The 230,686-nt window shown below is 69.0% G+C and carries 185 protein-coding genes, 1 tRNA gene and 1 riboswitch (1 of these 187 only partly in view); of the genes, 98 read left to right on the top strand and 88 right to left on the bottom strand.

Annotated features, from left to right (window positions below; genetic code table 11):
• The first annotated feature begins 11 nt into the window (after window positions 1–11).
• Window positions 12–1,358: a hypothetical protein gene (locus tag KF684_01685; GenBank protein MBX3351619.1), complete on the top strand. Its 1,347-nt coding sequence runs from the start codon at window positions 12–14 to the stop codon at window positions 1,356–1,358.
• Between the two features lie 6 nt (window positions 1,359–1,364).
• Here the strand turns inward: KF684_01685 and KF684_01680 are convergent, their stop codons facing one another.
• Together KF684_01680 and ligA are read right to left on the bottom strand one after the other, a co-directional pair.
• Window positions 1,365–1,955, bottom strand: a complete 591-nt coding sequence (locus tag KF684_01680) for a CYTH domain-containing protein (GenBank protein MBX3351618.1) — start codon at window positions 1,953–1,955, stop codon at window positions 1,365–1,367.
• Between the two features lie 99 nt (window positions 1,956–2,054).
• Window positions 2,055–4,250 carry an NAD-dependent DNA ligase LigA gene (gene ligA / locus KF684_01675; protein ID MBX3351617.1) on the bottom strand — a complete coding sequence of 732 codons (2,196 nt, stop codon included), beginning with the start codon at window positions 4,248–4,250 and terminating at the stop codon, window positions 2,055–2,057.
• Window positions 4,251–4,270: 20 nt separating this feature from the next.
• Between ligA and KF684_01670 the strand changes: the two genes are divergently transcribed.
• Window positions 4,271–5,158, top strand: coding sequence for a bifunctional 5,10-methylenetetrahydrofolate dehydrogenase/5,10-methenyltetrahydrofolate cyclohydrolase (locus KF684_01670; protein MBX3351616.1), 888 nt, complete (start codon window positions 4,271–4,273; stop codon window positions 5,156–5,158).
• Between the two features lie 120 nt (window positions 5,159–5,278).
• Window positions 5,279–5,587, top strand: a complete 309-nt coding sequence (gene tatA, locus KF684_01665) for a twin-arginine translocase TatA/TatE family subunit (GenBank protein ID MBX3351615.1) — start codon at window positions 5,279–5,281, stop codon at window positions 5,585–5,587.
• Window positions 5,588–5,606: 19 nt separating this feature from the next.
• On the opposite strand, the gene KF684_01660 is transcribed toward tatA, so the two are convergent.
• Window positions 5,607–6,254, bottom strand: a complete 648-nt coding sequence (locus KF684_01660; GenBank protein MBX3351614.1) for a hypothetical protein — start codon at window positions 6,252–6,254, stop codon at window positions 5,607–5,609.
• 60 nt (window positions 6,255–6,314) lie between these two features.
• Here KF684_01660 and KF684_01655 point away from each other — a divergent pair, with 60 nt between their 5' ends.
• Together KF684_01655 and KF684_01650 are read left to right on the top strand one after the other, a co-directional pair.
• A complete protein-coding gene (locus KF684_01655) occupies window positions 6,315–6,689 on the top strand; it encodes a hypothetical protein (protein MBX3351613.1) in 375 nt (124 codons plus the stop codon).
• 59 nt (window positions 6,690–6,748) lie between these two features.
• Window positions 6,749–8,191, top strand: coding sequence for a M20/M25/M40 family metallo-hydrolase (locus KF684_01650; protein MBX3351612.1), 1,443 nt, complete (start codon window positions 6,749–6,751; stop codon window positions 8,189–8,191).
• 7 nt (window positions 8,192–8,198) lie between these two features.
• On the opposite strand, the gene KF684_01645 is transcribed toward KF684_01650, so the two are convergent.
• Entirely contained in the window at window positions 8,199–8,456 is a 258-nt protein-coding gene (locus KF684_01645; protein ID MBX3351611.1) for a hypothetical protein, read from the bottom strand.
• A 54-nt stretch (window positions 8,457–8,510) separates the two neighbouring features.
• On the opposite strand from KF684_01645, the gene KF684_01640 reads away from it, so the two are divergent.
• From KF684_01640 to KF684_01630, 3 genes are all read left to right on the top strand, one after another.
• Complete coding sequence (locus KF684_01640; GenBank protein MBX3351610.1) at window positions 8,511–10,913, top strand: hypothetical protein; 2,403 nt, start codon at window positions 8,511–8,513, stop codon at window positions 10,911–10,913.
• 15 nt (window positions 10,914–10,928) lie between these two features.
• The gene (locus KF684_01635; protein MBX3351609.1) at window positions 10,929–11,870 is read left to right on the top strand and encodes an ABC transporter ATP-binding protein; all 942 of its coding nucleotides are present in this window, start codon (window positions 10,929–10,931) and stop codon (window positions 11,868–11,870) included.
• Window positions 11,871–11,949: 79 nt separating this feature from the next.
• Window positions 11,950–14,064 (top strand): S9 family peptidase, encoded by a 2,115-nt coding sequence (locus KF684_01630; GenBank protein MBX3351608.1) that lies wholly within the window; start codon window positions 11,950–11,952, stop codon window positions 14,062–14,064.
• A 122-nt stretch (window positions 14,065–14,186) separates the two neighbouring features.
• Here the strand turns inward: KF684_01630 and KF684_01625 are convergent, their stop codons facing one another.
• On the bottom strand, window positions 14,187–15,146 hold the full coding sequence (locus KF684_01625; GenBank protein MBX3351607.1) for a sulfotransferase: 960 nt from the start codon (window positions 15,144–15,146) through the stop codon (window positions 14,187–14,189).
• Complete coding sequence (locus tag KF684_01620; protein ID MBX3351606.1) at window positions 15,143–16,030, bottom strand: sulfotransferase; 888 nt, start codon at window positions 16,028–16,030, stop codon at window positions 15,143–15,145. Before KF684_01620 ends, KF684_01625 begins: the two co-directional genes overlap by 4 nt.
• Window positions 16,031–16,561: 531 nt before the next feature.
• Between KF684_01620 and fusA the strand changes: the two genes are divergently transcribed.
• From fusA to KF684_01580, 8 genes are all read left to right on the top strand, one after another.
• Window positions 16,562–18,679 carry an elongation factor G gene (gene fusA / locus KF684_01615; GenBank protein MBX3351605.1) on the top strand — a complete coding sequence of 706 codons (2,118 nt, stop codon included), beginning with the start codon at window positions 16,562–16,564 and terminating at the stop codon, window positions 18,677–18,679.
• 129 nt (window positions 18,680–18,808) lie between these two features.
• Window positions 18,809–19,417, top strand: coding sequence for a cob(I)yrinic acid a,c-diamide adenosyltransferase (locus tag KF684_01610; GenBank protein MBX3351604.1), 609 nt, complete (start codon window positions 18,809–18,811; stop codon window positions 19,415–19,417).
• 10 nt (window positions 19,418–19,427) lie between these two features.
• Window positions 19,428–20,951 (top strand): serine/threonine-protein phosphatase, encoded by a 1,524-nt coding sequence (locus KF684_01605; GenBank protein ID MBX3351603.1) that lies wholly within the window; start codon window positions 19,428–19,430, stop codon window positions 20,949–20,951.
• Window positions 20,952–21,646: 695 nt separating this feature from the next.
• The gene (locus tag KF684_01600; GenBank protein MBX3351602.1) at window positions 21,647–22,792 is read left to right on the top strand and encodes a hypothetical protein; all 1,146 of its coding nucleotides are present in this window, start codon (window positions 21,647–21,649) and stop codon (window positions 22,790–22,792) included.
• Window positions 22,793–22,954: 162 nt separating this feature from the next.
• Complete coding sequence (gene rpsO, locus KF684_01595; protein ID MBX3351601.1) at window positions 22,955–23,224, top strand: 30S ribosomal protein S15; 270 nt, start codon at window positions 22,955–22,957, stop codon at window positions 23,222–23,224.
• A 382-nt stretch (window positions 23,225–23,606) separates the two neighbouring features.
• The gene (gene pnp / locus KF684_01590) at window positions 23,607–26,111 is read left to right on the top strand and encodes a polyribonucleotide nucleotidyltransferase (GenBank protein MBX3351600.1); all 2,505 of its coding nucleotides are present in this window, start codon (window positions 23,607–23,609) and stop codon (window positions 26,109–26,111) included.
• Window positions 26,112–26,426: 315 nt separating this feature from the next.
• Window positions 26,427–26,723, top strand: coding sequence for a cold shock domain-containing protein (locus tag KF684_01585; protein MBX3351599.1), 297 nt, complete (start codon window positions 26,427–26,429; stop codon window positions 26,721–26,723).
• A gap of 115 nt (window positions 26,724–26,838) precedes the next feature.
• Window positions 26,839–27,705: a hypothetical protein gene (locus tag KF684_01580; GenBank protein MBX3351598.1), complete on the top strand. Its 867-nt coding sequence runs from the start codon at window positions 26,839–26,841 to the stop codon at window positions 27,703–27,705.
• Here KF684_01580 and kynA read toward each other — a convergent pair whose 3' ends face one another.
• Window positions 27,706–28,560: a tryptophan 2,3-dioxygenase gene (gene kynA, locus KF684_01575; GenBank protein ID MBX3351597.1), complete on the bottom strand. Its 855-nt coding sequence runs from the start codon at window positions 28,558–28,560 to the stop codon at window positions 27,706–27,708.
• Between the two features lie 84 nt (window positions 28,561–28,644).
• On the bottom strand, window positions 28,645–28,899 hold the full coding sequence (locus KF684_01570) for a hypothetical protein (GenBank protein ID MBX3351596.1): 255 nt from the start codon (window positions 28,897–28,899) through the stop codon (window positions 28,645–28,647).
• A 184-nt stretch (window positions 28,900–29,083) separates the two neighbouring features.
• Between KF684_01570 and mnmG the strand changes: the two genes are divergently transcribed.
• Complete coding sequence (gene mnmG / locus KF684_01565; GenBank protein ID MBX3351595.1) at window positions 29,084–30,961, top strand: tRNA uridine-5-carboxymethylaminomethyl(34) synthesis enzyme MnmG; 1,878 nt, start codon at window positions 29,084–29,086, stop codon at window positions 30,959–30,961.
• A gap of 12 nt (window positions 30,962–30,973) precedes the next feature.
• Here the strand turns inward: mnmG and KF684_01560 are convergent, their stop codons facing one another.
• The 5 genes from KF684_01560 to KF684_01540 all read right to left on the bottom strand — a co-directional run bounded on the left by KF684_01560 (window position 30,974) and on the right by KF684_01540 (window position 36,597).
• Entirely contained in the window at window positions 30,974–32,119 is a 1,146-nt protein-coding gene (locus tag KF684_01560) for a response regulator (GenBank protein MBX3351594.1), read from the bottom strand.
• Window positions 32,120–32,265: 146 nt separating this feature from the next.
• Window positions 32,266–33,189, bottom strand: a complete 924-nt coding sequence (metF, locus tag KF684_01555) for a methylenetetrahydrofolate reductase [NAD(P)H] (protein MBX3351593.1) — start codon at window positions 33,187–33,189, stop codon at window positions 32,266–32,268.
• Between the two features lie 48 nt (window positions 33,190–33,237).
• Window positions 33,238–34,728 carry an adenosylhomocysteinase gene (gene ahcY, locus KF684_01550; GenBank protein MBX3351592.1) on the bottom strand — a complete coding sequence of 497 codons (1,491 nt, stop codon included), beginning with the start codon at window positions 34,726–34,728 and terminating at the stop codon, window positions 33,238–33,240.
• A gap of 154 nt (window positions 34,729–34,882) precedes the next feature.
• Window positions 34,883–35,839, bottom strand: coding sequence for a metalloregulator ArsR/SmtB family transcription factor (locus tag KF684_01545; GenBank protein MBX3351591.1), 957 nt, complete (start codon window positions 35,837–35,839; stop codon window positions 34,883–34,885).
• An 89-nt stretch (window positions 35,840–35,928) separates the two neighbouring features.
• Entirely contained in the window at window positions 35,929–36,597 is a 669-nt protein-coding gene (locus KF684_01540) for a tetratricopeptide repeat protein (GenBank protein MBX3351590.1), read from the bottom strand.
• Window positions 36,598–36,726: 129 nt separating this feature from the next.
• Here KF684_01540 and KF684_01535 point away from each other — a divergent pair, with 129 nt between their 5' ends.
• The 3 genes from KF684_01535 to KF684_01525 all read left to right on the top strand — a co-directional run bounded on the left by KF684_01535 (window position 36,727) and on the right by KF684_01525 (window position 39,937).
• The gene (locus KF684_01535; GenBank protein MBX3351589.1) at window positions 36,727–37,140 is read left to right on the top strand and encodes a hypothetical protein; all 414 of its coding nucleotides are present in this window, start codon (window positions 36,727–36,729) and stop codon (window positions 37,138–37,140) included.
• A gap of 7 nt (window positions 37,141–37,147) precedes the next feature.
• Window positions 37,148–39,052 (top strand): asparagine synthase (glutamine-hydrolyzing), encoded by a 1,905-nt coding sequence (gene asnB, locus KF684_01530; protein ID MBX3351588.1) that lies wholly within the window; start codon window positions 37,148–37,150, stop codon window positions 39,050–39,052.
• 69 nt (window positions 39,053–39,121) lie between these two features.
• Entirely contained in the window at window positions 39,122–39,937 is an 816-nt protein-coding gene (locus KF684_01525) for a hypothetical protein (protein MBX3351587.1), read from the top strand.
• Here KF684_01525 and KF684_01520 read toward each other — a convergent pair whose 3' ends face one another.
• On the bottom strand, window positions 39,938–40,762 hold the full coding sequence (locus KF684_01520; protein MBX3351586.1) for an ABC transporter ATP-binding protein: 825 nt from the start codon (window positions 40,760–40,762) through the stop codon (window positions 39,938–39,940).
• Window positions 40,741–41,946, bottom strand: coding sequence for an aminomethyltransferase family protein (locus tag KF684_01515; GenBank protein MBX3351585.1), 1,206 nt, complete (start codon window positions 41,944–41,946; stop codon window positions 40,741–40,743). The genes KF684_01520 and KF684_01515 overlap by 22 nt, the downstream gene beginning before the upstream one ends.
• A 106-nt stretch (window positions 41,947–42,052) precedes the next feature.
• Here KF684_01515 and KF684_01510 point away from each other — a divergent pair, with 106 nt between their 5' ends.
• The gene (locus tag KF684_01510; GenBank protein ID MBX3351584.1) at window positions 42,053–43,135 is read left to right on the top strand and encodes a M42 family metallopeptidase; all 1,083 of its coding nucleotides are present in this window, start codon (window positions 42,053–42,055) and stop codon (window positions 43,133–43,135) included.
• A gap of 172 nt (window positions 43,136–43,307) precedes the next feature.
• On the opposite strand, the gene tsf is transcribed toward KF684_01510, so the two are convergent.
• The 3 genes from tsf to KF684_01495 form a co-directional block, all read right to left on the bottom strand.
• Window positions 43,308–44,123 carry a translation elongation factor Ts gene (gene tsf / locus KF684_01505; protein MBX3351583.1) on the bottom strand — a complete coding sequence of 272 codons (816 nt, stop codon included), beginning with the start codon at window positions 44,121–44,123 and terminating at the stop codon, window positions 43,308–43,310.
• 133 nt (window positions 44,124–44,256) lie between these two features.
• Complete coding sequence (gene rpsB / locus KF684_01500; protein MBX3351582.1) at window positions 44,257–45,111, bottom strand: 30S ribosomal protein S2; 855 nt, start codon at window positions 45,109–45,111, stop codon at window positions 44,257–44,259.
• A gap of 371 nt (window positions 45,112–45,482) precedes the next feature.
• Window positions 45,483–45,779: a hypothetical protein gene (locus tag KF684_01495; GenBank protein ID MBX3351581.1), complete on the bottom strand. Its 297-nt coding sequence runs from the start codon at window positions 45,777–45,779 to the stop codon at window positions 45,483–45,485.
• Between the two features lie 219 nt (window positions 45,780–45,998).
• Here KF684_01495 and KF684_01490 point away from each other — a divergent pair, with 219 nt between their 5' ends.
• Window positions 45,999–46,571 carry an NADH-quinone oxidoreductase subunit C gene (locus KF684_01490; protein MBX3351580.1) on the top strand — a complete coding sequence of 191 codons (573 nt, stop codon included), beginning with the start codon at window positions 45,999–46,001 and terminating at the stop codon, window positions 46,569–46,571.
• Between the two features lie 9 nt (window positions 46,572–46,580).
• On the opposite strand, the gene KF684_01485 is transcribed toward KF684_01490, so the two are convergent.
• From KF684_01485 to miaA, 7 genes are all read right to left on the bottom strand, one after another.
• A complete protein-coding gene (locus KF684_01485; protein MBX3351579.1) occupies window positions 46,581–47,744 on the bottom strand; it encodes a cysteine desulfurase in 1,164 nt (387 codons plus the stop codon).
• A 108-nt stretch (window positions 47,745–47,852) separates the two neighbouring features.
• Complete coding sequence (locus KF684_01480; protein MBX3351578.1) at window positions 47,853–48,470, bottom strand: TetR/AcrR family transcriptional regulator; 618 nt, start codon at window positions 48,468–48,470, stop codon at window positions 47,853–47,855.
• Between the two features lie 29 nt (window positions 48,471–48,499).
• A complete protein-coding gene (gene yidD / locus KF684_01475; GenBank protein MBX3351577.1) occupies window positions 48,500–48,742 on the bottom strand; it encodes a membrane protein insertion efficiency factor YidD in 243 nt (80 codons plus the stop codon).
• A gap of 113 nt (window positions 48,743–48,855) precedes the next feature.
• A complete protein-coding gene (gene rnpA / locus KF684_01470) occupies window positions 48,856–49,275 on the bottom strand; it encodes a ribonuclease P protein component (GenBank protein ID MBX3351576.1) in 420 nt (139 codons plus the stop codon).
• Between the two features lie 2 nt (window positions 49,276–49,277).
• Entirely contained in the window at window positions 49,278–51,149 is a 1,872-nt protein-coding gene (locus KF684_01465) for a chloride channel protein (GenBank protein ID MBX3351575.1), read from the bottom strand.
• 6 nt (window positions 51,150–51,155) lie between these two features.
• Entirely contained in the window at window positions 51,156–53,987 is a 2,832-nt protein-coding gene (locus KF684_01460) for a topoisomerase DNA-binding C4 zinc finger domain-containing protein (GenBank protein MBX3351574.1), read from the bottom strand.
• Between the two features lie 170 nt (window positions 53,988–54,157).
• Window positions 54,158–55,132: a tRNA (adenosine(37)-N6)-dimethylallyltransferase MiaA gene (gene miaA, locus KF684_01455; protein ID MBX3351573.1), complete on the bottom strand. Its 975-nt coding sequence runs from the start codon at window positions 55,130–55,132 to the stop codon at window positions 54,158–54,160.
• Between the two features lie 90 nt (window positions 55,133–55,222).
• Between miaA and KF684_01450 the strand changes: the two genes are divergently transcribed.
• Entirely contained in the window at window positions 55,223–56,437 is a 1,215-nt protein-coding gene (locus KF684_01450; protein MBX3351572.1) for a phosphoglycerate kinase, read from the top strand.
• 150 nt (window positions 56,438–56,587) lie between these two features.
• Here KF684_01450 and KF684_01445 read toward each other — a convergent pair whose 3' ends face one another.
• Entirely contained in the window at window positions 56,588–59,419 is a 2,832-nt protein-coding gene (locus KF684_01445; protein ID MBX3351571.1) for a hypothetical protein, read from the bottom strand.
• 502 nt (window positions 59,420–59,921) lie between these two features.
• On the bottom strand, window positions 59,922–61,922 hold the full coding sequence (locus KF684_01440; protein MBX3351570.1) for a hypothetical protein: 2,001 nt from the start codon (window positions 61,920–61,922) through the stop codon (window positions 59,922–59,924).
• 229 nt (window positions 61,923–62,151) lie between these two features.
• On the opposite strand from KF684_01440, the gene KF684_01435 reads away from it, so the two are divergent.
• Window positions 62,152–63,636: a tetratricopeptide repeat protein gene (locus tag KF684_01435; GenBank protein ID MBX3351569.1), complete on the top strand. Its 1,485-nt coding sequence runs from the start codon at window positions 62,152–62,154 to the stop codon at window positions 63,634–63,636.
• Here the strand turns inward: KF684_01435 and KF684_01430 are convergent.
• The 5 genes from KF684_01430 to KF684_01410 all read right to left on the bottom strand — a co-directional run bounded on the left by KF684_01430 (window position 63,622) and on the right by KF684_01410 (window position 69,446).
• Window positions 63,622–64,974, bottom strand: a complete 1,353-nt coding sequence (locus KF684_01430) for an MFS transporter (protein MBX3351568.1) — start codon at window positions 64,972–64,974, stop codon at window positions 63,622–63,624. The genes KF684_01435 and KF684_01430 overlap by 15 nt on opposite strands.
• Window positions 64,975–65,030: 56 nt before the next feature.
• On the bottom strand, window positions 65,031–66,362 hold the full coding sequence (locus tag KF684_01425; GenBank protein MBX3351567.1) for a TlpA family protein disulfide reductase: 1,332 nt from the start codon (window positions 66,360–66,362) through the stop codon (window positions 65,031–65,033).
• A gap of 121 nt (window positions 66,363–66,483) precedes the next feature.
• Window positions 66,484–67,875 carry a TlpA family protein disulfide reductase gene (locus KF684_01420; GenBank protein MBX3351566.1) on the bottom strand — a complete coding sequence of 464 codons (1,392 nt, stop codon included), beginning with the start codon at window positions 67,873–67,875 and terminating at the stop codon, window positions 66,484–66,486.
• A 48-nt stretch (window positions 67,876–67,923) separates the two neighbouring features.
• Window positions 67,924–68,772, bottom strand: coding sequence for an alpha/beta fold hydrolase (locus KF684_01415; GenBank protein ID MBX3351565.1), 849 nt, complete (start codon window positions 68,770–68,772; stop codon window positions 67,924–67,926).
• Complete coding sequence (locus tag KF684_01410) at window positions 68,769–69,446, bottom strand: MBL fold metallo-hydrolase (protein MBX3351564.1); 678 nt, start codon at window positions 69,444–69,446, stop codon at window positions 68,769–68,771. The genes KF684_01415 and KF684_01410 overlap by 4 nt, the downstream gene beginning before the upstream one ends.
• Window positions 69,447–69,507: 61 nt before the next feature.
• Here KF684_01410 and KF684_01405 point away from each other — a divergent pair, with 61 nt between their 5' ends.
• Entirely contained in the window at window positions 69,508–69,873 is a 366-nt protein-coding gene (locus KF684_01405) for a cupin domain-containing protein (GenBank protein ID MBX3351563.1), read from the top strand.
• Between the two features lie 57 nt (window positions 69,874–69,930).
• Window positions 69,931–70,938, top strand: coding sequence for a hypothetical protein (locus KF684_01400; GenBank protein ID MBX3351562.1), 1,008 nt, complete (start codon window positions 69,931–69,933; stop codon window positions 70,936–70,938).
• Here KF684_01400 and KF684_01395 read toward each other — a convergent pair whose 3' ends face one another.
• The 3 genes from KF684_01395 to KF684_01385 form a co-directional block, all read right to left on the bottom strand.
• On the bottom strand, window positions 70,939–71,586 hold the full coding sequence (locus KF684_01395; protein MBX3351561.1) for a signal peptidase II: 648 nt from the start codon (window positions 71,584–71,586) through the stop codon (window positions 70,939–70,941).
• Window positions 71,583–72,572, bottom strand: coding sequence for a TraR/DksA family transcriptional regulator (locus KF684_01390; GenBank protein ID MBX3351560.1), 990 nt, complete (start codon window positions 72,570–72,572; stop codon window positions 71,583–71,585). Before KF684_01390 ends, KF684_01395 begins: the two co-directional genes overlap by 4 nt.
• A gap of 261 nt (window positions 72,573–72,833) precedes the next feature.
• The gene (locus KF684_01385) at window positions 72,834–73,859 is read right to left on the bottom strand and encodes an acetyl-CoA carboxylase carboxyltransferase subunit alpha (protein MBX3351559.1); all 1,026 of its coding nucleotides are present in this window, start codon (window positions 73,857–73,859) and stop codon (window positions 72,834–72,836) included.
• 123 nt (window positions 73,860–73,982) lie between these two features.
• Here KF684_01385 and proC point away from each other — a divergent pair, with 123 nt between their 5' ends.
• The 3 genes from proC to KF684_01370 all read left to right on the top strand — a co-directional run bounded on the left by proC (window position 73,983) and on the right by KF684_01370 (window position 76,737).
• Entirely contained in the window at window positions 73,983–74,816 is an 834-nt protein-coding gene (gene proC / locus KF684_01380) for a pyrroline-5-carboxylate reductase (protein ID MBX3351558.1), read from the top strand.
• 181 nt (window positions 74,817–74,997) lie between these two features.
• Window positions 74,998–75,690 (top strand): hypothetical protein, encoded by a 693-nt coding sequence (locus tag KF684_01375; protein MBX3351557.1) that lies wholly within the window; start codon window positions 74,998–75,000, stop codon window positions 75,688–75,690.
• A gap of 282 nt (window positions 75,691–75,972) precedes the next feature.
• A complete protein-coding gene (locus KF684_01370; protein MBX3351556.1) occupies window positions 75,973–76,737 on the top strand; it encodes a hypothetical protein in 765 nt (254 codons plus the stop codon).
• A gap of 7 nt (window positions 76,738–76,744) precedes the next feature.
• Here KF684_01370 and KF684_01365 read toward each other — a convergent pair whose 3' ends face one another.
• The 3 genes from KF684_01365 to KF684_01355 are packed head-to-tail and all read right to left on the bottom strand — an operon-like array spanning window position 76,745 to window position 79,690.
• Window positions 76,745–77,929, bottom strand: a complete 1,185-nt coding sequence (locus KF684_01365) for an ABC transporter permease (GenBank protein ID MBX3351555.1) — start codon at window positions 77,927–77,929, stop codon at window positions 76,745–76,747.
• Complete coding sequence (locus KF684_01360) at window positions 77,929–78,960, bottom strand: ABC transporter ATP-binding protein (GenBank protein MBX3351554.1); 1,032 nt, start codon at window positions 78,958–78,960, stop codon at window positions 77,929–77,931. Before KF684_01360 ends, KF684_01365 begins: the two co-directional genes overlap by 1 nt.
• 37 nt (window positions 78,961–78,997) lie before the next feature.
• Window positions 78,998–79,690, bottom strand: coding sequence for a class I SAM-dependent methyltransferase (locus KF684_01355; protein ID MBX3351553.1), 693 nt, complete (start codon window positions 79,688–79,690; stop codon window positions 78,998–79,000).
• Between the two features lie 12 nt (window positions 79,691–79,702).
• On the opposite strand from KF684_01355, the gene KF684_01350 reads away from it, so the two are divergent.
• Window positions 79,703–81,799 (top strand): UbiD family decarboxylase, encoded by a 2,097-nt coding sequence (locus tag KF684_01350; GenBank protein MBX3351552.1) that lies wholly within the window; start codon window positions 79,703–79,705, stop codon window positions 81,797–81,799.
• A gap of 45 nt (window positions 81,800–81,844) precedes the next feature.
• Here KF684_01350 and KF684_01345 read toward each other — a convergent pair whose 3' ends face one another.
• Both KF684_01345 and ald read right to left on the bottom strand, forming a co-directional pair.
• On the bottom strand, window positions 81,845–83,140 hold the full coding sequence (locus tag KF684_01345; protein ID MBX3351551.1) for an aminotransferase class V-fold PLP-dependent enzyme: 1,296 nt from the start codon (window positions 83,138–83,140) through the stop codon (window positions 81,845–81,847).
• A gap of 90 nt (window positions 83,141–83,230) precedes the next feature.
• Window positions 83,231–84,349: an alanine dehydrogenase gene (gene ald / locus KF684_01340; GenBank protein MBX3351550.1), complete on the bottom strand. Its 1,119-nt coding sequence runs from the start codon at window positions 84,347–84,349 to the stop codon at window positions 83,231–83,233.
• A 196-nt stretch (window positions 84,350–84,545) separates the two neighbouring features.
• Between ald and KF684_01335 the strand changes: the two genes are divergently transcribed.
• Window positions 84,546–86,768, top strand: coding sequence for a TlpA family protein disulfide reductase (locus tag KF684_01335; protein MBX3351549.1), 2,223 nt, complete (start codon window positions 84,546–84,548; stop codon window positions 86,766–86,768).
• A gap of 118 nt (window positions 86,769–86,886) precedes the next feature.
• Window positions 86,887–87,876: a thioredoxin-disulfide reductase gene (gene trxB, locus KF684_01330; GenBank protein ID MBX3351548.1), complete on the top strand. Its 990-nt coding sequence runs from the start codon at window positions 86,887–86,889 to the stop codon at window positions 87,874–87,876.
• Between the two features lie 13 nt (window positions 87,877–87,889).
• Here trxB and KF684_01325 read toward each other — a convergent pair whose 3' ends face one another.
• Window positions 87,890–89,722 carry a cation:proton antiporter gene (locus KF684_01325; protein ID MBX3351547.1) on the bottom strand — a complete coding sequence of 611 codons (1,833 nt, stop codon included), beginning with the start codon at window positions 89,720–89,722 and terminating at the stop codon, window positions 87,890–87,892.
• A 98-nt stretch (window positions 89,723–89,820) separates the two neighbouring features.
• Between KF684_01325 and KF684_01320 the strand changes: the two genes are divergently transcribed.
• Together KF684_01320 and KF684_01315 are read left to right on the top strand one after the other, a co-directional pair.
• Window positions 89,821–90,819, top strand: a complete 999-nt coding sequence (locus KF684_01320) for an NAD(P)H-binding protein (protein ID MBX3351546.1) — start codon at window positions 89,821–89,823, stop codon at window positions 90,817–90,819.
• Window positions 90,820–90,856: 37 nt separating this feature from the next.
• Window positions 90,857–92,191 (top strand): dicarboxylate/amino acid:cation symporter, encoded by a 1,335-nt coding sequence (locus KF684_01315; protein ID MBX3351545.1) that lies wholly within the window; start codon window positions 90,857–90,859, stop codon window positions 92,189–92,191.
• A 6-nt stretch (window positions 92,192–92,197) separates the two neighbouring features.
• Here the strand turns inward: KF684_01315 and aspS are convergent, their stop codons facing one another.
• Entirely contained in the window at window positions 92,198–94,006 is a 1,809-nt protein-coding gene (aspS, locus tag KF684_01310; protein ID MBX3351544.1) for an aspartate--tRNA ligase, read from the bottom strand.
• A gap of 145 nt (window positions 94,007–94,151) precedes the next feature.
• On the opposite strand from aspS, the gene KF684_01305 reads away from it, so the two are divergent.
• Window positions 94,152–95,336 carry a hypothetical protein gene (locus tag KF684_01305; protein MBX3351543.1) on the top strand — a complete coding sequence of 395 codons (1,185 nt, stop codon included), beginning with the start codon at window positions 94,152–94,154 and terminating at the stop codon, window positions 95,334–95,336.
• Window positions 95,337–95,346: 10 nt separating this feature from the next.
• Here KF684_01305 and KF684_01300 read toward each other — a convergent pair whose 3' ends face one another.
• Complete coding sequence (locus tag KF684_01300) at window positions 95,347–97,140, bottom strand: sodium:alanine symporter family protein (GenBank protein MBX3351542.1); 1,794 nt, start codon at window positions 97,138–97,140, stop codon at window positions 95,347–95,349.
• A gap of 310 nt (window positions 97,141–97,450) precedes the next feature.
• On the opposite strand from KF684_01300, the gene KF684_01295 reads away from it, so the two are divergent.
• The gene (locus KF684_01295) at window positions 97,451–98,458 is read left to right on the top strand and encodes a hypothetical protein (protein MBX3351541.1); all 1,008 of its coding nucleotides are present in this window, start codon (window positions 97,451–97,453) and stop codon (window positions 98,456–98,458) included.
• Window positions 98,459–98,474: 16 nt separating this feature from the next.
• Here the strand turns inward: KF684_01295 and KF684_01290 are convergent, their stop codons facing one another.
• The 4 genes from KF684_01290 to carA form a co-directional block, all read right to left on the bottom strand.
• A complete protein-coding gene (locus tag KF684_01290) occupies window positions 98,475–98,927 on the bottom strand; it encodes an ATP-binding protein (GenBank protein ID MBX3351540.1) in 453 nt (150 codons plus the stop codon).
• A gap of 67 nt (window positions 98,928–98,994) precedes the next feature.
• On the bottom strand, window positions 98,995–99,354 hold the full coding sequence (locus KF684_01285; GenBank protein MBX3351539.1) for an STAS domain-containing protein: 360 nt from the start codon (window positions 99,352–99,354) through the stop codon (window positions 98,995–98,997).
• A 196-nt stretch (window positions 99,355–99,550) separates the two neighbouring features.
• Window positions 99,551–102,964 carry a hypothetical protein gene (locus KF684_01280; GenBank protein MBX3351538.1) on the bottom strand — a complete coding sequence of 1,138 codons (3,414 nt, stop codon included), beginning with the start codon at window positions 102,962–102,964 and terminating at the stop codon, window positions 99,551–99,553.
• A 421-nt stretch (window positions 102,965–103,385) separates the two neighbouring features.
• Window positions 103,386–104,618 carry a glutamine-hydrolyzing carbamoyl-phosphate synthase small subunit gene (gene carA / locus KF684_01275; protein ID MBX3351537.1) on the bottom strand — a complete coding sequence of 411 codons (1,233 nt, stop codon included), beginning with the start codon at window positions 104,616–104,618 and terminating at the stop codon, window positions 103,386–103,388.
• Window positions 104,619–104,824: 206 nt separating this feature from the next.
• Between carA and KF684_01270 the strand changes: the two genes are divergently transcribed.
• Window positions 104,825–106,237 carry an ankyrin repeat domain-containing protein gene (locus KF684_01270; protein MBX3351536.1) on the top strand — a complete coding sequence of 471 codons (1,413 nt, stop codon included), beginning with the start codon at window positions 104,825–104,827 and terminating at the stop codon, window positions 106,235–106,237.
• A 35-nt stretch (window positions 106,238–106,272) separates the two neighbouring features.
• Window positions 106,273–108,603 (top strand): primosomal protein N', encoded by a 2,331-nt coding sequence (gene priA, locus KF684_01265; protein ID MBX3351535.1) that lies wholly within the window; start codon window positions 106,273–106,275, stop codon window positions 108,601–108,603.
• Window positions 108,604–108,609: 6 nt separating this feature from the next.
• Here priA and KF684_01260 read toward each other — a convergent pair whose 3' ends face one another.
• The 3 genes from KF684_01260 to gcvPA all read right to left on the bottom strand — a co-directional run bounded on the left by KF684_01260 (window position 108,610) and on the right by gcvPA (window position 112,746).
• Window positions 108,610–109,680 (bottom strand): DUF3179 domain-containing protein, encoded by a 1,071-nt coding sequence (locus KF684_01260; protein ID MBX3351534.1) that lies wholly within the window; start codon window positions 109,678–109,680, stop codon window positions 108,610–108,612.
• A gap of 89 nt (window positions 109,681–109,769) precedes the next feature.
• Entirely contained in the window at window positions 109,770–111,329 is a 1,560-nt protein-coding gene (gene gcvPB / locus KF684_01255; GenBank protein ID MBX3351533.1) for an aminomethyl-transferring glycine dehydrogenase subunit GcvPB, read from the bottom strand.
• A 46-nt stretch (window positions 111,330–111,375) separates the two neighbouring features.
• Window positions 111,376–112,746, bottom strand: a complete 1,371-nt coding sequence (gene gcvPA / locus KF684_01250; protein MBX3351532.1) for an aminomethyl-transferring glycine dehydrogenase subunit GcvPA — start codon at window positions 112,744–112,746, stop codon at window positions 111,376–111,378.
• A 288-nt stretch (window positions 112,747–113,034) separates the two neighbouring features.
• On the opposite strand from gcvPA, the gene KF684_01245 reads away from it, so the two are divergent.
• Window positions 113,035–115,056: a M28 family peptidase gene (locus KF684_01245; GenBank protein ID MBX3351531.1), complete on the top strand. Its 2,022-nt coding sequence runs from the start codon at window positions 113,035–113,037 to the stop codon at window positions 115,054–115,056.
• On the opposite strand, the gene queG is transcribed toward KF684_01245, so the two are convergent.
• A complete protein-coding gene (gene queG, locus KF684_01240; protein ID MBX3351530.1) occupies window positions 115,022–116,185 on the bottom strand; it encodes a tRNA epoxyqueuosine(34) reductase QueG in 1,164 nt (387 codons plus the stop codon). The genes KF684_01245 and queG overlap by 35 nt on opposite strands.
• Window positions 116,186–116,302: 117 nt before the next feature.
• Between queG and KF684_01235 the strand changes: the two genes are divergently transcribed.
• Window positions 116,303–116,794, top strand: a complete 492-nt coding sequence (locus tag KF684_01235) for a response regulator (protein MBX3351529.1) — start codon at window positions 116,303–116,305, stop codon at window positions 116,792–116,794.
• A gap of 9 nt (window positions 116,795–116,803) precedes the next feature.
• On the opposite strand, the gene KF684_01230 is transcribed toward KF684_01235, so the two are convergent.
• From KF684_01230 to nuoB, 5 genes are all read right to left on the bottom strand, one after another.
• Entirely contained in the window at window positions 116,804–117,781 is a 978-nt protein-coding gene (locus KF684_01230; protein MBX3351528.1) for a phosphoribosylaminoimidazolesuccinocarboxamide synthase, read from the bottom strand.
• A gap of 8 nt (window positions 117,782–117,789) precedes the next feature.
• The gene (locus tag KF684_01225) at window positions 117,790–118,677 is read right to left on the bottom strand and encodes a sugar phosphate isomerase/epimerase (protein MBX3351527.1); all 888 of its coding nucleotides are present in this window, start codon (window positions 118,675–118,677) and stop codon (window positions 117,790–117,792) included.
• Between the two features lie 77 nt (window positions 118,678–118,754).
• Window positions 118,755–119,549 (bottom strand): superoxide dismutase, encoded by a 795-nt coding sequence (locus KF684_01220; GenBank protein MBX3351526.1) that lies wholly within the window; start codon window positions 119,547–119,549, stop codon window positions 118,755–118,757.
• Window positions 119,550–119,587: 38 nt separating this feature from the next.
• Window positions 119,588–120,571: a hypothetical protein gene (locus tag KF684_01215; GenBank protein MBX3351525.1), complete on the bottom strand. Its 984-nt coding sequence runs from the start codon at window positions 120,569–120,571 to the stop codon at window positions 119,588–119,590.
• A 77-nt stretch (window positions 120,572–120,648) separates the two neighbouring features.
• The gene (nuoB, locus tag KF684_01210) at window positions 120,649–121,221 is read right to left on the bottom strand and encodes an NADH-quinone oxidoreductase subunit NuoB (GenBank protein MBX3351524.1); all 573 of its coding nucleotides are present in this window, start codon (window positions 121,219–121,221) and stop codon (window positions 120,649–120,651) included.
• Window positions 121,222–121,516: 295 nt separating this feature from the next.
• Here nuoB and KF684_01205 point away from each other — a divergent pair, with 295 nt between their 5' ends.
• From KF684_01205 to KF684_01190, 4 genes are all read left to right on the top strand, one after another.
• Window positions 121,517–123,094, top strand: a complete 1,578-nt coding sequence (locus KF684_01205) for a hypothetical protein (protein MBX3351523.1) — start codon at window positions 121,517–121,519, stop codon at window positions 123,092–123,094.
• Entirely contained in the window at window positions 123,091–123,408 is a 318-nt protein-coding gene (locus KF684_01200; protein MBX3351522.1) for a ComEA family DNA-binding protein, read from the top strand. The genes KF684_01205 and KF684_01200 overlap by 4 nt, the downstream gene beginning before the upstream one ends.
• A gap of 80 nt (window positions 123,409–123,488) precedes the next feature.
• Complete coding sequence (gene mfd, locus KF684_01195) at window positions 123,489–126,971, top strand: transcription-repair coupling factor (GenBank protein MBX3351521.1); 3,483 nt, start codon at window positions 123,489–123,491, stop codon at window positions 126,969–126,971.
• 110 nt (window positions 126,972–127,081) lie between these two features.
• Window positions 127,082–127,486, top strand: a complete 405-nt coding sequence (locus KF684_01190) for a hypothetical protein (GenBank protein MBX3351520.1) — start codon at window positions 127,082–127,084, stop codon at window positions 127,484–127,486.
• Between the two features lie 78 nt (window positions 127,487–127,564).
• On the opposite strand, the gene pyrH is transcribed toward KF684_01190, so the two are convergent.
• Entirely contained in the window at window positions 127,565–128,293 is a 729-nt protein-coding gene (gene pyrH, locus KF684_01185; GenBank protein ID MBX3351519.1) for a UMP kinase, read from the bottom strand.
• Between the two features lie 129 nt (window positions 128,294–128,422).
• Between pyrH and KF684_01180 the strand changes: the two genes are divergently transcribed.
• The 5 genes from KF684_01180 (at window position 128,423) to KF684_01160 (ending at window position 136,581) form a co-directional block, all read left to right on the top strand.
• Window positions 128,423–129,442: a hypothetical protein gene (locus KF684_01180; GenBank protein MBX3351518.1), complete on the top strand. Its 1,020-nt coding sequence runs from the start codon at window positions 128,423–128,425 to the stop codon at window positions 129,440–129,442.
• Window positions 129,439–130,566 (top strand): hypothetical protein, encoded by a 1,128-nt coding sequence (locus tag KF684_01175; GenBank protein ID MBX3351517.1) that lies wholly within the window; start codon window positions 129,439–129,441, stop codon window positions 130,564–130,566. Before KF684_01180 ends, KF684_01175 begins: the two co-directional genes overlap by 4 nt.
• On the top strand, window positions 130,563–133,253 hold the full coding sequence (locus KF684_01170; GenBank protein MBX3351516.1) for a hypothetical protein: 2,691 nt from the start codon (window positions 130,563–130,565) through the stop codon (window positions 133,251–133,253). Before KF684_01175 ends, KF684_01170 begins: the two co-directional genes overlap by 4 nt.
• A 230-nt stretch (window positions 133,254–133,483) precedes the next feature.
• Window positions 133,484–135,670 carry a hypothetical protein gene (locus tag KF684_01165; GenBank protein MBX3351515.1) on the top strand — a complete coding sequence of 729 codons (2,187 nt, stop codon included), beginning with the start codon at window positions 133,484–133,486 and terminating at the stop codon, window positions 135,668–135,670.
• Entirely contained in the window at window positions 135,667–136,581 is a 915-nt protein-coding gene (locus KF684_01160; GenBank protein MBX3351514.1) for a hypothetical protein, read from the top strand. The genes KF684_01165 and KF684_01160 overlap by 4 nt, the downstream gene beginning before the upstream one ends.
• On the opposite strand, the gene KF684_01155 is transcribed toward KF684_01160, so the two are convergent.
• Window positions 136,582–137,874: a dihydroorotase gene (locus KF684_01155; protein MBX3351513.1), complete on the bottom strand. Its 1,293-nt coding sequence runs from the start codon at window positions 137,872–137,874 to the stop codon at window positions 136,582–136,584.
• A gap of 174 nt (window positions 137,875–138,048) precedes the next feature.
• Here KF684_01155 and KF684_01150 point away from each other — a divergent pair.
• Window positions 138,049–138,122: transfer RNA gene (locus KF684_01150), tRNA-Pro, on the top strand.
• Between the two features lie 228 nt (window positions 138,123–138,350).
• Here KF684_01150 and KF684_01145 read toward each other — a convergent pair.
• From KF684_01145 to KF684_01105, 9 genes are all read right to left on the bottom strand, one after another.
• Window positions 138,351–138,503, bottom strand: coding sequence for a hypothetical protein (locus tag KF684_01145; protein ID MBX3351512.1), 153 nt, complete (start codon window positions 138,501–138,503; stop codon window positions 138,351–138,353).
• Between the two features lie 39 nt (window positions 138,504–138,542).
• The gene (locus KF684_01140; GenBank protein MBX3351511.1) at window positions 138,543–139,526 is read right to left on the bottom strand and encodes an NAD(P)-dependent alcohol dehydrogenase; all 984 of its coding nucleotides are present in this window, start codon (window positions 139,524–139,526) and stop codon (window positions 138,543–138,545) included.
• A gap of 216 nt (window positions 139,527–139,742) precedes the next feature.
• Window positions 139,743–142,184 carry a serine/threonine protein kinase gene (locus tag KF684_01135; protein ID MBX3351510.1) on the bottom strand — a complete coding sequence of 814 codons (2,442 nt, stop codon included), beginning with the start codon at window positions 142,182–142,184 and terminating at the stop codon, window positions 139,743–139,745.
• On the bottom strand, window positions 142,185–142,784 hold the full coding sequence (locus KF684_01130; GenBank protein MBX3351509.1) for a sigma-70 family RNA polymerase sigma factor: 600 nt from the start codon (window positions 142,782–142,784) through the stop codon (window positions 142,185–142,187).
• Between the two features lie 221 nt (window positions 142,785–143,005).
• Window positions 143,006–143,833, bottom strand: a complete 828-nt coding sequence (locus tag KF684_01125) for a hypothetical protein (protein MBX3351508.1) — start codon at window positions 143,831–143,833, stop codon at window positions 143,006–143,008.
• 22 nt (window positions 143,834–143,855) lie between these two features.
• The gene (locus KF684_01120; GenBank protein MBX3351507.1) at window positions 143,856–144,227 is read right to left on the bottom strand and encodes a heavy-metal-associated domain-containing protein; all 372 of its coding nucleotides are present in this window, start codon (window positions 144,225–144,227) and stop codon (window positions 143,856–143,858) included.
• Between the two features lie 94 nt (window positions 144,228–144,321).
• Window positions 144,322–144,708 (bottom strand): hypothetical protein, encoded by a 387-nt coding sequence (locus KF684_01115; GenBank protein ID MBX3351506.1) that lies wholly within the window; start codon window positions 144,706–144,708, stop codon window positions 144,322–144,324.
• Between the two features lie 81 nt (window positions 144,709–144,789).
• Window positions 144,790–148,677 carry an ATP-dependent RNA helicase HrpA gene (hrpA, locus tag KF684_01110; protein MBX3351505.1) on the bottom strand — a complete coding sequence of 1,296 codons (3,888 nt, stop codon included), beginning with the start codon at window positions 148,675–148,677 and terminating at the stop codon, window positions 144,790–144,792.
• A 257-nt stretch (window positions 148,678–148,934) separates the two neighbouring features.
• Window positions 148,935–151,583, bottom strand: coding sequence for a hypothetical protein (locus KF684_01105; protein ID MBX3351504.1), 2,649 nt, complete (start codon window positions 151,581–151,583; stop codon window positions 148,935–148,937).
• A gap of 121 nt (window positions 151,584–151,704) precedes the next feature.
• Here KF684_01105 and KF684_01100 point away from each other — a divergent pair, with 121 nt between their 5' ends.
• Window positions 151,705–152,655, top strand: a complete 951-nt coding sequence (locus KF684_01100) for a 1-phosphofructokinase family hexose kinase (protein MBX3351503.1) — start codon at window positions 151,705–151,707, stop codon at window positions 152,653–152,655.
• A gap of 58 nt (window positions 152,656–152,713) precedes the next feature.
• Window positions 152,714–154,846, top strand: a complete 2,133-nt coding sequence (locus tag KF684_01095; protein ID MBX3351502.1) for a M28 family peptidase — start codon at window positions 152,714–152,716, stop codon at window positions 154,844–154,846.
• 19 nt (window positions 154,847–154,865) lie between these two features.
• On the opposite strand, the gene KF684_01090 is transcribed toward KF684_01095, so the two are convergent.
• The 5 genes from KF684_01090 to KF684_01070 form a co-directional block, all read right to left on the bottom strand.
• Window positions 154,866–156,782 carry a hypothetical protein gene (locus KF684_01090; protein ID MBX3351501.1) on the bottom strand — a complete coding sequence of 639 codons (1,917 nt, stop codon included), beginning with the start codon at window positions 156,780–156,782 and terminating at the stop codon, window positions 154,866–154,868.
• A gap of 53 nt (window positions 156,783–156,835) precedes the next feature.
• Window positions 156,836–158,194: an NADP-specific glutamate dehydrogenase gene (gdhA, locus tag KF684_01085; protein MBX3351500.1), complete on the bottom strand. Its 1,359-nt coding sequence runs from the start codon at window positions 158,192–158,194 to the stop codon at window positions 156,836–156,838.
• A gap of 94 nt (window positions 158,195–158,288) precedes the next feature.
• Complete coding sequence (locus KF684_01080; GenBank protein ID MBX3351499.1) at window positions 158,289–159,071, bottom strand: hypothetical protein; 783 nt, start codon at window positions 159,069–159,071, stop codon at window positions 158,289–158,291.
• Between the two features lie 42 nt (window positions 159,072–159,113).
• Window positions 159,114–160,202 carry a tryptophan--tRNA ligase gene (trpS, locus tag KF684_01075; protein MBX3351498.1) on the bottom strand — a complete coding sequence of 363 codons (1,089 nt, stop codon included), beginning with the start codon at window positions 160,200–160,202 and terminating at the stop codon, window positions 159,114–159,116.
• A gap of 41 nt (window positions 160,203–160,243) precedes the next feature.
• Entirely contained in the window at window positions 160,244–161,158 is a 915-nt protein-coding gene (locus tag KF684_01070; GenBank protein ID MBX3351497.1) for a CPBP family intramembrane metalloprotease, read from the bottom strand.
• 98 nt (window positions 161,159–161,256) lie between these two features.
• Between KF684_01070 and KF684_01065 the strand changes: the two genes are divergently transcribed.
• On the top strand, window positions 161,257–161,649 hold the full coding sequence (locus KF684_01065; protein MBX3351496.1) for a DUF3568 family protein: 393 nt from the start codon (window positions 161,257–161,259) through the stop codon (window positions 161,647–161,649).
• Between the two features lie 12 nt (window positions 161,650–161,661).
• Here KF684_01065 and KF684_01060 read toward each other — a convergent pair whose 3' ends face one another.
• Both KF684_01060 and ppdK read right to left on the bottom strand, forming a co-directional pair.
• Window positions 161,662–162,723 (bottom strand): tetratricopeptide repeat protein, encoded by a 1,062-nt coding sequence (locus tag KF684_01060; protein MBX3351495.1) that lies wholly within the window; start codon window positions 162,721–162,723, stop codon window positions 161,662–161,664.
• Window positions 162,724–162,803: 80 nt separating this feature from the next.
• Window positions 162,804–165,488 (bottom strand): pyruvate, phosphate dikinase, encoded by a 2,685-nt coding sequence (gene ppdK, locus KF684_01055; GenBank protein ID MBX3351494.1) that lies wholly within the window; start codon window positions 165,486–165,488, stop codon window positions 162,804–162,806.
• 52 nt (window positions 165,489–165,540) lie between these two features.
• Here ppdK and KF684_01050 point away from each other — a divergent pair, with 52 nt between their 5' ends.
• The 3 genes from KF684_01050 to KF684_01040 all read left to right on the top strand — a co-directional run bounded on the left by KF684_01050 (window position 165,541) and on the right by KF684_01040 (window position 168,576).
• Window positions 165,541–166,944 (top strand): anthranilate synthase component I family protein, encoded by a 1,404-nt coding sequence (locus KF684_01050; protein MBX3351493.1) that lies wholly within the window; start codon window positions 165,541–165,543, stop codon window positions 166,942–166,944.
• A complete protein-coding gene (locus KF684_01045; GenBank protein MBX3351492.1) occupies window positions 166,941–167,459 on the top strand; it encodes an NUDIX domain-containing protein in 519 nt (172 codons plus the stop codon). Before KF684_01050 ends, KF684_01045 begins: the two co-directional genes overlap by 4 nt.
• A 97-nt stretch (window positions 167,460–167,556) precedes the next feature.
• Window positions 167,557–168,576 carry a DUF481 domain-containing protein gene (locus KF684_01040; GenBank protein MBX3351491.1) on the top strand — a complete coding sequence of 340 codons (1,020 nt, stop codon included), beginning with the start codon at window positions 167,557–167,559 and terminating at the stop codon, window positions 168,574–168,576.
• A gap of 4 nt (window positions 168,577–168,580) precedes the next feature.
• Here the strand turns inward: KF684_01040 and KF684_01035 are convergent, their stop codons facing one another.
• The 4 genes from KF684_01035 to KF684_01020 form a co-directional block, all read right to left on the bottom strand.
• Window positions 168,581–169,915 carry a SpoIID/LytB domain-containing protein gene (locus KF684_01035; protein MBX3351490.1) on the bottom strand — a complete coding sequence of 445 codons (1,335 nt, stop codon included), beginning with the start codon at window positions 169,913–169,915 and terminating at the stop codon, window positions 168,581–168,583.
• 85 nt (window positions 169,916–170,000) lie between these two features.
• Complete coding sequence (locus tag KF684_01030; protein MBX3351489.1) at window positions 170,001–170,936, bottom strand: tetratricopeptide repeat protein; 936 nt, start codon at window positions 170,934–170,936, stop codon at window positions 170,001–170,003.
• Between the two features lie 101 nt (window positions 170,937–171,037).
• Window positions 171,038–172,420 carry an MATE family efflux transporter gene (locus KF684_01025; protein ID MBX3351488.1) on the bottom strand — a complete coding sequence of 461 codons (1,383 nt, stop codon included), beginning with the start codon at window positions 172,418–172,420 and terminating at the stop codon, window positions 171,038–171,040.
• Window positions 172,421–172,551: 131 nt separating this feature from the next.
• On the bottom strand, window positions 172,552–172,833 hold the full coding sequence (locus KF684_01020; GenBank protein MBX3351487.1) for a hypothetical protein: 282 nt from the start codon (window positions 172,831–172,833) through the stop codon (window positions 172,552–172,554).
• Between the two features lie 215 nt (window positions 172,834–173,048).
• On the opposite strand from KF684_01020, the gene scpB reads away from it, so the two are divergent.
• From scpB to KF684_00990, 6 genes are all read left to right on the top strand, one after another.
• A complete protein-coding gene (scpB, locus tag KF684_01015; GenBank protein ID MBX3351486.1) occupies window positions 173,049–173,858 on the top strand; it encodes an SMC-Scp complex subunit ScpB in 810 nt (269 codons plus the stop codon).
• Entirely contained in the window at window positions 173,855–174,331 is a 477-nt protein-coding gene (locus KF684_01010) for a hypothetical protein (GenBank protein ID MBX3351485.1), read from the top strand. Before scpB ends, KF684_01010 begins: the two co-directional genes overlap by 4 nt.
• A gap of 54 nt (window positions 174,332–174,385) precedes the next feature.
• Window positions 174,386–175,477, top strand: coding sequence for a DUF58 domain-containing protein (locus KF684_01005; GenBank protein MBX3351484.1), 1,092 nt, complete (start codon window positions 174,386–174,388; stop codon window positions 175,475–175,477).
• Window positions 175,474–177,720: a DUF3488 domain-containing protein gene (locus tag KF684_01000; protein MBX3351483.1), complete on the top strand. Its 2,247-nt coding sequence runs from the start codon at window positions 175,474–175,476 to the stop codon at window positions 177,718–177,720. Before KF684_01005 ends, KF684_01000 begins: the two co-directional genes overlap by 4 nt.
• Window positions 177,717–178,409 (top strand): class I SAM-dependent methyltransferase, encoded by a 693-nt coding sequence (locus KF684_00995; GenBank protein ID MBX3351482.1) that lies wholly within the window; start codon window positions 177,717–177,719, stop codon window positions 178,407–178,409. Before KF684_01000 ends, KF684_00995 begins: the two co-directional genes overlap by 4 nt.
• 141 nt (window positions 178,410–178,550) lie before the next feature.
• Window positions 178,551–179,468: a flagellar brake protein gene (locus tag KF684_00990; protein ID MBX3351481.1), complete on the top strand. Its 918-nt coding sequence runs from the start codon at window positions 178,551–178,553 to the stop codon at window positions 179,466–179,468.
• A 10-nt stretch (window positions 179,469–179,478) separates the two neighbouring features.
• Here KF684_00990 and KF684_00985 read toward each other — a convergent pair whose 3' ends face one another.
• Window positions 179,479–180,276 carry a hypothetical protein gene (locus KF684_00985; GenBank protein ID MBX3351480.1) on the bottom strand — a complete coding sequence of 266 codons (798 nt, stop codon included), beginning with the start codon at window positions 180,274–180,276 and terminating at the stop codon, window positions 179,479–179,481.
• 225 nt (window positions 180,277–180,501) lie between these two features.
• Here KF684_00985 and KF684_00980 point away from each other — a divergent pair, with 225 nt between their 5' ends.
• The gene (locus KF684_00980; protein MBX3351479.1) at window positions 180,502–181,194 is read left to right on the top strand and encodes a hypothetical protein; all 693 of its coding nucleotides are present in this window, start codon (window positions 180,502–180,504) and stop codon (window positions 181,192–181,194) included.
• Between the two features lie 18 nt (window positions 181,195–181,212).
• Here KF684_00980 and KF684_00975 read toward each other — a convergent pair whose 3' ends face one another.
• Window positions 181,213–182,133 (bottom strand): DUF1559 domain-containing protein, encoded by a 921-nt coding sequence (locus KF684_00975; GenBank protein ID MBX3351478.1) that lies wholly within the window; start codon window positions 182,131–182,133, stop codon window positions 181,213–181,215.
• 267 nt (window positions 182,134–182,400) lie between these two features.
• Here KF684_00975 and KF684_00970 point away from each other — a divergent pair, with 267 nt between their 5' ends.
• A complete protein-coding gene (locus tag KF684_00970; GenBank protein ID MBX3351477.1) occupies window positions 182,401–183,984 on the top strand; it encodes a hypothetical protein in 1,584 nt (527 codons plus the stop codon).
• Between the two features lie 12 nt (window positions 183,985–183,996).
• Here the strand turns inward: KF684_00970 and KF684_00965 are convergent, their stop codons facing one another.
• Entirely contained in the window at window positions 183,997–184,899 is a 903-nt protein-coding gene (locus tag KF684_00965; protein MBX3351476.1) for a queuosine precursor transporter, read from the bottom strand.
• Between the two features lie 94 nt (window positions 184,900–184,993).
• A riboswitch (TPP riboswitch) is annotated at window positions 184,994–185,098 on the top strand.
• Window positions 185,099–185,277: 179 nt separating this feature from the next.
• Between KF684_00965 and thiC the strand changes: the two genes are divergently transcribed.
• The 19 genes from thiC (at window position 185,278) to KF684_00870 (ending at window position 206,462) form a co-directional block, all read left to right on the top strand.
• Window positions 185,278–187,053, top strand: coding sequence for a phosphomethylpyrimidine synthase ThiC (gene thiC, locus KF684_00960; GenBank protein MBX3351475.1), 1,776 nt, complete (start codon window positions 185,278–185,280; stop codon window positions 187,051–187,053).
• Between the two features lie 3 nt (window positions 187,054–187,056).
• A complete protein-coding gene (locus KF684_00955; GenBank protein MBX3351474.1) occupies window positions 187,057–188,430 on the top strand; it encodes an AAA family ATPase in 1,374 nt (457 codons plus the stop codon).
• A gap of 87 nt (window positions 188,431–188,517) precedes the next feature.
• Entirely contained in the window at window positions 188,518–188,877 is a 360-nt protein-coding gene (locus KF684_00950) for a PIN domain-containing protein (protein MBX3351473.1), read from the top strand.
• A complete protein-coding gene (locus tag KF684_00945; GenBank protein MBX3351472.1) occupies window positions 188,874–189,308 on the top strand; it encodes a DinB family protein in 435 nt (144 codons plus the stop codon). The genes KF684_00950 and KF684_00945 overlap by 4 nt, the downstream gene beginning before the upstream one ends.
• A gap of 545 nt (window positions 189,309–189,853) precedes the next feature.
• Window positions 189,854–191,992: a HEAT repeat domain-containing protein gene (locus KF684_00940; protein ID MBX3351471.1), complete on the top strand. Its 2,139-nt coding sequence runs from the start codon at window positions 189,854–189,856 to the stop codon at window positions 191,990–191,992.
• Window positions 191,993–192,298: 306 nt separating this feature from the next.
• A complete protein-coding gene (locus tag KF684_00935) occupies window positions 192,299–192,748 on the top strand; it encodes a type II secretion system protein (protein MBX3351470.1) in 450 nt (149 codons plus the stop codon).
• Window positions 192,749–192,820: 72 nt separating this feature from the next.
• Window positions 192,821–193,123 carry a hypothetical protein gene (locus KF684_00930; GenBank protein MBX3351469.1) on the top strand — a complete coding sequence of 101 codons (303 nt, stop codon included), beginning with the start codon at window positions 192,821–192,823 and terminating at the stop codon, window positions 193,121–193,123.
• 47 nt (window positions 193,124–193,170) lie between these two features.
• Entirely contained in the window at window positions 193,171–194,349 is a 1,179-nt protein-coding gene (gene pilM, locus KF684_00925; protein ID MBX3351468.1) for a pilus assembly protein PilM, read from the top strand.
• Entirely contained in the window at window positions 194,346–194,990 is a 645-nt protein-coding gene (locus tag KF684_00920; GenBank protein ID MBX3351467.1) for a PilN domain-containing protein, read from the top strand. The genes pilM and KF684_00920 overlap by 4 nt, the downstream gene beginning before the upstream one ends.
• A complete protein-coding gene (locus KF684_00915; protein ID MBX3351466.1) occupies window positions 194,987–195,571 on the top strand; it encodes a hypothetical protein in 585 nt (194 codons plus the stop codon). Before KF684_00920 ends, KF684_00915 begins: the two co-directional genes overlap by 4 nt.
• Window positions 195,568–196,191: a hypothetical protein gene (locus tag KF684_00910; protein MBX3351465.1), complete on the top strand. Its 624-nt coding sequence runs from the start codon at window positions 195,568–195,570 to the stop codon at window positions 196,189–196,191. The genes KF684_00915 and KF684_00910 overlap by 4 nt, the downstream gene beginning before the upstream one ends.
• A gap of 50 nt (window positions 196,192–196,241) precedes the next feature.
• Entirely contained in the window at window positions 196,242–198,350 is a 2,109-nt protein-coding gene (locus KF684_00905) for a hypothetical protein (protein MBX3351464.1), read from the top strand.
• Window positions 198,351–198,390: 40 nt separating this feature from the next.
• A complete protein-coding gene (locus KF684_00900) occupies window positions 198,391–199,644 on the top strand; it encodes a tetratricopeptide repeat protein (GenBank protein ID MBX3351463.1) in 1,254 nt (417 codons plus the stop codon).
• Window positions 199,645–199,669: 25 nt separating this feature from the next.
• On the top strand, window positions 199,670–201,154 hold the full coding sequence (locus KF684_00895) for a PAS domain-containing protein (protein MBX3351462.1): 1,485 nt from the start codon (window positions 199,670–199,672) through the stop codon (window positions 201,152–201,154).
• A gap of 28 nt (window positions 201,155–201,182) precedes the next feature.
• Window positions 201,183–201,572 (top strand): response regulator, encoded by a 390-nt coding sequence (locus KF684_00890; protein MBX3351461.1) that lies wholly within the window; start codon window positions 201,183–201,185, stop codon window positions 201,570–201,572.
• On the top strand, window positions 201,569–203,134 hold the full coding sequence (locus KF684_00885; protein MBX3351460.1) for an HD-GYP domain-containing protein: 1,566 nt from the start codon (window positions 201,569–201,571) through the stop codon (window positions 203,132–203,134). The genes KF684_00890 and KF684_00885 overlap by 4 nt, the downstream gene beginning before the upstream one ends.
• Window positions 203,131–203,466: an STAS domain-containing protein gene (locus KF684_00880; protein ID MBX3351459.1), complete on the top strand. Its 336-nt coding sequence runs from the start codon at window positions 203,131–203,133 to the stop codon at window positions 203,464–203,466. The genes KF684_00885 and KF684_00880 overlap by 4 nt, the downstream gene beginning before the upstream one ends.
• Complete coding sequence (tadA, locus tag KF684_00875; protein MBX3351458.1) at window positions 203,463–205,238, top strand: Flp pilus assembly complex ATPase component TadA; 1,776 nt, start codon at window positions 203,463–203,465, stop codon at window positions 205,236–205,238. The genes KF684_00880 and tadA overlap by 4 nt, the downstream gene beginning before the upstream one ends.
• A gap of 3 nt (window positions 205,239–205,241) precedes the next feature.
• Entirely contained in the window at window positions 205,242–206,462 is a 1,221-nt protein-coding gene (locus KF684_00870) for a type II secretion system F family protein (GenBank protein ID MBX3351457.1), read from the top strand.
• Window positions 206,463–206,470: 8 nt separating this feature from the next.
• On the opposite strand, the gene recJ is transcribed toward KF684_00870, so the two are convergent.
• Window positions 206,471–208,237: a single-stranded-DNA-specific exonuclease RecJ gene (gene recJ, locus KF684_00865; GenBank protein MBX3351456.1), complete on the bottom strand. Its 1,767-nt coding sequence runs from the start codon at window positions 208,235–208,237 to the stop codon at window positions 206,471–206,473.
• A gap of 164 nt (window positions 208,238–208,401) precedes the next feature.
• On the opposite strand from recJ, the gene KF684_00860 reads away from it, so the two are divergent.
• Both KF684_00860 and tsaB read left to right on the top strand, forming a co-directional pair.
• Complete coding sequence (locus tag KF684_00860) at window positions 208,402–209,025, top strand: nucleoside monophosphate kinase (protein MBX3351455.1); 624 nt, start codon at window positions 208,402–208,404, stop codon at window positions 209,023–209,025.
• The gene (gene tsaB / locus KF684_00855; GenBank protein ID MBX3351454.1) at window positions 209,022–209,744 is read left to right on the top strand and encodes a tRNA (adenosine(37)-N6)-threonylcarbamoyltransferase complex dimerization subunit type 1 TsaB; all 723 of its coding nucleotides are present in this window, start codon (window positions 209,022–209,024) and stop codon (window positions 209,742–209,744) included. Before KF684_00860 ends, tsaB begins: the two co-directional genes overlap by 4 nt.
• Before the next feature lie 63 nt (window positions 209,745–209,807).
• On the opposite strand, the gene KF684_00850 is transcribed toward tsaB, so the two are convergent.
• On the bottom strand, window positions 209,808–210,671 hold the full coding sequence (locus KF684_00850) for an OmpA family protein (GenBank protein ID MBX3351453.1): 864 nt from the start codon (window positions 210,669–210,671) through the stop codon (window positions 209,808–209,810).
• Between the two features lie 173 nt (window positions 210,672–210,844).
• Between KF684_00850 and KF684_00845 the strand changes: the two genes are divergently transcribed.
• From KF684_00845 to KF684_00830, 4 genes are all read left to right on the top strand, one after another.
• Window positions 210,845–212,233, top strand: coding sequence for an amidohydrolase family protein (locus tag KF684_00845; protein ID MBX3351452.1), 1,389 nt, complete (start codon window positions 210,845–210,847; stop codon window positions 212,231–212,233).
• Window positions 212,230–212,895 (top strand): DNA-3-methyladenine glycosylase, encoded by a 666-nt coding sequence (locus tag KF684_00840; GenBank protein ID MBX3351451.1) that lies wholly within the window; start codon window positions 212,230–212,232, stop codon window positions 212,893–212,895. Before KF684_00845 ends, KF684_00840 begins: the two co-directional genes overlap by 4 nt.
• A 109-nt stretch (window positions 212,896–213,004) precedes the next feature.
• Window positions 213,005–213,403: a hypothetical protein gene (locus tag KF684_00835; GenBank protein MBX3351450.1), complete on the top strand. Its 399-nt coding sequence runs from the start codon at window positions 213,005–213,007 to the stop codon at window positions 213,401–213,403.
• Window positions 213,404–213,436: 33 nt separating this feature from the next.
• The gene (locus KF684_00830; GenBank protein ID MBX3351449.1) at window positions 213,437–214,807 is read left to right on the top strand and encodes an AI-2E family transporter; all 1,371 of its coding nucleotides are present in this window, start codon (window positions 213,437–213,439) and stop codon (window positions 214,805–214,807) included.
• Between the two features lie 10 nt (window positions 214,808–214,817).
• Here the strand turns inward: KF684_00830 and ffh are convergent, their stop codons facing one another.
• Window positions 214,818–216,344 carry a signal recognition particle protein gene (gene ffh, locus KF684_00825; GenBank protein ID MBX3351448.1) on the bottom strand — a complete coding sequence of 509 codons (1,527 nt, stop codon included), beginning with the start codon at window positions 216,342–216,344 and terminating at the stop codon, window positions 214,818–214,820.
• 118 nt (window positions 216,345–216,462) lie between these two features.
• Here ffh and KF684_00820 point away from each other — a divergent pair, with 118 nt between their 5' ends.
• Window positions 216,463–217,914 (top strand): DUF839 domain-containing protein, encoded by a 1,452-nt coding sequence (locus KF684_00820; GenBank protein MBX3351447.1) that lies wholly within the window; start codon window positions 216,463–216,465, stop codon window positions 217,912–217,914.
• Between the two features lie 4 nt (window positions 217,915–217,918).
• Here KF684_00820 and prfB read toward each other — a convergent pair whose 3' ends face one another.
• Window positions 217,919–218,971 carry a peptide chain release factor 2 gene (gene prfB / locus KF684_00815; protein MBX3351446.1) on the bottom strand — a complete coding sequence of 351 codons (1,053 nt, stop codon included), beginning with the start codon at window positions 218,969–218,971 and terminating at the stop codon, window positions 217,919–217,921.
• 226 nt (window positions 218,972–219,197) lie between these two features.
• Here prfB and KF684_00810 point away from each other — a divergent pair, with 226 nt between their 5' ends.
• Genes KF684_00810 through KF684_00800 form a run of 3 tightly spaced genes read left to right on the top strand, consistent with a single transcriptional unit; the run spans window position 219,198 to window position 221,272 of the window.
• Complete coding sequence (locus KF684_00810; GenBank protein ID MBX3351445.1) at window positions 219,198–220,175, top strand: hypothetical protein; 978 nt, start codon at window positions 219,198–219,200, stop codon at window positions 220,173–220,175.
• A 19-nt stretch (window positions 220,176–220,194) separates the two neighbouring features.
• Window positions 220,195–220,755: a sigma-70 family RNA polymerase sigma factor gene (locus KF684_00805; protein MBX3351444.1), complete on the top strand. Its 561-nt coding sequence runs from the start codon at window positions 220,195–220,197 to the stop codon at window positions 220,753–220,755.
• Window positions 220,748–221,272 (top strand): hypothetical protein, encoded by a 525-nt coding sequence (locus KF684_00800; GenBank protein ID MBX3351443.1) that lies wholly within the window; start codon window positions 220,748–220,750, stop codon window positions 221,270–221,272. The genes KF684_00805 and KF684_00800 overlap by 8 nt, the downstream gene beginning before the upstream one ends.
• Before the next feature lie 9 nt (window positions 221,273–221,281).
• On the opposite strand, the gene KF684_00795 is transcribed toward KF684_00800, so the two are convergent.
• Both KF684_00795 and hppD read right to left on the bottom strand, forming a co-directional pair.
• Window positions 221,282–222,532 carry a pyridoxal phosphate-dependent aminotransferase gene (locus KF684_00795; GenBank protein MBX3351442.1) on the bottom strand — a complete coding sequence of 417 codons (1,251 nt, stop codon included), beginning with the start codon at window positions 222,530–222,532 and terminating at the stop codon, window positions 221,282–221,284.
• Window positions 222,533–222,660: 128 nt separating this feature from the next.
• Window positions 222,661–223,875 carry a 4-hydroxyphenylpyruvate dioxygenase gene (gene hppD / locus KF684_00790; protein MBX3351441.1) on the bottom strand — a complete coding sequence of 405 codons (1,215 nt, stop codon included), beginning with the start codon at window positions 223,873–223,875 and terminating at the stop codon, window positions 222,661–222,663.
• Between the two features lie 136 nt (window positions 223,876–224,011).
• Between hppD and KF684_00785 the strand changes: the two genes are divergently transcribed.
• The 5 genes from KF684_00785 to typA all read left to right on the top strand — a co-directional run bounded on the left by KF684_00785 (window position 224,012) and on the right by typA (window position 230,058).
• The gene (locus KF684_00785; GenBank protein ID MBX3351440.1) at window positions 224,012–224,908 is read left to right on the top strand and encodes an MBL fold metallo-hydrolase; all 897 of its coding nucleotides are present in this window, start codon (window positions 224,012–224,014) and stop codon (window positions 224,906–224,908) included.
• 81 nt (window positions 224,909–224,989) lie between these two features.
• The gene (locus KF684_00780; GenBank protein MBX3351439.1) at window positions 224,990–225,631 is read left to right on the top strand and encodes a sigma-70 family RNA polymerase sigma factor; all 642 of its coding nucleotides are present in this window, start codon (window positions 224,990–224,992) and stop codon (window positions 225,629–225,631) included.
• Window positions 225,628–226,407, top strand: a complete 780-nt coding sequence (locus KF684_00775; GenBank protein MBX3351438.1) for a hypothetical protein — start codon at window positions 225,628–225,630, stop codon at window positions 226,405–226,407. The genes KF684_00780 and KF684_00775 overlap by 4 nt, the downstream gene beginning before the upstream one ends.
• Window positions 226,404–228,029 (top strand): hypothetical protein, encoded by a 1,626-nt coding sequence (locus KF684_00770; GenBank protein ID MBX3351437.1) that lies wholly within the window; start codon window positions 226,404–226,406, stop codon window positions 228,027–228,029. Before KF684_00775 ends, KF684_00770 begins: the two co-directional genes overlap by 4 nt.
• 157 nt (window positions 228,030–228,186) lie before the next feature.
• Window positions 228,187–230,058: a translational GTPase TypA gene (gene typA / locus KF684_00765; GenBank protein ID MBX3351436.1), complete on the top strand. Its 1,872-nt coding sequence runs from the start codon at window positions 228,187–228,189 to the stop codon at window positions 230,056–230,058.
• A gap of 66 nt (window positions 230,059–230,124) precedes the next feature.
• Here the strand turns inward: typA and KF684_00760 are convergent, their stop codons facing one another.
• Window positions 230,125–230,686, bottom strand: the 3' end of a protein-coding gene (locus tag KF684_00760; protein ID MBX3351435.1) for a HEAT repeat domain-containing protein. Its footprint extends 2,144 nt past the window's final position; 562 of the gene's 2,706 nt are visible here — the last part of the coding sequence; the start codon falls outside the window, past its right edge; its stop codon occupies window positions 230,125–230,127.

Raw genomic sequence — 230,686 nt, 5'->3', positions numbered from 1 at the left:
TTCCACGCGCCATGCGACCCACGACCGCCCGTTCCCTCGCCGCTCTCTCCCTCGCCGCCCCGGTGGCGATCCTCGGCTGCGCCGGCGAGGGCCAGCCCGTGATCTCGACGCCCTCGCGCGACCGCGTCTCCGGGAGCGCCATCGTCGCGATCTCCGACGGCGACATGGCCATCACCATGTTCGACGACGGCTTCCTCTTCGGCCCCGACGGCTCGGGCGCGATGCGCACCGACGACCTGCTGACCGTGATCGGCCTGCCACTGCCCGAGCCGGGCGACCGCGAGCAGCGCACCCGCTTCGGCAGCGCGCGCGTGTCCAGCTCCGTGATCGGCCCGCCTCGCAACCTCGCGGTCGACGCCCAGGGCCGGTTCGCGCTCGTGCTCTCCACGCGCGGCCACGCGTCGCGCGACGCGGTCTCGTGGGAAGACCTCTCGCCGGGTGGGCGCCTCACGCTCGTCGATCTGCGCGACTCCTTCGGGCGAGGGCCGCGCATCAGCGCGACGCTCGACGTCGGGCCCGCCGCCACCACCGTCGCGCTCTCGCGCGACGGGTCGCTCGCCGTCGTGCTCAGCGGCTCGGAGAAGGTCGTTCAGTTCATCAGCACCGACGGCGCCACCCTCGCGCGCGTCGGGGAAGCGGCGCTCATCGGGATGCCCGCGACGGGCGCGCAGCCGACCTGCGTCGCGATCTCGCCCGACGGCGCGACGCTCGGCGTCACCGTCGTCGGAGCGAACGTCGTCGCCTTCTACGAGATCGTCAAGGGCCAGGGCGCCTACGGGCTGCGCCCCTTCGGCGACCCCGTGCGCGTCGGCGACTTCCCCTACACCGGCGCGTTCTCGCCCAGCGGCGGTCACTTCTTCACCACCAACCTCGGATGGGACCGCTCGCAGGACCGCTACCTCGTCAGCGCGCCCAACACCACCGTCTCGATGATCCGCGTCGCAGGCGCCGACGCTGAAGACCCGGCGCACCGCGTCGTCGCGACCGCCGGCGCCGGGCAGAACGGCGAGGGCATCGCCGTTTCGCCCCGGGGCGACCTCGTCGCGATCGGCAACCTCCGAAGGTCGTTCCTGCGCGAGACCGACCCGGCGTTCACGCTCGGGGGCACGCTCCAGCTCCTGCGCGTCGACGAAACCGCCGGCACGCTCACCTCCGGGCCGGAAGTCGAGGGGCCCGCCGGGCCGCAGGGGCTCAGCTTCGACGCCACGGGCGACCACCTGCTCGTCACCGATTTCGAGCGCGGCGTCGTGCAGATCTGGCGCGTGGATCGCTCGCAGGACGGGCCCCCCGCGCTGCGCTACACCGGGCTGCGCGTCGGCGTCGGCGACGGCGCCCACAACGTCGCGATCATCCCCTGAGCCCGCTCACGCGATCGTTCGAGGGCGTCGGTGCGCGGGATTCTCGAACAATGCTTCGAGCGCGTGATCGTCGTCCGGCGTAAGACTCATCGCTGCGCGGCGCTGCGCGAGGTCCGCGTACCCGTGCGCCACCGGCTCGCCCAGGGCTGGGCCCAGGAGGCGCATCAATCCCCGGAGCATCGCGCAGCCGACCCTCGGGGTGATCGCCGGGCTCAGGCGCACCTCGAGCTCCACGAACGCGCCGTGCCAGGCGACCTCATCGAGGTTGATGCGCACTCGGCCCGAGAGCCACATCTCACGCCGCTTCTCGACCTGCGCGAACATCGGGGGAGGGAGCGCGCCGAACCGCAGCCCCGCCTGCGAATCGCTGAAGACCTCGATCTCGCTGATCGAAGGCCGGATCGTGGCTGCGCGCGAGTACCGGAACCACTGCACCGGGTGGAAGTCCGCATGCCGGCGCAGCAGGCGCGAATCGGCCAGGCGATAGAAGGTGTCGCGCTGCTGCACGGTTTCGATCCAGGCGGCGCCGGAGCGCGCCAGCGCCCATCGCGCGAGGTCGGGGTCCAGCAGCTCGGCTTTCCACTCGAGGTTGCGCATCCGAATGGAGTGTGACCCGCATCTGCGCCGCCGCAACGCCCGAGAAGGGGATAACACCGCCCCGGACCCGGAATTCTTCGGGGAACCCCGCGCCGAGCGTCACACCGGGCGGGTTTCGGGGGGCAGGGCCGCGAGCAGCGCCGCTTCGTCCCAGACATCGACGCCCAGTTCGCGCGCCTTGTCGAGCTTGCTCCCGGCGCTCTCGCCCGCGATCACCAGATCGGTTTTCTTCGAGACCGAACCCGTCACCTTCGCTCCCAGCGACTCGAGCAGCGACGACAGATCCGCCCGTTCGAACGATTCCAGCGTCCCCGTCAGCACGATCGTCTTCCCGGCGAAGGGCGAGTCCGGCTTGACGCCCCGCGCCTCGGGCGGTCGGTAGTCCTCGGACGACAGACTGACCCCGGCACGCCGGAGCGCGTCGAAGGTTTTCTTTGCCGCCGGGCTGTGGAGATAGTCGTGCACCACGCGCGCCGTCAGCTGACCAAGCCCGGTCTCCGGGCGGTCCTTCGGGTCGCGCGCGAATCCCAGCGCCTCGGCGTCATCCTTCTTTTTGATGGCCTTCGGCGCGAGCTGATCGACCGACGCCCCCAGCAGCGCATCAAGATCGGGGAACATCCGCGCGAGCTGCTTGGCGGTCGCCTCGCCAACGTGCCGGATGCCCATCCCGGCGAGCACGCGCGCCAGCCCGCGCGATTTCGCCGCCTCGATGCCCTCGAGCAGGTTCTCGACCTTCTTCTCGCCCATGCGATCCAGCGCGAGCAGCGCGTCGCGGTGTTCGCGCAGACGGAACACATCGGCGAACGCGTCCAGAGGCAGGCCGGCCTCGCGGATCTGGTCGATCGTTTTCTCGCCCAGCCCGTCGATGTCCATCTGGCGACGCCCGGCGAAATGAATGAGTTTCTCTCGGATCTGCGCCGGGCACTCGGGGTTCACGCACCGGCGCGCCGTCTCACGATCGCCCGCCTCGCGCTCGATCTCCACCGGCCCCTCGCACACCGGGCACGACTCGGGGGGCTTCACGCGTCGCGCGCTCTTCGGGCGCAGCTCCAGCACCGGCGAGAGCACCTGGGGGATGATCTCGCCCGCCTTCTCGACCACCACCGTGTCGCCCAGGCGCAGGTCGCGCTCCGCCAGCAGCCCGAAGTTGTGCAGACTCGCGTGGCGCACCGTCGTCCCGGCGATCAGAACCGCATCGAGCATCGCCCGAGGGGTGATCTTCCCCGTCTTGCCCACCTGGAACACCACATCCCTCAGGACCGTCGTCTTCCGCTCCGCCGGGTACTTGTACGCGATGCACCAGCGAGGCGACTTCGCGGTGCGACCCAGCGACCCCTGTTGCGCGAACGAATCGACGCGCACCACCACCCCGTCCACCGCGTAGGGCAGCGACGCCCGCGCACGGTCGAACTCCTCGATCCACTCGAGCACGCGCTCCACGCTGTCGATCGCCGTCGCGTCGCCCGCGATGGGCACGCCCATCGCGCGGATGGCCGCGAGGAAGTCGGTGTACCCCTCGAACCGCGCATCGGGTGAAACCTCGCCGCGACCGTGCGCGACGAAGCCGAGGCGGCGCGACGCGACGACCTTCGGGTCGAGCTGCTTGAGGGTGCCTGCGCAGGCGTTCCGCGGGTTCATGAAGGGCTCGAGGTCGTCCGCCTCGCGCTCGTCGTTGATGCGCTCGAACTGTTCGTTGGGGATGTATGCCTCGCCGCGGATCTCGAGGACCGCCGGCGCGTCGCCCGAGAGTCGCAGCGGGATGGCGCCGATCGCGCGGGCGTTGTTGGTGATGTCGTCGCCCTTCTCGCCGTCGCCGCGCGTGACCGCCCGGACGAGCACGCCCCGCTCGTAGCGCAGCGACATCGCCACGCCGTCGATCTTGGGGTCGCAGACGAAGCGCACGCCGGCGTCGCCGGTCCGCCCGTCGCCCGCGGCGGCGAAGAGAGACTCGGCGTGCCCCGACCCGCTCGCGAGCGAGACGCCGAGCTGCTTCGCGACGCGCTGCGCCCACGCGCGGACCTCGTCGCCCGAGTAGGTGTTGTCGATCGACAGCATCGGGACCGCGTGGCGCACGGTCGCGAACCGGCCAGACGCCTCCTCGCCAACGCGCCGGGTCGGCGACGCCGGGTCATCGAAGCGCGGGAACCGCTCCTCGAGCGTCGCCAGCTCCGCGAGTTTCTCGTCGAACTCGCGGTCGGTCAGGAAGGGCTTCTGCTTCAGGTAATACGCCCGGTTTGCGCGGGTGAGCTCCTCGCGCAGGGATTCGATCCGTGCTTTCGCGTCCTTCTCGTTCACGCCGGGTATCGTACTGACGGATGGCACACCAGACACACCACGCCGAGACCCCCGGGGCGCAGATCATCGACGGCAAGGCCCTCGCCGAGCGGTTCCGCGCCGACATCGCGCGACGGGCGGCGGCCCTGCGCGCCAAGGGGCGCCCGGCGCGCCTCGACGCGCTCATCGCGGGCGACGCCGACTCGGGCGCGCGCGTCTACGCCATCAACCAGGGCAAGACCTGCGAGGCCCTGGGCATCGACTACAACCTCGTCGAGCTCTCCGGCCGGGCCACCTTCGACGATGTCGCCGGGCGCGTGCTGCTCATGAGCACCGACGACGACATCTCGGCGATCATGGTCCACATGCCCATGCCCGAGGGCGTCGACGCGTTCGAGGTCCAGCGCCGCATCGCCCCGGAGAAAGACGTCGAGGGCGTCAACCCGGCGAACATCGGCAACATCGTCTACGGGCATTCGTCCCTGGTTCCCTGCACGGCGCTCGCGACGCTCAAGATGATCGAGTCCACCGGCGTGGACCTCAAAGGCAAGCGCTGCGTGGTGGTGGGGGCGTCCAACATCGTGGGCAAGCCCATCGCCGTCCTGCTGATGCGCCACGAGGCGACCGTCATCTCGTGCAACAAGTTCACCGCTGACATCACGGCGCTGACCCGTTCGGCGGATGTCCTGATCGCCGCCGCCGGGGCGCCCGAGCTGGTCCGGGCCGACTGGGTGAAGCCCGGCGCGATCGTCGTGGATGTAGGGCTCTCGCGCGTCGCCGGGCCCGACGGGAAGATGAAGACCGTGGGCGATGTCGCCTTCGACGAGGTCCGGCGGGTCGCCGGTTGGATCAGCCCCGTCCCGGGGGGCGTGGGGCCCATGACCGTCGCCATGCTCCTGCACAATGTGGTCGAGGCCGCCGAACGCTGACGATGAAACCCTGCGCAGACTGCCCGGTGTGACGCGTTGACCCGCCCCGAGCGTTCGGCTTGAATCCCCCGATCCTCCTCCTCGCGCCTCCCGGTCGCGAGACCCCACCCCGGAGACGACATGGCTTCGCTTCTCACGATCAGCACGCTCGCCTTCCTCGGCAACATCGGGCACATGGAGATCATCCTGATCCTCGTTGTCGCCCTGCTGCTCTTCGGCAAGCGCCTGCCCGAGGTCGGGCGCAGCGTCGGCAAGGCCATCGTCGAGTTCAAGCGCGGCGTCAAGGGCATCGAGGACGAGATCCACAACGAGTCGGCCCGCCCGCCCGCGCCCCAGCAGCGCTCGATCGAGGCCGACAGCCGCGCCGTCTCGCAGGGCTCCGTCGCCGACGAGTCCAAGGTCGAGGCCAAGCCCAACGCCGCGCACTGAGGCGCGGCGCTCCCGGGGTTCACTCCGCGTTCATCACCGCTTCGAGCGCATCCGCGCCGTCGAGCAGGATCTCCGCGCTGAACGGGTCCGGCACGCCGTTGGCCGCGTTCGCGTTGTGCAGCAGCGTCTCGGCGTACAGGCGCGCATCGGGGTTCGCGTCGATCGACGCCAGCTCAAGGAAGACCTGCACCCCCCACGGGCGGTTCGTCGCGTTGTCGGGCTGGGTGTTGTCGAGGTGCCAGCGCGCCGCGTCGAACATCCGCGCAACGGCCGCGGCGTCTCCCCGTGCTTTCCCGTGCCACCACAGCGCGTGGAGCGAGGCGAGCTCCGATTCTGTCCAGACCTCGATGGTCCGGTAGAGGCCCTGTGGGAAGATCGCGCCCCGGTCCGTGGAGCGCCGGGCCTCAGGGAGCGAGTCGATCACGGCGCACGCGTCGAGGGCGCCGGAAACCAGCGCCCACCACAGTCGCGCGTCGGGGTCGGCCGCCGCTGGAGGCGACTGGATCGGGCCGCCGCCGTCTCGCAGGGACGCCCTCCAGAGCGCGAAGGGGACCTCCACGCCGGCGCGATCCGCGCCGGGCGATGCCCCGGCCCAGCGCTCGGAACGCGCCGCCAGCCCTCGCATCGCGCGGATCCAGACGCCGAGATCAGAACCGGTTCGGTCCATACAGGATTCTGCCGGTTCGGGGGGTTGGAGTCTCCGCCGGTTTGATTTATATTAGAACCGATGGCGTCGAGAGCCGCTCCAGCCCATGCCGACCACAAAGCGGTCAGGTTCTGCCCTCGATGCGGGCATCGCGGCGGCGAGTTGCAGGGCGCACGCGGCCGACTCGTCATCGCCTGCCCCAAGTGCCGCGAAGACCTCTACTCGCGTCCGGCGCGCAGCTACCTCGAGATGGAGGGCTTCGGCGAACCCGCCGACTACGGGTGGCCTCGCGAGCTACGCCCGTGGCGCACCGAGCAGAGCGACCCTCGCCCACGCCCGGCGCGACGCGCATCGTCCGCGGCGTGGCTCGCGCTGCGCGTCTCGCTCGCGACGATCGTGTGCGCAGGACTCTTCCTGGCGATCAGTCTCGCGACGGTCGCGGCACTATCCTCCTGAAACCCGCGCCGTCCCTGCCGGCGATCATCCGTTCCTTCCCCTCGCTCGGAGTCTCATTGATGCCCATGGTTGCCCAGTCCATCGACGCCGTGATCGAGAAGCTGCGCTCGCGACGCGAGGAATCCGTCGGGCGACTCAAGGACTGGCTGCGCATGCCCAGCGTCGGGACAGACCCGGCGTATCGCGACGCGACGCGCAAGGCCGCCGAGTGGTGCCGCGACCAGCTCAAGGCCGCCGGCTTCCAGGCAGAGCTGCGCGAGACCGGCACGCGTGACAAGCCGGGCAACCCCATCGTCTGGGCGACCAACGAGGGCGCGGCCGGGTACGCCGGCCCGCACGTGCTCTTCTACGGGCATTACGACGTCCAGCCCGCCGACCCGATCGACCTGTGGGACACCAAGGATCCCTTCGAGCCCGTCCTCAAGCCCGCAGTGCCGGGCGGCCCCGGCGAGCGCATCGTCGCCCGCGGCGCGTGCGACGACAAGGGCCAGGTCGCGACTTTCCTCGAAGCGGTGCGCGCGTGGAAAGACGCGGCCGGCGGCGTGCCCGTCAAGTTCACCGTGCTCATCGAGGGCGAGGAAGAGTCCGGCAGCGTCAACCTCGAGCGCTTCATCGACGATCACCTCGCCGACATCAAGAAGTGCGATGTCGTCCTCATCAGCGACACCGGCATGCCCAGCGTCGAGCAGCCGGCGATCACCTACGGCATGCGCGGGCTGACCTACACCGAGGTCGTCCTGCACGGGCCCGACCAGGACCTGCACTCGGGCCTCTGGGGCGGACGCGCGCCCAACCCGCTCAACGAGCTGTCGCGCATCCTCGGGCGCCTCTGGGACGAGAACCGTCGCATCACGATCCCCGGCTTCTACGACGATGTCGCCGAGGTCACCAACGAGGAGCGCGCGCAGTGGAAGCGCCTTGGCTTCAACCCGGCCGCGGCGTTGAAGAAAATCGGGCTCCCCCCCGAGGCGGACCTGGGCGAGCACGGATGGAGCGCGATCGAACGCGAGTGGGCGCGACCCACCGCCGAGATCAACGGCATCACCGGCGGCTACCAGGGCGCCGGCGCCAAAACCGTCATCCCCAGCAAGGCCAGCGCGAAGGTCAGCTTCCGTCTCGTCGCCAACCAGCGCGAGAAGGACATCCGCGACAAGTTCTTCCAGTGGCTCAGTTCCCAGACGCCCCCGGGCTGCAAGTGGGAATTCCTCGATCACGGCGGCGGGCCCCCGGCCACCGTCGCGACCGATTCGCCCTACCTCCAGGCCGCACGCCGCGCGCTCAAGACCGCGTCGGGCGCCGACCCTGTCCTCATCAAGTCCGGCGGCTCCATCCCCGTGGTCGGGCTGTTCTGCGAGAAGGCGGGGCTCGAGTCGGTGCTGATGGGCTTCGGGCTCGAGGACGATCGCGTCCACTCGCCCAACGAGAAGTTCGAACTCGCGTGTCTGTACCTGGGCAGCGAGGCGCACGCGCGACTCATCGGAGAGTTCGCCACGCCGCGCTGAGCCCCGTTCAGGCCGCGGCCTTCGCCCCGGCATCGCCGAGCGGCAGCGTCAGGATCTCGCCCGACGACGACACCTCGGCCTCGCCGCGCGCGATCGCGTCCATGCGGCGCAGGTACTCCTCGTACACGAGACGCGCGTTGCGCTCGAGCCGGATGCGCGAGAGCTCGTGGTGCAGCACGCACGAAGCACCGTAGAGGATCGCAACGATCCCGAAGGCGCCGATGCCGGCGAACAGGATCCAGATCTCGGGCGAGAAGGGGGACATCCCACGGGCCATCGGACCGAGGGGGACCCGGCTTGAGCCGCTACACTACCGATCGTGAAACCCGGGACGATCCGGTGGCTTACGACGCTCGTTCTCGCCAGTCTCTGGCGAATGTCGTCGCTCGTGCTCGCCCAGGGCGCCGGGGCCGTCGGGTCCCCCCCGGGCCAGACAGCCGAAGTCGGCATCGCCGTCGAGGCCTTCGGCGTGGGAGAAGTGGTCCGCGCCGGCGAATGGGCCGGTGTTCGTCTCGCGCTCACCGACTTCGGCGATCGCCCACGCGCCGTCGCGGTCCGTCTCCATCTGCCCGATCCCGACGGCGACACCGCCTTCCTCCAGCGCATCGTCACGCTCAACCCAGGGCTCCGTCAGGGCGTCTGGCTTTACGGGCTCTTCCCGTGGCGGACCGATCGCACCCTGGCGTTCACCGTCACTGTCCACGAATTCGATACGAACGCGACCGGTGATTCGGAGCAGACGGGCGTCGGGCGACAGCTCGCCGCCGACCGCGTGGCGCCGCAGAACGTCCTGCCCCCGACGCGCCCGGTGATCGGCGTGCTCGGACGCAGTCCGGCAGGGGGGCTGGTGGCCTACGAGCTGCCCTCGCCAAGCGACGCGACCCTGGCAGCGACGGCGCACGAGCTGGTGCGCGTCGCGCTCGATCTCGCCCCGGCGGCGATGCCCGATCGCTGGATGGGCCTCGCGCCGTTCGAGTCCCTCGCGTGGTTCTCCGGAGATCCCGGCGCCCTGAGCGAGCCGCAGGCCGACGCGATCCGTGAGTGGGTCATGCGAGGGGGCCACCTGATCGTCTCGCTGCCGGCGGCCGGCCAGACCTGGACGAACCCTCGCACCAACCCGCTGCACGCGATGCTCCCCAGCGTCGACGCAGTGCGCCGCGAGGGCGTGAACCTTGACCTGCACGCGCCGCTGCTGCAGCCCCGGGGCGGCGCGCCCCTGCCCGACAACGCCACGGTTCATGTGCTTCGTCCGGTCGAGGACGCACAGCCGGGCGAGGCGACGGTGCTGCTCGCGACTCCCCAGGGCGACCCGGTCGTCGTGCGGCGGATTCACGGGGCGGGGATGGTCACGCTCATCGGCTACGACCTTTCCGACCCGCGTCTGGGCGCGCGCGTCGATCCGCAGTACTTCTGGCATCGCATCACCGGGAAGCGCTTCGAGCCGCTCTCGCGCGACGAGATGCGCGCGCTCGACCAGGCGGGGCGCGCCGACTTCCGGTTCTTCGACGCGACGAGGATGGACATCGACATCGGCGCGGTCATCGCCAAGGAAGGGCGCGCCGGCGCCGGCGTGCTGCTGGGCCTCGCGGTGTTCGTGCTCTACCTGCTCATCGCTGGCCCGGGGGGCTACGCGATCCTGAAAGCCAAAGGGCTCGTGCGCCACGCGTGGCTCGCCTTCGCCGCGAGCATCCTCGTGTTCGCGATCACCGCGTGGAGCGGCGCGACGCTGCTGCGCCCCACCAAGCCCGAGACGCAGCACCTCACCTACTTCGACCACGTGTTCGGACAGCCCGAGCAGCGAGCCCGAACGTGGGTCAGCGCGCTGCTTCCCGAATACGGCGACGCGCGAATCTCCCTCGGGTCCGTCGAAGACCGGCGCGCCTGGACCCAGGCCCTCGGCGCCTGGAGCGACACCACCTCCATCACCGGCAAACCCTTCCCCGATACACGCGGCTATGTCGTGCCGGCGCGCGACCCATCATCCTTCGTCGTCCCCTCGCGATCCACCGTGAAGCAGCTCCGGGGCGAGTGGCTCGGGCGCGCCGAGGTCGGCGTCCCGAGGCCCATCTCCGGGCCCCTCAGCGTGCGCGACGAACAAGGCGGGACGCGCCTGCGCGGCGTGGTCATGCACACCATGGCCGCACCCCTCGAAGAAGTCACCATCATCGTCGTGCGCGGGCAGAAACCCCTGCGCGGCGACCTCGGCCCCCTCGGCGCGGCGCCGCTGTTCGGGCGCGTCGCCGCCGCCCGGCTCACCGATGTGTGGAACCCGAACACGCCGCTCGATTTCGAGCAGATCCCGCCCAGCGCGTGGGACCCGGCCGAGCGGTACTTCGAGCGACTGACCGAACAGATCTCCGGCTCAACGACCGGGTTCGGCGCCGCGGCGCGCACCGGCGTCGGGGGCGACATCCCGACGCGCCTCGAGGCGATCAGCTGGCACTCCGCGCTGCGCCCGCCGCAGTTCACCAGCCAGTCGGGCGTCGCCAAGCGCATGCTGCAACGCTACGACTCGCACCTGCTCGATCTCAGCGCGTGGCTCACGCAGCCCTGCGTCATCATCGTCGGGCAGCTCCGCGACGCGCCAAGCCCGGTCCCGGTGCTGATCGACGACGAGCCCGTCCCGAGCAGGGGGCGCACCGTTGTCCGCTGGATCTACCCGCTCCCCTCCGAACCGCCCACGATCGACGGCGCGCCGCTCTCGCCCTCGACCAACCCCTGAGCACACACCATGGCGATGATCGAGACGATCAACCTGACGAAGCGCTACGGCGACCTGATCGCGCTCAACAACCTCAACCTCACGGTGCGCGAGGGCGACTGCTTCGGCTTCATCGGCCCCAACGGCGCCGGCAAGACCACCACCATCAAGATCCTCGCCACCCTGCTCAAGCCGTCCTCCGGCCAGGCGATGATCGACGGGCTGACCATCGGGTACCAGAACCGTCAGATCCGCCCCCTCATCGGCTATGTCCCCGACTTCATGGGCGCGTACGAGGATATGGTCGTCACCGAATACCTCGAGTTCTTCGCCGCCTGCTACAACATCCACGGCGACCAGCGCAAACGCGTCGTGGGTGACGTGCTCGAGCTCACCGACCTTTCGTACAAGGCCGACGCCGAGGTCAACTCGCTGTCGCGAGGCATGCAGCAGCGTCTCTCCGTGGCGCGCGTGCTCCTGCACGACCCCAAGGTGCTGCTGATGGACGAGCCGGCGTCGGGTCTGGACCCGCGCGCCCGCATCGAGATGCGCGAGTTGCTCAAAGAGCTCAAGCGCATGGGCAAGACCATCATCATCTCGAGCCACATCCTCAAGGAGCTGGCCGAGATGTGCAATGTGGTGGGGGTGATCGAGCGGGGCGAGCTGCTCTTCTCGGGCGACGTGCGCGAGATCATGCGCCGGGCGCGAGTCGGCCACGTCGTGCACGTTCGCGTCGCCGAGCGGTCCGAGGACGCCGCCGCCATCCTGCGAAAGGCCCCCGGGGTCAGCAAGGTGGGCCTCTCGGACACCGATCAGGGGGTGCAGATCAACCTGACGCTCGACGAGCAGGCGCCCATCGACGTGGGGGACATCCCCTCGCGCCTCGTGAACGCCGGCCACCGGGTGGTCCATTTCACCGAAGAGCAGGTCGACCTCGAGGCCGCCTTCATGCGCCTCACCAAGGGCATCGTGCAGTAAACCGGACCCGCTCCCGGGCGGTAGTATCCCCAACGCACGCCCCGCCGGGCGTCCCTGTCAGTCTGGAGAAACCCCGCCGATGAAACGCATCCTTGCTGTCCTCGCCTGCGCCGCGCTCGGCTCCTCGTCGCTGGCCGCGCCGCCCGCCACCGCGAAGCGCCCCGTCACCGACAACTACCACGGCGTCGAGATCGTCGACAACTACCGCTGGCTGGAGGGCGACAAGGGCACGAGCACGCCCGAGGTGCTCCAGTGGACCGACGAGCAGAACGCGTACACCCGCTCGGTCCTCGACGGGATCCCGGGCCGCGACAAGCTCGAGGCGCGCCTGCGCGAGCTCATGGAGACATCCTCCATCAGTTCCCCTCGCATGAAGGGCGCCCGTTACTTCTACACCAAGCGTGAAGCGTCGCAGAACCAGCCGGTGCTCTACTACCGCACCGGCCACTCCGGCGAGCCCGTCACGCTGCTCGACGTGAACACGCTCGACAGCAAGGGCCTGATCTCCCTCGACTGGTACAGCCCCAGCGACGACGGGCGACTGCTCGCCTTTGGCATCAGCCGCGCCGGCGACGAGAACTCGACGCTGCACCTGCTCGACGTGAACACCGGCGAGTGGCTCGCCGACGAGATCCCCAACAAGGTCAGCGGCGTGCAGTGGCTGCCCGACTCGTCCGGGTTCTTCTACAGCCAGCTCGAAGACATCAAGAACGCGTACTCGCGCCAGATCCGCTTCCACAAGATCGGGCGCCACCATCGCACCGACCCCACGCTGTTCAAACAGTTCTCCACGACCTGGGGACCGTTCGCGTCCATCGACAAGGACGCGCGCTGGATGATCCTTGGGTACTGGACCGGCACACGCTCCAACGACCTGTACGTCGTCGACCTCAAGAAGTGGTTCGAGACGGGCGAGTTCGAGAAGCGCACCATCGTCGAGGGCAAGGACGCCACCTTCTCCGGCGCTGTCCGCGGCGACACGCTCTACATGGTCACCCCCTACAACGCGTCCAACCGTCGCGTCATGGCGGTCGACCTCAGGAACCCGACCGAGGAGAACTGGAAGGAGCTCATCCCCGAGCGCAAGGACGCCACGCTCACCGGCGTGGGCCACGCCAAGGACATGCTCGTCGCGTCCTACCTCAAGAACGCCTCGACCTCCATCGAGAAGTTCGACCTCAACGGCAAGCCCCTGGGCGCCGTCGAGCTCCCCGGCATCGGTTCGGCCGGCCTCTCCGTCGATGAAGACCGCACCGAGGCCTTCCTCTCCTTCTCCAGCTACAACACGCCCCCCAGCATCTATCGAATCGACCTCGCGCGCAACTCGCGCGAGCTCTGGGAGCGCCCCGAGGTCAAGGTCGACCCCGAACTCGCCGAGGTCAAGCAGGTCTGGTACACCAGCAAGGACGGCACCAAGGTCTCGATGTTCCTCGTCCACAAGAAGGGCATCGAACTCGACGGCCAGCGCCCGACCCTGCTCTACGGCTACGGCGGCTTCAACATCTCCATGACTCCCTCCTTCAGCGCCACTCTCTTCCCATGGCTCGAGGCCGGCGGCGTCTACGCCGTCGCCAACCTCCGGGGCGGAGGCGAGTACGGCGACGCGTGGCACCGCGCCGGCACGCTCGAGAACAAGCAGAACGTCTTCGACGACTTTGTCGCCGCCGCCGAGTGGCTGATCGACAACAACTACACCCGGCCCCAGAACCTCGCCATCCAGGGCGGGAGCAACGGCGGGCTGCTCACCGGCGCCGTTGTCCTGCAGAAGCCCGAGCTGTTCTCGGCGGCGATCGTCGCCGTCCCGCTCCTTGACATGCTGCGCTTCGAGCAGTTCCTCATGGCCCGCTTCTGGGTGCCCGAGTACGGCACCGCCGAAGACTCCTCGCAGTTCAGTTTCCTCCGCCAGTACTCGCCCTACCAGAACATCAAGGACGGCGTGAAGTACCCGGCGATCCTCGTCACCGCCGGCGAGAACGACACGCGCGTCCACCCGCTCCACGCGCGCAAGTACGCCGCCGCCATGCAGGCCGCGACCACCAGCGACCCCACCGACAAGCCGGTGCTCCTCTGGGTGGACATGGACGGCGGGCACGGCCAGGGCAAGCCGCTCTCGATGCGCGTCCGCGACGTCGCCGATCAGCAGGCCTTCGTGATGTGGCAGACCGGTCTGATGGGCGCCGGCAAGAAAAACTGAAAAGCCCCGCGTGAATGACGCAGTAACCCGAACCCGCCCGCAAGGGCGGGTTTTTTGGTGTACGCTCACTCACAGAGCGCCGGTCGACCGGCGCATCGGAGATGAACGCAGAACGATGCTTCTCACGCGACGACCGGGGTTGGCCCGCACACGCCGCGACGAGTGGTCGCGAAAGGCGGGTTGTTCCATTCCCCGAGCGATTCGCTGGTCACGCGAAGCAGAATCTCCGCGAAGTCCGGGCGGAGGTAGTTGACCCAATCGCCCGCAACTCCCTTGCGCATGAAGTGGCGGGCTTCTTCTCCGGGCCGACGCCCGCCCGAGTAGCGCTCGAAGGAGCCGCCATCCACGCAGGCCTGCAAATGCGCGCCGTCGAGTCCCGCGAATTCCAGAACCCGCGATAACTCTCCCGGATCGTCGCCTTTCCTGTCCTCGTAGCGTACTTCGATGTACCGATCGGGGCCGAGTTGTCTGGCCGCGGAGCGAGCGCCGACGATCGCCGGCGCGTAGATGTGCTCGAGATAATAGAACGCGAAGGACTCGATTGACGAGGCGGTCATCGACCCCTGGATTCCCTGCATGTGGCCGTGCGCACTCACAACCGCATCTCGTACATCACGGAGACAGCAGACAAACTTCGCCTTCGGGTACAGCGAGGCGAGCGTGAGCGCGTGTCGCGCATGCTGCGGCGTCTTTTCCACGAAGGCGCGTGTCTGCTCCGGACGCCATTTCCCGGAAACCTTCAGCGAACGGAGCACAACACGGTCGATCATCTGGCGCAGCCCGAAGAGAGTGTCTTCGGCGGTCAGCTCGACCCACTTCTGCTCGGTCCATGCCTTACGAGACGGGGCGCGGAACTCCTCGAGCGCCGCGGCCAGCGGGGGAACTCTCATCGTCAGCAGCTGCGATTCCTGTCGCAGCCCGACCGCGTGCGGGTGCGCCGCGAGTGAGCGGTTCATCCAGGTCGTGCCGCATTTGTTGGGTCCGATGACGAATATCGGCGTGAGCGCATCGATCAGTCGCGATTCCGACTGCCAATCGGCGAAGCTCTGTGAATCGATGTCGACGGAGTGTAGGTGTGTCATGAGTGTGCTCTCGCGTCCTGGTGCTTTGTGATGGCCAGCGATGTGAGCTCTTCGCCCAGTTCCGGCGTCATGTGATTCTCCCAATCCCCCACCACGCCCTTGCGATAGAACATCGCCCGTTCCTCGCCCGCGGGGCGCCCCGAGAAGCGTCGGAAGTCCGTCGCGTCAGCGATCCTCCCCGTCGTCGCGTCGTCGGAGTCCACGCCAAGGAAGGCGAACACTTCACGCAGCGTGCTGCGCGGGTCGGCCTTATGCGCCTCGTACTCGACCGTCATCCATCTCTCGCGTGCGAGACGCGAGAACGACTCCATCGCCGCGCGCACCGGCCGGGCCCACAGATCCCGCGCGTAGTGGCGCGCGTACTCCTCGAAGGTCGCGCCCTTGCGGTGCCCCGACAGCTCGTGCAGGTGCTTCCACGCGCTGACCGCCGCGTCGCGCACATCGCGCGTGCAGAGGATGAACCTCGCGCGCGGGTACAACGCCGCGAGTTCGTCCACATGCAGCGCGTGCATCGGCGTCTTGTCGGCGACCACGCGGACGCGATCCGCCGGCTTGCCCGACTCGCGCAGGTAGCGCAGCAGCAGCCGGTCGAGAGCAACGCGCCTGAGCAGCAGGGCGTCCGTCGCTCCCAGACCAACCGAAGGCCCCCGCCCCCAGGCGTCGATGGTCGCGTGGTAGTCGTCGATCGCCGCCCCGAGCCGGGGCAGCAGCACATCGGCCGCGTGCGACTCGTACGACGAGGCGATCCGGGGGTGCTCCGCCAGCGCCCTCGCCAGCCAGGTCGTGCCCGACTTCATGGGGCCTATGACGAAGCAAGGGGTGAGCGAGTCGAGCGCCGCGTGCTCGCGGAGGGCGTCGGTCACGGAGAACGCGTCGGGCGTCATGAGGGGTGCTATCGGACCGGGGAGGGGGTCGGCTCCAAGCGGCTGGAGCCGGACGGGCCAGGGCCGCGGTGGGGGGGCGGGCCGATCCTTGACTGACTACCCCCGCGGCTTACCATTCCCGGCCGAATTCTGCACCGGTGGATTCCCTGTGCATGAACCGGCGCCGCACCACAGCAGGAGGCGTATCCATGACCTCGACCGACGAGGATGAGGACGCCGACCCACGCTGACCGCCCGCGCGACCTCGCGGGGATCATCGTGAGGTCGAGCGACAACCCCGGCCCGATCCGAAGCGCCGCGCGTGATCGCGATGGCGGAAAGCCGGGCGGGCCCAGCACGAGCCAAACCAGACCGTCGGCGACCTGACCCATCCGGTGATGGTGGATGGCCCGGCGGAGAGTCATCGGCGATGCGTCGCGTCCCTCGCGCGAGGGGCGTGCGGCGCCGGAAACCAGAACCCAGACGCCGGGAGCGCCCGGAGACACTCGCTCCTCCCGAGCGAGCAACGCTCAACCCAGGAACCTTGCAGCCATGTCCATGTTCAGCGACGACCTGAAATTCACCCGCAACTTCGGCATCTGCGCCCACATCGACGCGGGCAAGACCACCGTCTCCGAGCGCATCCTCTTCTACACCGGCAAGAACTACAAGCTCGGCGAGGTCCACGAGGGCACCGCCACGATGGACTTCCTGCAGGAAGAGCAGGAGCGCGGCATCACCATCCAGTCTGCCGCCACCACCTGCCCGTGGAACTACCACGGCCAGATGTACAAGATGAACCTCATCGACACCCCCGGCCACGTCGACTTCACCATCGAGGTCGAGCGCTCGCTCCGCGTCCTCGACGGCGCGGTCGCGGTGTTCGACGGCAAGGAGGGCGTCGAGGCCCAGTCCGAGACCGTCTGGCGTCAGGCCGAGCGCTACCGCGTCCCGCGCATGTGCTTCATCAACAAGATGGACAAGATGGGCGCGGACTTCGAGTACTCCTTCAAGTCCATCGGCAAGCGCCTCGGCGCCAACGCCGTCCCCATCCAGTACCCCCTGGGCCAGGGCAACACCTTCAAGGGCATCATCGATCTCATCACGATGAAGGCCTTCGAGTTCGACGCCAACGAGCTGGGCGCCGTCATCACCGAGGTCCCCATCCCCGAGGACCTGCAGGACACCGCCGAAGAGTGGCGTCAGATGATGATCGAGAAGGCGGCCGAGTACGACGACGCCCTCATGGAGAAGTTCCTCGCCGACGAGACGATCACCCCCGAGGAGATCGAGAAGGCCATCCGCAAGGGCACGCTCGCCCGCGAGTGCTTCCCGACCCTCTGCGGCGCCGCCCTCAAGAACATCGGCGTCCAGCGCCTCCTCGACGCGGTCGTCAAGTTCCTCCCGGCCCCCAACGAGGTCGAAGAGGTCCAGGGCATCGACCCCGACAGCGGCGAGAAGACCAGCCGCCCCCACGACAAGACCGCGCCCTTCTCCGGCCTCGTGTTCAAGGTCGTCAGCGACCAGCACGGCGACCTGACCTACGTGCGCGTCTACTCGGGCACGATCAAGAAGGGCGACCGCGTCATGAACCCGGCCAACAAGAAGCGCGAGATCGCCAGCCGCATCTTCGAGATGCACGCGAACACGCGCAACACCCTCGACGAGGTCGGCGCCGGCAACATCGTCGCGATCGTCGGCATGAAGGACTCGATCACCGGCGACACCCTGTGCGCGATCGACGAGCCCATCATCCTCGAGAAGATGACGTTCCCCGAGCCGGTCATCTCGATGTCCATCGAGCCCAAGACCAGCGCCGACAAGCAGAAGCTCGCCGACGCGCTCGTCACCATCCGCCGCGAGGACCCCTCGTTCCGCTCGCACTTCGACGACGAGACCGGCCAGACCATCATCGCGGGCATGGGCGAGCTCCACCTCGAGATCATCAAGAACAAGCTCGTCCGCGACATGAAGGTCAACGTCGAGGTCGGCAAGCCCCGCGTCTCGTACCGCGAGACCATCATGGGCGCCGCCGAGAACATCCGTGGCAAGTTCGTCAAGCAGACCGGCGGTCGCGGCCAGTTCGGCGATGTGATCATCAACCTCGTCCCCTTCACCAAGGAAGAGGCCGAGGCCGCCGAGCTCGACTTCACCGAGGGCGTCGCCTTCGAGAACAAGGTCGTGCAGGGGCGCATCCCGAAGGAGTACATCCCCTCCGTCGAGTACGGCATCCGCCAGACCGCCCTCTCGGGCGTCCTCGCCGGCTACCAGCTCATCAACATCAAGGTCGAGCTCATCGACGGCTCGTACCACCCGGTCGACTCGTCGCAGGTCGCCTTCGAGCAGGCGGCGCGCCTCGCGCTGCACGAGGCCTGCAACAAGGCCAAGGTCACCCTGCTCGAGCCCATCATGAAGGTCACCATCACGACCCCCGAGGACTACTTCGGCAACGTGACCGGCGACATCTCCTCCCGCCGAGGCATGATCGTCGACACCGAGGAACGCTCCAACACCCGCATCATCACCGCCGAGGTCCCGCTGTCCGAGCTCTTCGGGTACACGACCTCCCTCCGCGGCATGTCCCAGGGTCGCGCCGCCGCCTCCATGGAGCCCCTGACCTATCGCCCCCTCCCGGCGAACATGGTCAAGGAAGTCGTCGAGTCGGCCTGATCGGCTCGGGCCAGATGAAGTGAAATCCCAGCCCCGCCCCGCGGAATCACCCCCGCGGGGCGTTTTCTTTTCGCCGGTTCGCTACACTGTCGTCGCGATTCATCACCACGGCGCGCACGCGAGACACGCATGGTCCGGCTGAGCAAGATCTACACCAAGTTCGGCGACGGCGGGCAGTGCATGCTCGGCGACGGATCGACCGTCCCCAAGACCCACATCCGCGTCGAGGCCTACGGCGAGGTCGACGAGGCCAACAGCGCGCTGGGGCTGGCTGTCATCGAGGCGGCACGCGCCGGCGCCGCGACCGGCGCGATGCGCGACCACCTCGTGGGCGTGCAGAACGAGCTGTTCGATGTGGGCGCCGACCTGTGCTCGCCCATCACCCCGGGCGAGAAGCCCGGCGAGCGCCTGCGCATCGAGAAGGCGCAGATCGATCGGATCGAAGCGCTGATCGACGAGTACAACACGCGTCTCAAGCCGCTCAACTCGTTCGTGCTGCCCGGGGGCACGGCGCTCGCCGCGGCGCTCCATGTCGCGCGCGCCGTCACCCGGCGCGCCGAGCGCGCCGCGACGCGCCTGCGCGCCGCCGAGCCCGAGCGCACCAACGAGCACGCGTGCGTGTACCTCAACCGTCTGAGCGACCTGCTGTTCGTCCTGGCGCGCGTCGCCAACATCGACCACGGCGGCGATGTCCTCTGGGTCCCAGGCGCCTCGCGCGAGCATACCCCTTCGGAGTGACGGCGCACGGATGAGCCAGACCTTCACCAGCGAGTTCCACGCCGAGTTCGAGGCCGAGCGCGTCGGCTGGCTGCGCCGTCGCTTCCTGTGGTACGCGGGCGTCGTGATCACGCTCGGGCTGATCAACTTCCTGCCCATGCTCGTCGCGTGGCTGTTCCCCGGCGCAATCGCGATCCAGGGCACCCCCGACGATGAGGGCATCGCCCGCGCCGTGCGGGTGAGCATCGGCGTTTCGCTGCCCTTCCAGATCGTCTCGCTGGGCATGTATGTCGCCGCTTTCGTTTATGTGTTCCGGCACAGTCTCGAGCGCGAGAAGACGCTGCGCCTCACGACCTGGCTGATCGTCCTGTCGGGGCTTCTCACGCTGGTCTCCACGCCCATCATGATCGAGACGCTGCGCGCCAGCGGGCTCGACCCGGCGAAGGCGGGTCGCTCACCGATCGCGGTCGCCGGGCTCGCGAGCGTGTTCTCGCTGCACTTCTTCGCGTGCCTGTTCCTGCCCTGGACGCCGCGCGAGTCGATCCGGCCGATGATCCCGCTGCTGGCGGCCAACCTGCTCGTGGTGATTTTCTACGCCGCGACCACGCTGGCGATCCTGCTGACCGTCGCGCTGTCGCCGATCGTGGTGCTGCCGGGGATCGGCGTGTGCTGGTGGCGCCACGGGCGCTTTCGCAACCGCTTCATGATCCGCACCATCCGGGGGCGCTACTACGACATGAAGCGCGAGCTCGTCGACGCGCGACGCATCCACGAGTCCCTCTTCCCCAAGGTCCACCTCGAGGGCCCCGTCAGCTTCGACTACCGCTACGAACCCATGCGCCAGATCGGCGGCGACTTCCTCTACCGGCGCTTCGCGCCCTCGCCCCACGGCGAGCAGTCGCGCCTCTCCGTCGTCATCATCGATGTCACCGGCCACGGCATCCCGGCGGCGCTCACCGTCAACCGCCTCCACGGCGAGCTCGAACGCCTCTTCGCCGAGAACCCCGACACCACCCCCGGCGCGCTCCTCGACGCGCTCAACCGCTATGTCCACCTGACCCTCGCCGAGCACAGCGTCTATGTCACCGCCCTGTGCATCCGCATCGATCCCAATCTGGGCGTCGAGGGCGCGCTCGAGTTCGCCAGCGGCGGGCACCCCCCGGCGTTCATCCGCACCGTCGACGGGCGCATCGAGCAACTCAACAGCACCGCCTTCGTGCTGGGCGCCGTGCCCACCGAGGCCTTCGACGCCGGCCAGGTCGCCGTGCGCTTCGGCCCGGGCGACACGCTCATCGCCTACACCGACGGCGCCATCGAGGCGCGCGACCAGAAGGGCAAGATGATCCGCGTCGACGGCATGATGCGCCTCGTCGCCAGCCCCTCGACCTGGGCCAACGGGAGCGCGGCACAGGGCATCCTCGACGCCGTCGACCGCCACCGCTTCGGCCCCATCGCCGACGATACGCTGATCGTCGAGATGTCTCGCGTCCTCCGCTCCGCCGGCGCCGCGCCCCTGACGACGAACACGACCCAGCAGAGCGTGACGACGAGCTGAACCTCTCTCTCTTCTCCGGTGCGTGGTGTCAACCTTCCTCAAAGGGTGGCGTGGTACGGCCGCAGGCCGTGCCACGGTTCGTCGTGCATTCCGCTGAGATGATGATGCATGCGTGCGCACCATCGAAGCGTGGGAGGTGAAGAGCCCGGGTCAGGAATGCCCCGGGGCGCCTGCGGGGAGAGACGAGAAAGACAGAGGAAGAAGAGCGAAGCCCAAAGAAGGGGTAGCCCTCACCCCAGCCCTCTCCCATTCGGCTTTGCCGAACAGGAGAGGGGGCCGGATTGCTCCGTCTCTTTTCCGTTCCGTCTCCTCTCCGCTATCCCTTCTCTCCGCTCCGCTCCCCCTCCTGTCGAGCGCAGCGAGATGGGAGGGGCCGGGGGAGGGCTACCCAATCTCCCGGCTTCCCTCCCCAACCTCTGCCTCTCTCTTCTCATCTTCTCTCTCCCCTCCGGCGCCACCACACAAAGTGTGGTGCCTACCCCTCCTCCTTTCCTCGATCTGAGAAAGACAGGGAGAAGGAAAGTGAAGCCCCAAGAAGGTGTAGCACCACACTTTGTGTGGTGGCACCCAGAATTTCGCAACTTTCCGGTTCTCAGACCTTCCAATCCGCCGCGTTTCCGGTAGATTGGGGTTGCACAGAGCGCGCCCTTCGGGGGCCGCGTTGATCGAGTCACTCCGTTCCGAGGAGCGTCGCCGTGAAGATCCGTTCGTGTGGTTCTGTTGTCGGCGTGCTCGCGTGCGCGTCGGTCGTTGTTGCGCAGGGTTCCGGGGGCGGGGGCGCGGCCAACAACCAGCACCTGCGGTTCACGCAGGTGCACGGCTTCACCTTCAGCACCATCGGCGACGCGGGCAACGCCCCGGCGATGGTGAACAACTGGTACGCGACCAAGCAGAACCCGGGCCCGACGCGCCCGCTGGGGGGCGTGGATTACGAGTACCGCATCGCCACCACCGAGGTGACCTGGGGGCAGTACTTCGACTTCGTGCAGGCGTACGCGCCGGTGATGCCCAATCAGTTCCGGCTCGGTATCGGGACCGATGACCGCATCGCGCCCGGGAACAACGCCCTGCCGAGTCCGATCCAGTTCGCGGGGTTGAGCGACGGCGTCCCGCAGTTCACGCTCGACCAGTCTCGCGCCGATAAGCCCGCCACCTCGACCTGGCACATCTTCGCGCGCATGGTGAACTGGCTGCACAACGGCGCCAGGCCCGCAAGCGAGGTCACCGGCGCCGACTTCGAGACCGGAGCGTACGACACCGCGACCTTTGCATTCATCGGCGATGGCCCAACTGGTGGTCCCTATCGGACTGACCAAGATTCACGCTCGCCTGGGGCGAAGTTCTGGATCCCCAGCGCCGACGAACTCGCCAAGGCGACCTTCTACGATCCCAACCGCCACGGCGAGGGGCAGGGCGGGTACTGGCTCTACGGCCATTCGAGCGATGACGCGCCGATTCCTGGCGACCCAGCGCTCGGCGGCGAAACCAACTCCGGCCGCGACGGCATCGAGTGGCCCGCCGGGCAGTTCCGCCCGCTCGACTCGGGCAGTTACCCGGGTGTGCAGAGCCCCTGGGGCCTGCTCGACACCGTCGGCGGCGGGCGCGAGTGGACGGAGACCTGGCGCGAGGGGGAGGAAAGCGAGTTCGAGCAGAACACACGGCTGCTTCTCCCCGCCGGGGCGTTCCGCATCACGGAGCGCGGGTTTCTCGGTGATTTCGAGCACACGGCAGCCACTTCCGGTTTCGGCACGCTCCGCCTCGCGACGCTGGTGCCGAGCCCCGGCGCTTCCACTGTTCTGCTGATTTCCGCGTGCTTCGCCGCGTGGCGAAGACGGTCTTGACATCCCCGCCCCCGTGCCCCGGCCCCTCGGCCTGCCTACCCTTCCGCTCGCCGGATCTGGTCCGGCGACCTGTCCCACATCCCAGAGCGTGCGTCCCGGCTCCGGCTGGGCCGCTCCGACCACTTGCCGGGCCCCTACAACGGGCCCACGGAGATCTTGCAGATGGCGATTCTTGCCGAGCAGAAGGCCACGATCATCAACGACTACAAGCGCAACGAGAGCGACACCTCGTCGCCCGAGGTGCAGGTCGCGATCCTGACCTATCGCATCAAGGACCTCACCGAACACCTGAAAATGCACAAGCAGGACTTCTCGAGCCGTCGCGGCCTGCTCATGCTGGCCGCCCGTCGCTCGCGCCTGCTCCGCTACCTCGCCAAGACCGACCGCGAGCGCTACCAGACGCTGATCCAGCGCCTCGGCCTGCGCAAGTAAGCCCGGGCCCCCCGGCCCTCGGCCCCCAGCGGCCGGGATCCGGCACGAAATCCCAGAAACCCCACACAGCCCCGGGCCCGCAAGGCCCGGGGCTGTTATACTGCCATCGGTCGGTATTGCTTTGACCCCGCTCGCGGCCCGGATGGGCTCGGCCAGTGCGGCAGCAGCCAACCCGCAGTCGCTCTCTCCGGAGAGGGGGATCTTCAGACTGCGGCTTGCCTTCTGCCCCTTGCGCCGAGGTCCGCTGCCCCGAGAAGACCCCGCTGGCGTTCGTGCGACCCTTCGCGCGACCCGACCGCGGATCGTGGGCGAGGAACCCCCTCGCGCACCCTCCGCGCGCACGGCTCGCTCAGGCGCCAGCAGCACTGGAAGCGCAGAACGAATGGCTCTCATCTCAGTTTCCCGCGAGATCGGCGGACGCACCCTCACCATCGAAACCGGCGAGGTCGCCAAACTCGCCACCGCGGCGGTGATCGCCCGCTACGGCGACAGCGCGGTCCTCGCGACCGTCATGCGCGCCAACCCGCGCGAAGGCCTCGACTTCTTCCCCATGCAGGTGGACTACCGCGAGAAGCCCTCCGCCGCCGGCAAGTTCCCCGGGGGCTTCAAGAAGCGCGAAGGCCCGCCGAGCGAGAAGGAAGTCCTCACGATGCGCCTGATCGACAGGCCCATCCGCCCGCTCTTCCCCGACGGCTTCATCGACGAGGTTCAGATCCAGTGCTGGGTCATGAGCCACGACGGCGAGAACGACACCGACATGCTCGCCGCCGTCGCGGCGTCCGCGGCGCTGTCCATCAGCAACGCGCCCTTCGACGGGCCCATCGGCACGGTGCGCGTCGGTCGTCTGTTCACCGATGACGGGCCCCAGTTCGTCGTCAACCCCACCGTCTCGCAGCTCGAGTTCAGCGACATGGACCTCGTCCTCGCCGGCCACAAGGACGGCGTGAACATGATCGAGGTCGGCGCCGCCGAGGTTGGCGAAGAGGATGTCCTCGACGCGATCAAGTTCGGCTACTCGCAGATCGAGGAGATCCTCGGCCTGATCAACGAGCTCGTGAAGAAGGCCGGCCAGCCCAAGGTCATGCCCGAGAAGCTCGCGGTGCCCGATCAGGATGTCATCGACGCGGTCAAGAAGATCGCGACCAAGGAGATGACCGCCGCCCGCCAGATCGTGGGCAAGGCCGATCGCAACAACGCGGTCGACGCGCTCAAGAAGAAGGTCCTCGACGAGCACTTCGCCGAGAACACCACCGGCACGGTCGAGGAGTGGAAGAACTCCGTCAAGCGCCGCGCGATGGCCAAGGAAGCCCTGCGCACGCTCGAGAAGAAGATCACCCGCTCGCTCATCGTCGAGAAGGGCAAGCGCGCCGACGGGCGCGCCGCCACCGAGATCCGCCCCCTCGAGATGAAAGTCGGCGTCTTCAAGCGCAACCACGGCAGCGCGTTCTTCCAGCGAGGCGAGACCCAGTCCCTCGTCTCCTGCAGCCTCGGAACAGGCAAGGACGAGCAGATCGTCGACGGCCTGCTCCCCGAGTACGCCAAGAAGTTCTACCTCCACTACAACTTCCCGCCCTTCTGCACCGGTGAAGCCGGGCGCATCATGGGCCCGGGGCGTCGCGAGATCGGCCACGGCGCCCTCGCCGAGCGCTCCCTCCTGGGCGTGCTCCCCAGCCCGGCCGACTTCCCCTACACCGTCCGCCTCGTCAGCGACATCACCGAGTCCAACGGCTCGTCGTCGATGGCCTCGGTCTGCGGCGGCTGCCTGGCCCTCATGGACGCCGGCGTCCCCATCCGCAACACCGTCGCCGGCATCTCGATCGGTCGCTTCAGCAACGAAGACGACTCGAAGGAAGTGTTCGTCACCGACATCATCGGCGAGGAAGACTTCTTCGGCGACATGGACTTCAAGGTCTCCGGTTCGCGCGAGGGCATCACCGGCATCCAGCTCGACCTCAAGGCCCGCGGCCTGAGCTTCGACCAGATCGAGAAGATCTTCGAGCAGGCCCGCGTCGGTCGTCTCCAGATCATCGAGCAGATGGAGAAGGTCATCGCGGCGCCGCGCCCCGAGGTCAGCCCCCTGGCGCCTCGCCTCGTGACGCTGCAGATCAACCCGGAGAAGATCGGCAAGCTGATCGGCCCCGGCGGCAAGACGATCCGCGCCATCCAGGAGAAGTGGGGCGTCAACATCGACGTCGAAGACGACGGCACCGTCATGATCTCGGGCCCCAACACCGAGGTCGTGATGTCGGCGCAGTCCGAGGTCGAGGCGCTCGGCGCCGACGTCAAGGTCGGCGCGGTCTATACCGGCAAGGTTGTTTCGGTGAAGGACTTCGGCGCCTTCGTCGAGCTGGCCCCCGGCACCGACGGCATGTGCCATGTCTCCGAGCTCTCCGACGGCTACGTCAAGAGCGTCAGCGACGTGGTCAAGGTCGGCGACACGATCACCGTCAAGGTGATCAACGTCGACGATCAGGGGCGCATCAAACTCTCGCGGCGCGCGCTCATGACCGAGGGCAAGCCCGAGGGCGAGCGCTCCGGCGGCGGCGACCGTGGCGATCGGGGCGAGCGTCGCGATCGCGGCGAGCGCAGCGACCGCGGCGATCGGGGCGGGGACCGTGGCGAGCGTCGCGACCGCGGCGAGCGTTCCGACCGTTCCGAGCGCAGCGAGCGCCCGGCGCGCGAGGAGAAGGCCGAGCGTCCCGCCCCCAAGGCGAAGGTCGAACTCGTCGACGAGGATGGCGGGGATGAGCCCGACACCGACCACGACGGGCCCGAGACCGAGGGCGCCGAGGGCGGCGAGCCGAAGCCCAAGCGCAAGCGTCGTCGTCGTCGTCGCGGCGCCAAGTCCGACTCCGGCGAGGCGGCGCCCGAGACCGCCGACGCCTGATCTGTCTCAGATTTGTGCTTTTCCTGCGCGAAAAAGCACAGAAATGTGACATCTAACCCGTTCAAGGCATACGCCGACCGCCCGAATTTCATCGGGCGGTCGGCGTTCTTGTTGGAAACGATTGCGTTTCGCCGAACTCGGAAGTAACTTGGGGTTGTTCGCGTCTGCGAGGGTCGTGGCATGGTCAGCCGCGGCCGGTAGGGCGCGAGGAAGTGCGGTTGCGTTTCCGCTTTCCTCGTCACTTCGCGCACTCTGGTCTGAGAGGCCAGGTGTCGAAGCGTGGCCCGCACCGCAACCCGGACGAGGGTCTGGCGTATGAGCAGCATTCCGCGCACACACGGGCAAACACTCACAGGCGTCGAAGGCGTTGTGAAATGGTTTGATCCGAAGAAGGGCTTCGGCTTCATCGTCGGCCCCGAGGGTCAGGACATCTTCGCGCACTTCTCGTGCATCGACGGTCAGGGCTACCGAGTCCTCACCGACGGCGCGAAAGTCGTCTACGACGCGCAAGAAACGCCCAAGGGCTGGCACGCGACGAAAGTCGAGCGGATCGACGATCCCGAGATCGTCGTGAGGCCCAGACGCAAGTACTCGCGCTCGCCAAGGCGATGAGCCGGGGCTCGAGCCCCGGCGCTGATCCCGGGGTTTGATCCCGGTGGTTTCCGTCGGCGGCGTGCGGGGGCGACCGGGGGCGACCGGGGGCCGGGTCGCTTCTATCCTCGCTCGCATGAACGCGTCCCTGTGGTTTATCCTCGGACTCGCGCTCGGGCTGGCGATCGCGTTGCCAGCGGTGCTGTTGCTGACGCGCCGTCTGGTGCGCCGGGCGCGCGTCGCGGAGCGCCGGGCCCGGGACGCGCGCCGGATGGCGGAGATCGGCGCGATGACCGGCGGGCTGGCCCACGAGATCAAGAACCCGCTCTCGACGATCGGGCTGAACGCGCAGCTCCTTGCCGAGGGCATCCACGATTCGCCGCTGCCGGCCGAGCAGAAGACCCGTCTCACCAGGCGGATCGATGCCCTGCGCCGCGAAGCCGAGCGTCTGCGCGACATCCTGTCGGACTTCTTGCGCTTCGCTGGCGCGGTCCACCTCGAACCCCGGCCGGTGGACCTCAACACCGTGGTGGACGAGCTGGCGGATTTTTACATTCCCCAGGCCGAGGCCGCCGGCGTGCGGTTCCGCGCGGAGCTGGCGCAGGAACCGCTGATCGCGAATCTCGACCCAACGCACTTTAAGCAGGCGCTGCTGAACCTGCTCCTGAACGCGACGCAGGCGATGGGGGGTGTGAGGCCCGAGGGCGACCCTGCGCCGCGCGCCAAGGAATTGATCCTGAGGACGGAGCGAACGCGCTCGGAGGGGACCGACGCGTGCGCCGTGCACGTGATCGACACGGGCCCGGGCATCCCCGACGAGCTGCTCGAGAAGATCTTCGTGCCGTACTACACGACCAAGTCCGGGGGCAGCGGGCTCGGTCTGCCCACGACGCGTCGGCTCGTGGAAGAGCACGGCGGGACGATCGAGGTTCGCACCGAGCAGGGGATCGGGACCGATTTCGTCATTACGCTGCCACTGTCGGGCGCGATCGAGAACGGGTGATCACGCGCCGGCGGGCGCGTCGATCTGGGTGCGCACATCCCACAGCTCGGGGAAGAAGATCTGATCGAGGGCGCGCCGGAGGAACTCGACGCCCGAGCTGCCGCCGGTGCCCTTCTTGAGCCCGATGATGCGATGCACGGTCTTGAGGTGCCGGAACCGCCACTGCTGGAACTGCTGCTCGACATCGACGAGCTTCTCGCACATCTCGTAGGCGTCCCACCACTTCGACGGGTTTTCGTAGATGGTCTTGAAGACCGCGACGACGCCGTCGTTCGGCTGATAGGGCGTCGACCAGTCGCGCTCGACGCACTGGGCCGGCACCGGCAGGCCCCGGCGCGCGAGGAGGCGCAGGAACTCGTCGTAGACGCTGGGCGAGCGGAGGATGGCCTCGAGGAAGGCGTGGGCGTCTGGCCGGTCCTTGTGCACCGCGAGCATCGGGGCGCTCTTGTTGCCGAGCAGGAACTCGATGGCCCGGTACTGGACGCTCTGGAAGCCGCTCGCGTTGCCCAGCACGCCGCGGAACTGGACATACTCGCTGGGGGTCAGCGTCTCGAGGACCGCCCACTGCGAGAAGAGCTGGTCCTGGATCTGCTTGACGCGCGCGAGGATCTTGAAGCACGGCTCGAGATCGTCGCGCCGGATGCAGCCGATCGCGGCGGTCAGCTCGTGGATGACGAGTTTCATCCACAGCTCAGAGGTCTGGTGCTGGATGATGAAGAGCATCTCGTCGTGGTGCGCCGGGCTCGAAAGCGGCTGCTGCGCCCCGAGGATCAGGTCCAGCCGGAGGTACTCCGAATAGGTCATCCGATCCTTGAAATCACGATGGATGCTCGATTCGAGCTCTCGCTGCGCCACGCTGGTGCTCCTGCTGACCGTTTGGTCCGGTGTGCGTGAGCATAGCGCCGGGGGCGCGTGGGGCGCCGGGGGCGCCGGGGGCGGTCAGCGGTCCGTGGCCTCGACGAGCGCCGTGGGCGGGGCGGTCGGCCCGATGTTCGAAGGAAGGGCTTCGGCCAGCGAGGTCCGCGTGCCCGGCCGGGGGCTGGGCGCGTCGGCGCGAAGCGCGAGGAAGTCGTGCCGCGCCGACTGGAGGCAGCCCCCCGACGCGACGCATGCGCCCACAAGGGCAGCGCCGAGCAGGGCGCGTCGTGCCGCGTCGATCATCCGGGTTGTGGCGCAGGCGTGGATGTCGTGCATCGGTCGGTGTCCTGACCTCGTGCGGTCCGAGTACAGCATCGGCTATGCCCTCGAACGGATAGACCGTTCGTGGCTGCTCACTTCGGACCGATGTTCGGGTCGTCGCGGTGAAAGCGGTCGGGGAGACTGGCGAGGCGGTGCGTGCCTCATCTGCCGCGGCGGTGTCGCATATTCTCTCAGACGCATGAGCCCCGGCCAAGGTCCATCCGAGAACCGCACGCCCGAGAACGGTCGTCCCGATCGGTTCGATGTGCTCGTCGTCGGTGGGGGGCACGCCGGCATCGAGGCGGCGTGGAGCGCGGCCAACGCAGGCGTGCGCGTGGCGATCGTCACGCTCGACGCGTCCAAGATCGGCGTGATGTCGTGCAATCCGGCGATCGGCGGTCTCGCCAAGGGACAGATGGTCCGCGAGATCGACGCGCTGGGCGGGCTGATGGGGCGCATCACCGACGCGACGGGCATCATGTTCAAGGCGCTGAACACCTCCAAGGGCGCGGCGGTGCGCGGCCCGCGCGCGCAGTGCGACAAGCACGCGTACGCCGAGGAGGCGCAGCGCCTGATCCGCGCGCGCCCCGAGATCGCCGTCATCGAGGGCGGCGTCGAGCGTCTCCTGTTCGAGGACGGGGCGCTCGCGGGAGCGATCGTGCGCGAGCGCCGAGTGGGCGAACAGGTCGCGGTCAGGGCGCGCGCCGTCGTGCTGACCACCGGCACCTTCATGCGCGGGCTCATGCACACCGGCGAGGACCGGACCCCGGGTGGGCGCGTGGGCGAAGCGCCGGCGACGGGCATCTCCGCGTCGCTTCGCGAGCTTGGATTCGAGATGGGACGGCTGAAGACCGGCACCCCGCCGCGATTGCGCCGCTCGACGATCGACTGGGACGCGCTCGAGCCCCAGCGCGGCGACGAGCGTCCCGCGCCGTTCAGCGACATGACAGAGCCGTCGCGGTTCCCGCTGATCGGGCAGGTTGAGTGCCGCATCACGCGGACGAACGAGCGAGTGCACGGCGCGATCCGGGCGAACCTGCATCGGGCGCCGATGTTCTCCGGACAGATCGAGTCGCGCGGGCCGCGCTACTGCCCGTCGATCGAGGACAAGGTCGTGCGATTCGCCGACAAGGACTCGCACCAGGTCTTCCTGGAGCCAGAGAGCCACCGGGACGATTCGATCTACTGCAACGGCATCGCGACCTCGCTCCCTCGCGACGTACAGGAGACGATCGTGCGCGGGATGGCCGGCTGCGAACGGGCCGAGATCCTGCTGCACGGGTACGCGGTCGAGTACGACATGGTCCCGCCGCACCAGATCGACGCGACCACGATGACCAAGCGCATCGAGGGGCTGTTCCTCGCCGGCCAGATCAACGGGACGAGCGGGTACGAGGAGGCGGGCGCGCAGGGGGTGATCGCCGGCGTCAACGCCGCCCGGTTCGCGCTGGGTGAGTGCCTCGTGACGCTCGGGCGCGATCAGGCGTACATCGGGGTGCTGCTCGACGATCTGGTGACGAAGACCCCGACCGAGCCGTACAGGATGTTCACGAGCCGCGCCGAACACCGGCTGTTGCTTCGCGCCGACAACGCGCCGGACCGGCTCACCCCGCTGGCGCGCGAGTGGGGGATCTGCGACGACGCCCGATGGTCTCGTTTCGAGAGCCGTCGCGAGGAGCGTGCGGCGCTGGAGGAGACGATCCAGCGGGCGCACCTCGAAGGCGTGCCGCTGGCGCGGGTCTGCAAGCGCCAGGAGTTCGGCGTCGACGACCTGCGCGGCGTGCTCGCGCGACTCGCGCCGAGGGTGTGGAGCGAGGAGACGCTGGTCTCGGCGCTGACCGATCAGAAGTACGAGGGGTACCTGCGTCGGCAGCGGGCCGAGATCAAGCGTCAGGAGAGCATGGAGCGCCGGAGGATCCCGGAGCATGTCGCGTACGAGAGCGTCGACGGGCTTCGCAACGAGGCGAGGCAGGCGCTGGCCCGGTTCCGGCCCAGCACCTTCGGCCAGGCCGGGCGGCTCGAGGGCGTGACCCCGGCGGACCTGACGCTGCTGCTCATCGCGTCGAGGCGGCGCTGATGCGAGGTCGACTCAGTGGGAATCGGCGGGCTCGCGCACCGCGGCACGCTTGCAGGCGTTGATAACCGCCTGAATCGCGATCATGGCCTCGTCGAGGTCGTGCGTCGCGTCGATCTCCCTGAGGGCGGCCTGCGCGACGCGATCGATCGGCATGAACCCGTGCGCCCCGGCGCTACCCCGGATGCTGCCGATGTGCTGGCGCACCGCCGCGATGTCGCGTTTCTCGACGGCGTCGGCGATGGTGTCGCTGAGCCGGTGGCAGTCCTGCACATAGTGCGCAATGAGCTCGCTCGTGGAATCATCGGCGAGCGTCGAGAACAGCATCGTGGTCACCTCGGGCTCGCACCCGCCGGCGATCAGGAATTCGGCTGCGGCCTGCTGCAGCAGCGAGAGGTCCATGGGTTTCGAAAGAACCTCGTTCGCGCCCGTGCTCAGGAGCTGCGACCGCTGCGTGGGGTTGCGCTCGGGCGTGATCGCGACGATCGGCCCGGCGAATCCCGCCTTGCGCAGGCCGACGACCGCGTCGGCGCCGCTGGCGTCGGGGAGCGTGGTGTCGAGGAACACGAGGTCGGTGGCGTGATCGAGAATCTGCCTCGCATCCTCGAGACTCTGCGCGTAGGTGATGTCGAGGTTCGTGCCTTTGAAGTAGTGCGCGATGAGGCGCTGATCGGGGCGGAAGTCCTCGACGACGAGCACCTTGCCCATGAGCCGGGCCAGATCGACCTGTTCGACGTTGAACCCCGGCTCGCTGGTCGGCGGGACAAAGTCCTTTGGGTTGAGCTTGCTCTCGAACTGCACCGCGACCTCGTGCAGGCGTCCCTTCACGTGGGTGCAGCGCGTCGTGCGCCCGCGGAAGGTCTTGACCTCGTCGAGCTTGTCGCGGAGCACCACGGCGACCGGGCTGCCGGGGTGGACATAGCCGCCGTGGAGGAAGGCGATCCCGCCCGACGACAGGTTGCGCGGCGAGACATAGAAGGTCTGCGCGAGCCCGTTCTGCTTGATCGAGGTGAGGATCCGGTTGCGATACCGCCAGCGCTTCGTGCCGCGTTTCGTTGCCCCACCGTCGGCGCCGGAGGCCTTGTCGAGGGCGTCGAGCAGCGCGGAGCACTCGTGGGCCGCGAGCCGGACCGAGTCGATGATGTTTTCTTTGGAACTCATGGATGCGCAGCGACCCGTAAAGAGTGTCACCCCTTGGTCGGCGCATCGTGACCTTCACACAAGCGCAACAGCCCGTGTTTCGGGTCTGGCGGGAGGTCTGTGCTTCCATGGAACTGATCGGGAGCCCGGGATATTCGGACCAGGCGTCACGCGAGCGCGAGAGAGTCCTTAACGCCCAGGTTCGCGTAGATCTCGCGGGTCGCGGTCGATCGGTTGAGCGTGTAGAAGTGGATGCCCGAGACCTCATGATCCAGCAGGTCGCGGCACTGCTCGGTTGCCCAGTGCACGCCCACGCGACGCACCGCCGCCGGGTCGTCGCCGGCTCGCTGGATCGCTCGGATCAGCGACGCCGGGAACCGCGCACCCGCGGCCAGGTCGGCCATGCGCTTCATGCCGGCGGCCGAGGTTATCGGCATCACGCCTGCGATGATGGGGACAGTGATCCCGGCGAGCTTGCAGCGCTCGCGGAAGTCGTAGAAGTCGCGGTTATCGAAGAAGAGTTGCGTGATGATGAACGACGCGCCGGCGTCCACCTTCGCCTTGAGGTGGTCGAGCTCGACGAGCCGGTTGGGCGTGGAGGGGTGGCCCTCGGGGTACCCGGCAACCCCGATCCCGTAGCCGCGCGGGTCGCGGATGTTCCTGCCCCCGGAGCGGTCCTTAAAGGCGCGGACGAACGAGACCAGGTCGCGTGCGTGCCGGAACGCGTCGATGCGTCGGTCGTGGTCGGGCTTGCTGCGCGGCGTGTCGCCCCCGAGCGCGAGGATGTTGCCGATGCCGGCGTTCGCGTACTCCTCGAGGATGTCGTAGATCTCCGCCTCGGTGTGGCACACGCAGGTGAGGTGGGGGAGGATCTCGAGACTCGTCTCGCGCTTGAGGCGCAGCACGAGGTCGATGGTGATCCGGCGAGTCGTGCCGCCCGCGCCGTAGGTGACCGAGACGAACGACGGGCGCAGGGCCTCAAGCTCGCGGATAGCCGCGAACAGCTCGGATGCGGACGCCTCGTCCTTCGGGGGGAAGAACTCGAAGGAGAAGGTCGTGCCTCGCTGCTTGATGAGGTCGCTGAAGTGCATGGGAAGCGCCCCGTCGCGCTCTCGCGCGCCGGGGCGGGGTGTATTCGATCAGTAGCGGTAGTGGTCGGGCTTGTAGGGGCCGTTGACGGGCACGCCGATGTAGTCGGCCTGCTCCTTGGAGAGGGTGGTCAGCTTCGCGCCGAGCTTGGCCAGGTGCATGCGCGCGACCTTCTCGTCGAGGTGCTTGGGCAGGGTGTAGACCTGCTTCTCGTAGTTCGAGTGGTTCTTGAAGAGCTCGATCTGCGCCAGCGTCTGGTTGGCGAACGAGGTGGACATCACGAACGAGGGGTGGCCCGTCGCGTTGCCCAGGTTCAGCAGGCGTCCCTCGGAGAGGATGATGACGCTGTGCTCCTCGACGCCGCGGGCCTTGTCGGCCTTGAAGCGGAACTCGTCGACCTGGGGCTTGATGTTGCGGCGTTCGACGCGCCCTTCCTTGATCCACTTCTCCATGCCGGCCATGTCGATCTCGTTGTCGAAGTGGCCGATGTTGCCGACGATGGCGTTGTGCTTCATCTTCGACATGTGGTCGACGGTGATGATGTCCTTGTTGCCGGTGGTCGTGACGAAGATATCGCCGCGGGCGAGCATGTCGTCGAGCAGGACGACCTCGTGCCCGTCCATGCATGCCTGCAGGGCGCAGATCGGGTCGACCTCGGTGACGAAGACGCGTGCCTTCTGTCCCACGAGCGCCTCGGCGCAGCCCTTGCCGACGTCGCCGTAGCCAGCGACGACGCACTTCTTGCCCGAGAGGAGCACGTCGACGGCGCGCATGATGCCGTCGGGCAGCGAGTGGCGGCAGCCGTACTTGTTGTCGAACTTGCTCTTCGTGACCGAGTCGTTGACATTGATCGCCGGGAAGAGCAGGGTGCCGTTCTTGGCGAAGGTGTACAGACGGTGCACGCCGGTGGTAGTCTCTTCCGAGACGCCGCGGATGTGGGGGACCATGCGCGTCCAGAAGGTCGGGTCTTCGAGGAGCTTGTCCTTGATGATCTGCAGGATGATGCTGAACTCGTGGTTGTCGGTGGACGCGGGGTCGGGGAGCGTTCCGTCCTTCTTGAACGCGAGCTCGGCCTTGTAGCCCTCGTGGATGAGGAGGGTCGCGTCGCCGCCGTCGTCGACGATGACGTTGGGGCCGTTGCTGCCGGTCGCGTCGGCCGGGAAGGTCAGCGCCTGCAGCGTGCACCACCAGTATTCCTCGAGCGTCTCGCCCTTCCACGCGAAGACCGGGGTCTTCTTGCGTTCGGCGATCGCGGCGGCGGCGTGGTCCTGCGTGCTGAAGATGTTGCAGGAGGCCCAGCGCACATCGGCGCCCAGTGCCTCGAGAGTCTCGATCAGCACCGCGGTCTGGATCGTCATGTGCAGCGAGCCGGTGATCCGCGCGCCCTTGAGGGGCTGGCCCTTCGCGAACTCCTCGCGGCAAGCGATCAGGCCGGGCATCTCTTCCTCGGCCAGCTCGATCTCGTGGCGCCCCCATTTCGCGAGCGAGAGGTCGCGGACTTTGTACGGAAGATCGCAGGTGAGGGGCAGGCCGGTGTTCATGAAAGTCGCGGAACCCTTGGCGGAGGGCTTGACGGTCGGCGAAGCGGGTGCGGTGGTCACGATCGGCTCCTTCGTCGTGCGGGGAATGGTTCGTCAGGTCTGAATCGACGCCCGCCGCGACGCTCGCGCCGGGGTCGTGGTGAATCACTCGGGGTCAGGCGTCCGGCGCGTTGGCCGTCGCGACAAACAGACTCGGGCCCTTGCTGTCGGGCCATGCGGGCAGGGCATCGATACGAACGCCCTGCAGGCCGACGCGCTCGAGCATGGCGCGGGCGCGGGACTCGCTGAAACCAAGGTGCTTGTGGCCCATCTGCTGGCGGTATTCGCGCCGGTCGTGCTCGTACATGTCCACGACGAGGGCGCGCCCGCCCGGCTTGAGGATCCGGCGCATTTCTCGCACCGCGTCCTCGGGCTTGTCGAGGTGGTGCAGCACAAGCACGCAGACCGCGGCGTCGACGCTCGCGTCGTCCAGCGGGAGCGAACCGAGGTCTCCTCGCTTAAACGAGATGTTTCTCGAGCCGTCGAGGCGCTGGCGCGCTGCGCGGAGCATGACCTCGCTGGAGTCGATCGCGATCACGCGCTTCACACGCCCGGCCAGCAGCTCGGCGGCGTTGCCCGTGCCGCAGCCCAGATCGGCGACGATCCACTCTCGGGGCAGCAGCGCGAGCAGCGCCGGCGCGGTGAAGGACGATCCGAAGAGCTGCGTGCGAAGGTCGTCCCACGCGCCGGCGACGCGGCCGAAGAAGGACGAGGAATCGGTCTTGCGATCGTCGAGGACCGCTTCGAGCCGGCGCAGGTCCTCGCGCAGCTCGGCGCTGTCGCCCATCTGCTCGCGAACCGTGACCCAGAGCGCGCGTGCCTCGGAGGAGAGGTCGTCGAGGACGAGACGGTACATCGTGGCCGTGCCGTCGGCCCGCTTGAGGAGCCACCCGCCGTCGCTGAGCACCTTGAGGTGCCGGCTGACCGTGGACTGCGGGATCTGGAGGACGCGACCGACCTCGCCCACCGAGAGCTCCTCGCGCTCGAGGAGCCGGCACAGGCGAAGCCGGAGCGGCTCGCTGAGGGCCGCCAGTCGCTCGGTCACCGGGATGGAGGGGCTTGCCTGCTTCATCCGTTCATCCGGATGAAGTGTAGAAGCGTCCGAACGGCTGTCAAACTTGAGGCGTCGGCGCCCCGTTGTCCGGAAATCGCGCCGGGTTGTCAGCCGACCTGCTCGGAGGGCTGGAGCGCGAAGGTGGGGCCGGGGGTCTCGCCGTAAGCCCGGATGCGGTCCTGGATCTCCACATTGGCGAGGTCGAGGAAGAGGGCCATACGGAGCCGGGTGAGGGCTTTGGAATCATCGCCGAGGGCTTCGTAGAGGTCGGCGAGGGCGATCTGGGGGGCGACGGAGCGGCCTCGGTCGAGACGGGCGGCGGTGAGCAGGGCGTTCTCCGCGACATCGGCGTCCCCGGCGAGGGACGCGTACTTGCCGAGCCGCAGCCAGTCGCTGACGGCGTTGCGCTGCTCGGCGCGACCACGCAGCAGGCGGTACATGGCCTGCGAGTCTCCGGAGCGGACCATGGACTCGGCCAGGAAATCGAGGATCTCGGGGTCGTCGGGGCGAGCGGCAAGGGCGAGCTCGAACTGGCGGCGCGCCTCTGCCGGGCGGTCCGTCTCCAGGAGGACTCGCCCCAGCCCCACGCGGCTGTGGACCCGCCCGGGCGAGCGGTCCAGCGCCTGCTGGTACTTCTGGGCCGCGGTGTCGAACTGCTCGCGGCTCTCGGCCCGGGCGGCCTGCTCTTCCAGCGCGATCACCGAGACCGGGGCGCACCCCGAGAGGGCGACCAGGGAGAGGGCGGACAGGACAAGCAGTGACCCGATCGTGCGCATGACGGCGTGACTCCAGGGATGCGCGGGTCGCTCGTGCGACGACCCGCGAGAAGCGTCGTATCCGAAGGGCTGGAGTGTATCGCTTTCCGGACCGTCCAGCGCGCCCCACCGGCGTGAGTATCCTCGCCTATGCCCCCGATGGCGCTCCTGCGGCACACCCTGCCCGACGGCACAAGCCACTACGACTGGCTCCTCGCGCGATCCGAGCGCGTCGGCGCAGACGAACGATGCCTGCTGACCCTGCGGGTCGCCCAAAGGGTGGACCGCCTGCAGGAAGGCGCCGTCGCCGCGGAACGCCTGCCCGATCACAGGGGGGTCTATCTCGAGCACGAGGGGCCGGTCTCGGGGGGGCGCGGGCGGGTCGCTCGCGTCGCGAAGGGCGAGTGCGCCATCGTCGAAGAAACCCCCGACCTCATCGCCGCGACGCTGCGATGGGAAGGCGCCGTTGCCGCGCTGCGGGTTCGGGCCACGCGAGAAGCGGACGGGTCGTTTCTCGTCGTGATCGCCCCGATCGTCGATGACGCCGCTCGGGAAGTCCGATAGACACACCATGTGCGGCATCTTCGGCGTCATCGCGAGCAACGGTCGGACTCCATCCATCACGGTCGAGCAGGCGACGCGCCTGCGCGACCTGCTCACGCACCGCGGGCCCGACGGCGCGGGCGTCTGGTCGCGCGAGAACGCGATCCTCGCGCACCGGCGCCTCGCGGTGATCGACCCGACCCCGGCCGGCGCGCAGCCCTTCGTCGCCGACGATCAGTCCTGCGCGCTGGTCTACAACGGCGAGCTGTACAACGACGCGTCGCTGCGCCGCGCGCTCGTCGCGGGCGGGCATCGGTTCCGCACCGCCTGCGACACCGAGACAGTCTTCAACGCGCTGCGAGAGTGGGGGCAGAAGGCGCTCCCCAAGCTGCGCGGCATGTTCGCCATCGCGTTCTACGACGCGAAGACGAAGACGCTCCTGCTCGCGCGCGACGCGATGGGCGTCAAGCCGCTGTACTTCACGGTGGACGATCGAGAGGTCGCCTTCGCCAGCGAGCCGGAGCCCCTGCTGCGCATGCCGGGGTTCACCGCCCGCCCCAACATGGCGATGGTCAGCGCCTACTTGACGACGATCCGCACCACGCTCGGAAATGAAACGCTCTTTCAGGACTTGCTCTGCCTCGCGCCGGGCCAGGCGGCGGTGTGCGACCTCTCGGGCGATTCACCCGTCGTGCGCGTGGTCGACTGGTGGCAGGGCGTGCGCAGCGGGTCGTCTGGCACGGACGCCGAGGCGCCCGCGAAGACGCGCGAGGTGATCGAGGATTCGGTCCTGGCGCACCTGCGCTCGGATGTGCCGATGTGCTGCCTGCTCTCGGGCGGGCTCGACAGCACGATCACGACCCTCATCGCGTCCGGCGCGCACGAGCGCCTCCGAACCTATTGCGCGGGCGCGAGGATCGAACGCAGCGCGAGCGAGGCCGAGGCGATGTTCACGGGCGACGACCTCGACCACGCGCGCGAAGCGGCGGCGTTCCTGGGCGTCGATCACTCCGAAGCCATCGTGACGCGTGATCTGTTCCGCGAGCGCTGGCCCGACATGGTGCGTCGCATGGGCGTCCCGCTCAGCACGCCCAACGAGGTCGCGATCCTGGCCGTCGCCGAGCGCCTGCGCGCCGACGGGTGCGTGGTCACCGTCTCGGGCGAGGGCGCCGACGAGCTGTTCGCCGGGTACGACGCGCCGATGCGCGCCGCGGCCGAGTTCGTCGCGCTGAAGGCGGCCGGGGGCACGACCAGCGCGGGCGGGCGCTTCGAGTACGAGGCCAACGCGTGGGCGCCGCCTTCGATGAAACCGCTGCTGCTCACGCCCGACGCGTGGCAGGCGTGCGACCACGACCGCTTCGCCGCCGAGTTCTACGAGCGGGAATTCTCTCGCTGCGCCCTCGAGGCCACGGGCGATGCATCGGCGTCGTCGCTCGACGCGCACCTGCGATTCCATCGGCGCGTCAACCTCGCCGGACTCCTCCAGCGTCTCGACAGCGCCACGATGCTCGCGTCGGTCGAGGGGCGCACGCCGTTCGCCGACTCGTTCGTCGCCAGGGTCGCCGAGGGGCTTCCGATGTCCGCGAAGTTCAGCATGACGCCGGGAGTCACCGGCGGGGGCGGCGCGCACGAGCGGGCGCACGGCGGGGTCGCGGTTGACGCGCCGCCGGTCCTGCGGACGAAGATCGCGCTGCGCGAGGCCTTCCGAGACCGCCTCCCGGCGCGCATCGCGGACCGGCCCAAAGCCAGTTTCCCGCTGCCGTTCCAGGCGTGGGTCGAGGACCAGGCCGGCGCGCTGCGCCGGTCAGAGTTCTCGAAAGCGGTGTTCAGCGAGTCGGTCGTCGAGGTCGTCGCGAGCGATCCGACGCGGAACTGGCGCCTGGCGTGGCCCATGATCAACATCGCGATGTGGGGCGAGCGCTGGTGGGGGTGAGTGCCCTCACCCACGGGTGAAGGGGGTCGCGCTCAGCCCGTTCGCCCTCCAAGCCGATACGCTCTGTACATGCCCAAGGACGACCCGAACGACCCCGTGCTGCTCGCGCGATGCGCCAACGAGTTCGAAGCCGAGCTCAAAGCGTCCGTCGTGCGGGCCGCGGGGATCGAGGTCCGCACGGTGACCACGGCGGCGAGCACACTCTGGCACATCGGCCCGGCGCTCGGGTACCCGTACGATGTCTTTGTGAAGCGGGGGGACCTCGAGCGTGCGAAGGCGGCCCTCGACGAAGCGGCCGCTTCCGGGCGTGCCGCGGATTGGCGTGAGGTCGCGGCCCAGGCCGATGTCGGCGATCCGGTCGGGAGCAGCGACGACGACGACGATGGGGTCTTCACTCGCCGGCGCGGGCTTCCTGCTCCGATCGCCTTCGCGATGGGCGCTGTCGGGGGGCTGCTGACATCGCCGGTCCCCGTGGTGATCGCGTCGCTGATCGGCGCGCCGATGGGGCGCCCCGAGATGACGGTCATGGTGTCGCTGTGGGTCTTCTCGTGGTCGTTCCTGGCGTACAACATCCGGGAGCGGCTCCCCGCGCCCGTCGATGTCGCCGAGGCGCCGGAGCGAGGGCGAGAGCGACGGGGCCACTTCCGGGATTCACGGCTCGCGCTGGCGGGGTGGTTCCTGCTGGGCGCAGCGTTCTTCGGGCCCGTCACCGCGTTTCTGCCGGCGCTGGCGCTGATGCCCCTGACGTCGCGGGTGCGCCCGGCGTTCCCGGCGATCGACGCGTACATGCTGGCCGCGTGGTCGGTGGGGATCGGCGTGTTCGTGGCGCGTCAGGCGTGGCGTGCGCAGCGGAAGCGCCGGGTCGCGCTCGGGCTCGCGCGATGATCACGCGGCGTTGGCGTCGGGCGCCGCCGCGAGCAGCGACCGCGTGTACTCGTGCGACGCGTCGTTGAGGATGCGGTCGCGCCGGCCCTCCTCGACGATCTTGCCCCGCAGCATCACCGCGATGCGATCGCACATGTGCGCGATCACCGCCATGTCGTGGCTGATGAACAAGTACGACAACCCGAAGTCGCGCTGCAGGTCCTTCAGCAGGTTCAGGATCTGCGCCTGCACCGAGACATCGAGCGCGCTGGTCGGCTCGTCGAGGACCATGAACTTCGGGCGCAGCGCCAGAGCGCGAGCGATGACGATGCGCTGGCGCTGGCCCCCGGAGAACTCGTGGGGATATCGGTCGGCGCTCGACGCCGGCATGCCGCAGCGCTCGAGCAGGTCGGCGGACTTCGCGCGAAGCTCGCGCGTGGAGCGCGAAACCCCGTGGACCCGGAGGGGCTCGCTGACGATCTGCCAGACGCGCATGCGCGGGTTGAGCGCGCCGGCCGGGTCCTGGAAGACGATCTGCATGTCGCGCCGCAGCGCGTGCATCGCTGAGCGCCCCGCCGCGAGGACATCGCGCCCGTCGTAGCGCACGCTCCCCGAGGTCGCTTCGATCAGGCGCAGCACCGCGCGCCCGACCGTCGTCTTGCCCGAACCGGATTCGCCCACCAGCCCGAGCGTCTCGCCCGCGGCCAGATCGAACGACACGCCGTCGACGGCGCGGACACGGTCCGTGACGCGCTGCAGCACGCCGCTGCGCACCGGGAAGTGCACGCAGAGGTCCTTCACCGACAGCAGGGGAGCGATGTCGCTCACGCGCCGTCCCTCGACCAGAAACGCAGCCCCGGCTGCAGTCGCGCACGCACGCGCACGCCCTCCGCCGCGACCTCGAACGACGCCGCCGGGTTCTCGGCCCACTTGGTGCGCACCTGCGCGAACGCGACCGCCGTGCCGCCCAGCATCGGCGCGATCGTGCTGCTGGTAATCACGCCGACCGTCTCGGCGCTGTCCTCGGTCACCGCCATGACATGGCCGCCGGACAGGGGTTGCACAACCTCGCCCTCGGGCGAGGGCTCGAAGCGCAGCGCGACGAGGATCTGTTTCGGCTTGCCCAGCGCGTCCATCCTCGCGACGACCTCCTGACCCAGGTAACAGCCCTTCTTGAAGTGCACGCGATCGCGCAGCACGCCCGTCTCGCCGGGCAGGGATTCCTGTCCGAAGTCGATGTTGTACAGGGGAGTCCCCGCCTCGATGCGAGCGATGTTGAACGCGTGCCAGCCCGAAGGGCGCAGACGCACCTTCGCCGCCAGCGAGCCGTTCGAATCTGTTTGTCCGTTCTCGTCGTGGGGGCAGCCCGCTTCGATCAGGTGCGTCCAGACGCGCTCCGCGTGCTCGGTGGGAACCCAGAGGTGCAGGCCCGTCTCGCCGCAGTCGTCCTGGCGGTCGACGAGCAGATCAACGCCGGCGATCGTGACCGACGCCGCGGCCCCGGGCGTGAAGTCCGTCAGGGGCGCCCCGGCCTTGTGCGTCGCGACCGCGCCGAGCAGGTCGAGCGCCGTCGGCCCGTGGATCGAGAAGCGCTGCCACCGGTCGCTCGCGTCGGCGATCTGCACATCGTCGGCGATCACGAACGCGTCGAGTGTGGTTGCCGCCCGGGAAGCCGCCAGGAAGTCGACATCGAGCAGCACGCGGTCCCCGAGAACGAGCACGCGAAGGTCGGCGTCGATGCGTCCCTTCCGGTTCAGCCAGAACGAGCGGGCGACGCGGTGGGGGGGCAGGTCCTTGACCTCCTGGGTGATCATCCGGTTGAGGAAGGCGATCCGGTCGGAGCCGCGGACCTCGACCGTGCCCCGGTTGGTCATGTCGAACAGCGCGCAGCCCTTGCGAAGGGACGCGTACTCCGACGCGATCTCGCCGAAGGTCTCGACCATCTCGACCCCCTCGTCCGGAGGGCCCCAGGTGAGGAAGGAGGCCTCGGCCTCGGCGTGCTTGTTGCGAAACGGGCTGGAACGGGCCATGATCTGCGGATTCCTTCCCTCGCCGCACCGGTCCGTCGCGGCGTCGCGCAAGTCTACGCGCGATGGGTCGTCTCTCGCCCCCCGTTCTGTCCCGGAGTCTCTCCCTATGGCGTCCTCGCTCAACACCGACCTCCTCAAGCGTCTCTGCGAAACCCCCGGCGTCCCCGGGCGCGAGCACCGCGTGCGCGACCTGATCAAGAAAGAGGTCAAGGGCCTGTTCGACGAGATCCGCGAGGACCCGATGGGCAACCTGCTCTGCCGTCGCGACCCGCGCTCGGGCAAGACCAAAGGGAAATCGTCGAAGGGCGAGGCGACGCGCGTGATGATCCCCTGCCACATGGACGAGATCGGCTTCCTCGTGCGCTACATCGACGACAAGGGCTTCGTGCGCGTCAACCCCGTCGGGGGTTTCGACACGCGCAACCTCTTCGCGCGCCGCGTGCACATCCACACCGACAAGGGCGAACTCATGGGCGTGATGAACCCCGGCGGGCGCCCCATCCACATCGCCAGCGAGGAAGACAAGAAGAAGATCCCCGACACCAAGGAGTTCTTCATCGACACCGGCCTTGAGGGCGACGAGGTGAAGAAGCGCGTGAAGATCGGCGACATGGTGACGCTCGAAGAGCCCTTCAAGATCATGGGCAACAAAGCGGTCAGCAAGGCCCTCGACAACCGCGTCGCGTGCTGGCTGGGCATCGAGTCGGTCCGCGCCCTCGACACCAACGCCAAGGGACACGCGTGCGAGGTGCATGTCGCGTTCACCGTGCAGGAGGAGGTCGGCCTCCGCGGCGCCAAGACCGCCGCCGCCGCCATCAGGCCCCACCTGGGCATCGGCATCGATGTCACCCTCTCGTGCGACACGCCCGGCGTGCCCGAGGACGAAGCGGTCACGAAGCAGGGCGAGGGCGCCGGCCTGCATGTGATGGACTCGAGTTTCATCAGCGACATCGGGCTCATCAACGAACTCGAGGCGTGCGCGAAGAAGCACAAGATCAAGACCCAGCGAACAATCCTCGCGCGCGGCGGGCAGGACGGCGCCGCCGCCCAGCAGATCGGCGAGGGCTGCCGCGCCGCGGGGCTCGTGGTGGGCACGCGCTACATCCACACCGTGACCGAGATGGTCGACCTTCGCGACCTCGAAGCCGCGCGCGACCTCCTCGCGGCGTGGATGGCGGAAGTGGCTTGAAGAAGGGAGCGGGGAGTGGGGAATAGGCAGCGGGGGAGAGCGGTCCTCCGATCTTCTCCCGGCCCCCTCTCCCATCGCTGCGCGACAGGCGAGCGGGCCGGAGAGAGAGGCGAAAAAGAACAGCCCCGATCGGAACGATCGGGGCTGTGGGTGAAACAGGTTCTGTCACAGATCAGGCGGTCTGCTCGCCGACGCGCCAGCGCAGGAACGCGGTGACCTTGCCGCCCGAGGGGACGAGTTGCTTGATCTTCTTCTCGGGGTCCTTGATGAAGGGCTGCTCGAGCAGCGCGACGTCCTCGAAGAACTTGCGGAGTTTGCCCTCGACCATCTTCTCGGCGATCTCGCGGTTCTTGCCGCTTTCCATCGCCTGCTCGATCGCGAGGCGCTTCTCGCGCTCGATGACGGCGGCGGGGATCTCGTCGGGGCTCACACCCTCGGGCTTGATGGGCGACGCCGCGACGTGCATCGCGATGTCCTTGAGCAGCGCCTCGGGCACATTCTCGCCCTGGACGAGCACGCCGAGTTTGCCGTCGTGGTGGACATAGACGCCGTAGACCGTGCCGGCGCCGCCCTGGAGGGTGTGGGCGCGGGCGAACGACACGTTCTCACCCGTGCTGATGCGCAGGTTGTCGATGAGCTTGGTGGCTTCGGGGGTGACGCTCACCTCGCCCGGGCCCTTGCCGGCGGCCTCGGCGGCGATGGTGTCGGCGGCCTTCAGGAAGTTCTCGTTGCGCGCCGTGAAGTCGGTCTCGGCGCGGAGCTCGAGGATCGCGGCGTTCCCGCCCTTGACGGCGATCGCGATGCGACCCTCGCCGGCGGCGCGGTCCATGCGCGTGTCCATCTTGCCCTTGAGCTTCTTGCGGAGCCACTCCTCGGCGGCCGTGCGGTCGCCGTTGTTCTCCATCAGGGCCTTCTTGCAGTCCATCATGGGCAGCCCGGTGCTGTTGCGGAGCTGCATCACATCTTTCGCGTTGATCTCAACCGTCACTGGCGTTCTCCGGGGAAGGCAATCGGCAATGGGCAATGGGCAATGGGGGGGACAGGGTCGGGGCTGTGACACCGGGCAGAGGCCTGGGCGACTTCACCCATTGCCGACTGCCCATTGCCGATTGCCCTCTCCCTCACTCCCTCGCGGCGACCGGGCGGGCGGCGTCGGCGGGCTCGCCCTCGGGGGCGGGGGCGCCCGCGTCGTCGGCGCGATACTGCGAGCGGCGCGAGCGTCGGCGCGCGTCGTCGCCGCCGCGGGCCTCGCCCTCGGGGCGGCCTTCGGCGTCGCGCTCGCCGGCGAGCTGGCGCTGCTGCTTGCCCTCGGAGATCGCGGCGCAAAGTTCACGCAGGATCACGTCGATGGCGCGCATCGAGTCGTCGTTGCCGGGGATGGCGATGTCGGCCAGGTCCGGGTCGCCGTCGGTGTCGATGAGACAGATGGTCGGGATGCCGAGCTTGCGGGCCTCGCGCAGGGCGTTGAGCTCGCGCTTGGTGTCGATGACGACCATGGCGCCGGGCAGCTTGTGCATGTGGCGCAGGCCGTCGAGGTTGCGCTTGATCTTGTTCATCTCGCGACGGAGCTGGCTCTCCATCTTCTTCGAGTACGAGCGGAAGTTGTCCTTCGCCTCGATGGCCTCGAGCTCTTCGAGGCGCTTGAGGCGCGAGCGGATGGTGCGGAAGTTGGTCAGCGTGCCGCCCAGCCAGCGCTCGGTGACGAAGTGCATGCCGGCGGCGGGGACGCGCTGCTCGATGACTTCCTTCGCCTGGCGCTTGGTGCCGACGAAGCACACGTCCTTGCCCTCGGCGACGGTCTTCGCGAGGAAGCGCTTCGCGAGAAGGAGACCCTTCACGGTCTCCCGGATGTCGATCACGTGGATCGACTGGCGCTTCCCGTAGATGAACTGGCCCATCTTCGGGTTCCAGCTGCTGGTGCGCTGGCCGAAGTGAATGCCGGATTCGATCAGGTCTTGAACAAGCGACTCGGACATGGCTCGTGCCTTTCGTACAGCGGGGCCTGCGACAGCGCGGATCGGCTCGCGTGGCGCGGACGAGAGGGGAGGCGGCAGCGCTTCCCATCGCCGGCGCGCGGTTCCCCGAGTCATCTCGGGATCGCGTCGTCGCGTGTGGCTCGCTTCGGTGTTCGACGCGCGAGGGAATCCCGCGTCGTCGGTTCTTCTTGAGTTCCCACCTCTGGACGCTTCACGCATGCGCCAGATGGCCCGCGGCGCCGATCACGCCGCGATGCCCATAGTAGGCCCGGAGACCCTCCAAAGGGCAATCCGGTCCGACGCTTCCCCGTGATTTCATGCAGTTTGCCCCCTGCGTGAGCCCCGATCCGACCCCGGCTCGGCCGGGCGTCTCAGTCACGCGCCTGGCGCAACACCATCGCCGGGGTGTCCCCCGGGCGGACCCAGCGAGACCCGGGCCCGCGCGGCAGGCGGGCGTTCGTCAGGTGGTTCAGGTACAGCTCCAGCGACGCCCGATCGAAGGTCGCGAGGTACCCCATGCTCACGCTGGGGTTGAATGCCCGGATCTCGTCGCACAGGATCGCCGACGCGGCGTCGATGCCCTCCCTGGGGACCTCGGTGGCAGGCGAGGTCTCGAAGGGGCTGTCGGGGGTGCGTCGGGTGCGGAAGAGGCCGAGCATGGTGGGCATGCAGCAACCATCGGCGCGGGCGTTTCCTGCGCATGAGTGTGTAAGTGATGCGGACCTAGAGACTTGCGCGAGCGTTCCCGATCACTACCCCTCGGGGATGAGGTGTGTCGGATCCACCAGATGGTGTGGATGGTGATCCCGGGAGGGGCGCGCAGAGGGGCGCATTCTTCGCTGGAGCGGCTCTGCGAAATCCGCGCCGGGTCTCTACACTCCCGACCCATGGCTCAGACCACCCCCCAGGCGCGTCCCTCGCTCGACCATCCCGCCTTCGCGCTCGTGAAGCAGGCCTTTCCGGGCTCGACGCTGCGCGGGACCGAGTTCCGAGGGCAGAGCACGCTCGTCGTGGAGCCGCGCGACCTGCACGCGGTGATGAAGTTCCTGCGCGACGACCCGCGCTGCGCGTTCAACTTCCTCTCCGATGTCGTGGGCGTCGATTACCTGAACTACCCCACCGAGCAGCCCGGGCGCTTCGCCGTCGTGTACAACCTGTGCGCGTACGAGCGCGCCGATCGCTTCTTCGTCAAGGTGTTCCTCAACCCGTCGATCCCCACCGAAGGCATCGCGGAAGACCCGGCGCTCGTCGTCGACAGTGTCTGCGATCTGTGGCCCGGCGCCGAGTGGACCGAGCGCGAGGTGTTCGACATGTTCGGCATCCGCTTCCGCAATCACCCGGACCTGCGCCGCATCCTTACCTGGAAGGACTTCCCCGCCCACCCGCTGCGCAAGGACTACCCCCTGCGCGGTCGAGGCGAGCGCGAGAACTATCCGGTGATCGATCGCACCGACGCGTGATCGCGCCGTTCAGGCGTGCACATACCCCAGTCGCGCGGCGCACTGCGCGACGACCTCGACCGCTTCGTCGAGTTCGGCGGTGGTCGTCTCGCGGCAGATCGAGAACCTGATCGACTGGTGCACGCGGCAGTCTTCGAGGCCCATCGCCGCGAGGACGCTGCTGGACTCCATGCTGCCCGACGAGCAGGCCGAGCCGGCCGAGGCGCACACGCCGCGCTCCGAGAGCAGCAGGATCATGAGCTCGCTGTCGGCGCCCGGCGCGCACGGGAAGGCGATGTTGCTGGTGGACCACAGGCGCTGCGCCGGGTCGGCTGGGCCGTTGATCTTCGCGCCGGGGACGCGCTCGAGGACCGCGCGCTCGAAGCGTTCGCGAAGTCGCACGACGCCGGCGAGGTTGGCGGGCTCGGCGAGCCATTCGCCGGCGAGCTTGGCGGCTTCGCCGAAGCCGACGATGCCCGGGACATTCTCGGTGCCGCCACGGCGCGAGAGCTCCTGCGCGCCGTGGAGGACGCAGGCGATGCGCACGCCCTTGCGCGCGTAGAGCGCGCCGACCCCCTTGGGCCCGTGCATCTTGTGCGCGGCGCAGGTGAGCAGGTCGATGTTCGTGCCGGCGACATCGGTGGGCATCTTGCCGACCCACTGCGTGCCGTCGCAGTGGAACACCGCGCCGTGCTCGTGGGCCAGTTCGCCGAGTTCGTCGACGGGCTGGATCGCGCCGGTCTCGTTGTTGGCCCACTGGACGCTGACGAGCGCGACGGAGTCGTCGATGAGCGCGCGGGCGGCGTCGAGGTTGACGACGCCGGAGTGATCGACCGGGAGCCAGCGGATGTCCGCCTCGCCGCGGGCTTCGAGCGTCTTGACGAGTTTCTTGATCGCGCTGTGCTCGATGGGGGAGGTGACGATGGCGCGGCGCGAGCGCGGGGCGGCGTAGAGCGCGCCGCGGATCGCCATATCGATGGACTCGGTGCCCCCCGAGGTGAAGACGACTTCCATCGGCTTGGCGCCGATGAGGTCGGCGACGGCGCGCCGTGCGAGTTCGACCTTCTGGCGCGCCGCCTGCCCTGCGCGATGGACGGACGAGGGGTTGTGCCAGCACACGGTGAGCGCGTCGTGCATCGCACGCACGACGGGGTCGAGCGGGCGGGTCGTCGCGTTGTTGTCGAGGTAAATCATCGGGGGGAGGGCAAGAGGCACGGGGCAAGAGGCAGACGGGAAGAGGAGAGCGGGTCCGAGGCACGGGCCTCATGCCATGTGCCTCGTGCCTCTTGCCTTCCGCCAAGTTTACTCGCCCTGCTCCATTCTGCGAACCCCGACGAGCATGATCCGCGAGATGACATCGCGGACGTGGGCGCCCGACTCGTCACGGGCGTGCATGGGCACGCCGAGCGGGGCGAGGATCCCATAACCAAGCCCGAGGTGGAGCAGCATCCAGCCGGTGATCTCGGGCGAGAACGCGCGGCTGACCACGCCCTCGTCCTGGGCCTTGGCGACCTCGCTGGCGAGGAAGCGGTGGAGGGCCTCGATATGGCGCACGATGGCGGCCTTGATCTCGGGGTCCTCGATCTCGGTCATCGCCTGCACGATGACGCGATACACGCCCCGGCCCTTTTCGGAGACCATCGGGTTGGCGCCGATGAGTCGCTTGAGGCGCTCTGCCGGGTCGGCTGCGCTCGAGAGTTCACGGTCCCACTGGTCGATGGTGCGTTGGCCGGTGCGGTCGATCAGAGCGACGAAGAGATCGCGTTTGGACTCGAAATGCCGGTAGATAATGGGCTCGGTGACGCCGGCGGCCTTCGCGAGCTCCGCGGTCGTCGCGCCGGCATAGCCGCGCTCCGCGAAGAGCGTCGCGGCGGTGTCGAGCAACTGCTCTTTGCGTTGTGCTGCTGGGAGTCTGCTCATCGGCTTCGCTGAGGTAAGTCTATGCAAACTTACGCATCGGCGTCTTCTGTGGTTCCCTTTGGCGGCGCGCTGGGCCGATCGCCGCAAGCCGCGGGCCCCGGCCCGGGCTGGTGGTCGGCAGGGGGGACCGGGTCGTAGCCGGAGCTGCCGAAGGGGTGGCACTTCGCGAGGCGCCTGGCCGCCAGCCACGAGCCCCGGAACGCCCCGTGGGAGTGCAGGGCCTCCGCCGCGTAACGGCTGCACGAGGGGTGGAAGCGGCAGTGCCCGCCCATCAGGGGCGACAGCAGCACCTGGTACACGCGCACCAGCCCGAGCAGAGGGAGCGCGAGCAGGCGCCCAAGAGCGCCGGGGCGACCGGGACGCGACTCGTCCGGCGGCGACGCGTTCACGACGCCGACGACCCGCGTCGCTTCCACTCTCGGTCGATGCTCTTCCAGCAGTCACGAACCGCGTCGATGTACCGCTCCAGCGGCAGCGGCCGGTGGGGGCGCACCGAGATCACCAGGTCATACCCCGGGGGCATCTCGACGCGCAGCAGCCGGAAAGACTCCCGGAGCATCCGCTTCATGCGGCTGCGCCGGACAGCGTTGCCCAATCTTTTGCCGACCGAGATCCCTAGGCGGGCGTGGGGCAGGTCGTTGGGCACGCCGTAGACCGCGAGCGGGCCGTTCACGCGCCGGACGCCCTTGTCGTAGACGGACTGGAACTCGCGGTTCTGCGAGAGCCGATGGCGCCTCCGGAAGACGAAGACCCGCGAGGTGTCGTCCGTCGTCGGGGGGTGCTCGTGGTGAGTTTCGTTGTCCACCGTCAGGCCGTCTCCGCGAGTGCGCGCTGGTAGCGTGACATGAGGTTCGATCGTGTCAAGACCCCCTCGACCTTCCTGGAACCGTCTGCGCTGAGCACCGCCAGCGACGCGGCGTCGTGGGTCGAGAACTTCGCCATGACCGAGTCGAGCGGCTCGTCGGGGTGGACCGTCGGGAGGTCGGTGCGCATGACCTCGGAGACCACGAGCAGCGGCAGCGCCTCGCGCTCGATGAGGGCCGTGCGAAGGTCCTGGCCCGTCACGACGCCGGCGTAGTGCCCCGCCTTGTCTACGACGACGAAATCCTCGAGCCGGTAGCGCTCGGCGAGCGTGATGAGCGCGCTCAGCGGATCGTCGGGGTTCACCGCGACGCCGGGCACGATGTCTGCGTCGCTGGCGATGAGCTTTCGCAGGATCGTCCAGTCACCGGCCGAGCCGAGGCGCACGCCCTTCCTGCGCAGCTTGAGGGAATAGATGGAGTCTCGCGCGAGCAGTTGCGCGACGACCGTGCTCACCACCGCCGCCAGCATGATGGGAAGAAGGACGTACACATCGCGCGTGATCTCGAAGAGCATCAGCATCGCGGTGAGCGGCGCGTGGGTGGTCCCCGCGACGACGGCTGCCATGCCGACGAGCGCGTACGCCGCGGGCGAGCCGCCCTCGGGGAGGAGGCCAAGGTGATCGAGTCCCACGCCGAACGCGGCGCCGGCGGCGGCGCCGATGAAGAGCGAGGGGGCGAACACCCCGCCCGATCCACCAGAGCCGAGGGTAAGACTCGTCGCGACGATCTTGCACGCGCACAGCAGGAGCAGCGCCCACATCGCGACCGGGATCGCGCCGGCGAATCCGGCGTCGCCGAGGCCGTGGATGCCCCGGTTCGCGCTCGGCCCGCTGGCGTGGTTCGTGGCGCTCGTGTACGAGACCGGGTCGAGGAGCGCGCGGATCGAGTCGTACCCATTGCCGAAGAAGGCCGGGATCGGCTCGTCGCCGTGCAGCCCGGGGGTGACCATGAACGCGACGCCCAGCGCGCCCAGAAGCAGCGCGCCCAGGACCGGCTTCAGCAGCGGGTGCAGGCGCATTTTCTCGAACAAGTCCTCGGACTTGTAGAGCGTCTTCGCGAACGCCACGGCGACCGCCCCGCAGACCAGCCCGAGCACGACATAACTCGGCAGCTCGCTCAGCGTGAAGACATAGCGCTGCAGCTCGTCGCCGGCGGCGAAGATCGCCTCGTTCTGCCCGAGCACCGCCTGCGTGACCGCCGCGGAGAACACGCTCGCGACCACGATGGGGGTGAATGTCTTGAGCGAGAAGTCGCGCAGAAGGATCTCGAGCACGAAGAACACGCCCGCGATTGGCGCGTTGAACACGCTCGCGATCCCCGCCGCGGCGCCGCACCCAAGCAGTGTCGTCGCCTGCTCGCGGCTGATCTTCAGGAGCTGCGCGAGGCCCGAGCCCAGCGCGGCTCCGATCTGGACGATCGGCCCCTCGGCGCCGGCCGATCCGCCCGAGCCGATCGTGCACGCGCTCGCGAGCGACTTCACGACCGCGAGGCGTGGCCTGACCTTGCCCTGGCGACGGATGACGGCGTCCATGACCTCGGGGACGCCGTGGCCCTGGGCTTCGCGCGCGCCGTATCGCACCAGCAGCGCGGTGAGCAGTGCGCCGAGCATGGGGATGAGCGGGAGCAGGAGCAGCGGGAGCCCGACCTGCGCGTTTCGCGCGAGGCGCTCGAAGAGGTGGACCAGTTCGATGAAGCCGATCGCGCCCAGCGCCGTCACGACGCCTGCGCCGGCGCCCAGGATGATCATCGTCCAGTCCTGACCCAGACCGAGCCGGGCGAAGGCGGTCTGCACGCGATGCGCCAGCTCGCCGCCCATCGCCGCTCAGGCCGCCTGCTCGTTGGAGTCGTCGTCGGGCGAAGCGTCGCCGGTCGATGCGCTCGAGCGCCCGGCGGACCCGCCTCGCGTGCGCCCGCGTCCGCGCTTGGGCTCGGGTGAATCGTCGCCCGCGTCGAGCGGCTTGCCCTTGGCGTCGGTGAGGGGGTTTCCCTCCATGTCGCGGATGATCGGGATCGGGTGTTCCTTCTCGTGGGCAGCGAGTGCTTTCTCCCACTTCGCGCGCACCTCGTCGGGGAGTTCGGCCCACTTGCCGCGTCCGCGGCACTTGGGGAAATTCGAGCACGACAGCCAGGGCCCGCGCACGCCGTTGCGCAGCACGAGGGGCTTCTGGTCCTTCGGGCAGGGCAGGTCGGTCATCAGCGCCGGGGGCTGGGGCGCGAGGACATGGCCCTTCTTGTCGAGTTTCAGGATGCCGTCGCAGTCGGGGTATCGCGAGCAGCCCAGGAACGGGCCGAAGCGACCGGTGCGCTTGGTCATCGCGGCGCCGCACTTGTGGCACGCGATGTTCGCGGTCTCGATCTTCTGCGGCCTGCCCTCGCGATCGCACGGGCACGCGTAGTCGCACTCCGGATAGCGCGAGCACGACAGGAAGCGACCGTTCTTGCCGAAGCGGTACACGAGGTCGGCGCCGCATTTCTCGCAGCGGTATTCCTTTGGCGCCGGCTGCGTCTCCGCTTTCGCGTGGGTGAGGTGCTCGAGCGCCTCGCCGAGCTGCTTCTTGAAGGGCCCGTAAAAGCGGCGCAGGACCTCGACCCAGTCGAGCTTGTCGCTCTCGATCTTGTCGAGTTCGTCTTCCAGGTCGCGCGTGTAGCCGACCTGCATGATCTCGGGGAAGGCCTCGATCAGTTTGTCGGTGACCACCTCGCCCAGATCGGTCGCGTAGAAGCGACGATCGACCTGCTCGGCGTACTTGCGGTCCTGGATCACCTGGATGATCGACGCGTAGGTCGAAGGGCGCCCGATGCCCTCGCTCTCGAGCGTCTTGATCAGCGAAGCCTCGCTGTAGCGGGGCGGCGGCGAGGTGAACTTCTGCTGGGGCTCGACGCTGAAGGGCGCGAGGGGCTGCTTCTCGCGCAGCTCGGGAAGGACCTGCTCGTCGCTGGCGACCGGCACGCCCGAAACCTTATAAAACCCGTCGAACACGAGCGTGCGGCCCGTGGCCTTGAAGACGAGCGGGTTACGCGCGTCCTTCCCGCCCTCGATCAGCACGGTCGTCGAATCCCACTGAGCCGGCGTCATCTGGCAGGCGACGAACCGCTCCCAGATGATGCGGTAGACCTTGAGCATGTCCTCGCCGTTGCGGTGCTTGCGCAGGTCGGCGGCGACGCGGTCCGGGGAGTGGTCGAGGGAGGTCGGCCTGATGGCCTCGTGGGCTTCCTGCGCCGCTTTGTTCGAGGAGGAGAAGAAGTTGGGCTTCTCGGGCAGGTACTTGTCGCCGAAGGCCTTCTCGATGTACCCGCGCGCCATGTCGATCGCGTCGCGCGACAGGTGCGTCGAGTCGGTTCGCATGTACGTGATGAGGCCGACGGCGCCGACGCCGCGCAGCTCCACGCCCTCGTACAGGTTCTGGGCGGCGCGCATGGTGCGCTGTGCGCCGAAGCCCAGGCGCGAGGACGCCGCCTGCTGGAGCGTCGAGGTGATGAACGGCGCCGAGGGACGCGTGGTGGTGCGCTTCGTTTCGATCGAGCGGATCGAGTACGGTGTGCTGGTGTCGATGCGCCCGAAGACGGTGCGATGGAACCGCGCCGGGCCCTTGCCATCCTGGTTCTCGACCGTCTCGACGGACAGGTCGGTCAGCCCGGCGCGCTCGGCGATCTCACGCACGCGCGCCGTCAGATCGACCTTGCCCTCGGTCGCGCCCTTCAGACCCTCGGACGTGAGTTCGAACTTCTCGCCGCCGATCTCGACCAGCTCGGCGCTGAGAGCGCTGCGCGACGAGAGCCACGCGTTCTGCGCCTTGACGGTGGGGGGGTTGCCCTTGTCGTCGCACTCGGCGAGGAAGTCGGGCCACGCGACCGCGAGCTTCGCCGCGTCCTCGGGCCTGAGCGCGAACCTGGCGTCGATCTTCCAGTATTCCTCGGGGATGAACGCGCGGATCTCTCGCTCGCGATCGACGATCAGCCGGACCGCGACGCTCTGCACGCGACCGGCGGACAGCCCTCGCGCGACCTTCTTCCACAGCAGGGGCGAGACCTGGTACCCCACGATGCGGTCCAGCACGCGCCGGGCCTGCTGCGCGTCGACTTTGTTCTGATCGATCGAGCGGGGCGTCGAGAACGCGCGCTTGATCTCCGTCGCGGTGATCGCGTTGAAGACCACGCGCTTCGCCTGATCCGGCCGCACGCCCAGGATGTGCGCCAGGTGCCAGGCGATCGCCTCGCCCTCGCGGTCAAGGTCGGTCGCGAACCAGATGTCCGACGCGCCCTTCGCCGCACGCTTCAGCTCGCTGACGGTCTTGTTCTTCCCGGAAAGGACCTGGTAGGTCGGTTCGAAGTCGTGCTCGAGGTCGACGCCCGGGACCGGGGACTTGTCGCCCTTCACCGCTTTCTCGGGCAGGTCGCGCACGTGCCCGACCGACGCTTTCACGATGTAGCCCGACCCGAGGTAGCGGTTGATCGTCTTCGCCTTGGCGGGCGACTCCACGATGACCAGGTGCTTGCCGTGCGAGGACCCGGCGCCAGCGAGGTCGTCGCCCTCGTCCCCCTCGTCGACGGACTCGGCGCTCCGCTTGGGCGCGGCCTTGGACACCTTCTTCCGCGTCGACTTCTTGCGCGCGGCGGGGGATGATTTTCGAGATGCGTTCGGGTCTTTAGCCATATGGAGGGGGCGCCGGGGGCTGCATGTTTCGGCCGCCAACGCCGACGACCTAAGCGAACAGGCCCGGGAATGTCAAGACGCCCGGGCGCACAGGGACGCGCGTCGCCTCCCGGGGCCAGCCCGTGGGCACGGGAGAGTCAGTCGGTGTAAGGCCTTTGCTCACAAGGGGCTTATGTCGAAATCCCCCGCCCGTGCAGCAGCCCGGCAAGCGCCGAATCCGCCCGGGCGTCGTCGGGCAGGGTCGGCCCGTCCAGCCAGAGAGACCCCGGGATCGTGCGCAGCCGGCGGAGCCAGGTCCGCTGGTTCTTCGCGAACCGGCGGGTCTCGATCTTGGTCCGTTCGATCGCCTCGTCGATCTGCGACGCCGAGCCCCCGGCATCGAGGGCGGCGGCGATCTGCTTGTAGCCAAGCGCCTCGCGCGCTGTCGGGCCGAGGAGCCCACGCGATCGCAGCGAGCGGACCTCGTCGACGAATCCCAGCTCGACCATCCGCTTCACACGCGCGTTGATGCGCCGGTTGATCTGCTCCCCGGGCCATTCGAGCCCGATGAGCACCGCGTCGTCGCGCACCGAGTCCGCGTCCCATTGGCGCTGGAACGAAGAGATCGGCCGCCCCGTGAGCCGGTAGACCTCGAGGGCGCGCACGACGCGCTTCTCGTCGTTGCGATGGATCCGCCCCGCCGCAAGCGGATCGACGCGCCGCAGTTCGTCGTAGCGATCGTCGGGGGGCATCGCTGCCAGGGTCGCGCGCAGTGCCTGGTCGCTCGACGGCCCTTCGAAGAGCCCTTCAAGAAGGGCCTTGACGTAGAAATGCGTCCCGCCCACAACGACCGGGATGCAGCCCCGTGCGCGGATGTCGGCGATCGCGTCTTCGGCGAGCCGCAGCCATTCCTCCACGCTGAAGCGATCGGTCGGGTCGCGGATATCGAGGAGGTGATGCCGGACGCCGCGCATCTCGTCCACCGTGGCCTTGCCCGAGCCGATGTCGAGCCCGCGGTAGACCTGGATGGAGTCGGCGGAAACCACCTCGGCCGGGACCCCCAGCGCGTCGCGAAGGCGCAGCGCGAGGTCGACGCCCAGCGCCGACTTGCCGCCGGCGGTCGGGCCGACGATGACGGGCATCGGGATGGCGCGGGCCATGGTCACCGGCAACTCTAGCGTGGGGCCAAGAGCGCCCGGGCGTCGGCTAGGATGCGTCCAGACTCGCGAAGCACTCACAGCAGGAGGAGCCCATTCGTGGCGAAAGTGACGATCGATCAGCTCAATGTCCGCGGCAAGCGTGTCCTGATGCGCGTGGACTTCAATGTTCCCGTCTCGAACGGGCAGATCAGCGACGACCGGCGCATCCAGATGGCGCTGCCCTCGATCCGCAGCGTGGTCGAGCGTGGCGGGAGCGTGGTGCTGATGTCCCACCTGGGTCGCCCCAAGGGGGACGGGTACGAGGAGGAGTCCTCCCTGAAGGTCTGCGCCGAGCGGCTCTCGAGGCTGCTCGGGCGCCCGTGCGCGTTCCCCTCGACCGACTGCGTGGACTCTGCTGCCGCGAACGCGGCCGCGGCGCTCAAGCCGGGCGAGGTGATGCTGCTCGAGAACCTGCGCCACCACAAGGCCGAGACCAAGGGCGACCCTGATTTCGCCGAGAAGCTCTCCGCGATGGGCGACGTGTACTGCAACGACGCGTTCGGGGCGGCCCATCGCGCCCACGCGTCGATCGTCTCGGTCGCGAAGATCATGAAGGAGCAGGGCAAGCCGGCGGCGAGCGGGCTGCTGATGGCCAAGGAGATCCGCTACCTCTCCGACGCGATGCAGCACCCCCAGCGTCCCTTCGTGGCCGTGGTGGGCGGCGCCAAGGTCAGCGACAAGATCCCGGCCCTGCTGCGTCTGCTCGACCTGACCGACACGCTGCTGGTGGGCGGCGCGATGGCGTACACGCTCATGGCCGCGCTCGGCAAGAAGGTGGGCGACAGCCGCGTCGAGGAGGACCGCCTGGGCGACGCGAAGAAGATCCTCGACCACGCCGCCGTCGCGAAGTGCGACCTGCTCCTGCCGACCGATCACGTGTGCGCGACGCAGTTCGCCGAGCACGCCGATGAGGTGAAGGTCTTCGAGGGCACTATCCCCGAGGGCTGGATGGGCCTGGACATCGGCCCGGCGACGCAGGCCCGCTACGCAGGGATCATCGAGAAGGCGAAGACGGTCGTCTGGAACGGGCCGATGGGCGTCTTCGAGTGGCGCAAGTTCGCGATGGGCAGCGAGACGATCGCCGACGCGATGGCGAACGCGACCGAGCGGAACGGCGCGGTCACGATCGTCGGGGGGGGCGACAGCGCCGCCGCCGCCGAGAAGTTCGGCGTCGCGTCGCGGGTGTCGCACGTCTCGACGGGCGGCGGGGCGAGTCTCGAAATGCTCGAGGGGCGTGCGTTCGAGTCTGTGTCGGTGCTCACCGACGCGTGAAAGGCACGGACAACCGGTGATCGATCACGAAGGGCCCGCGGGCCCTTCTTTCATGCGCGTTCGCGCCGGAAAAAGAAAGACCCCGGAGGGGGTTACCCCTCCGGGGTGTGAATCAGAGTCGATTCGAGTCAGTAGGTGTCTTCGCGAGACTTACGGGCAGGTGACGCCGAAGTTCGAGAGGACGATGTTGAGGTCGGAGAAGTTCACGACGCCGTCACCGTTGACATCGCCGGGGATCCCAGCGCCGCTCTGACCGAAGGTCGAGAGGACGGCGTTGAGGTCGGAGAAGTTGATGATGCGGTCGCCGTTGGTGTCGCCGGGGCAGGGGGCCTGGCCGGTGGAGACGTTGAGGTTGTCCATGTAGTACACGGAGAACGGAGCGGTCGGGGTGCCGGTGTCGTCGTCGCCGCTGAACACGAAGATCGCGTCGAGGTCACGGACGACGAGGGGCTGCTGCGTGACGGGGTTGGTCACGATGTTGGGGAAGGTAGAGCCGATCGCGGTGCCGTTGATCTTCCAGTCGATCTTGCCGGTGGAGAGGTTGTACTCCACGCGAGCGCGGAAGGCCTGGTTGGCGAGGATGCCGAGCGAGGAGCGGGTCGGACCAGCGGTGACGAGGACGTCATCGCCGGGCATCGCCGTGGCGCTCTGGGCGCCCCACACGTAGAAGGTGTCGTCCTGGGCGGAGTACCACATGGTGCTGCCGAGGAAGAAGGCGCCGCCGGCGGGGCTGAGCTTCGCGGGCGACCAGCCACGCGAGGTGGTGAAGTCGCTGAACGCGAAGTCGGCTTCGATGACCCAGCGGGTCGAGCCGGAGACGGTGATGTTGGGCACGCGGGTGGTGAACTGCGTGAACTGGAAGGCCTCGGTGCCGTTCGGGTTCGGGGGAGAGACCTGAGCGGTGTCACGGAAGATGTTGGCCATCGCGACGGCGGTGCTGCTGCCGCGGAGGAGGTTCACGCTGTCCATGACGACGCCGTTGGCGTTGGTGTAGCGGGTCGAAGCGGTGGGCGCGCCCATGGGGTCGTCGATGTGACGGACGGGCGGGATGCCGGGGATGCCCCACTCCATGTTGTCGTTGTAGGTGAGAGTGAAGTCGGGCAGCACGACCACGGGCAGAGCCGAGCACTGGAAGTCGTGATCGGCGACGCGCAGGGTGGCGCCGGAACCGAAGGCCTGGTTCTCAGACTCGTGGTAGACGACGGCGGCGGCGTTCGCGAAGGCCGTGCCGGAGTAGATGGTCGTGCCGTTGACGGAGACCGTGAGGTTGTTGTCGATGTCGACCGTCATGCACAGGTCGCGGTAGGAACCGAAGGTCCACTGCGTGCCGGTGGAAGCGATGTCCACGCCGATCACCGGGACGTTGTCCTGGGGAGTGGTCGTGAAGGGATCGTCGATCGGATCGTACTCGGGGTTGATCTGGACGTAGACCGTGGGCTCATAGAACGGGTTCATGATGTTGTTGGGGTCTTCGCGACCGATGTAGACGCGAGCGGTGACGCCGCCGACGATGAAGTTCGTCGCCTCGGAGTCGAGAGCGATAGCGCGGACCGTCGAGCCGGTGAGGCGGACGTTCGTGCAGAACGACCAGGGGTCGCCGGGGAGGGCGTAGGCGTTGGGGAGGGTCTCGCGGAACTCCTGACGGAACTTGTTGTCCGACGAGACGTTGTTGATCTGCGAGAGGACCTGACCCTGCCCGCCGTCGTTGATGACGGTGAGCGCCGAGGACAGGGCCGCGAAGATGCGGCTGGTCTGGCCGAGGACGGGGCCGGTGTTCAGCCACTCGAAGTCATCGAGGTAGGGGCACGCGAGGGTCGGGGCGGTCGGGAGGGCGAACGGCTCGCCGTCGAAGGAGATGTTGTCGAAGAAGGTCTCGGCCTCAGCGGCCTCGAAGGAGGCGTTGGAGCCGACGCGATCGAGGAAGCCCGAGGTGAGGATGGTGTTGCTGTAGATCGCGACCTCGGGGTTGCCGTTCAGGTAGTCGATGTACACGTTGACGCGGGCGTCAGAGCTGGTCTCGCCGATCATGCGGTGCCAGGTCCCGATGGGGATCTGGACGGGCTGGCCGACCGAGAAGCCGGCGGGCGGGGTGCAGCCGGGGATGTTCATGCCCTGGGCGTCGCGGCAGTAAAGGCAGGGGACGAAGATACCGGTCGTGAACGACGCGGGATCAGGCCCAAGCGAGAGCATGGTCGTGATGGGGCCGACGGGCAGACCGAAGTCCGTGCAGTCGCCCGGAGTGGTCTCGACGCAGGTGCCGCCCCACAGGATGCGGGCGGTCACGAAGCCGGTGAACAGAGCGACGGGCTCGAAAGTGTTCTGCTCGGCGGTCGTGGTGTTGTAGACCTCGAACGACACGCGAGCGTCGTTGTCAGCGGTCGGGGCGAGGGGGAAGAACGCGACCAGATCGGTCTCGCTCGAGATCAGGCGGGCGTTGTGACCGGTGAAGAAGCCACCCGGCGCCTGGGCCGCGCCGACGCGGTGACGCATCATCTTGGTCTGGTTGGCCACGCCGTTCGGGCCCGCGGCGGGGGCCGGGGTGAGCGGGTTGGCGGGGTCGATCACGCGGACGAAGTTGACCGAGGTCTGGCCGCGGACGTTGAAGTACATGGTGCCGGGCAGCGTGCCGGACTGGAACGAGGCAGCGCGGGTGAAGCCCAGACCACCGGTCGAGGTATCAGCCGGGGCATTCTCGTAGTTGTACTTGACGGAGACGACGTTCGGCGTGCCGCGGAGGGAGACGTACTCCTGCGCGGTCTCGACGGGAGCCATCTCCGCACGCAGGCCCGTCAGGGGAGAGCGGCGCTGCCCGACGATGCCGTCGGTGAGGGCCGGCCAGCCGGTCTGGCGGTAGACCTGGATGTCAGAGTCAACCGTGCTCACGCGGCTGATGGGGATGAGGTCCGAGGTCTTCGCGGCCTCGGCGAGTGCGACCGCGGACACAGCGAGTCCGACGGCGCCAGCAAGAATACCAATCTTCATGACCGAATCTCCTCTTGTCGTGCATCAAACGAAACGCACGAGAAACGCCTGAAAAATCACCAAAACGTATGCTCTCCGGCGAAGGTCGGGGCCGAACGGACCCGCGCTTCGATCGGAAGGACTTTCAATCTCACGAACCGATGAGTCTGCAAAGGGAATCTGTTCCCAACCTACCGGCAAACCGCGCCGGGATCAATCGCTCTTCTCCGAACTCGAGTCGGCGCCCTGGGTGGCGACGCTCGCCGCTGGCACGCCCACCCGTCGAACCGGTGGGCCGAGTTCCCGCAGAACCTGCGCGGGAACATTCGCCAGCCCTTCACAATGACACAAGCTCAGACTTTTTGCAAGAGAATTCCCTAAGGAGTGGAAGGAAACCTTCTCGGCCCCTGTTCGGGAGTGGTCCGGATACGCCCCAAACGTGAACATAGGTAACCCCAGGGCCCCGGCGGGCCTGCGAGCGACCGAACGTGGACTTGCCGCGCGACCTCCGAAACGGAGCAAGTTATCCGGGTTTGGCGGGATCCGGGAGCCCCGGCGGGCTCTCGCGAGCGTCGAGCCCTTCCGAAAGGCGCTCGAGGCGGGCGTGCTCGTCGTCGGTCATGGTCGAGCCGAAGTTCGACGCGATGAACGCCGCGACCTCGGGGGCGTGGGGCATCGCGGCGCATCGCTCCAGCGCGTCGAGCCACGCCGACGCCGGCTTGCCGGCCTCCATCGCTTCGTCGAGCCGGTTGAGCATCACCAGCGCGTGGAAGCGGATCGACATCGCTGCCGGGAAAGAGCCGTCGTCGTCGTTGATCGCTCGGATCGCGGACGCGAGCGCCCCCTGCGCGTCGCCGAGCGAGAGGCGTGTCTTCGCGAGAAGTTCGTGGAGCTCGCGGTCGTCCGCGCGGTCGTCGTTCTCGAGTCGCGCAAGCAGCGCGACAAGCAGCGACTCACGCAGCGACGCGTCGGACACGGCGCGGAGCGCGACCGGGCGGCGCGCGGGATCGAATCCCTCGAGCACCCTGGCGAGTTGCGGGATCGACGAATCTTCGCGCGGCGACAGCGCGATCAGCCGAAGAAAGCCCGAGGGAGTCGCGCGATGCGCAAGCACCGCGTCGCACGCGGCGGGGAACAGCTCGGCGTGCGCGAACGCGGCGGACAGCACGCTCTCGACGCGCGACGCCGACGCGGCCAGCGCGCCCGCCGCGGCGGCTCTCACCTGCGCGTTCTCGTGGCCGTGCATCAGCCGGTCGAGCCGAGCGTCGTCCCCTCCGCGAGAGAGCGCCGCGAGCAGTCTCGCGTGCGAAACAGTCATCGCATCATCGCTCATGGCGCGGAGGATCTCGATCGCCTGGCGCCGACTCTCCGGCGCAAGACCGCGCCCCCCTTCGCACGCGAGCAGCGCGTCGGCCGCGGCGCTGCTCGCCGGGTCAGGCGACGCGAGCCAGCGCAGCATGACGGCGTCGGGCAGCGATTCAAGATCGAGTCTCGACGCGAGGCGCAGGAGCGGGGCGGCGATGCGCGTCGAACGCTCCAGGTCCAGCGCGCGCGCGACGGCGTCCGCGTGCTCGACGCCCCCAAGGTTCTCGAGCAGACGCGCCGCGCCGGCGCGGACATCCTCGTCCTCGCTCGAGAGCAGCGCCGCGGCGGCGGGAGCGACTTCCGAGCCGAGGGGCTGAGCGTTCAGCAGCGTGCGCGACGCCAGGTCGAGCCCGAGCCGCTTCACTCGCGTGAGATCGTCTCGCAGCATCGCCGCGATCAGCTCGCCGCGCCGCTCGGCAGGGGTGAGCGAAAAGTGCCGGTTCAGCAGGTCGAGGTGCCGGACGACGATGTCCTCGCGCTGGCGCTCGAAGCGCTCGGCCCTGGCGCGGAAGTTGGTCGCGAGTTCGGCGTGCCACGCGCCGTTGTCGAGGTCCTTGGCGCGCGCCCACCATTCGAGCCAGCCCTCGGTCCCGGCGCGTGCGCAGGCGTCGCAGCCCGTCCACGCCCGAAGCGACGACGAGATCTCCCGCGCGATGGGCTCTGGCGTGTCGCCGGCGAGCAGACGGCCCATCGCCGCTTCGCACGCGATCCTCGCCGGGTAGGTCCCGAGGGCGGCGAGCACGGCCTGCGCGCACTCGCGCGTGGTCGAGGCCAGCAGCCCCTCTCGCAGCGCGCCGGCGAACCGGGGCGAGCCGGGGTCGACCGCGCCGATCGCCGTCGCGACCGCCCGGCGCTGGGTGGAGGCCCCGGCGTCGCGGAGCGAGTCTCTCAGGGCGTTCACCGTCGGGGCGTCGTTTCGGAGCACCAGACGACGGGCGGCGTCCAGGCGCTCAGGGTCGCTCGTGCCGGGCGCAAGCAGGATCGAGAGGTCGTCGGGCTTGCTCTGGATGGTCGTGGAGGCGGCTCCGATCGGGGCTGCCGGCGCTGCCTCGCGCTGGTCCAGCAACACGCCGGCGCCAGCCCAACTCATCGACAGCAACGATCCGGCGAGACTCGCCAGAAGAAGCCGCATCGGCAGGAGGGGGTGTTCGGATCGCATCGTCGGGCGTGTACGGCTTGCGGTGGGCGGGCGGCTGGGGCCCGGGGGACCCGGGGTGTCGAGGGTGCCTGGGGGAGGGGGCATCCCCGGCGGCGGGCGAAATCGGAAGAGGCGGGAACGGAATCTCAGACGCTTCAAACCATCGGAGCGTTCATCGTCGATATAGTAAAGACGGTTGTTGGCGTTCGTCAGCCGCAGTTTCCTCACCCCAGCGTGGACCTTGCCCGAGATGAGCGACTGGTTCGACGCAGAGGAGCATGTCGAACGTGCCCACGAGCACTACGAGGCCGGCCGCTGGGCCGAGGCCGAGTCGGAGCTCAGGTACGCGCTGTCGTTGCACCCCGACCGGGCGGACTGGCATTTCAACCTGGGGCTGACTCTGGACGCGGCGGGCAAGCACGAGGACGCCCTGCAGGCGTTCCGCGACGCGCACGACCTGGACCCGGCCGAGTCCTCGCCCATGCTCGCGATCGGAGCGGTCTACCTGCGCATGGACAAGGTCCACGACGCGATCCGGTGGTTCGAGCAGGCCGCCCGCGCCAAGCCCGACCGGCAGGAGGCGTATGTCCATCTGATCGATGCGTACACGCGTCTCGAGCGTCACGACGACGCCGAGACCGCGTTCTATCAGGCGCTCCACTGCCGCGTCGACCAGGCGGACCAGCGCCCGGAGAACACCGAGGACTCGCTTCCTTCCGACGGCGTTCACCCCCACGATCTCCCCCCCCGGCGCAGCGCCGACGCGAGCGTCGAGCACGAAGCGCTGGCCTACGCGCACATCGCGGAGTCGCTCTCGGAGCGCGGCCAGCTCGACCGCGCGATCTGGTGCCTGCGCGAGGCCCTTCGCCTCTCGCCCGACCTCCCGCGCTCGCACTCGCGCCTCGCCGACCTGTACGCCGAGACCGGCAAACTGGAGCGGGCGCGCCAGCTCTATCTGCGTGAGCTCCGCGCCTCGCCGGGCGATCTCGACACGCTGCTGGGGCTCGGTCGCCTGCTTGTTCGCATGAACCGGCTGGGCGAGGCGTCGGAGAAGTTCCGGCGCATCCTGGAGATCGAGTCCGACCACCCGGACGCGCACTTCGAGCTCGCGGGGCTGGCGGAGCGCGAGGGGCGAGTGAAGGAAGCCATCGCCGGGTTCCGGCTCGTGCTGCGCCTCGACACTGATTACCCCGGGGTGCGCCGAAGGCTGGCCGGGCTGCTGATCAAATCGGGCGAGCGCGACGCCGCCGCCGCCCTCCTCCTGCGCGATCTTCGCGACGCGCAGCGCGACATTGACTCCTTCGGAGACGACGAGCTGGACGAGCTGGGCGAGCTGCTCGCGAGCGTGGACCGCCCCGAGGAGGCGTCGATCGCGTTCCGCTGGCTGTCGCTGCGCCACCCGCAGGACCCCGACGCGCTGCACCGCTTCGGCGCGTCGCTGCTGCTGGCCGGCAACCGCATCGAGGGCTCGCGCGCCGAGCGGCGCGCCGTGCTTCTCTCGGGCGGCGCGCACCTCCGGGCGATCCAGAACCTCGCTATCGCGGCGATCGACGAGGGACGCTGGGGTCGCGCCCGGATCCTGACCCAGGCCGCCAGCGAGCTCGACCACGAGGACGCCGGCTCGCGCCGCCTCCGCGCGCGCCTGCGCCTGCACTCGCTCGCGTGGGCCGCGACGCTCGGGCTCCGCGGCGCCATGCGACTCGTGCGGCTTGTCGGGCGCTCACGCGCGGGCTGACGCCGCCAGGTCCGCTGGCTCGACGGATTTCCACCCGTCCCTGCGCTGGGCGCGGATCGCGTCGCGCCGGCCGCTGCGCTCGTCGACGCGCAGCAGCAGCACGAACCCGGCCACGAAGAAGACGAGCACAGCGCCTAGCGCGACACGCGGGCCCACCGTCCCGGCGATCACGCCGTAGAGCAGCGGGCCGACGACGGCGGCGGACTTGTACGCCGAGCCCCAGAGCCCGAAGAACTCGGCGCTCTTGTGCAGGGGCGTCAGCAGCGCGAAGAACGAGCGGCTTCCGGCGCCGATCGCGCCGAGCCCGAGCCCGATCAGGTTGCCGATCGTCCAGAACGCCCACTCGAAGGCCGGCGTGCGAGGCATCGCCAGCGCCCCCAGCGCCGCGACGATCCACACCCCGAGCGTGATCAGCAGCGCGCGCTTGCGCCCGACGCGGTCCTGCATCCACCCGACGCCGAACGCGCCGATGCCGGCGGTCACGGTGATCTGGAGGAAGAACAGCGCGAGCTTGAACCCCTCGAAGCCGAAGTCGTTCTTCGCGATGATCCCGGCGAAATAGATGATCACCTGCACGCCGCACGCGTACACGAGGAACGCCGCCAGGAAGCGGAACACGTTCCGGAAACGGGCGGCGTCGCCGACGGTCTCGAAGAACCGTGTGAAGCCGGTCGCGACGAGGTTGGCGCCCGAGGGCGTCGCCGGGGCGCCGTTCGCGCGCTCACGCACGAACAGGAACGTCGGCAGCGCGCCGACGAAGAACCACAGCGCCGCCAGCACGACGATCGAGCGGTACTCGCTCGGAGACGGGTCCCCCGGACCGGCGACGAGGATCGCCAGCGGCAGCACGAGCAGCGCGCCGACGTAGCCCATCGTCCACCCCAGCGAGCTGACCCGCGCCATGCGGCGCGCGTCGGCGATGTCGGGGAGCAGCGAGGCGACCAGGTTCTCGCCCGCGGCGTAGCAGACCGTCGCGAACGCGAAGCACGCGATCGCGTAGACCACCATGCCTTCCCCTGCGCGTGAAAGCAGCAGGAGCGCCAGGACGCAGCCGAGCCAGGTGAACATCAGCACGCGCTTCTTCCCGCGCGTGTAATCGGCGACGGCGCCGAGGATCGGGCCGAGCAGGACCACGAGCAGGTTCGCGCCCGCCGCCGCCGCTCCCCACAGCAGGCGCCCCTTTCCCTCATCCCCGACGATGACGAGTTGAAAGTAGATCGGGAAGAAGAGGGTGTTGATGAGGATCGCGAACGACTGGTTCGCGAGGTCGAACATGCCCCAGCCCCACACCTCGCGCGGGTTGGGCAGGCCACGGAATGGGTTCAGGCGCGAAAGCACGCGGCGGAGCATACCGCCGCGTGCGCGAGGGAACAGTCAGGGGTGGTCGGCTCGGATCAGTTGCCGCCCTTGGGCTCGGCCTCGGGCTCGACGGGAGCGGCCGGGGCGCTCATGCCGAACTCCTCGAGGATCGGGTCGATGAGGGCGGCCTTCTTCGAGAGCGGAGAGGCCGGGTGCAGTGCGCGGTGGCGGATCTTGCCAGCCGGGTCGAGGATCACCACGTGCGGGATGCCGCGCACGCCGTAGTCGGGGTTGAACACGTTCTGCGTGGTGAACCCGACGGTCCAGGTGATGTCGCGCTCGTCGATGTAGCGCGTCATCTGCTCGTACTCCTGCTCGGGGTTCTCTGCGTTCTCCGCGCCGGCCTTGAAGTGCGTGGCGCCCTGCACGCTGGTGACGCCGACGACCTCGACGGGGTAACCCTTGTAGTGGGCGACGAGGTCGCGGACCTGGGGGAAGGTCGCGACGCAGGGCCCGCACCAGGTGGCCCAGAAGTCGAGGACGACGACCTTGCCGCGCAGGTCGGCGAGCGAGGAGAGGGACTCGCCTCGCGTGGTCCAGACAAAATCGAGCTCGGGGGCTGTCGAACCGACCAGCGACGCGATCTTGGGAGCGGCGACGAGGTTGTCGAGCTCGCGCTTCGCCATGCGGGTGTCGGTGTCGGGCGACGCGTCGGCGAGGATCGCCGTCAGCCGGTCGACGGCCTTGACGCGCAGGGTCTCGGCGGCGTCCTTGAACGCGGGGTTGTCCGAAGACGCCGCCGCCTCGTACAGCACGGTCAGGCCGGAAAGCGAGGTCGCTGCCGCGTCGGTCGGGAAGCGCTGGGCCGCGTCCTGCAGATCGGGGACCAGCGCGACCCGGTCAGCGGCGCTCAGCTCGTACGCGATGAGGTACCACAGCGTGCTGAACCCTTCACCGCGCGCCGCTTCGGCGAGCGACGGGTGCTTGAGGATCGCGACCACGTGGTCGCGCACCTTGGGTTTCTGTTCCTCGCCGGCGCGCGACAGGATGTCGGCGGCGAGCATGTGCGCCTTCACCGCGTCCGGTCCGGCGCTCTTCATATGCGCGTCGAGCGCACGCATCGCCTCCTCGGAACGGTTCAGGCCCGGGTCGGGGCGATAGCCCGTGATCAACCCGCGCTGCTGGAGCGTCGCGAGCTGCGCCACCGTCAGGTCCGCGATCGGGAATCGGTTCGTGAATTCGAGCTGGATCGCGATCGCGTCGTCGAGCTTCAGCCCGCCCTTGCGCGCCTCTGCGAACCGATCGTCGTATTCCTTGACGGCGGCGTCAAAGTCGGCCTGGGGCATCGGGGCGGCATGCGCGCCGCCGGCCGCGAGGATGATCGCCAGCGCTGCGGACCGGAGAAGGACGTTCGTGTATCGACCCATGTGCAATCACTCCACGCGGGCGCACCGCGCCCGCTGTTTCACCTTGAGACGCGCCGTCGCGCCGGAACAGTCTCCCCATCTTCCGGAAAAACCGTTCCGATTTCAAGCCGAATCTCGCGGGTCAGTCCTCTGGACGGGTTTCCGGCCCCCCGGAGCCGTCGTCCCCCGGGCTGGCGGCGCGGGGCGCGACCGCCCGGTCGCCCTCTCGCTCCGCCAGGAGGGAGTCGAGAAGGCCGAGGGTTTTCTCCCTGGGCTGGCGAGGGTCGTGACCGAGCCCGCGCACCACGCCGCGGTGATCCAGGATCATCATGCCGGGCACGCCGCGCACTCCGAGCTGTGGGGCGAAGTCCAGCTCGTTCGCGATCGCGAAAGTCCATGAGTGCCCCAGCCGATTGATCAGTCGCCTGGTCGCGTCGGCTTCGTCACGGATATCCGGCGTGTCTTCGTACTCTTCAGCGTCGTAGTCGGTCACGACGTACCCGTTCCGTTCGGACAGACTCACGAAGCGAACGGGGCGGCCCTTGTAGTGCTCGACGATCGGCGCGAGTTTGTCGAACGCGTCGTAGCAGAAGCCGCAGTCGCTCGACCAGAACTCGAGGACGACGACCTCGCCTCGCAGGTCGGAAAGTCGTTGCGCAGGTCGGTCATCGTCGGACCACCAGAGGAAATCGAAGTCCGGCGCATCAGATCCCAGGAGATTCATCCTCGCCGGGGCGTGTTCGAGGAACGCGAGGCGCAGCTCGGGCCACCACCGGTCCTTCTCGTTGAGTTCGAGGGCGTCCACTCGCGCGCGCCCCGCTTCGAGCATCCGGGTGCGGAATGTCTCGCCGAGCTCCCGGGCGCGCGGGTCCTGGTCCCGCGCGAGCGTGTCGTAGAGGGCGTCGATGTCGGAGAGGTTGCTCGGATCAAAGTCGTCTGGGACCCGGTCCAGCAGCGACGCGATCGAGTTGAGGGCCCGTACGCGGTCCCGCGCGCCGACCGCCCACTGGCAGCGCAGCCAGACGAGACCACCGCGCTGGTTGCGCAGCAGCGCCGCGGCCTGGGGGTGTTCGATGGCTCGCAGCGAGGCCTCTGCGCCGCGCGGTCCCCCTTTGAGCGCCTCGGCGCGCGCGATGAGCAGCAACGCGTACGCGCCGTCCTCGCTGTGGTCGTCCGCGCGTTGCGTCAGAGCCGCGACGAACCGGTCCACGTTGTCGAGCGGCGGCTCCTTCACATACACCAGCCGCCGACGGAGCATCGTCTCGAACTGCTCGAGTGTCAGCGACTCGATGTCGATCTGCTCGATCGCTTTCACGCGGATCGCGGCCACGCCGGCCAGATACGCGTCCCAGTCCGCGATCTCGCCGGCTTCGAGCTCGTAGATCGCCTCCACCATCTCCATGATGACAAGCTCGAAGGGTGGGTTCGCTGTCGCGCGGAACGAGAGACCCAGCAGCAGAACCGCCGCGAGAAGACTCCGCATGGCATATCCCTTCCCGGCGCCGGCGGCGCCGCGATGCGTGTGAACGACCACGCTCTCTCCTTCGCCCCACAGCCCTACGCCCTCGCGCCGCGAGGGGTTTCACCGGTTCGGCAGCAGCCACCGGGTCAGGAACTCGACCTGCGCGTTCTTCGCGTCGTTGGCGACCTTCCCGAATCCGGAGTGCTCGTTGGGCGCGCCCGTGACCGGCCAGGTCCTGAGCGTCAGCAGATCGCGCGGGTCGGCGCCCAGCGCGGCGTAGCGGCTCTCGAGCGCGCCGAAGAGGTTGCGCACCGACTGCGCCGGCACCCATTCGTCCGCCTCGCTATGGAGCGCGAGCAGGGGGGTGGCGCTCCATCCATCGACGTGCCTGATCGGATCGAGCCTCTCGATCAAGTCGCGCGGGTAGCGCTGGTCGTAGAAGCGCATCAGCGAGAAGTCGCCCGCGGTGCTCTCGACCGCCGCCGCCTTGAACTCGTGCGCCGAACCGAGCCGGCGCAGCGTGACCATGCCGCCTGCGCTCATCCCGCCGATCGCCAGACGGTCGAGGTCGAACGCCCCGTTCCACGCCGGGTCGCGGAGCGCATCGACGACGTGGTCGATCTCGTCGAGCATCTGCGCGACGATGTGCAGCGTGTTCTCGGGCTTGTTCAGGTCGGCGCTGAAGCGCTCGCCGTGCCCCGGCAAATCGAGCGCGACCGCCGCGATGCCGGAGCGGATCCAGCGCAGGTAGCGGCCGGGATCGAGTTCTTTGTTCACGGTGCGCCCGTGCATCCAGAGCACGACCGGCGCTGGCGACTGCCAGTCCGGGTGGGCGAGGAGCGCCGGAACGCCCTCGGTCGGCCCCTTCGCGAGCGTCTCGAAGCGCGCCTGTCTGGCAAGCGAGGAGGGCAGCTGCGCGAACCGTCCGGTGGGTGGGGGAGGGGGATTCTGCTCGAACGGGTCGCTCACGCGATCACCCCGTCGGCGCGCACGAAGGGGTTGGTGCGCTTCTCGCGCCCGATCGTCGTCGAGGGGCCGTGCCCGGGCAGGGCCGTGGTGTCGTCGGGCAGGGCATAGAGAACGCGCCGGATGGAGTCGAAGAGCGCGTCTGCGTCGCTGGTGGGGAAGTCGTGCCTGCCGATGGAGCCCGCGAAGAGCGTGTCGCCCACGAGCGCGACCCTGGCGTCTGCGCAGTGCAGGGTGATCCCGCCGGGTGAGTGCCCGGGCGTGTGCAGGACGCGGAACGAGTGCTGCCCGAGGGTGAGCGTCTCGCCGCCCTTGAGCGGCTCGTCGGGCGGAGCTGACGTCACGGGGATGCCGGCGCCCTCGGACAGGTTGAGCATGGGGCTCTCGAGCCAGTCCCGCTCGTCGGCATGAAGCATGACCGTCGCGTCGGGAAAGGCGTTGCGGAGCTCGGTCAGCCCGGCGATGTGGTCGACATGGGCGTGGGTCAGGACGATCCGGGTGATCGCGAGTCCCAGCTCTCTGGCCCGTCGGGCGATCGCCCCGGGCTCGAAGGAGGCGTCGACCACCCACCCCTCGCCTCCGGCCCCGGTGTGCACCAGGTAGCAGTTCGTGGCCCAGGGGCCCAGAGTGAACATCTCGAGAGTCAGCGGGGCGTCTGTGGCGGGTGAACCGGTCATCGCTCGCATGGTAGACTTGAGAGAGCGCCGGACGCCCGGTCCCCCCGACGAGACACGATCCATGCTGATCCGCAACATCGACGAAGTGCAGACCAAACCCGTCCAGATGGACGGTGTGAAGGGCGTCACGATGGCCATGATGGTCGGTCGAGACGACGGCGCCCCGAACTTCGCGCTCCGCCAGTTCAAGGTCGAGCCGGGCGGGAACACCCCCCGGCACAGCCACGACTACGAGCACGAGGTCTACATCATCGACGGCGACGGGACCGCCATGCTCGAAGGGCAGGAGAACCCCATCCGCAGCGGCGACGTGCTCTATGTCCCGGCCGACAAACTGCATCAGTTCAAGGCCGGGGCCCGGGGGCTCCGATTCCTTTGTCTGGTGCCGGTCTCGCGGAACTGCGGCGACCCGACGCCCGGAAGTTAAGGTGGCGCCACTGCGTGCCCGAGCCACAGCCCGGGACGCGTCCATGGAGGGCGAACGATGGCAGACCGACAGGACCCGGAACGGAAAAACGCCACCGAAGCACGCGCCAGGAACGGCGTCGTCCTCCCCCAGCCGGCGGTGTTCGCCCTCTACACGCTTCTGGCGGCGGCGTGCCTGATCGTCATGCTGATCGAGCCGGCGATGCGCGAGGGAGCGTTCGTCGGTCTCATCTTCACCTTCGCGACGCTGCCCATGGCCCTGCGCGCCTCGAGCAACGCCGACGCCCCCAGCCCGCGCGAGAGCTTCGAAAAGATCGCCAAGGCCGTCGAGCGCCTCACCCAGGAGGGCGGCCTCTCCGAGACCGCCAAACGCATCATCCATCGCAAGGAGGAGCGCCGCCTGCTCCGCCAGGCGATCGAGCAGGACATTCAGGACAAGGACTGGGACGCGGCGCTCATCCTCGTGCGCGAGCTGGCCGACCGCTTCGGCTATCGCGCAGACGCCGAGGAGTTCCGCACGCGCATCGAGCGCGTGCGAGCGCAGACGCTCGACCGCGAGGTGCTCCACGCGATCGAGGGGCTCGAGCAGCTCATCCGCGACAAGCGATGGGCCGAGGCCTTCGCCGAGTCGGCGCGCATCACCCGTCTGTACCCCGAGTCCCACCGCGTTGAGCGCCTGCGCGATCGCGTTGAGGACGCCCGTCTCCGCTACAAGCAGGACCTCGAGCGCCGTTTCCTCCTCTGCGCACAGCGCGAGGAGATCGACAACGCAATGGCCCTGCTCAAGGAGCTCGACCAGTACCTCACCGAGGAAGAAGCCGAACCGTTCCGAGAGGTCGCCCGGGGCGTCATCGGGAAGGCGCGCGACAATCTCGGCGTCCGTTTCAAGCTCGCGGTGCAGGACAAGTCGTGGATCGCCGCCCTCGAGGTCGGTGAACGCATCATCCAGGAGTTCCCCAATTCGCGCATGGCGGTCGAGGTCCGCGAGATGCTCGACGCGATCCGCGAGCGCGTGGCGCAGATCCGCGAGAGCCGCGCCAGCGGCGACCTCGCCGGGCGTTCCTGATCAGGCCTGCGCGTCGCCTGTCGTCGTCGCGCGTCCATCCGGCTGCGCGCCGCCGCCGCGCCACAGGAACAGCATCAGCATCGCGATGCCGACGAGCAGGAACGCGTCGGCCACGTTGCTGACATAGGGCCACACCGGCCTTCCCCCCGGGAAGGTCAGGGAGTACAGCGGGTGCAGGAAGTCTCGCACGCAGGCGTACACCATGCGGTCGTAGAAGTTTCCGAGCCCCCCGGCGACGATGAGCCCGATCCCGACGTGCGCGAACCACTCGCTGGGTCTGGTCCAACGCGCGAAGATCCAGAGCGAGAACCCGATCGCCGCCACCGTGAACGCGACGAAGAACCAGCGACCCCCGGCGCCCAGCCCGAACACCGCGCCCGGGTTCAGGACGAGCTTCAGCTCGAGGAGGTGGGGGATCACCGTGACCGGCTCGTGGGCCGGGATGAGCGCGTTGATGTGCGCGCTGGGCAATTCGAGAACGCGATCGCGCGTGATCACGACCGGGTCGTCGGCGACGAGCCGGAACGCGTAGTGCTTGCTGGCGAGATCGAGCGTGAGCGCAACGAGCACCGTGATCGCGAGCACGAGCCATGCACGCATGGAGCGCGAGGTCGGTGTCGGGTGCTCGGGAGAGGCTTCCGTGTTCACGCCAGCGAGCCGCCGCGCTCCATTCGGCGCGCCGCTTCGATGCAGTACTTGGCCCAGGGCTTGGCGTCGAGACGTGCTTTGCCGATGGGGGTGCCCATCATCACGCACACGCCGTAGGTCCCGTTCTCGATGCGCTCGAGGGCTTGCTCGATCTCGACGACGAGCTTGCGCTGCGAGGCAGCGATGTCGAGCGAGAGCGTTTGCCCGTAGACATCCGAACCCTGCTCCGCCATGTGGTTGGGCGTGTGCGACATGCGGTCGCCGGCCATCAGGGCCTCGTCCTCCATCGACACGACATCGCCCATGATCTCGGCGCGCTTGCGAAGCAGCAGGTCCTTGTACTGCGTCAGTTCCTTCTTGGACAGCGGCGACTTCGTGAGTCGCTTGCTGTCGTCGGCGGCGTTGGGGTCCTCGAACGGACGCGACTCGATCGGGCGGATGCCCGCGATCGCGGCGAGCCGGGCGGCTGCGGCCTGCGCCTCGGCGAAGGTTTCCGCGTCGCTCTTCGCAGGCACGGAGGGCTTGCCGCGACCCGCGCTCTTGGTCGGCTTGCTCGCCGGCGGCGTGGTCTTGGTCTTGGAGCCCTTCGGCGCGACCGGTGTCTTCGCGACGGGCGCCGGCTTGGCAGACGCCGGCGCCTTGGCGGGCTTCGGCGCGGCAGAGGGCTTCGTCGGAGCAGCGGCTTTCGCGGGCTTCTTGGAGACCGGCGCCTTCGCGGGCGCGGCGGGCTTGCCAGCGGCCGTCTTCGGCGCCTTCGCGGCTGGCGCGGGCTTGGGCTTGGCGGCCTTGGGGGTCTTGGGGGCCTTCGCCGGCGCGGGCTTCTTGGCGGGCGACGGGGCCTTCTTGCCGGTGGGCTTCGCCGCGGGCGCCTTCGCGACCTTCTTGGCAGACGGCTTCGCGGCGGGCTTCGCGCTCGGTTTCGCCGCGTCCTTCTTGACGGGCTTCGCGACGGGCTTCTTCTTAGTCGAGGGCTTCTTCTTGGCCAACGGGCACGCTCCCACTGACGGGCATTGCCCGCGGCCAGAAAGTCGTGGCCGCCGAGCGACGAGCCGCCTCCGCAAAGGGCGGGGAGTGTAGTGAGATGAAGCCGAACCGTCAACGAACCGGGCGACGGAACTCCCGCGATCCGGCGGCGTCGGGGCGACGGGATTCAACTGCTTACAGGCACTCGGCTTCGGTGCTGCAGGCCCACGGCGTCACGCCCAGAGGCCGCCCTTTGGTGCGTGCCTGACGCCCGTGACCCGGGTTCAGCCCCTCGGATCTTCGGGCTTCGCGGGGGCCTCGGGGGCTTCGGGGGCTTCGGGGGCTTCATCGATTTCCAGCACCCGTCCCAACTGCCGGAATCGCGCGAGCCGGCGCGCCGGGAGCTGCTCTCGCTTCACGCGCTTGAGCGTGGTGAGCTGTTCGACGATCCAGGCCTGCATGTTGGCCGCCGCCGCCTCCGCGTCGCGGTGGGCGCCGCCGATGGGCTCCGCGATGATCGAATCGACTACGCCCAGCTCGAGGTTGTCCTTCGCGGTGAGGCGAAGCGACTTGGCCGCCGCTGAGTTTGTCGTTGGGTTCGCTTCTTTCCAAAGAATCGCGGCACAGCCCTCGGGAGAGATCACGGAGTACCACGCGAATTGCATCATCGCGACGCGATCGGCGACGGCGATGCCCAGCGCGCCGCCCGATCCGCCCTCGCCGATGACGACGCTGACGATCGGCGTCTTGAGTCGCGCCATCTCGCGCAGATTGAACGCGATTGCTTCCGCCTGACCACGCTGCTCCGCGCCAAGGCCCGGGTAGGCGCCGGGAGTATCGACGAGCGTCACGATCGGGATGCCGAACTTCTCCGCCAGGCGCATCTTGAGCAGCGCCTTGCGGTACCCCTCGGGGTGCGCACAGCCGAAGTGACACGCGATCTTCTCGCTGGTTTCCTTGCCCTTGTTGTGGGCCACGACCATCACCTTGTGCGCACCGATGCGCGCCAGGCCGGTGATGATCGCCGGGTCGTCGCCGTAGCGCCGGTCCCCGTGCAGCTCGCAGAAATCCTTGCATATGAGGTTGATGTAATCGCGGCCCTGAGGGCGCCTGGGGTGTCGCGCCACGCGCACCACGTCCCATGGCTGCAGGTTCTCGTACAGGTCGCGCAGCGCCTCGCGATACTCGACCCGCGCCGCGTCGAGGGCCGCACGATCCTGATCGTTCTCGGCCAGAGCGGCAAGCGCTTCGACCTTGCGCTCCAGCTCGTGGAGCGGCTTCTCGCATTCCAAGACATGGGCGATCGCCATCTCGGGAGACACCTCCGTTCGCCGGAAGGCCCCGGGAATGGGGCTCAGCGGCGAATACCCGAAGGATACACCCCAGACCCGGCCGGCGCCCCGCGTTGGGCGTCGGTCCCATATCCTCGCTTCATGAGCACCAACGAGCAGCGCGAGTCTCTGGTCGTCATCGGCTTCGGCGCGATGGCGTCTGCGATCGTCGAGGGCGCGCTGCGTGCCGGCGTCCTCGACACGGCGGGGGTTTTTGCGAGCGATCCGGAGCCCGCGGCACGCGCGCACGCGCAGCGTCTCGGCTGTGCCGCATTCGCCAGCGCCGCCGAGGCGCTCCTCGCTGCCCCGAGCGACGCGCGGGTCATGCTCGCGGTGAAGCCCCAGATGCTCGCGAGCGTCGCGGAAGACCTCGGGGGACGCGCCTCCGATCGCGCCGTGGTCTCGATCCTCGCCGGCTCGACGGTCGCGACCATCACCGCGGCGCTCGGGGCGCGAAGGGTTGCTCGCGTCATGCCCAACACACCGGCCCGGATCGGGAAGGGGATCAGCGCCGTGGCGCCGGGGGAGGGCGCGACCGACGCCGATGCGGCGTTCACGCGCCGCCTCTTCGGGGCAGTCGGTGAGACGATCGACCTCGACGAATCGCAGATGGACGCCTTCACCGCCCTCGCCGGGAGCGGGCCGGCGTACCTGTTCTATCTCGCCGAGGGCATGACGCGCGCCGGTGAAGCGATGGGTTTCGAACCGGGCCTCGCCGACCGGGTCGTGCGCGCTGTCATCGCCGGGGCTGCCGGTCTGCTCGATGCCGACAGAGAGAGGTCGGCGCAGGAGCTCCGGGCAGGCGTCACGAGCAAGGGGGGCACGACCGCCGCGGCGATCTCGACGCTCGACGCGGCGGGGGCCATGTCGACGATCAGCGCCGCGGTCCTCGCGGCGTCTGCTCGTGCCGCCGAGCTCGCGTCGATCCCCAAGTAACCCCTGGTTACGACTGACACTCCAAACTCAGACACCGGTATCCAGTATGCCCCCTAGTTTTCAGGGGTCCCACTCGATATGGGCTGTAGTTTGCACAGATTTCCCGCTACAAGTGGGGGAGTTCGCCGGCGATGTGCCGCGCGACGGTTAGGGAAGGGAATTCTGGAAGGAGACTGAGACCATGAATCGTTTTCTGCTTGTGAGCGGCGCGACGCTCGCGACCGCGACGATCGCCTCCGCGACCTCGGTGCAGGTCAATTTCAACAACGGCACCACCAACGTCACCTCCGCGCTGACGGGGTTCAGCACCACCGGCGCACAGATGTCCGGGATGACGCTCACCGCCTTCTTCTCGGGTGGCGGCAGCGAGATGGTCACCTGGGGCACGACCGGCGCCGTGTCGGGCGGGGCGTTCGGCACCGGCTGGTCCCTCGTCCAGAGCGGCGACACCTTCACCAACAACTGGACGCTCGTGAGCACCAACGCGAGTATCGACCGTATCCTGATCGACGCTGGCCCGGGCGATACCGTCTTCGACACCACCTTCGGCGGGCTGTTCGGCACCGACGGCTCAGCGCGCGGACTCGACTTCACGGTCACCGGCGGCGGCACGGGTCTCGACATCACCGCGACCTACATCAACGCCGTCGCGCTCACCAACGCCGCCCCTGTCGGTGATCTCTTCCGTCTGCTCGACATCGACTTCTTCGGCCGCGGCATCGCCTTCGCCAACCGGACTCTGACCTTCCAGGCCGACACTGACAACATCCTGTTCGCGGGCGACATCCGCCCGATCCCGCTGCCCACGACCGCCGGCCTCGGTGCGCTCGGGCTCTGCCTGATCTCGTCGGCCTCGCGCCGCCGGCTCCGCTGAGCGACCCAGGTCATTCCGGACGCGCACTCGCAGATCCCCCGAGAAAGACGGGGGGTCTGTCATTTTTATCACGCCGCGGGGCGCGTTGGGGCCTGTGTTCGTCGATTCTGGGACCACTGCTTCCGTCACGGCGCCGCGACGAATCGACTTCTCCGATCCCTGCATGAAAATGATTGACGCTCTATGTCAATCCCTTCTTGTTCCCACCTTGTTTGTGGGTTAGAACTATTGCGTGGCGGCCAGGACCCTTGGATCGGTCGCACGAATCAGAAAGCAGCCCCCATGAACCGCGCCGTCCTCTCTGCAGCAGCCATTCTCACACTCTCTGCGACAGCGAGCGCCGACTCCGTGCGCGCGAGCGTCACCACGGATCCCGTCGTCACGGGCCCGCGATCGCTCCTGAATCCGCGCTCCGTCAGCGTGAACTTCCAGAACGGCGTGATCAACACCACCAGCGGCATCACCGCCTTCGCCACCACCGGCGAGCAGATGGCCGGCATGCGCGTCACCGCGTTCTTCACCGGCGGCGGGTCCGAGGTCGTCACCTGGGGCGCGACCGGCGCAGGCGCCGGCGGCGCGTTCGGCGCAGGGTGGTCGCTCGCGCAGTCCGGCGACAGTTTCTCGTCAGCGTGGACGCTCTCTTCCACCGCCGCCAGCATCGACCGGCTCCTCATCGACGCAGGCCCGGGCGACACAGTCTTCGACACCAGCTACTTCGGGTTCTTCGGGACCGATGGCTCGGCGTTCGGACGCGACTTCACCGTGACGGGCGGCACGGGCGAAGGGCTCGACATCATCGCGACCTACCGCAACGCCGTCGCCCTCACCGGCGACGCGCCCGTCGGCGACCTGTTCCGACTGCTCGATATCGACTTCTTCACCAGCGGCGTTGCCTTCGGCCCGGACCGCACGCTGACCTTCCTCGCCGACACCGACAACCTGCTCTTCGCAGGCGACATCCGCCCGATCCCGCTGCCCACCGCCGCGGGTCTCGCGGCGTTCGGCATGGGCGCGGTCTCCGGCGCGTCGCGCCGTCGCACGCGCTGAGAGCGCCTCAGTAATCCCGTCGCCAGAACACCAGACACGCGATCGCAAGGACCAGCCCTTCGAACACGAGGGACGTCCCCACGATCCACCAGGCGGACCGCGACCTCTGCTTGCGCAGCAGTTCGCGTTGCACCTCCCGGTCGTCCACCCGCACGCCCAGCTCCGCGTCGCCCTGCACCGAGGGCATGGCCTCGAACCCCCCGGCCTGCTCGGGAACGGCTTCGGTGAGCGACGCCAGATCGATGAGCACTCGTTCGGTGAGCTGGATGGTCTCCTGCGTCTTGGGCAGAGCGGTCTTCACCGCCAGCGACCCGTTGTGCCATCTCGTGACGCCCGCGAGATCCTTGGCCGCGAGGGCGCGGCGCTCCTCGAGCTTCTGCAGCCGCTGCTCGGCGCGGACCTGTCGCTCCTCGGGGATGAGGATGTTCTGACGAAGCGTGTTGAGGATGCCGCCCTCTGCCGGCGCCTGAGAGCCCGACATCGCGTCGACTCTCGCGCGTTCCTGCTCGATCGAACGGTCGAACGCCGCGATGCGCTGCTCCTGCAGGGTGCGGAAGCTCAGCAGCGCGCCCTCGGTCACATTCACCGCGAACAGCGAGAACCAGAACAGCCCGGTCAGAATCAACGCAGCGATCGTGGATCGCGTCAGCAGCCCGATCAGCGCGCACACGCAGTAGAGATAACTGAAGAACACGATGACCATCGGGATCGCCAGAAACACAGCCGGCTCCCAGAGCTGCGCGCGCAGCCCAAGGACCACGAAGCTCGCCGCCGAGAACACGCCCACCTGCAGCGCGACGAACAGCAGCGCCATCGCGTACTTGGTCAGGAACAGGCGCACGCGAGAGATGGGCTTCGCGAGCATCACCGGCATCGAACCGCTCGTGACGAAGTCCGGGATGATCCCGGCGGTGCTGACCAGCGCCAGGATCGTCGCGCCCCACGCCAGCCAGAACTTGACGCCCAGCCCCATGAACAGGAACTGCTTGTAGAACATCTCCTTCGAGACGGTGGCGGTGCTGATCGCGAAGGGGAGCTCCCAGTGGAAGATGGTCAGGCCCTGCTCGTTGATGCCCACCGCCGCGAACGCCAGGACGACCACGCCCGACAGCAGCATCGTGATCCAGAAGAGCTTCTTCGCGTTCAGCTCGCGGTACGCGTCCAGCAGCAGCGCCAGGGTCTGGGTCAGCATCAGCGGTCCCCCTTCGTGCGCTTGCCAGTCGCGGCGCCGACGCCTGACGACTCGCCGGTCTCCGGATCGGTCACCGCCTGAATAAACAGGTCCTCCAGCGAGGGCCGCACCGGGCGCAGCGAGCGGATCACCACCGCCCGGGCGCGCAGCGCGTCGATCACCGGCTGCACGCTCATCGGGTCGTCGCCCTCCACGCGGATCATCATCTGCTCAACCTCGACGACCACGCCCCCGGCCAGCGTCCCGCGCCTGACCGGCCCGGGGTCGTCGGTCAGCACGCCGGGCATCGCGCGCATCAGCGCCTCCGCCGCCCGCTCCGCCTCGTTCGCGGCCAGCTCGATCTCGTACCGTCGTCTGCCCAGCGCGAGCTCGTCGAGCGCGCCGTGCGCCTTCACCTCGCCCTTGACGAGGATCGAGACGCGATCGCAGACCATCTCGGCCTCGCCCAGCAGGTGGCTGTTGAGGACGACCGTCTTGCCGCGCCGTTTGAGTTCGACGAGCAACTCGCGGATCTCGCGCCTGCCGACCGGGTCCACGCCGTCGGTCGGCTCGTCGAGGAAGACCAGATCCGGGTCATTCATCAGCGTCTGCGCCAGGCCGACGCGCTGTTTCATACCCTTCGAGTAGGTCTGCATCGTCTTGGTGCGCCACTCGCGCATGCCGACGAGGTCGAGAAGCTCATCAGCCCGCTTCATCCGTTCCCGGCGCGGCACTTTCGCCATCGCGCCGAAGACGTGCAGCACATCCTCTCCTCGCAGGTACCCGGGAAAGTTAGGGTTCTCGGGCAGGTACCCGATCCTGCCCAGCGTCGGGCGGTCTCCGATGCTGGCGCCCAGCATCGTGCCGCGCACCCGCGTCGGCCTGACGATCGTGAGCAGCGCCTTCACCAGCGTGCTCTTCCCTGCGCCGTTGGGGCCCAGCAGCCCGAAGATCTCGCCCCGGCGCACGCTCAGCGAGGCGTCGCGCAGGGCGTGGACCTTGCCCCGGTAGGTCTTGCTGATGCTCTTGAGATCGATCGCCAGCTCGCTCACGCAGCCCTTCCTTCCGTGGTTCCGGATTGGGAATCGGTCATCCCCGCTTCCGCGCGACAATATGGAAGACGTGCCAGTGCTTGGGCGCACTAGTGCAATCTCCCCCGTCCCGCTCCTCTTCCTGGAAGTGTTCCACCTCAAAGGGCGCGAGGAGTTCCTCGACGCGCGCTCTGGACTGGTGCGACCGGTCGGGCAGCGACGCCCACGTGTCCCTGTCCCCGAAGAGCTGCCCGGCGAACCGGCCCCGGGTCCTGACGGCCGCGACGATCCGGGCCCAGACATCGTCGAACCGAGCCGGATCGACGAACGGCAGCGAGAAACTGCTGTTGAGCAGGTCGCAGGGCGGGATCGGGGCGTCCTCGAAGCGCGCCACGCTCGTCTGAAACCAGCCCGGCTCGCGCGCGATCCTCGGGAAATCGGTCCGCTTCTTGAGGTACTCGAACGCGCTCGCGTGCCCGTCTATCGCCAGCACACGCCACCCGCGCCGGAGCAGCTCCGCGCTGTCGCGCCCCTCGCCGCACCCGAAATCGACCGCGAACCCCTCCGAGAATCCCTCGGCGTCGAAGCGCGCGAGCGCGTCGAGCAGCGTCTCGCGCGGCGGCTTCCCGAGCACTACCTCGAAATATCCGGGCCAGTCTCGCGTCTCGGCGTAGTGCTCGGCCTTCTTCAGCGGCGCCCCCGGTGACGGTTGCCCGCTCCCGTCCTGTCCCGTCCGTTGCTCGCTCGGCATACCTTTCCTCCGATGTTCCACAGCGTACAGGCCTTTGTCGCGACGCTCGAACGGGCCGGAGAGCTCGTCCGGATCGACGCGCCCGTCTCACCGGCGCTCGAGATCACCGAGATCGCCGACCGGGTCAGCAAGTCGCACGCGCCCAACGCGCCGACAGCTTCCACCAAACGCACCGATCCGCGATTCTTCCATCGCGGCGGCCCGGCGCTGCTGTTCACCAGAGTCGAGGGATCCGCGACGCCGCTGCTCATCAACGCGTACGGATCCTATCGCAGGATGGAGATCGCCCTCGGGTGCCACGACCCTGCGCCCGGCCTCCCGGCGCCGCGAGTGCCCGGGGGATTGCAGGGCTACGCCGACCGCATCGCGTCACTCGTCAAGCCCCAGCCGCCCTCGTCGCTGCGCGAGGCGATCGCGAAGGCGCGAGAGTTCGCGCCGTTGCTCCGAATCCCGCCGAAGCGCGCCCGCACCGCCGCCCACCACGAGATCGTCCTCACGGGCGATCAGGTCGACCTCACGCAACTGCCCATCCTCAAGTGCTGGCCCCTCGACGGCGACCTCGCGTCCGTCGGCTGGTCCCCGAGCGCCAACGCGAACGCGCCGGGCTGCGACCTGCTGAACGATCCCGGCTCCCGCGGCAGGTACATCACCTTCGCCGGCATCCACACGATCCACGCCGACGAGGAGGGCCACCCCAAACCCTCGTCGCGCAACATCGGGATGTACCGCGTGCAACTGCTCGGGCGCAACCGCCTCGCGATGCACTGGCACATGCACCACGACGGCGCACGCCACTGGCGATCCTGGAAGAAAAAGGGCAAGCCCATGCCCGTCGCGATCGCGCTGGGGGGCGAGAGCGTCCTTCCCTACGCCGCGACGGCGCCGCTGCCGCCCGGGCTCTCCGAGATCCTGCTCGCCGGCTTCCTCCACGGCAAGGGCATCCCCCTCGCGCCGTGCAGGACCGTTCCGCTGCGCGTCCCCGCCAACGCGGAGATCGTCATCGAGGGCTTCGTGCGCACCGACGCCGGCTTCCCCGGGCTGAACGCCGACGACGCGCGCACGCCCGAGCAACTCGGCGCAGGCGCGATCGTCGAGGGGCCCTTCGGCGACCACACCGGCTTCTACTCGCTGCCCGATCGCTACCCGATCCTCGAGGTCACCGCGATCACGATGCGCCGCGGCGCCATCTATCCAACGACCGTCGTCGGGCTCCCGCCGCAGGAGGATTACTACTTGGGCAAGGCGACCGAGCGCATCTTCCTACCGCTGCTCAAGACGCTGATCCCCGACATCCTCGACTACGACCTGCCCCAGTTCGGCGCGTTCCACAACTGCGCCGCGATCCAGATCCACAAGGAATACCCGCTGCACGGGCGCCGTGTGATGCACTCGGTCTGGGGCGCCGGGCAGATGGCGTGGACCAAGCACATCTTCGTCGTCGAGGATTCCGTCGATGTCCACGACACGCAGGCGGTGCTGCGCGCCGCGGGGCAGTGGTGCGACCCGGCTCGCGACATCGAATTCGTCAACGGCCCGCTCGACATCCTCGACCACGCGTCGCCCTACTTCGGCGCAGGGACGAAGATCGGCTTCGACTGCACGCGCAAACGCGAGGGCGAGCAGGTCGGCAGCGACCGCGCGATCGCGGACAAACCCCGCGCGTCGCTGACGCCCGGCGCCGCGCAGGAACTGCTCGCTCGGGTGAAGTCGCTCGACGGCGTGAACGACGCCGCGTTGCCCGAGGACCTCGGTCGCCACTGGCTGTTCGTCGCGCTCGACAAACGGCGCGCGAAGCAGGGGAGAGAGACGCTCGACGCGGTCTTCGCGACCGGTCTGGATCTGCCGCCGTTCATCGTCATCATCGACGCCTCAGCGATCCCCCACGACTTCGACGAGGCGCTCTTCCACTGGTGCGCCAACAGCGACGCCGGTCGCGACCGAATTCTGTCACCTTCGCGCACGACGCTCGGCTTCGACGCGACGACCAAGATCGCGAACGAAGACAACGCCAACGGCTACCCCGCACGCGCGTTCCCGCCCATCCTGCGTATGTCCGACGAGATCAAAGAGCGCGTCGACCGGCGCTGGAGCGAGTACGGGCTTGCGTAACCGGTGCCCCGGGGCATCCGCGCAGCGGTGACCCGGGCCCAGCGTTCACGAACCCGAAGCGACCCCGACCAGCCCCGCCGCACACACCCGCAACGCCTCCGTCGCACGCCGCACATCCTCAACCGTCGTAAACGCCCCGACACTCAGACGCGTCGCCCCTGCGAACGACTCGCCGCGCGGGTGCGTCCTCGTGCCGAAGGTCTCGTGCGCGCGCGGCGCACAGTGCAGACCAGCGCGTGTCAGCAAACCGAACTCGTCCTCCAGCCGCTTCGCCAGCGCCGCCGGCTCGACGCCTTCGAGGACGACGCTGAACACGCCCACGCGTCCTTCCGCAGTACGCGGCCCAAGCAGGCGCAGCATGCCGCCGCTCGCCTCGCGCGCCCGCTCGAACCCTTCGAGAAACTCGCGCGTCAGTTCGCGCTCGTGCGCCGCGACGCGATCCATGCCGCGCTCCAGAAGCCAGCGCACGCCCTCGCTCAGCCCGATCAGCCCGATCGCGTTGTGGCTCCCCGGCTCGTAGCGGTCGGGGAGTTCCATCGGCTGCGTGTCCGACTCGCTGCGCGACCCCGTGCCGCCCTCGCGCACCGTGTCGACCAGACGCTCCATGCCGGGCGCGAGGTACAGCGCCGCTGTCCCCAGCGGGCCCAGCAGCCCCTTGTGCCCCGGGAACGCGAGCAGCGAGACGCCCATCTCCTCGACATCGATGGGGATGTGCCCGACGGTCTGCGCCGCGTCGACCAGGAACGGGATCCCCCGTTCGCGCAATCGCGGCCCGATCCGCTCCACCGGCTGCACCGACCCGCTCACATTGCTCGCGTGCACAACTGCGACCAGCGCCGTGTCGCCGCGCACCGCGCGCAGCACCGCGTCCGCGTCGACGATCCCCGTCTCCGGGTCCGCCGGAACGATCGTGCGCTCCACATCGCCCCGCTCGGCCAGTTCGTGGAGGGGGCGCAGCACGGAGTTGTGGTCCATCGCCGTCGTGACGACATGCGCTGGCGCACGCGTCGCGCGCACGGCGTGGCTCACCACGCCCCGTATCGCCAGATTGAGCGCATCGGAGCAGTTGAGCGTGAAGACCACGCGCTCGGGCCCGTCCTCGCGCGTCGCGTCGCGCCCTCCCCGGATCAGCCGGTGGATGCGCTCGCGGCACTCCCACAGCAACTCGCCGCTCTCGCGCGCCTCGGCGTACGCGCCGCGCCCCGGCGACGCCCCGAGTTCGCTCGCGTACCGCGCCATCGCGTCCATGACGCCGGGCGCCTTGGGGAACGAGGTGGCCGCGTTGTCGAGATACACCCTCTCGCGCGAGGCGGTTTTCGCGTTGGGCTTCGTCTCGAGCATAGCGCAGTTTAGGCGCAGGCCGCTGACACACACGGATAACGGAGCGCGTCCGCCCGTGTGCCTCGTGCCCCGTGCCTCGTGCCTTCTCCCTTAGAACGACGGCGCCGTGTACTCCAGCTCGTGCGCCTCAGCGACCGGCTTGCTGAGCAACTTGCCCTTGTCGACGCCGATGGCCTGCGCGAAGCCGAAGTCGCGCTTCGCGATGGTGTGCGCGCCCTGGTTGGCGATCTTGAGCACCCAGGGCAGCGTCGCGTTGGTCAGCGCCAGCGTGCTGGTGCGGGGGACCGCGCCGGGCATGTTCGCGACGCAGTAGTGGATCACGCCGTCGATCGTGTAGATCGGGTCCGAGTGCGTCGTCGGGCGGCTGGTCTCGAAGCACCCGCCCTGATCGATCGCCACGTCGACGATCACCGAGCCCTCGGGCATGTCCTTCAGGTCGGTCTTGCGGATGAGGTGGGGGGCCTTGGCCGCCGGGATCAGAACCGCGCCGATCACCAGGTCCGCGTTGCGCACCAGACGACGGATCGCGTGGGGCTCGCTGAACACCGTCGTGATGTTCTTGGGGAGCACCTCGTCCAGATAGCGCAGGCGGTCGAGGTTCACATCCAGCAGCCAGACATTCGCGCCCAGGCCGGCGGCCATGCGCGCGGCGCAGGTGCCCACGATGCCGCCGCCCAGCACCACAACCTTCGCCGGCTCGACGCCCGGCACGCCCCCGAGCAGGATGCCGCGCCCGCCCTGAGGACGCTCGAGGTACTTCGCCCCCTCCTGCACCGACATCTTGCCGGCGACCTCGCTCATCGGGGTCAGCAGAGGCAGGGTGGGACGCCCGCCCGGCCCGGGCTGCTCGAGCGTCTCGTACACGATTGCCGTGATCCCGGCCTTGATGCACCCCAGCGTCATCTCGCGGTCGGCGGCGAAGTGGTAGTAGGTGAACACCTGCTGCCCGGCGCGCATCATCGCGATCTCGGGGGCCTGCGGCTCCTTCACCTTCACGATCAGGTCCGCCTTGCCCCAGACGTCGGCGGCGGTGTCGACGATCGTCGCCCCGGCCTTCGCATAGTCCTCGTCGGTGAAGCCCGCGCCAAGGCCGGCGCCCTTCTGGACCAGCACCGTGTGCCCGTCGCGACGCAGCAGCTCCGCGCCCACCGGCTGCATCCCGATGCGCGACTCGTCCTTCTTCACCTCGGCGGGGACACCAACGATCATCTGACACCTCTTGAGCGTACATACCGGGGCGATCCCCTCGGACGGGGAGGCCCCTTGGCGAACCCGTCGGCGGCTCTCGCGGCGGGGCGGGAGTGTAGCCAGCAGGGCTCCCCTCCAAGCGCGTCTGCTACAGTCTGACCTCACGCCGCCCGCTCCACCCCGCTGGGCGACCATCCCTCACGGAGATCACCGACCGATGCGATCCAGAACCCCGGCGGCACTCTCGACGGCCCTCCTCCTGTTCGCCAGCGCGACGACGTTCCTCGCCGCCCCGGCGCAGGCCCAGGACCGTTTCGTCCAGCGCCTCAACGACCTGCACGCCGGCCCCGATCGGGCGGTCCCCCAGTCCCGACGCTCCGACGCGCTCCTGGTCCCGGCGCTGGCCGCGCTGCAGGCGCCCCCGGCAGGCGTCGATACGCCGCTGCGCGCCATGCTCGTCAGCCCGGGCGACGACGCGTGGGGCAAGGCCATCGAGTGGGCGACGCAGCCCTCCCAGCAGGCGCTGCTCGAGCAGATCGTCAAGGTCGGCGAGCCCGGCAGGGGCTTCGCGTTCCTGATGCCCTACGGCGAGCAGAATGTCTCCCCCGAGGCGCGCAGCGCCGGCGTCGTGGTCCGGCTCGGAGAGCCCCCGATCCTCGCCGACGCCCGGTTCGACTATCTCGACCGCCTCACCGACGCCGCGACGCTCGTGCATGTCGAGGCCACGCGCCTCGCCCACGAGAAGAAAGCGCTCGAGGGCGCCGACCTGCTCATCGCCTGGAAGGGCCTGACGCGCCAGATCGCCGACCGCGAGTTCTTCACCGAGAAGCGCTGGGCGCTGCGTCACTCCATCGCCACGCTCGAGCGCCTGCGCGACCTCGTGCACGAGCACGCCGACCAGTTCACCGGCCAGCAGCTGGCCGATCTGGTGACGGACCTGAGCGAGGACACGCTCGCCATCACGCGTCTTCAGCTCCCTCGCGCCGATCGCATCGCGGGCGAGCAGATCATCTCAAAGGTGTTCATCGAGCGACAGGGCGCCTCCCCCGAGTTCGGCGCCCTCATGGCGCGCATCGGCGCAGGCGACCGCCCGCTCCGCCAGTTCAGCGAGTCCGCGCGCTGGCAGGCCGCCGGCGACGCGCACGCCAACACCTTCGAGACCGGAGACCAGCTCCGCGGCGTGTTCGGCGACTGGGACTACCGCTGGCGTCTCCCCGAGTTCGACAAGGTCCGCAAGCAGTCCACGGACTTCGACCGCATGGACCGCAAGAAGTTCGCGATGGTCGCCGCGATCGCCGACGGCGTGCAGGAGCTGTTCTCGCTCCGTCAGCGCTATCGCGCCGAAGCCGAGGGAACTCGCCTCGCGCTCGCCGTGATGGGCTTCAAGGCCGACAACCGCAGCTTCCCCGCGTCGCTGGCCGCCGTGCGCCCCCGATACATCCGCGCGATCGGCGCCGACCCGTACAACGAGAAGGGCGAGGACTTCCACTACTTCGTGCCGATCCGCGACCAGCCGCGCGGCGCGCGTGAGCTCCCCAAACCCCACACCGTTACCCTTCAGCTGCCGGGGGGTTTCGACGCCGCCGCCGCCTCCGTCGGCCCCGTCGAGGGCTTCAATGTCGGCTGGACGCTCGCAGGCGGGCCCCAGAGCGAGGTGCGCATGGCGCGCATCCAGCGGCTCATCGGTCGTCGCGCCCCCGAGATCAGCGCGACCGGCTGGATCAACGGCGCCCAGACCATGCGCGACCTGCGCGGCAAGATCGTCGTCCTCGATGTCTGGGGAACCTGGTGCGGGCCCTGCATCGCCGCGATCCCCAAGAACAACGAGATCGCGAGCAAGTTCGCCGATCGAGGCGTCGCGTTCGTCGGCATCTGCGAGTCCAACGGCTCCGAGAAGATGGCCGAGGTCGTGCGCCAGCACAACATCCAATACCCCACCGGGCGCGAGGTCGGCGACCGCGTGAAGCGCGCGTACGACGTCGGCTGGTTCCCCTACTACATCCTCGTCGACCGCAACGGGTACATCCGCGCCGCCGGGCTCTCGCCCTCTGGCGTCGAGCCCGCGCTCGAGGCGCTCCTCGCCGAGCAGCCCGAGGTCGTCCGCCCCTCGGCGGAGTCCGAGCAGCAGGGGGGCATGCCGAAGTCCATCGCGTTCGACCTCGACGACACGACCTTCATACTCTACTCGGCGTCGGTCGACAACACGCGAAACTGGGCGCGCGAGGTCGGCCACGCCGCCAGCGACATGCTGCTCTGGCCCCCGACGATCTCCATGCTCCGCGCCGAGCTTCTCAAAGGCGCCTTCACGCTTGAAGACGCCGCCGAGGAACTCCTGTGGCTCGAGCCCGACCCCGACACACGCGCCCAGACGCGTACGCAGGGCGCCGGCGCGGCCCAGCCCGAGCGACCCGCCGCGGCGCCCACCGGCACGCCTTTCTGAGCCGTCACAGGCGTCTCTCCGCTCCACGGAACATCGGCGCGCTCCGCGTCGTTGATCTCTTGCACACACACTCATTCACCACACGGCGCCTCCATTGCGCCGATCGAGAAACGCAGACATGTCCAGCGCCAACGGATCGCACGCAGGGGTCGAGCACGTCGTCATCATCGGGTCCGGCCCCGCCGGATGGACCGCCGCCATCTACGCGGCGCGAGCGAACCTCAACCCGCTCTGCGTCGTCGGCGTACCCAAGCAGAACCCCTCGCTCGTCCTGCCGGGCGGGCAGCTCATGCTCACCACCGACGTCGAGAACTACCCCGGCTTCCCCCAGGGCGTGCGCGGCCCGGAGATGATGGACCTGTTCCGCAAACAGGCCGAGCGCTTCGGCACGCGCATCATGGACCGCGACATCGTCAAGTGCGATTTCAGCAAGCGCCCCTTCACGCTCACCACCGACACCGGCGAGCAGATCCGCGCCAAGGCGGTCATCATCGCCACCGGCGCGACCGCCAACTGGCTCGGGCTCGAGAACGAGATGCGTCTGGCGATGAGCGGCGGGGGCGTCTCGGCCTGCGCCGTCTGCGACGGCGCGCTGCCCATGTTCCGCGGCAAGCCCCTCGCGGTCATCGGGGGCGGCGACTCGGCGATGGAAGAGGCACACTACCTCACCAAATTCGCGTCGACCGTCTACGTCGTCCACCGGCGCGACGAGCTCCGCGCCAGCAAGATCATGCAGGAACGCTTCATGAAGCAGCCCAACGCCAAGGTGCTGTGGAACAAGGCGGTCGTCGACGTGCTCGGCGCCGAGCGCCTCACCGGGCTCCTCCTCGAAGACACGGTCACCGGCGAGCGCAGCGAGCTGGCTGTCGAGGGGCTCTTCGTCGCGATCGGCCACACACCGGCGACGAGGTTCCTCGAGGGCACGGGCCTGGAGGTCGACAAGAAGGGCTACCTGAAGGTGCGCGAGCCCTCAACGATGACGAATATCGAGGGCGTCTTCGGCGCGGGCGATGTCTCCGACGCGAACTACCGCCAGGCGGTCACCGCCGCCGGGATGGGCTGCAAGGCCGCGATCGACGCCGAGCGCTGGCTCGCGTCGCAGGAGTGACCTGCGACGCGCACTAGGGCTTTTCGGAGAGCTCCTCGACCTTGGGCGCCGCCGGCGCGAGCTTGCCGAACTCCTTCGCGATCGCGACGGCCATCGCCTGCGCAGTCGCCATCTCTTCGACGGTGACGTGGTTCGCGCCCGCCTGGTTGGCGAGCATCGCCTGGCTCAGGAAGTTGTTGCGCACCGCGATGAAGACATCGGGCGAGATCCGGCGCACCGACTCGCACGCGCGGATCACCGCGTCGTCATCTGGGATGGTGATGATCACCGCGTCCGCGGTGCGCACGCCCGCGCTCTCGAGCACCTCGGCGTTGCTGATGTCGCCGTAGATGATGTCCTTCTTGAAGTTCGTCTGACGCTGCACGGTCTGCGGGTTCAACTCGACGATCGTGTAGCCGATGCCCATCTTGTCGAGCTGCTCGGCCACCACGCGCCCGACCAGCCCGTAGCCGGCGAGGATGACGCGCTTTTTGCGATCGGCCTCGTCGACGACGACCTCCTCGTCCTCGCCACGGATCTTGGACGCCTTGATCCACGGGGGCGGGGGCACGACCCCGTTGGCCTTGGCGCTCAGGAATCGCCCGAGCGAATAGAGCCACGGCGTGGCCACCAGCGACACGACCACGATCGCGATGCAGTTCGCAGCCACGGCGTCGGAGAACAGGCCCTGCTGCTGCGCCGAGCCGAGAAGCACCAGACTGATCTCGCCCGCCTGCGCCAGCAGCAGCGCGACCAGCGCCGAGACCGCCGGCGAAACGCCCACGATCCAGCACGCCCCGCCGATCGCGATCGCCTTGACCACGGCCATCGTCACAGTCGCCAGGATCACGAGCCACCACCACTCCATCAGCGTCGACGGGTTGAGACTCATCCCGACCGTCGTGAAGAAGACCGCGATAAAGAGGTCTCGCAGCGGGCCGACCTGCCCCGTCAGCTGATGACGGAAAGGCGTCGAGGCGAGCACCAGCCCGGCGCACACCGCGCCCAGTTCGGCGCTGAACCCCAGCGCCGCCGTCGCAACCGCCGTCGCGATCGCGATCGCCGTCGACAGCACGATCACGACCTCGTTGGACCGGGTCTTCGCCGCCTCGCGGACGATCAGCGGAACCGCGTACCGCGCCACCACGAGCAGCAGCACGAGCCCGCCGATGCGCGAGAGCGCGATGCCCAGCGTTCGCAGCGCCCGCTCCGCCGTCGGGGTCGCCGCGACGGCCGCGGCCTCGGCTGTCTCGGGCGTCATCGCGTCGAGCGGGAGCGTCCCGCCCTCGTTCTTGACGATCAGCGCCTGCCATGTCGCGAGCACCGGGATGGTCGCGAGCATCGCCAGCACCAGGAAGTCCTGCGCCGACGAGATCATGAACGACATGCGCCCGTGCATGCGGTTCAATTCGCGCCGATCGCCCAGGATGCGCATCACCACCGCCGTCGACGAGGTGCTCAGCCCCATGCACACCGCGAGCGCCGAGGGCGCCGAAAGCCCGAACAGCATCGCGATGGGCCAGCCGATCAGGATGGACCCCACGCACGACACGATGCCCACCGTGAGCATCACACCGAATCCCCGGCGCAGCGACGAGAGGGGCAGCTGCAGCCCGATCCCGAACATCAGGATGATGATCGCTAGCCGCGAAATGGACCCCAGACTCTCCGGGCTCGACACCGCGCCGAAGGCGTTCGGCCCGAGCAGCGCGCCGGCGATCAGGTACGCCGGCAGCACCTCGAAGTTGAGCTTGCGCATGCATATCGCGACCAGCCCGGCGGTCGCGAGGATGATGAGGAGGTCGATCAGCAGTTGCGGCCCGTCGCCCTCCTGGGCGAGGAACAGCGGGATTGTCTCGAAGAGCATCCACGCGATGGTACAGGACCGGGCCCGTCGCGTGTTTGCTGGGGCAACCGCCCCGCTCTACACTCGCTATCCGCCCACCCCTCGGAGACTCGCTCCCGATGTCCAGCGCCCCCAGCCGCGCCCATGATCGCCACACCGTCGCCGTCACCGGCGCGACCGGGTTCGTCGGTCGACACCTCGTGGCGGAGCTCGTCCGCCGCGGCTGCCGCGTCAGGGCGCTGGTGCGCAGCCGGGGCAAGGCGGACTCCCTCCCCGTCTCCGGCGTGACCGTCGTCGAGGGAGACCTCTTCGACCGCTACGCAGCGCGCCGTCTGGCCGAGGGCGCAGACGCGATGATCCACCTCGTGGGCATCCGACGCGAATCGGGAGCCCAGACCTTCGAGCGGATGCATGTCGAGGCCACGCGCCGGGCCCTCGAGGCCGCCTCGCAGGGGGGCGTGCGCCGGTTCCTTCAGATGTCCGCGATCGGCGCCAACCCCGACGGCGCCAGCGCCTACCAGCGGACCAAGTTCGCCGCCGAGATGCTCGTCCGCTCCAGCGGGCTCGACTGGACCATCTTCCGCCCCTCCATCATCCACGGGCCCGACGGCGAGCTCGTCCAGATGGTCAAGGGCTGGGCGACCGGCCGGGCGGCGCCCTGGTTCATCCTTCCCTACTTCAGCCGGATCACCATCGACCCCGCCAAGCCCCCGTTCCCGCCCCCGCAGCCCGAGATCCCCCAGATCCAGCCCGTCCATGTCGACGATGTCGCGTGGGCGTTCGGCGAGGCCCTCGACCGCGAGGAGTCCATCGGGGAGGTCATCCCCCTCGGAGGCCCCGAGGCGATCGGTTGGCCCGAGATGCTCACGACCTTCCGCGACAACATCCCGCTCGCGAAGAAGCGCATCCGCCCGGTCGGGCTGCCCGCCCCGGTCGCGATCGCCAAGGCGCGGGCCGCCGCCCTCCTGGGCTTCGCCGACGCGCTGCCCTTCAGCGTGTCCGACGCGCAGATGGGCAGCGAAGACAATGTCTGCTCGCTCGACCGCGCCAGGGCCAAGCTCGGCTTCGAGCCGCGCCCCTTCGCCGAGTCGGTCGAGTCGTACGCCCGCTCGATCTGACTCCCGCCGCGAACGCTCACCCCGGGCGCCCCCGCTTATGAAACCGATCTCGAAAGAGAACCTCCTCACCATCCTCATCGTCGTCGCCCTCGTGCTGGGCGCGCTGGTCGGTCAGTTCCTGCTGCACGACCCGAGCGCGACGAAAGAGAAGATGGAGCAGGCGGTGCAGCCCTGGAAGGTCGCCGGCGACCTGGTGCTGATCCGCCCGCTCATGCTCATCATCATCCCGCTCATCTTCACGAGCGTGCTGACGGGCGTGACCTCCATCGGCGATCCCAAGAAGCTCGGCGTGCTCGGCGGCGCAACGCTCATCTTCTATGTCGTCACCATGGTCTTCGCCGTCACCACCGGCGTGACGCTCGCGTGGCTCTTCAACCCCGGTGGCGCCGCGACGAGCCTCGCCGCGACCCAGGTCGCCGACGCCGCCGCGACGCTGCCCTCAGCCCCGCCCGGGGGCCTCGGCGCCGCGTGGCTCCAGATCCTCTACCTGCTCGTCCCGAACAACTTCTTCTCCGCCGCGGCCAACAACGAAACCCTGAGCATCATCACCGCCACGATCGCGCTCGGCATCGCGATCACCGTCATCGGCACGAAGGCCCGGCCCTTCGTCGTCGTCGTCGAGTCGCTGCACGAGATCCTCATGACCCTCGTGCGCTGGATCCTCTGGCTCCTGCCCATCGGCGTGTTCTTCCTCGTCGCCTGGGCCGTGGGGCGCATGGGCCTCAAGGAACTGTTCGACTCCCTGAAGTGGTATGTGCTGGTCGTCTTCGCGGGTCTCGCGATCCACATGTTCGGCACGCTGCCCCTCGTGCTGTGGGCGCTGACCAAGATCAACCCCTTCAAATACCTGTGGTCGATGAAGCCGGCGCTGCTCATGGCCTTCGGCAGCGCGTCCTCGCTCGCCACCATGCCCGTCACCATCACCACCAGCGTCACCAAGGGCGGCTGCTCGCGCCGCGCCTCGGGCCTCGTCCTGCCCCTGGGCGCCACGGTCAACATGGACGGCACGGCGCTCTACCAGGGCGTCGCGGTGATCTTCCTCTTCCAGGCCTTCGGCATCGAACTGCACTTCACGCAGTACCTCGTGATCGTGCTCACCGCCACGCTCGCCGCCGTCGGCGCCGCCGGCGTGCCGGGCGGGTCGATCGCCACCACGCTTATCGTCATCGCCGCTGTCAACACGACGCTCGCCGCCACCCCCGGCGTGCCCGTACTGCCCCTCTCGGCGATCGGGATCATCCTGGGCGTCGACCGCATCCTCGACATGTGCCGCACGACCGTGAATGTCTGGGGCGACAGCGTGGGCGCGCGGATCATCACCCGCATCGCGCCCGACGACCCGGACCCCGCCAAGGAAGCCGCGTACGCCTGATCCGCGTCAGCGCTTCTCGCCCGTCCAGGTGCTCGCGATGTGCAACTCTTTGAGTTGCTTCTCGTCGACCTCGCTGGGCGCCTCTGACATCAGGTCCGAGCCGATCTGCGTCTTGGGGAACGCGATCACATCGCGGATGTTGTCCGTGTCGCACAGGTGCATAACCAGGCGGTCGAGCCCCAGCGCGATGCCGCCGTGGGGCGGGGCGCCGAAGCGCAGCGCATCCAGCAGGAAGCCGAACTTCATCTTCGCCTGCTCGTCGCTGAGCCCCAGGAGTTTGAACACCTTGGCCTGCGTCTCCTGGTCGTGGATACGGATCGACCCGCCCCCGATCTCGCTGCCGTTGACGACCAGGTCGTAGGCGTTGGTCAGCACCTCGCCCGGGCTGCTCTCGAGCTTGCCCAGGTCCTCCGGGCGCGGCGCCGTGAAGGGGTGGTGCATCGAGTCCCATCGCTGCTCGCCCTCGTTCCACTCGACGATCGGGAAGTCGACGACCCACACGAACTTCCACTGCTCGCCCCACTTGGGCACGAGGTTCATGTCGCGCGCAAGTCGCAGACGCATCTCGCCCAGCATCTTGTTCACGAGCGACTTCTTGTCGGCGCCGAAGATCACCAGGTCGCCGTCCTTGAGCCCGAGCTTCGCGACCAGCGCGTCCTTCACCGGCTCGAGGAACTTTGCGACGCCCGTGGCGAACGCGCCGTTCTCGACCTTGGCGTAGGGCAGCCCGCCCGCGCCGAACTGGGCCTTCACATACTCGGTGTAGCCGTCTAACTGCTTACGCGTGAGCGCCGCGCCGCCCGGCACGCGGATGGCCTTCACCACGCCGCCGCCCTCGACGGCGCCAGAGAACACCTTGAACTCCATCGTCTTCGCGATCTCGCCGACATCGACCAGCTCGAGCCCGAAGCGAAGGTCGGGCCGGTCGATGCCGAAGCGGTCCATCGCCTCTGCGTAGGTCATGTGGGGGATCTGCCCGATGTCCACGCCCAGCGTGTTCTTCCAGATGCCCGCGACGAGCCCAGAGATCAGCCCGATGATGTCGTCGCGCGTGATGAACGACATCTCGATGTCCAACTGGCTGAACTCGGCTTGGCGGTCGGCGCGCGGGTCCTCGTCGCGGAAGCACCGCGCGATCTGGAAGTACTTGTCCAGACCGCCGATCATCAGGATCTGCTTGAAGATCTGCGGGCTCTGCGGCAGCGCGTAAAAACTCCCCGGCTGCAGACGCGAAGGCACCAGAAAGTCGCGCGCGCCCTCGGGCGTGCTCTTGCACAGGTTCGGCGTCTCGACCTCGACGAAGCCCTTCTCGTCCAGGAACCGGCGCATCGTCTGGGCGACGGTGTGGCGCGTGCGCAGGATCTTCTGCATGCGAGGGCGGCGAAGGTCGAGGAAGCGGTAGCGCAGGCGGATCTCTTCGCCCGGCAGGTTGTCGGGGTCGTTGGGGTGGAAGGGGATGTCGCGCGCCTTGGTGAGCACGGTGAGTTTCGAGACGACGATCTCGATCTCGCCGGTCGAGAGGCGCGGGTTGGCGCCGCCGGCGCGCTTGCGCACCACGCCGGTGACCGCGATGATGTCCTCGCTGCGGAGTTTGTCGGCCCCGTCGACGACATCCTTGGAGGAGTCCTCGAGGTCGAAGACGAGTTGGGTGAGCCCCTCGCGGTCGCGCAGGTCGATGAAGACCAGCGCGTCGCCGTGCTCGCGCCGGGAGTCGACCCAGCCGGCGAGGGTGACGGTCTGCCCGATGTGGTCGGGGCGGAGTTGCCCGCAGTGGTGGGTGCGAGAGTAGGGGACGCCGGGGGCGGTGGTGGTCATCGCGAGCCTTGCTGGAGAACTGGGGGGCCCGCCGAGAGCGTCGCGTTCGGCGGAAACGGGCGGGAGTATATCGGCCCGCGCGCGTCCGCCCGTTCGTGTTCTCATCCTGTTTGACATCGCCCCTTCCCTCGGCTGCAGTTGCGGAGTGCCTACGAACTCCCAAGCCCCCGTCCCCGATCAGCGACCCGTCCTCTTCACCGCCTTCGAGCCCAGCGGCGACGAGCACGCCTCTGTCATCATCGAGGAACTGCTCAGGCGACGCCCGGGCCTGCGGGTCTGCGGCTGGGGGGGGCGGAAGATGGCCGCGGCGGGGGCGGAGGTCGTCGAGCGGACCGGGGAGGACGCCGTCATGGGCATCCCCGGGGTGGCGGTGATCCGCGAGCACATCGCGATCAACCGGCGGATCTCGGCGTGGATGAGCGAGCACCGCCCGGTGCTGCATGTCCCGGTCGACTCGCCGGCGGCCAACTTCCCGGTGTGCAAGATCAGCCGCCGGCTGGGCGTGCCGATCGTCCACATGGTGGCGCCGCAGTTGTGGGCGTGGGGGCACTGGCGCGTGCGGAAGTTGAAGCGTCTCACCGACCATGTGATGTGCCTTCTGCCCTTCGAGGAGGCGTGGTTCCGCGAGCACGGCGTGCCGGCGACCTTCGTGGGCCACCCCATCTTCACGCGCCCGATCGACGAGGCCGAGATCGACCGGCTGCTCCCCGAGTTCGGCGCGGCCCTGCCCGACGCGGGCGTGCGCCTGAGCGTGTTCCCGGGCAGCCGCCCGGCGGAAGCGGAGAAGAACTTCCCGATCATGCTGGCGGCGCTGCGCGAGTTGACCGCGCAGCGCCCGGGCCTGGGCGCCGTGTGCGCCGCGACGACCGACGCGATGCTGACGCGCCTCCGCCGCATCGCGGGCGAGCACGGGGGCTGGCCCGCGAACCTGCACCCGGTGGTGGGCAAGCCCGACGCGGTGATCCGCTGGGGCGATGTCGCGATGACGGTCAGCGGCACGAACACGCTGCGGATCGCGCGCCATCGCGCGCCGATGGTCATCATGTTCCGCGCCGGCGCGCTGCAGTGGAACCTGCTGGGCAGGTGGCTGCTGAAATCGGCGCACCTCGCGCTGCCGAACCTGGTGGCGGGCGCTCGGATCGTGCCCGAACTGATGCCGCTGCTGTCGGACGACCACGCGCCGGTGGTGCGCGAGGTGTCGCGCCTGCTCGACGATCGCGCCGCGTGGGAGGCGCAGCGTGAAGCCCTCGACGCTGTCTCGCGACAGTTCGAGGGGATCAACGCGGCGTCGCGTGCGGCGGATGTGATCGAGCGGGCGCTCGACCGCTGACCGGCGTTCCTCAGCGCACGTCCTTGCCTTCGACGACATCGGCGATGGGCGCGGGCTTGTGCGAGGTGACATCGAGCTCGCCGCTCTTGAGGCGACGGATGTAGCTCTTGTACGCGAGCATCGCCTGCGAGCCGAAGATCAGCATGATGGGGATGTTTGCCCAGAGCATGACGCCGGTGCCCAGCGCGGTCAGGTTGTCGAGTTCGGCGTCGGTGCGGATGAACCCGAGCGTCGCGACGACGATGAGCGCGCAGTAGATGAGCTTGTACGGCAGCACGGCCTTGTTGCCCATCAGGTAGACGACGCCCTGCTCGCCGTAGTACGACCACGAGATCAGCGTCGAGATCGCGAACAGCCACGACGCCATGACGACCAGCCACTTGCCAAGACCGGGTTGCACGCGGTCGAAGGCGTGCGCCGTCAGGGCGGCGCCGACGAAGCTGTTGTAGAGCCCGATGCGCCCGTCGATGTCGGGATTGTCGGGGTCGGTGTGCGCGATCAGCTCCGGCTGCTTGACGCTTCGGTACGGGGCCCAGGTGACCCCGAGCGTTCCGTCGGGCGCCATGGTGATGTCGCCGGTGAGGCGCCGGATCTCGCGCCCGGTGTTGCGGTCGAGGTCGGCGCGGATGAGCACAAACACGGTGTCGCGTTCGCGCCACTCGCCGTTGATGCGCCGGGCCTCGACGGTCTTGGCCGGGATGTCGCCGTTCTGGACGGTCCAGAGGTCCTGCTGGCCCTCGACGGCCACGATGCGCGGCGCGGAGTCGAACATCGCTTCCGGCCCGCGGTTGTACGCGCCGGTGAGGAGCACGACGAGCGTGGTGAGCGTGCAGACGACGATGGTGTCGATGAAGGGCTCGAGGCCCGCGACGATGCCCTCTCGGGCGGGCTCATCGGTCTTGGCGGCCGAGTGCGCGATGGGGGAGGAGCCCTGGCCCGCTTCGTTGGAGAAGAGGGCGCGCTTCATGCCCCAGAGGAAGGCGTAGCCCATCGTGCCGCCCAGGAAGGCGTTCTGTGCCTCGGCGCCCACGAAGGCGCTCTTGACGATCAGGATGAGCATCGCCGGGACGCGGTCGATCTCGGTGATGACGACATACATCGCCGCGAGCAGGTAGAGCGCGCACATGAAGGGCACGAGCCGCCCGGCGACAGCGCCGATGCGCTTGATGCCGCCGATGATGACCACGCCGGTGAGGACCGCGAGGACGATGCCCGACACGACGCTGGGGATCTTGAAGTAGGTCTCGGTCACGCCGCCGACGTTCCACGCCTGGAACATGTTGCCGCCGGTGATGGTCGAGATCAGCAGGGTGATGCAGAAGATCCCGCCGATGACGGCGCCCAGCTTCCCGAGCCCCATCTTCTTGAAGCCCTGGTGGGCGACGTACATCGGCCCGCCGTGCGGGTTATCTGGGTCGTCGGTGTTGCGATAGAGCATCGAGAGGGTGACTTCGGTGGTCTTGATCGCCATGCCGACGAAGGCGACGACCCACATCCAGAACACCGCGCCCGGGCCGCCCAGGGCGATCGCGATCGCGACGCCGGCGATGTTGCCGAGTCCGACCGTCGCCGAGAGGGCGGCGGAGAGCGCTTGGAAGTGGTTGATCGCGCCCGGGTCGTTCTTGTCGTCGTACTTGCCGCGGATGATCGCGGTGCCGTGGATCAGGGCCCGGAACTGGCTGAACCCGGACCAGAGCGTGAAGAGCACGCCCACGAGGAGCACGATGATCAGGACGTAGTCGTGCCAGATCACGCCGTTCACGGCGTTGAGCACGTTGTTCATGCTTTCCAGAAAGCCGTTCATTCACCGCTCCAGGGCTCGTGGATAGTCGGGTCATCGGCCTGCGCCGCGAGGGCAAGGCCGGAAGCGACGCATAGTGACGCAAACCGGCGTCGAAAGCAACACGGAGCCGTGGCAATCTTGCTCCGCGGCCGCCGCCCCCGCAGCTCCCGGGTCCCCCGGCGCCAGCCGCCGGCGAGCCGGGCCAGGAGCGCCCGGGCATGTCGCGTCGCGGCGTGATCCCACACGCAGAATCGGGCCTGATACAGTTGGCCCCATCGGGGGCAGGGGGCGAGACCCACCCCGACCCGTCGGGCAGCCCCGAAGGAGAGAGATGCTGCACTCCGCGATCGATCCGACCATCCAGCGCGTCACCAGCGGCGACTTCGACTTCCCGCTCGGGGTCTATCCCGTGGACCCGGCGCAGGCGTCCACCAGCCCCGGGTATGTCACCGACTTCGAGCAGGCCGACGGCGACGAGTCCGGCGACTGGGAGGAATGGCCCGACCGCTACATGTTCGACATCGTCACGCCCCATCGACGCGTGGAGTCGCTCTGCTTGGCGCTGTTCTCCATGCTCCCGGGGCGCGTCTTCCCCATCCTCGACGTGCTCAGCGAGGACGCGTACCGCGAGGTCGACCCCTACATCGCCTACGAGGCGGTCGGCTTCGACCGCTTCCTCGACGAGGTGCGCAGGTACCGGGGCTGGTTCTTCGAGGACGGCATGGTCGGCTTCGGCGCGATGAGTCTCGACCCGTTCGTCTATGTCTTCATCGACGAACACAAGATCGTCACCGTGCGCGTCGAGTCCGCGATGAAGGAGCGCGTCGAGCAGCTGCTTGCGGCGTTCGAGTTCCCGGTCGTCGAGGAGCTCTCGGGCGTCGACTCCACCGAGCACGAGCACCGCTCCGTGCTCGCGCTCGAGCTGGCAGGGCAGGAGTTCGCGAGCCACGCCGACATAGTCGAGCGCCTGCGCGACCGGTGGATGCTCTCCCTCAACATCGACTGGGAGTCGAACACCGACGACGACGGGCGGGTGCTGGGCATCACCTCGTGGCGCTGCGACGTGCGCCGGCTCGACGAGCTGGGCGAGGAGCAGGGCCGCTGGGAGGTGCTGCTCACCGCCGGCTCGCTGCGTGAGGCCGAGTCGCTCGCCGTGGTCGGGGTCGCGAAGGAACTCGCCCTTCCCACCGACGACGAGGACGCCCTGCGCGACGAGCTGGAGCTGCTGGAGGCGATCCGGCTGCGCCCCGAAGCGTTCGCCGAGTTGGCCGGGCAGGAACCATCGCTCGAGCCCCCTGCGGAGAGCCGGGTGCTGGCGGTCCGGAGCTGGGGCGCCTGATCACGTTCGCGGCGGCTCAGGATGATTTCTTCGGGGCCGGCGCGTCTGGCTTGGTGTAGACCATCGTGACGCAGTTCCCGCTCTCGTTGTAGCGGATGTCGCTCATGTAGGCGCGCATCAGCATGATGCCCCGCCCCGACGGGGTGTCGAGGTTCTCGTCGAGGGTGGGGTCCGGGACATCGGAGGGCTTGAAGCCGGGCCCGCGGTCGCAGACCGTGATGCTGCACGTGGTGGAGGTGATCGTCCACTCGACGGTCACCGGCTCGCCCGGGAGGTCCTTGTGCCCGTGCCGGAAGGCGTTGACGATGGCTTCCTCGAGCGCGAGTCGCAGCGCGAAACGAGAGGCCTCGGGGAATCCCTGCGCGACGACGGCGTCGAGGATCGCGCGCTCACAGCGCTCGATGTCCTCGCGTCGGTCGTGCAGCACGATGCGATCGTGCGCCTCGGGCTTGGGTGGGATGCTGGTCATGCGCGCCGAACGGGCATGCCTCGGCCGGGACGCGGCCGAGCGGGGGGTGTGTCAGGCGGCCGCACGCTCACGCGAAACTGGCGAGAGCCTCGTCGGCGGAATCGTGGATCTCGAAGAGCTTGTTGAGCTTCGTGATCACGAACACCTCGTAGATCTGCGGATCGATCTCGGCCAGGCGGAGTTGGCCGTTCCGGGCGCGGACCTTGTTGTTGATCGTGATCAGTGTGCCAAGGGCGGCAGACGAGAGATGATCAACATTCTCGAAGCTGATGAGGATCTTGGGCCGGTCTCGCTGCTCGATGACCGTGACGATCTCCTCGCCGATGCGCTGGATGTTCGCTTCGTCGAGGATGTTCCGGTCCACAAATCGGACCTGAACCACATCGCCTTCGTGATAGATGCGAAGTCGTGAATCTTCGGGGGGCATCCGTGTCTCTCCGCGTGTCGCGGTCAGACTAGCGACGGTGCAATCGGTGTGTCAACCGTCGCGAGTAGTTCGGGTTACATTCTTCGACAGGGTACAGACAAACGCCCTCCCCGGCATGCAACTCGGGGAGGGCGGGGAATCGGTCTCCGGACCGCCGAAGGGGCCTTTCAGGGCATCTGCGGCGGGTGGTTCCGGCTCAGTACCCGACGCCGAGGCGGTCGAGCAGGCCGGGGAAGTGCTTCTCTTCTTCCTCGCTCTGGATGAGGATGGTGGGCTTCAGGAGGATGAGCAGGGTGCGCTCTTCCTTGACCTCGATGCGGTTGCTGAAGAAGCGGTTGATGAGGGGCATCTTGGAGAGCACCGGGACGCCGGTCTCGACCTCGGTCTCGGTCACGAGGCGCTGGCCTCCCAGCAGGATCGTGCCCTGGTCGGGGATCGTCGCCGCGGTCTGGATCGAGGAGATCGTGATTTCGGGGAGGGCCAGCTGACCGGTCGCCGTCGCCGAGCCGCCCGCGCCGTCGCCGCCGCCCGCGACCGCCGCGGTGACTTCGAAGGTGCGGAAGGTCACGAGCTGCGCGATGCGCGTGTCGATCGAGAGGGTGACGTAGCGACGGTCGGAAGAGACCACGCCGCGAAGCAGCAGCGTCACGCCGGTGTTCAGCGAGCTGACGGTGGGGTCGAAACCAACCGACGAGGTGCTGACGACGGGCTGGAGGTCGGAGACGTACGCGCGCTGGTTGCCGACAGCGATGTTGGCGTAGCGGTTGTTGACGAGGGTGAGGCGGGGCGCCGTCAGCGAGACGCTGCGGGTGTCGGCCTGCGTGGCCTGGACGAGAAAGTCGACCTGGATCTCGTCGAGGAAGGTGCCGGCGATGCCCAGCGCCGGGTTGGCGCTGAGGATCTGCGCCGCGAGCGCGCTGCCGCTGGCAAGGGTCTCGGTCAGCCCGAGCGACCCGTTCTGGACGGGGATGATCGACAGCCCGTCGGGCGCGATGACCGAGGTGTTCACGGGGGTGAACTGGTACTCGATCTCGCCGGTCGCCGGGTCGATGTTGCTGATGTTCCACTGCGTGGTGTCGGTCTGACGGCGCCCGACAAGGTCGGAGGGGACGGTTGAGGTGGTGCCGCCCGGGGTCACCTGGTTGAAGCCGGTGCCGCCGAACGCGCGCTCTTGGAAGAGCGTCGCGTCGTACTGGTCGTTCTGCGCGTTGAAGTAGATGTCGAGGTCGAAACCGATCTGCTCGAAGAAGTCCTGCGCGACCTCGAGGAAGCGCGCCTCGACGTTGATCTGCAGCTCGCGGATCTCGCGGAGCTGGCGGAGCAGGTTGGCGACCTCGCGGTGATTGCGCGCGGTGTTGGTGATGATCAGGTTGCCGTTGAGCTGCTGGATGCGCCCGGTCGTGCCGCCGTTGTCCTGCCAGCCCTCGTAGTCGACGTTGGTCTGGATGAGGTTGATGATGTTGGTGATTCGGTCGGCGTCGGTGAGCTCGATGTCGTTCTGGTCGTTGACCTGGAAGACGCCTCGGCCGCCGCCGCCGCCGCCACCGCCGCCGCCCTGCTGGAGCACGGCGTCGAGGTCGAGCTGGGGCACTTCGGTGTAGTTGGGGATCTCGAAGATGAGGTCCTGGATGTCATAGATGCGAATGAACGTGTTGCGACGCAGGGCCTCGTCAGACGCGACGACGAGCACGCCGTCGGTGACCGCCCAGCCGGCGCGGCTGAACTCGTCGGGGCTGACCTTCTCGAGCACGCGGTTGAGGACCACGCGCATCGGGACGGGTCGGAGGTTCAGCGTGATCTCGGTGTCGCGGTTGACGCCGATGTTCGCCAGGGAGTCCCAATCCACGTCGACGTTGAGATTGCCGACCGCGGCGATGAACTCGAGGACGTCCTCGAGCGGGGCCGACGCGAACGACGCGGGGATGCGCCGGCTCTCGAGGTTCGCGAGGACCTCGCGGTTCTCGACAGGCTCGTCGTACGCGACGGGCTCGCCGCGACGGAAGCTGATCTCGGGCCAGTCGGAGGGGTAGCTCACGATCTCGTCGGGGATCACCAGCGCGCGCTGCATGCGGTTGGACTCTTTGGCGTACGAGTACGCCTTGTCCCTCTGGAGCATGTCGAACTCGCGGTAGATCACGACGTCCTTGAGAACGTCGCGCAGCAGCAGACCGGTGGGGTTGTTGGGCTCGAGGAAGAGGATCTGGTCGACGACCTGCAGCGCCTCGCTGTACTTCTGCTCCTTCTGGAGCTGACGCACCCGGTCGATCGACTCGGCGATCTTGCGAGACTTCTCGGCCGCCTGGCGGGCCTCGGCCTCGCGGGTCAGGCGCGCCGCCTCGGCGCCCTGCTGGTTGATCGCGGCGACGCGGGCAGTTTCCTCCGTGTCGCGGATCCGCTGGAGCAGGCGCTCCTGCTGCGTGATGCGATCGTTGTACTCACGCTCGGCGAAAACATCGCGACGCTGCGCGATCGAGAGCCGGGCGCGCCCGGCGAGCTCGGAAGCCCGGGCGAAATCGCCGGTCCGCAGAGCGTCCTCGGCCTGGCGCACGAAGTTCTCGAACTCGGCGACCGCCTGGTCGCGCTGGAGCTGGCGGGACTGGATCTCGTCGGGCAGGATTCCCGGGCGTCCCTGCAGCAGCACGCGAGACTCCTGGAGTCGCGACTCGGCGCGCTGGACCTCTTCGGCGCCTAGGAACTGGCGATAGGGCCCAAGCGCCAGCGCGTACTTCTGCTCGGCCTCGGCGTAGCGACCGCTCACGAACGCCGCGTCGGCTTCCGCCAGGTAACGCTGCGCCTCGAAGCGGAACGCCTGCTGGAACAGGTCGTCGCTGGTGGGCTGGACGGCGCCGGCGCCCGGCTGGGCGGCGGGGACCGGCTCGGGCTCATCAAGCTCGATCGGGGCCGGCTCCGCGGGCTGCTCGGCCGGGGGCTGGTCGGGCTGCTGGCCGCGCGAGGGGCGCGGGTCCTGCGTGCGATCAACGCGCCCGGGCTGGAGGGAGCCGAGCGACACGGAGTCGAGGGTGAACGCCTCGCCGCGCTCGCGCTCGAGCTCGATGATGCGCGTGCGGTGCTGCTCGATGGTGCGGATCTGCTCGCCGTTGAGGTCGACGCCGGCGCGATAGACCGCGTCGAAGCCGGCCTTGGCCGCGCCGAAGTCGCCGGCGACGAAGTCGCTGACGGCCTGCGCGAGGGTCGAGTCCACGAGCGGCGCGAAGTCACGCTTCGACTGCGCCGAACGATCGAGCAGCTCCGAGGCGCGGGCCTTCTGCGCTTCGCTGGCGGCGCGATGGCGACGGGCGGCGGAGGCCTGGCGGTCCGCCTCGCGCAGATCGCCGAGCTCCATCGCGAGCTCTGCCTTCTGCAGACTCACCTCGACGACGTCCAGCGAGCGGAGGCGTCGATCGATCGACGCGATCAGCTCGGTGGCGCGGGCACGCTGCTCGGCGCTGAGCGACGCCGGCGTCAACTCGCCCACGACGTGGCGAGCACGCACCAGCTGGCCGTCGCGCAGCAGCGTGGCCGCCTCCTCGAGCGACGCGCCGGGATCGGCGCTCGCCAGCGAGAAAGGTGAGGCGAAGAAGATGGCCGCCGCGGTAGTGCTGAGCAGCATGCGGGGGGAACGACGCCGGGGGGTTGGCATTCGGCTTCTCTCCACGAAACACCCGAAATGGAGACCGCGCCGTCGGGGATTTTTACGCGCGGTGAGCATTGGACCTTTGTTTTCCTCGCCGCGTCACACACACGCACACACAGAAGGCGAGGGTTCACAGGCAGACGGTTTGGGCCTCCGTCGGGCTGGGACGCGGAACATAGCCCGCGTGCTTCCCGGACGCAAGCCCGGGAGCGATACGCCCTTCTTTGTGAAGGTGCTGCACCCGCGCGCGAAATTCTGTGACGCTGAGCCCCTTTTTCCTTGCCGCCCCGTCGGCACGGATGACCCGACGCCTGACAGGGGCCTGAATCCGGCGGGAACACCGGCACGCGGACGCAGAATGTTCGCGATAGCGATCGGCTGTTCGCCAGAAGGTCTGTCAGCGGGCGCTGGTCAGCGACGCAGCGGACACCGGGCTCTTCGATTCCATCATCCGCACGAACCCGTCGAACAGGTAATTCGCGTCATGCGGCCCGGGGCTTGCCTCGGGGTGATGCTGCACCGCGAACACCGGGCGATCCGTCATCCGGAAGCCGGCGAGCGAATGGTCGTTCAGGTTCACGTGCGTCGCTTCCCCACCGACCCTGGACAGCGAGTCGGTGTCGACGGCGTACCCGTGGTTCTGGCTGGTGATCTCCACCCGCCCGGTCAGCAGGTTCCGCACGGGCTGATTCACGCCTCGATGCCCGAACTTCAGCTTGTAGGTCTTCGCGCCCAGCGCCAGACTCAGCAGCTGGTGGCCAAGGCAGATCCCGAAGGTCGGGACGACGCTCCCCGGTTCGCCCCCGACCAGCGCACGGAGCGTGTCGATCGTCGTTGTCACCGCCGCCGGGTCGCCGGGGCCGTTCGAGACGAACAGCCCGTCGATCTCCCCCCGATCGGCCGCGGCGCGGATCTCGGCGGCGGGGGTGTCGTGGGGCGCCACGACGACCTCGCAGCCACGCTGCGTCAGGTGACGCAGGATGTTCCACTTGGCGCCGCAGTCGAGCGCGAGCACCCTCCGGCGGGTCTCGCCGTCGGCGCGCAGGGTCTTGCCGGGCGCACCGCCCAGCGACGCTGTGGGGGCCCACTCTCCGAGCGTGTCCCTCCAGCTCTGACGAGAGGAGCAGCCAACGAGCGGGACGAGGTTCTGCCCGGTCGTGTCGTGCGCCTCCCGTGCGAGTCTGACGAGGTCGGCGTCGGAGATCGTCGGGTCGTTCGAGAGAACGCCCGCCATGACGCCGGCGACGCGGAGCCGACGCGCCAAAGCGCGCGTGTCGACATCGGCGAGCCCGAGCACGCCGTTGGAAGCGAGATACGCCGAGAGATCGCTGTCGGCCCGGTAGTTCGAGTGTCGCTGCGCGAGCTCGCGCACGACGAACCCGGAGACCTGCACCCGGGTCGATTCAACGTCCTGAGGGTTCGTCCCGGTGTTGCCGACCAGCGGCGCGGTCTCGACGAGGATCTGGCCCGTGTACGAGGGGTCGGTGAGCGATTCCTGGTAGCCCGTCATAGCGGTGTTGAACACCACCTCGGCGGCGATAGTGCGCGGCTTGTCCGTCGCGCCGAAGGCCGCTCCTTCGAAGAGGGAGCCATCGGCGAGCGCGAGTCGGGCGTGGGTCGTGTGATGCATCTTCGGGCTCAGTGTAGACAGGGTTTCGCGAGCGGAGGGGGGTATTCTCGGGCCCGGGCCCTCGCGTTGGGCCCCCCGAACGCCGATACAACTCCGCCGCCTTCCCGCCCGGAACCCGGGCTCGAGCCTCGCGTCCGAGCAGGCGTCGACGCCCCCCCAGGCCGACCGATCTCCCGAGTCATCCCGTGTTGGAGCACGCACGACCTATGCCCTCGCCCTCCCGCTTCGCCGTCCTCGCCGCGATTTGTGCCGCATCGATGTCTTTCCCCGCCCTCGCGCAGGTGCAGGTGGTCACCCCGCCGCAGGAGGAGCAGGGCTCCCAGAACATGTCGCGGTTCGAGCCGATCCACGTCGCCGCGATGAAGGGCGATGTGCTGACCGTCCAGCAGGAGCTCGACAAGGGCGTCGAGATCGACCTGCGGATCCAGGGCGGAATTTTCGCGGGCGCCACAGCGTTGATGCTCGCGGGCCGGGACGCCGACGACGCGACGATGCGGTACCTCATGGATCGCGGCGCTGACCCGCGCGCCGTGGACGACCGACGGATCAGCGTGCTCATGTGGGCGTCGAGCACCGAGGGCTCGGTCGCCAAGATCCTCGCCGTGATCGAGCGAGGCGTCGAGGTGAATCTTCGCAGCCAGGACGGATCGACCGCCCTGCACTGGGCCGCCGGCCTGGGTCGCGATCCCGGGATGGTCAAGGCGCTCATCGACGCCGGCGCGCTGATCGACCTCGCCGACAACCGGGGGCGCACGCCGCTCATGACCGCGGCACGCGTCGGCAACGCCGGAGCCGTGCGTTACCTGCTCGCCGCCAACGCCGATCGGTCGCGCCGCAGCCCGCAGGGGCTCAACGCGCTGCACTGGGCGGTCGAAGGACGCACCGCGAACGCCGACACGGTCCGCGCGCTCGTCGAGGCGGGCATGTCCGTCGAAACCCAGGCCGCCGACGGGTCGACGCCGCTGCTCATCGCCGCGATCAACGCTCGCGAGCAGCCCGTGATGGCGCTGCTCGAGCTGGGTGCGCGCAACGACGCGAGCAACAATTTCGGACTCACCCCGCTCATGGCCGCCGCCGCCGCGCCCAGCCCCGAGGTCGTGAAGCGCCTCCTCGACGCCGGCGCCCCCGTGAACACGCGGGATTCGAACGGGCGGACCGCCCTGCACTACGCCACCTCGAAGGGGGCCGGCCTCGTGACGGCGATGCTGCTGCGCCGCGGCGCCGACCCCGACATCACCGACAACGATGGATGGCGCCCGATCCACATGGCGCGCACGATGGCGACGCTCGACCCGCTCGTGCGAGCCGGAGCCGATATCGAGGCGCAGTGCAAGGTCAGCCAGTACTCGGGCTGGACGCCCCTTATGCTGGCCGTCGGGACGGGCAACCAGACCCTCGTCCGTCGCTTGCTCAACGCCGGCGCCGACCCCAGCGCCGGCGCCGAGCAGGGGCTCACCCCCACGCGCATCGCCATGAGCTTCAATCCCGAGATCGGCGCCCCGCTCGCCGAGATGCTGCGCGAGTCGATCGCCCAGCGCCAGAAAGGCGTCGAGGACGCCGCGGTTGACGAGCTCCGGCGCAGGCGCCAGCAGGAGGCGCAAGGCCCCAGGCCCGACTGAATCCGCCCGGCCCGACCGTCGCGTACGCTGACGCGATGAAGTCGTCGGGACTCTTTGCCGCAGCCGAACCCGAACACGGTGAAACGCGAGGGCGCTTCGTGCGCCTCGCGCCCGAACGCGGCGTCGACCACCCCGACGGGCTCACCTACGCCCTGCCCGACTCGCTCGCGTCGGTGCGCATGGGTGAACGCGTCGAAGCTCCGCTCGGCAGGGGCAACGCCCCGGTCGCCGGGTACGTCATCGAGATCCTCGACAGCACCACACTCGATCCGGCGCGCATCAAGCCGGTGAAGCGCCGGCTCAGCGGCGGACTTCCCCCGGCGCTCGTCGAGCTCGCCAAGTGGATGGCTCGCTACTACCTCTGCCCCATAGGCATGGTCTTCGCCAGCATGACGCCCGCCGCCGTCAAGCACGACATCGGCGTCGTCACGCGCTCTGCGCTCGAGCCCGCCCCCGACGCGAGTGAGCGTCTCGATGCCATGAAGCCGACGCCCTCGCTCGCGCCGCTGGTCGAGGCGCTCCGCGCCCGAATGGGCGACACGTCGGCCTGGCCCGTCGAGCCGCGCGCGCTGCAGAAGGCGCTCGGGGCTGCGACGATCGCGCCGGTGAACCGATTCGTGCGCGAGGGCGTCCTGCGCGAGGTCCGCGTGACCACGGTGCGCGCCGCCTGGGGCGAGGTCACACCAGGCGACGCGGCCCGCGTCACTCTCAGCGACGAGCAGCGTGCCGCGCTCGCGAGGATCGTCGGCGGCCTTGACACTTTCGCCGTGCACCTGCTCAGGGGCGTGACCGGCTCGGGAAAGACCGAGGTGTACCTCGATGCGATCGAGCGGGTGCTGGCGCAGGGGCGATCCGCGATCGTGCTTGTCCCCGAGATCTCGCTGACGCCGCAGACCTCGGCGCGATTCCTCGCAAGGTTCGGTCGCGAGGGCGTGGCGGTGCTGCACTCCGGCCTGACCTCGGCGCAGCGCAACCAGCAGTGGTCGGCTGTCGCGAGCGGCGCCGCCCGGGTGGTGGTGGGGGCGCGCAGCGCCGTCTTCGCGCCCACGCCGCATCGGCTCGGCCTGATCGTCGTCGACGAGGAGCACGACAACTCGTACAAGCAGGACCAGCTCCCTCGGTACCACGCGCGCGATGTCGCGATCAAGCGCGCCCAGATCGAGGGCTGCCCCGTGGTGCTCGGCAGCGCGACCCCGTCGCTCGAATCATGGAAAAACGCCCTCGACGGGCGCTTCGTCCTCTCGACGATGCGCACCCGCCCGGCGGGCATGCGCCTGCCAAGGGTCGTCGTGGTCGACCTCGCGGAGGAGCGGCGCAAACGCCCGTGGTCGGAGAACCGGGTCCGCCTGCTCGGCCCGACGCTCGAGACCGCCCTGCGCCGCACGCTCGACGAGGGCGCCCAGGCAATCCTGCTGCTCAACCGGCGCGGCTACGCGAACTACATCTGCTGCCCCGACCATCGCTGCGGCTGGATCATGACCTGCGACGACTGCGACGCGACCATGGTCTTCCACAAAGACAAACGCCTCGACCCGGGCCGGGGGGGCGTCGTCCGATGCCACCACTGTCTCGCTGAGAAGCTCCTCCCCTCGCACTGCCCGTCGTGCGAACGCAAGGTCAGCGTCTTCGGGCTCGGCACTCAGCGCGTCGAGGAGGAACTCGCCCGCGACTTCGCCGATCTGCGCTCGGGCGACACCATGCTCCGGCTCGACAGCGACACCATGCGCGGCGGGCGCGACTACTTCCTCGCGCTCGAGCGCTTTCGCAAGGGCGACGCACGCGTTCTTCTCGGCACGCAGATGGTCGCCAAGGGCCTGGACTTCCCGAGCGTCCGGCTCGTCGGCGTCGTGCACGCCGACACGGCCATCAACCTGCCGGACTTCCGCGCCGCCGAACGGACCTTCCAGCTCGTCAGCCAGGTCGCCGGTCGCGCCGGGCGCAGCGACAAGCCGGGCGTCGTCATCGTCCAGACGCTCGCGCCGAAAACGCCGGCGGTGCGGTTCGCCTCACGCCACGATTACGAGGGTTTCGCGCAGGAAGAACTGTCGCAGCGCGAGCGAGCGGGTCTCCCCCCGTTCGCGCGGATGGCCCGCATCGTCATCCGGGACGACGACTACGCGAAGGCGTTCGACCGCGCGTCCGATCTGGAATCCGCGCTGCGTCAAGGCGCCGACCAGACCGTCCTCATCCGGGGACCGATGCCCTGCCCGCTCAGCCGCATCGCCGGCAAGCACCGCATCGCGATCGAACTGCTCGCGCCCAGCGCCGGGCCCCTGCAGAGCGCGCTCACGGCGATGCGCAACGCCGGCCTGCTGCGAAGCGACGCGACGGCGGCGATCGATGTCGACCCCGTCGCGCTGCTCTGATTCGTCTCAGCGCGGCTGCGAGATAGGCAGGTCGCGCACATCGACGCTCACCGCCAGACTGCTCGTCGGGTGCGCGCTCACCCAGTTCGCGAAGTACGTCTGCGCCACCGTCACTCCCGGCGGACACTCCTTGATCACCACCGTGCCCTCGGGCGTGAGCCCGACGACCACGCTCCCTGCGTCGGTCATGAAGGACCGGTCGCCTTTATCCAGCGCAGTGAGCGGGACGAAGAAGGCGTTGCGTTCGGGGGTGGGGCTCGCGATGCCCACGCCGCTGGCTTTCGGGTGGGTGCGCTGGTCGTTCGTGACCTGCATGTAGACGATGCCAGGGTCGAGCTGGAACTCGGCGTACGGGTTCACCGAGTAATCGAACGTGGTGCCCATGGGGCGGGCGACGACCTCGCCGGCGCGCCGTATCGCGCGGAACTCGTCAAACGACAGGACGCGGAACGGCAGCGAATCGAGACGCGCGTCGGCGAACGGGCCGCTGAGCCCCCGCCCTTCGAGCGGAGAGAACAGCGACTTCGTCCCGCGGTCATAGAGAACCGACGATCCGTGCAGCAGCAACCCGGAAAGGCGGAACTCGCGAGGAGTCTCGGCGCCGGAGATCGCCCGTCGCGCGGGCACGTCGCGCCGGAACGCCGCCAGTCCGCCCGAGATCGGGTCGTACCAGATCGCGACCGGCGTGTCGCCGATGGTGTCGTTGATCACCGCGTGGTAGATCAGCGCCCCCAGCGGGTAGGCGACGGCCAGCCCGTCGACCTCCAGCATCACGACCGGCTCCTTCGCCCCGGGGAAGTCCGCGCCGTCCGCGGGCCTCCGCGCCGGCGCGACCAGCGCCGGCAGCGGGTCGCGTCGCGACCCTGGCGCGAGGAACCGCTCTCGAGTGACCACCAGCCCGCTGGTGTCGAACAGGCCGAGCATCATCGTCGTGTGATCGGCGAACCCGGCGACGCGATCCGAGGTGATCATCACGCGCACGCCGGCCGGCGTCTGGTTCTGCGACGAACCCTGCTGGGCCCACGACGCGGTGAAGACGATCGACAGACTGGCTACGACGACGAGGGCGGTTCGCACAAGGTGTTCCATCGGCGTTTCTGACGCGAAACGCCCGCCCGGGTTCGCGAACCGGGCGGGCGTCCGAATAAACAGCGGGATGGGCAGGCTCAGCCCTCGTGGACGAGGATCGGCTTGCGGTCGGCGGCCACGATGTCGAGACGCCGGACGATCGCGTCGCGGGGCGCCTCGGCCATGCCCTTCGGGTCTTTCTCGATCTCGTCCGCGATGCGCAGCATGGCGTCGACGAAGCGATCCAGCACATCTTTGCCCTCGGTCTCGGTCGGCTCGACCATCAGGCAGTTGCGCACCGGCCAGTGCATGGTCGGCGGGTGGATGCGGTAGTCGATCAGACGCTTGACGATGTCGAGCAGCGAGATCCCCTTGTCGAGCAGGTTCTGCGGCACGGTCACGAACTCGTGGGCCGCGTACCGGCCCTCCTCGGGGGCGAAGAAGGGCATCTCGTAGCGGTGACGCAGGCGCGCCGCGAGGTAGTTCGCGTTGAGCACCGACAGCTCGGCCACGTCGCGCAGGCCGTCGGGGCCGCAGGCGCGCATGTAGGTCCAGCAGCGCACCAGCACGCCGACCTGGCCGATGAACGATCGCACCTTGCCGATGCTCTTGGGGCGGTCGTACTCAAGCGCGTAGGTCCCGTCGGGCTTCTTGATGACCTGGGGCACGGGCAGATACGGCGCGAGGAAGTCGCGCACCGCGATGGGCCCGGCGCCCGGGCCGCCGCAGCCGTGGGGCGTGCTGAAGGTCTTGTGTGTGTTGTAGTGCATCATGTCGGCGCCGAAGTCGCCCGGGCGGGTCTTGCCCAGGATGGCGTTCATGTTGGCGCCGTCGAGATAGAGCAGGCCGCCCGCCTGGTGGATGATGTCGGCGATGTCGGCGACATAGCTGTCGAAGAGGCCGGCGGTGTTGGGGTTGGTGATCATCAGCCCGGCGACGTTCTCGGCGCCGGCGTCGTCGATCGCGCGCTTGAGGGCGTCGATGTCGGTGTAGCCGTTGACGGTCTTGATGGCGACGACGTTGGCGCCGCACATCGCGCAGGAGGCGGGGTTGGTGCCGTGGGCGTTGTCGGGAGCGAAGACGACGCTGCGCGAGGCCTGGCCGATATCGCGGAAGTACGCGCGCATGACCTTGAGGGCGGTGTACTCTCCGTGCGCGCCCGCGGCGGGCTGCAGCGACGCCTCGGGAAGGCCCGCAACCTCCTGTAGCATCAGGCGCGTCTCGTAGAGCAGCTTCAGCGCGCCCTGCACGTCCGCGTCGTCCTGGAGAGGATGAATGTGCGCGAAGCCGGGCTGGGCGGCGGCGTACTCGTTGATGCGCGGGTTGTACTTCATCGTGCACGACCCGAGCGGGTAGAACTCGCCGTCGACGCCGAAGTTCCGCTGCGAGAGGTGCGTGTAGTGACGGATCACCTGCAGCTGGCCCAGCTCGGGCCAGTCGGGCGCGTTCCCGGCGAGCGACGCCGGCAGGGGCGTGGCGTCGACATCCAGATTCGGCATGTCGATCGCGCGGGCGCCGGGCGCCGACTTCTCGAAGATCAGCGGCTCGGTCGGTCGCTCGCCGCGCGTCTGCGCGACGGACGCGGCGCGGACCGGCGCGCCGTCGGCGCCGTGGAGGTCGATCGAAACCGGACGCGTGTTGGGCTGCATCGTGGTCATATCAGCGTGAACCCTCGAGGGGCGGGGGAAGCGTGTGAGATCAAGGTCAGGCGCGGGGGGCTTCGGAGAGGCACTTCGCGAACGCGTCGAGTTCCTCGCGCGTGCGCTTCTCGGTGACGGCGATCAGCAACTCATCCGGTGCGCCGGGGCGACCGAGGCGGCGCGCGTTCAGCGCGACGCCCGGCAGGAAGCCGTGCTTCTTGCAGTGCTCGACGATCGGGGTGACCGGGCCGGGGCACTTCACGACGAACTCGTGGAAGAACTCGCCCTGGTAGCGCAGGGAGAAGCCGGGGATCGCCGCGATCTTCTTCGCGAGGTAGTGCGCCTTGTGCCAGCACTGCTCGGCGACCTCGCGGATGCCGGCGGGGCCCATCGCGGTCATGTACATGGTGGCGCGCATCGCGAGCAGGCCCTGGTTGGTGCAGATGTTGCTCGTCGCCTTGGCGCCGCGGATGTGCTGCTCGCGCGTCTGGAGGACCAGCGAGAACGCGCGACGACCCTCGCCGTCCTCGGTCTGGCCGATGAGGCGACCCGGCATGCGGCGCATGAACTCCTTCTTCGCGGCGAAGAGCCCGAGATACGGCCCGCCGAACTGGAGGGGCACGCCCAGGGGCTGGCCCTCGCCGCACGCGACGTCGGCGCCGCACTGGCCCGGGTTCTTGAGCAGCGCGCACGCCGTGGGGTTGAACACCGCGACGTTCAGCGGGCGGTGCCCGGATGTGCTCGTGGCCTGGAAAGCGTCGAAGAGCCCCTTCCAGTCTTCGATCAGCCCGAAGAAGTTGGGCGACTGCACGATCAGACACGCGGTGTCGTTGTTCGACGCTGCCTTCACGGCGTCGGCGCTGATGCGCCCGTTCTCGCTCTTGACGACTACGAGTTCGGCAGGCAGGTCCGACAGGCCCGTCTCGACGACCTTGCGGTAGTCGGGGTGCACGGTGTCGGCGATCAGCACGCGGCGCTTGCCGGTGGTGTTGAGCGCGAGCAGGGCGGCCTCGTTGCACGCGCTGGCGCCCTCGTAGAGCGAGGCGTTGGCGATGTCGAGCCCGGTGAGGCGAGCGATCTGCGTCTGGAACTCGAAGAACGCCTGCAGCGAGCCCTGCGACGCTTCGGCCTGGTAAGGCGTGTAGGCGGTCAGGATCTCGCCTCGGTTCACGATCTGATCGATGAACGACGGGATGAAGTGGTCGTACGCGCCGGCGCCCATGAACGACACGCTGTTGAGCATGTGCTTGTTCATCGAGCTGAGTTTCGCGAGCTCACGCTGCAGCTCGAGCTCGCTCATCGCCGGGGGGAGGTCGAGGTCGCCCTTGAACCGCGACTTCTCGGGGATCACGGCGAACAGGTCGTCAATCGACGATGCGCCGATCGCGGCGAGCATTTCCTCGCGCTGATCGGGCGTGATCGAGGTGTAATTCATGGGTGGGGAGGCGCCTGCTGTGGGGGCGCCCGTGGGCGATCGCTCGACGCGGCGTCGCCTGCGGGGCGGTCGAACACCAAAGAATAGGCATGGCCCCGACTCCTGCCCGAGCCAGCGGCGCGCGAGCCAACGCAACGCCCTATGCGGAAGTCCGGTACCACGCCTGTCGCGAGCGGGGTGCGCCCCAATCCGTACCCCCCGGAGCCCGCTCGTCCGATACAGTGATCGTCACCAACCCCTGACCGGACTCGCCAGCGTGTCCGGCCCACCAGCGCAAGCGAGAAACCGATGCCGACCCAGATCACCGCCCGCCGTCCCGTGACCGCCCGCCTCCTGCTGGGGCGCGCCGGTCTGGCAGCTTCGATCGTCCTGGCTGCTGGGCTGCTGGGCTGTGCAGCTCCTCGTGAAGCGACCTCGTCCTCCGGGTCGTCGGCGAGCGCCGGCGCGACCACCCGCTCCGCGACCCCGATCGCGCTGACCGCCAAGGCCGCGCCCACCGAGTCGGCGATCGCCGCCGCTCTCGCCGCGAGAGACGACCAGGTCCGGCGCTACCACCAGATCGTCACGACGCTCTCCGACCCCTTCTTCGAGGGTCGCGCCCCGGGCACCAAGGGCGTCGAGATCGCCGCCGACATGCTCGATTTCTACTTCACGCGCATCGGGCTCGAGCCGTTCTTCGTCGATGACTCCGGGGAGCCGTCGTTCCGCCAGACCTTCGACGTGACCGGCCCGCTCGAGGTCGTCCGTTCCGGCGCGTCCTGGACCACCCGGGGGCAGACGCGCTCGCTGACCGAGGGCAAGGACTTCAACGTGCTCGGCTTCTCCGGCAACGCCGAGGCCTCGGCCGAGCTCGTCTTCGTCGGCTACGCGATCGAGAACGGGGAGAACGGCTACAAGACCTTCAGCGACGACGACGACCTCAGCGGCAAGATCGCCGTGATGTTCCGCTTCGAGCCCATGAACGAGCAGGGCAAGAGCAAGTGGGCGGAGAACGCGTGGTCGCCGCGCGCCGGGCTCGCCGGGAAGATCGACGCCGTCACGAAGCGAGGCGCCGCGGGCGTGATCCTCATCAACCCGCCCGAGGCCGACGACCCGCGCGTGACCGAGCTTCCAACGGCCCGCGGCACGAGCTTCAACCTCGGCGCCCAGGTCCCGGCGATCGCGCTCAGCCACGAAGCCGCTGACAGACTCTTCCGCGACACGACGGGGCGTTCCCTCGTCGACTGGCGCAAGAAGGCCGACGCGTCCGGAGGTGTGACGCCCATGCCGCAGGTCACCATGACCATCGCGGGCGGCGTCGAGCGCCCGCGCATCCCCACCGACAACGTGGCCGCGGTTCTTCGCGGCAGGGGCGCGCTGGCCGAGGAGTACGTGATCGTGGGCGGGCACTACGACCACGTCGGCTACGGCTACTTCGGCTCGCGCGTCGGCGCAGTCGGGCAGATCCACCCCGGCGCCGACGACAACGCGTCGGGCACCGCCGGCGTGCTGCTCGCCGCTGAGCGCCTCAAGCAGGCCTACGACGGGCTGGCGGCCGACGCCGACGCGCGCTCGATCGTGTTCATGGGCTTCGGCGCCGAGGAGTCGGGCCTGAACGGCTCGCGCTACTTCGTCGAGAACATGCCTTTCTCGGTGTCGCAGGCCCAGGCGATGATCAACCTCGACATGATCGGGCGCCTGCGCGACGAGCAGAAGCTCCAGATCGGCGGCGTCGAAACCGCCGGCGGGTTCATGGACATCCTCAAGCCCATCTTCGACGCGTCGGGCCTGCCCATCACGCCCCAGGGCGGCGGCAGCGGGCCCAGCGACCACGCGAGCTTCAACGCCAAGGGCATCCCGGTGCTCTTCTTCCACACCGGCCTCCACGGCGAGTACCACGCGCCCAGCGACGAGGCGTGGACCATCAACCACGAGGGCGCCGTGGCGACCGCGAACCTCGCCGCCGATGTCGCGCTCACGCTCGCCACGATGCCGCAGAAGCTCGAGTTCCGCGAGACCACCACGCGCCGCATGGGGGCCATGCCGCGGGCGCGCGTGCGCCTGGGCATCGCCCCGGGCAACTACAGCGACACCCTCCCGGGCGTCATGGTGGGCGATGTCACCCCCGGCACCAGCGCCGGCGACGCCGGCATCCAGAAGGGCGATCGCATCATCAAGTGGGGCGGCGAAGAACTCGCCGACGTCGAGCAGATGATGACCATGCTCGCCAAGCACGAGCCCGGCGAGGTCGTCCAGCTGGTCGTCGTGCGCGAAGGCCAGGAGATCACCATCCCCGTCACGATGAAGGCGCCCGCCCCTCGCGGCCAGTGATCCTCGCCAGCACGTCCGACGCGGTCTGCTGAATCACCGGGTCCTCGGATTCGCCCGACGCGAGCCGGGCTATCCGTGCGCGCAGCGCCGCAGCTTCGTCCGCCGGAACCGAGCCGTGAAGCAGCGCGTTGCCGGCGGCGACAAGCGCGTTGCGCTTCCACATCGTCATCGTGGCGCGCTTCAGCGCCATCCCGCTGAGGCGCGTCGAACGGTCCTGCGTTGACCACCCGAGCACCTCGAGCAGCGGGAGCGACGCGAAGCGCGCCGCGTACGCCCCGTGGGGGCTCGGCCCGGGACGCGTTCGAGCCGAATTATGGGGGCAGACCTCCTGGCATACATCACAGCCGGCGATCATGTCGCCGACGCCGCTGTGCAAATCAAGGGGAACCAGCGTCCGCCGCTCGAGGGTCAGGTACGACACACACCGGCTCGCGTCGACGCTGCGCGGCTCCTCGCTCGGAGCGATCGCGCCGGTCGGGCACGCGTCGATGCAGCGCGTGCAGGCGCCGCAGTGGTCGTCGAAGCGATCCTGCTCGGGAGGCGTCGCGAGCGGGAGCGTCGTGAGAATCAGTCCGAGGAGAAAGTACGAGCCGTGCGTCGGGTGGATGAGCAGCGTGTGACGCCCGATCCATCCCACGCCTGCGCGAGCAGCGTGCTCTCGTTCGAGGGTGGGTTCGATGTCGACGCACGCGCGGAACTCGTGGGGGGGGTGTTCCTCACGCAGCTGATCGCAGAGCGAGTGGAGCCGCTTCTTGATGACCTTGTGGTAGTCCCCGCCGCGCGCATAGCGGGCGATGCGCCCGTGCCCCGGCGGGAGACTCTCGCGCGCCGACGACGCCCCGTCGCGCGACGCGTAGAGGTCCCCGACGGCGAGGATCGAGCGCACGCCCGGCAGCATCGAGGCCGGGTCGAGGCGCTGCTCGGCCTGCGTCGCGAGCCAGTCCATCGTGGAGTGCTTGCCCGCCGCGAGCCAGGCGCGCACGTGCTCGGCGTGATCGCTTGGGCGCGCCTCGCACACCCCGGCCAGAGCGAACCCCAGGGATCGCGCGCGCGCGATGATGTCTCTGGCGGCGTCGAGCGGATCGCCGGGCCCGGCGTGTCCATCGTGCTGGTGACCGCGCGGCGTCATCGCGCGATGGTAGGGGCGCCGCCCTCGCCGTCAGGGGGATGGTCGGATTTGCCCCTCGACCCGCTCCCACGCCCTTCGTAGCATGTCCTCACCACGGGAAAGCCCCCGGAGCCGACCATGACCCAGGACGTTCAGCAGTCTGTCTCGCTCGAACCCGACGCCGCGGAGATCCGCGCCGCGACGGTGCTCGTCGTCGACGACAACGAGCAGAACCTCGAGCTCCTCCAGGCCTACGTCGAAGACGGCGTCGGCTGCGGCGTCAAGACGGCGCGTGACGGGCTCGAAGCCCTGCGATCCGTCGAGCAGAGCCAGCCCGACCTGATCCTTCTCGATGTCATGATGCCCCGCATGAGCGGGTTCCAGGTGTGCTCGCGCCTCAAAAGCGACCCGGTCCTTCGCGACATCCCGGTAGTGATGGTGACCGCCCTCAACGAGGTCGCCGATGTCGAGCGCGCCGTCGAGAGCGGCGCCGACGACTTTCTGACCAAGCCGGTTCACCGGATCGAGCTCATCACGCGAGTGAAGAGTCTGCTTCGCGTGCGACTGCTCAAGAAGCAGCTCGAGCGCACGCTCCGCGAGGTCGAGAAGCTCAACGACTCCGACGCCTGATCGCCTCGATCAGGAACCGAAAAGCCGGCGCCGGGCTTCCTCGTACTTCTCGAGCGTGCCTCGCACGACCCGCTCGGGCAGAACGGGCCCGGGCGCCTGCTTGTTCCACTCGCCCTTCGCGACGAGCGCCTCGAGGTGTTCCCGCACGAACTGCTTGTCGTAGCTGGGCTGCTCGCCCCCGGGGTTCCACGCCTCGGCGGGCCAGTACCGTGAGGAGTCGGGCGTCAGCGCCTCGTCGACGAGCAGGAGCGTGTCGCCCTCGGGCTGGCCGCGCTCATCGAGCGGGACGCCGAACTCGAACTTCGTGTCAGCGAGGATCACGCCTCGCTGCTTCGCGTAGTCGTGCGCCGCGAGGTAGATCGCGAGCGTCATGTCGCGCAAGCGCTCCATCAGCGATCGCCCGACGAGCTCGCAGGCGCGCTCGAACGAGATGTTCTCGTCGTGCTTGCCTTGCTCTTCCTTCGTCGCGGGTGTGAAGATCGGAGCGCCGAGCTTCTCGATGATCGAATCGCCGGAGCGCATGCCCGCAGGGAGCTTGACGCCGCAGACCGCGCCGTCGCGCTGGTAGTCCTTGACGCCGGAACCGGCGAGGTACCCTCGCGCCACGCACTCGATGGGAACGACGCGGCAGCGACGCCCGAGCGTCACGCGCCCGCGAAGCTGGCTGCGCTGGGCGCCCGTCAGCCCCGGGATGTCGTCGACGTTCGTCGACAGAAGGTGGGTTCTCGCCAGCCCGCGCTCCTCGATGAACGCGAACCAGCGTGCCGAGATGTCCGTCAGGATCCGTCCCTTGCCCGGGATGGGCGTCGGCAGCACGACATCGAACGCGCTCAGTCGATCCGTCGCGACGATCAGCAGCGCCGGGGGGGAGTTGGGGCGCGACGCGTCGCGAGGAAGGTCGTAAACATCGCGCACCTTGCCCTGACGACGGTTGGGGAAGGGCAGATCGGTCGAGACGACCGCGTTGTCGAGTGGGTGGTCGGTCACGCCCGTGCTCACGCGGCGCTCGTGGATGATCCGGTGCGGAAAATCGGGCCTCGCGCCTCGGCGACCATGCGCACGAGCGACGACGCCGCGCCCGGCATCACCTCATCTGCGTCGCGGAGTTCCGGCAGCCACAGCTTGTCCCATTCGAACACGAGCCAGCGGGCCGAGCCAGAGTGCGCGACGGCGCGCACGAACTCGCCCACCGGCAGCACGCCGGCGCCCAGCGGGACGGGCATGCCCGCACCGTCGAGGTCCTTGACGCGCGCCGTGACGAGCTTGGCCCCGAGGATGTCGACTCCCTTCGCGAGGTCGTCGCCCGCTCTGACGGCGTTGGCCAGGTTGTAGCACGCGCGCACGCGGATCGACGAGTGGCTCGCTTCCACCTCGTCGAGCAGGTCCTTCAGCGCCTGCGCCCCGGCGAAGATCCCGGCGTTCTCAACCACGACCGTGACATCCATGTTGCGGGCGGCGTCGGCGGCCAGCGCGATGCGACCGGCGACGCGCTGCTGGAAGCGCGCGAACTTCTCGCGCCGGCGCGGCTCGAACCCGAACACGCGCACGAACGGCGCGCCGATCTCGTGGGCGATCTCGATGGTGCGCTTGGCCGCGATGACGCTCTTGTTCGTGTCGCTGATCGCGTAGCCGATCACGGGCGGGAAGACCGGCTCGTCGAAGCGCACGCCCGTTCCCACGCCGGCGATCTCGACACCGGCCTCGCCGAACATCCGCCGGACCTTGGCCCCCGAGGTCAGCGCCGGCTCGCAGGCCAGACGCGTCCCGGCCCACCCGAAGGTGCGCAGCTCAACCCCCTGGAAGCCCCAGCGCGACGCCGCGGCGGCGACGCGATCGAGCGTCCAATCGGGGCAGGCAACCGTGCTGAAAGCGACCTTCACCATTCGGGGCATTCTCCGTCGGGGGCTGTGGCCCGGATGGTAGCGGCGAGATCGCGGGTGTGGGGGCCTGTGCCCGGGCGTCAGCTGCCCCGGGCCGCGATCAGCATCGCGCCGACCATGGGCCAGTTCACCACGTTCCAGAACGCCTTCACGTAGTCCGCCCGCCGGTTCTGGTAACGCAGGTAGTACGCGTGCTCCCAGACATCGACCCCCAGCAGGGGGACCGACCCGGTCATGTAGATCTCCTGCTGCTTTTCCATCTGGGTGATGATGAGCCGGCGCGAGACGGGCTCGTACATCAGCCACGCCCACCCGCCCCCCTCGACGGCGTTGGCGGCCGCGGTGAAGTGGGCCTTGAACGCGTCGACCGACCCGAAGCTCTCGCGCAGCGCCGCCGCCAGCGGGCCGATCGGCCCCGCCTTGGCCCCGGCAGAATCGGGCGGGGTCAGGGTCACCCAGAAGAGCATGTGGTTCACGTGACCGCCCCCGTGGAAGGCCAGTTCGCGCGACCAGTGCTTGACCAGCGACGCGTCGCCGCTCTCCCGGACTTTCTTCAACTCCGCGAGCGCCTTGTTCAGCCCGGCGACGTAGCCCGCGTGGTGCTTGGTGTGGTGGATCTCCATCGTCGCCGCGTCGATGTGGGGCTCGAGCGCGTCGTACGCGTAGGGCAGGGGGGGCAGCACGTACTCGCCCTTGGCGGCGTCGTATCCGAGCGAGGAGAAGTCGATCTTCGACCCGCCAAGCGCCTGGGCCTGCTGCGCGAACGCGAGGGGGGAGAGCGCGACGGCCCCGACCGCGGCGCCGACGCCCGCGATGGCCTGACGGCGCGAGATCGGGGACGTAACGGGCTCGTGCTCGGGCGAAGAATGGTCCACGGGCGTTCCTCCTTGGGGTGAAGTGATTGGGGATTCGTTCAGGGCCGACCGACGCTGCGCTGGAGCGAGCGGACCTCGTTGCTGAGCGAGGATACCTCACGCTGAAGCGCGGAATTGACCCGCTCAAGCTCTCGGACGCGCCGGTCCAACTCGGTGGTGGCGAACTCGGCGCGCCCGTCGAGGCGCTGGCGCGAGTTCATTTCCTCGACCAGGCGCGTCACACGATCCAGATCGCCCATCTGGCGCCGGAGCGCCGTGTCGAGCTGATCCAGCCGCTGGTCGAGGCGAACGCCCATCTGGTCCGTCGGCGCCGTGCGTGGGGACTCCCCCATGCGCCGGACTTGCTGCTCGAGCCATTCGAGGCGCGCGTCCACGCCTGCGTCTCGTTGCGGCGCCGGCGAGACGACGGGCGTCTGCGCCGTCGGGGCGGGGGCCGGGGGAGAGAGCGGGGCGCTCGCCTGAGCCGGAGCGGTGCGAAGTCCGTGTCGCTCCGCGGCGACTCGGACGCGCGGGTCATCGGGCGCGAGAAGCACCGCGCTGGCCGCGGCCTGCATCGCCAGGAGGCGATCGCCCGACGCCTCGAACTCGGCGGCTTCGAGCAGGCGCAGGTCGAGGGTCGCACGATCGAGGAGGGCGTCCAGCCGGGGCGAGTGCGTCGCCGCGCTCACACGCGCCAGCAGCGACACCGCTTCGCGAGTCTTGCCCTCGCGCAGCATCCGGTCGACGCGCGCCTCGGCGGCCTCTGCTGCGTGGGGTTTCACTGTCTCCAACGCGTCGACGAGATCAGGGTGTTTCCCGACGCGCTCGATCGCGCCCTGAAGCAGGATCGCGGTCTCGAGCGGGTCACCCGTCTCCATCGCCTTGAGCGACTTGGCGATGAGGTTGTTGCGCGCCTGCTCGTATCGCTGCGCCGACGCATCGGTCGGTGCGCCTAGAGCGCCCGGTGCGCGCGAGATCTGCGACGCCGACGCCCCGGCGATCACGAGCGAGAGCGCAACAAACGACAGGGTGGTCAGGCGCATGTGATACCTCCTGAGCGGGTGTGCCCGTGGGGTTCGACGCCCCTTGATCGCAGGGGTTCGGGTTCAGCGAAGGTTTTTCAGGACGCGCCGATCGTCAGCGGCAGGGGTTGGGCCGCGGGCCGGTGAGAGGGCTGGAGCGCGATCTTGAGGGGGATGCGCCGCCCGTCGGGGCCGATGGGGGGCATGCCGTCCTCGTCGATGATGCGATGGATCGCCATGCAGCCCTCGAGGAGCATCTCGGGGCGGGGGGGGCACCCCGGGATGTAGACATCCACCGGGATGAACTGGTCGATGCCCTGCACCGTCGCGTAGGTGTCGAAGACGCCGCCCGTGCTGGCGCAGGCGCCCATCGAGATGACCCACTTGGGCTCGGTGATCTGCTGGTAGATGCGCTGCAGGACGGGGAGCATCTTGATCCCGATGCGCCCGGCGACGATGAGCAGGTCGCTCTGGCGTGGGGAGAACGACATGCGCTCCATGCCGAAGCGGGCGATGTCGTAGCGAGACGAGGCGGTGGCCATGAGTTCGATGCCGCAGCACGCTGTGGCGAAGGGGATCGGCCACACGCTGCTGCGGCGGGCCCAGTTGACGACCTTTCGCAGCTGCGTCGTCGCGAAAGCGTCGGTAGGGATGGCGGCTTCCAGACCCATGCTCGGTCGTCCTTTCGTGTCGTCCTGACAGAAATCCTTCGGTCCGGGGATGGTAGCCGATGCACCCGGGCGAGTCGGAGCGTTGACGGCCAGCGAAAGCCGGTACGCGAGATCCCGAACCGTGAGCGTGCTGGGGCGCCTGCTCCACAGTCTGAGAATCCTCCCGGGAGGGGCTTGCGTCCCGCTCGCGGACCTGCGACCCTGCCCGGGAGAGGCGGCTGTCGCTCGTCGCGCCGGCCGCCGCGCCCTCGGGTCGGGGTGTCCCCTGCCGGAGCCGCTCGTCGGGAAAGGCCGCGTGCTGCGATTTCGTGTGCCATCCGGTTCACGCGCCCTGACGGGGGATATCCCCCGGCGTGCTCACATCCTGGGGCAGGACAACATCGCCCTCGCCGGCAAGGTCCGGTTCGAGGGCGACGACATCGTCTGCGAGGCGGATCCGAACCAGGCGGTCGCCCTCTGCCTCCAGGTGGACGTGGGCGAGGTCGGCGTGCTGCTGCTCCAGACCTGCCTTCTGCCTCGGCGCGAGAGGCCCTACCTCCTGTCGCTGGAACTGGCGCGCCATCGCGTGATGCTGTTCCTCGTGAAGCTTGAGGACTGGCTCGAGGGCGCCAGCCCCCCCGAAGAGCCGATGACCGCCTTCGAGCGCGCCGAGGCGACCTTCATGCGCGCCCTCGCCGTCGACACCCGCGCCGGAGAGGACGCCCTTGTTGCGCAGGACGCCCTCGCGCGCGAGGCGCTCGCCCAGGCGATCGACGCGACCGAGAAGCTCTCGCTGTGGGTCGGCAAGGTCGGGATGCGCCTACGCGAGCATCAGATCAAGGGCTTGTCGCCCGCCGCCGCACGCCTGCGCCGACCCGCGGTCAGCGTGCAGGCGCCCTTCGCGCCACCCGAGCCGAAGTACTGCGAAGCGATCCGCGCCAGCGCCGATGCTGTGTGCCTCCCGCTGGCCTGGGGCGCAGTCAACGCGACCGAGGGAGCGCTGAACCTCGCGCACGCCGAAGCGTGGGCGACATGGGCGGCGCGCGACGCGCGCCTCCCGGTCGTCGCGGGTCCGATCGTCGACTTCCGCCCCGGGCGCGCGCCGCAATGGACCGGCGTCTGGCGCAACGATTACGAGTCGCTGCGAGAGATCGCCTACGAGCACCTGCAGCGCGTCTGCAGCCGCTTCTCTCGCGTCGTGTCCCGGTGGACTCCAGTCAGCGGCGTGAACCTCAACGACTCGTTCATCCTCACGGTCGAGCAGATGCTCGATCTCGTGCGTCTCTCGATCATGGCCGTGCGCAAGTTCAACCCACACGCGCGCATCCACCTCGAGATCGACCAGCCCTTCGGCGAGTCCGCGACGCGCAACCCGCTCGCCGTCCCGCCGCTGCTCTTCGCCGAGATGGCGGTCCAGCAGGGGCTGCAGGTCGACGCGCTCGACCTGCGCATCCAGATGGGCGACCCGTCGTCGGGGCACGGTGCGCGAGACATCACGCAGGTCTCCGACCTGATCGATCGCTACGGCTCGCTCGGGAAGCCCATCGCCGTCACGCTCGGAGCCCCCAGCACGCAGCAGGCCGCACGCGAGCAGTTCGCGTGCGTCATGGAGCCCGGCGCGTGGCGAGGCGGGTGGAGCGAGCAGACGCAGGCGGACTGGCTCGACCAGACCATGACCGTCGTGCTCGGCAAGCCCTGCGTCATCGCCGCAGGTTGGCACCAGCTCGCCGACGCCCCCCCGGGGGCGCCGGGAGCCGAGATGGTCAGCGGCGGGGTGCTCAACGCCGACGCCCTGCCCAAGCCCGCGTTCGACCGGCTCGTTCGACTCCGACGCGCCAACCTCGGGCTTGTCGCCGCGCCGGACGCGCACACTCGCGCAAGGCCCGGCCCGTGAGCAAGCCCGACCCCACGCGTGGCCCGCGCGTGTTCGGCGCGACGATGCTCGGTGCTCTTGCCCTCGCACTCGCGCTCCGCGCGTCTCCGGCACGCACGGACCAGACGAAGGCGACGATCCTGATCGACGTGAACGCGGCGACCGTCCACGAGCTGCAACTGCTGCCCGGGGTCGGCCCGGCCCTGGCGCACCGGATCATCGCCGAGCGCGAAGAAGGCGGCCCTTTCGCGGGCGTCGACGACCTGAGGCGCGTCCGGGGGGTGGGGGAACGAACGATCATGGGTCTGCGCGATCTCGTCGCGCTCGGTCCCTGAGCCGCGGCGCGTACCATCCGGCGCACCCCCAGGACCCCGACGACCGAGACCGGCCTCCCCGCCTGTCGCGGCGCACGCGCATGCGCACACCGAAGACCGACATCCAGGCGATGCCCACGCTCGACGCGGCGCACCCGCTCGCGCCGCTCGCGCACGACCACGCGGTCCTCGCGCTGGCCGACGCGCTGCGCCGCGGCAAGCAGGCGGTTGGTGTCGGCGCGAGCGGCTCGTCCACGAACCTGCTCGCCGGGCTGCTGGCGCACCTGACAGAGAGGCCGCTGCTCTACCTCGTGGCCCACCCCGACGACGCGGACGACGCCACCGACGAGCTCAACGACCTCTTGCCCCTCGCGGACGGTTCGGCGCGAGCGACCCGCTTCCCGGCGCTCGAGCTCGCCCCGGGCGAGAGCCATGTCAGCGTCGAACTCTTCGCCGAGCGTCTGGGGGTCGTGCGCATGCTCGCCGAGGGGCGCCTGCGCGCCGGGCACGCGCTCGTTGCGCCAATCGCTGCGCTCATGCAGGCCGTTCCAACGCCGGCGCGCCTCCCGAAACTCTCGCTCTCTCTGCGAAAGGGAGAGCAGACCTCGCTCGCGCAGATCCTGCTGTGGCTCGACCAGTCCGGCTATGAGCGCACCGACGCGATCGAGGAGCCCGGCCAGTTCGCGATCCGAGGGGGCATCCTCGACATCTTCCCCCCGGCGTCCACCGTCGCGATCGGCGCGCTCGAAGAGCCCGGCGCGACGCCCGTCCGCCTCGACTTCTTCGGCGACGAGATCGACACCATCCACGAGGTCGTTCTCGAAACGCTCGCCGTCGACAGGAAACTCGACCGCGTCGACCTGGTCGGCGCGAGCACGGAGCAGATCCTCTCCGACGAGGGGACCGACAACCTGCTCGCGCTGCTGCCCGAAGGGTGCATCGGCGTCATCCACGAGACGCTCGAGGTCGTCGAGCAGGCGCGCGGCTACTACGAGCGCACCACCGACTCCCGCGGCGTGTTCGGCCCGCCCGCCGTGCTCAAACTGCTGAAAGACCGCACCGAGGCGCTCGCGGAGATCAACCAGTTCTCCGCCGGCTCGAACGAGGCGGCGGTGCGAATCGAGCTGCCGGCGCGCTCGTTGCCGATGTTCGCGCAGGACGCAGGCGAGGCGGTCGCGGAGCTCGGCGCGATGTCTCGAGAGCGACGAGTCACGGTCTTCTGCCAGAAGGACGCGGAGCGCCAGCGCCTCGACGAGCTCCGGGCCGAGTTTGCGCCCGACGCGTCTCTGCTCGAACACGTCGGGTTTCTCCATCGCGGGTTTCTGTGGGGAGACGCCGAGGACGCGCCTGCCTTCGGGTTTATCCCGCACGCCGAGCTGTTCCACCGCTTCCACGCTCGACGACGGGTCCGGCGGGTCAGCTCGCAGGGCGGCGCAGGCGGGCGCGCGATGGACGCCTTCATCGACCTGCGCCCCGGCGATTTCGTCGTCCACGCCGACCACGGCATCGCGAAGTTCCTCGGGCTCAAGCAGATCAAACCCAAGGCCCCGCCCGGCGCGAAGAAGGCCGATCAGCCCGCGCCCGAGGAATACCTCACGCTCCAGTTCTCGGGCGGCGTGAAGATCCACGTCCCGGCCACGCAGATCGAGCTCGTTCAAAAGTATGTGGGAGGCCACGGCGGCGCGCCGCCGCTCTCGGTCATCGGCGGCACGCGATGGAAGCAGCAGAAAGACAAAGCGGGCGAGGCGGTCCGCGACCTCGCCGCCGAGATGCTGCGCGTCCAGGCGGCGCGCGAGAGCATGCCCGGCATCCGCTACCCCGGCGACACCCCCTGGCAGAACGAGTTCGAGGCCGAGTTCCCCTACGACGAGACCGAAGACCAGCTCATCTCGCTCGCGCAGATCAAGAAGGACATGACCGCCGAGCGCCCGATGGACCGCCTGCTCTGCGGCGATGTCGGCTACGGCAAGACCGAGCTCGCTATCCGCGCAGCGTTCAAGGCCGCCGAGTACGGCAAGCAGGTCGCGGTGCTCGTGCCCACGACCGTGCTGGCCGAGCAGCACGGCAAGACCTTCGGCGAACGATTCGCCGACTACCCGTTCCGCGTCGAGGTCCTCTCGCGCATGCGCTCGCCGAAAGAACAGAACGCGGCGCTCGCGGCCCTGCGCAAGGGCGAGGTGGACATCATCATCGGGACGCACCGCCTGCTCAGCAAGGATGTGCGCTTCGCCGACCTGGGGCTGGTCGTCATCGACGAGGAGCAGCGCTTCGGCGTCGAGCACAAGCAGCGGCTGCTCTCGCTGCGTATGACGGTGGATGTCCTGACGCTCAGCGCCACGCCCATCCCGCGCACGCTGCACATGGCGCTGCTGGGCATCCGCGACATCTCCTCGCTCACCACGCCCCCGGTCGATCGGCGCGCCGTCGTGACCGAGGTCATCCCCTACAACGAGCGCCGCATCAAGCAGGCGATCTCGCGCGAACTCAACCGCGACGGGCAGGTTTTCTTCGTGCACAACCGCGTGCACAACATCCAGCGCGTCGCAGACGACATCCAGAAACTCGCGCCCGACGCGCGGATCGTCATCGGGCACGGCCAGATGGCGCCGCACGAACTCGAAGAAGTGATGATCGCCTTCACGACCCGCAAGGCCGACATCCTCGTCTCGACCACGATCATCGAGAGCGGCATCGACATCCCGACCGCCAACACGATGATCATCAACGACGCCGACCGCTTCGGGCTCGCCGAGCTCCACCAGTTGCGAGGGCGCGTCGGCCGGTCCAAGCACCGCGGGTACTGCTACCTGCTGCTGCCCGAGGAACGCCCCGTCACCGACAAGTCCACGAAACGCCTCCGCGCGATCGAGGAGTACTCGATGCTCGGCGCCGGCTTCAAGATCGCGATGCGCGACCTGGAGATCCGCGGCGCCGGCAACCTGCTGGGCGCCGAGCAGTCCGGCCACATCGCCGCCGTCGGCTACGACATGTACTGCCGCCTCCTCGAGCACGCCGTCAAGGAACTGCGCAGCGAACCGACCCGCGACCCGGGAGAGGTCACCGTCGAACTGGGCGTCACCGGCGCGCTGCCGAAGACGTACATCGCCAGCGACACCCGGCGGATGGACGCCTACCGGCGCATCGCTCGGGCGCGCACCATCGACGAACTCGCGCGCGTCGAGTCCGACCTGCGCGACGCCTACGGCGAACCCCCGGCGATCACCCAGCGACTCATCGAGCTCGCGCAGATCCGCATCGGCGCCTTCGAGCACGGCGCCCTCAGCGTCGCGCTCGTCGAGAAAGATGTCGTCTTCCGCACCACCGACCCCGACCCGATCGTGCGCTCCATGGAGGGGGCCAAGGGGACGGTCCGGGTCGTCCGGCCCATCGCGCCGGCGAAGGGGGGCGTCGCGAAGGTCGACCCCGGGCGCGCCGTCCCGGGCGCCGGCGCCCCCAGGACGCCCACCCGCGAGGTCGTGGAGGTCTTCTACCGGCCCCCCGAGAACTTCCTGCAGGGCACGACCCTGCTCACCGTTCTGCGCCGACGCCTGAACCCCTCGCACGACCCCCGCCCGGCGCGATGACCCTGACATCGGGGCGCCGGTGGCTCCAAATCTTGCAGGCGCGCACCGTCTTCGCGCCGATGCTCTCCCTGCCGCGACGCATGGAGCCGTCGCGCTGATACACTGCGTTCATGCCCACCGGAAAGGACGCCGAGAGCAACATGGTCGCCACCCGCATGTCGCTGCCTGCGACGAGAGAGTCGCTCACCCACAAGTTCTCCATAGGCGGGCACGAGGGGTACCTCACCATCGGCCTGGACGACAAGGGGCGACCCGGAGAGGTCTTCCTCAAGATTTCCAAAGAGGGCTCGACGATCAGCGGCCTCTGCCAAGCCTACTGCCGCGCGTTCAGTCTCGCGCTCCAGTACGGCCTCCCGCTCGAAGAGGCCATCCGCCGCTTCAAGGGCATGCGCTTCGAGCCCCTGGGCCACACGACCAACCCCGACATCCCCGACACCAGCAGCGTGATCGATTACATCGCGCGGTACCTGGAAGTCGAGTTCGTCGAGCGGAAGGCTGTGGGAAGAAGGCAATAGGCAGTGGGCAATAGGCACTAGGAAAGAGTGCGCAACTCTCTCTTACTCGTGCCTTGTGCCCCGTGCCTCACGCCTTCTTCAAGCATGTATCACCGTGCCGATCGACTCGCCCTCGACGACGCGCCGGATGTTGCCTTTCTTCTTAAAGTCGAAGACCAGCACCGGGAGCTTTTGCTCCTTGCACATCGCCAGCGCCGTCGCGTCCATGATCTTCAGCCCGCGTGAGAGGGCCTCGTCGAAGGTCAGGCTGTCGAACCGCGTCGCCGTCGGATCTTTCTTGGGGTCCGCGGTGTAGACGCCGTCGACTTTCGTCGCTTTCAGGACGACCTGGCACTCCATCTCCGTCGCGCGGAGGGCGGCGCAGGTGTCGGTCGTGAAGAACGGATTGCCGGTGCCCGCCGCCAGGACCACGACATGGCCCTTCTCGAGGTGCCGGATCGCCCGCCCCCGGATGAACGGCTCGGCGACGGCGGGGATGTCGATCGCCGTCATGCAGCGCGCGGGCTGGCCAAGCGTGCCCAGCATCTCTTTCAGCGCCAGCCCGTTGATGACCGTGCCCAGCATGCCCATGTGGTCCGCCGTCGAGCGGGGGATGTGCCCCGCCTCCGCCAGCGTCGCCCCACGGATGATGTTCCCGCCCCCGACGACCACGGCGACCTGGGCGCCGGTCTGCACCGCTGAGACGACCTCCCGTGCGATGAGCTCGAGTTCCGCAGAATCGACGCCCATCTGGCCCGGGGCGCAGAACGCCTCGCCGGAGAGCTTGAGGAGGACACGGTTGAACGGTTTGCGTCGAGGGTCGGGCATGGGGCCGCATGGTACACAGCGGGCGGGACTTGGGTGTTTTTCGCGCCCGAATTCTCCCCGGCTCAAGGAACCCGGCGACACTCTGTCGATGTATCACATGGAGAACACCAGCACCGAGGGCGCCCCTTCATGACGATCAACACCGGAACTTCAACCATCTCGCCGGACGAGGCGAACGCCGACGAGCCCCAGCGCTTCGGCCCCCTCACGCGCCTCGCGATCTGGATCGGCAGCGCGACGTCGGCTGGCGTCGCGGTTTCCGTGCTGGTCCACCTCGTGCTGGCCGCTCTGGCCGCGACCATCGTCGTCGGGGGCGGCGGAGTGGGCGGGGGCGGAAACCGGCTCATCGCGTCCGGTGAGGGAGGGGGAATCGTCGCCGAGACGACGCTGACCTCGCTCTCGGCCAGCGAACTCGCGATCGCCGACGCCGCGGCCAGCAACCTCCCGACCATCGAGACCCCGAGCGTCGACCTCGACGCGCTCGCCGGGGGCAGCGGTCTGGCCATCGACCTCTCCAGCGGCGCGCCCGCGGCGCTCTCGGGCATCTCGGGCGCGGGCCTGGGGGGCGGGTCGGGCGCAGGCGACGGCGCCAGCGACGGGTTTGGCGACCTGAGCGCCGGCGGCGGCGGGGGGGGCGGCTCTCGATTCTTCGGCGTCGAAGCGCGCGGCTCCCGATTCGTCTACGTCGTCGATGTCTCCGGCTCCATGCAGGGCGACCGCCTCACGGCGCTCAAGCGCGAGCTGACGAACTCCATCGACGGGCTCGTCGGCGCGTCCTCGTTCCTGATCGTCCTCTTCAACAGCGACGCGGTCCCCCTCGGCGGGCGCTCGCGATGGGTCGACGCCAGCGAGCCCAACAAGCGGCGCACCTTCGAGATGATCAGCAAAATCGTGGCCGGAGGCGGCACCTATCCAGCTCCGGCGTTCGACATCGCTTTCGCGCTCAAGCCGCGTCCGGACGCGATCTATTTCATGACCGACGGGCTCTTCGACCCGGCCGTCGCCGATCAGGTCGTCCGGCTCAATCGCGCCACGGATCGGCCGGTCCCGATACACTGCATCGCGTTCGTCAGCCGCGAGGCCGAGACGCTGATGCGCGATATCGCGCGCGCCTCGGGCGGAACATATGTGTACGTGCCCGGCCCATGAGACGACCGACGATCCACACGCGCACGATCCCCCGACGAACGCTCCTCCACGGCGCGCTGTGTCTTGCGCTGACAGCCGGCGCGTCCGGGCAGGTCGAGCTTCGCGGCGGGGCGTGGGTCGACGAGGTCGTCGTTGAGGTAAGCCCCGCCGGCGTGCGCGTCGCTCGCGACGACGCGTCCACGCGCGTGCTCGGCTGGCACGAGGTCAAACGCGTCGGGGGCGACTTCGAGGGCGCCGCCCAGGACTACCGCTCGCTCTCCGACGACGCGTGGCGAGGGTGGCAGCGTCTGCAGCGAGGCGACATCGAACTCGCCGAACCGATCTTTGAACGACTCTGGAAGGCGGCCATCGACGCCGACGCAGCGGACGACGCAGACGCCGTCGTCAGACTGGACGGGCCGACGGGGCTGGTGATCGCTGAGGGCACGGCCAGAGTCCGGCTGATGCGATCCGCGCTGCCCGCCGCCGTCGAGCCGTGGGCGACCTCGGTCGCGCTGCGCCGGTCGATCGCGGGCGACGCCGCGAGCGCGATCGCGTTGCTGGATCCGCAGCTTCCCCCGGTGTTCGTGCACTCGCTCGCGGTTGAGCGCCTGGCGACGACCGAGCCGAACTCCGTCATCGCGGGCGACCCCGTCGCGTCGGCGCTCTTCGATGTGTACCGATGGGCGGCGGAAGCGTCGTTCGCGCGCGGTCAGACCGCCCCCGACATCGGCGACGTCGGGGCGAACCCCGAGGTGCGCTTCGCGCTCAACCTCGCCCTCGCGCAGCACGCCGAAGCCGCGGTGGCCCGACGCGCCGCCGACGCGCTCGAGCCGAATCTCCGTGCCGACGCGGGTTCCTGGCGCGAAGCGTGGGCCAGGTACGCGATCGGCGCCTCGCGACTCGGCGCAGACGACGAACGCACGCGGCTGCTCGGGGTCGTCCACCTCCTCCACCTCCCGGCGCGGTTCTCGCAGACGCAGCGGTACCTGACCGGCCTTGCGCTCGCCAGGTCGTCCGTCGAATTCCGGCGCAGGGGCGAGGACACCCGCGCCGCGGCCCTGCGCACCGAGCTCGAGCGGACGATGCCGACTCACCCGGCGATCGTCTGGATGGACCGCGCCGGCGCCGAGGTCGCCCCGTGAACCGCGCGTGCCTCGCGATGATCTCTCTGGCGGCGTGCGCGTCGCACGCGCTCGCGCAGAGCACAGGCGACCTTGCGCTTGAGCGGTATCTTGAGTCGCACTCCCTCGGCTCTGCCCTTATCGAGCACCTCGAGGCGCGCCTCTCGGCCGTCGGGGGCGCCGAACGCGCCGCGCTCGCCGAGCGGCTGACTCGGCTTGTCGCTCAGGAACTCGAATCCACGACGAACGCGTCGAGGCGTGCCGACCTGGAGCGCCGTGCGCGCGCACTCCTCGATGTCATCCCCGAGGCCGACTCGCTGGACCTGCGTCTGAGTCTTCATCGCGCCGCGTACTCGAACGCCGAGCAGATCGCCGAGCGCTGGCGTCTGCGCCTCGCCTCATCCGAAGAAGCAGAGGAGGCGCGCCGGGTCTTCACGACGCTCGCCGCCGAGCTGGGGCGTCTGGGCACGGTCGCGCACCGGCGCGTCGACAATCTCGAACGCATGGAGCAGGCCGCCCGCGACGGCGCCGATGAGGAAGCCATCGCGCAGCAGCTCGCCGACGCGCGCCGGCAGCGCTCAATGGCGATGTATCTCGCGGGTTGGTGCCTGACGTATCTCGCCGAGATGACGAACCAGCGGGCCCCGGCGATCGAGGCGCTGCCGCGGTTCGGCTGGATTCTCAACGCGGAGCCCGGCAAACCGCCCACGCTCGACCGCGTGCCAGATCAGACGCTTCGCTTCGAGCACGTCGCCCGCGCCGCGCTGGGCGTCTCGGCGAGCATCAGCGTCTCGGGCGACGCGGCGCTCGCGACGCGCTGGATCGACGCGGTCGAGGAATCGAACCGTGAGAACGCAGAACTGCTCGCCTTCGCCGCGAAGCGACGCATCATCACTCTCGCCAGGGCCGCCCGGTGGACCGAACTGTTCGAATACGTCCGCGAGCTCCGCGGCGTGCCCGCGTCGGCGCCCGAGAGCGCGCCGACAAAGCCGCTCGACCCTGCCACATCGCGCCTCGTCGCGGTTCTCGCGTTCGAGTTGCCCCAGGGGGGGCAGCCCGCGCCGCAGCAGGCGCTGCGCCGCGTCGCCTTCGCCGATCTCGTCGCCTCCGGCCAGACGCCGCAGGTCATCGACCTCGCGCAGCGCTACGGCACCGAAGCGCTCGGCGATGTCGGGTTCGTGACCGATTACGTCCGGGGGTTACAGGCGTTCCGCGCGGCGCGGGACGCGCACTCCCAGGCGGGCGCGCCCGACGAGCCCAGCGCTGATCCCTCGCTCGCGTCGCTCTATGCGCACGCGTCCCGCCTGCTCGAGGCGGCGCTGCGAGCGCCCGACGCGAAGTCCGCCGGAGACGCGATGCTCGACGCGATGATGCTGCGCGCCAGCGCCGCGTTCTTCAGCGCCGGCGCCGATCCCGACGCGCTCCTCGCCGCCGCGGCGCTCTTCGAGCAGGCCGGATCGTCGATGTCGGGCCCTCGCGCCGCCGACGCGCTCTGGAACCGCGTCCGATCGCTCCGCCTCGCTGCCAGGCACGCGTCGCACGACCGCTCGAAGTTCGAGACGCTCGCCGCGGACGCGGGGCGGGAGTTCTCCGATCGCTTCCCCAGCGACCCGCGCGCCGGGGCGCTCGTGCTCGAGCGCGCGTCCCGCGAGAGCGCGACGACGCAGAACCCCGATCTTCTCGACGCGCTGCTCTCGATCGAACCGGGCTCCTCGTCGTACATCGCCGCCAGGCGTCAGGCCGCGGCCATGCTCTTCCGCGCTGCGCAGAGCGCGCCCGGCGACGCCGCCCGAGCCGAGGCGCTCCGCTTCGCCGAGATCGCTGGCCCGCTCCTGGACGCCGACACACAGTCTGCGCTCGGGGGCGATTCCGACGCTGCGGCCCGGGCCGTTCTTCTCGCGAGGCAGATCCTCGCCGTCATGCTCACCGACTCCGTTTCGGAGCCAGCGCTCGCGCAGCGCGCCGCGGACCGTCTGGGCACGCTCGTTCGCGCAGGTCTGGTCCGCGAGCCCGACACGCTCGCCGAGTTCCGCTACCGCGAACTGCAGATCGCCCTGCTCGTCAACGACGCGACTCGCGCCGAGAGCGCACTCACCTCGCTGCGCGCGATCGACGCGCCCGGCGCCGGCGCCTTCCTCGTCGCCGCCGACCGCCTCGCGTACCGTCGCGCGTTGGCGGCGTGGCGGGAGTCGCCTTCCACCACCGCGTACGCTCGCGCCGTCGTCGCTTCCGGCGTTCGGGTGATCGACTCGTTCGGGACTGGCGAGGCGACCCTGCGCGACGGCGCCGTGCTTGGCGTGTACCTCGCGGTCAGCGACGCCGGCGCGCTGCTCGCCAGCGAAGAAGGGGACCGCGAGGCGCTCGGCCTCGCACGACGTCTCATCCGGCGCGTTCTCGTGGCACACCCGTCGTCCTCGCAGGCGCTCCGCCGTTCCGCGCAGCTCGCGGAGCTCGCCGATGAATACTCCGACGCGTCCGACGCGTGGAGGGTGCTCAAGGCGGGCGCAGAGTTCGGGTCCGACTCCTGGTTCGAGGCGTCGTACCACCTTGCGCGCGTGACGGCGCGCTTCAGCGAGGCCGACGCCGCGGCGCTGCTTTCCCGACATTTCGAGCTCTTTCCCACGGGTGGGGCGCCTCCGTGGGACGCGAGATTCGCGTCCCTGCGAGAGCGAGTCGACGCTGGTCGCGGCACACGGGGCGACCGATGACATCCTCACCGCCGTTCGATCTCGCGTCCTTTCTCGCGGGCCCGCGCCCTGCGACCGTGTCGCCGACGTCGCGTCGTCGTCGAGCCGTCCTCGCGTCGGCGTTTCCCGCGTTCGCAGCTGGCCCGGCGCCCGCCTCGTCGCCACTTACGCCGGCGCCCGCCGCGACTGCGCGTCCCGGGGAGATCCCATCGCACGCGACGCCGGGAAAGCTGCCACGAAAGAAGCAGGGCGTGAACACGCCGCTCGTGATCACGCTGTCCGCTGGCTCGCTGGTCTGCGCCGTTGCCGCAGTGGTCCTCTCCATCGGTCGCGCCCCGGCGATCAGGGGCGACGATCCGACGCGCGACCCATCCCCCGGATTCGACGCGGGGGCGGGGCAGTCGCCGACACGCGAGCGTGACACGAGTGTCCAGTCAACGACCCGTGCGCCGATCACGAGGGAGCCGGACGAATCCATCGACGCCAGCGGCGTCGTCCGTGCGCTCCGGCGTGCCTCGTTCGGATACCGCTCGGACCCGTCTGACGCGATTGCACGGTTCGCGCAGGCGGTCGATGTCCTGGGGGATTCGTGGACCGTGATCGACCGATCCCAGCGAGTCGCAGCGCTCGAGCTCCAGGTCGAGTTTCTCCTCCGGTCGTCCGAGGGTCGCGACGCACCACGCGCGAGCACCGCCGCGTTCGGCCCGCTCGACGCGATGCTCTCGCGCGAATCGCTCGACGCCACGGCCCTGCTCCGCGCGGTGTGGTCCGCCGGCGTCGCGACCCGTCTGCTGCGTGAGCGCGATCTCGCGGAGTCGCTGCGCCAGTCGGCCCAGCAGCGCGCGGGCGCGGTCGGGGTGCAGCTCGGCTCCTCGCTCGACGCGTCGTTTGAACTCGGCGCGATCGCGGCCCTGCGAGCCGTCGCGACCAGACTGGCGTCCCCGTCTGCCGACGCGGCGCCGGCCTCGCGCGACGCGTGGAAGGCCTGGGACAGCGCGCTGCTGACGGCGACCGAGCTCAACCCCGGCGCCCTGCCCGGCGTCGCGCTCGACGCGGCGGAAGCGGTGCTCGCCGCCGCCTCAGCCCGGCCGAGCGATGTGCAGCTCCGCGATCGCCTGACTGTTCTGCTCGCGCAGTGCGACTGGAGCGCGCGCGGGAACGCGCGAGGCCGGTTGATCGGCTGGCTCGAAGACCATCGCCGGTTCGCGACGCGCGAGCTGGGCGTGGTGACGCAGTGGCTGTCGATGAATGCGCCAGAGTCGGGCATGAGCGTCAACGACACGCTGTCCGCCGGGGCGTCGAGTTATCAGCGTTCAGAACTGCGCAGCCGCCTGAACGCGCGGTGGGGCTCCGGTCAGTCGGTGATCGCCGCGTCCGTTCTCGACCGCTGGAGGGTGGCGGTCTCGCTGCGCGGCAAGGAGCCGTGGGACAGCATGAGCGCCGACCCGCTGGCGCGCCTTCGCGAAGCGGCGCACATCGCCCGTCTCAACGAGGCGGCGGCCCTGCTCTGGAAGGGCGAGCCCGACTCCGCCCGTCGCATCATCGACGACCCGGCCGGCACGCTGTCGACGCCCCCGCCTGGCCAGCCTCGTCTCGACGCGCTCTCGCCCAGGAGCGGCGACGGCGCCTTCGCGATCCGCTACCTCAACGCCAGGCAGAACGCGCAGGACCGCATCGACATCCTCCGGAACCTGTTGAGCGAGGGGCGTGAGCTCGGCCCGATCGACGCGGAGGTCGTCTTCGAGGCCGCGATGCTCGGCACGCCGGCCGAGGTGCGCCGGATCGCGGGTCGAATCGTCGAGTTCCGCGCGAGCGACCCAACCGTGATCAACGCGGCGCTCGAGTCGCTGCCCAGGGCGCCGCGCGCTCGCGCGATGCAGGACATCTTCGAAGCGACCGCCGGTCGGTCGCTGCCCCCGATCGAGGACGCGTCGTGGGTCGTGGAGACTCGTCGCGCGCTCGTGAACCGTCTGCTGGCCATCCTGACCGGTGGTGCATCGCTGGACCCCGCCGATTCGTACGCCGCCGCGATCAAGGAGTCGTTCGGCGTGCGCGCCGGCGTGACGCTCGACGCCAACGCGACGCCCCGCGCCGCCGCCGAGGAGCTTGTCACATCGCTCTTGCACGAAGCGACCGCGGCGGGGGGGCTGTCGGCGAACGAACGGGTCGAACTCCTGCGTCGAAGACATATCGCGAGAAGGACGATCGCGACGGGCGATATGCAGCGTTTCGCCGCTGAGGCGACGAACGCCGCCGAGTCGTTCGCGCTGCTGCTCGCCGTCGAGCGACCCTCGCGCGAGCCGGCGATCGAACAGGTTCTGACCACGCTGCGCGATCGGCTTCGATCGGCCCCGAGCGTCGCCGACCAGATCGAGGCGGCCGAGTTCGCGTCGCTCTCGCTCTGGGCGCTCCGATTTGGTGAGGAGTCCCCCCGATGATCAGGCCCGTGCTCTTGGCGACCGTACTCTGGGCGGTTCCGCTCGCAGGCGTAGCGGCCGCTCAGCCCGTTGCGCAGCTCGGCAGCGGGATCGCGTCGCTGGACGCACGCCTCGCCGCGCTGACGCCGTCGCGACCCATCGCGTATTTCGAGCTCGCGGAGGAGGTCGCGTCCGAGATCCAGGGCCCGGAGGGACGAGCGCTGGCGCGCCGGCTCTTCGTCCTCGCCTACGAACTCGACCGAGCCGCCGGCGCGTCGTCCCGGCTGTCGCGCAGCGTGTGCCTCGCGCTCCTGGAGCTCGACCTGCTCGACTCCGACGAGGACCGGAAGTATGTCGGCGCCCTGGCCGAGGCGATGCGCAGCGACGACGACATCTACGAGCCGCCCGGCATGTTCATGCTCTCGCGCGGCTCGCAGGGCAGCGACGACGCGTCGCTCGCGCTGGCGACGGCGCTCGGGGAGTATCGCGCCGGCCGCTTCCTCGAAGCGCGCGAGCCACTCGCCAGAACCGATGTCCGGTCGCTGCTGGCCCAGCACGCGCCCACGCTCCGGAACGTCGCCGGGATGCTCCGTGAGATCGAGTCACGCCCCAGCTGCCGCGAGTGTCGGAACCTCCGCGCCGTGCGCGATGACCTCAACCCGGACTCGCGCCGTCGCTTGTGCAGGACCTGCGGCGGCGACCCGAGCCCGGCCCTTTCGCCCATCGACCTCGTCTCGCAGATGCGCGTCGAGTCCCTTCTGCTCAGCGGGGCCGACGCTGCATGGAGCGCGCAGACCGCCGCCGGGCGCGTCGAGCCGTTCCAGGACATTGACCCGGCCCGTCTTGCAGAGCGCCTGCGTGTCCCCACCGATAGAACGATCTGGCGCGAGGGCGGGTGGGTGCCGGCGACGCAGGCGCCGTCCCGAGGGTGATCACCCCGCCGCGTGGGCGATCCGCCCCCCGACGACCGTGAACGCCGCCCGGCCTCGCACATCCCACCCGTCGAACGGCGTGTTGCGGGAGCGCCCCGGCAGCTCATCGCGCCGGATCGTCCAGCTCGCGTCGGGATCGATGACGGTCACATCGGCCGCGGCGCCCTTGGAGAGCGTGCCGATGCCGCAGGAATCGAGCCTGCACAGGCGCGCCGGCTCCAGAGTCATCAGCTCGATCAGACGCGGCCAGCCGATCACGCCCGGCCCGATCAGCGCGCGGATATAGAGCGGGAGCGCGGTCTGCAGGCCGATGATGCCGAACGGGGCGGCCTCGAAGGGCAACGCCTTCTCTTCATCGGTGTGCGGGGCGTGATCGGTCGCGAGCACGGTGATCACGCCTTCGGCGATGCCTGCCAGCAGCGCGTCGACATCCGCCCGCTCTCGCAGAGGCGGGTTCATCTTCGCGCTGGTGTTGAAGCCTTCGCACGACTCGTGTGTGAGCAGCAGGTGGTGGGGAGACGCTTCGGCCGACACGGGCAGGCCCGCGCCGCGCGCCCGCCGGATCAGGTCGACCGACCCGCCGCTGCTCATGTGCTGGACGTGGTACGGGCATCCGCTCTCACGCACGAGCCGGATGTCGCGCTCGATGATGATCTCCTCCGCGACGCGCGGCCAGCCGACCAGCCCCTGACGCGCGGACACCTCGCCCGAGTGCATCGATGAGCCACGCGTGAGCGAGGGGTCCTGGCAGTGCTGCATGAACGCCTTGCCGGTCGGCGCGATCGCGCGGAGCGCGCGCAGCATCATGCCCGAATCGGCGATCGCGTCGCCGTCGTCGCTGAACCCGACGGCGCCGGCGTCGGCGAGCAGCGCGATCTCGGCGAGTTCCTCGCCTTTGCGCCCCTTCGTCGCCGCGGCGACGCAGAACACGCGGCAGTGCGCCCGCCTGGCCGCCCGTGACGCGACGAGCTCGAGGGTCTCGGGCGTGTCGAGCGCCGGGGAGGTGTTGGGCATGCAGCAGACGGTCGTGAACCCGCCGAAGGCCGCCGCGCGCGTGCCGGTCTCGATGTCTTCCTTGTGGGTCTGGCCCGGGTCGCGAAGGTGAACATGCGGATCGACGAGGCCGGGGGTTACGATCATGTCGCGGCAGTTGATGACCCGATCGTGCGATCCGGTCGAGACCCCCGGCTCGACGCGGTCGATCCGCCCATCCCGGATCGAGACATCTGCCACGCGATCGGTGCCGTTCGCGGGGTCGATCACCCGCCCGCCTTGGAGAAGGATGGATTCCATCTGGGTCGAGGATAGCGGGTTCTCGGTCCGCGGCACGGCTCCCCAGCCCCCCAACCCCCGACACCCAGCCCACAGCCCCGCCCGGGCTCCGGGGTCGGAACCTTGCACACCTGTCGCGCGGCGGTCTTGTCGGGACGGGTGGACCTGCTTAGACTCGCCCTCGATAACCAAGCGCGGGGCGTAGCGCAGCTTGGTAGCGCGCTTGACTGGGGGTCAAGAGGTCGCTGGTTCAAATCCAGTCGCCCCGACTTTGTTCAGAGAGAAGCCCTTCGGCGAGTACGTCGAGGGGCTTTCTCGTTGTGGGAACAAAGCTGAGAGTTCAATCTGTTGCTCAGCCACCTCGCAAACACCGGCGCTTTGGTGCGGGAGTTGGCGGTATGTGAGCATCTTCTGGGTCGCCGCTGAGTGTTGACCCTGCAAGCGCAGCAGACGGCGGCTCCTCATATTGTGCGCGGTCGCACGCGTTGAACCGGGCTTCAGCGAAGGACGCAGAAACTTGGCTCGGAGGTCATGGTCAGGAGCGTGAGCGCGGCGGGGCCGCTCGGCGCGGGCGAGCCGGCATCCACCAGCCACAGTCGGTCCGTGAGCCGCTGCGCGCTCTGCACCATCGCGAGGGGTCCTGCTTTCATGGCGTCGGACGCATGCTCCTCCCGAGAGCCGCGTCTGACTCAAGCCCGTGCGACGCTGACGACTACGCTACCCACCTTGCGGCCGCTGTCCACGCGCCGGTGCGCCTCGACGATCCGTTCCAACGGGTAGGTGCTGTCGATGACGGGCTTGAGGTCGCCCGACTGTGCCAGCCCCATCAGGTACTCGAGATTGGCGGCCTTCGCCGACACGATCGCCCCGCGCACACGCCGGCCGCCGCCGAGCCGGGTCGAGAGCATCTGCCAGAACTCGGTCAGGCCCATCAGCACCGCGAGGAACTGCCCGCGCGGCGCCAGCACGCCCTTGCACCTGGCAAAGGTCGTCGCGCCCACGGCGTCGAGCACGATGTCGTACACCGGCTGTCCACGCGTGAAATCAACCTTGGTTCGGTCGATGACCGCGCCCGCCCCGAGCGCCGCGACGAGGTCGACATTGGGCGTGCTGCACACCCCGGTGACCTCTGCGCCCATGTGCCGCGCCAGCTGGACCGCGGCGACGCCGATCGCGCCCGACGCGCCGACCACGAGCACCCGCTGCCCCGGCTTGAGCGAGGCCAGGTCTCGCAGGCAGTGCAGCGCGACGAGCCCTCCGAACGGGATCGACACCGCCTCGTCGAAGGTGAGGTTGGCTGGCGCCTTCGTGATCACGGAGTCGGCCCGCACGCAGACGAGTTCGGCGTGCGCCCCCATCCTCGCGCCCGTGACCGCCACCACGCGGTCCCCGGGACGGAACGCTGTGACCCTGGCGCCCACACGCTCGACGACGCCCGCGCACTCCGTCCCGAGCACCTGCTTGCGCGGGCCCCGTATGCCCAGCGCCAGAGGAGCGAGGAGCGTGAACACCGGCGCCGGCATCGCTTTGGCCCGTAACCGCCAGTCGGCTGTCGTCACCGAGGTCGAGTGCACGCGGATCATGACATCCGCCTCGCCGGGCGACGGGTCAGGAATGTCTTGAATGCGGACCACTTCCGGGGGCCCGAACCGTGTGTATACCGCCGCTCGCATCGGCGAGTGTACGACTCAACCGATGTTTGAGACACCGTGCGAGCCCCATCGAAAGCTTGTCCGGCGTTGCGTCCTACACCGTCACCGTCGGCGTCGTCGCCTGTGACTACCGCCCCCGTCGTCGCGCGTGTTGACCCAGCGGGCCACGGAGACGCGGCTGTGCCACCGTTGCCCGCCTTGAACTCGGCGCGGAAACTCTGCAGCGTCGTCTGCCCCTCAAAGACCCATGTCATACAGCGGTCGTTCAGTTTGCGCCGTTGCCGGGGCTGGTCTGCTGTCCTGCTCTGCACTGGAGCGTGGCCCGGAGGTGACCGGCTCTTCCGGGGATGAAGGCCGCAGCATCACAGCCGTTCGATCCAGCATGTCCAGGAGATCGCACACCACGAGATCCAGGCGCCCCATTGATACGATGGCATCGCTGGTATCAAGGGCGTACGCGTAGCGGATGGCCAGCCGAGCGGCGGCATGCGCGTCAGCCGGGCGGCACGCCGCCAGCATCACGCTCGCGAGTCGGACACGAGACATGACGGGCAGCCACAAGAGATCGGCCCGGACCGGGTTATCGCGAGCCAGTCTGTCGGCGTCGCTGATCATCATCCGGGTGTGTTCTTCCGCTTCCTCGAAACGTCCAGCTGCCAGCGCATGGTCCGCGACACGATCCCGGACGATCGCCCGCGCGTGCAGGAAATCGAGCCGGTCGGGTTCGAGGGTCGCGGCCACCTGGGCGTGGTGCAACGCCTTGTCCAGTGTCGCACGGGCGCGTTCGCTCTCGTCGTCGCCGATGAGGAGATTGAAAAGGTGGAGGTTCGCTCCTCTGGCGGCGTGGTGGCTGAGCGAACGGTCCGGGGACAACGACACCAATCGTTCGCTTGCCGCGACGGAGCTCATCGCGTACCGGAGCGCGTTCGGGCGGTCATCGAGCCACCAGTACATGGTGCTCATCCGTTCGTAGCTCCAGCAGAGGTCGTCGAGCGCCCCGGCGTGATCCGGGTGTCTGGCGACGAGCTGCTCGTGGATCGCGAGCGCCTGGGTGTACAGCGGCTCCGATCCCCGCGGATGGCGTGTCGAGCCAAGCAGGTCGCCGATTTTCACGAGGGCCTCGGCGTGCCTGCGCGCCAGATCGATGTCGTCCGGGCTCGAAGCGCGCAGCTGCGTGTAGAGATCGACGACCTGCTCGCGAAGGTCCAGGCATAGCTCGCGATCACGCTCGGCCATCGCGAGGTCGCTGAGCTCATCAAGAATTCTCGCCTTGGACTCCAGCAGCGTCGCGTCACGCGGGCGAGAAGCGAGCAGGCGCTCGGTCTGGGCCAGCAACGATTCGGCCATCGCGCGCCGGCTGTCGATCGCGCCGCTCAGGCGTCTGACACGCTCGAGCGATTCGTCGAGCATGGTGGCCACCGCGTCGCGCTCCTTGCTGACCTGACGATCGAGCCGAACAACGGCGATCGTGTTCAGGACGCTCAGCGACACGATCACCACCAGACACGCGGCGAGCGCCGAAGCGATCCGGGGGTTCCTTCGCGCGAGCATCGCGACCCTCGCGGCCAGCGAGGCCCGGCGCGCCAGGATCGGCTCGCCCGCCAGCACGCGGCGCACGTCGTCGGCGAGGTGCGCCGGGGAGGGGTACCGCCTGTCGGGGTCGTGCTCCATCGCACGCTCCACGATCGTCTCGATGTCCCGACGCATGCCCTTGGGCGCTTCGGGCAACGGCCGCGGCGACACGCGGTCGGCGGTCTTGATCGCGTGGATAAGTCCCGAGTCCGTGTCCCCGTAGGGCATTCGCCCGCTGACGAGCTGGTAGAGCATCACCCCCAGCGCGTAGACGTCGCAGCGTGCGTCCACAGGACCGAGCGAAGGATCGAGCTGCTCGGGACTCATGTACGACAGCGTGCCGAGCAACTGCCCGTTCGCTGTCAGCGTCCGTTCGAAGAAGCGGTCGCTGTCGAGGAGTTTCGCGATTCCGAAGTCAACGATCTTGACGCTCGCTGCGCCCGGCTCGTGCACCACGAGAACATTCGCGGGCTTGAGATCGCGATGAATCACGCCGCGATGGTGGGCGTGCTGCACTCCGGCGCACAGTTGAACGAACAGCAGCAGGCGCTCCTGCACCGTTGGTTGGTGGGTGCGGATGTGCTCGTCGAGGCGCATCCCGTCGACCAGCTCCATCACGATGTACGCCCGCCCTCCCGGAGCGCGCCCAGCGTCAAGGATGCCCGCGATGTTCGGGTGCGAGAGCTTCGAGAGCGCCTCCCGCTCGATGGCGAAGCGCGACGCGCTCCGGGAACCTGCGCCCACCGAGCGGAGCAGTTTCAGCGCGACCATCCGGGCGATCGGTTCCTGCTGCTCGGCGAGATAGACATCGCCCACGCTGCCGCTTCCCAGGAGGCGTACGACCCGGTACTTGTCGATCCGGTCGGGGACGGGCGCCGCCCCGTCCGGTGCGTCAACGCTCGCGAGCACGCGCGCCGCGTGCACGAGCGGCTCGTCGAGCGGCGAGGGGGCGGCGTCTCGGTCGGTGCTGAGCATCCGATCGACCAGAGTGAGCAGCTCGGGGTCGTCTTTGCACTCGGCGCGCAGCAGGTTGTCTCGTTCCTCTCCGGGAAGCTCCCGGAGGAGCAGGAACAGGTCTCGCACGCGCTCGAACCGCTCGGGGGACATTCAGTCCGTCTCTCCGTCCAGGCGGACACGAAGCCAGGCTTTCGCGGTCGCCCAGTCGTTCCTGACCGTGCGTTCCGCGATGTCGAGCTGGGGTGCGATGTCGCTCATGCTGAGCCCACCGAAGTAATGAAGCTCGAAGACCCTCGCGCAGCGCGGGTGCATCTCGGCGAGTCGCAGAAGCTCATCTTCCAGGTCGAGGATCGAGCGGGCATAGTCGTCGAGGGCGTGGTCTGCGCTGCCAAGGTCGGTCCGTTGAAGATTGCCGCCTCGCTTCCTCGCCAGTCGCTTGCGCGCATGGTCCACCAGGATATTTCGGACCGCTCGAGCCGCGAACGCCAGGAACGCGCTCCGCGATTCGAAGGCGAGCCGGTGGTCTCGCGCGAGGCGCAGCCAGAGCTCGTTCAGAAGGGCGGTCGGCTGGAGGGTGTGATCGCCTCTTTCTTTCGCGAGCGCGAGGCGCGCGATCTGGCGCAACTCCTCCTCCAGCGTCGAGAACAGCTCGGCTGTGGAGCCCCCGTGCACGAGCCCGTGGGGTTCGTGCGGCGGCTCATCGGGCGCAGGTTGTCCGATCGGTTGTTCGTCCGCCATCGGTTGGGGCACGCCTACATCTGGGTGGGTCGCTACAGCGTAACTCGCGTGTCAAGGTCTAGATGCGCGGGGTGCACCGGGAAGCGGACACTGGCGGCGAAGGACGCGCCACCTCCGGCGGAAGCGTTCGGATTCCTGAGAAACAAGAAACCCGGCAAGGGGTCCTCGTCCTGGAGGCCCCTTGCCGGGGGGAGATGGACCGGGCGGGTGCGCCCGCCCGGTCGGAGGGCCTGTCAGAACAGCAGGCGCAGGCCGAGCGTGACGACATACTCGCGCTCGGGGCGGTGGGAGAGGTCCTGCGCAACGGGGAGCTGGACGGCCGCCTCGATCGCGAACCGGGGCGCCTCGTAGAGCAGGCCTGGGGACAGAAACAACTCCGCGTCGCCGTTGGTCTCGTAGACCGTGTTCACTTCCAGCACGGCGTAGAGGGCGGCGGCGAAGTCCTCGCCGTAGGTCGCCGGGGCGATTCGGAACAGATACGACCCATCGAGGTTGAGCACGTCATCGGTCGTGTCGCCGGGGCTGACCGGGTCGCCGTCGACGCCCCCGGTGGTGAACAGCCATTGCGCCGAGACGCCGAAGCCATGCCTCCCGGTGATCCGCATCAGCGACGCGCCGAGGAACGGGTCGAACGAGTCGCTCGACGAGCGGTCCGCGCCCGTGGGGAGCTGCAGGCCACCGATGAGCGCGAGTCGGATGGTGTCGACCGGGCCGGGATCGTGCTTCCACACGCGCCACTTGAACGAGAGCGAGGAATCGAGCAGCCCCGAGTTGTCGATGTCGCCTCCGGGGAGGCCTTCGACATCGCGCCATCGGTAGGGGAGATCGAACTGCACCGCGAGGTCGCTGGTCAGCCCGTAGGAGATGGAGTTGAGGAGGGTCACATCGTCGCCGCTGACGCCGTCGTCGTGGTAGCTGGTGAAGTGGAGCAGGTGGCGCGTGACGACCTGGCCCTTGCCGGGCAGGGTCGGGGCGGTGGTGTAGACCGCCTGCTGCGCGAGCGCAGGGACGCACATGAGGCAGCACGCGACCGGCGCGAGAAACATGCGAAGCGTTCGCATGGGGGTCTCCTTGTTCGCGCGGTCAGTTGGTGCGGATGTCGACGATGGTGAAGCCAGCGTCGGTGATCGCCTTGGCGAGCTGGGCCTTGCTCGGGCGGGTCTTGGCGATCGGGTCGAAGACGACGTGGACCTCGCCCTTGCCCATGTCGATGTGGGTGTCGGAGATCCCCGGGAGTTTGCCGAGGGCGAGATTCACGTTGTTCGCGCACTTCGGGCACGACAGGCCGCGAACGCTGAGGGTCGCGTCGTCGGTCGTCAGGGGGGTGGTGTCGCGCGAGAAGTTCGCGCTGGCGTCGGCGGACGCCTGCGACGAATCCGTCGCAGCGCAGCCGGTGAGCACGAGCGAAAGAGTCAGGGGAACGAGAACGGCAAGAAGGACATGCACGATTCGCATGATGAGTGCTCCAGTGGTGAGAATGTTGGTCTGGACGCTCAGAACGACGCAGTGGCGGCGCGCTGGGCGCGCACCGTCCCCCCGGACGCGTCGCTCAATGTCGCCAGACGCACTGGAGCTGCATGACCCGTCGGGAGAGATCGCCCGCCGGTCTCGCGTGCAGCGTCGCCCACGCGTGGGCCACGCTGTCGTCCTCGGGCTGGATCACCGGGGTGATCGGGTCGGGCCTTGGCGTCGAGAGACGCGGCCCGTCGTGGTCGCCCCGCTGCGAGGGGACCGCGGGTGTCGGAGTGTTCGATCCAGGGACCGGAAGCTCGTAAACGCACGGGCAGTGCGATGGGCCGCAGCAGCACTCGTCGCCGCAAGGATCGATGAGGATCGTCCGCGCGGCGCCCGACGCCCCGACACCCCGCGCGAACGCCCCCCACCCGAGGGTGGTGTGCAGCATCAACAGCAGCGCCAGCAGCACGCGCGAAGGCATCGACATCATCATGATGAACGCCGGGGGCTTGTCAAGTGTTCCCGGAGCCGGCCGGTTCGGGCGTTGAAGGGGTCTGGGGTCTCAGGCCCTGACCTTGCGGAACTGCTCGTCCAGCCGCTTCACCGAGACGCCCTTGCCGGCGCCCAGCTCCTGCGCGAACAGCTGCACGCGGAACTCCTCGATCATCCAGCGGAGCGTGTCGAGCTCGGGGTCGACGAGGCCGCGTCCTTCGTGCTGGCTCTTGCGAAGCAGGTAGGCGCGAAGGAAGATGTCAACCTGAGAAAACTTCTCCCGGTCCTGGGCCTCACCCTTGCGGATGAGTTTCGCGAGACGGACATCGATGGCTCGGAGATAGCGAGGCAGGTGGGGCAGTCGCTCGAGGGGGTGCGCGACGAGCATGTCGGCCGGCGCCAAACGCGCGAGCTGCTCCTCGACATCGGTCTTCGCATACAGGGGGATCATCTTCTTCGTGCTGTCGATCGCGAGCGACGCGACGTGGCGGGCGCTCAGCACGCTCTGCGCAAGAACGCAGACATCGTCTCGCACCTTGCCGAAGCGGGTCCATGCGTCGTCGAGCCGGCGCTCGAAGGACGCGAGGTCGCGGATGGTCGAGTGGTCGACGCCCTGCAGGCACATGGCGTCGGCGAACATCAGCATGAGATGATCGAGGAGCGTCTCGGTCGACCCGAGCGGCGCGAAGAGCGTGGCGAGCGTGTTGAGGTGCGGGATGTCGCGCGCGCGGATCTTGAACTGCGTGCGGATCGCGTGCGCGAAGAGGCGGCGCAGCCCAAGCCGCGTGGCGTCGCGCGCCGCCTCCGGCGATTCGAGCAGGCGCAGCGAGACCGCGCGGTCTTTCTCGACCAGCGCCGGGTAACCCAGAGTCTCGCTCGGGCCCCGGCGGATGGTGACCGCGTAGGGGAGCGCGTCGAAGTCCCACTTCGTGATGCCGTCGCGCGACCACTCCTCGTCGGCGATCGCGTCGAGGCGCTCGCGCGCGTGCGCGCGCAGCTTCCGTTGCAGATCGGCGAGGTCGCGCCCGGCGTCGAGCGAGCGGTGCTTCCCGTCGATCACGCGGTATCGCATCCGCAGGTGCGCCGGGAGCTGCGACCGGTCGAACTGTGCGGGCTCGACCGGGGCGCCGCGGACCTCGCGCAGGGCCGACGCGAGTTGCTCGAGGAACGAGCCCTCGCGGAATCGGAGCATGCCCAGGATCGCGCCGGTCGCGTCGGGGGTCGGCCCGATGCTCTTGCGAACCCCCTTGGGGAGCGTTCGGATGAGCTCGCCGATCAGCTCCTCGATCATGCCGGGCACGAGCCACTCGAAGGGCGTTGGTTCGAGGCGGTGGAGCAGGTCGATGGGGACGACCAGCGTCACGCCGTCGGCCTCGTCGCCGGGCTCGAAGACATACTCGAGCGACAGGGGCTCGCCGAACAGGTCGAGGTGGTCGGGGTACAAGGCGCCGAGAGCCTCGGCGCCGACGCGCGAGAGCAGGTCGGCGCGTGTCATGTAGAGCAGTCGCGGGTTGTCGCGTTCGGCCTGGCGCCGCCAGGACTCGAACTTCTCGCCGCTGCACACATGGGCGGGGACGCGCGCGTCGAAGAACGCGAAGCGGGCCGAGGTGTCGGCGAGCAGGTCTCGCCGGCGCAGGCGCGATTCGGAATCTCGGATGTCCTCGATCAGGCGGGCGTTGTGCTGGGCGAACTTCGCGTCGGTCGCGAATTCTGACTCGACCAGCGCGTGGTGGATGAAGATCTCGCGCGCCTGGCGCGGATCGACCGAGCCGAAGTCCACGCGGCGGCGCTCGACGAGCACCAGCCCGAAGAGCGACACCTTCTCGAACGCGAACACTTTCGCTCGCTCAGGGTCCCAGTACGGGTCGGAGTGCTGGCGCGTCAGCAAGTGGGCGCCGGCGCGCTCGATCCACTCGGGCTGCACGCGCGCCGCGGTGCGCGCGTAGAGGCGCGTCGTGCGCACCAGCTCGCCGGCGACGACCCACTTGGGCCGGTTCTGGTAGAGGTTCGACCCGGGGTGGATCGCGAACTTGTTCCCGCCCGTGCCGGCGTACTCGAAGCCGTCCTCCCCCTTCCGCCCCACGCTCGTGAGCAGGCCCGTCAGCAGGGCCGTGTGCACGCTGCCGGGGTCGCAGGGCTTCTCGTTGATCCGCAGCCCCAGCTCGTGCGCCAGGTCCTTGAGCTGGCGGTGAACGTCCTGCCACTCGCGCATCCGCACGAACGACAGCATCGACTCGCGGCAGGCCTTGCGCAGCCTGCTCGACGAGAGCGTCTCGGCGAGATGACGCCAGAACTTCCAGAGGTTCAGGATGGAGACGAAGTCTGAATCGGCGTCGGCAAACTTCGCGTGGGCGGCCGCCGCGTCGTCCTGTCGGTCGCGAGGACGTTCGCGCGGGTCCTGCGCACTGAGAAACGACGCGATCACGAGGGTCTCGTCCAGGCACCCCATCTCGTCGCCCGCGACGAGCATCCGCCCGATGCGCGGGTGCACGGGCAGGCGCGCGAGCGTGCGCCCGATGTCGGTCAGATCGTTGCGCTCGTCGAGAGCGTGGAGCTCGCGCAGCGTCTCCTCGCCCTCGCGCACGAACCGGCCCTCGGGCGGGTCGATGAACGGGAAAGTGGATGGCTGCCCGAGACGCAGGGCGCGCATCGTGAGGATCACGCTCGCCAGATCGGTGCGCCGGATCTCGGGATCGGTGAAGGGCGCACGCGCCGCGAAGTCTTCCTCGGAATACAGGCGGATCGCGACGCCCGGCGCGACGCGACCGCACCGGCCCGACCGCTGGTTCGCCGACGCCTGCGAGATCTTCTCGATCGGGAGTCGCTGCACGCGCGTGCGCGGCGAGTAGCGGCTGATCCTCGCGAAGCCCGGGTCGATCACGTACCGGATCCCGGGCACCGTCAGCGAGGTCTCCGCGACGTTGGTCGCCAGCACGATGCGCCGGTTCTGGTGTGGCTCGAAGACGCGCTGCTGCTCCTGCGTCGACAGTCGCGCGTAGAGGGGCAGCACCTCGGTCTGCGGGTGCCTGTTCACGTACCGGTCGCGCAGCGAGTCGGCGGTCTCGCGGATCTCGCGCTCGCCCGACAGGAACACGAGGATGTCGCCGGGCCCCTCGTGCGCGAGCTCTTCGACGGCGTGCAGGATCTCGTCCTGCAGGTCCAGCTCGCTCACGCCCTGCGCGTCGACGTCACCGAAATCGCCGTCGGTGGGGGGGCGGTAGCGGACCTCGACCGGGTACGTGCGCCCCGAGACCATGACGATCGGCGCCGGGCCCTCGCTGCCGCCGAAGTGGTCGGCGAATCGCTGAGGGTCGATCGTTGCGCTGGTGATGATGACCTTCAGGTCCGGCCGTCGCGGCAGGAGCTGGCGCAGGTATCCGAGCAGGAAGTCGATGTTCAGACTGCGCTCGTGCGCCTCGTCGATGATGATCGCGCTGTAGCGCTCGAGATCCGGATCGTTCTGCGTTTCGGCGAGCAGCACGCCGTCGGTCATGAGTTTGACGAGCGTGTCGTCGCGTGCTTCGTCGGTGAAGCGGATCTTGTAGCCCACCGTCGTGCCCAGCGGGACGCGGAGTTCCTCCGCGATGCGGGCCGCGACGGTGCGCGCCGCGATGCGCCGGGGCTGCGTGTGCCCGATCAGCCCGTCGATGCCCAGGCCGAGGTCGAGACAGATCTTGGGCAGCTGCGTTGTTTTGCCCGAGCCCGTCTCGCCGCAGACGACGACGACCTGGTGATCGCGGATGGCGGCGGCGATCTCCTCGCGCCGTTCGACGACGGGGAGCTCCGTCGGGTAGAGGATGCGCTGCGGCCTGGCGCGCAGTCGTCGCTCGCGCAGCGCGACCGATCGCTCGACGCCCCTGCGTACGGAGTCGAGGGCGCCCGGGTTGAGCGAGCCCTCGCGCATCGAGCGCTCGAGCCCCTTCAGGCGCGACGCGAGCCGGGGCCTGTCGGCGCCCATGCAGCGCGGGAGCGCGGCGCGGAGATCCGCGAGCAGGCGCGGCGCGTTGGGGAGCGATGGGCCGCGCGGCGGCGGTTTCGTGGGCGCGTCGGGCCCGGTCGGGGCTCCGGCGGGCGCAGGGAGGGCGCCGTCGCGATTCGGTCTGCGCGATCGTTTCCGGGAGCGGCGACGCCTGGCGGGATCGCCTGACGGGTTGGGGTTCGGGTCGGGCGCCAGAGAGGAAAGTTACGCCGCCCGGGCGAGGGAATCCGTGCTGGTCACATCGATGGGCCGAAGATGATCGCGTTGAGGAGCAGCCGGGCGCCGGCGTGGTTGAAGCCTCGGAAGGTGGGGTCGTCGGCGAAACAGATCACCGAACCCCGGCCGAGCCGGTGGTGCGTGATCGCCGGGGAGCCGTCGAAGCGGGCGGCGTTGCGCTCGTTGATCAGCCCGCTCACGAGCGCCGGGCTCTCGAACCGGGCGACGGCGGAGCCGCTGTCGCCGATCGGCAGGGTGTTCGCACCACGCTTGATCAGGCCGAACCACGCTGGGGCGCCGGACGCCATCGGGTGGGTTTGATCGACCGCGGCGCGGAGCAGCACGCCCGAGACCCGGTTGTCGATGGCTCGCAGGCGACGCTCCTCCCAGGAGAGTTCGCTGAGCTTCGTCTCGTCGCGTTCGGGCTCGTCCAACTTGAGATCGAGCAGCGTTCGGCTGGCCCAGACCGCCGAGGAACCGCTGGCGACGACCACGCCCCCCGACCGGACCCAGGACTTGAGCGCGTCGAGCCGGGCCCCTTCGAACACACGCCCGAGCTGCGAGGACTCTGGGAGGACGAGCGCGGTGTAGAGGTCCCACTTCACCGAGCCGATCGAGTCGGCGTTGACGGCGTCGTAGGGGATGGGCGTGTCCACATCGAACAGGTGCCAGTGCTGCCCGAAGGACAGCGAGCTGAACTGCGGGCCTCTCAGCAGCAGCGCTCTGGGCTTGACGAAGTAGCGGTTCATGTCGGCGCCCAGCGCCGGGCCGTCGCTGGGGATGCCTGCGCCGGCGCGGTGCGCGTTCAGCCCCGCGCCGTTGATCTCGGCGGCGAAGGCGTCGAGGGCGCCGGAGTCGTTGCGCGACGTCGCGAAGATGAGCGACCCGGCCGAAAAACGCTGGTCTTCGAGCGTGAACGCGCGGGCCGCGACGCGACCGAAGAGGTCGTGGCGGGCCGCGGCGCTCGCGGCGAGGGGGAACGCGTGCTGGCTGGCGTTGACAACGAGCGCCGCGCGGCCGTCGCCCGTGGTTTCGCCCCGGCGCGCGTCCCATTTCTCGAGGCGCGTCATGGGCAGTTCGACACGCCCGGTCATCGCGTACGCGTCGAGCCCGAAGGCGATCGGCATGGACCACGCGGTGATGTCGTAGGTGTCCGGGTCCTCCACGTGCGTCTCGCGCTCGAAGAGCACGCGCACGAGCCGTCCCATCGGCTGATCGACGCGCACGACCCACGCGCCCTTGGCGATCGCGCGGGGGTCGAGGGTCTTGCCGTCGCGGTACTCGATGAGCCCGGCGACCTCGGCGTCGCGTTCGAGGGAGTGGATCTCGATGCCGTGCGGCGTGAGCAGATCCCACAGTCGCGTCAGGATGGCGGGGTCGGTGTCCGTGGTGACGAGGTAGGCGGTCGGCTCGTCGGGCGCGAGCGTCATCGCTTCTTTGGCGAAGCGGTGGAAACGCTCGAGCTGCCCGACGCGGTTCTCGGCGGTGGTCTCGAGGTAGCTCATCGCGGTCAGGAAGTGGTCGCGCACACGATCGCGCAGGAGCAACTCGTACCGGTCGCGGACCATGATGCTCAGCCCGGCTCGACCGTGACCGGCTTTCTCGGTGAGCAGGCCGACGGCCCCGTGGTAGACCGGGAGCACCTTGCCGTAGCCCGGGTAGAGGTAATCGAAGCGTTCGCGCGTGGAGTACTCGAGCCCGCGCTCGTCGAAGACCGCGGCGTTGGCCTTGCCGTAGATGTCGAGCCACTCCCGGGTCTCGGCCGGGATGTTCGCGTTGTACGGAGAGTCGCCAGCGCCGAAGAAGTAGGGCGATTCGGCGCCCTGCTCGTGGTAGTCGATGTGCAGCTGCGGCTTGTGCCGCACGAATCGCGCGATGCGAGAGCGCGACTCGGGGTGCACCATCCAGAGCCAATCGCGGTTGAGATCGAAGAGATAATGGTTTGGGCGCCCGCTGGGCCAGGGCTCGTCGTGCTCGGCGGTCGCCGGCGTGGGGTTGGGCGAGGCGCCGGCCGCGTTGTCGAAGAACGAGAGATATCGCTCGCGTCCGTCGGGGTTCAGGAGCGGGTCGATGATGAGCACGACATTGTCGAGGATGTCCTGCACCTGTTTGTTCTGCCCGGCGGCGAGGGTGTACGCGACCTGCATCGCGACCTCGGAGCAGGACGCCTCGTTGCCATGCACGTTGAAGGAGAACCACACGATCGCCGGGTTGGTCTCGATGATCTGTCGCGCGCGGGTGTCCGACGTGGCGCGAGGGTCGAACAGCTCGCGGTTCTTCGCGAGGATTTCGTCGAGGCGGTCGAGGTTCCTCGGGGACGAGATCGTCACCAGGTGCAACGGGCGACGCTGGTGCGACTGGCCGTACTGCTCGATGCGAACGCGGTCGGACTGCGCGGCCAGTCTGGTCAGGTAGTCGGCCATCAGGTGCTGGCGGGTGAACCGCTCGCCGATCTCGTGCCCGATCGTGTCGACGGGTCGCGGGGTGGCGTCGTCGAAGCGCAGGCCGCCGAAGTAGTCGTAGTGGTTCGCCGGGACGCCCGACGCCCCTCGCGCCGCGTGCTCGGGCGCAGGGGGCTGGGCCGATGAGGGCGTCGTGGATGCGCACCCGGCGATCAGCGCGAGGGAGATCGCGAGGAGTGAGCAGGGTAAGGCGGGCCTTCTGGGCATCGTCAGGTTCTCGTCGGTGGGGGGGCTGGGGTCTGTTTATAGCAGAACCGGGGCGCGGGGTTGAACCAGGGGATTCGGACGTCGCTTGCCCGGAGCCGACGCGGTGCGCACGATGTAGGAGATGAACGCCCAACCCCAGAAGCCGATCGTCACCCTCACGCTCAACCCGGCGATCGATCTGACCACGACCGTCGACGGGCTCGTGGCGCAGCGGAAGCTGCGCTGCGATTCGCCCACGCGCGAGCCGGGAGGAGGCGGACTGAACGTCTCACGCGTCATCCGCGAACTGGGGGGCGAATCGACGGCGGTCTACACCTGCGGCGGCGTGACGGGCCACCTCCTCCGAAATCTTGTCGAGGGCTGCTCGGTCACGCATATCCCGGTCGAAATCATGGGCGAGACTCGGGAGAACATCGCCGTGAACGTTCGCGCCACCGGCGCGCTCTACAGGTTCGTCATGCCGGGGCCCACGCTCACGCCCGACGATCTGGCGCGCGTGGGGAGCAGTCTGCGCGAGGCGTTCGCCGGGCGGGCCAGCGAAGGGTTCCTGGTCGTCAGCGGCTCGCTCCCGGACGGGGTGCCCGAAGATGTCTTCATGACGATCGCCCACGCCGCCAAGGCCGTCGGGCTCCGCGTGATCGCGGATGTGTCCGGTGTCTGGCTTCAGCGCGCCGCAGAAGCGGGGGCCACGCTCCTGAAGCCGAACCAGCACGAGCTCGAGCAGTTCGCGGGCCGGGCGCTCGAGAACGACGCGGCGCTGGGCGACGCGGCGGAGTCGCTCCGGGCGCTGGGCGGGAGCGAGGCGGTGCTGGTCTCGCTGGGAGGAGGGGGCGTGCTGTTCGTGACCGCGAAATCTCGCGAGCGGGTGCTCGCCCCCACGGTGCGGGTGGTCAGCACGGTCGGGGCGGGCGACAGCATGGTCGCAGGCGTCGTGCTCGCGCTCGCGCGAGGGTGCGATATGTCGCGGGCGGTGCGCCTGGGCCTCGCGGCGGGAACGGCGGCCTGCATCACCTCGGGGACGGCCCTGTGCCGGCGAGCGGATGTCGAGCGCATCGCCGCCATCATCGGGTAACCTGTGCGACAGCCCGGGCTTTCACCCGCCGCCCGTGCGGCGACTCAAGGAGCGGTCGATGCGGATTCCTGATGTTGTTCTGGGCGCGGTCCTGTTCGGATCGGTGTGCGCCGGCGCGATCGCGCAGGACGCGAAGTTCACCCGTGAGCGCTTCGCGCCCACCCGATGGGACGCGCACCTCGCGTACGAGCGAGGGTTGATCGGATCGGTCAGCAAAGATTCGCTCCGCGCGTTTCATGAGCGCCTCGCCGCTGAGCCGCACCGCGCCGGGGCAGACGGCTCGATGCGTCTGGCGCGATGGGTCCGCGATCAGTTCACCGAGATGGGGCTGGAGGCGTCGCTCGCGGAGTTTGATGTCCTGCTGGCCGAGCCGATCAGCGCGGAGGTCGAGATCGTTCAGCCGACGCGTATGACGCTCCCGGTGCGCGAGCGCGTGCTCGAGGAAGACCCGTGGTCGTCGGTCGCCGAGCGGGAGATCGGCTGGAGCGCCTACAGCGCCAGCGGCGAGGCGACGGCGCGAGTCGTGTACGCGAACTACGGGCGCAAGCAGGATTTCGAGAAGCTCGCCGAGATGGGCGTCGATGTGCGCGGCGCGATCGTGCTCGCGCGGTTCGGCGGGAATTTCCGGGGCTACAAGGCGTATTACGCCGAACTCGCCGGCGCAGCCGGGCTGATCATGTTCACCGATCCGGCCGACGCGTCGCGCGGCGCGGAGTATCCCGACGGAGTCTGGGCGAACGGATCCACGATCCAGCGCGGGTCGATCCTGACGCTCGAGACTCGCGGCGATCCGCTCACGCCGGGCTGGGCGTCGACGCCCGGCTCGCGTCGTCTCCCCATCGAGGAGGTCGAGGGGCTCCCGAAGATCCCCGTGCAGCCCATCGGCTGGGACGCGGCGCGCGAGATCCTCTCGCGCATGAAGGGCAGGGCGGCGCCGCAGGAATGGCAGAGCGGGCTCGGCTTCGAGTACGCGCTGACCGGCGGAGACGATCTGCGCGTGCGCCTCAAGGTCGAACAGACACGCGAGGTGAAGCGCATCGCGAATGTCGTCGGGCTGCTTCGCGGCGCAGATGAGCCGGACAAGCTCGTCGTCGTCGGTTGCCACCACGACGCGTGGGTCTACGGCGCGTGGGATCCGGCGGCGGGCATGATGGTCGTCATGGAGACGGCGCGTGCCATGGCTCAGGCCGCGAAGAACGGGCTCCGCCCGAAGCGATCGGTCCTCTTTGTCGGCTGGGACGCCGAGGAATACGGGCTGATCGGCTCGACCGAGTGGGTCGAGCAGCACCTCCAGCGACTGACGCGCGACGCGATCGCGTACATCAATCTCGACGCCGCGGTGTCGGGGCCGCGGTTCAACGCGAGCGCGTGGCCCTCGCTGCGCCCGATCATTGCCGACGCGGCGGACGCGGTCCCCGCGCTCGGACGCATGGGCGAGGACGAGGCGCCGACGGTGCTCGACGAGTGGATCGGCGCGCAGGGCGGCGCGGACGCCTCGCCGCGGATCGGCGACATGGGAGGCGGTTCCGACCACGCCGCGTTCCTGTTCCACGCCGGAATCCCCAGCGCCGGACTGGGCGTGGGAGGGACGCCCGTGCCGAACTACCACTCGGTGTACGACTCGCTGCACTGGTACCAGACCTTCGTGCTGCCAGACTACGAACCCGCGGCGAAGCTCGCGCGGGTCTCGGGCGCGCTCGTGGCGCGCCTCGCGAACGCGGACATCGTGCCGCTCGACCAGCGACGGGTCCTCGTGAGTTTCCGAGCGCACCTGGCGCGACTCTCGGCGATGGCGGAGGAGCGCGGGCTGTCCTTCGACGCCGAGCGACTCGAAGCGCGTGCGCTTTTCCTCGAACGGCGCGCCGGCGAGGTCGAGCCGAAACTGCTGGCTGCACTCGCTGCCGGGTCGATCCACGCCGATCGCGTTCGCGGCATCAACGGGATTCTCGGTGTGATGGAGCGGTCGTGGGTCGTGCCGGCGCAGCACAGCGAGGGGCTGTGGCACCGGAACCTGTACATCGGCCCCGACGACACGAGCGGGTACGCCGCGTGGCCTCTGCCGACGCTGCGCCGAGCGGTCGAGAACGACGATCAGGCGGCGCTCGATCGGGCCGTCGCGAGGTACAACGCGGCCTTCGACCAGATCGCGACGCTGTACATGGCGATCGAGCTGGCGCTGCGTTCGGACTGAGTTCGCGAAGCGCGAGTGCTCAGGGCTCGGGCGGCGCGTCGATCTCGCCGCGGATCGCCTCGAAGATCTCGTCGAGCGTGCGGACCGCCGCGTCGATGGCGTCGTCGCGTCCGGCCGCGAGCGAGCGGCGCGTGCGAGGCGCCTCGACGTTCGGCGGCACGCCGTGGCCGAAGATCTCTTCCCCGGACAGACTGCGCGACTCGATGCCGGTCCACGCGATCTCGAGCCCGCCGGGGAGCACGCCGATCGCGGCCATCGCAGGGGCGCCTGCGGTGCGCTCGCCCACGATGACGCCGAGGTTGTAGTCGAGCATGGTGAGCACTGCGAACTCAGAATCGCCGCGGGTCGCGGGCCCGGTCAGGAACACCATTTTGCCCATCATCTTGGCCGGGTTCGCCATGATGCGCGACTCGCGCTTGCGAACATCGACGAGCGTCCGGTCTGGGTGCACAGGTGTGTGGATGAACTGCTCGGACGCGCGCCCGTCGCGGTCGGTCAGCCAGCCCAGCGTGGTCATGCCGAGCGAGGTGTACGGGCTGCGCAGGTCGAAGATGACTCCGGCGGCGGTGAGGAGGTCCCTGCCCGCTTCGAACACGTCGGCGTCGTCGGCGCGCGAGCCGTCCACGTAGTAGATCCCGGGAGAGACCTCGCGGATCGGGGCGCTGCCGTCGTCGACGGCGAGGTAGCTCGGGCGGAACCGGTTGAGGGTGACTTCGCGCTCGCGCCCGTCGGAATCGCGCACCATGACGACGACCTGTGTGCTGGGCGGGCCCGAGAGCGCCGCCAGCGCGCCTCGCGCCGCGGCTGCCTCGGGTCGACCGGCGCCGAGGCGCTCGGCCCAGCGTGCGAGGACGGCGGCGCTCGGCTCGCCGTCGATGCGGGTGATCAGGTCTCCCTTCTTGATCCGGAGGTTGTCTCGAACCACGCTCTCGACGCCCACGACGGTGAGGGCCCCGTCGATGACGCCGACCTCGATCATCGGGAGAAACGGCCCGGGGAGCGCGGGGTCCCACGCCTCGGCCTGCGCGTCGCCCAGGCGCGACAGCATCCGCTGCACGACCGTCAGCGTGTCGGCGCGCGAGCGGGCGAGCAGGGCGTCGCGCAGGCCCTCGCGCAGCGCGTCATCCCAGCCGATTTCCTCGCGGTCGATCGACGGGTGGAAGTGCTGCACGAGGTTCCACGCGTACCCGATCGCCGCCAGGCGCTCCGAGGCGTCGCGGTACGACCACTCGTTGGGCCAGTCGCGGCGCAGGCGCGTGCGAGGGACGGGATCGGGGAGAACCGCGCCGTACTTGTCGACCCAGAGCGCGTGTGGAACGCGCACGCGCACGCCCCCGGCGAGGGTCCGCTCGTAGGGGTTGTCGGGCGCGAAGCCGTAACCGATCGCCTCGCGACCGGTCGCGTTGACCGCGATGCGCCGGCTGAACATCGGGCCACGCATCTGCATGGTCGAGGTGTAGCCGTCGTGGCGCCAGCCGATGACCGCCGGGACGCCTTCGCGATCGGCGCCCCGGCGCATGTCGGGCCTCTCCGGCGCCGGCGCATCGGCGGGCCAGACCTGCACCGAGGGGCCGACCGGGAGGGCGACGCGTTCGAGGGCCTGGGCGAGCGCCGCCGGGTTGTTCGCGGCGGCGGCGGCTGTGTAGCCGTCGCGCGCGACGTCGAGCATGTTCGTCGTCCACGCCCACTCGCTGGGGTGGAAGAACTGGATGTAGCCGTGGAGGCGCGTCCACGCTTCCAGCCGATCGAGCAGCGCGTCGTCGATGCGGTCGTCGGAGAGCGCGTTCAGCGAGACGCCCGGCGCGCCCTGCCGCTGCTCCTGCGCGAGCGCGGGCGCGGCCAGCGCAAGAAGAAAGCCGCCAGACGCGATGATCGCGCGGGCGGCTCGGAGGGGTCGGTGGGTGCGTCGAGAAAGGCCGGTCGGGGTCTGCGCCATGCGGAGTTGTACGCCCGAAGTCCGGGGCGTGTTTCTCCCGCCGGGGCTTCCGATCAGACGAGGCCCTGGTCGATCATGGAGTTGGCGACCTTGAGGAAGCCGGCGATGTTGGCCCCGGCGACGTAGTCGCCCGGGGTCCCGTACTCGGCCGAGGCGTCGACGCAGGACTTGTGGATGCGGCGCATGATGCCGTGGAGACGCTCGTCGACCTCTTCGCGCGTCCAGGAGAGGCGCAGGGAGTTCTGCGACATCTCGAGGCCGGAGGTGGCGACGCCGCCGGCGTTGGCGGCCTTGCCGGGCCCGAAGAGGATCTTCGCCTCGCGGAACATCCCGACCGCGTCGGGGGTGGAGGGCATGTTGGCGCCCTCGGCGACCAGGGAGCACTTGTTCTTGAGGAGGTTGGCGGCGTCGTCGCCGTTCAGCTCGTTCTGCGTCGCGCAGGGGAAGGCCGCGTTGCACGGGATGGCCCAGATCGGGTTGGCTCCGGAGGTCGGGGCCTCGTGGAAGGCGACGCCCTTGTGGCTGTCGGCGTATTCCTTCAGGCGCCCGCGCTTCACGTTCTTGAGTTCCATGATGTCGGCGAGCTTGTGCGCGTCGATGCCGGCCGGGTCGTGGATGCACCCGCCCGAATCGGACATCGCGACAACCTTCGCGCCGAGCTCGATGAGCTTCTGCGTTGCGAACTGCGCGACGTTGCCCGAGCCGGAGACGACGCAGGTCTTGCCCTCAAGCGTCTGGCCCTTGGTCTTGAGCATCTCGGCGGCGAAGTAGACGCAGCCGTAGCCTGTCGCCTCGGGGCGCAGGAGAGACCCGCCCCAGTTGGGCCCCTTGCCGGTGAGGACCCCGGTGAACTCGTTGCGCAGGCGCTTGTACTGGCCGAACATGTAGCCGACCTCGCGCCCGCCCACGCCGATGTCGCCGGCGGGGACGTCGGTGTCGGCGCCGATGTGGCGCGCCAGTTCGGTCATCAACGACTGGCAGAATCGCATGACCTCGTTGTCGGACTTGCCCTTGGGGTCAAAGTCCGCGCCGCCCTTGCCGCCGCCCATGGGGAGCGTGGTGAGCGAGTTCTTGAAGACCTGCTCGAAGGCGAGGAACTTCAGGACCGAGAGGTTGACGGTGGGATGGAAGCGGATGCCGCCCTTGTAGGGGCCGATCGCGGAGTTGAACTGGATGCGGAACCCGCGGTTGACGCGCGGCTCGCCCTTGTCGTCGATCCAGGGCACGCGGAACATGAGCACACGCTCGGGCTCGGCGATGCGCTCGAGGATGCGCGCCTTGCGGTACTTCTCGTGCTTCGCGAACACGGGCTCGAGCGACTCGAAGACCTCTTCGACGGCCTGGAGGAACTCCGGCTCGTGGGGGTTCTTCTTCTGGACGTGCGCGAGCGCCTCGGCGACATAGCTGGACATGGGTGCCCTCGCCCTGAAACGGGCGGTTCGGGGTGCGTCAGAGAAATGGCCAAGAGTCTAGGCCACGCTCCCGGCGACGCCCCCCGCTGGGCGCTCAGTCCTTCGGCTTGTCCGGGGTCATCTCGGCGAGCAGCGCCTCGAGACGGTCGCGCCGGGGGGAGGGCGACGCCTTGTCGATCGCCGAGCGGATGCCGGCCCGGACGGGTTCGTGCTCTCGGGCACGGAGGCGGAGGGATTGTTCGGCGGCCTGCTGCAGGATCAGCGCGTCCGGCGAGGCCTCGAACTCGATGAGGAGGACCTCGGCGATGCGCTCCGCGATCCGGGGGCTGCCCGTTGCGCCGAACTCGCCCCAGATCGTCGCGATCTGGGCGAGCGAGCGGATCTCGCGTCCCTCGGCGATCGGGCTCGCGCTCTGGGCGCGTCTCGTCAGGAAGACCTGAACCTGCTCGTTGGGCTCGGACGCCGCCATCGTGCGCAGCTTCTCGCGCGCCCAGTCGGTGTTGGTGAGCCATAGGGCGTTGGCGATCGCGAAGATCGGCTCGTACGAGTTGCGCGCTTCGGCCTGGAGCCGCAGCGCGTCGGCGAGCTCGGGGTTCTCGCGCACGGCGGCGCCGAAGAACGCTGCGATGGGCATGCGGCGCGCCTCGTCGGCCATCAGGTCCGAATCGAGGAAGTACACGAACGCGCGATGCACGTCGCGCGGCTGGGGATCGCTGTAGTAGTTGGCGGTCCAGCGCAGGAAGTCGTCCTGCGTGTTGAACTCAGCCCCGATGGTCACGACGCGCGGGATGCGATCCTGCGGGATCGGCTGCGAGCGCGCGCCTGCGCCCAGCAAGGCCAGGGAGATCGCCAGTCCGAGAATCGCGTCGGTTCGCATGGGTGAGGGCTCCGGTCGGTAGTCGTCGGGCGGTCTGACGCTTCAGATCGGCTTCAGTTCGCGCCGGAAATAGCCAAGCCCCATCGCTTCCTTGGCCTGGTAGAGGGTTTCTTCGGCGACTGCGTTCGCCCGCCGGGTGTGCTCGCGGAGGATGTCCAGGATCGTCGATTCCCCCGAGGGGCCGTCGAGCGCCGCGCGGCGCTCCCGGATCGGCTCGAGCAGGGCGTTGATCGCAGCCCCGACTTCCTGCTTGATGTGCCCGTCGCCGATGTCGTCGCCGCGCGAGTAGCGATCCTCGAGCTCCGCGACGCGCCCCTCGTCGCGTATGAAGGCGCGGACGAACTGGAAGAGCGCGTTGTTCACATCGCCGGGCTCGGTGGGGGACTGGCGCCCTGTGAAGATCTTGTTGACCTTCTTCTGCACGGTCTTGGGGTCGTCCGCGAGCAGGATCGCGTTGCCGAGGGACTTCGACATCTTCTGCACCCCGTCGATCCCGACGAGTCTCCCGATGCGCCCGACGAGTGCCTGCGGCACGGGGAACACGCCGCCCAGCGTCGGGAAGTCTTTGTCCTCGGCGTGTGGATCCACCCCGCAATAGACCACGTCGAACCGGCGCGCGACCTCGCGGCACATCTCGATATGCGCGACCTGGTCTTCACCCACCGGCACCAGCTCCGGCCTGAACGCCAGGATGTCGGCGCACTGGCCCACGGCGTACATCGGGAAGCCGAACGAGTACTTGTCGCCAAGTTCCTTGGATTCGATCTCGGTCTTCAGCGTAGGGTTGCGCATCACGCGGTTGAACGGGATGAGCATCGCGAAGAACCACGTCAGCTCAGCGATCGCCGGGATCTCGGTCTGCAGCACCAGCGTGCTGCGCTCGGGGTCGATGCCCACGGCGAGCCAGTCCTTCGCGATCTCGATGGTGTCGCGCCGGATCTCCTCGGGCTTCTCGGCCCGGGTGGTGTAGGCGTGCATGTTCGCCAGCAGGAAGTAGCAGTCGTAGCTCTCCTGAAGGCGGAGCCGGTTCTCGAGACTGCCGACATAGTGCCCCAGGTGCAGGGCGCCGGTGGGGGTGTCGCCGGTCAGGATCCTCGGGCGGTGCGATGTCGTGCTCGGTGCGCTGGGCATAGGCCGAGAGGGTATGCGCCGGAGCGGGGCGAGGCGCCGGGTCAGACGCCGGGGGGACCTGGGTCGCCAGCGAGCGCCATCGCAAGATTGAGCGCGTTGAAGGCGGCGTGGGCGAGGATCGCGGGGCCGATCCGGCCGGTCCGCTCGAAGAGCACACCGCAGAGGGCCCCGACGCCGAACAGCACCGGCATCGCGTGCAGCGGGACCGAGCCGGCGTGGACGAGTGCGAAAATCGCCGATGACAGCGCGATCGCCAGCCATGATCGCCGGAACGCGGCCACCAGCGCGCTCTGGAGGCAGAGCCGGTAGACGATCTCCTCGAACACGGGCGCGAGGACGACGGCGTGGAAGGCCAGCGCACCGACGCGCAGCGCGGTCGAGACGCCCTCGCGGGGCGTCAGGAGTTCGCGCAGCGATTCGTGCGCGACGCGATCGGGGGGTGGGCCGCCGGTCAATCCAGCCACCGCTGACGCCGCGACGAACGACACGATCCCAGTCGCAAGGATGATGGGGAATCCCAGAAGGCACGCGACGCCGGCCGGGAGCGGGTCTCGCCACGCGGCGGAAAGGCCCGCCGCCCTGATCCGATCGAGCCAGAGACTCGCGAGGACACCACTCGCCGCGAGCCCGGCGGCATACGCCCCGAGCGAGACGAGGGCGCCCTGGAGAGGATGGTCCGGGCTCCGCGCCGCCGGGACCCCGGACGCCAGCAATGACCCCGCAACCGCCCATGTCCACCAGCCGGCGAGCCCGATCAGGAACCAGTGCAGGGGCTGGACCAGGCCCGCCCTGTCGGCGCGACGCCGGATCGCCGCGTCGTCGAACAGGCGACGGCGAAGCGCGAACGCGACAACGGCGCACAGCGCCCCGGCGAAGAGGATCCCCGCCGTGCCGGCGCCGAAACCGGGCGCGGCGTCCGGGTGTGGCGCGGCGGCGAGGAAGAGCGAAGGCGACATTACGCGGAGCGTATCCCTGCGCGTCGACGCTCGGGGCCCTGGCGAGGTACAGTGTCACCCTCAGCGGGAGCTCGTCCCGCCGCACTCAGGAGACCCCCATGCCCAGCACGCGTCGCGTCAGCGCTCTTGTCCTCGGATCCCTGCTCGTGGTTGTCGGCGTCGGGCTCGGCGCGTGCTCCGGCTCCACCAAGTCGGGGACCTCCTACACGCTTACACCGCTGCGCACGCTCGAGGCGTACCTGCCCGGGTCGATCGCGACGGTTCACGACGCGTCGGTCGCGGCCCTGCGCGACGACCTGAAGTACGACATCCAGGAGCAGAAGCGCGACGCGCTCGCCGGCGAGGTCAGGGCCCGCAACGCGCGCGGCACCTCGATCCGCATCCTGACGGCGCGCGACAGCGACGCTGTGACCAAGGTGACCGTCCACTCCGGCGGCGACGAGAACCTGGGTCGCATCATTCTCGAGACGGTCGAGAAGCGCCTGAAGTAACCGGCGATCGGGCTACTTCTTCTGAAGGTCCCGCAGCGAGCGCCTCGCCTGCTTCGTCAGGTCGTCGCTCGGGAAACGCTCGATGAACGCCTCGTACTGCGCGATCGCTTCCTGCCGGCGCCCCTGCTTCGCGAGGCAGTCCGCGAGCGTCAGCCGGGAGTTCTTCGCATCGGGGTTCTTCGCGATCGCGCGCTCCAGCAGCGGGATGGCGTCGACGCACGCGCCGGATTCGGCGAGCGCGCGTCCGTAGAGATAGAGCGTGGTCGTGTCGGGGTCGCTCGCGCGCAGGTCGTACGCCTCGCGCAGGTGGGGGAGGGCCGCCTTCGCGTCCTTCTTCTCGAGCAGGAGCCCGTACCCGAGCGAGATGAGCACGGACGCGCGCGAGGCGTCGTCGCCGCTCGCCTGCACGGCGTCGCGGTAGTGACGCTCGGCGTCGGCCCACTTCTTGTCGCTCATCGCGATCGCGCCCAGCAGCCGGTGGCCCTGCGCCTCGCCGCCGGGGATCTTCAGGAGCGCCTCCGCCTGATCGCGCGCCTTGCGCGTGCTGCCGCCCGCGATGCCGGGCGCGTTGCGATAGAACTCGGCGAGCGCGATCCGCGCCGTGATGTAGTCGGGGGCGAGCTCGACGGCCCGTTCGAGCGCGCTCTTGCCCTGCCCGGCCAGGCGCCCCTTCGCGAGCATGCTGGCGTCGTTGATCGTCGAGAAAATCGAGGTCGCGTGCCAGTAATGCGCATCGGCGATGGTCGCGTCGAGCCCGATCGATTTCTCGATGAGCGACTTGGCTTCGGCGGGTTTGTTCTCGGTGATTCTCAGCACCCCCAGCGCGAGAGGCCACCGCGGGTTGCGCGGCTCCGCCTGCGCCGCCGCTGAGAGGGCGGTTCCGGCAGCGTCGCGCTGGTCCTCATCGAGGGTTGGGCCCGTGCGTGCGAGCAGCGCGTCGGCGAAGGGCTGCGCGAGCGCGACGCTGTCGCTCGTCAGCCACGACGACGCGAGGGCCGTCGAGCCGGCGGGCGTCATCGCGGGGATGGTCATCAGCGAGCCGGCGAGCAGGGCGGCGGCGAAGGGGCGGGCCATGTCATCTTCCTCGGTGAGCGGGTCGGGCGCAGACTGCACCCCATTGTTGGGGCGAAACCGGGCGGGGTTTCAGAGTCCGCTCACCGGAGGCGCAGGGTGGCCTGCGCGGCGGCCAGCCGGGCGATCGGCACGCGGAAGGGGGAGCACGAGACGTAGTCCAGCCCGGCTTCGTGGCAGAAGCGGATGGAGGCGGGATCTCCCCCGTGCTCGCCGCAGATCCCGACCTTGAGCCCGGGACGGGCGGCGCGTCCCTCGTCCGTCGCGAGGCGCACGAGCCGGCCGACGCCCTCGGGGTCGAGGGTCTGGAAGGGGTCGCTGGGGAGAATCTCGCTCGAGAGGTAGTGGGGGAGGAAGGAGTTGATGTCGTCGCGTGAGAACGCGAACGCTGTCTGGGTGAGGTCGTTGGTGCCGAAGGAGAAGAAGTCGGCGTGGGCGGCGATCGAGGGCGCGGTCAGCGCGGCGCGAGGGGCCTCGATCATCGTGCCGATGGGAATGGGGAGCTTGCGCGTGAAGCCCTTCGCGGCGCGGACCTGCTCGATGGTCTTCTCGACGAGCGCTCGCAGGACGCGCATCTCGGAGTCGATCACGGTGAGGGGGATCATGATCTCGGGCCTTGGGCGCAGCCCGGCGATCGCGCACTCGATGGCGGCCTCGACGATCGCGGTGGTCTGCATGACCGCGATCTCGGGGTAGCTGATGGCGAGACGCACTCCGCGATGCCCGAGCATCGGGTTGGCTTCGTGCAGCTGCGAGACGCGCTGGCGCACGCGATCGAGCGGGACCCCGAGCCGTTTGGCGATCTCTTTCTGGGCCGCCTCCTCGCGAGGGAGGAACTCGTGGAGGGGCGGGTCGAGGAGGCGGACGGTGACCGGGAGGGTGTCCATTGCGGTGAAGATCCCGACGAAGTCCTCGCGCTGGTAGGGCAGGAGCTTCGCCAGCGCGCTCTCGCGCTGCTCGCGCGTTTCGGCGAGGATCATCTCGCGCATCGCCGAGATGCGCTGCGCGTCGAAGAACATGTGCTCGGTGCGGCAGAGCCCGATGCCCTCTGCGCCGAACTCCCGGGCACGCTTCGCGTCGCCGGGGGTGTCGGCGTTGGTGCGCACGCCGAGCGTCCGCTTCGCGTCGGCCCACTTCATCAGGGTCGCGAACTCGCCGGAGAGTTTGGGCTCGGAGGTCGCGACGGCGCCCGCCATGACCTCGCCGGTCGCGCCGTCGATCGAGATGACGTCGGCGCGCGTGAACGACCGTTTACCGACGGTGAACTTCCCGGCGTGCTCGTCGATGTGGATCTCGCTCGCGCCGGCGACGCAGCACTTCCCCCACCCGCGAGCGACGACCGCCGCGTGGCTGGTCATGCCACCGGTGCTCGTGAGAATGCCGGCGGAAGAGTGCATCCCGTCGATGTCCTCGGGGCTGGTGTCCTTGCGAACCAGGATGACTCGCTCGCCCTTCGCGGCGCGCTCCACGGCTTCCTCGGTCGTGAACGCCGGCTTGCCGACGGCGGCGCCGGGCGAGGCCGGCAACCCGCGGCACAGCACGTCTGCTTTCTTCTTCGCGTCGACCGAGAACGAAGGCAGGAGAAGCTGGGTCAGGTCGCCCGCGGGGACGCGCATGATCGCCTCGTCGCGAGTGATGAGCCGTTCGTTGACCATCTCGACGGCGATGCGCACCGCCGCGTGCCCGGTTCGCTTGCCGGTGCGCGTCTGGAGCATGTAGAGCGTGCCGCGCTCGACGGTGAACTCGAGGTCCTGCACGTCGCGGTAATGCTTCTCGAGCGTCTTCTTGATCTTCAGGAGCTGCGCGTGGACGCCCTTGTTCCACGCCGGCATCTCGCTCACCGGGCGCGGCGTGCGGATCCCGGCGACGACGTCCTCGCCCTGGGCGTTGACGAGAAACTCGCCGTAGAACTCGTTCTCGCCGGTGGACGGGTTGCGCGTGAAGGCGACGCCTGTGCCCGAGTCGTCGCCCATGTTGCCGAACACCATCGCCTGCACATTCACCGCGGTGCCGAGCAGGCCCTTGATCTCGTTGATCTGGCGATAGCGCACGGCGCGGGGCGTGTCCCAGCTTCGAAAGACCGCCTCGATCGCGAGATGGAGCTGGGCGTAGGGGTCCTGGGGGAAGTGCTCGCCGGTGTGCTCGCGATAGAGCCGCTTGTACTCGGCGCACAGGTCGCGCAGAGCGTCGGGCGGGATCTCGGCGTCGGTCGCGACGCCGAGTCGCTGCTTGATCTCGGTGAGGGCGCGGTCGAACGCCTGATGCTCGACGCCCATCACGACATCGCCGAACATGCTGATCAGTCGCCGGTAGGCGTCGAGGGCGAATCGTTCGTTCTTGGTCGCGCGGGCGAGACCCAGCATCGATTCGTCGGTCAGCCCCAGGTTCAGGACGGTGTCCATCATCCCCGGCATCGAGGCGGCGGCGCCCGACCGGACGGAGACGAGTAGGGGGTTGTCGACGCCGCCAAAGGACTTCTTCGTCGCGTGCTCGAGCTTGCCGATGTGCTCGCGAATCTCGGCGTCGAGACCCTTGGGGAGGCGGCGCCCGGCCGCGATGAAGTCGGCGCAGACCTTCGTGGTAATGGTGAAGCCCGGGGGCACCGGGAGCCCCATGGAGGTCATGTCGGCGAGGTTGGCGCCCTTCCCCCCCAGGAGCTGGCGCATCGACGCGTCGCCGTCGGCCTTGCCGTTGGCGAAGGCGTAGATCGCGCGGTGCGTCTGGGCGATGGTCTTGGTGGCCCTGCTCGCTGGGCGTGGTGCTGGCATGGGCGTCGTGTCTCCGAGGGCGTTGGGTTCGTCGCCACCATACCATCGGCACGTGACGACCGTGACACCCAGCCACCGAGCCGGCGTCGTGCGCCCCGTGCGTCATCTCGGAACGCCGGAGGGGGTCGTGGCGCGCTGGCCCGGGAATGTTCCGCTGGCGGCGCTGTTGTCAGGGGGCGAACGCGCGTCGCGATGGTCGAGGTGGAGCGTGCTCGCCCCTCTGACCGGGCCGGTGCTCGACCTTGCGGAACACGCGGACATCCCTCGCGCTCTGCGCTCGTTGTCGGCTCAGGGAGCGCATAGCGCCGGCCGAGATCCCGATGCGCCGGCCTTCGTCGGGGGCTGGGTCGGCTGGATCGGCTATGACGCCGGGGTGGCGTTCGAGCCCACGGCCCGATGGGCGCACAAGACGCCGGCGCCCGGCTCGGGGCGCGGCTGGCTGGCCCGGTGCGACGGCGCGTATGTCTACGACCGGCTGACCGATCGGTGGTTCGGTTGCGGCGTCGATGACGGCGCGGTCGACGCGCTGCCGCGTATCGGGGAGCATGCCGATAGGGACCTTGGGTTCGTCGTCGACGGGCTGGCGAGCGTGCAGGGGCAAGCCGCGTACGAGCGCGCCGTCGCCAGGGCTGTCGAGTATGTCCACGCCGGCGACATCTTCCAGGCGAACATCGCGCACCAGATGCGCTGCGGGTTCGAGGGGTCGTCGCGAGGAGCGTTCCTGAGGATGCACGGCGTCGCGCAGCCCTGGTTCGGGGCGCTCCTTGAAGACTGGCGATCCCGGACGCGACGGACGATCGCGTCGATCAGCCCGGAACTGTTTCTCGAGACGGACTTCGCGACCGGCGACATCGTGACCCGGCCGATCAAGGGCACGCGCGACGCCGGTGAAGCGTCGTCGGCCGAATCCCTCGCGATGAGCGGGAAGGACTCGGCGGAGCTGGCGATGATCGTCGACCTGATGCGCAACGACCTTTCGCGCGTGTGCGAGGTCGGCAGCGTTCGCGTCGAACGCGACCGCGAGATCGAACGCCACGCGTCCGGCGCCGGTTCGACCGGCGTGTACCACGGTGTCGCCACGGTCCGGGGAACGCTGCGCGAGGGGGCGGGCTTCGCCGAGGTGCTCGCCGCCTCGTTCCCGCCCGGCAGCGTCACCGGCGCGCCCAAGATCCGCGCGATGCAGGTCATCGACGAGCTCGAGCCGTTCGCACGGGGTGCGTACTGCGGCGCCATCGGATTCCTGAGTGACTGCGGGCTTCTGCGCCTCAGCGTCGCGATCCGCACGGCCACGATCGAAGGGGTGGCGACCACCGGCGACATCGATCGCGTCCGCGGTGAGCTGACCTTCCCGGTCGGCGCGGGCATCGTCGCCGAGTCCGACCCGGCGGAAGAATGGCGAGAGACGCTCGCGAAGGCGGCGTCGGTCGTCGCGGCGCTCGGAGGGACCAACCCGTGAGCGCGTATCGCCAGGTGCGGGCGGGCGCCGGCGCGTCGATCCGCGCCGACATCGTGGAGGTCCACATCTTCCGTGTGCTCGAGGGCGCCGGCGTCGAGTTCCTCCAGCTCAGGCGCACTCGCGAGCCGATGCGTGGGACCTGGCACCCTGTCCTCGGCCATTGCGAGGCCGGCGAGCGCAGCGCCGCGTGCGCGATCCGTGAACTGCGCGAGGAGGTCGGTCTCGATGTCCGATCGGCGGCGTGCGAGGGGCTGTACGCGCTCGAGCAGGTGCACCCGTTCTATGTGGCCCCCATTGACGCCGTGGTGTGCGGCCCCCGCTTCGCGGCGAGGGTGACGGTCGAGTTCGGGCCCCGTCTCAACGACGAGCACGACGCGTCGAGATGGATCAGCGCGGGCGATGCGGACCATGCGTGCATGTGGCCCGGTCAGCGCCTGGCGTGCGCCGAGATCGTGCGCGAGCTTGTCGATCCTCGCTCGCTCTCGCGAGAGGCGCTGCGGGTCGCGCTCTCCTGAACCGGGGTGGTTTGCACCGGGGAGCCGATCGACTACTTTTCTCCAGAGGCGGCCGCGTGACGCCGCGACAGACGACCAGCGACGCAAGGAGGCGACCATGGTTCGGTGGATCTCGGCGACGACCGTGTGGCTCGCCTGCCTGTCCGGCTGGGCGACGGCGTGGGCAGCCCAGCCGGCGCCCGGGCAGCAGTCGGCGATCATCACGCTCGACACAGGTGAAACGATCCGCGGCCAGATCGTGAGCCGCGGCGACGGGGCGATCGGGCTCTCGCACCCGGTGCTCGGACGCGTCAGTGTGCCTCTGGGGAGGATCACCCAGACGACGATCGTGACCGAGGGCGGCGCGTCGGACCCTCAGACCACGGCGCTCCCGGCGACGCCACCCGCGCAGCCCGTGCAGGACCCGGTTCTCCGCGACTCGCCGGTGCCGGACGCGACCTCGGCCGGTCCCGAGGCGGCGGCGCCGAAATGGACCGGCTCGTTCGAGTTCGGGCTCACGGGTTCGGAGGGAAACACCCAGCAGTCGCTTGTTCGCAGCTCGGCGAGTCTGCTGCGTGAATCGGAGCGTACCCGCCTGAACTTCGATGGCTCGTACCGCTTCCGCCGCACCGAGGGCGCCGACGCGGAAAACCGGCTCGCGCTGCGCTCACGACACGAATGGAAGCGCGAAGCAACCTCGCTGCGCCCGTTCGTGGAGGGGGGCTATGAGTACGACGAGTTTCGCGCGTTCGACTGGAGGGGGCGCGTCGCGGGCGGGTTCGGAGTCCCGATCTTCGATTCGGAGCGAACCCGGCTGACGGGCCGGCTTGGCGGGGGCGTGACTAAGGACTTCGGCGGTCCCGACCCGCGTTCGTACCCGGAGGGGCTCGCGTCGGTGGAGCTCACCCACAGAGTCAACACCCGCTTGTCGCTAGCGGCGGGCGCTCTCTACCTGCCCGACCTGCGCGCGTTCGAGGAGTACCGGCTTGAGAGCCGCGCACGCATCGAAGTAGCGCTCAACCAGCAGAAGTCGCTCCTGCTCGCGATCGGCGTGGAGGACCGCTTCGAGTCCGATCCCGGCCCGGACATCGCCAACAACGACTTCGATTACTTCGTGACGCTCGTGTATCGCTTCTAGACGATCAGTAGGCGTTCGCCAGCGTGGCGCCGGGGTAGAAGCGCCGGAGGATCTGGTCGGCGGACTCGCCACGCAGCGCAAAGCCCTGCGCGCCGAACTGGCACATGCCGACGCCGTGGCCGAACCCGCGACCGATGAACTCGGCGCCCGTCGGCGTGAACTTCGCCTCGAAGTCGGCGCTGTGGACGCGCACGTCGCGGGTGATCGCCGGGAGGCCCGGGGCTGCGGCGTTGAGCGCTCGGCGCATGTCCTCCGCGGTCATGGACCACCACTTGCCCTGCTCGTCCGTCACGCGGAAGCGGGTGGGGCGGTCGACGGCGTTGCTGCGTTCGGGGGTGATTGATTTTATCGAGGTGATCGAACGGACCGCCATGCCCTGGGCGGCGCCGTAGGCGCCGACGCGCTTGACCACGTCGTCCTTGGTTCGCTTGACGGTCCATCGGTGCAGAGGGGACGCGTCGCAGGCGCAGACACGCTCGGAGGCCTGGATCGGCGCGACGAGGTTGAACTCGAAGCCGGGGCCGGTCGGCCAGATGTCGCGCGCCGAGTTCGCGCGCCCGCCGCAGGTCGAGGAGTAGTACGCGCGCAGCAGTCGCCCGTTGAAGTGCAGCACACGCCCCGCGGTGTTCTGGGCGGCGCGCAGTGCTGTGGGGTTGATCGCGACGCCTGCGTACACCTGGTCGGAGTCGGTGCTCTCGATGTCCCACTCGCGCTTGGCGACGATCTGGCGCTGGCGTTCGTGCATCGCGTACGAGCGTGCGGCGATGGCCTGTGCCTCGAAGGCGGCGGGCGACCAGTTCGGGTAGAGCTCTTTCGCGATGACGCCCGCGATGTACACCTCCATCGGGACGCGCTCGACCACATCGAAGACTCCGGGCGACCGGTCCGCGCGAGGGAAGAGGGTGAACTCGCCCTCGTGGAGGCCGTTGGCGAATCGGATGGGCTGCGAACCTGTCGGGCGGACGGAGAGCGTGCCGGCGCCCAGTCTTCGCTCGGTGTTGTTGTGGCGCGCGGTCCAGCCGAGCTCGCCGTGAGACACGGTGACGGATTCCCCGGCGCGCGTGCGCAAGGACGCGCCGGTTGGGCCGAGCACGAGCAGTTCGATGACACCGTCGGAGGAGAACTCGGCGCTCTCGCGCGAGTTGCCGAGCCGGACGCGCATGACCGGCGCGCCCTCGCTCACCGAGGGCCCGGTCGTCGGCTGCGGGCGCGTGGGGGAGAGCGAGTTGCACGACGCGGCGCTGAGGGCGAGCGCGGCGGCGAGGACGGTGAGGGACGCGAGAGAGGCGGCGTGGAGGGCCGCGCGTCGCGTCCGTGCTCGGCGGGCGGTGGGTGTCATGATGGAGGGATGATGACAAAGCGAAGCGGCCGCGTCCAGTCGAGCTGGGCGCGGCCGCGTGGATCATTGATGGGGCGTGTCGGTTTTAGAAGTCGAGTTCGCGGAGCTTGAGCCCGTGCTCGGAGAGCTTCTGGCGGGCCTCGGTGAGCGAGGTGGCGCCGAAGTTCTTGACGCCCATGAGTTCGGCCTCGGTGCGAGCGGCGAGGTCGCCGAGGGTCTGGACCCCCAGAAGCTGGAGGGCCTTGCGGACGCGCACCGAGAAGTCGATCTCGGAGACGGGCTTGCTGAGTGCGCCCTCGCCGCCGCCCTGCAGGGACTGGAAGAGCTCGCGCCGGGACTGGCGGCGGCGCTCGTCGACGCGCTGGCCGAGGCGCAGGCCTCGGGAGGCGAGCATCTGCTTGATCTCGACGAGGGTGTTGTCGCCCAGGTTGCGATAGCCGAGCAGCTCGGCCTCGGTGACGCGGAGCAGGTCGCCCAGCGTGCGGATGTTCATCTTCTTGAGGCAGTTGCGCGCCCGGACGGTGAGGTCGAAGTCGGTGACGGGGGTGTCGAAGAGCGCGTTGCGCTTGGTGACATCGCGGTCGCCGTCGTCGTCGATGACCATCTCGCGAGACGCGTGGACATCCTTCATGAAGAGGCGCGCGCGTGCGTGGTTGGGGTTGGTGTCGAGCACCTGCTTGAGGCACTTCTCGGCGCGGGCGAACTCGGCGCGGTCCTCGTAGAGCACCGCGAGGTTCATCAGGGTGTTGATGCGAGGGGGGCCGATCTCGAGGGAGCGCTCGTAGAGCGCGACCGCCTCGTCTTCCTCGCCCATCAGATCGAGCTGGTAGGCGAGCCGGAACATCGAGTCGGGGTCGTGCGGGTCGGCGGAGAGCGCCTTGCGGAACTCGGCGATGGCGCGCGCGCGATCACCCGCCAGGTCGGCCTCGATGCCGGCCTTGCGATGACGGGCGGCGGTATCCGGATCGCGCGCGACGGACTCGTCGACGCCGATCACCATGTCCAAAGGGTTCTGGCTCATGAACAGCCGGTGCTCCGCAGAGGGGAAGATGTGTCAGGTCGGGGGGCCGGGCCCGCCCGGGGAGTGCAATGGTAAGGATAGGACGGCCCGGGCCCGCCGTCTCAGGCCGGGTCGGGGGGTGGATCGTTGGTGCGCAGGACGTCGAAATCGCGCCACGCGCCCTTGCGGAAGCGGTAGAGCAGCCCGATGCCGCTGACGGAGAGGTAGGCCGCCGCCGCCAGCCAGGGACCGACGCTGCGCCACTGGGGGAAGAGCTCGCCGACGAGCCACCCGGCCCCGATGAGCAGCACCCAGGCGCATGCGACCACGAAGACGCCGGGCCAGCGTGTGTCGCCCACGCCGCGTAGGGCGCCGCTGATGACGATGCCCATCGCGTCGAAGACCTGGATGAAGGCGGCGAGCACGATGACCCGGGTCGCGATGGTCAGCACCTCCTCGAGGGCGACCGGGTCGGTCCCGGCCGAGTCCGGGAGGAAGAACCGCGCCATCGGCTCTCGGAACAGGATCATGAGCACCCCGAGGGCGCCCATGTAGAGCATCCCGAGGTAGAGCCCGAGCATGCCGCGCGCGAGGGCGAGATCCGGGCGCCGGGCGCCTGCCTGGGCGCCCACGACGGCGCTGACGCCCTGCGACAGACCGATGACCGGGAGGAAACCGAGCTTCATCCACTGGAGCGCGATGTAGCCGGCGGCGGTGTCGGCCGGGCCGAACCGACCGACCACCCACGCCATGAAGAGCCCCCAGCACGCGACCTCGGTGCCCCAGTGGAGGGCCGTGGGCCAGCCGAGGCGCAGCACGTCGCGGATCGCCTGGACATCGGGCCTCCAGGAATCCCTTGTTCGGAAGGGCGTGTCGAACGAGCGACCGAGAAAGGCGCCCATCATGATGACGAGCTCGACGATGTGTCCGAGCGCAGTCCCGACGGCGGCGCCTGCGACTCCCCACTCCGGGAGGCCGAAAGCCCCGAAGATGAGCGCGTAGCTGGCGACGATGTTGACGATGTTGCCGACGATGGTCGCGAGCATGACCATCCGTGCGCGATGCACGCCGTAGAAAAACTGGCTAATGCCTCGCGCCGCGACGCCCGGGAAGAAGGCGAGTGTGAGGAGTATGACGGCGTACTGGGTTTCGAGCCGGAGCAGCCCCGGGGCGAGCTCGGCGTGCCCGAGGGCTCGGAACGCGGGCTCGACGAGCAGCGCCATCGGCAGAACCGCGATCGAGCAGGCGAGCGAGAGCCAGACGGCGGTCCAGCCGTAGCGACCGCACTGGCGATGGCGCTTGGCCCCGAAGTTCTGCGACGCGAAGGTGTTGACGACGCTGAGCAGGCCCAGGAAGAAGGCCATGATCGAGTAAGCGATCATCGACCCGTTGCCCTGAGCCGCGACGGCGGTGGGTCCGAGCTCGGCGACGAGTCGCGCGTCGACGAAGTGCATCAGCGCGGGCGACAGCATCGTCACGATCGCCGGGCCGGCGACGACGAACATCTCGCGCAGGGGGGAACGCGATCCAGCGTCTGGATGGTGTGCGGTCGGTGCGCCCAAGGCCGGTCCCTGTCGTGAGGAAGCGGGCGATGGTACGCCTCGGGAGGTCCGTCGAGATCAGCCGCGATGCGGCGTCAGGCGACGGCGTGAGAGGGCGTAGGCGTCTGCTCGACCGGCGCAGGGTCCAGGAGCGCCTTTCTGGCGCGACGCAGCTCGTCGCGGACCTCGCGGGCCAGCTCGCGCATCGTGCGGCGGGAGTCGTCGCTGACGCTGAGGTGGTTGGACGCGAGCTCGATCTCGTCCGCCATTCGAGAAACGACCGTGGCGCGGACGCTCATCGCCTGCGACTTCGCGAGATCGTTCCGGAGCTGGTTCATCAGGACGCTTGCGTACTGTTCGTCGTTCAGACGTGCCATAAGCGGCGTGATCCCTTCGATTGTCCGCGAGGGGTCGATCGTCCGGGATTCCATCCCGACGGTGCTGGCCGTTCGCGGGTGCGCTCTCGCGCCGTGCGCATCAGTGGGTACGCAGCCGGCGTGTGAGGCGTTCCATCGTCTCTCCGATCGGGCGACTCCACTTCCTCCTCGGGGGTCGCGCGATCGGCTCTCCTCTCCTGTGTACTATGCAAGCGGTGAACACCGTGGCAAACACGCACGAAGAAAAGTCCGTCCCGCACGACCCTCACACCCCGCCCGAATCGCAGGATTCGTCCTCTTTGCCAGCCCAGACCGAGAACGACGAGAATCTGGAGGAAATTGACCCCCTGACCGATTTCTCGACCCTCGCTCCGGCGGTCGAGGCGGTCCTCCTCACGCTCGACAAGGCCGTCTCGCCCGGGAAGCTCGCCGAGGCCCTGGGCGTGGGCGTGGAGCGGGGCGGGTCCAAGGCCATCCAGAAGGCCATCGACTCGCTCAACGAGCAGTACGAGGCGACAGGGCGGTCCTTCAGGATCGAACGGGTCGCCGGTGGCGTGCGCGTCATGACGCTCCCGGCCTTCGCCGACGCGATCGCGAAGTTCCACCAGGCGCGCGCCAGCCAGAAGCTCAGCCGCGCCGCGCTCGAGACGCTCGCCGTCGTCGCGTACAAGCAGCCCATCACCCGCGCCTCGCTCGAAGCCATCCGCGGCGTGGCCTGCGGCGAGGTGCTGCGAACCCTCGTCGAGCGGAACATGGTCACAATCGTCGGCCGCGCCGAGGAACTCGGTCGCCCGATGCTGTACGGCACGACAAAGCACTTCCTCGAGCTCTTCGGCCTCGCAAGCGTGAAGGACCTGCCCAGCGTCGAGGAGGGCGCCTTCGCGTCGCTCCTCGAGGCCAAGCCCCTCGACCACGCGACCGGCGAGACCAGTGAAACCGACCACGATGTCCGTGCGGATGAGGACCCCGTGACGACCGCGATGGAGACGGTCGGCGCGATCGAAGACGAGGAACCGGCCAGGTGAGCATCACGACAGCGAAGCGTTCGTTCTGGGGCCGCGTCGGGGCGACGGCGGGCGTTCTCGCGCTCTCCACCCTCGCCGCCTGCTCGAGCTACACACTCTCCGGGCGCGTCGTGCCGGGGGACGTCGGGTACGCGACGTTCCTGGATGCGAACGACCCGCAGTTCTCCGGCGCGAGCGGCATCGGGGGCGTCACGGTGCGCGTGTGGACCGATCCCCAGAAGCTCAACCGCAAGATGGTCGCGTCCGGCGTGTCCAACCCCGACGGGACCTTCTCGCTCGAGATCGACGAGTTCGGCGCCGGGTTCCTCGACTACGACATCTCGGTCGAAGCGACCCGGCCCGGGTACGCGCCGGTCGAGGATTACTTCAAGCTGCCGGGCAAGGGCCGGCGCGTCCTCATCATGATGACGCCCGGGCGCGACACCCGCCCGGTGCGCAGCTCGCCCATGGACGACTACAACCGGTATCGCTGACCCGCCAGAGCCGCGCCGAATCCTGCGGCGCGTCGGTGTCGTACAGTGTGACCGATGAGGATCGCCCGGAAGTACCACTTCACGATGTCCTTCGTCCTGTTCGCGGGCGTCACCGTGCTGCTGGGCATCGGCGCGATCAACAGCCAGAACAACCTGCTCTTCTTCGGGTTCGGCGTGGCGCTGGCGGCGCTGATCGCGTCGGGCTTCGTCAGCGGCTCGGCGCTGATGCGCGTCCGACTCCGGCGATCGTCGGTGGGGGAGGCCTACGTCGGCTCGCCGCTCCGCATCGTGTACGAGGTCGAGCATCTTGGGAAGGGCATCCCGGCGTTCGCGCTGCAGATCGAAGAGCTGCGCCGCGGCGGCGTCGGCGCAGGGGCGAACCCGACGTGGCCCGCCGGCATGCCGCAGCCCAGGGCGTTCCTCGCGTTCGTGGGGCGTCGGCGCACGGCGCACGCCGAAGCGATCGTGGTTCCCTCGAAGCGCGGCCGCTGGTCGCTGGGCCCTGCGCGGATCACGACGAGCTTCCCGTTCGGGGCGGTGAAGAAGAGCGTGTCGTTCATGCCGGCGCCGGCGAGAGAGGGCTGGCGCGAGGTGATCGTGCGCCCCGCGCTGGTCGAGATGCCCGACGCGCTGCGCCGCCGGCTGGCGCGACGCTCGCTCGAGCTCGAGAACGCGGCGCGTCGCGTGGGTGGGGGCGAAGAGTTCTTCGGCATCCGCGAGTACACGCCGGGCGATAGCGTCCGCCGGGTCGCGTGGGCCGCCAGCGCCAGGACGGGCGCGCTCATGGTGCGTGAGCACGCGGCGCCGGACTCGACGCGGGTCATCGTGGCGCTGCGACTCTCGCGCGGGCCTGCAGGGCCGGCGCGCGACGCGCTCGACGAGCGAGCGATCAGTCTGGCGGCGAGCGCGATCGTTCACGCGGCACGAGGGGGCGTGGAGGTCGGCCTCGCGATCCCGGCGCTCGACACGCTGCTCGAGGCGCGCCCGGGCGACGCCTACGCCGCGACGCTGCTCGACACGCTGGCCCTGATCGACCTCGCCTCGGAATCGATGTCGCGCGGCGCGAGCGTCGCTGATCTGGCGACGCGCGACGCGGTGATCGTGATCGACGCCGACGACGCGTCGCTGCCGGGGGGGGGCGCGTGAAGTTTCATCGCTCGCTCGACAAATGGATCCTCGCCACGACGCTGCTCAGCACCGCGATGTTCTTCCTCGCCAGCGAGGCGACAGCCCTCGGCCTGATCGCGTGCATGCTGATCGTGCTGGGGTTCTCGCTCCACACGGGACGCGAGTCCAGGCCCGCCGACGCCGGCGCGGCCAAGGGCTTCGTGCTGCTGCTCAACGCGCTCACGCTGGGCGTCGTCGGCTGGGCGGTCATCCGCGTCTCAGGAGACCGCGAGCTGCTGGTCGAGTCGGTCGGCGACCTGCTCGCCTGGGGCCTCGTGATCCGCGTCTTCGACCCGCGCCCGACGAACAGGCGAGGGCTCCTGCTGCTCATGAGCGTCTTCGGCGCCGTCGCCTCGATCCTGACGAGCAACATCCTGCTCGTGGGCGTGCTGATGGCGGCGTATATCCCGGTCGCGGGCTGGACGATCCTCCTTCACCAGTTCGCCCGGGGCCACGCCCGGGCGCACGGCGAGCGCGCGACCACGACACACCTCTCCGTGCCGCGCGAAGCGATCGGCCAGCTCCGCGCGCTCTGCCTGCGACTGCTCCCGGTCTGCCTGTTCCTGGCGCTCATCGTGTACTTCATCATGCCTCGCGGCGTGGGCGCCGACATGCTCGGGGAGTGGGACCCGCGCGCCGACGGCGCCACCACGGGGTTCACCGACCGCGTGCTGCTGCAGCGCAGCGGCCAGCTCGCAAGCTCTGAAGAACCGGTCATGGACCTGGTGGTGACGGATTCGGACGGCAGGAACATCGGCGCGTCGGACCGGCCCGTGCTGCTGCGCGGCGCGGTCCTCGACGCCTATGACCCGGCGTCCTTCTCGTGGACGCGAGGCGACGGCGCCGGCCCGCAGGCGCTGACACGCGGATCGGGCGTGGGGCGCAACGAGATATCCCGCTCGCGGGCCGACGCTCCGACCTTTACCTACCGCGTCACGATGCGCAACAAGGACACCGACTACATCTTCGCGCCGATGCGCCCGGTGGGGCTGCTCCTCGACCGCGACACGGACCTGCGGGTCGGGTCGTGGGACCTGGTCATCCGTGCCGAGGGGCGCGGCGGGCGCTTCGCGTACACGATCGAGGCGACGCCCGAGTATGTTCCCCAGCGGTTCCCGGGCGGAGCGCTCGGTCCCATCGTCGTCTCGGAGGCCGTCGCCGAGCTGGCGAGAGAGATCCTCGATCGCGCCGACTTTGAGCGCGACCCGAGCGAGGAGCTCACCGAGTTGGACGGGCAGATCGCGCGCGCGTTCGAGACCCACTTCCGTCGCAACGGGCAGTACGACACCGAGATGACGCCCTCTCCAGTGGGCGTCGATCCGATCGAGCACTTCCTGACAGTACGGATGCGTGGCCACTGCGAGCAGTACGCGTCCGCGATGGCGGCGATGCTGCGCAGTCTTGGCGTATCGGCGCGCGTGGTCACGGGCTACCGCGCGCACGAGTACAACGACCTGGCCGGGCACTACACCGTCCGCCAGCGCGACGCGCACGCGTGGGTCGAGGTCCGGACAGCGCCAGGCGTCTGGATGTCCTACGACCCTTCGCCCTCGCTGGACGGGGCGCTCGGCATCACGCAGCGCACCGGCGTGCTGCACCGCCTGCGCCAGGCGTACGAGGCGCTCGAGTACTACTGGGTCGTGTACATCGTGAGCTTCGATGAGCAGATGAAGCGAAGCGTGCTGGCCCGGCTCGGCATCGTCGACGACGCAGAGCAGCGATCCAGCGGCGGCAGACGCTCGAACCCGTGGGCGCCCTCGGCGCTCGTGCCGCGACTGCTCCGCGCGTTCGGCGCAGGCATGATCGTGTTCGCCGGGACCGCCGCCGTTCTCTTTCTCGCGACGCTCGGGTGGCGCCTTCTCGCCGGGCGACTGCGCCTGCCGGCGTTCTCGTGGGGCGTGCTCCGCGCGCTGCGTGTCGGGGCCGGGCGCCCGGGCCTGGCCGCGATCGAGCGCCGTTACGCCACGGCGCAGGCGGCGCTCGCGCGCGGCGGGCTCGATCGCGCGCCTTGGCAGGGGGCGCTCGATCATTCCGCGTCGCTGCGCCCGATCGACGGCGCGCTCGCCGACGCGATGACCGGGCTCTCGTCGCTGTACTACCGCGCCCGCTTCGGGCGTGCCGAGCCGGGCGAAAGGGAGATCGCCGACGCCGACCGCTACCTCGAGCAGGTCGCGCGCCGCGCACGCGAGCTGCGGCGCGAGCGCGCGAGGCCCCGCAGATGAGCCGGGCCTTTTCTGAACGCGACGACTGGCTCCCCCTCGACGACGAGACGCACGCGCTCCAGCTCCGCGCCCTCGACGAGCTCTGCCGGCGCGAGGGCGTCGAGCGAGGCATCGATCTTGGCTGCGGCGACGGGCGCGTCGCTCGCGCGATGCAGCGGGTGCGCGTGCTCGGGCTTGATATCGACCCCGGCGCGCTCTCGGCCATCTCCGCTGATGACCGGCGCATCGAGACGCGTCTCGCGGATGCGTTGGACGCGTCGACACCACTCGTATTTGGAGATTCCTCGCGCGCCCAGGGCGCGTGGTGTCTGGGGAACACCTTCCTTGAGTTCCACGATGTCGCTCGAGCTGCCGCGATGATGCGCCGGCTGCGCGAGGCGCTCGACCCGCCCGGCTGGCTGGCGATCGACAACTTCGTCGCCGACATCTGGCGCGATGTCGCCGAGGGCAACTGGCAGGAGGGAGTCAGCGACGACGACCAATGGCAGATGGTCTGGGCGCCGGGGGACGAGATCGTCGCGCTGCGCCGGGGCCCGCGCGTCGATCCGGACGACTGGAGCATCCGGGAGCATGATCGCCTGCTCCGGCTGTGGTCGCTCGGGTCCCTGCGCCTGCTGGCGCTGTCAAGCGGGTGGACGGCGCCCGAGCCCGACCCGACCGGCGCACTGCTCCTATTCCGCCCAGTCTGATTCTTCGGACCGGCGCCCTGCGCCGGGCGTGAATACGCAGACTTTCCATGCCGACAGTGCGAGACCGGGACGCCCCACGGCCCTTGTCGGTCGCCTTATGTCCCGGTCAGTGCAGAGTCCTTCAGCCCGAGGAGTCGAGCGTTGCCCGCGACGAGATCTCGCACGGAGCATTGGCGCCGCAGTCTGGAACAGCTCGCCTCGCGTCAGGGAGGGCTGGAGATCAGCGTTCCCAGGCCCGAGAACGGCGCGCTGTCGCCCGAGCCGAACGCGTCGGGGGGCGACCTCATCTGGCGTTGCCGGGTGTTCTCGGTCAACGACGAGGAGATCGTGCTCGAGCACCCGATGGTTCTCGGTCGCCCGGTCGACTTTGCGCCCGGCGTCGGGCTCGTCGCGATCATCGCGATCGGGCAGAACCGCTGGATGTTCCGGACGCGCGTCCTCGGGCTGACCAACGCGCGGGACGCGCGGGGAAACGGTGTCGCCGGCGTGCGCGTCGCTGCGCCGGACGACGTGGAACGGTGCCAGCGCCGGTCGTTCTATCGAGTTTCCACCATGGGCCTGCGCCTGCCGCATGTCGAGGTGCGCGCCTTGCTCGACCCGCGCACCGTCGTGTCGGCCGAGACGGCGAATCAGGCGGAGATCCACGACCTGCTCAGCGGCGCGGTCGCCGGGCGAATCGGCCGCAGCGCGCAGGAGATCCTGCTGCCCGAGGTCGGCCCACCGTTCTTCTCGACGCTGGTGAACATCGGCGGCGGCGGCGTTGGCCTGATGGTCGACCCGCTCGAGACGCGAAGTCTCGAGAGCGGGCCGTACTTCTGGCTGCGCCTGAATCTCACGCCCCAGATCCCGGCGCCCCTCGGCGTCACGGCGCGCCTCGTGCACACGCACATCGACAGCTCGCAGCGAACCTATGCCGGGTACGCGTTCGATTTCCGCTTCAACCCGTCCCACGAGCGTTTCGTCGTCGACCAGCTGTGCCGGTATGTGGCGCAGGTGCAGAGAGACGCGATGCGCGGCGCGGGCGGGCCGGACAACGGGCCGAAGCGACCGCTCGACTGAGTCGCGCGGGTCAGGGGATGTCGAGACGGAATCGCGTCCGGGCCATCGGATCGTCGAGCAGCAGCAGACGCACATTCCCGTCGACGGTCGAAACCGTGATCGGGTTCTGACCCTTGTTCACGATGCCGGTGAGCTGGGTCATCGTGGTCGAGATCTTCTCGAGGACCACTCCGCCCTGGTTGGCCTCGAGGATCGTGCGCCCGCCCGTCGCGTTCAGCGTCACCCGCCCGGTGCTCTGGGGCGGGGCCTGGACATACACATTGCCCGAGCCGGTGCGGATCGTGAAGGGCTGCGTGATCGGCGACGGCGTCTTGACCTCAATGGGGCCCGTGGCGTTCTCGATCTCGACGGCGCCGACAACGCCCGAGACGCGGATCTCGCCCCCTCCCGAGCGGATTCGAATGCCCTCGGCCGCCGGCATGCGGATCGTCAGGTCGACGAAATAGTCCTGCTCCTCGCGGCGGGAGGTGGTGGTGACGACGAGGACCGGCAGCCCGCCGCGATCCTGGATCTCGGAGGTGACCTCGACGCTCTCGTTTATGATGTCGAGGTCGAAGTGCTTGCCGTTCTTGTCGACGCGGACCTTGGATTCGACGCTGATCTCCTTCAGGCGCCGATCGATGCGCACATCGATGTTGCCTCGCAGGTTGCTGATGTCGATCGCCGGGCCGGAGACCGACGCCTCGCTCAGGGCAGGGGCCTCGAAGCTGGCGCTGGCGTGGCGCGCCGTCGTGCAGCCGACGAGCGAGAGGGGGAGCGACGCGGCGAGAGTAAGGGCGAGCACGAAGCGGCGGGAAGAAACCAGCACGGGAAGCTCCTCGGGCACGAGAGTCGGAGAGGATCATCGGGGTCGATGATCGCGGGTGGGACTGGGCGAGTGCAAGATATCGCCTGAAGGGGGCGAGGGCCATGGGCCGACGCATCCCACCGGACATATCGGTCGTATCGGGCTTACGCAGGGGAGGATTTACCCGCTCGCGAGGCAAGCGCGACGGGGGCCGTTCCTCTGCACGAAGGACCAGGGATGGCATCAATGACCACGCTGACGACAACACTCCGAAACACACTCGCCGCCCGCGTTGGCGCCCTCGCGCTCGCAACGGCCACGCTGGGCATGGCTGGCTGCGACTGGTCGCTCTCCTTCGAGCAGAACATGCTCGATCTGGCAGAGGATCTGCTCTGCCCCGGCTGCAAGGTCGACAAAGAGGGCAGCGCTGGCGCCGGTGGGGGTGCTGCGGCCGGGGGCGGCGAGAGCAACCCCTCGCAGGGCGACGACGCCGAGGGCGCGCCCATGAGCGAGGGCAGGGCGATCATCGCGATCGGGGGCCGGACCTGGGCGATCGACGGGCTCATCGCGCTTCCCTCCACCGGCGACCCCAACGGCTCCACGGTCGTTCTGGTCGCGGCGCTCAACCTCTCTGGTGCGCGCGGCGACGCCGTCATCGGGCTTCCTCGAGGCGAGTGGCCCCTCAAGGACGACGGCACGCCGTGGACCTTCAGCGCAGGCGACGCGCCCGAGAAGCGCGAGGGCGTTGTCGGGCTCGAGCTGGGCGGCAAGCGATACACGCTCGAGTTCGTGTCCTCGACGGCGCGCGTCGACATGACAGCGCGAGGGCCTCGGATCCGCGGCTCGGTCGAGGCACACGCCAAACCCGAAACCTCGACGCCGAACACGCCGTCGAACCCGCAACTTCTCAAGGTGTCTTTCGACCTGCCTGCTGACTGACCCGTGCGCCGACGCGTCTCAGCGGTCCGGGCCGGTCGTCGCGAGGTCGGGGTTTCGCAGCGCCGAGAAGAAGGCGATGGGGGTGCCCTCGGGCTTGTGGCGCTCGGGTATCAGCCAGCGGTTGAACTCGGGCCCGGCGCCCCCGACATGGGACTTCACGAACTTCACCGAGCCGTCCCACATGCCCATGTTGGTGCGGTCTTCGCCGTGCCACCACCCCATGGCGATCTGGTGGAAGCGCTGCTGGGCAGGGGTCATCGAGATGGCGAACGCCGCGCCGCCGTCGGCGATCGCCATGGTGTCCGAGGGATACGCGAGGACCTGATCGGGGACGTTGTAGTGGTTCCAGCGGCGCGAGCCGGCCGGGCCGGCGCCGTCGACGGCGCCGACATTCGCCCACACCCAGTCGTTCGCGTAGTACGAGTTGCCGCGCAGGAAGTACATCGAGTTGTCGGTGCCGTCGTCGTCGAGGTAGACGGTGTTGAGCCCGTCGGCCTGGCGCAGGTCCATGTTCAGCCCGGCGTGCGTGGCGCCGTTGTCGCGGGGGCAGCGGAACGCTTCCATGCGCACGCGCGAGCGATCATCGAGACCCAGGTACTGGTTGAGCGGGCGGGTCGTGAGCTGCACGGTCTGCCCGAAGTGGGCGGTGACCTTGGGCTCCGGACCACCCCAGCGCGTCGCGAGGGGCGGGTCGTTCCGGGGCTGCGTGCTGGTCTCGAAGTTCGGGAACCGTCGCCGGTCGGCGATGTAGTTGTGCCAGCCCTGCACCAGATTGCGCTGATTGACCTGGCAGACCGTGTCGCGCGCCTTGGCGCGCGCGATGCCCAGCACCGGGATGATGATCCCGATCAGGATCGCGATAATGGCGATCACCACGAGCAGCTCGATCAGCGTGAAGGCGATCGGTCGCGAGGGGTTGTCGGCTGAGGCGGTCCGCATGGGAAGTTCCTCGGTCTTTCCAAGGTACCCCGATAATCGTCGAATGCAAGACTTCGGACGCAGCGGCCGGGGCGGAACCCTTCATCGACCCGGACCATCGGACCGATGGAATCTCCCGGTGCGCCGGCCGGTCACGACACGGGAACACGGTTCCCCGGCTCGCGTCCGAGCGTGAGAGGCGGCCAGGTCCCGCCCTCCCAGCCCTCGCCTGTCGTTGAATGCCCCTCCCACAGGGGTCTCTAGGAGTTCCCCGCAGCCATGTCGCGTATGAGCAGCCCACGCGTGTCGTCCCAGGTCGCCGGTCTCCTGTCCGGAGCGGCCCTCGCGGGCATCCTCGTCGCTTCCCCTGCGGCCCTCGCCAAGAGCGAGCCGGTCGTCCGGGTCACCATCCCGCCGCTGACCACCGGCGCCCCCTTCACCGGGACCCTGACCTTCTATCTGATGCGCGAGGACGCGGCCCTGCCGGCGTCCTTCCACCCCACCGACGGCCCGTTCCACGACGAGCCCCAGCCCATGTTCAGCATGCAGGTCCAGAACGCCCGGGCCGGAGACGTCATCGAATTCCGCCCCACGCTCGGCTTCCCGGGCGCCTATTCCGAGCTCCCCAACGGCAAGTACCGCGGCCAGGTCGTCCTCGACCGCGAACAGACCCACACCTCGTGGCTGCACGAGATGAGCAACCTCTACTCGCCCCTGCGCGTGTTCGAGATCTCCGCCGAGGACCGCGAGCCCTACATCCAGTTCCCGCTGCTCAACAACAGCTTCAAGCCCCTGCCCAACCTCCCGGGCGTCGAGGTCATCCGCGTCGACAGCCCGACCATGAGCGCCTTCCGTCGCGAGGATGTCCGCTTCGACATCGGCGTCGCCTTCCCCAAGGACTACGACCCCGAGAAGTCGTACCCCGCGGTCTATGTCCTCCCCGGCTTCGCCCTCACCAGCGAGTTCGGCGGCGACCATCGCGAGGCGTACCTCTTCGGCGCAGAGCGCATCCGTCGCCCCGACGAGCACCACGCGATCTGGACCGACGCCTTCGTCATCACCGTCAGCCCCCAGGCGAAGTGGGGCCACTCGCTGTGGTCCGATTCGCCGGCCAACGGGCCCATGGCGCAGGCCCTCGTGAACGACCTCATCCCCATCCTCGAGGAGCGGTACTCCCTCATCGCCGACCCCGAGGCGCGCCTCCTGTGGGGCCACGGCTCGGGCGGCTGGAGCGCCGTCTGGCTGCAGGTCAACTTCCCCGATGTCTTCGGCGGCGCCTGGGCCGCCAGCCCCGACCCACTCGACTTCCGCGCCTTCCAATCCGTGGACATCTACTCCGACGCGAACTTCTTCACGGACCCCAGCGGCCAGGCGCGGCCCTTCTTCCGCAAGGGCGGTCAGGTCCGCTGCACCACCTCGCAGGCGGCGCGCATGGAAGAGGTCATGGGCCCCGGCCTGACCTCTGCCAAGCAGCTCGCGTCCTGGCAGGCAGCCTTCGGCCCGGTCGACTCCCAGGGCAGGCCGGCGCGGCTCTTCGACCCCCAGACCGGCGCGATCGATCACTCCGTCGCAGAGCAGTGGCGCGCACGCGACATCGGCGACATGCTCCGCGGCGCGCCCGACCGGCTCGGCCCCATCCTGCGCGATCGCGTGCGCATCATCGCGGGCGACGCCGACAACTTCTTCATGAACAAGAGCGTCGAGCTCCTGCGCGCCGATGTCGCGAAGCTCGGCTATGACAAGGGCGCAGGCTACATCCAGATCGAGTCCGGGCTCGACCATGGATCCACCGAGTCCCGCACCCGCGAGCGCATGCTCACCGAGATGCACCAGCACCTCAAGGACACCCGCTCCACCCCCGTCGCGCGATGATCTCGCCGGCGCTCAGCCAGCGAGCGGTTCAGTCGCGCGGTGCTCTGCCCCGGGGTCCACGCGCAGGTACCGGCTCAGCCAGCGAGTCCCGACATAGAACGGGACCGTGTCGATCAACGCGACCACGAACTTGAACGCGTACCCCGTGCCGATGAACAGCAGCAACTGCGGCCACAGGTCGCGCGCGCCGTCGATCGGCAGTGCACGCGCGTAGAAGTGCGTGATCAGAATCACCGCCGTCGTGTCGACCAACTGGCTGACGACCGTCGACCCGTTGTTGCGCAGCCACAGCGCCTTGCCCTTGGTGAGGCGCTTCCAGAAGTGGAACATGTAGACATCGGTGAGTTGTGCCGCGAGGTACGCGATCATCGAGGCCATCACGGCGCCGAACGCGAGCGTCTTGATCTGGAAGAGCGTCCAGCCCGTCTCGCCGAACGAGCGCGTCGCCTCGTCGAACACCGGCAGGGGGGGAACGCCCGTGACCGGGTCGTTCGGGACCACGCCGGGCAGCGTCGTCCCCAGCCACAGGATGAACACCACCCACAGGTTCACGAGGAACCCCACCGCGACCACCCAGTTCGCGCGCGCCCGCCCGTACAACTCGCTGATGAAGTCCGTGCACAGGAAGGTCAGCGGGTAGGGCAGCACCCCGACCGCGACGGCGAAGATCAGCGGGTTCTCGCCCACGATCCGCCCCAGCCCCAGCGCCCATCCGGAATCCGTCTGCCCCAGCGACCCCAGCAAAATGAACCGGCTGATCCCCAGGATGTTCAGCATCGCCAGCGTCGCGATGAACAGCCCCGCCAGCACGACGAACACCCGCTCGCGCCGGATGTGCAGCGTCTGCTCGTCCAGACGGGGGAGGCCCTTGAAGGTCGCCTGGCTGTTGGGGTGGATCTGCCGGTGGCTTGGCATGGGGAGAGTTTCGGCGTGGGAGGGCGGTTTCGGTGAGACGCGAGTGGGGGATTCGCGACCCGCTGCGTATGCGCCCCGCTACAGTGGTAGTACATCACATCGCTCGGGGCGCGGCGGCCGCTTGTGTGCCGTCGCTGAGAGGCACCCGTCGAACCTGATCCGGCTCGCACCGGCGGAGGGAAAGCGACCATGACCGCGACGAACACCAACGGACATCACACGCCCGCGAACGACCTCACGCCTACCCAGCGATGGAAGGTCCCGCACCGCGGCGCCCACAACCCGGGCACGAACCCGGATGTCACCACCCCCGGCTCCTTCGCTAACCGCGCCGATGTCGGCGGGCCGCTCGCCTTCTCCTCGCCCGACACCCCGGGCATGCCCGCGCCGTCGAAGAAGACCGCGTGGGACTTCCTGCCCGAGGGCTGGTCGGTCGTGCGCCTGCCCAAAGACGCCCCCGTCGGCAAGCCCTGCGCGCCCTGCCTGGGCGACGCGCGCGACGCCGTCGAGTTCGCCCTCGCCAGCGGCGAGCGCCTGCGCGTCATCTACCCCAAGGGCTTCACCCCGATCACCCAACTCGAGAGCGCGCGACTCGGCGTCGTCACCCCCGAGATGAAGCGCGTCGCCCAGCGCGAGCCCCACCTGACCCCCGAGCAGGTGCGCGACGAGGTCGGCGCCGGGCGCATGGTCATCCCCGCCAACCGCAACCACCTCGCGCACCGGCTCGACCCCATGGCCATCGGGCGCGCCAGCAAGACCAAGATCAACGCCAACATGGGCGCCTCGCCCATCTCCAGCGGCACCGACGAGGAACTCGAGAAACTCGACTGGGCGTTGCGCTGGGGCGCCGACACCATCATGGACCTGTCGACCGGCGGCGACCTCGACGCCTGCCGCGAGGCGTTCTGCAGGCACTCCACCGCGCCCATCGGCACCGTGCCCATCTACTCGATGATCATCGGGCGCAAACTCGAAGACCTCAGCGAAGAGGTCGTGCGAGAGACCCTCGAGAAGCAGGCGCAGCAGGGCGTCGACTACTTCACCATCCATGCCGGAGTGCTGCGCGGCCACCTGAAGTTCGTCAAGAAGCGCCGCATCGGCATCGTCTCGCGCGGCGGGTCGCTCCTCGCCAAGTGGATGCTCACCCACGGCCGCGAGAACCTCATGTACACCATGTGGGAAGAGATCTGCGACATCATGCGCGAGCACGATGTCACCTTCTCCATCGGCGACGGGCTCCGCCCCGGCGGCCTCGCCGACGCGACCGACGACGCGCAACTCGCGGAACTCGAGACCATCGGCGAACTGACCGAGCGCGCCTGGCGGCGCGGCGTGCAGGTCATGGTCGAGGGGCCGGGCCATGTGCCCGTGGACCAGATCGAGTTCAACATGAAACTCCAGCGCACCCTCTGCCACGGCGCGCCGTTCTATGTGCTCGGGCCCCTCGTCACCGACATCTTCCCGGGGTACGACCACATCACCAGTTGCATCGGCGCGACGATGGCCGCCTACCACGGCGCCAGCATGCTGTGCTATGTCACGCCCAAGGAGCACCTGGGGCTCCCGAAGCGAGACGATGTGAAGCAGGGGTGCGTGGCGTACAAGATCGCCGCCCACGCCGCCGACATCGCGCTGGGCATCCCCGGCACGCGCGACCGCGACGACGAACTGACCGACGCTCGCGCCGCGCTGAACTGGCAGAAGCACTTCGACCTGTCCTTCGACCCCGACCTCGCGCGTGCTTACCACGACGAGGACCTCGATGTCGACACCGACTTCTGCGCGATGTGCGGCCACGACTGGTGCTCGGTCCGCATCAGCAAAGAGATCCAGGAGTTTGCCTCCGGCAAGGCCGAGGGCTTCGAACGCATGGGCGGCAAGGACGGCACGGTCGCCGGCGCCCCCCGCAAGTCCGACGCCCTGACCCCCGAGCAGCAGGAGATCCTCAAGCAGCGCGGCTACCTGAAGCCCGAGGAGATCCACCGGCTCGCCAGCAAGACCAAGAAGGCGGTAGTGGGGGAGGCGGAGGCGAAGGCCGCGTGCCACTCGGACTATGTGGACGCGGAGGAGGCGAAGCGCGTGCAGGGGGAGAAGTTGGTACAGTTGAATGTGGCCCCGGCGTTTGGGATCGGGAAGGAAGACAGGATTCTTTAGCCAATGCTCCGCACTCTGGAACCCAGTGACACATCATGCAGGTTCAGCCTTGGACTCGACAGCGTTCGAAGCTTCTTCGACCCCGTGTGGATCGCTGTCAGGCCGCTAACTATCCTCGTCGGCGAAAATAGCGCGGGAAAAACGACGCTTCTTGCCATGCTTCGCCTTGCCCTTGAGCAATTGTCCGGCGATGTCCCTCCCAACTTTAACCGAGAGCCATTCTTTTTAGGCTCGTTTGATGATATTGCCAGCAACCGTGGTGGCCGAGGTGGAAAATCTAAGTCGTTTGAGCTGGGGATACACGCACCCCTTGCCAGATCCAGGTCGAATTCTACTCGGCCTGACGACAAGCGATGCGGCTCTATAACCACACAGTTCGTGGACCGCCAAGGCATCCCAACTCCAGTTGCAACAGTATTTTCTTCTGGCAAATATCAGATTGCGCTCAAGGGCGCCACAGACGCCACTGCTGGTTCAATTGAATTTACCATTGACAGCGACTCGGTCTCGATGCCGTCGTCGTTTCCGGTTAGAGCTCAGAGATATTATGTCGGCGGAATGCTTGTAGAAATGTCCCATCTGTCGTCCATTCCGACAGATAGCAAGCAGGAACTGTTAGTTAGAAAGTGGCTTGCGACCCGCAAAAAAACCGACATTGACATGTTTCATCGGTTAATTTATGCGGGAAACGCAGTCGCCAAGAGCTGCAAGCCAGTGGCTTTCGCTCCAGTCAGAAGCAGGCCCAACCGTACTTATGATCCCATAGTAGATTCGCCAGAGCCCGAAGGAGGCCATGTGCCCCTTCTGTTGGCCAGACTTCGTGCCGAATCGCTGCGCAACCCTAGTGCCAAATCACTGTTTGCTGGCTTGAGGGAGTTTGGCCGACTTTCTGGAATGTTTGATAATGTAGAGATTCAGCAGCTTGGCCGAGTTGCAAGCGGACCGTTCCGAGTCCGCGTCGAAGTTGCCAAGGCGGCGTGGAATCTCATTGATGTTGGATATGGAGTTAGCCAAATCCTCCCCATCGTAGTGGATCTGCTGCGAGCTGAAGATCGGCTGCATCTAATCCAGCAGCCAGAAGTTCATCTGCATCCACGGGCGCAAGCTGCTCTTGGCTCATTCTTTGGCGCGGTCGCGCGCAGGAATTCTGTGTGCGTAGTTGAGACCCACAGCGACTATCTGATCGATCGCGTGAGAATGTGCGTGCGAGAAGGCTTGGTTGATTCTAACAATGTCATTGTGCATTTTCTGGGTAAGAAAGGGCGGGCGACTTCAGTCTCGTCGATGCCACTCTCGCCCGATGGGAGCCTCAGGAGTGTTCCCAAGTCCTATCGCGAATTCTTTATTAGCGAACAGATGCGACTCTTTGGTGGGTAAATCTAGATGTGCTTACTAGTAGATGCAAACCGTGCTCAGGGTGCCGTATGGGCTTCTTCTGCCGAGGCGATCGCCGTCAGAAAATGGTTGCTCAGCGATAAGGGCCAAGCGGTCACGGGCGGTGATCACGCAGCCGAGATCGTTAAAATTCAAGCGGCATCGCAATTTTTTTCAGAGTTGGATCGGATGGGCAAGCTGAAGGTAGTGCCAAGAGATAGCGTTGAGACCGAGGCGTCTCGTATCTCATCGCGATGTAAATCTAATGATACACATATTATTGCAATCGCTAGGATTTCTGGTGCCCGAACAATTTGGACGGACGACAAGGCGTTGATGCGAGATTGGCGCGATGGTTCTTTGCTGAAATCTCCGCGTGGTCGTGTGTTTTCAAAAGTTGATCACGTGCATTTGCTTGGACATACCCCCGGCTGTGGCGGTGGAAAATGAAGGTTCGTGTCCTTAAACAATGGTCTTCCGCGTGGTCCTCCCCCGGCTGGGGTCCCGCGTGGAAGGACGCCTTCGAGGGGCTCTCCGCCGCGCAGGCGGCGTGGAGGCCGGAGGGGGCGTCGGAGCGGGTTCACTCGGTCTGGCAGATCCTGCACCACATCGTCTTCTGGCGCGAGGTCGTCGTCGCCGGTCTCGACGGCGCCCGCCCGACCGACGACGAGATCGCGCGCCGGAACTGGGAAGAGCCCGCCGAGGTCTCCGAGCCCGCGTGGGCGGCGGCGAGGGCGCGCTACGCCGCGAGCCACCGACTGATCGCCGACGCGATGGCGCGCAGCGAGGAGGCGGCGGAGAAACTCGCCGAGATGCTGCCGCACGACGCGTACCACATCGGGCAGGTGTTCACGATGAGAGCGTTGGGGGAGGGGCAATAGGCAGTCGGCAATGGGCGATGGGGGGGAGGAGGGGTGGGTGAACCTCTTTCGTGGCACGGCTTCGCCGTACCACGCCACCCGGTGACGGGATGTATCAAGCGGAGACCCTCCCCCCGCCCCCTCCCGCGAGCGGGAGGGGGTGCAGACTCGCTCTTTCCCTCTCCCTTCTTCCTGCTCCCCACTCCCTATTCCCCGCTCCCTTCTCCCCCTCGCGCCTTCCCCATGCCTTGTGCCTCTTGCCTTCCCCGGCTATCTTCCCCGCCCGCGGGCGGAACCCCTGTGGCTGGCCCGCGAAAGGATTGCCCGACCCTCTGTGCGGGTCTGGCGCGATGATCGCGCCGGGTCCGGACAGGGGCCGACTGTGCCACTACCATGGCGGTCCCGGACGGGCTGTCCGGTGGCCGCCTCCTGTTCTGTACGCCGCGGAACTGATCTCCCCGCGGCCCTGACTCCGAACCCCCGGACCCCCGCTGGAGCCGATCGTGCCGAACTCGCGACGCCTCGCCTTTGCCCGAACCCTCGCTCTGGTCGCCGGAGCGGCCGTCTTGGCCGCCCCCCTGAGCGCGTCGACCCCGGCCCAGGCGCAGTCCGCGACGCGGGCCCGCGCGTCGGACATGACCCCCGACCAGCTGCTCGCCGATTTCATCCACTATGTGAAGATCGACCAGCGCGAGCTGGCGGAGTCCTTCGGCAAGGCGCTGCTCGAGCTGGGCCTGACCCCGGGCCAGTTCCTGGCGCTGGTCGAGGACACCCCCCAGGCGCAGGTCCGCTTCGACGAGGCGGTCCGCGACGCGCTCCGCGACGCGCGCCTGCAGCCCATCGCCGGCGAGCTCTCGCGTCTGCTCGAGAACGGGCGTCTCGAGCAGGCCCGCGACCCCAACGCGATCACCCGCAACATCGAACTGCTCTCCGGCCCGCTGCGCGCACGCACGCTCGCGCGTCAGCGCCTGATCGAGGCCGGGCAGTACTCCGTGCCCCAGCTGCTCGCGGCGATGCTGAACCCCAACGACCCGGTGACCTCGCTCGAAGCACGCCGCCTGCTGCGCGACCTCGAGGCCGACGCCGTCGCGCCGCTGACCGCCGCCCTCCCGCGCCTCGGGCCGGCCGGGCAGGAGCAGGTCGCGATCGTGCTGGGTGAGATCGGGCACGCCGAGTCGGCGCCCTTCCTGGCCGAGTTGGCTCGTTCGCAGGCGTCGGTGCCGGGCGTGCGCGCCGCGGCCACGCAGGCGCTGGCGCGAGTCTCGCCGGGGGCAGACGCGCGCACCACCGCGGAGCTCTATCTCCAGCTGGCGGAGCGGTACTACGCCGAGCCGCGCGAACTCACCCGCTTCGCCGGCGAAGAGCACCAGCTCGTCTGGGTGTACGACCCGGCGGTCGGCCTGTTCCCCACCCCGGTGCGCACCGAGGTGTTCCACGAGGCGATGGCGATGCGCTTCGCGGAGCGGGCGCTGCGCGAGGATTCGAACATCGCCGGAGCGGTGCCCCTGTGGATCGCGTCGAACTTCTCGCGCGAGATCGACAGCCCGTCTGACTACGACAACCCGACCTACGGCGTCGAGCGCCGCGACGCGATGTACTACGCCGTCGCAGCCGGCTCCGACGCGACGCAGGCGGTCCTCGCCCGCGCCCTGGCAGATCGCGACACGGCGCTGGCGCTGCTGGCGATCGAAGCGCTCTCGCGCACCGCCGGGGGTGCGGCCCTGTGGTCGGGCACGCCGGCCGACAAGCCCCTTCTCGACGCGCTGAGCTACGCGGATCGTCGCGTGCAGTTCGCCGCCGCGATGGTGCTCGGCAACGCCCGCCCGGGCGAGTCGTTCCCCGGCTCCGAGCGCATCGTCCCGATCCTCGCGTCGGCCGTCCGCGACGCCGGCGACCGCTTCGCGATCGTGCTCGGTCGTTCGATCGAGTCCGAGCAGCGCCTCACCGACATGCTCCAGGCGCGCGGGTACACCGTCGTCGGGCGCGGCTCGACGCTCAACGAGGTGCGAGCGGCGGTCGCCGACGCGCCGGGCGTCGACCTGCTCGTCGTCGACCAGGGGCGCGGCGCGACGGAAGAGATCCTGCGCGGCGCACGCGCCGACGCCAAGCTGCGCGTGACCCCCATCCTCGCGGTTCTGCCCTACGACGACATGTCGGCGCTCAGCACCACCACGCTTGGCTCCTCGCCGCTGGTGCGCCTGATGCGTCAGGGCGTGAGCGAGTCGCAGATCACCGAGGGCATCGACACGCTCCTCGCCGGCGCCGGCTGGGGCCAGGAGAGCGCCCAGGACATGAACACCCGCGCCGTTGGCGCGCTGGGCGTCCTGCGCGACATCGCGGGCGGTCGCTCGGCGCTGAATGTTGGCGACGCGACGGCGCCGCTGCTCTCGGCGCTCGACACCACCTCCGGAGGCGTTCGCCTGTTCGTCGCCGATGTGCTCTCGCGCATCGCCGAGCGGCGCGCCCAGGTCGGTCTGATGGAGGCCGCCTTTGCCGCCGAGGGCGGCGAGCGTCTCGCGCTCATGACCCTCGTGAGCGACTCGGCGAAGCGCTTCGGCCCCATGCTCGATGACCGGCACGTGCGCCGCCTGCTCGAGCTGGCGTCCGAGGGGCCCGACGACGAGGCGATCGCCGCGGCGTCGCTGCTCGGGGCGCTGAACCTGCCCGGCCGGAGCATCGTCCCGCTGCTGCTCGGCGCCGACTGAAGGCCCGACCCACCCCGATTCACCCGAAAGGGCGGCGCGTTTCCGGACGCGTCGCCCTTCTTTCGTTGGCGTTCACTGAAGGGACCTCGCTGGTCGTCAGGGTTCGGGTGGGCGGGATGTTCGGGCTGCGCCGACTCGGCAGGGCGCGAGAGGCCGCGTTGGCGTGCCAACGGTGATGGACTCCCCGGGATTTCCCGATGTGTCGCGTGTTCGGCAGGACCCGCGCGGGGCGACCCTCGGGAAAGGCCGAATCGTGTAGTTGGTCACGAGACAGGTCGTCCGAGTACTAGCCAGGAGCAGACGCTGATGCACCGCATCCGCCGCAACGCGTTCACGCTTGTCGAGATCCTGATCGTCGTGGTGATCCTCGGGATCCTCGCGGCCATCGTGATCCCCCAGTTCACCAAGGCCAGCGAGTCGGCCGTTCGCAGCACGCTCAAGAGCCAGCTGCAGACGATCGTCAGCCAGGTCGAGCTCTATCGCGTCCGCAACCGCGGCGTGTACCCGACGCTCGGCGACGGCCAGGCCAACGACGGCTGGGGCGTCCTGATCAGCGAGTCCTACATCAAGGAACCCCCGCTGAACAGCTACGTCGGCATGTACAACCTGATCACCGGCACCGACGCGTTCATGACCGTCGCCCGTGATTCGGCCACCGCCGGCTGGGCCACCGACGGCGACGGCAACTTCTGGGCGTCCGGTTACGACCCGACCCCGGTCGCCGGCTTCCCCGATGGCAAGCTCCAGCACGAGTGATTCAGGTTCCACGTGACAGCGATCGTCCGCTCGCGTTCGCGCGGGCTCCGACGATGCCATGCGGAGCGAAACATGAACACTCGTGACAGCCAGCGCCTTGCAGGGCCAACGCTCCGAGCGGGAATGCTCGGAGGCCTGCTCGGCGCAGCGAGTTGCCTGGGCGCGGTCTCCCTCGTCAAGGTCTCCGGACCGAGCGAGGCACACGCGTCTCAGACGCTCGCCGACGAACGACCGCGCGGGCTCATCAGCGCGGCCGACCAGCGGATCGAGATCATCCAGCGACTGGATCGCATGAACGCGACCCTGGACGCGATGCGCCTGATGATGGAGCAACAGGCGCAGCAGACACAGCGCGCACCGGCGCCCCGGCCCTGAACCACGGGCGGGCACGCCGGCACGCGACAGACGAGGAAGGGAACGCATTGCTGCGCGGCGGCTTCCAGTTCGGCACGATGCCCATCGGCCTCGACCTCGGCGCGAGCGGCGCGAAAGCGATCCAGCTCCAGCGAGTCGGCGGGCGCTTCAAGGTGCGTGCCGCCACGCGCGTCGAGGCGGACTGCGACGACCCGAACGACGAGGGGTACTACGCCTCGCTCGGGGTCGTGCTCAAACGCAAGCTCCAGAGCGGCGAGTTCCACGGGCGCGCCTGCGTCATCGGGCTCGACGACCGCCTCCTGCGCGTGCGCTCCGTGCGTCTTCCCTCCATGCCAGACGCCGAGACGGATCAGTCCCTCAGGGTCGACGCGGCGCACCGCCTGGGCTTCGAGGCCAGCGAGCGCGTCGAGGTCGGCTGGCTGCGCGCCGGCGCCGTCCAGCAGGGCGACGAGTCGCGCGAGGAGATCATCCTCGCAGGCGTTCGCAGCCAGGCCGTCGAGCGGATCGTCGACGCCGTCATCGACGCCGGGCTCGAGCCCATAGGCGTCGAGCCGGGATTCGCCGCGACCGCGCGGTGCTTCGGGCGTCGTCGCCGACGCGCGGTCGACCAGCAGGTCGCCCAGATCGTCGTCGACATCGGCAGGCGCAGCACGAGCGTCCTGGCCATGCGCGGCGAGACGCTGTGCTTCTATAAGCAGATCGAGTGGGGCGGAGAACGGCTCGACCGCGCCGCCGCTGAGCGGCTCGACATGGACGCCGCCACCGTGGCCGAGATCCGGCGCCAGCGCCTCAAGCGCGTCTGGAGCGGGCGCGACGCCGAGGCGCCGGTGGACGACCGCGTCGACCGCGCGATCTTCGACGCCATCCGCCCGCTGCTCAACGAGCTCGCGCACGAGATCAACCTGTGCGTCCGGTACTTCCTCGTCACGTTCCGCGGGTCCAAGCCCGACGGGATCGTGCTCGTGGGCGGAGACGCGCCCGAGCCACGACTGTCCGAGATCGTCGGCGATGTCTGCGGCCTGTCGACCACGCTCGGGCGCCCCCTCGAGGGCATCGAACTCGCGCCTACGACCTTCACGATGAACCGGCGCGGGCCCCTGTGCGAGTGGGCGACCGCCAGCGGGCTGAGTCTGCGCGCCGAGCACCGCGCCGACGCCGCACGCGACGCCTACGAGCGCGTCAAGGGCCTCCTCGCCAGGCGCCCAGGCGCCGGGAGGGCCGCGTGACGCGCACGATCGACCTCATGCCCTACTCGGCCCGGGCCCGCTCCATGCGCCGCGTCAACCGCAGGCGCTGGATCGCGGCCTACTGCGTGGCGTCGCTCGGCGTCGCGCTCCTCGTCGGCGCGACCCGCCTCCGGACAGTCTCGCTCGAGCGGGAACTCGCGTCCGTCCAGCGGGCCGTTCAGCGTGAAGCCGAGCAGAACCGAGCAGTGCTCGAAATCGGCAGCGAACTCCTGCTGATCGGCGACCGCATCGAGCAGCAGGCGCGACTGGCCCCGGGGCCGACGGTCCGCGACACGCTCCGGACCATCACCGCCGCGGCGCCGCAGTCGATGTCGCTCGTCTCGTTCACCTACGACCAGCGGCGCGCCGCCAGCGCCAGCGATGTACGCTCGATGCGTCGCACCGGGAGCGAGACCGCGCGTGCCTCGGCGCGCGTCGATATCGCCGGCGTCGCGCTCAGCGACACCGACATCGCGCGGTTCATCACCGACCTGGAGCGCACGGGCATGTTCGAGTCGACCTCGCTCGAGTACGCGCGCCCCATCCGGGTTCGCCAGACCGAGGCGCGCGAGTTCCGGATCGGCGTGACGGTTCGCAGCGCCGCGTTGCCGGACACAGCAAAGGCGGAGGCGACGCGATGAAGATCCCCGCCACGCACGTGAAACTCGGGGCAGGCCTCGCGGCGCTCGTCGGCGCGGGAGTCTGGCTCGGCGCCTCGCCTTCAAACGCCAAGGCCACCGCGCTGCAGGAGAAGATCGAGCGCAGCCGCTCCGAACTGCACCACTCGCAGGCGACGGCCCGAGACATCCGCACCATGGCGAGCACGCTGCACCAGGCGCGAGACTTCGCGCTGGCGTCGACCAAACCCCTGGCCGCCAGCGACGAGACATCGCTGCTCGTGCACGAACTCAGCTCCTTCCTCCAGACGCTGGAGATCGGGAAGCACGAGCTCCGCCAGGAACGCGCGCGCATCGAGGAGGGCGTGCGCGTGACGCCCCTGACGCTGTCGATGGAATCGGGGTACCCCGCGGTGCTCGCGGTGCTCGACCGCATCTATTCGCTCGATCGCCTGCTGCGCGTCACCCGCCTGACCATCGACCCGCCCCGAGGCAGCGGCCCTGGCGCGCCGACGCTCGTCGTCGAGATCGTGATCGAGGCGATGTCGACGGAGAGCCCCGCCCCGTCGCCCATGGCGACCGTGACCGAGGGAGCGTCGCGATGAGCGCATTCACCCGGATCCGTGAAGAGATCGTCGCCGACAAGCGCAAGGCCGCGATCCTCTGCGTGCTCGGCGTGGTCGCGGTTGGGTTTGGCGTCAAGACATTCGCACCGTTGGGCAAGTCACCGGCGGCGCGACGGGCCGTGGTCGCCTCGCCCGCGTCGCTGAGCGGATCGGAGCCGCTCGCGTCGGACTCGGTGATCGCGACCGACGCCGAGCGCAAGGTCCGAGAGGCGATGGCCGCGTGGAAGGCGTCCATGCGGGTCGACGCGCCGACGAGAGACCTCTTCGCCCTCGACAACGCACACTTTCCCGATCCGTCGCAACCGGACCGGCGTTCGCTCGCGAGCGCAAAGTCGGCCGACGGTTACGACGACGATGGCGACCGAGGACGCGCGATCGCGAAGGACCTCGCCGCACTCCGTCTGAAAAGCACCATGTCCGGCAAGAGAACTGTCGCCATATTCGATCTCTCCGCGTTCGGGGGGCCCGGCGTCGTGATGACGCGCGTGGGCGATTCGGTCGCTGGCTTCCGCGTGACGGCGATCACTCCGAGGTCCGTGACGCTGGAACGCGACGGGGTACTTCGCGAGTTGCGGGTCGCCAGCCCGCTTGACGACTGACGACAACCGAACAGATGACGGCCCGGAGACGGGCCGAGAACGAGCACCGCATGGGACACAGAGCAGCACATCACGGTCGTCGGGTCCGCGCTGTCGTCGCGGCGCTCACGCTCACGCCGGGCGCGATCGCGCAGCAGGCCGGCAGCACAGGCGGCGTGCCGGCGTTCCAGCCGGGCGACGCGTCGCAGCGCACCCGCGTCCGCGTCAGCGAGCACATGACCGTCGACATGCACCTGCGCGACGAGAAGCTCAGCACCGTCCTGCAGATGCTCGCCATGCAGTCCGAACGCAACATCGTCGCCAGCAAAGGCGTCGAGGCGAGCGTCACCGCCGACCTCTACGGCGTCACCTTCTACGAAGCGCTCGACGCCATCCTCCACGTCAACGGCTACGGCTACGTCGAGCGCGGCGAGTTCATCTACGTCTACACCCTCGACGAGATCAACAAGATCAAGCAGGCAGACCGGCGCCCCTTCGCCAAGGTCATGCAGCTCAATTACCTCAACGCCACAGACGCGGCGCTCTTCGTCACCCCGCTCCTGACCCCGGGCGTCGGCCAGATCAAGGCCAACGGCGACGCGGGCACCTTCGCGCTCGGCGACACCCCGACCGGCGGCGAGAAGTTCGCCCTCGCGTCGACCCTCGTCGTCTACGACTACGCCGAGAACCTCCGCGAGATCGAGCAGCTGATCGTCCAGCTCGACACCCGCCCGGCGCAGGTCCTCGTCGAAGCGACCATCCTCCAGACTCAGCTCAACGAGGACAACGCCTTCGGCGTCGACTTCTCCCTCGTCGGCGATCTCGACCTCGGCGACTTCCTCAACCTCGGCGGCCCGCTGAACCCGGCCAACGCCCTGCGCAACCCGCCGCAGGTCCCGGGGAACAACGTGCTCTCGCGCGGCCAGGCCGCCGTCTCGACCCCCGGCAACACCGGCGGGCCCGGGACGCTCAAGATCGGCATCGTCGGCTCGGGCATCAGCGTGTTCATCCGGATGCTCGACGAGGTCGGCGACACCACGATCCTCTCCAACCCGAAGATCCTCGCGCTCAACCGCCAGCCGGCGCGCGTGCTCGTCGGCGCCAGGATCGGCTACCTCAGCACCACCACCAACGATACCTCGACCACGCAGACCGTCGAATTCCTCGACACAGGCACGCAGCTGGTCTTCCGCCCGTTCATCTCGAACGACGGCATGATCCGCATGGAGCTCAAGCCCTCGGTGTCCGAGGCCGTCCTGCGCGACGTCATCGATTCGCAGGGGGCGACCACGACCATCCCCGACGAGCTCACGCAGGAGATCACCACCAACGTGATCGTCCGCGACGGCTCGACCATCGTGCTCGGAGGGCTGTTCAAAGAGACGATGCAGCTGACCAGGCGTCAGGTCCCGGTCCTGGGCGACATCCCCATCATCGGCATCCCGTTCCGAGGGCGCGAAGACAGCGTGAACCGGACCGAGGTGATGTTCCTCATCACACCGACGATCGTGAACGACTCGATGCTCGCGTCCGCCGGCGAGAAGGGCAAGCAGATCGCGCAGGACGCGATGAGCGCGGCCCGCGAGGGGCTCCTCCCGTTCAGCCGCGAACGCCAGACCGCGAAGCTCAACGTCGAGGCCGCCGAGCTCGCCCGCGGCGGCGACCGCGAGAAGGCGATGTGGAAGCTCCGCCGCTCGCTCGAGCTGAACCCCAACCAGCCCGACGCGGTGCGTCTGCGCGAGCAGATCCTCGAAGACGACGAGATCCGGATCCCGACGCGCAGCGTGCTGGAAGAGATCCTGCGCGACGGCTTCGACACGAAGCTCGAGCCCGCAGCGACGCCCCGCCCGTCCGCAGCCAGGCCGGGCGCGGGCGAGACGCCGGCACGCAGCGCGCCGATCCCGCAGACAGTCTTCCTCTCGATGGGCGATCTGGCGAACGCCATGACGCTCAGCGCCATCAACGCGCGGTCCCTCGCTTCCATCCGGACGACCGCCGTCTTCACCGACGCGCCGATCCTGATGGCATCCGCCAACCCCGCGCCTCCGCAGCCGACGCGCGCCGGCGCCACGATCGAGGACGCCTGGCGGCGCATCCGCTCCGGCGCGAGCTCGTCCTCGTGGCCATTCAACGGCCCGATCGCGACGCCCACCGAGGACCTGCGCGGCCCGACGCCCTGAACCAACGTAAACGACCGAACATCCACAGACAGGCACACCCATGCGGATCAGCAGAACCAACATCCAGCTCCACGCCCCGGCGCGGGCAATCCTTCTCGCCGGCGCCATCTGCGCCGTCGCCGGCGGGCTCGCGGGCTGCAAAGGCCACGGCAACTACACCAGCGCCGCTGTGAAGCACTCCCAGCAGCGCCTCGGCGCGATCAAGGCCGGCGCTGAATTCGAGACCGCGCGCCAGCAGTTCTTCAGCGGCGACCTCGACAAGGCCCTGAAGACTATCGACAGCGCGATCCGCAACGCGCCGTCGGTCACCAAGAGCTACAACCTCCGCGGGCGCATCCTGCTCGAGCGGGGCGATTACGAGGACGCCATCGCGTCCTTCGACGCCGCGATCGAGATGGACGACACGCAGATCGAGTCGTACTTCAACCGCGCCATCGCCTTCGAGCGGGTGAACCGCTGGGACCTCGCGATCCGCGACTACAAGCACTGCCGCACGCTCGATCCGACCGAGCCGAGGTACCTCGTCGCCGCCGCCGAGATGCTGGTCGAGATGGGTCGCATCGACGAAGCACGCACCATGCTGCTCGAGGGGCTCGAGCGTCACCAGCACAGCGCGGGCGTCCGGCGCACGCTCGGATCGGTCGCGCTGCTGGACGGGATGCCCGACTACGCCGCCCGCCTGCTGCGCGAGGCGCGACTGCTCGAGCCGAGGAACACCGGCGTCCTCGAGGACCTGGCCCGCGCCGAGATGGCCGCGAACAGGTACGCCGACGCCGAGGTCGTGCTCACGCAGCTGCTCGCGGAGCCGAACATGGCGTCCCGGCGCGACCTGATGCACATGCGCATCCGCTGCCTGATCGAGGTCAACCGCCTCGTCGACGCGCGGACCGCGCTGTTGACGCTTACGCGCGACGACGCGGGCTCGGCCGACCGTGTCGCGTGGCTCACGCTCGGGCGCGTCGCGCTCCGCCTCAACGACCTTCCCCGGCTCCGCCAGTCCGCGAGCCGGCTCATCGCGATCGACGCGTCGCAGCCGGATGGACGGCTCCTCATGGCGGCGTGGCAGCGCAGGCGCGGCGACCTTGACGGCGCGCTCCGATCGCTCGACGCCGCGATCGAACTCTCGCCCCGCCAGGGCGAAGCATGGGCGATGCGCAGCGTGGTGCTCAAGGAGCTTGGTCGCGACGCGGAGGCCGCCGACAGTCTCCGCACGGCCCATGCGATGCGCGCGGGCGACAACAGGAGCGTGTCCGGCGGCGCGTTCGTGGGCGTGATGGACGACGAGCAGCGCTGATCGCGCCGGGGATGAGGACAAGCGCATGAAACTGATGAAGACACGAGCAGGATGGATCGGTGGAGCCGCGATCGGCGGGGCGAGCGCACTCGCCGGCGGGCTGTCGGCGTCGCTGATCGGCGGCGTGCGGGTCCCGCCCGGGGCCGCCGGCGTCGCGCTGGCAGCCGGCGCCGCGCTGGGGGCAGGGCTGTGGGTCCTGTCGGCTCGGAACAGGATGCGCGAGGTTCGACGGCTCGCCGAGATGTTCGCCGACGCGGGCGAGGAGCGGGTCGACCCCGGCGCCGGCCCTGCATGGCTCGCGCCGCTGGCGCAGGGCGTGAGCGAGGCGCGGTCGCGCTTCCTCGAGCGCCTGCAGAGCGCCGAGAACCGTCTGCGCGAGATCGAGATCCGCCGGCGCATCACCGAGTCCGAGCGCCGCCAGGTCGAGTCCACGCTGCACAGCCTGCGCGACGCGGTGCTGGTGACCGACACCTTCGACGAGCTGAAGATGGCCAACGAGGCCGCCGCCACGCTGCTGGGGTTCGACCTCCAGCAGGCGGTCCACAAGCCGATCGACGAGGTCCTGACCGACAAGTCGCTGATCCGCGTCATCAGCGAGGCCCGCGCCGCCGCCGAGAACAACGAGCGCAGGCACGTGGAGTACACGATGACCGCTCGCGGCCCCGACGGGCGCTCCGAGCTCCGCGCCTTCGACATCACGCTCGCGCCGATGACAAACCCCTCCGGCGAGGGCGGCGCGTCGGGCGTCGTGACCATCCTCCGCGACGTGACGCGCGAGAAGGAAATCGCGCAGATGAAGTCGGACTTCGTCAGCCAGGTCAGCCACGAGCTCCGCACGCCCCTCAGCAGCATCAACGCGTACGTCGAGATGCTGCTCGACGGCGAGGCCGCCGACGAGAAGAACCGGCAGGAGTTCTACGAGATCATCAAGAACGAAGCCGACCGGCTGACGCGCCTGATCGACAACATGCTGAACATCAGCCGCATCGAGGCGGGGATCGTGCAGGTCGAGGACACCGAGGTCGACTTCGTCGAGGTCGCGCGCGAGGTGGTGGAGATCATGCAGCCCCAGGCCAAGCTGAAGAACATCACCCTCCTGATGAAGGCGGGCCCGATGGTCTACACGGCGCAGGCCAGCCGCGACATGATGCACCAGGTCGTCCTGAACCTCGTGAGCAACGCGGTGAAGTACACCCCCGAGGGCGGCCGCGTCACGGTCAGCGTCGAGAACGACGACACGACCCGCTCGGTGATGATCGGCGTGCAGGACACCGGGCTGGGCATCCCGCCCGAAGCGGTCGACAAGGTCTTCGAGAAGTTCTACCGGATCGACAGCTACAAACGCGTCGCGAAGGGCACCGGGCTCGGCCTCAACCTGGTCAAGAACATCGTCGAAACCCTCCATTCCGGCCAGGTCGGGCTCTCCAGCCAGGTCGGGCTCGGCAGCAGGTTCTGGTTCACGATCCCCTACGAGCGCAAGGGGCGTGCGGCGACCCGGGCGGCGGCGTGAACGGACGCGGAATCACCAAGGAGAAGCTATGACTGGCAAAATCGCCCTGGTCGTGGATGACGAGCCCCACATCGTGCACGTGGTCGCGCTCAAGCTGCGCAACGCGGGTCTGGAGGTCATCACCGCCGCCGACGGCGAGCAGGCCTACGAGATCGCCTGCAAGGAACACCCGGACATCGTGATCACCGATCTCCAGATGCCGTACATGACCGGTCTCGAGCTGTGCGAGAAGCTCCGCGCGAACCCCGATACGAGGGACACGCCGGCGCTCCTGCTGACAGCGCGCGGGCACGCGCTCTCCAAAGAGGACCTCGCGCGCACGAACATCGCCGAGGTGCTGGCGAAGCCCTTCAGCCCGCGTGAGATTCTGACGAGGGTCGAAGCACTCTTGAGCGGAGGCGCCAGGAAGGCAGCGTGAGCCCAGAGCCGATCCATCCCGCGCTGGACCCCGTGGTTGCGGAGTTCCTCTCTCGCCTGTCGTCGATCGGCGTGATGAGCGTCGTCATCGACGCTTCCGGCGAGCCCGGCGGCGACATCGACAGCGATTCCCTGCGCGCTTCCGGCGTGACGGTGAGCGGCCCAGAGGTCGCCGAGACGCTCCGGCTCGCGGCCGCCCGTTGGGCGACGGAAGACCAGCCCACGATCTGGTCGCCGCGCAGCGATCTCACTCTGGTCCCGACGACGCTGTCGCGCCGCCGGCGCAAGACCGGGTACATCGTGGCGTTCGTCGCCGGCGCGTCCGGGCTGGGCGAAGCGATGCTGCTCGCTCGCACGCTGCCCTGCCTGTGGGCCGACCACAGCGAGCTCGCGGAGTCGCGGCTCGCGGTCGAGAGCTTCAGCCGGCAGCTCTCCGGCGTGTACGAAGAGCTCTCGCTCGTCTACCGCCTGAGCGGAGCGATGAGCTCGCTCACCAATCCGGAGCGGTTTGTCACGCTCGCGCTCGACGAGCTGCACGCCACGCTGCCCTTCGACTCGATCTCGGCGTGCTTCAGCGAAGACTCCTCCAAGGGGCGATCGCTGGCGGGGCGCGTCGTGCGCGTGGGCGAGAAGGCCGATCGCAAGTCCGACGACGCGATCGCCCGCGACGCGTTGCGAGGCCTCTCGATGGATTCGCCGACCGTCTTCGGGCGCGTGAACACCGGCGCCGGCGAGATGCGCGGCGGGGGTGACTGCCTCGCGCACCCGATCGTGCGCGAAGAGACGCTGATCGGAGCCGTCGTCGCGCTGCGCAAGCACGGCGAGGACCCGCAGGTCAGCAGCACGGACATCAAGCTCGTCGGCGCCGCCGCTGCCGCGATCGGCGTGCTTCTTGAGAACGCGGCGCTCTACGCCGATCAGCGGTCGATGTTCCTCGGCACGCTGCGCGCGCTGACGGCCGCGATCGACGCCAAGGACCGCTACACCCGCGGCCACAGCGAACGCGTCGCGTATATGGCGATGAAGCTGGGCGAGGCGATCGGCATCGAGCCCGAATCGCTGGAGCGCCTGCACATCGCCGGGCTCATCCACGACGTCGGCAAGATCGGCGTGCCCGAGGCGGTGCTCTGCAAGCCCGGTCGCCTGACCGACGAGGAGTTCGAGCTCATCAAGCTGCACCCGGAGATCGGGCATCGCATCCTGCGGGACATCCCGCAGCTCGTCGACGTGCTCCCGGGCGTGCTCTACCACCACGAGCGATGGGACGGACGCGGCTACCCCGAGGGCCTGGCGGGCGAGGGCATCCCGCTCTTCGCGCGGCTCATCGCCATCGCCGACTCCTTCGACGCGATGAGCAGCACGAGGACCTATCGATCGGCGATGCCGCGTGAACGGGTGCTGTCCGAGATCGCGCGCTGCGGCGGCACGCAGTTCGACCCGCAGCTCTCGCGGTACTTCGTCGAGCTGGACTTCGCGGAGTACGACCGGATGGTCGAGCGTCACAAGGCGGCCGAGCAGCGCCAGGTCACGATCGCGCCCATGGAAGGGGAGGCGGCGGCATGAAGTACAGCTACCAGAACTTCGGACGAGTGGTCGTCTTCACGCTGTCGGGCGACTTCACCATCGACGACGCCGACCAGATGCATCGCAGCGCACTCGAGCGGATCGAGGCGGGCACGCGCGACGTCGTGGTGGACTGTGAGCACCTGGAGTATCTCGACTCCGCGGCCATGGAGACCCTGCTGCGGGTCCGCGAGCACACCGCCGAGAAGGGCGGGAGCGTCCGGCTCGTCAAAGTCGACGACACGGTGAGGAAGATCCTGGAGATGACCCGGCTGGACGGGATGTTCCAGTCGGCCGAGAGCGTCGAGGACGCGGTCAGGAGTCTGCGATGAGCGAGACGCTCCGCAAATCCCGTGCGTCCCAGCCCGGCGTCAAGGTCCAGCTCGGCGAGCTGCTCGTCGAGCGCGGGCTCCTGAGCGAGGCGCAGCTGCGCGACGCGCTCGAGGAGCAGAAGCGCTGCGGCCATCGCAAGCTCCTTGGCGAGATCCTGATCGACCTGTCGATCGTGTCAGAGGAGCAGGTCGTCGAGGCGCTGGCGTCGGCCTACGGCGTTCCCTACGCCAAGCTCACGCCCCGCCTGGCCGACCCGCGGGTGACGGACAAGCTCCCCCGTGACTTCATGGACACGCACTGCGTGCTCCCGCTGTTCCTGGTGAACGGCGTCATGACCGTCGCCATCTCGGAGCCGGCGAACCTGTTCCTCATCGAGGAGCTGGAGCGCCTGGCGAACTGCGAGGTGCAGATCGTCGCGGCGACGTCGCGCGACATCCGGGCCACGCTGCAGGCGCACATGCCCGCCGCCGGCGTGTTCGTCATCGACGACATGTACGACGGGTCGAGCGGCGCCGACACCATCGAGCTGGTCGATACGAAGCTTCAGGACCTCCACAACATGGAGGAGATCGCCGGGCAGTCGCCGGTGATCAAGCTTGTCAACTTCCTGCTCTACAGCGCGGTCCAGGACCGAGCGAGCGACATCCACATCGAGCGCGAGGATCACGCCTGCCGCGTGCGATTCCGCGTGGACGGGCGCCTGCACGTCAAGCTCAGCCCGCCACATCAGATGCACCCGGCGGTCGTGTCGCGCATCAAGATCATGTCGGGCATGGACATCTCGGAGCGCCGTCTGCCTCAGGATGGCGACATCCACGTGATGCTCGAGGGGCGACCCATCGACATGCGCGTCTCGACGATGCCCGGCAAGTACGGCGAGAAGGTCGTGATCCGCGTCATCGACAACCGCAACGCGATCGTCTCGCTTGAGAAGCTCGGCATGTCCGCTCAGATGACCCGGATCTGGCGCGAGGTTATCAACTCGCCCACGGGCGCGGTCCTGGTGACCGGGCCGACGGGCTCGGGAAAGTCGACCACCCTGTACAGCGTGCTCGCCGAACTCGCCAGCGACGAGGACAACCTCTGCACGGTCGAGAACCCCGTCGAGGCGAACATCCTGGGCGTGAATCAGTTCCAGGTGAACGAGAAGATCGGGTTCAGCTTCGCCGCGGCGCTCCGGTCGCTGCTGCGTCAGGACCCGGACATCATCATGGTGGGCGAGATCCGCGACGCGGAGACGGCGCAGGTCGCCACGCAGGCGGCGCTGACCGGCCACCTTGTACTCTCGACGCTGCACACCAACGACGCCGCCAGCGCGGTGACGCGACTGGTGAACATGGGCGTGGAGCCGTACCTCGTCAGCGCGATGCTGCGAGGCGTGCTCGCGCAGCGGCTTGTGCGCAAGGTCTGCCCGCACTGTCGCGTGCCCTACCAGCCAGACGCGCGCGAGCGCAAGGCGCTGCAGGACACCTTCGGCGAGGTCGGCGAGCTGGTGAAGGGCGCGGGCTGCACGCGCTGCCGAGGCAAGGGGTACTCCGGCCGACTCGGCGTCTTCGAGCTGATCGTCCCCAATGAGGAGATGCTCGAGGCGATCGCGCGAGGCGCCGGTCTGGTCGACATCCGGCGCATGGCGACCGAGGCGGGCTTTGTCACGCTCCGCCAGGACGGGCTGAGCAAGGCGCTCGCCGGGCAGACGACGGTCGACGAGGTGCTCCGCGTGCTGAGCCAAGACATCGGCGTGTTCCAGATCGCGTCTGAGGAGGCCGCCTGACGCATGGCCAGGTTCCGCTACAAGGCGAGAGACGACTCAGGCGCGCAGGTCGTCGATGTGATCGACGCGCCGTCGCGCGACGAGGCGATCGTGCGCGTCCGCGCCCTTGGCAGGACCGTCATCGAGCTGCGCTCCGAGCACGACGCCCTGGACGTGGAGGAGGTCCGCATCCGCCGGGCGGCCCGCGGCGTGAAACGCGACCAGGTCATCGAGTTCAGCGGGCAGCTCGCGGTCATGATCGAGACCGGCGTCCCCCTGAGCGAGGCGCTCGACGCGTACCTCAAGCAGGGCAAGGTCGGCAACATGGGGCGCGTCGTGGACGTCGTGCGCGAGGGCGTCACTTCGGGCGCGAGCTTCAGCGCCGCGATGGGCGCGTTCCCCACGGTGTTTCCACAGCTGATGACGAGTCTGGTGCGCGCCTCGGAAGCGTCGGGCACGATGGCGGTCATGCTCCGGCGCGTCTCCGAGTATCTGGGCAAAGAGCGCCGGATCACCAAACAGATTAAGGGAGCGCTCACGTACCCCACGGTCATGATGACCATGGCGCTGGCGGTCACCGGGTTTCTGATGGTGTGGGTGCTGCCGCGGTTCGCGAAGATCTACCAGACGCGCAACGCCACGCTGCCGACCCCGACCCGGATCGTTCTCGCGGTCAGCGAGTTCTTCCAGACGCGCGGGCTCGAGCTCGGCGTGGGCCTGGGCGTGGCCGGAGTGCTCTTCTTTCTGTTCGCGCGGAGCCCGCGCGGGCGTTACGCCCTGGACTGGCTCCGGCTGAACGCGCCGGTCTTCGGGCCGATGTACACGAAGTACTACCTGACCCGGGCCACGCGAACGCTCGGCACGCTGCTGATCGCAGGCGTGCCGCTCGTCGAGGCCATTAAGATCGTGCGCACGGTGACGAACAATGTGCTGTGGGACCGTCTGTGGTCCGAGCTCATCGAGTCGCTGACGGAAGGCAAGACCGTCGCCGAGGTAGTGACCAAGAGCGACCTCATCCCGGCGCCCGTTGCGCAGATGATCAGCGCGGGCGAACGGTCGGGCAAGCTCCCCGAGGTGCTGGCGCGCGTCGCCGAGAGCAGCGAGAACGATCTTGACGAAGCGATCAAGACCGGCACTCAGCTCATCGAGCCGGCGATGATCATGGTGATGGGCCTGCTGATCGGCGGGATGGCCCTCGCCCTGCTGCTGCCGATCTTCACGATCAGCAGCACGATGGCCCAGTGACGGGCTGATCAGCAGTACGCCAGGTCCTCGAGCGTGGCTTCGACGACCTCGCGCCCTTCGCGCGCGTGCCATTCGGAGATGCCCACCCGGACCGCGGCGTGAAAGCGCCTCCCCGTCTTCAGCTCAGCGAGCCGGTCGCCCCAGCCCCAGCCGACGATCCGCATCGCGCGCTCGCCCTGCTTGGCCATCAGCGAGATGTGCTGGCTCTGCTGGCCCATGCGCTTCGGGTCCATCGCCAGGCGCAGGTCGCGCAGCATCACCGCCGGACGGGGGTTGTCGCGTCCGAACGGGCCCAGTCGCGCCGTCTGCTGCACGGCGCGGGGCGAGACTTCGGCGAGCGACGCCTCGCAGTCGAGCGTCAGCACGGGAGTCAGGCCCTCGACGCTGAGCATCCCGTTCACCACTTCGGTGAATCGCTCGGTGAAAGCGGCCAGGTTGTCCGTCGGCAGGCGCAGTCCGGCGGCCATGTCGTGGCCCCCGAAGGAGGTCAGCATCTCGGCGCACTCGTGCAGAGCGGCGTGGAGCGAGACGCCCGGCACGCTGCGCCCCGATCCGTGGCACTCGCCGTTGTGGCGCTGCATGAGGATCGTGGGGCGGCGTTCGCGTTCAACGAGCCGAGAACACACGATGCCGACGACCCCGGGGTGCCACTCGTCGTGCGCGAGCACGATCGCGCGCCGTTCGTCGGCGCACATGCCCATCTGCGACGCGAGGGCGTGCGCCTGCTCGAAGATGCGGCGTTCCGTCGCCTGGCGCTGCGTGTTGAGGCCGCTGAGCTGCGTGGCGATGTCGACGGCGCGCTGACCGGCCGCGGTGGTCAGCAGCTCGGCCGCTTCGCGCGCGTGCCCCAGTCGCCCGCACGCGTTGAGCCGGGGGCCGAGCCGGAACCCGACGTCCTCGGCGGACACCTTGTCCGACGCCAGGCCGGACGCCTCGATGAGCGCGCGCAGCCCCTCGTTGTTGACGGCGCGCAGTCGCGCCAGCCCGAACCGCGCGATCACGCGGTTCTCGTCGACGAGCGGCACGATGTCGGCGATCGTACCCAGCGACGCGTAGGCGAGCAGGTCCAGCAGCGTCTCACGCAGTTGCGCCGGGACGCGTTCGCCGCCGGAATGCATCGTGGCGATTCGCCACGCGAGTTTGAACGCGACGCCAGCGCCCGCGAGGTCGTGGAACGGGTACGCCGAGCCGGGAGCACGCGGGTGCACCACGCAGTAGCAGTCGGGCAGCGGCGGGTCCTGGCCCGGTGCACTCGGGGGCAGCATGTTGTGGTGATCGGTGATAATCAGATCGACGCCATGCTGCTTCGCGACGCGCGCCGGCTCGAGAGCCGTGACGCCGCAGTCCACGCTGACGATGAGTCCAGCGCCCTGCTGCGCGAGTGCCGCGATCGCGTCGGGGTTGAGCCCGTAGCCCTCCTCGAGCCGGTGGGGGATGTAGATCGAAACCGGCGCGTCGGGAGCGACGGCGCGGCAGAGGTGGTAGAGGATGGACGAGGCGGTGACCCCGTCGACGTCGTAGTCGCCGTAGATCACGATCGGTTCACGCTTCGCGAGGGCGCCGAGGATTCGTTCGGCGGCGCGCGTCGCGCCGGGGAGCAGCGCCGGATCGTGGAGATCGGTGAGTCTGGGGTCGAGGAAGCGGGACGCGTGGTCGCCCAGCAGGCCTCGGGCGGCGAGGATCCGCGCCGGGAGCGCTTCGATTCCTTGTGCGAGCGCGCCGGCGTCGGCGACCGACTCGTCCCTGAGTCTCCAGCGGTGCGTGATCCCTCGCATGGTGGCCACGATACAGCGCCCGGGCCGGATTTTCTCGGGCGTTGCTGGGGCGATGGGGGGGCCTTGGCCGATTGTGGGCGTCGGCGTACCCTCTTTGCTCGGGGGTTCGCGTCGGTTGTGTTGGTGATCGGGCCGCGCCGGCGCGGCCGAGTCTGGAAAAACGCATGAGCGGTCAGCAGCGATTCAAAACGGTTCTCCTGTTCGGCGCCCCCGGCGCCGGCAAGGGCACGCAGGGCAAGATCCTGGGCGCCATCCCGGGTGTGCTCCACATGTCCAGCGGCGACATGTTTCGGGGGATGGACCCCGAGTCGCGTCTCGGCAAGATCTTCCGGGAGTATTCCACCCGAGGCGAGCTGGTCCCCGACGAGGTGACCATCGACCTCTGGCAGGAGCACGTCGGCAAGCTCCGCGCCGGCGGCAAGTACGACCCGACGACGCAGCTGCTGGTGCTCGACGGCATCCCACGCAACGTGAACCAGGCGGCGCTGCTCGACGGCGTGATCGATGTCCTGAAGGTGATCCATCTCGCCTTCGCCGATGAGAAGGAAGCGATCTCGCGACTCAAGAAGCGCGCCATGAAAGAGAACCGCGCTGACGACGCGAAGGAAGATGTCATCCGTCGACGCCTCGATGTCTATCGGGACGAGACGCGCCCGCTGCTTGACCACTACGCGAAGGACCGCATCGCCGACGTCGACGCTCTGGGCAGCCCGGCGCAGGTGCTGCTCGAGGTGCTGAAGGTCGTGGCGCCCCTGCAGGCGACGTACTTCGGCAACGCCCTCGCGTGAACGCCAGCCCCCGGCGCGTGCTGCTCGCGATCGAGGCGAGCAACCCCTCGCTCTGCGCGGGCGACGAGGGCAGCGTCGCGGTCGTGCGCGACGGCATCGCGACCGTGGAACCGATGCGATCCGGCGCGCGCCACGACGACTCGATGATGAGATCGATCGATGCCGCGTGCCGGCGAGCGGGCGTTCGACCCGGCGACTTCGCGCGCGTCGCGGTCGGTCTCGGGCCGGGTGGCTACACGGGGCTGCGCATCGCGGTCGCCACGGCGAAGATGCTCGGAGAGTCGCTCGGGGCGGAGCTCGTCGGCGTGCCGACGGCCAGCGGTATCGCGGCCGGGTTCATGGAAGACCACCCCGGCGAGGCCGGCGAGGGCTTTGTTGTGCTCCTCGCCAGCAAGCGCGAGACGGTGTGGGCGCAGGCCTTCGTCGGGACGCGCGCGATCAGCCCGGGGGCGCTCGTCGATCCTGGTGGGCTGGGGTCGATGCTGCGAGCGTCCGGAGTGCGGGTCGTGCTCGCAGATGGACACCTGCCCGAGGAGCTGCGCGCCGCGGCGAGCGACGCGGGGGCGCGGCTGAGGATTCCTCGCCTCGACGCGCGGCTGTGCGCGATCGCGAGCGAGGAGTTCCCGGCGATGGGGGTGGACGACCTGACGCCGATCTATCCGCGCGAGCCGGAAGCGGTGACCAAGTGGCGGGAGCGGGCGACCGGGCAGCGGCAGTAGTGCGCGAGAAAGAAAAACGCCGCGATGACGCGGCGTTGTGAGCAATCTGTCGTGTGCGTGGGGTTACTTGATCGGGTCGACCGCAGGGCGCGAGGGCTGGGCCTGGCGCTGGGGCTGGGCGGCAGACGCAGGGGCGGGCGTGGGGGCGGCCTGATACATGTCGGCGGTGGAGGGCACGAGGAAGATCTCGACGCGACGGTTCTGCGCCGTGCCCTGGCGCCCCGGGTTGTTCGGGACAGCCGGGCGGTACTCGCCCCAGCCGGCGACCTGCAGGCGCGTGCGTGCGACGCCGGCGGTGGCCAGCGCGTCGCGGACCGAGATCGCGCGGTGCGCCGAGAGGTGCGTATTGGTCGGGTGACGCGACGCGGTCGCGCTGCTGATGGGCACGCTGTCGGTGTGGCCCACGATCTGGATGTCGTAGGTGGCGGCGCCGGCGCTGTTCAGGACCGTGGCGAGTTGCGAGAGCGTGTCGCGAGCGCCCTGGGTGACATCTGCGGAACCCAGCGCGAAGGTGAGGTCGGACGCGAATCGAAGCATGCCGCGACGCGAGTCGTACTGGATGATGTCCGGGTAGCGCGAGGCGAGCTCGCGCAGCGCGGAGTCGGTCTCGGGGTTGACCTGCGCGAAGTCTAGGTTCTTGAAGCGGTCCTCCATCTGGCGGAACTGCTCGCGCAGGCGGAGGAGTTCGGCGCGGAGCTGCGCGTTGGTCGCCGAGGCGTCTCCGACGGCGGAGTCGGCCTGGCCCAAGCGGCTGGACATCATGTCGATGTTCGCGCGCAGCTGGCGGTTCTCGTTGTCGAGTTCCTGGTTGCGCGCCTCGCTCGCTCTGTACGCGGCGTCGAGGTCGTTGTACTTGCTGTTGCAGCCGACGAGCGGGAGCCCGGCGGCGGCGGTGAGGATCGTGACGGCGAGGGTGTGCCTGCGCATAGTGGGGGAACTCCAAGCGGTCTGGGCGTCTGTCGGGGGCGCGAGGGCGCGTTCCGGAGGATACCGTGTCGGACGCCGAGAGGCGCGGCCTAGGCGCGGCGGACTGGCCGCTCGCGCGCGAACCGCGCCGAACTCGGCGCTCCCGGCGACATCGGCCCGAGGTCCCCCAGCCCATGAAAGAACCCGACGCGCTGGCGCCCTGGAACACGCTTACCCCTCGCCGGGGGGAACGAGCGCTGGTGCGATGCGCCGGCGTCGCTGACGCCCGGGGCGAGGGGCCCGACGCCGGGGCGGAGGTCCTCCTCGAGCGCGATGAGCGTGGGGTCGTGCGGGTGCTCGCGGTCGGGCGCCCTGGCAGTCTGGGCGATCCCGACGCGCGCCGGGTTGATCTGCCCGGGGTGGTGCTCCTGCCGGCGCTGGCCAACGCCCACACCCACCTCGACCTCACGCACATCGGGCCGCGCCGGTACGACCCGACCGACGGGTTCGCGACGTGGGTCGGCATGGTGCTGCGCGAGCGGGCCCGGGACGAGTCGGACATCCGATCGAGCACCCGGCTGGGCATCGAGAAGTCCTTGGGAGGCGGCGTCGCGGCGGTGGGGGACATCGCCGGGATCGGGCGTCGAGAGCCGCTGGACGAGCTCCGGGCCTCGCCGCTGACCGGGGCGTCGTTCGTCGAGTTCTTCGGGCTGGCCGAGCGCCAGGACGCGGCGATCGAGACGATGCGAGACGCGCTGGCGCTGGAGGAGGCGGGTGGCGCGACCGACCGGCGCGGGGTGCGGTTCGGCCTGCAGCCGCACGCGCTGTACTCGGCCGGGGCGCGGGTGTTCGCCGAGGCGTCGCGCCTCGCGCGATCGAGCGGCGCGGCGCTCTCGACGCACCTGGCCGAATCGATCGAGGAGCGTGAGTTCGTGGCGCACTCGACGGGCCCGATGCGGTCGTTCCTCGAAAGACTCGGCCCCTGGAGCGACGCGTGCGCCGTCGCGCCGGGCGAATCGCTCAGCCCGGTCGCGGCGTTCTCGCGCGTCGCGGGCGACGGGCGCTGGCTGCTGGCGCACCTGAACGACACGAGCGACGAGGACATCGCGACGCTCGCCCATCTGGGCGCGAGCGTCGCGTTCTGCGCGAGGGGCCACCGCTACTTCGGGCATCCGCGCACACTCGGCGAGCACCGCCTTCGCGACATGCTGCGTGCCGGGGTCAACGCGTGCGTCTCGACGGACTCGGTCATAAACCTGCCCGACGAGAGCGCCGACCGCATCTCGCCCCTCGACGACGCCCGTGCGCTCGTGAACTCGGGCATGTTCCGCGAGGACATCGCTGACGACCTCACGCTCCTGCTGCGCACGATCACGGTCAACCCTGCGAGGGCGCTGTCGCTCCGAGAAGACCTCTTCTCGCTGGCGCCCGGCCCGGTGATGGGCGTCATCGGCGTCGAGGTCGGCGAGGGCGCGGCCCGCGCCGGGGCACTGCGCGCCGCGTTCACTTCTGCGGCGCGACCGACGATGCTCGCGCTCTCCGACAAGTCGGCGCTTCAGGCGGACGGGGCTCTGTTCGCGTGATCGGGAGACCCCTACGTGAGTGGCTCGCGGTCGACGCGGCTGCGTGCGCGCAGCGACTGCTTGGCGCCACGCTCGTACGCGTCCTGCCGACCGGCGAGCGCCTGGCCGGCGTCGTCGTCGAGACCGAGGCGTACCTGGGCGCCCACGACCGCGCGTCGCACACCTTCGGAGGGCGTCGGACGGCGCGCAACGGGTCGATGTACGCCATCGCGGGCACGTCGTATGTCTACTTCACCTACGGCATGCACCATTGCATGAACATCGTCTGCGGCGCAGCGGACGAGGGGACGGCGGTGCTGCTGCGAGCGGTCGAGCCCGTCGAGGGTCTGGAAACGATGCGCACCAACCGGCGAGCGTCCTCCACCAAAGCGGTGCTGCGTGACACCGACCTCTGCTCGGGCCCGGCGAAGCTCTGCGCGGCGATGGTGATCGATCGCGCTCTCGACGGCGTGGATCTCCTGACGTCATCGGTCCTGTTTCTGGAGCTGGACCCGACGCGGCTCGAGGCGGCCTTGAACGCGGGCTTCGACCGCTCGGCGAGGGTCGGCGTCGCGTCGGCGGGGCCGGAATGGGCTTCTGCGCCCCTGAGGTTTTCGCTCCGTGGAAGCAGGTTCGTGAGCCGGCCGGGGCCGACCCGGGGCGTGCGGGCTGCTGGCTTGTGAACCCGGGGAGCCCGTCGCGCCGATATGCACGGGGACCGACGCCGGCCTAGCATCCCATGGTGGGAGATGCGCCGCCGCGTTCGGTGGCGACAGGGCAGGAGCATCCGTCGTGCTCGATTCGTCCGTACTCGATCTCAGCGTCGTCTGTCAGCGCACGGGCTTCTCGCCCGAAGCGTTCCTGTTCGTTCAGGAAGGGCTTCAGCACACGATCAGGATGATTCACGGCGAGGCGGGCGCCGAGGAGCTCTTTGCTGCGGAGGACGACTCCCGGCACGTCTCGGGGCGTCAGCTGTGCGTGGGGCTCCGCGATCTGGCGCTGAGCCAGTACGGGCGGCTCGCCGGGGTGGTGCTGGCCAAGTGGGGCGTCACGGGGACCGAGGACTTCGGGCGGATCGTCTTTGCGCTGGTCGAGGCAGGCCTGTTGCGCAAGACCGACGAGGACACCATCGAGGATTTCCGAGGGGTCTACGACTTCCGGGACGCCTTCGGGGCCGCGATGCCTGCGTGACGCTCGTACGGGTTCCTGCTATCTTCCGGGCCGATGCAGTCGCGACCCGACAAGCCCAAACCAAGTCCCGACACGCCGGCGATGGCCCGTCTGCACCTCTGGCAGATCCAGGCCGTCCGGGATGTAGCCGTCGTGCTTGCGATCATCGGGGTCGTGCAGCTGGGCTATCGGATGAGCGTTGTCACGATCCCGCTGCTGCTGGGGTTGCTGCTGGCGTACCTGCTCGAGCCCCCGATCGCGTGGCTGGCGAAGCGGACGAGCCGCGTGTTCGCCGCGGCCGCGGCGATCGTGGTGATCGGCATGGTGATCGTCGTGCCGGTAGCGGGTGGCGTGGGCGTGGGCGCCATCCAGGGCGTGCGTTTCGTCACGGGTCTGGACCGGGACCTGACGCGGTTCGTCGACCAGATCGAGAAGCTGCTGACCTACCTCGAGCGAGACTCGGTCAAGGTCGTCTTCGAAGACGGCAAGATCACCGACATCCAGCCGGGCGATGAGAAGAAGGCCGGGGATTCGGACGACGAGCAGCCGAAGCCCGTTCCCACCGAGGCGGGTGGCGACACCGAGACCAAGAGCGATGCGAAAGAGCCCGAATCCGATGCGGAGCCGCCCGCCTCGCTGGTGCAGCGCTACGCGTCGGTCGCGCGCCAGTGGATCCGCGAGAACGTGTCGACCATCAGCGCCGATCGCGTGGTGCAGGGCGCGGGCGGCGCGCTCACACTCGGCTGGTCGCTCCTCGCGGCCCTCGCCGGGTTCGTTTTCAAGTATCTGTTCCTGACGCCCTTTTTCTTCTTCTTCTGGTCAGTGGGGTTCGGGCAGGTCAAGCAGTTCGGCGCGCAGCTGATCCCCGAGAAGAAGCGCGCGAACACGCTCGAGATCATCGGGAAGATGGACCGGGCGATCGCGGCCTTCATCCGAGGGCGGTTCACGATCGCGCTGATCCTGTCGGTCTGCTACACGATCGCGTACTGGGCGATCGGGGTGCCGGCGCCCCTGATCTTCGGCCCGCTGGTGGGCGTGCTCTCGGCGGTCCCGTACCTGCCCCTGATCGGCTGGCCCGCGACCATGCTCGCGATGGCGATCGACCAGGCGGGCGCGACCGACCCGCACCCGTGGTGGTGGATCGTGCTCGCCCCGACCGCGGTCTACTTCGCGTTCCAGTCGCTCGACGATTACGTGCTGACGCCGAAGATCCAGGGCAAGAACGTCGGGCTGTCGACGCCCGTGATCCTGTTCGCGGTGCTCGGCGCCGGCGCGATGGCCGGTGTCTACGGCGTGCTGATCGCGATCCCGATCGCGGCGTGCGTGAAGATCCTCATCACCGATGTGATCTTCCCGCGATACAAGGACTGGGTCGAGGGGCGGGTGGCGGACCCTCTGCCGCTAGGGGACGACCCGCAGCCCTAGGCGCACACGTTCAGCGCTTCCGCTTCTTGTACTTCGCCTTCGGGCTCTGAGTCTGGGTGTTGCCCTTGGCGCCGAAGCCCGGAAGGCCCTTCGTCAGGTTCTTGGGCAGCCCGCCCATGCCCGGCATGTTCATCAGCGTGCTCGGGTCCGCCATGCTCATGTCCTTGAGCGCGCCGGCCTTGCCCATGAGCCCCATGCCGGCCATCTGCTTGCTCATCGCGCTGATCATCTCGAACTGCTTGGTGAGCTGGCTGACATCCTTCTGCTCGACCGACGCGCCGGCGGCGATGCGTTTGCGGCGCGAGTTGTTGATGAGCGACACCTTGCGCCGCTCCTGGGGCGTCATCGAGTTGATCATGCCCTCGACGCGGTTGAACTGCTTCTCGTCGATCTGCGCGTCCTTGAGCGCCGCGCCGACGCCGGGGATCAGGCCCAGCAGCTGCTTCATCGGGCCCATGCGACGGATCGCGCGCATCTGCTTGAGGAAGTCGTCCATCGTGAACTGACCCTCGGCCATCCGCTCGGCCAGCGCCTCGGCCTCTTCGTCGCTGACCTGCTCGCGGGCCTTCTCGACCAGAGACACGACATCGCCCATGCCGAGGATGCGCCCTGCGACGCGCTCGGCGTGGAACTCCTCGAGCGCGTCGAGTTTCTCGCCCACGCCCAGGAACTTGATGGGCGCGCCCGTGACGCGCCGGACGCTGAGGGCCGCCCCGCCGCGGGTGTCGCTGTCGAACTTGGTGAGGATCACGCCGTCGACCTCGAGGCGCTCGTGGAACGCCTTGGCGCTGTTGACCGCGTCCTGGCCGGTCATCGCGTCGACGATCAGCAGGATCTGGTGGGGCATGGTCGCGTGGCGGACCTGCTGCAGCTCCTTCATCAGGTCGTCGTTGACGTGCAGACGACCGGCCGTGTCGAGGATCAGGACGTCGACGCCCTCGCGCTTCGCATCGGCGAGCGCGCGTCGGCAAACATCGACCGCGACGCCCACGGCGCGCCCGTACTCGGCGCACTTGTCCGGTTCGCCGTAGAACAGCACTCGCGCGCCGCCCGGGGCGTCGTCGCGCACCTGCTCGACCACGGTCTGCAACTGCTCGACGGCGGCGGGGCGCTGCAGGTCGGCGGCGGCGACCATGCAGGAGCGCCCGCGCTTCTTGAGGTACGCCGCGAGCTTGCCGCATGTCGTCGTCTTGCCCGAGCCCTGCAGGCCGCAGAGCATCACGACGGTGGGGGGCGGTGCGACCTTGGGCAGGCCCGGCTCGGCGCCTGCGGGGGGCGTCATGAGCGCGACGAGCCGGTCGTGGACGACGCCGATCATCTCCTCGCCCGGGCGAAGACTCTTGGTGACCTCGCGCCCCAGCGCCTCGCGCAGGGTCTCGTCGCAGAACTCCTTGACGACATCGAAGTGCACATCCGCCTCGAGGAGGGCGGTGCGGACCTCGCCGATCGCCTCGCGGACATTCCCTTCCGTCAGGGTCCCCTTGCCGGAGAGCTTGCGGAGCGCGTTGCCGAATCCTTCGCTGAGCCGTTCGAACATAGCCGGATTGTTCGGGGGGCCGGGGCGCGAAGCAAACCGAGCGCGGAATCCTGCAAAGGTTCTGTTCAGGCGACGACGCCCCCTCCCGGCGACTCGTTCGGGTTGTACCCTTGGGGTGATGACGCCGAGCCCCGTTTCGCGACGCCACTTCCTGTTCACCGCGGGCGCGCTCTCGCTGGGCTTCGCCGGCCTCCCCCGACTCCTGGAGCGGGCGGCCTTGGCGTCCGGCGGGCTGAGTCTGAACCCGCGGGTCGGGTTCGGCCCGCTTCGCGCCGATCCGCACGGGCTGCTCGATCTTCCCGACGGCTTCGAATACCGGGTCATCTCACGGATGGGCCAGGTGATGGACGATGGGCTGCTCGTCCCTGGGAGACCCGACGGGATGGACGCCTTCCCCGGGCCCGATGGCACGACCATCGTCGTGCGCAACCACGAGATCGGGAACATGTCGCGTCATCGTCACCCGCCGCTGATGGGCGCGTTCGGCCCGAACTTCGAGCTGCTCAAGAGCATCGATCGGGACCTGGTGTACGACCTGGGGGGCGGGCGTCCGCCGCTGGGTGGCGTGACGACCTTTGTGTACGACACCCGGCGCAACCGCGTGGAGCGCCAGTTCCTGTCGCTGGCCGGGACTTCGATCAACTGCGCCGGAGGGCGAACGCCCTGGGGTTCGTGGATCTCGTGCGAGGAGACCCAGCAGCGCGCGGACCCGGCGCGCGGGTTCGAGAGACACCACGGCTACAACTTCGAGATCCCTGCGAGCGCCGAGCCGCGGCTCGTCGAGCCCAGGCCGCTGCTGGCGATGGGCCGCTTCCAGCACGAAGCGGTGTGCGTCGACCCGGCCACGAGCATCGTCTATCAGACCGAGGACCTCAACGACGGGCTGATCTACCGCTTCATCCCGAAGGTGAAGGGGCGAATGGACCTGGGCGGGTCGTTGCAGGCGCTGGTCGTCCGCGGTGAGCCGTCGCTCGACACACGCAACTGGACGGGCGAGCCGGAGTGGAGCCGCGGCCCGTCTGGCGACGCGCGCCGAGAGGTCCGCTCGGGCGAGATCCTCGAGGTCGACTGGATCGATGTGGACGATATCGACTCGCCGAACAACGACCTGCGTTACCGCGGGTTCGAGGCCGGCGCCGCCCGGTTCGCACGCGGCGAGGGCATGTACTGGGGCCACGACTCGGCGTACATCGTCTGCACCAACGGCGGACGCGCGAAGCGTGGGCAGGTGTGGCGCTATGTGCCCAGCCGCTTCGAAGGACGCGCCGACGAGAAGAAGTTCCCCGGTCGTCTCGAGCTCTTTGTCGAACCAAACGACGCGTCGGTGGTGGACATGCCCGACAATGTGTGCGCCGCGCCCAACGGGGATCTGATCCTGTGCACGGACAACAGCCGCGAGAACTTCCTCGTGGGCGTCACGCCCGGCGGAGAGCTCTACAAGATCGCGCGGGTCGCGATGGGGTCGAGCGAGTTCGCCGGCGCGTGCTTCAGCCCCGACGGGTCGACGATGTTCGTGAACATCCAGGACCTCGGGCTGACGCTGGCGGTGCAGGGGCCTTGGCGGGCGTGAAGCGTCAACCGCCGGCGGCAGCGGCTTTGGCGGCTTCGCCCTGTTCTTTGCGCTTGCGCTGGAGTTCGGCGTCGATGAAGTCGTCGAGGTGCCCGTCGAGCACGGTCTGGGGGTTGCCCGTCTCGTGCCCGGTTCGATGGTCCTTCACGCGGTTGTCGTAGAGGACATACGAGCGGATCTGCGTGCCCCAGCCGCGATCGACCGAGCCGCCCTTGGCCTCGTGGATCTCTTTCTCGCGGCGCTCGCGCTCGATCTCCTCGAGCTTCGACATCAGGATCGACATCGCCTGGTTCTTGTTCTGCGGCTGGTCGCGATAGGTGCTCGACACGACCATCAGCCCGGTGGGCTTGTGCACCACGCGGCAGGCCGACGCGACCTTGTTGACGTTCTGCCCGCCCGGGCCCGACGAGCGCGCGAAGTAGGTGATCTCGAGGTCGCCGGCGGGGATGTCGAGCTTGGCCTCTTCAAACTCGGGCGTGACATCGACCGTCGCGAAGGAGGTCTGGCGCTTGCCCTGGGCGTTGAAGGGGCTGACGCGCGCGAGCCGGTGCGTGCCGCGCTCGCAGCAGAGGTAGCCGTAGGCGAAGGGCCCGGAGACGCGCAGGGTGACGGAGTCGAGCCCGACCTCCATGCCGTGCTGGAGGGAGAGTTCTTCGATCTTCCACTCGGGGTGGCGGTCGAAGAACTTGAGGTACATCCGAAAGAGCATCTCGGCCCAGTCGTTGGCCTCGGTGCCGCCGTCGCCGGCGGAGATGGTGAAGAAGGCGTTGCGGTGGTCGTGCTTGCCCGAGAGCAGGGACTGCTGCTCGATGCGGTGCATGCGCGACTGGAGTTGGAAGAGGGTCTCGTCGGCCTCGGCGAGCATGTCCTTGTCGCCGGCCTCGCGCGAGAGCTGGTAGCCCACGACGGCGTCGTCGAAGTCGGCCTGCGCCTCGATGAGGGGGCCGATCTGAGCCTTGAGAAGCTTCATCTCGCCGACGATCTTGTGGGCCTTGTCGGCGTTCTCCCAGAAGTCCGTGGCGCCCATCTGCTCTTCGAGCGCGCGGAGGCGCTCCAGCTTGGCGTCGTAGTTAAAGAGAGTCGCGGATCGTTAAGATCCGCGCCTCGAGATCATCGATGACTGGCTGGTGGGCGTCGAAGTGCATGGGCGATGGTATCGGGCCCGGGGGCGGGGACAAGCCGCGGATTTTTTGCGACACTGCGCGAAAGCCCGCCCCCGGCGGCGTTGAAGGGGGAACGGGACGCGCCGGCGTCCCGGGAGACCTATCCGAAAGGAGCACGACATGCGAACTGGAACGAGACTGCTGATCGCGCTGGCGATGGCGGCGATGGGTTGGCAGGCGGCGGGGCAGACGAATGCCTCGCCCGGCGCACCTCAGCAGCGGGCCGCTCAGCAAGATCGAGAGACACCACGCCCCACACAGTCGCCCTGGATCGACCTGAAGTTCAAGGGCGGCACGATGGCCGACCTGGTGCGCACGATCAAGGAAGCGCAGCCCCGCGCCAATGTGCTTCTGGAGCCCGACGCGGCGTCGTGGAAGATCCCCGCGTTTGAAGCCTTCGGGGTGACCCCGGCAGCGGCCCTGGAGATCGCCCGCAACCTCCTTGAAGACCCGAACGCTCTCCGGGTGGTGAAGGTCGGCATGGGCGACGACTCGGCGCCCGCGACCGCGGTGCGATTGGGTGACCGGGCCCGACACGAACGCGAGAACGACGCGAACCCGCGTGAGCCGCGGCTGCCCTCCAACGCTCCGGCGAAGGCGTGGAACCTGAAGAACTGGCTCGACGGGAACACGCAGACGATCAGCGGCGCGCTCGCGGCGATCCAGATCGGGATGGAGACCTATTCCATCAAACCCGTCATCAAGTACCACGAACCAACCGGCGTGCTGATGGTGCGAGCCACGGGCGAGCAGATCAACTTTATCGAGAGCATTCTCGAAGCCGCCCTGCAGTCCCCCAGCAACCTCCAGACCCCGGACCATCTCGAGCAGCAGATCCGCGCGACCGAGACTCGGATAACGAAGATGCAAGGCGCATCCTCGGTGCGCAACGCCGAGTTGAGGGCCGCGATGGCCGCCGCGAAGGGCGCCCGCGATCTCGAGGAGTCCGAGCACGCGATCGCGGAACGCGAGGTGATCGTGGCGAGGGCGAAGGCGGCCCTCGCGGAGATCGACGACGAACTGGCTCGCGCCATCCAGTATCGCGACGACCTGAAGCGCCGTCTGGAAGAACTTCGTCGCCAGACCCCGGGTTCGTGATCGTCGGGGCACAGACGCCGTGGCGCAGACTCCGCACAGTCTGGACGCGTCCGACCTCGCCTCCCTCGCCACCGGCGACGGCGAGGCGTTCGCGCGCGTGTACCGCGCCCGGTTCCCCTTCACGCTCGCGCTCGCCCGGCGCGTCACGCGCCTCGACGAGCCGACCTGCCTCGACATCGTGCAGGACGCGTGGGTTCGGTTCGTGCGATCGCCCCCTTCGTGCGAGTCTGAGGGACACCTCGACGCATGGTTGCGGCTCGCGGTGCTCTCGGTGGCGAAAGACCACGCCCGGCGCGAGAAGCGACGACGCACGCGCGAACTCGCGTCGCGGAACGGGCACACGGACGCTCTGGGTGAGGGCTCGGTCGGAGAAGCGCAGGAGAGACTGGCATGGATCGCGAAGGAACTCGAGCAACTGGACCGGGACACGCGCGCGATGCTCGGGCTGCGGTTCCGGGCGGCGATGACGCTGCAGCAGATCGGGGCGGCGATGGGCGTGAAGCACGGCGCCGCCGACGGCAGGATGACGCGAGCGCTCCGGGTGATCCGCGAACGCGCGCAGGAGGTGTTCCGTGACTGAACGCTTCGACGGGCTTTCCCATGACGCACGCCGTCGCGCCGAGGCGATGCTGCCCTCCCTGACGGGCGAGCTCCGGCGCAGCGTGCGCCGCCGGGCGGCGCGCAAGCGGGCAGCAACAGCGGCGTTCGCGTTCGCCCTTCTGGCCACGGGTGTTCTTGTGGCGACGCTGTCGGTGCGTTCCACGCCCCTGGCGGCGCCTTCTCCCGAGGGAACCGTGGTAGTTGCCCCGCCGCCCGAAGCCGCGCCGTCGCTCATCGAGATCGTCCGAACGAACGACGCGCCGATGATCGAGGTGATCCGCGGCGCGCCGGACGGCGCGGCCCTCGCGTCGGTCTACGCGACGACGCGGGTCGACCTCGCCACGATCCTCGTCAACGACACCGAACTCCTCGACCTGCTCGATTCAATCGGGCGTCCCACCGGGCTCGTGCGCGCTGGGGGGCGCGTGTGGCTGACGGCGGCGGTCACGGACGAGGAGATCGCTCGCGAGCGAGGGGAGATCGGCGGGGGGATGTGACCGGTTCGCTCACTTGAGGTTGGCGAGGAACTCGCCGATGCGCGCGACGCCCTGCTCGATCTGCTTGTCGGCGCAGGCGAAAGAGATGCGGACGCACTGGGCGCCGCAGCCCCCGAAGTCTTCTCCCGGGACGAGCGCGACGCGTGCGTCTTCGAGGAGCGCCTCGCAGAAGTCGTTGGCGGAGCGGATCTCTCGCCCGGTCGCGCTGCGCTTGCCGAAGTGCTCGCTGATGTCGGGGAAGACATAGAACGCGCCGTCGGGCTCTGGGAAGTTGACGCCGGGGAGCTTGCGTAGCAGGGAAGAGATCAGGGCGCCGCGGCGCTGGAAGGCCTGTCGCATCTGCTCGACGTCGTCGGCGCAGTCGCGGATCGCGGCGCGGATCGCGGGGTAGGTGAACGAGGTGATGTTGGTGGACATCTGGCCCTGCAGGGTGGTGACGGCCTTGGCGAGTTTCAGGCCGAAGCCGCCGCTGCTGGCCATGTAGCCGATGCGCCAGCCGGTCATGGCGTAGGCCTTGCTCATGCCGTTGATGGTGACGACGCGCTCGGCGATGCCCGGGAGCGAGCCGAGCGAGAAGTGGGGGACGCGCCCGAAGGTGATCTTCTCGTAGATCTCGTCGGTGATGACGACCAGGCCCGGCGCGGTCTTCTTGATGGCGTCCTCGATGACGCCGGCGAGCGCGCGGAGCTCGTCGGGGGTGTACATCACGCCGGTGGGGTTGCTGGGCGAGTTGATGACGATGGCGCGGGTGCGCTCGGTGATGGCTTCCTTGAGCTGCGCCGGCGACATCTTGAACCCGCTGGCCGGGGTCGTCTCGACCTCGACCACGCGACCGCCGGCCAGTTCGATCTGGGGCTTGTACGACACCCAGGCCGGGACGGGCAGCACGGCCTCGTGCTGGGTCTCGCCGGGGCAGGCGTTGTCGAAGAGCGAGTGGAAGAGGCAGAAGAGCGAGTGCTTGCCCCCTGCGCCGATCACGACGTGGTCGGGGGTCACGCCGACGATCCTGTTCTCGCGCGTGAGTTTGTCGGCGATGACGCTGCGCGTCTCCTTATCGCCGGCGGTGGGCATGTACTTGGTCTGCCCCTTGAGCAGCGCGTCGATCGCGGCCTGCTTGGCCTTCTGCGGCGTGTCGAAGTCCGGCTCGCCGGCGGCGAAGGAGAGGACATCGATGCCCTGCGCCTGCATGTCCTTGGCGCGGTTCATCACCGCGACCGTGGCGGAAGGGGCAAGCGACGACACGCGATGCGAGATGCTCATGGCGGAAGGGTATCGGGCAGAAGGGGGTGAGGGAGCACGCCGAGCCGAAGGCAGGACGGTGTGAAAGAAAAAGGGGCGGACTTTCCGTCCACCCCTCGTGCCTTATGCCTTGTGCCCCGTGCCTTCTCTCACAGGTTCCCCCGCCGCTCCTGCTCGATCTCCAGGGCTTCGAACAGGGCCTTGAAGTTGCCCTTGCCGAACGACTGGCTGCCGCGGCGGCAGATGATCTCGAAGAACAGGGTCGGGCGGTCCTGGAGGGGCTTGGTAAACAACTGGAGCAGGTAGCCCTCGTCGTCGGCGTCGACCAGGATGCCGAGTTCGCGCACGCGGTCGTGGTCTTCCTTGACGGCGTGGTGGCCGTTCTCGGTCAGCACCTTGTTCACGCGGTCCCACACCAACTGGTAATAGGTGTCGGGCAGCGAGAGGAAGTCGACGCCGCGCCGGCGGAGTTCCGCGACGCTGTGGAGTTCGTCGTTGGTGCGCAGCGCGAGGTGCTGCACGCCCGGGGTCATGTCGTGCCACTCGAGGTACTCGAGGATCTGGCTCTTCTTCTTGCCCTTGGCGGGCTCGTTGATGGGCAGCTTGATGAGGTGGTTGCCCGAGGCCATGACCTTGGACATGAGCGCCGAATACTCGGTGGAGATATCGGCGTCGTCGAAGTGCTTGAACATCTTGAATTCGAGCACATCCTCGTACCACTTGACCCAGTGGTTCATCTTGCCCTCTTCGACGTTGCCGACGAGGTGGTCGACGAACATCAGGCCGCAGGGGTGCTTCTTGTTGTACTCGTTGATGGGGTGCTCAGACGAGATGTCCTTGAAGCCGGGCGCGAACTGCCCGCCCATCTTGACGCGGTCGAGCGCGTACGCGCCGGTGCGCGAGACGAAGGAGTGCACGGCGCGTCCGTAGGTCTTGACGCCGGCCATGGTGATCGTGCCGTGCTCGTCGGAGACGGTGAAGGGCTCGTAGGAAGACTCGCCCCCGTTCTTGAGGGCTCGCTCGTAGGCGGCGGTGGCGTCGGCGACGGTGAACGCGACATCTTTCACGCCGTCGCCGAAGCGCAGGACTTCCTTCTGGGCGGGGTGGTCGCTGTTGAGCCCGGTCGTGATGAGGAAGCGGATGTTGCCCTGGGTGAGCAGGTAGGACGCCTCGGTGCGCGCGCCGGTGGTGAGGTCGGAGACCTGCTGGATGGTGAAGCCGAAGAGGTTGGCGTAGAAGTACGCGGCCTGCTTGGCGTTGCCGACGAAGAAGCGGACATGATCCACGTCGATGAGGTTGAGCGGGTCCGTCGCGTCGAGCGAGGAGGGCTTGGTCATCGGGCGGTTCGCTGGGGCGGTCGTCATCGCTTCGTCTCCGAGTCGATGGGGGTGAGGATCTGGAAAGGGAATGATACGACCCACCGGACGCCGCGGACCGGAAGACGCCGGCTCTGGGAACAAGAGGGTGCGCCACGGTGAGCGTCTGCTATCCTGCGTCGCGATGGAGCGAACCGATCAAGCCATGGACGGGGCCTGCGGCGGGCCCGCCTCGCTGCGCGTGCTGGCGAGCGGGTCGCGAGGGAACTGCTCCGTGCTTCGGGTCGGCTCGGGGAAGGGGGCGCGGGTCGCGCTCCTGGACGCCGGGTTGTCGCCGAGGCGCACGGGCGAGGCGCTGCGCGAGGCGGGGCTTTCGCTCGCGTCGGTGACCGACATCGTTTTCACGCATCTGGACCACGATCACTGCCACCCGGGGTGGTGCTCTCCGAACGCCGCGCCCAACGCGCTGACCCATGTTCATCGGGCCCACCGGGGCCGGGCCGAGCGGATGGGGCTGCTGTACCGTCGCGCCAGGGTGTTCGACTCGACCGCGATCGTCGAGGGGGCTGGCGGGGCGGCGAAGTTCGAGACGGTGCTGGCGTCGCACGATTCGCTGGGCGTCGCGGTGTTCCGCGTGAAGGTCCAGACCGGCGAGGGCGAGGCGGAACTCGGCTACGCGACCGATCTGGGGCATGTTCCCGGGGCGGTCGTGGAGCACCTCCGGGGGGTCGATGCGCTGGCGATCGAATCGAATTACTGCCCTGCCCTCCAGGAAGCGAGCGACCGGCCCGAGTTCCTGAAGCGCCGCATCATGGGGGGGGCGGGGCACCTCTCGAACCAGCAGAGCGCCGAAGCGGTGGCCCGGATCGCGCCCAAGCCGGGCGCCCCGGTCGTCCTGCTGCACCTTTCGGAGGAATGCAACACCCCGGACGCCGCAACGGCGGCCCATCGCGCCTCGCAGGGGCGACTCGTGATCTCGAGCCAGCGCTCGGCGACGCCCTGGACCCCGATCCGAACGCGGGCGTCCCAGATCCCCAAGGAGGTGGTCGTCCGGCCCCTTCAGGGCGTTCTTTGGGGCTGAGGGCCCCTACGAGCCGTTTCAGGACCTTGTGCGGGCCGATTTTCTGCAACCACCTCCCTCAGAATCGAGTAGACTCTTCGCATGACACGCGCTGAAGAAAGGCGTCTGATCGAGAGGGCCACCGCTGGCGACAAGGCCGCGGCGGACGCTCTCGTCAGGGCTCACCAGGCGTCCCTGTACGCGTACCTGCTCCGGCTGAGCGGTCGCCCCGACATCGCGGAGGACATCACCCAGGACGCGTTCGTGCGCGTGCTGCTGCACCTCGACCGGTTCGAGCCGACCTATCGCTTCAGCACCTGGCTGTTCACGATCGCCAAGCGGTTGTACGTGAACGCGATGCAGAAGCACAAGCCCGTGTATGACAGCGACACGGTGGGGGCGTGGGGCCCGTCGCCCGGCAGCGGCCGGTCGTCGAAGTCCGGCTTCGACCCCAACGACAGCGTGTACGGGCACCCCTACAGCCCGGCGTCCAAGACCGAGGAACGGGACGCCAACCGTGCGGCGTTGCGCGACGCGCTCTCGGACCTGACCGATGAACAGCGAGAGATCCTGATCCTGTTCCACCAGCACGACTGGCCGATCTCCGTGATCGCCCAGCACATGAACATGCCCGAGGGCACCATCAAGAGCCACCTGCACCGGTCGCGCAAGCGCCTTCGCGTGGCTCTCGAGGAGCGCAGCCCTTCGCTCGCGCAGCGTTTCGTCGAAAGGGGCCTGGCGTGACGCAGGTGGGATCGAACCAGAACGGCACGCCCGATGGTCCCGCGAGGGGCGCGCAGTCCGACGAGGCGCGCCTCGACGCGCTGCTCAACGCGTTCTTCGATAAGGAACTCTCTGTCGACGATTCTTCGTCGCTCTTCAAGGGCCTGCGCACTTCACCCAAGAAGGCGCGCGAGTTCGCCGCGACCCGGCGTGCGCTCGAGGGCCTGAAGGATCTCGACCCGGCGCCCGACCTCGCCGATCAGATCCTCTCCGCCGTCGATCGCCAGCGTCCGTGGCTTCGCGACCGCGATGTCTGGGGCGTGCGCATCGGTCGAGCGGGTCTCGTGGCGGCGCTGCTGCTGGCGCTGGGCGGGACGCTGATGCACCGGCGCGCGACACCCGACGCCCAGATCTGGAACCCGGCGCCTGCGCCGGTGACCGACCTGGTGCGCTCCAGCGGCGAGGCGACCTCGCTGACGCGCGAGAGCGCGCAGGCGGCGATGATCTCGCTGCGGAACGAGGCGACCCGATTCGCTCCATCGCGCTCGGCGCAGAGCGTCGCGGGGCTCGCGTCCTTCAAGCCGGGAGTCCCCGATCCCGAGGCGTGCGCAGATCTGTACGCCGTCTCGTTCAAGCCGGTGGACGCGGGCCAGTCGTCTCGACGCACGCGCGGCATGGCCGCGACGGGCTTCGGCGTGGCGTCACGCTCCGAGGGCGACCTGATCATCCTCCGTCTCGTTCCCGGCGACGAGCCGGGCGAAGGCGGATCCACCGTGGTGACCTTCCGACCGAGGTGAGCGTGCGTGTCGTTCGGCTCATTCTGATCGCGTTCGCGGCGATCCTCGTCGCGGCGCCGGGGGTGGCTCGCGCCGATACCTCCGGCGAAGAACGCGAGGCCCGTCGGCTCTCGCTCCGAGACGAACTCGCGCAGCTGCCCGACGACATCGACGTGGCGATCGTGGTCCGCGGGCTCTCCAGACTCCGGGCGACCGACGCCGGCGCGCTCGCGTCGGGAGCGATGGTCGACCCGGCGTTCGACGAGGTGCGGGCTCGCTGGGGCGCTCTGAGCGACGCGATCGGGCTCGATGCCCTCGCGGCGTTCGACGCCGTGCTGGGCGACCGGGTGATCCTCGCGGCCCGAACCCCGGCCGGGGGAGTTGCCGACTGGACGCTCTGGACCGATGTCTCGTCGCGGACCGAGTGGCTGCTTCGCAAGCAGCTGAAGGTCTCGCCGCGGACGATCGTCGCGGGGCAGACGCTCTACACCGTGGAGCGAGGCGCGCTGGACCTCACCTTCACGCGTCCGTGCGCGGATTGTCCCGGCATCGCGAGGCTGATCCTGGCGCCTTCGGGATCGGCGCTGTTCGAGCGCGCGGTCCGGGGGGGGCGGCGCGTCGAGGGGGCGCCATCGCATCGCTTCGTGACCGAGTTTCTGGCCGAGAACCCGGACGCCGACGCGGCCATGATCGCCCGTCTTCCCAAGCGTGAGAACGCGTGGGTGTCGATGGGCGCGACGGTTCGCGGCGAGGAGATTTCCGTTTCCGTCCGCACGTCGAGCCCCGACGCCGACCCGGTCGGAACGAAGGCGCGGTTGCTGAGGGGCTGGAACGAGCGTGCCGTGTCCTCGATCGCGCGCGACGCGATCGTCGCGATCTTCGATTCGGGCGGGTCGGCGCTTTCGGAGGCCGCCTCGCTGGTCGAGCCGCTGTTCCCTCGCGGGATGCTGGCCCCCGACGCCGCCGACGCGGAAGGCGTGCTGAGCGGGCGCGAAGTCGCGATGCTGATGCCGACGGAGACCGGCGGCGTGGCGCTGCTCGCGGTGGTCGAACTGCTCGACCTCGAGCGCGGCGCGGTTCTGGGCGACACCGCGATGGACACGATGCTCGAATCCTTCGGCGTGCGCCCGAGGAACTTCTCCGGCGTCCTGCCCTCGGCGGTGCGGAGCGTTGAAGAATCCGGGGTATCGCTGTCCTGGGTCTACCGAGCGTCGAGCGCGAGTGAGCCGGCGGCGCCGGTGGGCGTGCGAACGCCCACGCCGGGGTGGTGGATGATGACGACCGATCCGGGGCTGTTCGACGACGCGACGGCGCGTCTTTCGACTGCTGCCCTCGAGGGGCAGGGTGTGGGCGCCTGCGATGGCGCGTCGGGGGCGCCGGGGGCGCCTGGGCGTTTCTCGGACGGCCAACCGGGCGAGGGCCGTCGCGGGGCGTCCTCCGCCCGCGCGTTCGCAGTCGCCCGACCGTCCCGGCTTGTGGAGACGCTGGAGCGAACGGGCGTGACAACGCTGCCTGCGCTGGCGGGGCTCCGCGCCGTGCGAGAGGTCCGGTGGAGGGAGCTGGGCGTCGAGGGCGGCGTGATGCGAGCCGAGATCACCGTGCTGCTGGACGAGGGGGCCGCGGCCCCGAAAGCGTCGCGCTGAAAGCGGCCTACCATTCGGTCAGCCACGCCGGCGCGCCCCCAACCGCGCCGGGAACGAATGACGCACCCATGAACCGCTGTCCTTGCCCGGGGCTCCGTCGCTCCGCCCGGACGCCGACCGTACTCGCCTCGCCCCGTCCCGGGGGGAACCTTCGCACATGACCCACGACTCCATCCGCAATGTCGCCATCATCGCGCACGTCGACCACGGGAAGACAACCCTGGTCGACCAGCTGCTGAAGCAGTCGGGCATGTTCCGCGTCGGGGAGCTGGACAAGCTCGCCGGTGGTCAGCACGGGCTGATCATGGACTCCAACCCGATCGAGCGCGAGCGCGGGATCACGATCCTTTCGAAGAACTGCGCCATTCAGTACCTCGCGACGGACGGGCGCAGCCATCGCATCAACATCATCGACACCCCCGGCCACGCCGACTTCGGCGGCGAGGTCGAGCGCGTGCTGCGCATGGCCGACGGCTGCCTGCTCGTCATCGACGCCTACGACGGCCCGATGCCCCAGACGCGCTATGTGCTGGGCAAGGCCCTCGAGCTCGGCCTGCGCCCGGTCGTCGTCGTCAACAAGTGCGACCGCCCCGACGCACGCCCCCAGCACGCGGTCAACGAGGTGTTCAGTCTGCTGATCGACCTGGGCGCCGACCACCTCGCCGAGGACTTCCCCGTGATCTTCTGCTCGGCGCGCGAGGGGTGGGCCTCGTATGACTACACGGAGCGCGGCGCCGACATGCGCCCCGTGTTCGACGCGATCATCCGCCACGTCCCCCAGCCGAACAACGACGCGAGCGCACCGCTTCAGATGCTCGTCAACACCCTCGACTACTCCGAGTATGTCGGGCGCATCGGCATCGGGCGCGTGTTCGCCGGCGTGCTCAAGGCGGGCCAGCAGGTCGCGATCCTGGAGCGTGAGGACGGCAAGCGGCGCAACGGCAAGATCGTCAAGCTCCTCCGCTTCAGCGGCCTGGGCCGCGTCGAGACCGACATGGTCGAGGCGGGCGACCTCTGCGCCGTTGTTGGTCTCGAGAACATCGACATCGGCGACACCATCGCCGACCCGAACAACCCGCAGCGCCTTCCGGGCGTAAAGGTCGACGAGCCGACGATCACGATGCTCTTCCGCATCAACGACTCGCCCTTCTCGGGCCAGGACGGCGAGTACGTCACCAGCCGCCAGCTCAAGGACCGTCTCGAGCGCGAGCTCCAGAGCAACGTCGCGCTGCGCGTCGAAGCCGGGCGCACGCCCGACGAGTTCATGGTCTCCGGTCGCGGCGTGCTCCACCTGGGCATCCTGATCGAGAACATGCGCCGCGAGGGCTACGAGCTCTCCGTCGGCAAGCCGATCGTCATCACGCGCGAGGTCGACGGGGTGACCCACGAGCCCTTCGAGCGCGTCGTCGTCGAGGCGCCCAACACCGCCGTCGGACCGGTCATGGAGATGCTCGGGTCCCGTCGCGCGGAGCTGCAGCACATGGACCAGCGCGGCGACATGACCCGCATGGAGTTCATCGCCCCGGCGCGCGGGCTCATCGGCCTGCGCGGGCGCCTGCTCACCGCGACGCAGGGCGAGGCCATCCTGCACCACACCTTCGAGAAGTACGGCCCGGCCGGCGGCGCACCTCCGGGTCGCGCCAACGGCGTGCTCATCTCCACCGAGGGCGGGCAGGCGACCGCGTACTCCATCGAGCAGATGGCGGACCGCGGCGTGATGTTCATCAAGCCCGCAGACCCCGTGTACCCGGGGATGCTCGTCGGCGAGCACAACCGCGACAACGACCTGAGCATCAACATCAGCCGCGCCAAGCAGCTGAACAACATCCGCTCGGCGAACAAGGAAGCGACCGTCACCCTCAAGGCCCCGCGCCTCATGTCGCTCGAGGAAGCGCTCGAGTACATCGAGGACGACGAGCTGGTCGAGGTGACGCCCAAGTCGATCCGCCTTCGCAAGAAGCTGCTGAACGAGGCGGACAGGCGCAAGGAATCGCGGCGCGATCGCGACCGCGAGACGGCGCGGGTCTGACGCGCGCACGAACGAGGGCGAGCCGGCGGCCCGCCCTCTGGTGTGCTCAGGATTCCGAACGACCGGTCAGCGCTTCGCGTCGACCGCTTTCTGCAGGTCGCTGATCTCGCGGCGCAGACGCCCGACGGTCTCCTGCAGCGATTCCAGTCGATCGCCCGAGAGACGACCGGACAACCTGTCGGCCCACTGCCCTGCGCTGCGTCGGAAGGTCGGGCTGGGGTGGTTGCTCGCGGCCCGCTGGAACAGTTCGACGCCGCGCTCGTCCTCGATGCCGATCAGCGCCGAAGCCGCGGCCATGCGCACCCGCTCCACGCTGTCGTAGACGAGGGGCGCGACGGCGTCGAACGCCCGTTCGCGGTCGTGCTTCGCGAGACGCGCGATGGCGCTGAGGGCGCCGGCGCGCACGCGCTGCATGTCGCCCGGGCCGATGTGGCGGATCGCCGCGTCGAGGCCCTCGGGCGCGTCGAGCGAGGCGAGCGCGCTGATTGTCGCCTGGCGGATCTGGTCGTGCTGGCTGGGCGTGTCGAGGAACGAGAGCACGAGGGGGGTGTGCGACGAGTCGCCCAGGCGCCCGATCCCTTCGATGGAAGCGGCGCGCACTGCGTAGGAGCGGTCGTTGGCCGCGAGG

The sequence above is a fragment of the Phycisphaeraceae bacterium genome (genome assembly GCA_019636675.1).
Lineage (GTDB): Bacteria > Planctomycetota > Phycisphaerae > Phycisphaerales > UBA1924 > JAHBXC01.
Note: the sequence above shows the minus strand (reverse complement) of the source record. Positions and strands in the feature narration are given on the sequence as shown.

Coding starts and splice junctions, on each gene's coding strand:
- KF684_01685 (MBX3351619.1), top strand. CDS start 12: ATGCGACCCACGACCGCCCGTTCCCTCGCCGCTCTCTCCCTCGCCGCC.
- KF684_01680 (MBX3351618.1), bottom strand. CDS start 1,955: ATGCGCAACCTCGAGTGGAAAGCCGAGCTGCTGGACCCCGACCTCGCG.
- KF684_01670 (MBX3351616.1), top strand. CDS start 4,271: ATGGCACACCAGACACACCACGCCGAGACCCCCGGGGCGCAGATCATC.
- tatA (MBX3351615.1), top strand. CDS start 5,279: ATGGCTTCGCTTCTCACGATCAGCACGCTCGCCTTCCTCGGCAACATC.
- KF684_01660 (MBX3351614.1), bottom strand. CDS start 6,254: ATGGACCGAACCGGTTCTGATCTCGGCGTCTGGATCCGCGCGATGCGA.
- KF684_01655 (MBX3351613.1), top strand. CDS start 6,315: ATGGCGTCGAGAGCCGCTCCAGCCCATGCCGACCACAAAGCGGTCAGG.
- KF684_01650 (MBX3351612.1), top strand. CDS start 6,749: ATGCCCATGGTTGCCCAGTCCATCGACGCCGTGATCGAGAAGCTGCGC.
- KF684_01645 (MBX3351611.1), bottom strand. CDS start 8,456: ATGTCCCCCTTCTCGCCCGAGATCTGGATCCTGTTCGCCGGCATCGGC.
- KF684_01635 (MBX3351609.1), top strand. CDS start 10,929: ATGATCGAGACGATCAACCTGACGAAGCGCTACGGCGACCTGATCGCG.
- KF684_01630 (MBX3351608.1), top strand. CDS start 11,950: ATGAAACGCATCCTTGCTGTCCTCGCCTGCGCCGCGCTCGGCTCCTCG.
- KF684_01625 (MBX3351607.1), bottom strand. CDS start 15,146: ATGACACACCTACACTCCGTCGACATCGATTCACAGAGCTTCGCCGAT.
- KF684_01620 (MBX3351606.1), bottom strand. CDS start 16,030: ATGACGCCCGACGCGTTCTCCGTGACCGACGCCCTCCGCGAGCACGCG.
- fusA (MBX3351605.1), top strand. CDS start 16,562: ATGTCCATGTTCAGCGACGACCTGAAATTCACCCGCAACTTCGGCATC.
- KF684_01610 (MBX3351604.1), top strand. CDS start 18,809: ATGGTCCGGCTGAGCAAGATCTACACCAAGTTCGGCGACGGCGGGCAG.
- KF684_01605 (MBX3351603.1), top strand. CDS start 19,428: ATGAGCCAGACCTTCACCAGCGAGTTCCACGCCGAGTTCGAGGCCGAG.
- rpsO (MBX3351601.1), top strand. CDS start 22,955: ATGGCGATTCTTGCCGAGCAGAAGGCCACGATCATCAACGACTACAAG.
- pnp (MBX3351600.1), top strand. CDS start 23,607: ATGGCTCTCATCTCAGTTTCCCGCGAGATCGGCGGACGCACCCTCACC.
- KF684_01585 (MBX3351599.1), top strand. CDS start 26,427: ATGAGCAGCATTCCGCGCACACACGGGCAAACACTCACAGGCGTCGAA.
- KF684_01580 (MBX3351598.1), top strand. CDS start 26,839: ATGAACGCGTCCCTGTGGTTTATCCTCGGACTCGCGCTCGGGCTGGCG.
- KF684_01570 (MBX3351596.1), bottom strand. CDS start 28,899: ATGCACGACATCCACGCCTGCGCCACAACCCGGATGATCGACGCGGCA.
- mnmG (MBX3351595.1), top strand. CDS start 29,084: ATGAGCCCCGGCCAAGGTCCATCCGAGAACCGCACGCCCGAGAACGGT.
- KF684_01560 (MBX3351594.1), bottom strand. CDS start 32,119: ATGAGTTCCAAAGAAAACATCATCGACTCGGTCCGGCTCGCGGCCCAC.
- metF (MBX3351593.1), bottom strand. CDS start 33,189: ATGCACTTCAGCGACCTCATCAAGCAGCGAGGCACGACCTTCTCCTTC.
- ahcY (MBX3351592.1), bottom strand. CDS start 34,728: ATGAACACCGGCCTGCCCCTCACCTGCGATCTTCCGTACAAAGTCCGC.
- KF684_01545 (MBX3351591.1), bottom strand. CDS start 35,839: ATGAAGCAGGCAAGCCCCTCCATCCCGGTGACCGAGCGACTGGCGGCC.
- KF684_01540 (MBX3351590.1), bottom strand. CDS start 36,597: ATGCGCACGATCGGGTCACTGCTTGTCCTGTCCGCCCTCTCCCTGGTC.
- KF684_01535 (MBX3351589.1), top strand. CDS start 36,727: ATGCCCCCGATGGCGCTCCTGCGGCACACCCTGCCCGACGGCACAAGC.
- asnB (MBX3351588.1), top strand. CDS start 37,148: ATGTGCGGCATCTTCGGCGTCATCGCGAGCAACGGTCGGACTCCATCC.
- KF684_01525 (MBX3351587.1), top strand. CDS start 39,122: ATGCCCAAGGACGACCCGAACGACCCCGTGCTGCTCGCGCGATGCGCC.
- KF684_01515 (MBX3351585.1), bottom strand. CDS start 41,946: ATGGCCCGTTCCAGCCCGTTTCGCAACAAGCACGCCGAGGCCGAGGCC.
- KF684_01510 (MBX3351584.1), top strand. CDS start 42,053: ATGGCGTCCTCGCTCAACACCGACCTCCTCAAGCGTCTCTGCGAAACC.
- rpsB (MBX3351582.1), bottom strand. CDS start 45,111: ATGTCCGAGTCGCTTGTTCAAGACCTGATCGAATCCGGCATTCACTTC.
- KF684_01495 (MBX3351581.1), bottom strand. CDS start 45,779: ATGCCCACCATGCTCGGCCTCTTCCGCACCCGACGCACCCCCGACAGC.
- KF684_01490 (MBX3351580.1), top strand. CDS start 45,999: ATGGCTCAGACCACCCCCCAGGCGCGTCCCTCGCTCGACCATCCCGCC.
- KF684_01485 (MBX3351579.1), bottom strand. CDS start 47,744: ATGATTTACCTCGACAACAACGCGACGACCCGCCCGCTCGACCCCGTC.
- KF684_01480 (MBX3351578.1), bottom strand. CDS start 48,470: ATGAGCAGACTCCCAGCAGCACAACGCAAAGAGCAGTTGCTCGACACC.
- yidD (MBX3351577.1), bottom strand. CDS start 48,742: ATGGGCGGGCACTGCCGCTTCCACCCCTCGTGCAGCCGTTACGCGGCG.
- KF684_01465 (MBX3351575.1), bottom strand. CDS start 51,149: ATGGGCGGCGAGCTGGCGCATCGCGTGCAGACCGCCTTCGCCCGGCTC.
- KF684_01460 (MBX3351574.1), bottom strand. CDS start 53,987: ATGGCTAAAGACCCGAACGCATCTCGAAAATCATCCCCCGCCGCGCGC.
- KF684_01445 (MBX3351571.1), bottom strand. CDS start 59,419: ATGAAGATTGGTATTCTTGCTGGCGCCGTCGGACTCGCTGTGTCCGCG.
- KF684_01440 (MBX3351570.1), bottom strand. CDS start 61,922: ATGCGATCCGAACACCCCCTCCTGCCGATGCGGCTTCTTCTGGCGAGT.
- KF684_01435 (MBX3351569.1), top strand. CDS start 62,152: ATGAGCGACTGGTTCGACGCAGAGGAGCATGTCGAACGTGCCCACGAG.
- KF684_01425 (MBX3351567.1), bottom strand. CDS start 66,362: ATGGGTCGATACACGAACGTCCTTCTCCGGTCCGCAGCGCTGGCGATC.
- KF684_01410 (MBX3351564.1), bottom strand. CDS start 69,446: ATGACCGGTTCACCCGCCACAGACGCCCCGCTGACTCTCGAGATGTTC.
- KF684_01405 (MBX3351563.1), top strand. CDS start 69,508: ATGCTGATCCGCAACATCGACGAAGTGCAGACCAAACCCGTCCAGATG.
- KF684_01400 (MBX3351562.1), top strand. CDS start 69,931: ATGGCAGACCGACAGGACCCGGAACGGAAAAACGCCACCGAAGCACGC.
- KF684_01385 (MBX3351559.1), bottom strand. CDS start 73,859: ATGGCGATCGCCCATGTCTTGGAATGCGAGAAGCCGCTCCACGAGCTG.
- proC (MBX3351558.1), top strand. CDS start 73,983: ATGAGCACCAACGAGCAGCGCGAGTCTCTGGTCGTCATCGGCTTCGGC.
- KF684_01375 (MBX3351557.1), top strand. CDS start 74,998: ATGAATCGTTTTCTGCTTGTGAGCGGCGCGACGCTCGCGACCGCGACG.
- KF684_01370 (MBX3351556.1), top strand. CDS start 75,973: ATGAACCGCGCCGTCCTCTCTGCAGCAGCCATTCTCACACTCTCTGCG.
- KF684_01365 (MBX3351555.1), bottom strand. CDS start 77,929: ATGCTGACCCAGACCCTGGCGCTGCTGCTGGACGCGTACCGCGAGCTG.
- KF684_01355 (MBX3351553.1), bottom strand. CDS start 79,690: ATGCCGAGCGAGCAACGGACGGGACAGGACGGGAGCGGGCAACCGTCA.
- KF684_01350 (MBX3351552.1), top strand. CDS start 79,703: ATGTTCCACAGCGTACAGGCCTTTGTCGCGACGCTCGAACGGGCCGGA.
- KF684_01345 (MBX3351551.1), bottom strand. CDS start 83,140: ATGCTCGAGACGAAGCCCAACGCGAAAACCGCCTCGCGCGAGAGGGTG.
- ald (MBX3351550.1), bottom strand. CDS start 84,349: ATGATCGTTGGTGTCCCCGCCGAGGTGAAGAAGGACGAGTCGCGCATC.
- KF684_01335 (MBX3351549.1), top strand. CDS start 84,546: ATGCGATCCAGAACCCCGGCGGCACTCTCGACGGCCCTCCTCCTGTTC.
- trxB (MBX3351548.1), top strand. CDS start 86,887: ATGTCCAGCGCCAACGGATCGCACGCAGGGGTCGAGCACGTCGTCATC.
- KF684_01325 (MBX3351547.1), bottom strand. CDS start 89,722: ATGCTCTTCGAGACAATCCCGCTGTTCCTCGCCCAGGAGGGCGACGGG.
- KF684_01320 (MBX3351546.1), top strand. CDS start 89,821: ATGTCCAGCGCCCCCAGCCGCGCCCATGATCGCCACACCGTCGCCGTC.
- KF684_01315 (MBX3351545.1), top strand. CDS start 90,857: ATGAAACCGATCTCGAAAGAGAACCTCCTCACCATCCTCATCGTCGTC.
- aspS (MBX3351544.1), bottom strand. CDS start 94,006: ATGACCACCACCGCCCCCGGCGTCCCCTACTCTCGCACCCACCACTGC.
- KF684_01300 (MBX3351542.1), bottom strand. CDS start 97,140: ATGAACGGCTTTCTGGAAAGCATGAACAACGTGCTCAACGCCGTGAAC.
- KF684_01295 (MBX3351541.1), top strand. CDS start 97,451: ATGCTGCACTCCGCGATCGATCCGACCATCCAGCGCGTCACCAGCGGC.
- KF684_01290 (MBX3351540.1), bottom strand. CDS start 98,927: ATGACCAGCATCCCACCCAAGCCCGAGGCGCACGATCGCATCGTGCTG.
- KF684_01285 (MBX3351539.1), bottom strand. CDS start 99,354: ATGCCCCCCGAAGATTCACGACTTCGCATCTATCACGAAGGCGATGTG.
- KF684_01280 (MBX3351538.1), bottom strand. CDS start 102,964: ATGCTGCTCAGCACTACCGCGGCGGCCATCTTCTTCGCCTCACCTTTC.
- carA (MBX3351537.1), bottom strand. CDS start 104,618: ATGCATCACACGACCCACGCCCGACTCGCGCTCGCCGATGGCTCCCTC.
- KF684_01270 (MBX3351536.1), top strand. CDS start 104,825: ATGCCCTCGCCCTCCCGCTTCGCCGTCCTCGCCGCGATTTGTGCCGCA.
- priA (MBX3351535.1), top strand. CDS start 106,273: ATGAAGTCGTCGGGACTCTTTGCCGCAGCCGAACCCGAACACGGTGAA.
- gcvPB (MBX3351533.1), bottom strand. CDS start 111,329: ATGACCACGATGCAGCCCAACACGCGTCCGGTTTCGATCGACCTCCAC.
- gcvPA (MBX3351532.1), bottom strand. CDS start 112,746: ATGAATTACACCTCGATCACGCCCGATCAGCGCGAGGAAATGCTCGCC.
- KF684_01245 (MBX3351531.1), top strand. CDS start 113,035: ATGCCGACCCAGATCACCGCCCGCCGTCCCGTGACCGCCCGCCTCCTG.
- queG (MBX3351530.1), bottom strand. CDS start 116,185: ATGACGCCGCGCGGTCACCAGCACGATGGACACGCCGGGCCCGGCGAT.
- KF684_01235 (MBX3351529.1), top strand. CDS start 116,303: ATGACCCAGGACGTTCAGCAGTCTGTCTCGCTCGAACCCGACGCCGCG.
- KF684_01225 (MBX3351527.1), bottom strand. CDS start 118,677: ATGGTGAAGGTCGCTTTCAGCACGGTTGCCTGCCCCGATTGGACGCTC.
- KF684_01215 (MBX3351525.1), bottom strand. CDS start 120,571: ATGCGCCTGACCACCCTGTCGTTTGTTGCGCTCTCGCTCGTGATCGCC.
- nuoB (MBX3351524.1), bottom strand. CDS start 121,221: ATGGGTCTGGAAGCCGCCATCCCTACCGACGCTTTCGCGACGACGCAG.
- mfd (MBX3351521.1), top strand. CDS start 123,489: ATGCGCACACCGAAGACCGACATCCAGGCGATGCCCACGCTCGACGCG.
- KF684_01190 (MBX3351520.1), top strand. CDS start 127,082: ATGCCCACCGGAAAGGACGCCGAGAGCAACATGGTCGCCACCCGCATG.
- pyrH (MBX3351519.1), bottom strand. CDS start 128,293: ATGCCCGACCCTCGACGCAAACCGTTCAACCGTGTCCTCCTCAAGCTC.
- KF684_01180 (MBX3351518.1), top strand. CDS start 128,423: ATGACGATCAACACCGGAACTTCAACCATCTCGCCGGACGAGGCGAAC.
- KF684_01175 (MBX3351517.1), top strand. CDS start 129,439: ATGAGACGACCGACGATCCACACGCGCACGATCCCCCGACGAACGCTC.
- KF684_01160 (MBX3351514.1), top strand. CDS start 135,667: ATGATCAGGCCCGTGCTCTTGGCGACCGTACTCTGGGCGGTTCCGCTC.
- KF684_01155 (MBX3351513.1), bottom strand. CDS start 137,874: ATGGAATCCATCCTTCTCCAAGGCGGGCGGGTGATCGACCCCGCGAAC.
- KF684_01145 (MBX3351512.1), bottom strand. CDS start 138,503: ATGAAAGCAGGACCCCTCGCGATGGTGCAGAGCGCGCAGCGGCTCACG.
- KF684_01140 (MBX3351511.1), bottom strand. CDS start 139,526: ATGCGAGCGGCGGTATACACACGGTTCGGGCCCCCGGAAGTGGTCCGC.
- KF684_01135 (MBX3351510.1), bottom strand. CDS start 142,184: ATGTCCCCCGAGCGGTTCGAGCGCGTGCGAGACCTGTTCCTGCTCCTC.
- KF684_01125 (MBX3351508.1), bottom strand. CDS start 143,833: ATGCGAACGCTTCGCATGTTTCTCGCGCCGGTCGCGTGCTGCCTCATG.
- KF684_01120 (MBX3351507.1), bottom strand. CDS start 144,227: ATGCGAATCGTGCATGTCCTTCTTGCCGTTCTCGTTCCCCTGACTCTT.
- KF684_01115 (MBX3351506.1), bottom strand. CDS start 144,708: ATGCCTTCGCGCGTGCTGCTGGCGCTGCTGTTGATGCTGCACACCACC.
- hrpA (MBX3351505.1), bottom strand. CDS start 148,677: ATGGGCGCCGACAGGCCCCGGCTCGCGTCGCGCCTGAAGGGGCTCGAG.
- KF684_01105 (MBX3351504.1), bottom strand. CDS start 151,583: ATGCCCAGAAGGCCCGCCTTACCCTGCTCACTCCTCGCGATCTCCCTC.
- KF684_01100 (MBX3351503.1), top strand. CDS start 151,705: ATGAACGCCCAACCCCAGAAGCCGATCGTCACCCTCACGCTCAACCCG.
- KF684_01095 (MBX3351502.1), top strand. CDS start 152,714: ATGCGGATTCCTGATGTTGTTCTGGGCGCGGTCCTGTTCGGATCGGTG.
- KF684_01090 (MBX3351501.1), bottom strand. CDS start 156,782: ATGGCGCAGACCCCGACCGGCCTTTCTCGACGCACCCACCGACCCCTC.
- gdhA (MBX3351500.1), bottom strand. CDS start 158,194: ATGTCCAGCTATGTCGCCGAGGCGCTCGCGCACGTCCAGAAGAAGAAC.
- KF684_01080 (MBX3351499.1), bottom strand. CDS start 159,071: ATGCGAACCGACGCGATTCTCGGACTGGCGATCTCCCTGGCCTTGCTG.
- trpS (MBX3351498.1), bottom strand. CDS start 160,202: ATGCCCAGCGCACCGAGCACGACATCGCACCGCCCGAGGATCCTGACC.
- KF684_01070 (MBX3351497.1), bottom strand. CDS start 161,158: ATGTCGCCTTCGCTCTTCCTCGCCGCCGCGCCACACCCGGACGCCGCG.
- KF684_01065 (MBX3351496.1), top strand. CDS start 161,257: ATGCCCAGCACGCGTCGCGTCAGCGCTCTTGTCCTCGGATCCCTGCTC.
- KF684_01060 (MBX3351495.1), bottom strand. CDS start 162,723: ATGGCCCGCCCCTTCGCCGCCGCCCTGCTCGCCGGCTCGCTGATGACC.
- ppdK (MBX3351494.1), bottom strand. CDS start 165,488: ATGCCAGCACCACGCCCAGCGAGCAGGGCCACCAAGACCATCGCCCAG.
- KF684_01040 (MBX3351491.1), top strand. CDS start 167,557: ATGGTTCGGTGGATCTCGGCGACGACCGTGTGGCTCGCCTGCCTGTCC.
- KF684_01035 (MBX3351490.1), bottom strand. CDS start 169,915: ATGACACCCACCGCCCGCCGAGCACGGACGCGACGCGCGGCCCTCCAC.
- KF684_01030 (MBX3351489.1), bottom strand. CDS start 170,936: ATGAGCCAGAACCCTTTGGACATGGTGATCGGCGTCGACGAGTCCGTC.
- KF684_01025 (MBX3351488.1), bottom strand. CDS start 172,420: ATGTTCGTCGTCGCCGGCCCGGCGATCGTGACGATGCTGTCGCCCGCG.
- KF684_01020 (MBX3351487.1), bottom strand. CDS start 172,833: ATGGCACGTCTGAACGACGAACAGTACGCAAGCGTCCTGATGAACCAG.
- KF684_01005 (MBX3351484.1), top strand. CDS start 174,386: ATGAGGATCGCCCGGAAGTACCACTTCACGATGTCCTTCGTCCTGTTC.
- KF684_00995 (MBX3351482.1), top strand. CDS start 177,717: ATGAGCCGGGCCTTTTCTGAACGCGACGACTGGCTCCCCCTCGACGAC.
- KF684_00980 (MBX3351479.1), top strand. CDS start 180,502: ATGACCACGCTGACGACAACACTCCGAAACACACTCGCCGCCCGCGTT.
- KF684_00975 (MBX3351478.1), bottom strand. CDS start 182,133: ATGCGGACCGCCTCAGCCGACAACCCCTCGCGACCGATCGCCTTCACG.
- KF684_00970 (MBX3351477.1), top strand. CDS start 182,401: ATGAGCAGCCCACGCGTGTCGTCCCAGGTCGCCGGTCTCCTGTCCGGA.
- KF684_00965 (MBX3351476.1), bottom strand. CDS start 184,899: ATGCCAAGCCACCGGCAGATCCACCCCAACAGCCAGGCGACCTTCAAG.
- thiC (MBX3351475.1), top strand. CDS start 185,278: ATGCCCGCGCCGTCGAAGAAGACCGCGTGGGACTTCCTGCCCGAGGGC.
- KF684_00955 (MBX3351474.1), top strand. CDS start 187,057: ATGCTCCGCACTCTGGAACCCAGTGACACATCATGCAGGTTCAGCCTT.
- KF684_00945 (MBX3351472.1), top strand. CDS start 188,874: ATGAAGGTTCGTGTCCTTAAACAATGGTCTTCCGCGTGGTCCTCCCCC.
- KF684_00935 (MBX3351470.1), top strand. CDS start 192,299: ATGCACCGCATCCGCCGCAACGCGTTCACGCTTGTCGAGATCCTGATC.
- KF684_00930 (MBX3351469.1), top strand. CDS start 192,821: ATGAACACTCGTGACAGCCAGCGCCTTGCAGGGCCAACGCTCCGAGCG.
- KF684_00915 (MBX3351466.1), top strand. CDS start 194,987: ATGAAGATCCCCGCCACGCACGTGAAACTCGGGGCAGGCCTCGCGGCG.
- KF684_00910 (MBX3351465.1), top strand. CDS start 195,568: ATGAGCGCATTCACCCGGATCCGTGAAGAGATCGTCGCCGACAAGCGC.
- KF684_00905 (MBX3351464.1), top strand. CDS start 196,242: ATGGGACACAGAGCAGCACATCACGGTCGTCGGGTCCGCGCTGTCGTC.
- KF684_00900 (MBX3351463.1), top strand. CDS start 198,391: ATGCGGATCAGCAGAACCAACATCCAGCTCCACGCCCCGGCGCGGGCA.
- KF684_00895 (MBX3351462.1), top strand. CDS start 199,670: ATGAAACTGATGAAGACACGAGCAGGATGGATCGGTGGAGCCGCGATC.
- KF684_00890 (MBX3351461.1), top strand. CDS start 201,183: ATGACTGGCAAAATCGCCCTGGTCGTGGATGACGAGCCCCACATCGTG.
- KF684_00880 (MBX3351459.1), top strand. CDS start 203,131: ATGAAGTACAGCTACCAGAACTTCGGACGAGTGGTCGTCTTCACGCTG.
- tadA (MBX3351458.1), top strand. CDS start 203,463: ATGAGCGAGACGCTCCGCAAATCCCGTGCGTCCCAGCCCGGCGTCAAG.
- KF684_00870 (MBX3351457.1), top strand. CDS start 205,242: ATGGCCAGGTTCCGCTACAAGGCGAGAGACGACTCAGGCGCGCAGGTC.
- recJ (MBX3351456.1), bottom strand. CDS start 208,237: ATGCGAGGGATCACGCACCGCTGGAGACTCAGGGACGAGTCGGTCGCC.
- KF684_00860 (MBX3351455.1), top strand. CDS start 208,402: ATGAGCGGTCAGCAGCGATTCAAAACGGTTCTCCTGTTCGGCGCCCCC.
- KF684_00850 (MBX3351453.1), bottom strand. CDS start 210,671: ATGCGCAGGCACACCCTCGCCGTCACGATCCTCACCGCCGCCGCCGGG.
- KF684_00845 (MBX3351452.1), top strand. CDS start 210,845: ATGAAAGAACCCGACGCGCTGGCGCCCTGGAACACGCTTACCCCTCGC.
- KF684_00830 (MBX3351449.1), top strand. CDS start 213,437: ATGCAGTCGCGACCCGACAAGCCCAAACCAAGTCCCGACACGCCGGCG.
- ffh (MBX3351448.1), bottom strand. CDS start 216,344: ATGTTCGAACGGCTCAGCGAAGGATTCGGCAACGCGCTCCGCAAGCTC.
- KF684_00820 (MBX3351447.1), top strand. CDS start 216,463: ATGACGCCGAGCCCCGTTTCGCGACGCCACTTCCTGTTCACCGCGGGC.
- KF684_00810 (MBX3351445.1), top strand. CDS start 219,198: ATGCGAACTGGAACGAGACTGCTGATCGCGCTGGCGATGGCGGCGATG.
- KF684_00795 (MBX3351442.1), bottom strand. CDS start 222,532: ATGAGCATCTCGCATCGCGTGTCGTCGCTTGCCCCTTCCGCCACGGTC.
- hppD (MBX3351441.1), bottom strand. CDS start 223,875: ATGACGACCGCCCCAGCGAACCGCCCGATGACCAAGCCCTCCTCGCTC.
- KF684_00785 (MBX3351440.1), top strand. CDS start 224,012: ATGGAGCGAACCGATCAAGCCATGGACGGGGCCTGCGGCGGGCCCGCC.
- KF684_00780 (MBX3351439.1), top strand. CDS start 224,990: ATGACACGCGCTGAAGAAAGGCGTCTGATCGAGAGGGCCACCGCTGGC.
- typA (MBX3351436.1), top strand. CDS start 228,187: ATGACCCACGACTCCATCCGCAATGTCGCCATCATCGCGCACGTCGAC.